This is a genomic window from Mucilaginibacter sp. PAMB04168 (assembly GCF_039634365.2).
Lineage (GTDB): Bacteria > Bacteroidota > Bacteroidia > Sphingobacteriales > Sphingobacteriaceae > Mucilaginibacter.
Genome location: NZ_CP155079.2, coordinates 3,517,960 through 3,748,645, shown reverse-complemented (window position 1 = coordinate 3,748,645; position 230,686 = coordinate 3,517,960). Strand labels below are relative to the sequence as shown.

Below are 230,686 nucleotides of genomic sequence, written 5' to 3'. Positions count from 1 at the left end.
TGCGCGCCCAACCTTCCAGGTAACCATCCAAACTAAAGCCATTGTCGACAGCCTGGTTTCCCAGGTAGGCATAGTAATCTGCAATAGAGCTGTTGGGATTAACGGCACTATAATAAGTGTTCTGATAAAAATTATTAGTGCGGGCATATGATGCGCCAAAGTTTACACTTAACCAGCCCTTAGTTTTATCCTCACCCCGACCTTTGTTTAATTTACCGTAGAAAACTACAGATGCATTATTAAAATTAGCATCGTTTCGTTTATCGTTAGAGTTACCGGTTAAGTAAGAACTATTGCTTTTACTCATGTTAAACTCCGGTGTAATACTAAGTTCCGAACGGGTAAAAAAGCCCAGTCCGGCTGGATTGCTACCAATGGCGGTCAAATCACCGCCAACAGCAACGTTAGCATTACCGATTGCCTTAATACGCGATGTTGAGCCGGCCTGCGACCCCGAAAAGCGTATGGCATCTTGCGAATATTGAGCAAAAGCCTGCTGTGTAATGGCTACTGTAGCCATTGCCAGTAATGAATATTTGATTTTCATTGAAGTATATGCAATAAGATATTAAGGTCTTGATGGACGGCCGCCTCCTCTGCTACCACCACCGCCGCCACCTGATGATGAACTACCGGATGATTGTGAACCAGAAGACATGCTCCGGTCTACAGAAGCTGGTTGATAGGTTGGGCGACTAACCTCAGTACGTTGCGGGCGGTAAACTGGCTGAGGGCTTGCAGCGCCGCGTGTTGGTCTTGCGCCGTTGCCACCATAAGTGTTGCCTTCTACGCTGCTGGTTCTGCGGCCGGGATAGCTCATTGTGTTTGGATAATTGCCATTATAGCCAACCGGACGGCCGGATGTGCGGCCTCCTGTATTAGAACTAGGGAAACCTGATCCACGGTATGGACGTGCCCTGGCTACCGTATTGTTAGCCGAGTAAACACCCCAGTAACCGCCGCCATAGCCGTACCCAGTACCCCAGTAGGAGTAAGGTGAGTATAAGCCACCGTAGCCATAGCCTAAACCATAGCCATAACCCCATGGGTTATATCCAAAGCCGCCGTAACCGTACCCGCCGTAACCATAGCCTAAGCCAAGGCCCAAACCCCAGCCCCCGCCGTATGACCCAACGCCGGCATAGCCGTATGGGTTATTGTAAGCATATGGCGAATATCCGTAATAGTAATCATCATAATAATCAAACGGTGAGTTGTAACCAAAACGATTTATACGTGATGAATAGCTATCATAATAGTAATAATAATCATCATCGCCGGTGTTGGATTGTGTGTACAGGTCGCCACTTACGGGCTGGCGGTAAACAGGCGCCTCGCCGGCTTCAGCCTTGCTAAAATAAACGTCATCATCAACTTTCTGATTAGACGCAACTTTATTGGTGGTTGAACAGGAAGCCAGTGCTAGTGCACTTAAAAGAACGAAGGTGTGCAGTATGTTCCTTTTCATTTTATAGGGAAGTTAAAAGTTGAAGTTTAAAAACATAATTAATTTATAAATTTGACGCAATATAACACATTCAATAGTCAAAATCTATTCCACAAAAGTACATATGAGCAAGGGGATTATTAGTAAAGACGAAGATTACTCGCAATGGTTTAATGACCTTGTAATAAAAGCTGATCTTGCCGAATATTCACCGGTAAGAGGCTGCATGATCATTAAGCCATACGGCTATTCCATTTGGGAAAAAATGCAGGCCGCGTTGGATAAAATGTTTAAGGATACCGGGCACAGCAATGCATATTTTCCGCTGTTTATACCAAAATCTTTCTTCTCAAAAGAAGCGAGCCATGTGGAAGGATTTGCTAAGGAGTGTGCGGTTGTAACACATTACAGGTTAAAGAACGATGGTGAAGGGAACATTATTGTTGATGAGGATGCAAAATTAGAAGAAGAACTGATTGTTCGTCCTACCTCTGAAACCATCATCTGGAATACCTACCGTGGGTGGATACAATCTTACCGCGATTTACCCATTTTAGTTAACCAGTGGGCTAACGTGGTACGCTGGGAAATGCGTACACGTTTATTTTTACGTACCAGTGAATTTTTATGGCAGGAAGGCCATACCGCACACGCCACAGCCGAAGAAGCTGTAGCCGAAACAGAACAAATGCTGGAGGTTTATGCCGACTTTGTGGAGAACTGGATGGGCGTGCCGGTAGTAAAAGGCCGTAAAACACCTAACGAACGTTTTGCGGGTGCGTTAGATACCTATTGTATTGAAGCGTTGATGCAAGACGGAAAAGCTTTGCAGGCAGGTACATCGCACTTCTTAGGTCAGAACTTTGCGAAAGCATTTGATGTAAAGTTCACCAGCAAAGAAGGTAAGCTCGATTATGTTTGGGCCACCTCATGGGGCGTATCAACCCGCTTAATGGGCGCGCTTGTGATGACGCATTCTGATGATGCCGGTTTAGTATTGCCACCAAAATTAGCGCCTATACAGGTTGTAGTGGTGCCTATTTACAAGCATGATGAGGAACTGGAGAACATACGTACCTACGTTAAAGGTTTAACTGCCGAGTTGCGTGCAAAAGGTATCTCCATAAAATTTGATGACCGCGATACACAACGCCCGGGCTTTAAGTTTGCCGAGTATGAGCTGAAAGGTGTGCCGTTGCGTATAGCCATAGGCAGCCGCGACATGCAGAACAGCACGGTTGAACTGGCACGCCGTGATACCAAAACCAAGGAGACCGTAAACCAGGAAGGCTTAGCCGACCGTATTGAAAAGCTGCTGGAAGAGATTCAGGCTAATATTTACCAAAAGGCATTTAATTTCAGAGCCGAAAACACCACCGAGGTTGACAGCTACGAAGAATTTAAACGTCTGCTGGACGAAAAACCCGGCTTCCTTTCTGCCCACTGGGATGGCACGTCTGAAACCGAGCAACGCATTAAAGAAGAAACTAAAGCTACCATACGCTGCATACCTTTAAACAACAAACAGGAAGAAGGCAAATGCATTTTAACCGGCAAGCCATCAACCCAAAGGGTGTTGTTTGCAAGAGCGTACTAAATTGAGTTAGCGGTTGCCTGTTGCAGAAAGTATCTTGGATATATTAAGATTAACATAGGTAGCAGACAACCGGGTAAAGAAAACATAAACATGAAATTCGCAACTAAAGCTATACATGCAGGCCAGCACCCCGACCCAACTACGGGTGCGGTGATGACGCCTATTTATCAAACGTCAACCTATGCACAAGCCGCGCCGGGCGATCATAAAGGTTACGAGTATTCGCGCGGTACTAACCCTACGCGTAAAGCGCTGGAGGATTGCCTGGCGGCCTTGGAAAATGCAAAGTACGGCCTGGCCTTTTCAAGTGGCATGGGCGCTACTGATGCGGTAATGAAGCTATTAAAGCCAGGCGATGAGGTAATAACCAATAATGATTTGTATGGTGGCTCTTACCGTATCTTCACCAAAATATTTGCTAACTATGGCATTAAGTTCCATTTTGTGAATTTGCATAAACCTGAAATTATCAGTGAGTATGTAAACGCCAACACCAAAATGATATGGATCGAAACGCCAACTAATCCCACCATGCAGGTGGTAGATATACAGGAAGTAGCCGGCATAGCCAAAGCCAGCAATGTATTGCTGGTGGTTGACAATACTTTTGCCTCGCCATACCTGCAAAACCCAATGGATTTAGGGGCCGACCTGGTGATGCATTCAGTTACCAAGTACATTGGCGGTCACTCTGACCTGGTTATGGGAGCTTTGATGATGAATGATGAGGACTTGTATAAACGCTTGTGGTTCATCTATAACTCTTGCGGTGCTACACCGGGGCCAATGGATAGCTTTTTGGCGCTGCGCGGTATTAAAACGCTGCACCTGCGCATGAAAGCCCACTGCGAAAACGGCCGTGCCGTTGCCGAATTTTTGAAAGATCACCCTAAGGTGGAGCGCATTTTTTGGCCGGGCTTTACCGATCATCCAAACCATCATATTGCCGCAAAACAAATGCGCGATTTTGGCGGCATGATCTCCATTGTGCTTAAAGGAGCCGATTTAAAGGAAACTTTCCGAATTGCCTCTAACTTCAAAGTATTTACACTGGCCGAATCATTAGGTGGCGTTGAATCGCTCATTAATCACCCTGCTACCATGACGCATGCCTCGATACCCCGCGAAACCCGCGAAGCAGCCGGCGTGGTAGATAACCTGCTGCGCATCAGCGTAGGCGTAGAAGATATTGAGGATTTGCTGGAAGATTTGAAGAACGCATTAAGCTAGAATCAAGAGTAGAGAGTCAGGAAGCAGGACATTTAAGTCATATTAGGCAATATGGATCTTAGTCTTGATTCCTGACTCTTTATTCTTTACTCTCCATACATGGTTACCGATATTAAAGCCTTTCTCGATTCTAAAGTAGCGCAGTACAACCGGCCGGAGTTTATTGAAAACGACCCTATTATAATCCCCCACCAGTTTACGCTACAGCAAGACATCGAGATCATGGGCTTTTGGGCCGCTACACTGGCCTGGGGGCAGCGGGTAACCATCATCAAAAAATGCCGGGAGTTGATTGCCTTGATGGATGGCGCTCCGTATGACTTCATTGTCAACCACCAGGAGCCCGACTTGAAACGTTTGCTTAGCTTTAAGCACCGCACTTTTAACGATGTTGATACCCTTTACTTCATAAGCTTTTTTAAACAGCATTATAAGCAATATGAGAGCTTGGAGGATGCGTTTTTACCCCCTGGCCGCCCGAAGGTGGAGCAGGAGTTGCCAAGCCCCGAATATATTTTCTCTTTAGAGAACAGGGAAGGAGCCGGCTTGGAAGCTGAAGCTATGCTCAATCATTTCCGTTCATACTTCTTTTCGCTGCCCGATTATCCGCACCGTACCAAGAAGCATGTATCATCGCCATCGCAAAAATCGACTTGCAAGCGGCTGAATATGTTTATGCGATGGATGGTACGTAAGGACGAGCAGGGGGTAGATTTTGGCATCTGGAACCGCATCAATTCGGCAGAACTGGTTTGCCCTTGCGATTTGCACGTAGACCGTATAGCACGCAGGCTGAAACTCATTACCCGCAAACAAACCGACTGGCAAACCGCTCTCGAACTTACCGAACACCTGCGCCAGTTTGACCCGCTCGACCCGGTAAAATACGACTTTGCACTGTTTGGACTGGGGATAGAGGAGCGCTGGGGGCTGGATAACATACTGGCAGGCTTATAAGAGTTAAGAGTAGTTGATTGGTTAGAAGCAAGACCGTTATTTTTCGCCACGTGGTTTTGTCGGTACTAAATTTAATCTGCGTTCAAACCCGTGTTAATGTGGGAAAAGAAGCAACCTTTACCTTGAACATTTCGTGTGCACAGTGAACACTGATCTGTGTTTTCCCGAACATGAATTATGCTTATCAGCTAATTGCTGCTGCACGCTTAAATGTTCCCATCAACCTTTGGTTTTTCCATTAATAAGGCTTGTTCTTGCCGTACTATGATGCTTCTGATGCTACGGAGAGCCTGTAATTGCAGTTTGGCGCCAAAGTATACATCCCACTCCATTAAATTAAATGTGTGCTTGAACTGAAATCCTTTACGGCTGGCGGTAAGCACAACCGCCTTGGTAGGAATGTGAACAGCTCGTAAATCCATTTCATCAAAAAAGTCTTTGAAAAAGCTGCTTACAGTCTCTTCCAGTACATTGAGCGTTAAATCAATTTCCATGTTTAAATTAGTTTTATAAAAAGGCCCGTCAAATACATGACGGGCCAGGATCGGCTAGTACTAGTATGATCTTCACCGCTATCACAAAGCGTTTTTTGCTTTCAATAGACATTTTTTTGACTATTAAGAAATAAAAAGGTTTAATTAGCTGTTTAAGCGCCTGCTTTAGCGAACCGATGCGACAAAATTCAGTATATTCAATTATGCAAAACTATACGCAATCTGCAGGCGATACGGAACTCATTGCGGCCTTTTTAAGCGGAAAATCCGAACAGACGCTTGCTTTGTTCCAATACTTCGTACAACAATATGCACGGCTGGGAAACATCATGCTTCATCCTACTAAAACCATGATTGCCATAGGTCATCCCGATAAACGTGTAGCCTGGATAACGCAGCTAGGTAAGAATTTTATAAATGTAGTATTTCCTTTTAAAGAAGCCTATTACGATAATTTATGCTTCACCAAAATTGGCCTGGTACCTGGTAGCACAAGTCAGGTTAATCATCATTTCAGAATGTACAGTACAGATGACCTTACAGATGAGGTGCTTAAATTTATGCGGTTGTCATTAGAGCAGCATTAATCAACAAACTGCCGGAGGTGCTGTCTAAGTTCTGTTCTGATTTTGTCATAGTTTTTTGGCGACTCATCCTTAAAATCCAGCGTCCGTACTTCTTCCCAATTAGGTAGTACAATAGCCGGCTTGCCGCCATATTTAATTAACGTGCCGCGTACCCGGGCATATTCACCTAACATGTCGGTGTAGTTTTTTAAATACTTTAAGCCAACGGTATTATCTTTTACTATTACTGCAAGCTGGTGTTTAGGGGGGTGATCGCCTATATATATCAATGTGGTTTTAGTGTTCGCTATTTTTCTGATTTCGTAAACTTGTCCGTCCACATAACCATACCGGCCAATGTTTGCCGCAGCCTCTTCAGCTTTAATAACTTGCGCAGATAGCTTTGATGTTAGTAATAGGAGCGTTGCTAAATAAACTAATAGTTTCATGCATTGAATAGGAATATCTTTGTATTGATATTATCGATAAGGCTTCCGGAGCCAATTCCCACGGCATGCACTTTAAGTACAATTCGGTACAAGCGTTTTAAATTAATTACCGCGCCACCGTTCACAGGGTTAGACTGCCAATTAGTATGCTAACGGGCATTAGCCTGCTGTAAAGCCAACAAATCTACTTCGCCCGCACACACCCAGCCTCAAAATGCGTTATACTTGCTGTACCAAAACATGACCATAGCGCAAATACTACAGCATTACTGGAAACATGAGGCTTTCAGGCCGTTGCAGCAGCCCATTATCGAGTCGGTAATGCAGGGGCGCGATACGCTGGCCTTGCTGCCCACGGGTGGGGGTAAATCGGTTTGCTACCAGGTGCCGGCCCTGGCTATGGAGGGTATTTGCCTGGTTATTTCGCCTTTAATTGCCCTGATGAAAGACCAGGTAGATGGCCTGAAGGCAAAGGGTATTGAGGCTGTTGCCATTGTATCGGGCATGGGTAAGCGTGAGGTAGATATTGCACTGGATAACTGCATTTATGGCCCGGTGAAATTCTTGTATCTCTCGCCAGAACGGTTGATGAGCGACTTGGTTAGGGAACGCATCAAGTACATGAAAGTAAACCTGATTGCGGTTGACGAGGCGCATTGCATATCACAATGGGGATATGATTTCCGTCCGCCTTATTTGCACGTGGCCGATTTGCGGCAGCTGCACCCCAAGGTGCCCATCCTGGCCCTGACAGCGACGGCCACAGCCGAGGTAAAGGACGATATACAAGATAAGCTGCTATTCAGGGAACGCAATGTTTTTCAGCAAAGCTTTGAGCGGCAGAATATAAGTTACCGGATACAACATGAAGAAAATAAGCTTCGCCGTATGCTGGAGGTGGCGCGAAGCGTAAACGGCAGCGGCATTGTTTATGTGCGCAGCCGAAAGGAAACGACCGAACTGGCCCGCTTCTTTAACGAGAACGGCATCCCGGCCGATTATTACCATGCAGGCCTGAGCGGTGATTTGCGTACCGCCCGGCAAGAGCAGTGGAAAAACAATCATATACGGATTATAGTAGCCACTAACGCCTTTGGTATGGGTATTGACAAGCCCGATGTGCGCTATGTAATGCACAAAGATTTGCCCGAAAGCCTGGAAGCCTACTATCAGGAAGCCGGTAGGGCGGGGCGCGATGAGCAAAAAGCTTACGCCGTGCTGTTTTATAACGAAAACGACCGCCTTAAACAGCAACGTAAATTTGAAGTAGCATTTCCAACCGTAGAAGAAATTAAGCAGGTATATCATTACCTGGCCAATTATTACCAGCTGGCCTATGGGGCTGGCGAGGGTATGAGCTTTGATCTGGATTTGGCTGATTTTAGCAGTCGTTTTAAGCTCGATGCCTTGAAAAGTTTAAATGCGCTTAAGTTTTTGGAACAGGGCGAATACCTGTCATTCAACGAAAGCGTTTTTCTACCTTCCCGATTTCAATTTGAGATAGGACACGAGGAACTATATAATTTCCAGATACAAAACCCGGCTTGGGATCCTTTTATAAAAACGCTGCTGCGCTCATACGGTGGCGCATTTGAGAACTATACCCGCATGCGCGAGTTTGATATTGCCCGGCGTACTAACCTCAGCGTACAGCAGGTAACTGATGCTATGCAGCAGCTGAATGACTTTAGTGTTTTAACCTACCTGCCGCAAACCGATAAACCGCAGGTTACCTATCTTAAAGCCCGCCAAACGTCAGACCATTTATGGATTGACCGCCAATACCTGGAAAACCGTAAGGCCGTGTACCGCAAAAAGATGGAAGCCATGCTGGGCTATGTAACCCACAATCAATGCCGTAGCCAGCAATTGTTGGCATATTTCAACGAGTTGAACGCTCCAAAATGTGGCGTGTGTGATGTTTGCCGCCGTGAGAAGCAGGCCCAAAACGCTGGTCAGTTGCAGGGCTTAATTACCGAAGAAATACTTCAGCTCTTAAACACTGGCCCTTTGCATCTCGAACAGCTGGTTACCTCGCTTAAACACGGCAAAAGTGCCGACAGACTGACCGTGATCAGGCAGTTGCTTGATAACGGTCGGGTTAAAAGCAATGGCGAAGCTTATTACCTCTGATGCTGTTTTCACCTAAATAGGCTTACGGTAAGTGGTAACTCCCGGAATAGCAAATTTAAAACCCAGTGTGAGCTGGTGAAACATGTCATTACTTTTACCGCTGAGGTTACCATCCAATTTATCGCCAATAAGGTAATTGAATTGATACCCTACATCAATTTTCATGAATGGTTCATCCTCTACAAAAATCTTAAACTCATAACCCAAACGAGCCGGAATAAACATTGAATAATCAACTACCTTATCATAGCCTGTGGTATAGCTGCTACCGGATGCAGCAATAGTGTTTACGTTTGATCGGGTATAAATAACGCCTATACCCGGACTGATATACATATTTTTTAAAGTGTTTAAAAAACTGCTGCTGTTATAATCTACAAACTCGCCCAATTGAAACTGTACCCTGAAACTTGGCGCCAGATAGTTGGTTTTAAAATCTCTCTGTAACGAGTTAGCATAGTTACTGTTTCCCATAAACTGACCGCCTTGTATCTCTGCAACGTAATTTATGTAAGGTGTTTGGTTGTAAGTTATGCCTGCCAAACCAAGAACGGCAACATCTGAGTTTCTTTCATCGGTAAATGACTTGCTGATACCTCCGGATATGCTGAAGTCAAATCTGGAAAATTGGTTAATGACCTGGCCTTTTGCAACCAGCTGTAGCAAAATAAATAAGGCTACGAAATAAGATTTTTTCACAAGTTTAACGCTATATAAATTTTTGGTTAAACTTATTAATATATAATTAACTCCAGGCAGGGAAAACTACTCAATTTTCATATTTATCCAGCCGGTGTTTTCGTTATCATCAGTAATTAAATAATAGTTTTTGAACGAGCCTCTGATAGCCACCTGCGTACCGTTGGCCAGGGTTGCTTTACGGGCAGCCGTTACACTATCCGGTGCATCTAACAGCGGCCGGGCTTGATTGAGGGTAATACGGCGCAGAGTAGCTGTTGCTGTGGTTACGTTACGGCTTTGTATGTAGCCCTGCGTACCGTCAGGAAGGGTGGCTTTGTACCAGCCGTCTGTGGCTGCTTCAATAGTAAGTGGTGTGCTAATGGGTACGGATTGGCGGGTAAGTGCCTTGTCAGTCGGTTCGATATGTAGGGCGTTGTTGCGGGCGGTTGTACGGGCCGTGGCATTGAGCAATGTTAACGAGGCGCTGATAGGAGGTGGAGACTTTACTTCACGGTCGACAAAAATCAGCGGATCAATTGCCCCACCGTTAGTGTAAATGCCAAAGTGCAGATGCGGCGGTGTAGTGCGGGCATTACCAGTGTTACCTACCAGCCCAAGGGTGTCGCCTATGCGTACAGTTTGTCCGTCTTGCACCAATTGTTTGTCCAGGTGGGCATAATACAGCGTATAATCGCGGTTATCGGGGTGCATAAATACTACCAGGCCGCCCAAAGTGTTTTCGGTGACCCTGGTTACCGTGCCATTGGCAGCAGCAATGGCTGGTGTGTGTTTGATAGCAAATATATCAACGCCCTCGTGCCGTCGGCCGCCGTTATCGCGCCCATCGCCCCAAAAGCTCCCTATATGCGGCTTGCCGCTTGATGAGACCGGAAAGTTGAGTGAAGGGCCGGAAGTGATGGTAAGGGTGTATTCGCCGCTGCGCAACAATTCTGGCTGAAGGCGTAATATGTATTTACCGTTCTCCTTAACCTCGTATTCCAAGCTGCGGCCGTTAGTATCTGCCGAGGCTAAAACTTTTTGTTCGGTCGCGCTTTGTTCCTGCAGCAGATCTATATAGATGGAGAAATTGGTCTGCGGCTTTTTAGTTAGGCTTATGTTTAGCTTTTGCCCACGCCGGGCATCGAATCGCAAAGCAGTAACTGGTATTTTTTCGGCCGAAAAATAACCGGTTTCCTTGTATGGAATGCTAATGTTTAAAGGATTGCTAACGCTCAGCTGCCCTTTTTGCAACCAGGCGTTGCCCATAGCTGAGCGTTCTAATCCAGCATCTTTCAATCGTTGGGCATAGGCATCATGTGGCGACAGTTTGTTAAACAGTGCAAGCGGGCCTCTTTTGCTGCAGGAGCAGCAAAGCATTGCTGTTAAAAAGATTAAAAAAAGGCAGGCAAAATGATTTTTCATCACCAAAGTTTAATTTCTTAAACCTGATGTATGATGAAAGGTTTTAAAGTATGGAACGTAGTACAAGTAACAGATTTGCATCAGTTTACATAGCGCTACCTGCCCAGCCATATTTCTATATATCCAGGCTTTGCCTTGGCATCTACATAGTATTTGGCTGCAAAGTTTGATGCGTCAAATTTAAATCTTACAAATTCTGCTATTTTTTCAGCCTGTTGCTGATCAGACATGTTGAAATACCTAACCTCCGGTGCATCGGGCCGACCAACATCAATGATATTTTTTGCTCCCATTACTTTGAAACCAGCTGAAGTAAGTTTGCTGTTAAGGTCGGTAAATGCTATAGCCTTATTTTTACTGCCTGTTAGTAAATAAAGTCTGGCGTTATTTATTATAGGCGGTTCAAGAGATTGGGCTGCTGCCGGTTTAATTTGGGGAATGGTCTCCGGGTCTTTTTCGCTTTGCAGTATGTACCTGCTTACACTATCCCTTACATCTGATTCTTTAATTAAGTTGGTATGAACAAGCAGCTTAAGTGTTTGTAAACGTTCTTCGGCAGAACTCGACTCCAAAGCCTTTAACACCAGATCCGACTGATATTTTCTTTCCGCAAGCTGAACATTCCAGTAGCCTTGAACGACGCCTCCCACAATTGTCCCTAATATGGCAAATAAGCCCGATAACGTGATAGTAATTAATGGTAAATTCTTATTCTCCATAACCGGTTGGCTTACTGCTGCTTATAATCAAATATAACAACAGTAAAAGGTGTAGGCGAAAACTTTTTTACTTGTGTAGCAAAATGGATAGTAAGAGTACAATGTTTCTGCACTCGTAATGACAGCTAATTATTTAGTAGCCTGTTTTAGCTTTTCCAAATCTTCAGGCGTATCTACCGCTTGTGTTTCTAGCTCCGTTTCGGCTACTTTAATGCGGTAACCGTTCTCAATCCAGCGTAATTGCTCCAGGCTTTCGGCTTTCTCTAATAACGAAACAGGTAAACGTGTTACAGCCCGCAACACCTCCGACCGGAAGCCGTAAATACCAATGTGCTTGAAGTAATCAAAATGTTCAAACCACTGTTCCGGCTCCTGACCACGTATATGCGGTACCGCCGAGCGGGAGAAGTAAATGGCGTCTCCCAGCTTGTTCACAATTACCTTCGGCGAGTTGGCGTTATGCAGGTCGGCAGCAACCGTAATCTTTTTAATTAGGGTAGCTATTTGTGTACCAGGAGTGTTAAAACAGGCGGCTACTTTACTGATTTGTACCGGATCGATATAGGGCTCATCGCCCTGTATGTTGATGACGATCTCATATTCGGGATGATTAGCTGCTACTTCGGCGCAACGGTCGGTACCACTTTGATGGTCAGGAGAAGTCATTACTGCCTTGCCACCAAAGTCATGAATGTGATTGAGGATGCGCACATCATCGGTAGCCACAATAACTTCATCCAAACTTGCGCATTTAACACACTGCTCGTACACCCGTTGTATCATTACTTTGCCGGTAATATCAACCAGTGGCTTACCCGGAAAACGGGTAGACGCATAACGTGCAGGTATAATGCCAAGTATTTTCATGTGAGTAAAGTTGTTGGTTGTTTGAATTGAGAAGAAGTTAAAAACTGCTTAATCACTCACCGATCAACCTATCAGGCTAAAACAATCCGTTTATTTCGCCTTCAATGCGTTCAATAATTGTGGCCAGGTCTTCGGTGTTATTGGCAAAATCGAGGTTATCCATATCTACAATGAGTAGTTTGCCCAACTTATAACCGGATATCCATTTTTCGTATTTTTCGTTCAATTTAGATAAATAATCCAACCGGATGCCAATTTCGTACTCGCGGCCACGACGGTGTATATTATTAACCAATTTAGGTATGGAGGCCTTTAGATAAACCAGCAGGTCGGGCGGGTTTATGAATGATGTAATATTCTCAAAAATGGATTGGTAATTATCATAATCGCGGGTATCCATCAGGTCCATATCGTGCAGGTTCTCGGCAAAGATGTAGGCATCCTCATAAATGGTACGGTCCTGGATAATATTTTTTTGGCTCTGCTGTATATCAGTAATCTGGCGGAAACGGCTGTTGAGGAAGTATATTTGCAGGTTAAAGCTCCAGCGTTTCATATCCTTATAAAAATCTTCCAGATAGGGGTTGTTATCTACCGCCTCGTACTGTGGTTCCCAACCGTAATTTTTAGCTAATAAACTGGTAAGGGTAGTTTTACCCGCACCTATATTTCCAACAATTGCAATGTGCATTTGGTAAAGTTAATAGTTATTGTGTTACTAAGTTAACAGGATAATTGAGATAGCGGCTAATTTTATAGTTGCGGTTTTATATACGGCAATTAATAACTATTAACCAACAGCTCAATAATAACTTTAAAAGTTTCTGAATCCTATTATTTCCCGTACCTCTCTAATAGTTTTTTGCGCACTTTCGCGGGCTTTAGCGGCGCCGTAGCGGGCTACCTGGCGTAGGTAGGCCTGGTCATTGGCTATATCATTTATTTTTTCGCGAATGGGCGCTGTGGCTATAATCATATCTTCGGCCAGTTGTTTTTTTAAATCACCGTAACGTATTTGCATCGTATTGTATAAGCCGTCAAAATGCTCATAAGTATCCGTAGTTGATACCACCTTCATGAGATCGAATAGGTTTTGAATTTCGGATGGCTTCTCCTGGTTTTCGGTAGTTGGGCCGGCGTCGGTAACAGCTTTCATTACCTTTTTGCGAATCACCTCCGGAGAGTCTGACAAGTAAACAGCGTTACCTTCGCCTTCCGATTTGCCCATTTTGCCCTTACCGTCCAATCCGGGGATTTTGACCAGGTTGCTGCTGTAGTTAAAAGCGTAAGGCTCGGGGAAATATTCGGTGTTATATAAACGGTTAAAACGATTGCCAAACGTGCGGGCCATTTCCAAGTGTTGCTCCTGGTCTTTACCCACAGGTACTTTGGTGGCTTTATGGATGATGATATCGGCTGCCATTAACACCGGATAGGTAAGCAAACCAGCGTTAACGTTATCAGGGTTGGCGCGTACCTTATCTTTAAATGAGGTGGCTCGTTCCAGCTCGCCCAGGTAAGCGTTCATGTTAAGGTACAGGTATAGCTCTGCTACTTCGGGTACATCACTTTGTACATATATAGTGGCGCGTTCAGGGTCGATGCCTGCGGCCAGGTACTCTACCAACACCTGTTTTACGTTGCCATGCAGGTTGGCAGGGGTAGGGTGTGTGGTGAGTGAGTGTAAGTCGGCAATAAAAAAATAGCAATTGTATTCGTGCTGCATTTTAATAAAATTCTGGATAGCACCATAATAGTTACCCAAATGCAGTTTACCGGTTGAACGAATACCACTAACAACAGTTTCCATAATGGGGCGAAAGTAAGGAATTTTTATATTTTTGGCATCGATGAAAAAACTATTGAGGAAAGTACACAGTCATTTTTACCGCTATGGCGTGGCTTTTTTCTATTTTTTGTTATGGCCCTTTCTCTTTTACTTTTCGCGTAAGCCGGAGCGTTATGGCTCCATGAATGTGTTTCGCCGCATATGGGGTTTATGCAGCTCCTCAATGGCCGGTATTTTTTATCGGTTCCGGTTCGAGGAGCCTTTAGATTGGAGCAAAACTTACATCATTTGCTCAAACCACACCTCCAACCTGGATATTACGGCCATGAGCATACTGGTCAAAAGTAACTTCTGTTTTATTGGTAAAGAAGAGTTGCTGAAAAACCTCGTGACCAAAATATTTTTTAAAACCATTGATATACCGGTGAACCGAGACAGCAAGATGTCATCGTTCAGGGCGTTTAAAAGTGCGGCCGAGCGCTTGCAGCAAGGCATGAGCATGGTAATTTTTCCGGAGGGCAAAATACCTGATGATTACCCGCCCCGTTTGCATGAGTTTAAGAACGGGCCATTCAGGCTGGCCATTGAGCATAAGGTACCCATTATACCGGTAACATCCTTAAACACCTGGAAGGTACTTTGGGACACCGGTTTGGAACTGGGCAGCCGCCCGGGTATTTGTGATGTTTACGTGCATAAACCTATAGAAACCGCTAACCTTACCGTTGATGATGCTGATGCATTGCGCGATGAGGTATATGCCTTAATAAACCGTAAATTTGAAAGCTATGCAAATTGATAAAGATACCGTTGCCAAAATAGCTCACCTGGCCAGGCTCGAAGTGAATGAGCAAGAAACCGAGACACTCATGACCGACATGAACAAAATCCTGGACTTTATGGCTAAGCTAAATGAGGTTGATACAGAAAACGTAGAGCCCCTGATTTACATGACCGACGAGGTAAATACCTTGCGCGAGGATGTGGTAAAGCAAGAAATAACGCACGACGAAGCGCTGCTAAACGCCCCTCAGCAAGACGGCAAGCACTTTTTGGTGGCTAAAGTTATTGAGCAGAAGAGGTAACGATCACAAAGTGCAATGTACGGTTATAGATGTGCAGATGTATTAGGAATTAACGAGCGCGACCTTTGGTACTTATCAAAATTTTTATGAAGACCGAAAAAGAAAAAATGCTGTCGGGCGAGTATTACCTGGCCAATGATCCCCAACTTTTAAAAGAACGTACCGACTGCAAGCGCCTGCTGCATCAGCTCAATGTTACCGAGTATGTAGTGAGTGATAAAACCAAAGCTATTTTGGCTAAACTCATTCCCAATGCACCGGCAAGCCTTTATATCGAACCTCCCTTTCATTGCGATTATGGTTATAATATTACTTGTGGCGAGAATGTGTACTTCAACGTTAACTGCGTAGTGCTTGATGTAATGGAGGTGAAGTTAGGCTCGAACGTGTTTTGTGCACCGGGCGTACAAATTTATACCGCTACGCACCCGCTGGATGCCGAGTTTCGCCGGAGTAAAGAGAATGCCGAACCTGTTACCATAGGTGATGACTGCTGGATAGGTGGCGGCGCTATTATTTGCCCGGGTGTTACTATCGGGAATCGCTGTGTTGTAGGCGCAGGTTCGGTTGTTACAAAAGATATTCCGGATGACTCTTTAGCAGTAGGCAACCCGGCTAAGGTAATCAGGAGCTTAAAGAAGTAACAAATTATTATTAGGCTTTTAGGCGTGCTAAACTATATGTGCTTAGGCTGTACCTAAATTGTTTAAATACTAACTGCTTTAAAGAACATAATCTGTTTGTCACTTTGTCATGCATCACTTGTGGCAAGCTATTTGATTATTATATATTTGTTAAAACATAAACAATAGAAATCATGGCTGTAGAAATTACTGACGCTAACTTCGAAGAATTAGTGTTAAAATCAGATAAACCAGTTTTAGTTGACTTTTGGGCAGAGTGGTGTGGTCCTTGTCGTATGGTAGGCCCCGTAGTTGAAGAGATTGCTAAAGAATATGATGGTCAGGCCATTGTAGGAAAAGTAAACGTAGACAATAACCCCGGTGTGTCCATGAAGTTCGGCATCCGTAATATCCCCGCCTTGCTGTTCTTTAAAAACGGTGAGATCGTAGATAAACAAATTGGTGCAGTGCCTAAATCAGTATTAACCGATAAACTGGCTAAACAACTGGCCTAAGCCCGGTTTATAATCATATAAAAAAAGCGTTACCTTAAAGCGGTAGCGCTTTTTTTATTTACTTTAGTTGCAATGGCCCAGCTAAATAATAATCAGGAGATCCGTCAATTAGCCAACCTCGAGTTGCTGGCCCGCCAGGTGGTGGAGGGCTTCATTACCGGTTTACACCAAAGTCCGTTTCATGGTTTTTCTGTAGAGTTTGCCGAACACCGTTTGTATAACAGCGGCGAATCGGTGAAGAATATTGATTGGAAACTTTTTGCCAAAACCGATAAATTGTTTGTGAAACAATTTGAGGAGGAAACTAATCTGCGTAGCTACCTATTGCTAGATACTTCATCATCTATGAATTTTCCGGAAAAAGGTTTAAGCAAACTGCAGTTTTCAGTATATGCCATTGCCTCGTTAATGTACCTGTTCAAAAAACAGCGCGATGCCTTTGGGCTGGGTTTGTTTGCTGACAGGATTGACTGGTTGAGCGCGGCCCGTTCTACCTCCACACATATGTATTACCTGTTTGCGGAATTGGAGAAAGCTTACAATCAGCCCAGGCAAGGTACGCAAACCAATCTGAGCAATGTAATACACCACATTGCTGAGAATGTGCATCAGCGTTCCATGATTATAATTTTTAGCGACATGCTAGAGAACAGCATGGATGCCAGCAAAAGCCAGGACCTGTTTGCTGCATTGCAGCACCTTAAATACAACAAACACGAGGTAATCATATTCAACGTAAATGACCGTCGGCACGAGCTTGATTTTGACTTTGATAACCGACCACACCATTTTGTAGATATGGAAAGCGGGCAGGAAGTGAAGGTGCATCCGGGCAGGGTACGCGAAAGCTATCGCCAGGCCCTTAACCAATACCGGCATGAACTCGAACTGAAGTGTGCGCAATACCAGGTAGAGCTGGTTGATGCTAATATTGACGAAGGATATAATAACTTGCTGAAAGCTTATCTGGTGAAGCGTAACAAGGTGATTTGAACGTGTACCGCCAGTGCGTAAGCACTAATATTTCAAAAACCTAAAACTATAGTGAATATAATTTGCTTTAGATAAGATGTTAAACCAGCTTTTTTTTAAGAGCGGGTACTAAATTTGTTGCGTTAAGTTTTTAGCCAATATACTACTGATATAATATATTATTCCCCATATGAGACTTTCCATCGAGCGTAAGGCTGTTAAAGTAAATCCTGATCCGAAGCGTGTTATTGCCCGATTCTTTTTTAATGGTAACGAACGTTCAAAAGATGTAATACAACGTGTAATGGAGGTGGATGAAGAAAGGGTGTTTAGCCTCATCTCTCCGCTGCTGCAAGAGTATTCCAGTCGTCACCGTAACATAACCCGTGTGCTTAACCGGCATTGTGCCAAGCTCAAGCACCTGTTTACCGAGTTGGAAATCGATTTCGACTCGTTAAGCGTATACCGTAAGTTATTGATAGGCTCGTACTTTACGCATGAGTATTCTATTGAGTCGGCAGCATTTTTTAACCCATCTATTATTGAAGACCCCGACCAAAGTGATTTGGAAGCAGGTGAGCGTCGGGTAATTATTAGTTTTAGGGCAGTAGGTGAGGGCCATATTTCGTCCATTACTTTCCGCCGCGCACTTTTTGATAAAAACAATAATATTACCGTGATGCCAGCTGGTAATTATATTGATGAGGCCGAGATTGTTCGTAATGCGGTTTACAATAAAAAGCTGTTTTTCGAAAAGGCTACTACAACGCAAATTAATGTTGATGTACTGAAGGAGCTCGAAGAAAAGCTGGATCATCATTTTGAGTACACTAATTTGCGCCGCTTAATTCAGGATTCGCAAAGCCTGCAGCATGATGATATGCGCAAACTGGAGTATGATAAAGTGCTTTGGCTGGCCGATTCTTATTATGAGATCGTTTTCTCACTGGATACCGATATATCCGACCGCGTTATCTTCCCTATTTCGGAGTATGAACGTAAGGGTATTGAAGACGCCCGTTTTGTAAAGTTTATAAACGATGATGGGAGCTGGTCGTACTATGCCACTTACACCGCTTATGATGGGGCGCTGATTATGCCAAAATTGTTGCAAACCAACGATTTTATAAACTTCCGTATCATGCCGCTTTATGGTGCAGGCGCACAAAATAAAAATCTGGCGCTGTTTCCGCGTAAAATAAACGGTAAGTATGTTATGATGTCGCGTATTGATGGCTGCAACAATTACATTATGTACTCAGATAAAATAAACATCTGGGAAAAGCCAGAGGTATTGCAAAAGCCTAAGTTTAGCTGGGAGTTTATCCAGATAGGTAACTGCGGTTCGCCTATTGAGACAGAGGACGGTTGGCTGGTGATTACCCACGGCGTAGGTCCTATGCGTAAATATGTTTTAGGTGCCAGCCTACTTAAACTGGATGATCCGGCAATAGAGATTGGCCGCCTTAAGGAACCACTACTGACGCCTAACAACGATGAGCGTGAAGGTTATGTTCCTAACGTTATTTATTCGTGCGGTTCAATAGTTCATAACGATAAACTAATTATTCCTTACGGCTTATCTGATTATTCCTCATCATTTGCTGAGGTAGATTTGAAAACATTGCTGAACAAGCTAAAAGAGGATGGTGTATAATTCACATCATTGATAAAGCAGAAAGGCTAACCATTAGGTTAGCCTTTCTGCTTTTGTACAATTGCGAATTCTGCGGACTAGTGTTAAAAATAAAAGCCTGCCAATGGCGGGCTTTATTTTTGGATACCAAGAAGTCACGCGCTACACGTGCAAAATCTTCTCATACAGGCTATAGTAATCGTTTACCATTTTCTCACTCGAGAACTGATCACCTGCCCAATCCCTGCAATCTTGCCGGTTAATGGTGTTAAGGTTTGATACGGCTTTCACAGCTTCATCTGTAGTATTTACTAAAAAGCCGGTTTGTTCGTGTTTAATTAGTTCAGGCATCGACCCTTTGCTGAAAGCTATGACTGGTGTACCACAAAGCATCGCTTCGGCCACGCTCATACCAAACGGTTCGTTAAAATTAATGGGATGTAACAGTGCAGCCGCTTTACCTAAAAGCGCATTGCGTTCTTCTGGTCCGGCGTGGCCCACGTACACAATCTGCTCATTATCAATAAATGGTTCTACTTTTTCACGATAATACCCGGCATCTTGTATAATGCCCGCTATCAAAAGTTTTCTATTGCTTTTAAGCGCTATTTCAATTGCCTCGGCGGTGCCTTTGTCATGGTGTATACGGCCAAAATACAGCAGGTAATCTTCTGCCTTTGGGCTAAAGGCAAAGTCTGCTGTATTCAATCCGTTATAAACTGTAGCCAAATAATTCAATTCAGGGCTACGGTCGGCATTACTTATAGATACGTAATGTGACGTAGCGTTGTACTTTTTATAAACCGGTATAATACGCTGTGATGAAAAACCGTGTATGGTGGTTATCACCGGTGTTTTAATAAGCCTGGAGTAGGTTAGTGGCAAAAAGTCAAAGTTGTTGTGTATTAAATCAAATTGCCCGGCCTTTTCCATCAGGTTACTGATGTGCAGGCACTCAAGCACCTTGGCGTCCTGGTTACGGTCTTCCTCGTAACCTGTAGAACAAACAGCATCAAGTTTGCCTGCAGTTATAGAATCGCCGGTTGCAAATAAGGTGACTTCCACGCCTTTTGCTACCAGTCCCTCGGCTATGTTAGAGGCTACTTGTTCCCATGGCCCATAATGCCTTGGCGGTGTGCGCCATGCAACGGGTGATAAAACGGCAACCCTCATTTAGCAAACTTCAGCTTTCTGCCCAAACTTGTTATACTCGTACTCCAGTTCAAAAGCTTTTAATACCGTAAGGTGCGATATCATATAAGCAAGTGTACTTTCGGCACCCTGGTTACGGTTAATACCGGTAGGCATCAAGCCATCGCAGCAACCCTTAGTTTCATGGTCATACAATGGTGCGCGCAAGGTATTTTCTCCAAGAAACCATTTGTAGCTCAAGAACATTTTTTCAATGTATTCGGGCTTGCGTAAGGTTTCATAAGCCTGGAAATACATTAGTACCATAGCCATGGTCTCAATAGCTTGCTGATCAAAGGTAGGGAAGGTGCCTCCCCGGTAGTACCAGCCATCATTACCAATAGGGCTTAAATAGCCGTTTGATAAAGTAAGCTTATCTAAAAAGGCCATCGATTCAAGGGCTATCTCTTTAACCTTTTCGTTACTGGTTATTTCGTACGAATGTAATAGTGCTAACGGTAAAATAGCGTTGTCATAAGTCATTACCTCTTCAAACCATTGCCACTCCGGGCTAGCAGTCTTTTCGTAAGCCTCTATTAATGGAGCAGTAAGCCTGTTGAGCTCATTCATCATGCCTTCATCGGTAGGCACAGCCTTTAAGTACAAGCATATCCCAATAATGGTGTTAGCCATGCCCCTAATGTGCTGCAGCTTTTGAAAGTGCGGGAATGAGCGATGAAAAAGCTCCATGGCAAACTCGCGGTATGAATTGTGTGCTGCGCAACCAATCAGGTGCCCCAGCGCCCAAATAGTACGCCCAAATGAATCCTCTGAACCAACCTCATCCAAATAGCGGCGGTCAAAGCTCAGGAAATTACGGAAGTTGCCATCATCGGTTTGCATATAATGGATGTAGCTGAGGTATATTGGCAATAACCTGAAAGCCTCGGGGCTTTTATTACGCTGATAAGCCATCAGTGCCATAATTAAAGCACGTGCGTTATCATCTAAGCAGTATCCTTCTTTTAAATTAGGTATGCCGTATTTAGCATGCTGTACAATACCGGTATCATCAGTTAAGCGTAATACGTGGGCCAGGTTAAAGGCAGGCATAATTTCTGGGTCAACAATACTGTTACGCAGTATCTTATCTCTAAAATCATGACGGCTGCTGGCCTCTTGTGCAACTCTGATATATTCGGCGCCAACTACCGGCCAACGTAAGTGCAGGCCGTATTCGTAAGCATTTTGTTTTATTTCGTTCCATTTGGCTTCATCGTCAAGTAACTCGTTAACGGTGTCGGCAAGTGCGTCTGCATCTTTAAAATCAAACAGGCAGCCGCGGCCATCGGCCAGCAGCTCGGTAGCATGCCAGTAAGGAGTTGATACCACAGCAGCGCCCGCACCTACAGCGTAAGATAAAGTACCGCTGGTAATTTGCGCCTCGTTATGATATGGCGTAACATAAACAGTCGCAGCTGTTAGGTAGTCAATCAGTTCTTCCTCGGCCACAAACTTGTTAATAAAGCTTAAGTGGTTTGATACCTTTAGCTGAGCAGCCAGGCTTTTTAAGTAATCGCGGTATTCCTCGCCAGAGTGCTTTACAACGCCCGGGTGAGTATTTCCTAACACCACATACATTACATCGGGGTGCTTAGCCACAATTTTGGGCAAAGCTTTTACTACCACTTCCAACCCTTTGTTACGGCTTATTAAACCGAAGGTTAAAAGCACTTTTCTGTTTTTAAATGCGGTAAGCCCTTTAACCGGATTTAGCATAGGCGCTTCCAGGTCAGGCACACCGTGTTCAATAATTTGTATTTTTTCGGCCGGTATATCGTAAATAGTGGTTAAAAACTCAACAGCACGTTTACTCATCACTATAATTTTGGCCGATTGCTCAGCAATTTCACGGATGATGATCCTTTGTGCGTAGCTAGGCTCGCGCAATACGGTATGTAAGATTGAAATTAGCGGTTTTTCTAAACGATTAAGCAATGGCAGTATATAAATACCGCTTTCGCCGCCGTAAATACCAAACTCATGCTCCATAATACAAACATCAGCAGTACTGGTGTTAATGTAATTTGCTGCACGGATATAATCCTTTTGGTGGTTCTGTCTTATAACATACTTTACCTCCTGTGGATATTCATATTCCTGCAGACTTTCCGAATCATTAACCGCAACAACATAACCGCCGTCAACAAGTGATTCGCGGTTAGGAAAGTTGGCGCTGATTGCACGCATCAGGTTTTGATTGAATGTAGCAATTCCGCACTCGCGGGGAGGATAGGTGGAGATGTACGCTATTTTCATTTTATATAAAAGTATCTGGTGTTAACCGTTAATATTATGTTGGAACAGATAAAGTAATGCAGTAATATACACTTTGACTATAAAACAGGGCAATGGCCGCTCATCGATACTGCATATTCAGGGCTATAGCCCGTATAGAATAATATCATGCAATATATCGCACAAATTGTACCAAAATGTTCCAATTTTAGTGTTTTACGTACACTAAGCCGTATGAATTAAAGAAACGGATGTAGTTTGTTTAATTAAGCAGTCGCATAACCAAATGTAGCAAGCCTTGGCTTACGTCGTAATTTAAAAAACTCAACTATACCGCAAATATGTTTATGGCCTGAATTATTGTAGCACAGGCTTCTTTAATTTGTTCAGAAGTGATAATAAGCGGAGGAGCAATGCGCATGGAATTGCTGCAATGTAAAAACCAGTCGATAATAATGCCCTGCTCAACACAATGATCAATGATAGCTTTGTTAAGTTCAAAGCTGTCCAGTTCGGCAGCCAGCATCAGCCCTTTTCCGCGTATCTGTTTAATGGCAGGGTGTACCAGTAATTGTTTAAACAGCGCTTCTTTGGCGGCAACTTGTTCAATCAGGTTTTCATTTAATAAAACCTCTAAAGATGCCAGTCCGGATGCACAGCACACCGGGTGCCCGCCAAATGTGGTGATATGCCCCAGAATAGGATTATTTTTCAGGGCTCCCATTACTTCATTCGAGGCAATGAAAGCGCCCAGCGGCATTCCGCCGCCCAAGGCCTTGCCAAGCACCAGAACGTCGGGTACGATGCCAAAATGCTCAAAAGCAAACAGCTTTCCGGTACGGCCAAAGGCTGTTTGGTTTTCATCGAGTATCAGTAGCGTGCCTGTTTTGGTGCAGCGGTTACGCAGGGCCAGCATGTATGCTGCCTCAGGTACGCGTATGCCTGCCTCGCCCTGTATGGTCTCCATCACCACGCAGGCTGTCTCACTGGTAATGAGATCCAGATCGTTAAGGCTATTGAAATTAATAAATTGTATGCCGGGCAGTAGGGGCCTGTAGGCTTGTTTAAAATCCTCGTTACCCATTATGCTCAGTGCACCTTGCGTACTGCCGTGGTAAGCGTAATGGCAGGCAATGATCTGGTTTCGGCCAGTATAGCGTTTAGCCAGTTTCATGGCGCCCTCAATGGCTTCGGCTCCAGAGTTGGTAAAATATACCGACTGCAAACTTCCGGGCAGGAGGGAGGTAAGCTTTTCGGCGAAACGTACCTGTGGGGTTTGTACGTATTCACCATATACCATCAGGTGCATATATTTATCCAACTGATTTTTGATAGCCTCAATAACCTGCGCATTGCCATGGCCAATGTTACTCACACCAATGCCCGATATAAGGTCCAGGTATGGTTTGCCCTCTGCATTGTACAGATAAACTCCTTGCGCACGTTCAAATTCCAGTAGAAGCGGAAAATCGGTGGTTTGAGCGTTATTTGCTAAAAACAGCTGGCGGAGGGTTAACATGGGGCAAAAATACAAAAGGCCTTACACTTTCCATGTAAGGCCTTTTGTATTTTTGGTTAAGTAGTTTGATAATCGGCTCGCAATAGCTAACTATTGAAACAGACTTTGCATGTGCCGTTATCAACTAATCTCAATCCGGTGTTCCGCGTTCGCGGTAAATTTTTATAAGCTCATCTCTAAACTCGCTTTCGCTCCGGAAGACAAGATTCACTTTGGCCTGCGGTAATATCTTTGAAAACTCCTGTGTGTACTTACGTTTGATATCAACCAGTTGCTGATCATAAAGCAAATCCTTATCAATTTGGTCCTTTGATCGGTTATTCAGCATGTTTTGACGTTTCAGCTTACGCACGCTGTTTATTTCCTGGCTGTACTGCCGATAAAGCGGCCAAAATTTAGCCGATTCATCGTCAGATAGGTCCAGCTGCCTATCAATGTAGTTCTCCCTGGCAGTTTCGATCTTCTTATAAGGAGAAAAATTACCCTTACTGTTCCTGAACGAAGCCGGGGGCTGGCTATAAGCCTTAGCTCCGGCAACAATAAGCAGGGTAAGTATTATATATTTAACAAAGTTGTTCATTTCAAAATTTTTTATTGGGCGTCAACATAATCCTGAATAGCGGCTCTTAGTGCGTCGTCATCAAGCTGCGAACCGTCAGCTATAACGGTGCGTTCTGTTTGGGTGGCATCTGCCTGATTTTCCAGGTAGTTCTCCAATACATCGGTTGATACATCTTGTAATTGCTCATGCATAAATGTATGGTTTTGAGCTGCCGATGGTAATGAGGCCTGTTTCATGTAAACAGCCAATCCTACAATGATAGCAAAACATGCAGCAGATGCATACTTAAATGCCGCTGTTGAAACCAGTTTTCTTACAACATTGCCTCTTGATGGCATTTGAACCACTTTGGTTTCCGGCTTTTGGGCTGTTTGGCTTAAAATGCTTTGCTGTAACTGATTAAAGTAACCATCGGGCACAGCATAAGCATTGCTGTCAGCGCTTACAGTTTCCTCAATAGCTATGCGGCTTTGTATATTACTGCTTAAACTTTCGAAGTATCCTTCAGGAACGGCAAACTCTTCAGTCTGACCCGCCAGAGCTTCTTCAATAGCTATGCGGCTTTGTATGTTGCTGCTCAGCTCGTCAAAATAGCCTTGCGGTACGGTGAAGCTTTCTGCGGTTTCACCCACCGCTTCTTCCAAAGCAATACGACTTTGTATATTGCTGCTCAGCTCATTAAAATAATTCTCCGGAACCGCGAAACTCTCGCCTTCTGCAGCCATTGCTTCTTCAATGGCAATGCGGCTTTGTATGTTGGTGCTTAATTCAGTAAAATAGTTTCCAGGTAAGGTAAAACCTCCTAAAGCGTCGGCTTGCTTAATTTCTTCTAAATGTACACCCGATATAATCTGCTCGCTCAAGTCATCAAAGTATCCGGCAGGCACGCTAAAAGGGTTACCTGTTGGTAACTTTTGGCGCCATGAGTCATCCTCATGCCAGTCTTTATGTTCTATATCGATTTCCATATCCTACGTTTGATGAAAATAAAACAATAAGGTTTAATGTAAAAATGAAAATTAATCGTGTGATAGTAAATGCGCCTCAATCTTTTTCACTGCCAGGTGGAACGATGCTTTTAGCGCACCCACACTGGTTCCCAATACTTCAGACATTTCCTCGTACTTCATATCATCGTAATACTTCATATTAAACACTAACCGCTGTTTGTCGGGCAGGGTAAGTAAAGCCTGTTGCAGCTTTAACTGTACTTTGTCGCCGCTTAAGTAAGTTGAGTCGGCTAATGATTCGGCCAGCTCATAAGATACATCATCCAGCGGTATATTATTTTTCTGTTTCTTTTTATTTAAGAACGTAATGCACTCATTCGTGGCAATACGATACATCCAGGTGTAAAGCTGGGCATCGCTCCTAAAGCCGGGCAGGTTCTTCCATATTTTAATAAACACGTCCTGCACCAGGTCATCGGCGTCGTCATGGTCAATTACCATACGGCGCACGTGCCAGTATATTTTCTGCTGGTACTTGCTCAGCAGTAAGTTAAAAGCTTCGTTCCGGGTTTTTTCGTCCTGAAACTTGCTGAGTATCTCGGTATCGCTAACGGATGCTGACATCTATTGTTCTTTCTATTGGATGTATGGAATTGTAATAGGTTTAATACAAAACTGTTTTTACTATAACAGAATTAAAGATATTAAATGTTTTTAAAATAGCCTTATGCCTTGAGCAAATCCAGTATTTGCTGCGATGAATTCTTGGTGTCTACTTTACTAATGATATGGCTTATAACCCCCTCAGGGTTGATGATAAAAGTGGTACGCTGGGTACCCATATACTTTTTGCCATACATGTTCTTTTCAACCCAAACGCCATAACTGTTTACAATTTGCTGGTCGGCGTCGGCAATAAGCGTAAACGGCAGGTTATACTTGGTCTCAAACTTTTTGTGCGATTTTTCGTCATCGGTGCTAACGCCGATAACTTCATAACCTTGTGTTGAAAGGAACTGGTAATTGTCCCTAAAATCGCAGGCTTCGGCCGTACAACCCGGGGTATCATCTTTAGGATAAAAATAGAGTACTACGGTTTTGTCCTTATAGTCGGCTAATGATACGGTTTTGCCGTTCTGGTCTTTAGCGGTAAAATCAGGTGCTTTATCGCCTTCGTTTAATGTTGCCATATAAATATAGGTTACTTATCGGTTGAATGCTGCCGCATACTGCGATACATTATCTTTTTGGTCGGTAACGGTTACCTCAAAAGTATGTTTACCCGCCGTAATGCTTTCGTCAAAGGTATATCTAAAAACACGGGTTTTATAATCCTGTTCCAGCAAAATCCATTTACCGTCAATCTTGCCTACCACGGTTTTTACGCCAGAGAGGTTGTCGCTTGTGCGCAAGGCAATACTGCGTACACCGGCCAGGTTACTGCCATTGCGAATGTTAATTGGGGTTATTATCGGTGCAACGGTATCAATCCGTATATAAAAGTCGCCAAATGAAGCTGGTTTAGCTTTAACATAGCCATCCTGGTAAATGCCGCCCACTGAGCCGCCCATGGCGTTTACGATTACTGCTTTATTAGCCAGGCTGCCAATGCTGGCATCTGGCTTTATCCATAAGTCATAGTTAAGATGAATAGGGGTGAGCCGGTTGTGTACACGGTGCGTGGCCGAGTATGTGCCCGGCTTTTGCGGTAGCAGACTGTACTGAAAATCCACATCATCATATAAATTACCGGGAGAAACTACCACTTTAAGCGGGCCGCTGTTAAACTCGTTACGCTGATCGTACCGGAAGCGGGTACCGGTGTAATTAACCACCGGCCTGTCCTTAGCAATGCTGGATTGTACTTTAAGCTTCAGGGTAGAAGTATTGCCGGCTATATCCTTAACCACATATTCCACATCGTGCAGCAAAGTGTCGCGGAAGCTGACAACGCCCCGGTCTTCTGACTGCGGATAAAGTGAGATATGGCTGCCCGGCGGCACAAAACATTTTTGTATCCAGCGCCTGGCTTTGATGTATTGCGGATAGTCGATATAGCCGTTAATAGCATGTGTTTGGTCAAATGCAAAACGTTCAACTGCGAACGTATACACTGTACGGCCATCAACCTTTAGTTGTAGTGAGTAAAAGCCATTGCGGTTAACCGATGAGCTGTTCTGATCGTAAGCGGTTATACCGAAGCCTATATCGCCACTTAAAAACAGGGTTTGCGGTTTGGTTAAGCGGTAGTTGCCGCCAGCACCTGATACGTCATAATACTGGCGCAAGGTGTTTTCGCTAAAAGGGTGGCCATTAAGATGATATAAAGTGATGCTGTTAATTGCTGGCGGAATATTATCAGGGATGGTTAAGCCAAACAGTTGAGGGTTAACAGTTTCTTCGGTTAACGAATCGCGTATTTCAAAATGCAGGTGTGGCCCGCCTGAAGCGCCGGTATTGCCCGATATGGCAATAAGCTGCCCTTTAGTAACCGGGAATTGAAATGGCTGCAGCCTGAAATCGGCCTCATAAGTTTGGTGCTCATACTGGTACTGACGCACGGCCTTGGCCAGTTCGGGTGTCAGGTGATCGAGATGGCCGTAAACCGTTGTATAGCCGTTAGGGTGAGTTAAGTAAACCGCATTGCCAAAGCCGCCTAGTTGCACACGCAAACGCGACACGTAACCATACATGGCAGCATGAACAGGGTAGCCTATTCGGCGGTTGGTCCTGAAATCGAGCCCAGAATGAAAGTGATTGGCACGCAACTCACCAAAGGAGCCAGCCGTACTTGGCGGTAAATCGAGCGGGTACTGAAACGCACCCACGGGGTAAGTTTTACTTTTTACAATATCTTGCGCATGGCTACATGTGAACATAGCTATGCCTCCCAGCAAACAAATAATATTTTTTAGCATCAGCTTATTTAACGTGAAAATCGAGTAGTTTTTGCCCTTCCAGGTAACCTTCAAGGTGGTCTCCCGGTTTAACGGCAGCTACGCCCTCAGGGGTACCGGTAAAGATCAAGTCGCCTTTTTTAAGGGTAATGTATTGAGATACAAAAGCAATTAGCCGCTCAAAAGAAAACAGCAGGTCTTTGGTGTTACCGTCCTGGCGTGTTTGCCCGTTTACATCAAGTTTTAAATTGATGTTATATAAGTCGGCAAACTGGCTTTTGGGTAAAAAGTTACTGATAGGTGCAGAGTGGTCGAACCCTTTGGCCAGTTCCCATGGCAAGCCCTTCTCTTTATGACGGCTTTGAATGTCGCGGGCGGTGAAATCAATTCCCAAACCTATTTCGTCAAAATAATCGCCTGCAAATTTTTCGCTGATGTGCCTGCCTTCTTTGCTTACCTTCAATACCAGTTCAATCTCGTGGTGTACATCCTGCGAAAATTCCGGATGATAAAAAGGCTTATTGTCTTTAAGCAGTGCAGTGTCCGGTTTCATAAATATTACCGGCGTAGTAGGCACAGGGTTATTCAGTTCTTTAGCGTGTTCGGCGTAGTTGCGGCCAATGGCAATTATCTTCATAGCAAAATAGTGTGTACAAGGCCAAATCTATATTATTTACACAATAATTTAAGTTGTTGCGCCATGTAACTTTCAAGTAACAGAAATAATAACTTAAAGTTCAAGCATAAGTTTTAATGATTTTATATATTTAGAGCAACCAGTCAACGCTTTTCTTATGGAGGTTAAGATCCCGTAAAATGGAAGAGAGAATACCTTATTGCCGTAAGTGCAAAAAGCCTTACAGCTATCGTGTGCCACGCACGCGCCTAGTAAAGCGCTTGTTCTTTTTCTTACCTGTAAAAAGATTTTTTTGCAATACCTGCTTTAAGAAAAGACATGTTTGGGAAGCAAATTGAGCGCTTAAATAAGAATGTAAAAGTTTTACAGTATCGTAATACGCTTTATCACCGATTCGGTGCCTACCATTACCCTTAAGAAATAAAAACCGCTGGTTAACCTGTTTGTAGCAATGTTATGAACAAAGGTCTTTTCGCCAGATTCCACCCTGTCAGAAAACAAAGTAGCCACATTGTTGCCTAACACATCCATAATTTTAATTGTCACGTTGCTGTTGCGCGATAACATGTATTTCAGTGTTATTTGATCGGTTACGGTAACTGGGTATATCTGCACATTGCTGAGCAGCTTATCGGTATTGGTTTGTACGCTCGGCTTTATGTTTGAGTAAGGCGACGGCTTTACCTGTGGCATTGAAGCGACGCTGATGCCATTTTTAAGGTAAGAACTTTTTTGATTAACCTTTGGTTTACGCACATAAATAGTGTCGCGCCGCATGTCCTTACCGGGCCCCGCAGCAAAGGCAAAGTTTATGGCCATTGCCGAAGCAATTAATATTATCCATAAATGATTAAAAGTATATCTTTGCCCCATATTTACATTCAATTACAAAGGTACTAATAAATCAAGTTAATCGTTACAGTGTAAAAAGTACATATACATTTTTTAACAATTTTTAACAAAAATTGATTTGGCTGGTTATGCTACTAATCAGTTGATTTTAAACAGGTGACAGCCTGTTATGCGTTATTCTGCGCATGTTCTGAATTTTATAATTTTATTCATTCTAAAAGTGTCATCACACAATAAAGATCTGCAAAAACTGACAGCCGCCGGGTTGCTTATCAGTTTAGGAATTGTTTATGGCGATATTGGTACATCACCTTTATACGTTTTTAAAGCAATTGTAGGGGAAGAGCCAATTTCAGAAGCACTGGTATTAGGCGGCGTCTCGTGTATCTTCTGGACGCTCACACTGCAAACCACTATAAAGTATGTCATGATCACGCTTCAGGCCGATAATAAAGGCGAGGGCGGCATATTTTCTCTATTCTCTTTAGTACGCCGGCGTGCCAAATGGCTTATTATACCGGCCATAGTTGGTGGCTGCGCTCTGCTCGCCGATGGTATTATTACACCACCAATTACCATATCTTCGGCTATTGAGGGGCTGCACACCCGGTATCCTCATTTGCCAACCATGAGCGTGGTTATTGCCATTATTGCTTTCTTGTTTTTTATCCAGCAGTTTGGTACCTCCTTAGTGGGTAAGGCTTTCGGTCCGATGATGTTTATATGGTTTACCATGATTGGTGTACTTGGTGTTAATTACATTGTGGAGATGCCATCGGTAGTGAAGGCACTAAACCCTTACTACGCTTACCATATATTAACCACCGATCCGGCTGCTTTTGCCATATTAGGTGGGGTGTTTTTGTGTACAACCGGGGCTGAGGCTTTGTATTCAGACCTTGGCCATTGCGGTCGTAAAAATATTAGGGCGAGTTGGGTATATGTAAAAAGCTGTTTAATTATCAATTACCTGGGGCAGGCCGTATGGTTACTGCAACACAACGGGCAAAAGCTTGATCTGGATAAACTGAATCCGTTCTATCAAATAATGCCCGAATGGTTCTTGATATTTGGTATCGGTATAGCTACTATAGCGGCTATTATCGCCAGTCAGGCATTAATTTCGGGGTCATATACGCTTATTGCCGAGGCGGTGCGTTTAAACTTGTGGCCTAAGGTAAAAATCAATTATCCGTCTGAGCAAAAGGGACAATTATACGTGCCCAGCATCAACTGGATTTTATTAGCGGGCTGTGTTGGCGTGGTATTGCTTTTCCAGGAGTCTAAAAAGATGGAAGCTGCATACGGTTTAAGCATCACAATTGCCATGCTCATGACTACCATTTTGGTGTCTAAATTTTTGAGAAGACGTAAGGTGCCATCCTATCTGATCAATTTGTTCCTGGTGGTTTACGTACTGGTTGAAGGTACTTTTCTATACGGAAATCTGGGCCGGTTTGCTGCTGGTGGCTGGTTTACCGTAACTATAGGTGTGGTGCTCTTCGGCGTAATGTGGACCTGGCACACTGCCCGTAAAATCCGTAACCGCTATGTTAAGTTTGTTGAAGTTGAAGACTACTATGATATCTTAAAAGAGTTGAGTGAAGACGAATCGGTACCTAAGTATGCCTCGCAATTAGTTTACCTTACCAGCGCCAATTTTAACTCCGAGCTCGAGTCGAAGATTATTTACTCTATACTGCAAAAGCAACCTAAACGTGCCGATGTGTACTGGTTGGTGCATGTTGACGTTATGGATGAGCCCTATACCCGCGATTACGAAGTGGACTTTTTAGTGCCAAACAAACTAATCCGTATCGACTTTAAACTGGGCTTTAGGGTAGGGCAGCAAATAAACCTCTTATTCCGCAAAGTAGTAGAAGACCTGGTTAAGAACGGCGAGGTGGATATCACCAGCAGGTATGAATCTCTCAGCAAGCGTAAAATTGTGGGCGACTTTAGATTTGTGGTAATTGAAAAAGTGCTTTCCCGCTCACATAACCTGTCTTTTTACGAGCGCATTATTATGGCCGCATATAGCCAGCTTAAAAAGGTGAGTATATCTGAAGAACGAGGCTTTGGCTTAGACCTGAGCTTTGTAACGGTAGAAAAGGTACCACTCATGCTTACCGATCCCGAAACGGTTACCATCAATCGTGTGATTTAATACATTATAACTATAAAAAAAGCCTGCTTACGAGCAGGCTTTTTTTATAGTTATAATTTGGGGGCGACGATTGCAACAGCTATTTATTGGGCTAATACGATCATTTTCTTTTTAATATACCCCTGCTCCAACCTTGTGAATGCATAAATGGCCTGTTATCCAGCCAAGTTATCCACATAATAGTGCTGAAGGTGCCCAATATAGAACCAGCTGTAACATCTTCAAAAAAGTGCTGACTCAAGTACATGCGCGAATAGGCAACCGACATAGCAAACAACAAAAAGATAAAGCCGTAACGTTTGTTTACTGCCACATATGACAGCACTACCGCTGCAGAAAATGCCGTAACCGTATGGCCGGAAGGAAAACTGTTGTTATGCAACATGTTAATGCCCTTTACAAAGTGAATGGTGCTCAATTGCTTTTCGAAGTATACCACAGGCCGTGGCGCATGGTAAATGTGTTTTACAATTTGTACCAATATACCGCTAATGGCGAAGCTAGTAGCTACTAAAAGCGTTTTACGGTAACTATGGCAAAGCATAATAAAAGTTATGATGAGTACCATATAAAATTCGCCTAAGTGGGTGGCGTAGGGAAAGATATAATCGCCGATGTTGCTGTGTAGCGCGTTTAGGGAAAAATAGATCTCTTCACGGGTGTAGTTAATCTTGATTATTAAACAAGTAACTAATACAGCTAAATATGGTAAAAAGAATAGTCTTATCTGGTGTAAAACATCGGTAATGCGGGCGTTCATGTTACAAATTAAGCACAATATAACTAATCACATAAAATTTGGTTATGTTTGGTACTGCAAACTATTTAACGTACATGTCGAAAAGTATATTTCGCAAAAAATCCCTTGATAAAATTCTGGCCGATGTGCAAAGCGGCTTTAGCGACAGCGAACACTCAGGCACACACCTCAAAAAAGAACTCCGTGTAAAAGATTTAACCCTGATGGGTATTGCTGCTGTAGTGGGCGCCGGTATATTCTCAACCATAGGCACCGCCTCGTTTAACGGCGGACCGGGAGTTAGCATTCTGTTCATACTTACGGCAATTACCTGTGGCTTTTCGGCCATGTGCTATGCTGAGTTTGCTTCACGTATACCGGTAGCTGGCAGCGCTTATACCTATGCTTATGCTTCTTTTGGTGAATTAATAGCCTGGATTATTGGCTGGGATTTATTGATGGAATATGCCATTGGTAACATTGCGGTTGCAATATCATGGAGCGAATACTTTGTAAACCTGCTCGAAGGTTTTCACATTCATTTGCCCCGTTATCTCACTATGGACTACTTTTCGGCCTTTAAGGGGTACGAACAGTTGCAGCAGCTAACAGCATCCGGCCATGCTGCCGAAATAACGGAACGTATTAAAGCCGAAGCCCTTGCCTGGAGCACAGCGCCCGGCATAGGCGGAATAAAATTTGTAGCAAACCTGCCGGCTTTATTAATTGTAGTGCTGATTACCTACCTCGTATACGTTGGTATACGCGAAACCAAAAAAGTAACCAACGCCATGGTACTGCTCAAAGTAGGCGTGGTGATTGCTGTAATTGTTTTAGGATTTTTTTACGTTACACCAGCCAACTGGCACCCCTTTATGCCTAATGGCTTTAGCGGGGTGATGAAAGGCGTATCGGGCGTGTTTTTTGCCTATATAGGTTTTGACGCCATTTCTACTACTGCCGAGGAATGTGAGAACCCACAGCGCGACTTACCCAAGGGGATGATTTATTCCCTTATTGTATGCACTGTTTTGTATGTACTTATTGCACTGGTGCTTACCGGTATGGTTAGTTACAAAGAGTTGCAGGTTGGCGATCCGCTGGCATTTGTATTTGCAAGAGTGGGTTTAACCAACATTAGTTACGTGATATCCGTTAGTGCAGTGATAGCCACCGCGAGTGTGTTGCTCATCTTCCAAATGGGGCAACCGCGTATATGGATGAGCATGAGCCGCGATGGTTTATTGCCAAAAGCTTTTTCGCGTATACATCCCAAATTTCAAACACCTTCATTTGCTACCATTGTAACCGGTTTTGTGGTAGCTGTACCTGCTTTGTTCATGAATTTAACTGAAGTGACCGACTTAACCAGTATAGGTACCCTGTTTGCTTTTGTGCTGGTATGTGGGGGCGTGTTGTTGCTGCCTAAAACCGAAGCTGTAAAGGGTAAGTTTCGTATTCCCTATGTGAACGCTAAATGGATTGTGCCAATTCTGTTCATAGCCGGTATGATATTCTTTTGGAAGCCTATGATGCGCATGTTTGCTGAGGAGAATAGTCACGAACGCTTTCCGTTTCTGTTGTTCATTATCTTATCAGCCGCATTAGCGGTGCTTTCTTTCGTTAAAAATCTTTCATTGATACCCGTGTTGGGCTTGTTAAGCTGCTTTTATTTAATGACGGAATTGGGCTACATTAACTGGCTGCGTTTCCTGATCTGGCTGGTGATAGGTTTGGTGATCTATTTTACCTACGGCTACAAGAACAGTCGTTTAGGTAAAGAAGCGGTTTAGTGTTGCCACGCGTTACACGTTGGCCAAGGCTTAAGCATTTTAACAGAATGGTTAGGAACGCTTGGCTTGAAAGGCTGCCTAATGATGCCTCAAACGAGGGAGCGGAAAAACAGTAAGGACTGGAAGTAAGTATAGCCTGGCAATGTACCGCTAAGCAAAGGCGAGGTTGGGCGAAATCAATTGGTAAGCCAAGCAGGTATTTGTTAATGGTGGAGAATCTTTATGCCATAAAAACAAAGGTTTTCAACGAAGCCAAAGGCATGTAACAGGATTGTTTTTATCCTTACTGAAACAATTTGCCAGTGTTTAGGCTTTGGCTCTTATCATTATGCTACGCCTTATTGTATTAATCTTACTTTTTTTTGCATCACTGCTTACTTGCTTTAAAGCGCCCACATACCACTTATGGATGCTGGCTATTCTAGTAAGCGAGTATGGGCTGCTTTTTATCGGCGTTACAGTGCTGGTTTTGTTAAGCGGCTTGTGGATTAAAAAATATCAGGTGTTAGGTACAGCCGCAGGGATAATCACCGTGGCGCTTTTGTTATTGCCCATAGTAAAGGCGTATAACGTTGGCACCAATTTAAAAGCCGATATAGACCGGGCGTTTTTATTTTGCGGAAAGCCTGCAAAAACATTTTCTTCCGCATTTAAGCCTTTTACCTTTTCTAAGCTTTTTCAGAAAGATCCGCAATCTGCTTTCCAAACGTTAAAGTACGTAAGCTATCCGGACACCTCTTTAACGCTTGATTATTACAAAAGCAATGCTACAGGCAAGCGGCCGTGCATAGTAGTTATACACGGCGGATCGTGGAGTAGTGGCGATAGCCGGCAACTGCCCGAACTAAATGCTATGTTATCTCAGTCTGGCTATCAGGTGGCCAGCATTAATTATCGTTTGGCCCCACGCTGGAAAAGCCCCGCCCCCGTGCAGGATGTAAAGGCTGCATTAACGTATTTACGCAAACATGCCGGCCAATTGCAGATTGATACTGGTAAGATCATTCTGTTAGGCCGATCAGCAGGTGCACAAATAGCTTTACTTGCGGCTTACACCGTTAAGCAGCAAGGCATTAAAGGGGTAATAGATTTTTACGGGCCCGCCGATATGGTTTGGGGATACTCAGTGCCCGCACCTAAGTTAATTATGGATTCGCGCGGTGTAATGGCTAATTATCTGGATGGCTATTATCCAAAAGTTCCGCAAAATTATGCCGGTAGTTCACCTATAAGGTACGTGAGCGTGCAGAGTGTGCCAACGCTCATCATTCACGGTGGCAATGATGTGCTGGTAGCTTATGAGCATAGCCGCCGATTAAGCGAAAAACTTAAGCAAAATGGTGTACCGCACTATTGGCTGCAGTTGCCCTGGGCAACTCACGGGTTCGATCATCATCTTAACGGGCCAGGTGGACAATTATCCACCTTTGCGGTTCAGCAATTTTTACGGCAGATATTGTAACAGTATTGTTGGGTTGCTTAAAAACAAATGCGTGTATTGGTACTTAATTAGTTAGTATTAATTAAATCAGCATTATGAAACACGCCTTTATCTTCGCCACCAATGTTTTTATTAGTGGTGAGCGCACAATAAGCTACGCCACTGAAGATCAGAAGATAGAATTTTTAAAAATTTTATCCTTTTACGAGCATCACAGTAATAATACGCCCGACAAAGTTTTGCGCATCGATGCCCAAATAGGCACATCAGACGGGGTTAATTTCAATATTCAGGATAACCAACTCGATGCAGGAACTAACACTGAAGCGCGCATAAGTGACAAACGCATTCAGTTGTTTCGTCCGGGCCATGAAGAGCCGGTATTGGATGTGCGGCAATTGGATGAAGATGAATATAAAGAGCTATCGAGTCACATTGTTAACGAGATTGACGCACAGCACGCTTACCCGGTGCTTATGGTCAGAGGCGATTTTAGCGTGAACGGACACCGTATTGTAATTGATAATGACAAGCTTTTTGTTAACGGAGACGACTTTGCCAATGGTGTTACCAACGCCCATGAAGGAGTCATCTTAAGACCGAATGACTCGGCGTATTGAGCAACAAAGTAGAGAAGTTTAAGCGCGCAGATAGGAAGCGCCATTTAAGTCGATTATGCCGGCGGTAGTAAACTCAAAGCCTGGCGAAGCGTATACGGCAGCCACACGGGCAACTTCCTGCGTTTCGGCCACACGGTTATATGGGCTTTGTTTTTTTATGGCTATGCCTTCCTCGCTGTTCAATAGTTCGGCTGTCATGTCGGTTTCTACAAAACCGGGCGCTATAACATGAACGCTGATGTGATGCGGCGCCAAACTTACGGCTAAGGACTGACTCATGGCATTTAGCCCGGCTTTACTGGCTGCATAAGCAGGATGGTTGGGCTCGCCTCTAAATGCACCTCGTGAAGAAATATTAATGATTTTGCCGCCGCCTTTTTGAATCATATGTCTTGAAGCAAAAAAGCACAGGTTGGCTACGCCGTTGAGGTTGGTGCTGATAGTATCTTCCCAACTCTGCAGCCATTGCGCATAGCTCACCTCATCTATTTTATGTTCAAGGTATACACCGGCATTGTTAACAATAACATCTATACGGGGGTAATGCTGAAGCAGCTTGGTAAAAAAGCGTTCTACATTTTTAGGATGACGTTGATCTAACTGAAACAGGCCATGATTGCCACGTGGGTCTAACTCACTCAGTGTGCGCTCGGCCTCGTCATGGTTAGTGTTATAAGTGATAATAACATCAGCGTTGAGTGATGCAAACAATTGAGCGCAAGCCTTACCTATGCCCCTTGAGCCACCTGTAATAAGTACAGTTTTGCCGGTGTAATCAATTAACATAACTTGCTCTTGTTTTCTTATGGTTTAAGTATTGTTTTACTATTACGCAAAACAAGAGTAAATGTTACCTCGGCATTATATAAAGTTTAGCGCCCTAAGTAACAAGTTTGTTATGATATTTTTAGCGGCTTACTTTTTTTGCTGCACTTCTACTGCTTTTTCGCGCTCTTTATCACGTTTTTTGAAAAATCCGCGAAGCAGGAAGTTGTGCTGAACGGCCTCAAGGTCGTCGTTTAACTTAATGGAGCTTTGGTTAAGATAATCAAGTGTGCTTTTTAACTGATTAGCCGTTGGCTGATCATTCAGCAGAACACCAATCGCATTGTCGTTAGTGTTTAGCTTATTACTGGCTTTGTTCAAATTGTCGGTCAAAGTACTGGCCTTCGCAGTTGCTTCCTGTAACTGGTTAGCTGATTGTTGCAGCTTGGCAAATACAGCAGTGTCAGTCAGCATTTTATCAGCCAAACCGCCTTTAGTGTTCATTTTGTTGCCAAAGCGGCTCAGTTGATCAGCCATGGTTGCAGTACGTGCAGTTGTAGTTTGCAGGTTTTGTACCATGGCCCTGAATTGCATGGCCAGGCTTGAGTCTGCCAGTAAAGAGCCGGCTAAACCTTTGCCTTCTACCAATTTCTTGCTAAGCGTTTTAAAATCGTTGGTGATAACCAACAGGTTTTCGTTGTTTTTCTGGAAGGTCTTCATGATCTCATCAGTAGAGAGCATGCCTTTTGAATTTAACAAATCGCCATCCTGAATGGTAGGGGCAGATGGGCTGCCACCATCAATGGTGATGATTTTGTTGCCAATAAAGCCTTCGGAACTTATAGCTGCAGTCGCATCTCTGTGAACAAACTGCTGTATAGCCTGATCAACATTAAACTCTACATCAACCTGGTTTACGCCGGTGAACGATATGTTTTTAATGGTACCTACCTTAACGCCCGAAAACCAAACGTTGTTGCCTTTAATTAAGCCCGAAACGTTATCAAAACGCGCTTTTAAGTGCAAGCCTTTGGCAAAGCTTTTTTGCTGGTTACCTAACGTAAATATGGCTACTACTAAAATAGCCAAACCCACGGCGATGAACAAGCCCACCCAAAAAGCATATTTATTTTCCTTTAATTCCATCTTAATTGATAAAGTTATAGTCGTAAAATTGTTTCACCCGTTCATCTTCGCTTGTAAACACTTCTTCAAAGCTGCCCTGGCGCTGAAACTGCCCATCCAGTAACATGGCTACACGGTTGCCGGTGGCTTTGGCACAAGTTAAATCGTGCGTTATAATAATGGATGATGTATTGAAACGCTCCTGAACGTGGTTAATCAAATTATTAATTTCCATTGAGGTGATTGGATCCAAACCAGCGGTTGGCTCATCGTACAGCATAATTTCGGGCCGTAATATGAGTGTACGGGCAATGCCTATACGCTTACGCTGACCGCCCGATAACTCGGCCGGCATCTGGTTAATGGTTTGCTTTAAACCAACCGCCTCCAGCACCCGCTCCACCATCCCATCGATCTCCCTGCGGCGTAAATTTTTTTGGTTACGCACCAGCGGAAACTCAAGATTTTTGCGCACAGTCATGCTGTCGTATAAAGCACTGTTCTGAAAGGAGAAACCTATACGACGGCGTAAATCTTCTAACTCCCTGGGTGTAATAGTTGTTACCTCGTTGCCCAGTACATTTACCGAACCTGCATCAGCGCGGAGTAAGCCAGAAATAATCTTGATCAATACCGATTTTCCGGTACCCGAACGGCCAAGTACTACCAGGTTTTCATTCTTATATAGATCAAGGTCAACGCCACGCAGTACGTGGTAATCACCAAACGACTTAGTAAGGCTTTTAATACTGATTACCTTTTCGTTGTAATTTATGGATGAATTTTCTTTGCCCATGTCATAAATTCTTAGCGGAACCAGCCGGTTATCTGCACTATAATTACTTCTTCAATAAACACCAGAAACATAGCTGTTACTACGGCCGAGTTAGCCGCCTTACCCACACCCGACGTGCCGCTCGATGAGTTCCAGCCTTTGTAAGCGCCCACAATGCCTATCGTAAAACCAAACACCATAGATTTGATGATAGATGATTCAAAATCAATAAAGCCGAGTGGCTGAAAAAATTGCTGTATGTAAGTGCTAAAGCTGGTACCTTCATTCACCATTACGTTTAAATAACCACCCAGCATGGCAATCAAGCCGTTATATATAGCCAAAATAGGAATACTGATGGTGGTAGCCAGCGTGCGGATGCACACCAGGTATTTAAACGGGCGCGTACCCGATACTTCCATTGCGTCGATTTGTTCGGTTACCCGCATAGAGCCCAGTTCGGCTCCTATACTGGAGCCCACCCGGCCAGCGCTTATCAAGGCCGTAACTAATGGTGCCAGTGCCCGCATAAGCGCAATGGATACCAATGATGGGATCCACGAGGTTGCCCCGAACTGAACCAGTGACGGACGCGACTGTTTGGTGAAAATCAGCCCCACAATAAATCCGGTTACTGTAATAAGCAATAACGAACGCACGCCAACTTCCCAGCACTGTTTAATCAGTTCCCTGAACTCGTAAGGCGGCACAAAGGCTTCCTTAAAAAAGCGACCAATAAAGCGGAATACGTCGTAAACATCTACAAAAAACTGGGTAAAGCCTTTGAATATAGACGGTACTGCTTTCGCTTCCGTTGCTGATGTGCTATTTTGTGTATCCATTAATTAAGCTGGTAAAATTACACCATATTTTCAACTAACCGCCAAATAACAGCAAAGTATTGGCAAAACTTTGTAAGTGCTTTGTAAAAACTGTTTTGATAAGCATATTTGAAGTAATGATAAATAAAAGGCATTGCATACTTATTACCATGCTGTTAAGTATAATGCAAATTGCTGTTGCCCAGCAGCAAAGCCCGGCAGATACGCTGGCCACGACCGAAACCCGGTGGCTGTTGAGCAGTATGCGGAAGCTTACCGGTGCAGGGGTGTTGTTTGGTCATCATGATGCTACAGCATACGGTGTAAATTGGCGTTTAAAGGACAGCTCTGACATAAAGAACGTTACAGGCAGTTATCCCGCAGTTTACGGCTGGGACCTTTCGGGTATTGAGGTAGATAGTACTTATGATATTAATGCCATACCGTTTGCCACGCAAAGCCGGTTGGTGCGCGAAGCTTATGAGCGGGGAGGCGTTAACACTTTTTGCTGGCACATGCACAACCCAGTAAATGGCAAGTCAGCCTGGGATACTGTTGGCACCACGGTTGATCAGTTATTGCCGGGCGGTAGTTTTCATCAAACCTACCTAACTTACTTAGACAAGGCTGCTAAATATATAAGCACCCTTAATGGCCGCGATGGTGAGCCTATTCCCATTTTGTTCAGACCTTTTCATGAATTAACAGGTGAGTGGTTTTGGTGGGGTATTTACACCGCCACGCCCGACGAGTTTAAGGAGTTGTGGCGATTTACGGTAAACTATCTGCGCAATACCAAAAAGCTGCATAACTTGCTCATGGTATACTCGGCCGCCGATTTTTATGAGGAATTGGAACTGCTGGAACGCTACCCCGGCGATGATTATGTTGATTTTATGGGGTTTGATCGCTATTGCTTCGATAGCACTGCATTATACCAACGCAATATGAACCGCCAATTAAAACTATTGCAGCAGGTGGCTGATGAGCATCATAAACTAACTTGTATTGCCGAAACCGGCTACCAGGGCTTACCAGTAGCCAACTGGTGGACTGAAACCCTGGGGCCTATATTATCTCAAAACAATAAGATTTCGTACCTGTTGATTTGGCGTAATAACGGGCCGGAGCATTATTACGCGCCGTATCCGGGGCAGGTTAGTGCACCTGATTTTAAACAGTTTTATCAAAGCAATTATATAATGTTTCAGGATAAACTTACACCGCTTGAGATTTACGGCCCAAAGCATGCACAGCGCTATAACCGCAAGGCCGGTCCGTGAATAAATGTAGATTAAACAATTATTGCGAATACTGATTTTTTTATACATTTTAGGCGGCCTGATTACAGCAGTTAACGGATAAGAACAGACGCTTGTAATGAGGGAAAACGATTCTAAAACCCAATTAACCTGTTATGATAAACTTAAAAAGTAAAAGTTTTTATGCAGCTATGCTGGCAGCCGGTTTACTATCGGTAGCAGCCTGCAATCAATCATCTAACAAACAATCTACTAATATGACAGACAGTACCACCAACACTGGGCAACTGCCGGCGGCTTCAGGCTTCGAGAAAACTATCGACGGTAAGCAAACCAAACTTTACGTATTAAAAAACAGTAAGGGCGTGCAGGCAGCCATTACCAATTACGGCGGTCGTTTGGTTAGTATGCTGGTGCCCGATAAAAGCGGTAAAATGGTAGACGTAGTAGCCGGTGCAGGCAGTGTAGACGGTTTTGAGGATGCTAAAGGCAATTACTACGGCGCGCTGATTGGCCGTTACGGCAACCGCATAGGCAATGCTAAATTCACTTTAGAAGGTAAAGAATACAAGCTACCTGCTAACAACGGTCCTAATACCTTACATGGTGGTAAAGAAGGTTTCGACGTAAAAGTTTGGGATGCTAAGCAGGTTGACGATCATACCTTAGAGCTTTCATACCTATCGGCCGATGGCGAGCAGGGATTTCCGGGCAACCTGAAAACCACGGTTACCTATAAGCTAACAGATGATAACGCTTTAGAGATTTCCTATAATGCTACTACAGATAAGCCTACGGTGGTTAATTTAACCAACCATGCTTATTATAACTTAAATGGTAATGGCAGCGGATCTATTTTAAAGCACAGCTTACAATTGGCAGCCGATGCTTATACCCCGGTTGACAGCACCCTGATACCAACCGGTAAAATTGCCCCGGTTGATGGTACACCATTCGATTTTAGAAAAGCGACTACGATAGGCGCCCGTATTAATGAAGGCGATGAACAATTGAAAAACGGCCAGGGCTATGATCATAACTTTGTATTGAACAAGCATGATCTTAAAACGCCGATTGCTACTGTACAAGGCGATAATACCGGCATTGTAATGGAGGTGTTTACTGAGGAGCCGGGCATCCAGTTTTATAGCGGTAATTTTATGAAGGGCGAGTTTAAATTTAAAAATGATGTGAAGGATGACAACCGCACTGCGTTTGCATTAGAAACACAACATTTTCCAGACTCACCTAATAAACCTTCGTTCCCGTCAACAGAGTTAAAGCCAGGGCAAACTTATAAAACTACCACTATTTATAAATTTTCGGCTAAGTAGTAGTTAGGCATTATAAGGCTTAAATTCATAAAGGGCCTGCAGCAAATCTTTTAAAAGATTACTGCAGGCCCTTTTGCTGTGTGATGCATGTATGTATGGTAGCCGAATGCTGTTTAGAATGATTCCATGTTTTGCGCTTAACAATACGTTAAACCCGCGCTTATCTTAACGTTACAGTGGCAGGCTAAGTTTGCTGCAAATAATTACTCATGAAAAATTTGTACGCAAAAAAATTAGGTCTTGCATTTACAGCATCGGCTATAGCGGTGGCTGCATTTGTTGCCGGTTGTGGTAAGGATGATGATGGCGGCGAAGAAACCACAAACCCGGTAACGCTAAAAAGTTACTCGGCCACCCCGGCACTGCTCTTAAAGAAAGCAGGTTTTGAAAGTATTGAGGTTTTCTCACTTTTTAGTTCTGAAGACAAGTTTGAGCAATCTCCTAATTACATTTTTGGTGGTTCGGCAGATGGTGCAGGTGTGGTAAAAAATCCTGATGGAAGCGGTTATATAATGATGGTGAACAACGAGGACAATTACTCCGTGTCGCGCATTACCTTAGATAATAATTTTAAACCTGTAAAGGGTGAATATGCACTTAACTCTGATGGTGGGCAGTGGCGCCTGTGCTCCGGCACTATGGTTACCCCGGCCGTACACGGCTTTGGCCCGTTATACTTAAGTGCCGGCGAAAGCGCGGTTGAGGCACAAACACATAGCTTAAATCCGTTTACAGCAGGCTTGCAAAGCAATACGGTAACACAGGGCTTTAGTCACTGGAGCGCTGAAAACGCTGTTCCGTTGCCTAAAGATGCGTATACAGGTAAGACTGTTGTACTCATAGGCGAGGATGCTGATGACGCATCTGGTGGCCAGTTAGTACTTTATGTATCCAATACTGTAGGCGATCTTAACAATGGCTCACAGTATATGCTTAAACGTACTGATAACAATCAAAAAGAAACTGATATAGCCGTTGGTACCAGCTACGATGTAGAGTTTGTGAAGATAGAGAATCATAAAACGCTTACAGGTGCGCAGATCCAGGCTATGGTTGATCCGCTTAAAGCCATCAAATTTGGCCGTGTTGAGGATGTTGACTACCGCAAAGGTGGTGGTGCTAATAGTCGCGAAATATATTTCAACGTAACCGGACAAGCTGCCACCGTTGCTAATGCTGATAAGTCCAGAACTGTTTTTGGCCGCACGTACAAATTGGTAATGGATGCTAATGATCCGACCAAAGGTAAAATGGAGTGTATTCTGGATGGTGATAATGATAATGGTCCAGCTAAAGATTTCCAAAACCCGGATAATATCTGTGTAACCAACAACTACGTATACATTCAGGAAGATTCGAACACTTACGGTGCCGAAACACATGATGCTTATATTTATCAATACAATATTGCTACCAAAGAACTGAAAGTAGTATTAGAGTTAGACCACCGCCGTAACGACCCTAAATTTGGCGCTACTGCTGCAAAAGGCAACTGGGAATACGGTGCACTGGTTGATATATCTGACGTTGTGGGCATACCCGATACGTTTACTTTATCGATACAGCCACACACCTGGACCGGTAACGCATTTAAAAGCCCTGACGGTGGCACAAAACGACCAAGTGAAAGTCAGGCCAGCCAGGTTGTGGTATTAAAAGGCTTACCCCGTTAACATTCTTAAAATCAATATCCTTATCCTCCGGGCGCTCGTCCGGGGGATTTTCTGTTTTAACTATCCGGAATGAAAAAATTATTGATTGTAATTTTTCTACTGTCTACCGTATTATGGCTAGCCTGCAGGCAGCGTAATCAACAAGCACATGCCCAACAGGTCCAAGCTTTCCAATTGTTGCAGGTACAGCACGCCGACTCAGCCCTTAGGCAATTAAGATTATTGGTAAAAACCGGAGCGCAAACCTTGGTCTTACAACAGGCTTTTAAAAACGCCCGTTTGGCCTACAAGCGTACCGAATTTTTAACCGAATATTATACACCTGTTACCGCCAAGGCACTGAACGGCGCTCCTATACCCGTAATGGACGACAATGACCAGCACCGTATAGACCTTCCAGAGGGCTTTCAGGTAGTTGAGCCCTATTTGTTCCCGGTGATTGATGGAAATAATAAAGCTGAATTGCTGAAGCAACTCGATATAATGATACCGAGTTTTAAACGGCTGAAACAACTCACTCAGACGCAGGAACTGGCCGATGCACAGATATTTGATGCCATGCGATTGGAGGTCTTCCGCATCATTACGCAAGGCATTACAGGTTTTGACGCGCCAATTGCACAAAACTCAATGGCCGAGGCATCGGCGGCTTTAAGCACTTTGCATGATGTACTGGCTATTTATGAAGATGATATAACAAGTAAAGATGAAAACCTGTACCAACAGTTGCAACAAACCATCGTCAAGAGCAGGCGGTACTTAAGCCAGCATACCGGCTTTAATAGTTTCAACCGTATGGCGTTTATTATGCAATATGCTAACCCGCTTTCTGTAAACCTGGCCAAAGCATCGCATCTGCTTGGCATTGATAAGTTTTTGGAAATGAGGGCGCTTAAAGCAAATGCCAAAACCGTGTTTGATGAGCATGCTTTTGACCCCGACTATTATACGGCAAGCTATGATGCCCACAGCAGCCCCGCCAAAGTGGAGCTGGGTAAACGCCTGTTTTATGATCCCATTTTATCAGGCACGGGCAAGCGCTCATGCGCCAGTTGCCACGAACCGCCAAAGGCTTTTACTGATGGCTTAGTTAAAAGCGAATCCATCGATGGTAAGACGCGCATTCGCCGCAACACACCAACACTGCTTAATGCCGGGTTACAACCCGCATTGTTTTATGATAACCGCGTAGCTTACCTGGAAGATCAGGCAACGGATGTAATAAATAATAAGGACGAAATGCATGGCTCGTTGCCGGCGGCGCTTAAACGCCTCGGTGCAAACCCGGCATACAACGGCTTGTTTAAAAGGGCTTTTCCGAAGGTAAAGGAGCCGGTTACCGATTATAACCTGCGTAATGCTTTAGGCAGCTATATACGCTCGCTCGAAAGTTTAAACTCACCTTTTGATAAATACATGCGGGGCGACAGTACGCAACTAAACGCCGCCGAGGTAAATGGGTTTAATTTATACATGGGCAAAGCTAAATGTGCAACCTGTCACTTTATGCCGCTGTTTAACGGCACCGTTCCGCCCGACTACAGGACCATAGAGACAGAGGTAATTGGTGTGCCTGCAATAGCTGGAAAGCTGGGTATTGATGACGATAAAGGTAAGTATGAACTTCGTAAAATTAACTTGTACAAGTATGCCTTTCGTACACCTACAGTACGTAACATTGCCTTAACAGCGCCTTACATGCACAACGGCGTATTTAAAACGCTTGAAGACGTGGTTGATTTTTACAACAAGGGTGGCGGCCTAAGTGCCGGTGCAAACCTGCCTAACCTTACCCTGCCGTTTGATGAACTGCATTTAACACCGCAGGACCAAAAAGACATTGTAGCGTTTTTGAAGAAGTTGACAGATACAGGTACCAAATAAATTCGTTGTAATCATTCTAAAAGCAATTGAGATCGTCATATCGAGCGTATGCGAAATATCTTTCTAAACTATTAAACTTAAAAGACCTATACGTCGTTTAAGGTTCCTGGCACTTGCCTCTTGTTTCTATATTCTTTACCTTTAATTTATGATATTTAGTCGTTCCCCCCGGTTAGTTATGCTGCTGGTTATACTATGTGCTGTGCTGGCCTCCTGTAAATCCAAAAAGGCGGTGCTGAAAGGCTCGCCCGGCGATGTTGTAAAGCCGCAGGCATTTATAGCCGAAAAATATGCTGGTATAATGGGGGTGAGCGAAAATGACATTGCCAACGGCCGGTTGTATAACTTTATAGAACAATGGTATGGTACTCCTTACAAATTTGGTGGCATGGACCACGATGGCGTTGATTGCTCGGGACTAACCTTGTTGCTGCAGCAGCAGGTTTATGGTATCACCATTCCGCGTAATACGGGTAAGCAAATTAATGCCATTAAACGCAAGTACGAAGAAGAACTGCAGGAGGGCGATCTGGTGTTCTTTGATTTTGATGGTAAAAAGTTTAGTCACGTTGGGGTTTACCTCCAAAACGGCTACCTGGTACATGCCAGCACACGCCGTGGTGTTATGATCGTTAAACTGCGAGATCCATCTATGTACAAATACTTTTCGCGCGGCGGGTCGGTTTCCAATACAACCAATATTGCTCAGAATGAATAACTTTAGTTACAGGCTAACGTTGTATACTTTATGAAGAAGCGTGTTTTACTTTGCATAGGTATGGTTTTGTGCAGCGCGGTAACTTTTGCGCAGGTAAAAACTATTAACCTTCAGCAACTGCAAAAGCGCATAAGTAATCCCGATACCGTTTATGTGGTAAACTTTTGGGCTACCTGGTGTGCGCCTTGTGTAGCTGAGCTGCCGTACTTTGAGAAGCTGCAGGCTACTTATAAAAGTAAGCCGTTAAAAGTATTACTGGTTAGCATGGATTTCGAATCGAAGCTGCAGGCCGTTAAGACTTTTGCCCGTACACATAAGCTTGCATCTGAAGTATTTTTGGCCACCCGTAAAAGCGACGAGGAGATGATTGACGGAATTGACAAGGAGTGGAGCGGGGCTTTACCGGGCACTCTTATCGTAAATGGTAAAAAAGGTATCCGTAAATTTCAGGAGCAGGAATTTACTTATGATGAACTGAATAAACTCTATCAAACCAATAAATAGTATTACCATGAAAAAGTTAATTGCACTAATGCTGATTGCCGTGGCGGGTCTGGCCTTCAAACCTGCCGACACCGGTTACAAAGTGGGCGATATAGCCACCGATTTTAAATTGAAAAATGTGGATGGTAAAACGGTATCGCTAGCCAACTATAAAGCTGTCAAGGGTTACATTGTGGTGTTTACCTGCAACCATTGCCCTTTTGCCAAGGCTTACGAAAGCCGTATAATGGCGCTTGATAAGCAATACGCAGGCAAGGGCTACCCGGTTATTGCCATTAGCCCTAACGATCCGATTGCCGAGCCGGCAGATTCTTATGAGAACATGCAAAAACTGGCTGCGCAAAAAGGTTATACCTTCCCTTACTTAATTGATGAAACACAAGATATTACCCGGGCCTACGGTGCTAAGGCTACTCCGCATGTGTATGTACTGCAAAAAACGGCAGCCGGTAACGTGGTGCAATATATAGGCGCTATAGATAACGATACCGAAAACACCAAAACCGATAAGGTTAAATACGTTGAAACTGCTGTAAACGCCTTAATAGCCGGTAAAAAGATTGAGACTACTGCTACCAAAGCTATAGGCTGCACTATTAAATGGAAAAAAAGCGCTTAATATAATCAGGCGTAAAAAAAGCTCCGCAAAAGATGTGGAGCTTTTTTTATGCCTTTATTTTTTGGGGTAATACTTACGCCGGGCAATACCTGTTATAATGGCAGCAACCGGAATTGTGTAAAGTGAAAAAAAGAAGTTTAAATTGAAGTAATTAAAAATCAATACAGCTATACCTAAAACAGGTATTATAAAATAATAAAGCCGTTGCACCTTCCATTGCAGGGTTGTTTCGATATTGGGGTTAGCAATGCAGAGTTCCGCTTTGTTTCTTACAATAAAACCTACCAATAGTGCTTGGGTTAAAAGATTGGCCAGTACGACACTTATATAAATGTTAACAGAGTAAGTATACAGTAGGGTATTAAAGCCTGCCGTTCCTGCAAAAAATGAGATGCCGAAAGGGAACAGCGAAATAGTGAAAAGAAAGAGGAGGTTATACACCAGGAACGTTCTGTTATAATCTTTAAGATAACTGCATATCTTGATGTGCCGCATCCAAAAATTAGCTACCAGAAAGAAACTTAAAGCATAACCCAGCAAGCGCGGTACTAATTCCTTAAAAGCGTGCTTTACCTCATGGTTAAATTGGTGAACCTTTTCGCTATCTGTGTTTTTAATGCCCTTTAAACCCTCGGCCAAAGTGGTTAAATGCTCGGGCATTTTAATCTCTATTACCATAATGGTAATAATGATGGCAAACACGGCATCGCTAAACAGGATTATCCTTTCCAGCAAAAACTCCTTCTTAATCTCCTGTTGCTCGGCGGCGTTCATGGCGTTGAGTGTTAATGTTTTTGATTTTATATCTTTGTGCTGTATATGTCAAAGCAAAAAGAAGACTACTCCTTTTGGACTAAATATAAGCAGTTTGCCGGTAATGAGATATTGCTTTACGTGATTATGATTATTGGTATTATTGTAGGCATTATGCTGTTTAGTTAGCCTTTACCAGGGCAATTTTGTGGTTGTCAGCATCGGCTACGTGCTGGTAAAAGTCAACCAGTTCCTCGTATTTCTCTTTAGGATAAGTGCCGTCGATAATTTCCAGTGTGCGCTTATAAACTACCTGGTTATCCTTGTTCAGAAAAGCGCTGGCCGTGTACCTGCCAAAGGGCTTGTTAATAGTAACTAAAAGCGGGTTGTTGTCTAACTTATAGCCTGCGGGTATTTGGTAAGTAATCTCATCCACATCAGTATAGCCACGGTTTATATACACTTCTGTAGTTCGGTTGCGCACTTCGCGGGGCACCGAAGTACGGCGGTTGGCCAGGTTAGCCATAAAAAATAATTTCCCGCGCGATACCGAGGCGTAATCACGCGCCTTAAATTTCATCTCTTCGTTATTAACCGGATGCAACGTTTTTAACGGACTTAATTTCAAGTCTTCAATTTCCAGATTTTCTATGCTGTAGCGTTTAACGGCGTCTTTAATCTCGTCGCTAATTTCGCCGGGCGTAAGCGTAATATTGTCATATTGGGTGCCCTCAAAAGTAGTGACCATATTACCGGCAAGCTCACCATCCTCCTTTAAGGTAAGCATCGCTTTACGGCTCTGCCGGCTATCTGCCGAGGTATACACCGGTGTATGCATCAGCTTTCCGCCATCTGGCGTGCAAGCTAAAACCCAGCGGTCATCGGTAAAATCACCCAAAAAACCAAACGGCATGTGTTTGCTTGTACACTCTAACCAGGTTGTATCGTTTTTAAAGGGAAGGCATAATATAATATGATTACCCTGCTCTATGCTGGCAAAATCGGGCATCAGGCTTTTCTTCATACTGCCGGCCTGTACTATGCAGTAATAAGACTCAATATTAACAGCTTTCAACAACGCTTGTGTATAATTCACTAACCCTTTACAGTCGCCATAGCTGAGCTGGTCAACCTCGCTCGCAGTAAAAGGCCGCAGCCCGCCTATACCCACTTGTATGCTTACATACCTGCTTTTGCGCTGCATGTACTCATAAATTGCCTTAGCCTTTAATTTTTGACTGGTAATGGTGTCGGTTAAACCCCTTATAAACGCTACAGTTGCGGGCTGCAAAACGGTTCGGCCAACCAGTAATTTACTGTATACCCAACCACCTAAGCCTTTCCAATCGCTGAACGAGCCTTCGAAGCCTTCATAAGTGAAATGATCGGGAGCGATTTTTACCATGGTTTGGTAACGTTCAGGATCGGGGCTGTAAGGCTCATTGCGCAGCGCTTTTAAATTGCTTACTTCCCAACTGTAGGTATTTAGCCCGGCGGCATTAGTAGCTGTTTTAGCCTTACCCTGGTAATTAATTTCTTTGTAACGGATTGGAAAATCGGGCTTACAGACCAACTGGAATGAACTGTGTTCAACCGCCGTGCCTGTGCCAGCATTGGGCTGCCATTCACTTAGGTTTAATGATTGCTTTGCATTAACCTCATACTCATATTCAACAGTGTAAGGATAGTCTGTTACGGCTGGCTGGTAATATTTGAAACGAGTATCAGTGAACATCGAAAAGCCATCTGCCGCGCTTTGATCTGTAAAGTTTTTATCCGAAAATTTGTTTACGGGCATGCCAAGTTCATTATAAAGGGTCCCTTTCAAATATTTTATCCGGCGGCTCTTGTCATACCAAATTCTTATGCTGGCGTCGCTATCACCATTTTTGTTAAGTACCGTAACTGCCGTTTTATAGTGGTAAGTAGTGTTGGTCAAATCTTTAACCTCGGTTGTTACCTCCATGTTACGCACCACTGCACTTGCATAGGGGAGCAGGTCTTTAGCAATGGCAGCTACTTCATACCTGGCCTGTGCGTAGCTTTGGCAAGCTATAATGCCAAGCACTAAAGTTAATTTTAAACGCTTCATTATTGCTTTTTGAATACGATGTCTGCCTTCTCTGTTTGTATAATCTTGTTGAAAAGCTCCTTCAGGTAAGGGTACTCTGCTGACGAGTATATGGATTGATTAAGCTTGATAACGTGAGAAAACGTCAGTACATTTTTGTCGTTATTGTAATCCGTGATGAATTGACCACCAGTGTTAGGCAAGCCAACGCTCAATTGTTGCGGAGGTGTTTCCACTGTAAAGTCGGCAGGTAAATGCATGGTTAACACCACCCGGCTTTCAAATGGTGCGCCCCAGTCAACCGGATAGGTACGTTCGGCCAGTTTAAAAGGGTTTTCTGTAAACCGGTTAAAGATGAAGGGATTAAAAGTAAGGCGGCTGGCGTTCAAATCATTGTACAGATTCATTTCCACTTCGTAAACCTCGCTAAGCGGCAAATCAAGACTATCCAAATTGGTTATGTTTGATTTTAAAATCTTGATCTTTGGCATCTTCTCGTCCAGGTTCTCTACATATTCGTCCAGGCTGTTAAATTTTTTAATTGCCTTTCGTTTTTCCAGCGCCTCATATCCCAGCGAATATTGAGTTATCTTACCGGTAAGCTTGCCAGTTGGCTGCAGCGTTAGATCCATTAAATAAGTCTGACCGCGTTTTTGCGAGGCTTTCAGGCCGATCCAGTAAGACGGTTTATCCAAACTAATCACGCGGCCCTGATCATTAATACACTCGATAGGCAGCAAACCAAATGGCAGTTGGGCGTCGGTAGCATCAAGCAGGTAAGAGTTTTCGCCTATGTTGGCCTTTGCCACAACGTAATTAAAATCGCTTACCACCGGGTAAAGCTTATTAACCACACCATTTTCGCGGGTTGATAACAAAACTGCTTCTGTTTTTATACCGGCGGCATTGAGCGCTACAACAAGGGACAGGTTTATATCGCCAATACTGCCGCTTCGGGTTTCAAGCGTTTTACGTATACCGTTTAATGACCATATACCGGTATAATTGTTATGCTTAATGTGTTTTTGAATATACACATATATTGCCTTGGCCTTAGCCAAATCATCGGTTTTACCAGCAATCATTTCAGGGAGCTTTTCTTTAAATAAACTGGTTTTACGGAGCTGGCTTCCAAATTCATCCTGCTGTTTCAGGTATCTGTCAATATCGGCCCAGGTTTGTGTTTTCGATTGCTTGGTGCCGTCGTATGGGTTTATATAATCGCTCAACTCAAAGTTTATAGCCGACATGAAATTTTTAGGAGCCGTCATGTGGTCTTCTTTAATGAAGGCAGGTAAATCGGCCATAACGAACACGAGTTTAGAACAATCGCACTTATTACCGCGTACCTGAAAGCAATCACGATCAATATCACCCGAATTTTTAGTAAGCTTGTACGGCCCTCGTAAGGTTGCTTTAAAATTAAAATAGGCCGGTATACGGGCTTCGTATTCAGAATATATTTTAGGAATACTGCTTTGAAAATCCCAGTCGCGAAAAGTTAGCGGGTTGGGCGACTCCAGGGTATACTTGTATTCAATTACGCATCCCTCGCGTAAGTTGGGCATCGCAAACTTTACCAGGTCCCAGTATTTATTACGGTTCTCAATGATGACTTTTTTATTATCTAAAACGCTGCGTTGCACCATGCCCTGCTCGTCGGTATAAAAGGTCATGCCCTCGATATCGCGTACTCTCTGAAAGCTGTTATTATCGTATTTATAAATAGGGATGGTCACATTGCCTTCATCAAAAGCCTTGCTGTTAAATATTTTTATTTTAACGTGATACTCGTGTATCAATGGTAAACCATCATTACTACTAATCCAGCTCTTGCCAAACTCTTGCAATACAACGGCGTTTGCAGTTGGGTCTTTAGCGTAGCTTTTCATGCTCATATCATCGAGCTTGTAATTGCCGTAGGGAAAGTCTTCAGAAAAGGCGGGTTTGCAGGCCAGGGCGGCGATTACCAGCAGGAGTAAAAGTTTTCTCATTTAAATTGGAATAGTTTAGGATTGAAGCAATAAATACTATGGCATAAATATAAAAACTTATAACAAATCTTTTTAAACGTTTTACGACCTTTGTGAAAACGCCCGTTAATGAAATTAAACTTAAAACGCCCGCTCGCTTTTTTTGATCTGGAAACTACAGGTACCAATGTTGGCGCCGACCGGATCATTGAAATAGCCATAATTAAATTATTACCTGATGGGAGCGAGGCCAGCAAAACCTGGGTTATTAACCCAGAAATGCCTATACCGCTCGAAACCTCGCTGATACATGGTTTTTACGATGAGCATGTGAAAGATGCTCCCTTATTTAAAGCGGTAGGCACCGAAATAGCTGAGTTTTTAGGCGACGCCGACCTGGCAGGCTACAACTCAAACAAGTTTGACATTCCCATGCTGATGGAGGAGTTTTTACGGGCTGGTATTGCTTTCGATTTATCTGGAAGACACTTTGTGGATGTGCAGAACATTTTTCACCAGATGGAGCAGCGCACTTTAAAGGCAGCTTACCAGTTTTACTGCAACAAGGAAATTGTAAACGCCCACTCGGCCGAAGCAGATACCCGTGCCACCATGGAAGTGCTGCTGGCCCAGGTTGAGAAATATAAAGACACCGAATTTATTGACAAAAAGGGCAACAAACTAATACCTGTACAAAATGAGATAGCTGCCTTGCACGAATTTACGAACATGCAGCGCGCGGTTGATTTTGTAGGCCGTATGGTTTACAATGATGCCGGTGAAGAACTGTTTAACTTCGGCAAGCATAAAGGCAAGCGGGTTGAGGACGTGTTTGATATAGAGCCCAGCTACTTTGCCTGGATTATGCAGGGCGATTTTCCGCTGTATACCAAGCAAAAAGTTAAAGAGATACACGATAGATGGAACCAGCATCGGGCGCCTCGTCCGCAGCAACCCAAGCCGGCGCAGCAAAAACCGGCACAGGCTGATGGCAATACCCAAAAGAAGCCGTTTCAAAAGCCTTTCAACAAGCCGAATTTTCAGCAAAAGCCATATCAAAAGCCGGAACGAAGGCCAGATGAAACACCAGCTCAGCCCGTAAATGAGGATATGCTACAGGCGCTGGCTAATAAATTTAAGAAAAGTTAATTTACTGGAGTAGTTGATCGGTTAATTCTTATTGATTAAGCGCCAAAACTGCCTGCTTCCTAAATAATTCTTTAAAACAAAAAACGGTGGGCGATAGCCCGCCTTTTTTTGTTTTGTGCGCTTGTCTATTCAATAGCTGTTTTGGCTACAACAACAGTTGAATCGGTTACGTTTGCCGTTTTGATACAGCCGAGCTTTGGGGTATCAAAACAAACAAATATGAAAATCATTGTAACAGGTTCATTAGGACACATTAGTAAACCGCTTGCCGAAGAGTTGGTACAGAAAGGACATGCAGTTACCGTAATTAGCAGCAGTGCAGAAAGACAAGCAGAAATAGAAAGCCTTGGTGCTACCGCAGCTATTGGCTCCCTAGAAGACGTTCGGTTTTTAACTGATACCTTTGCTGGGGCCAATGCTGTTTACACCATGGTACCGCCCAACAATTACTTCGACCCCAATTTGGATCTTATTGCTTATTATACCAGGCTTGGGCACAATTACGCAACTGCCGTTAAGCAATCGGGCGTAAAACGCGTGGTAAACCTCAGCACCATTGGCGGCCAGTTGGAAAAGGGCTCAGGGATATTACTTGGTGCTCATGGTTTGCAACTTATTTTAGATGAGTTAGCACCCGAAGTAGCGATTACGCATATGCGCCCTACATCATTCTATTACAATTTATACGCTTATGCAGACATGATAAAAAACGCCGGATTTATCGCTGCAAATTATGGCGGAGATGACATTGTGCCTTGGGTATCGCCGAAAGATATAGCGGCTGCCGTTGCCGAAGAATTGGAAACGCCACTTACGGGCATTAAAATAAGGTACGTAGCCAGCGAAGAGCTTAGTTGCAATGATACTGCCCGTGTTATTGGCGAAGCTATAGGCAAGCCAGATTTGCAATGGCATATTATAACTGACGAGGAAATGCTGAATGGTTTGAAGACCGCAGGTATGAACCCCGGCATTGCAGCTGGTTTAGTTGAAATGTACGCCGGTTTACACAGCGGCCTTTTAGCCGAAGACTATTACAAAAACAGACCAGCAGTAATGGGTAAAGTAAAGGTGGCCGATTTTGCTCAGGAATTTGCAGCAGTTTATAAACAAAAGTAATTACCTTGTATTATGGCCAGTAGCACACCGTTCAGGATTAAAACCATAAGCGAAATACATCATTTCAGGGAGTTGCCTAAGCCCCAGCATCCACTCATTAGTGTGGTGAATGTGGAACAAATGAAGCGATTAAGCAACGATGAACCCATGAGTTTGGTGCTCGACTTTTACTGCATTGCTCTGAAACGGAACTTTAACGGCCGGATGAAGTATGGGCAGCAGGAATATGATTTTGATGGTGGTATATTCACTTTTGTGGCACCCGGCCAGGTTTTCGGTATAGAAGTAAGTGGCGATGAAGATCTCAAGCATTCGGGATGGATATTATATATCCATCCTGACTTTTTGTGGAACACGCCTTTAGCTCAGAAAATAAAGCAGTACGAGTATTTTGATTATTCGGTGAACGAAGCATTGTTTTTATCGGAGAAAGAGGAGGCCACTATTGAAGGTATTATATTGAATATTGAGCAGGAGTACCACGCTAACATTGATAAGTTCAGCCAGGAAATTATTATTGCCCAACTGGAACTGATGTTTACTTACGCCGAAAGATTTTACCAACGTCAGTTCATCACCCGGAAGATAACCAACCACCAGATACTGAACCGGCTTGAAGACGTGCTTAACGATTACTTTAAAAACGGAGATTTACTGAAAAAGGGATTGCCTTCGGTAACGTACGTTGCCGAAAAATTAAACCTTTCGCCAGGGTATTTAGGTTCTGCTTTAAGGGTATTAACCGGCCAGAGTACCCAGCATCATATCCACGAAAAACTAATTGAAAAAGCGAAGGAAAGGCTCTCTACAACGGGTTTATCTGTGAGTGAAATTGCTTATGAACTGGGCTTTGAGCATCCTCAATCTTTCAGTAAACTGTTCAAAACAAAAACTACACAGTCGCCCTTGGAGTTCAGGCAATCGTTTAACTGAATCGGCTAAGGATACTTAAAGTAAAACTTGTTAATTAACTGGTTTAATACTCCCTTTAGCGTGCACAAAATTGCCGTTGGGCCAGGTCCAGTTCATGTAAACAACCTGTTTTTTGTGGTCTTGCAGTTGCACTATAGTATTGCCGTTCTTTTCTTTCCAGGTAAGCATAAAAACTTTGGACCTGATCTGCGTAATGGCAATCTCCACAGTTTCAGACTCGTCTACCTGTACGCCGTCTTTTTCGGAGATATAAAAAGTTAAGCTTGCTTCGCTTTCAATGTCGAGTACGGCTTTCGCCCCAAAATCTACCTCAAACTTTTTTCCTACTATCTTCATAATAAGGGATTTAATTGTTGATCAACCTGATTGATGCGCTGTTGATACAATATGCGAATTTAAATTAACATCGTACCTTTACTTTACACGTTAATATAAATCATAATCCCTATGCTTACCCATATCAACCCCAAGTTACCTATGCGCAACAAAGCTGCCACCAGAGATTTTTATCTTAAGCAGTTGGGCTTTGAGCAATTTGGCGGCGATTATGAAGGCTACCTGATGGTGCAGAAAGACAATATTCAGATCCACTTTTTTGAGTTTGCCGCGTTGGACCCAAAAGAAAACTACGGGCAAGTTTATATCCGTACGGATGACATAGAAAGCTGGTACAACTTTGTAAAAGATAAAAACCTTAACTACAATAAACTGGAGCACAAACCCTGGATGCAAACAGAGTTTTCTATTCTCGACCCGGATAATAACCTGCTTACTTTTGGACAAGATATAGCTTAAACAAACAAGACCTTTTCTAAAAAAAGCCTTGTTTGTTTAGGTTGTTTTATGATGTGTTATTGTATCACTAACGGAGTGCCGTTTAAGGTTACGTTTTTAGCTTTAATATCCTGGTATTTGTTTTTGAATTGAGGGTTTTTAGCTGTAGCCTCTACATTCTCAAAAATTACGTTGGCTACTTTGTCGGCCATATTGCCCTCCATAGCGCCGAAGCTGTTGCATTCTACTTTAATATTCTTCATGGTAATGTTACGCACGGTTCCGAACGGTTTTTCGGCGCTGCCGCCCAAATCAAAAAACTGTTTCCAGGGGTTCATGTCAATCACCATCCCACATTTGCCGGTTATGTTTTCAACGGTTACATCCTCATATATCTGGTAAGTGTCCGGCCTCATTTTCAGTTTCAGGATGGGGCAGTTGTTGTTCACCTTGCAGTTACGCATTACAATGTTTTTGGCATGTATGCATTCGCTCCCTAAGGTAAGGGTGGCATGCGCCTCGCCAAATGTGCAGTTTTCTACCAGTATGTCCTCAACTATGCCGTTTTCGGGCCGCTTATGTGCATCGGGGCCTTTACCGCCTTTTATAACAATAGCATCATCATTTACCGATATGTAACAATTACGTACGGTTACTTTTTTACATACGTCAATATCTACACCATCGGTGCTTGGCGCTTTTACCGGCCTGAAGGGGGAGCGGATATCGCAATTCTCAATTAACACGTTGTTACACTGGTACAAGTGGGTGGTCCAAAAACCGGAGTTACGGAGTTTCACATTCTGAATGTTCACATTATTACTACCCCAAACAAAAATTAACCTTGGGCGATGTACTTCCAGATTGGTACTTTCCTTTTTTAACCGGCTCATCGAATCGCGGTGCGCCCAAAATCCTTTCCAAAACTTAAGTCCGTTACCATCAATAGCCCCTGGGCCGGTAATGCTGAAGTTATCTACATTGCGCGCATTAACCAAAGCTGCATAATAATCCAGGCTCCTGCCCTCCATACGTGATGGTAGAAGAGGATAGTCGCCAATATTGTCAGACCCTTTCAGCACCGCACCTTCTTGCAAGCGCAGTTTGGTTTTTGGTTTAAAAAACAAGGCGCCGGTTAGGTAAGTGCCTCTTGGAATCACAATAGTGCCACCGCCCTTGGCATTAGCATTATCAATAACACGCTGTATGGCTTTGGTGTTAAGTTTGGTGCTGTCGTTGGCAGCAACGCCAAATTTGGTAATTACGTACTCTTGCGAATAGGCACTAAAAGCTAGGCCTATGAGTAAGGTTAATAAACTAAGTTTTCTCATAATTGGTTGTAAGGAATAGTAAAAGTATTATTTTACCGTTACAAAGCCATCCTGTTCTTTCAGGCAGCAATGCATCCTTAAACTAAAAATTCAATATTGCGCTTTAGTCCGTCAAACTTGGTGCGCTTTACGGGCGATTTTTTGAATACCTGCTGGAAAGTTTCCTGCGTAATTTCCTGCCAGTCGCGCTGGCTCATTCCGAGCAAGTCGGGGTTGGGGTTAAAAGCGGGTTCGTTGTGTGTGGTCGAGAAGCGGTTCCAGGGGCAAACGTTTTGGCAAACATCGCAGCCAAACATCCAATTATCGGTTTTGCCTTTAAATTCTTCTGGGATGTTGTTTTTTAATTCAATTGTGAGGTAAGAAATGCAGCGACTACCGTCAACTACGTAGGGCGCTACAATGGCCTCGGTAGGGCAGGCGTCTATACACCGGGTGCAGGTACCGCAATGGTCGGTGGTGGGTGCTATGTCATACGCCAGTTCGGCGTCAACAATCAGTTCGGCTAAAAAGAAGAAAGAGCCATTCTTTTTGTTGATCAGATTGGAGTTTTTGCCAATCCAGCCAATGCCCGCACGTTGCGCCCAGGCACGGTCCAAAACAGGTGCCGAATCCACAAAGGCCCGGCCGCCAACCTCGCCAATGCTTTCCTGCATAAAGTAAAGCAGTTGCTTTAGCTTGTCTTTAATTACCTCATGGTAATCCATGCCATAGGCGTATTTTGAAATCTTAGGAGCTAGTGGATCAGCCTGCTGCTGGTCGGTATAATAGTTTAATGCGAGCGAGATTACTGATTTGGCACCATCCACCAGTAAACGCGGGTCAAGGCGTTTATCAAAATGATTTTCCATGTACTTCATTTCGCCATGGTGGCCTTGCTTTAGCCAGCTTTCAAGACGTGGTGCTTCTTTTTCTAAAAAATCTGCTTTGGCAATACCGCAGAACATAAAGCCCAGGCGCTTAGCCTCGCCCTTAATTAACTGGCTGTATTGCTGTAACTGCTGATTCATTTATACAAAGATAAACAATTGTAAGTGGTCTGAGTTCGGCTTGTTTAATGCTTAAAAATAGGTTAGTGTTATCACTCCTTATCTACTCTGTTGCTGTAGCTCTTACTTTGTAGTAACCGGCCTTTACCGCCAAGAGCAGCCAATGTAAGTGCATTGATCCTGAAAATTAGTAAACACAGGTGCAACTTAAAAGCACAAATGCGTATACTTTATTGTCAAAACCAACAAGAAAGTCTTGGGCTTGGCAATATCACCCAAAAGGGAAACTTACTGGGCAATTAGCCAAATGCCACTACCGGCAAACACATTTGCTCTGTAGGCGTTGTATAGTCGAAACAACATTTAACCTATATGCTGCAATTTATAAATGATTTACCTGATAATATAATTGGCATACATGCCATAGGAGAGGTAACCAAAGAAGACATTGATAACGTACTGATACCACGATTGGATGATCTGGTAAAACGCCAGGGCGAGATCAATTACCTGCTGGTACTTGAAACCGATGCGCAGAACTTTAGCGCCGGGGCATGGTGGGACGATATAAAAGTAGGCCTTAAGCATTTTACGAAATGGAAGAAAGTGGCCGTAGTAACCGACCAGAAAAGCGTAGAATGGTTTACCAGCAATATTTTTAAATTCCTGATTCCGGGAACTTCAAAAGGTTTTTCGTTAGATAAACTGGAAGAGGCCGTTAAATGGATAGCAGAATAATTAACAACTATAAATATACTACTTATGGCAACCGAGAACACTCCGAATGGCAACGAAGATACCAGCCCTAACAATGATCAGATAGGCGAAAATGCCGGTGATAGCGAATTATCAAAAGGCAATACGCCTACCGAACATACTAAGGAAGATGATGAACGCGTAGATACTGTGGTGCCCGATAATGATAGCGGCGCGCCCGGTGCTCCGAGTGAGGAGTCATCCAACAAAGGTCAGGGTCCGGCAAACGAAAACCTGTAAAAAGCAAAAGCCCTTTCTGCATGCAGAAAGGGCTTTTGCTTTTAATAATGCGTTAAAAACTATTTTTAATACTGTTATGCAAGGTTTTGGCACTCCAGTAACCGCTATCTAAAATACGGCGTATGGTCATCAGCGGATCATTAGGATCACGCTTCTCAGCCAATTGAAAGGCTGCCTTGAAACCACGTTTGTGCAGTTCGGGCAAGCCCTGCGCATTCCATAAACCGAACGGGTAGGCAAAATATTCTATCTTCTTACCGGTTATTTCTTCCAGCTTTTTAGTAGGCTTATCAATTTGGGTTTCCCAATCTTTACCGGCAAACTTTTTAAAGTTGTGATGATCCCAGGTGTGGCTGGCTATTACGTTGCCCTCGTCTGACAGTTGTTTGATCTGCTCCTTGTTCATATAGTTAGGCCGGCCTATAGATACGGTCATGATGAAGTATACCGCCTTAAAGCCATACTTTTTCAGTTCGGGATTGGCAATGGTAAATTGGTCCAGATCGGTATCATCAAATGTAAGCATGATGGGTTTGCTGGGCAATGCAGCGCCGGTGGTAAGGTAATCATACAATTGGTTGGGCAGTATGGTATGGTAACCGCTATCGGCCAGCATCTTTATTTTTTCCTTAAAACTGACTATGGGTACAATATAGTCCTTTGCTGTTTTGGAGTCGCGCGGGCGCCAGTCGCGTATTTGGTGGTAGCACAAAATAGGCACCTGCTTACGGGCAATAATCTCGGCATTGGTGCCCATTTTGCCTGGCTTTTTGGCTGCCGGCTCTGTTGTGGCGGTTGTAGTAGTGGCTGTTGTTGTGGTTGCAGTACTATCAGTAACACTGGCCGTTTTGCCCGACTGGCAGGCAGCTAAACTTAGGGTACAAGCGGCAATAGCTGTAAATATTCTATACATGGGATAACAAATACACAAAAAGTATCTGAGGCGAAAATAAAATAAATAAGAAGAAAACGTATATAAAATTGTAACAGTAAATATGAAAGCTTTATGCGCTCACTGCAAGTTCCTTAAGCAGATAATTTGCTATTTCATCTATAGCTTTCAAAATCACCTGTTCTGGCTCATCATCAATATAAAGGCGAAGTTTCCAGGGCTTGTCCTTAAAAAAGCCATGTACAAACATGGTACCTACCGGCTTTTCTTCAGTTTCGCTGCCACCAGGCGCTGCAAGGCCGGTAACGGCAACGATTACGTCGGAGGGTATGAGCTTGCGCAGGCCAATGGCCAATTGTTCTGTTACCTCAGCAGATTCGGGCGTAAATTGTTCAATCATTTCGTCAGTTACGCCCAGTAAGCTTTTTTTTACACTCACGTCGTAACACACAATACTGCCGTTAAGTACGCTGCCACAATTGGGTATAAGCGCAAACTCAGATATAACTTTACCGGCGGTTACGCTCTCGGCAAATGCAATGGTTAATTTACGGTCTTTTAAAGTATGACTACAGTCAATAACGATATCAGATGGCATATAAAGAATAATTGGTTTACTGCTTATTAGACATCGAAAACGGGTAATCTGTTTGCCTGTTTCCTCTTATTTTGTTGGGTACAGACTGCATTTTAAAATGCAATACACCGCCTTTTAATAATGTTTGATGGCTTAACCAATTGTAAGCGTAAGGTTTACCGTTAAAGGTTAAGCTGTTTATATACCTGTTCGCATCACTGTTTTGGGGCGAACTAATCACAACAGTTTTGCCGTTTTCAAGTGTTAGGGTAACCTTTTTAAATAACGGTGCCCCCAGTACATACTGGTCACTTGCGGGGCATACCGGGTAGAAGCCCATGGCCGAGAATACGTACCAAGCTGATGTTTGACCGTTGTCTTCATCGCCGCAGTAACCATCTGGTGTGGGCTTGTAAAGGCGGTTCATCACTTCGCGAGCCCAGTATTGGGTTTTCCAAGGCTGGCCAGCGTAATTATACAGGTAAATCATGTGCTGTATGGGCTGGTTGCCGTGTGCATACTGGCCCATGTTCATGATCTGCATCTCCCGAATCTCATGTATCACACCGCCATAGTAGCTGTCGTCAAAAACAGGTGGCAGGCTAAATACCGAATCAAGCTTGGAAATAAATTTCCGCTCGCCGCCCATAAGGTTAATCAGCCCCTGCACATCATGAAACACCGACCAGGAGTAGTGCCAACTGTTACCCTCGGTAAAGGCATCGCCCCACTTAAACGGGTTAAAAGGCGACTGAAAGCTGCCATCTCTATTTTTACCCCGCATTAAGCCCGTTGCCGGGTCAAACAGCTTTCGGTAGTTCTGACTGCGCGTTTTGTACAACTCTACTTCGGATGCCGGACGGTTTAAGGCCTTGGCCAGTTGATAAATGGCGAAGTCGTCATAAGCATACTCTAAGGTACGGGCAGCGCTTTCGTTTATTTTAACATCATAAGGTACGTAGCCCAGTTCGTTATAATATTTTACACCATAACGGCCAGTGGCGGTGACCGGGCCCTCGTTGTTAGCACCGTGCTGCAGGGCTTCGTATAGCTTGTTAATATCGTAGCCCCGCAAACCTTTCAGGTAAGCTTCGGCCACTACCGATGCCGAGTTGTTGCCCACCATAATATCGGCATAACCAGGGCTGCTCCATTCGGGCAGCCAGCCGCCCTCCGTATAATCACTAATAAGGCCCTGCTGCATCTCTTTATTAATGGATGGATACACCAAGTTTAAAAAAGGGTAAAGCGCGCGGAAAGTATCCCAAAAACCGGTGCCAGCAAATTTGTAACCCGGCATAGTTTTGCCGGTGTAAGGACTGTAATGAACCACCTTGTTGTTAGCATCCACTTCATACAGCTTATTAGGGAACATCACCGTACGGTACAGGCAGGAATAAAAAGTACGGGTTTGATCTGCCGTGCCACCTTCTACCCGTATGCGGCTAAGTACCTTGTTCCAGGCAATGTGAGCTTTTTGCTTGGTGGCCTCAAAACTGTCATTGCCCACCTCGCGCTTTAAATTCAGTTCGGCCTGCTCAAAGCTAATGAGCGATGATGCTACCCGCAGGTGCACCTTTTCGCCTTTAGCAGTTTTAAAACCAATAATAGCGCCTGCATGGTTGTTGGTTATTTCCAGCGAATCGGCACCGGCTAGTGTTTTACCATGCCATGCCCGTGCAATGGTAAAAGGCTTGTCGGTATAAATTACAAAGTAGTTTTTAAAATTAACCGGCTTGCTGCGGGCATTGCGCGTAGTATAGCCAATAATCTTGTTTTGCTGAGGTATGATCCTGATATACGATCCTCGGTCTAAAGCATCAATTACAATAAATGAGCTATCGCTTTTAGGGTAACTGAACTGAAAGTGCGCAGCACGCTCAGTGGTGGTCATCTCGGCGGTTACATCATGGTCGGCCAGGTAAACGCTGTAGTAATAAGGTTTTACCACCTCTGCCTTGTGGCTAAACCAACTGGCCCTGTCATCCTGTGTAAATTTGGTTTTACCAGTTACCGGCATAATGGCAAATTGCCCGTAGTCGTTCATCCAGGGGGAGGGTTGGTGGGTTTGCTTAAAGCCCCGTATCTTATCAGCCGCATATTGGTACATCCAGCCGTTGCCCATAGTGCCTGTTTGGGCCGACCAATAATTCATCCCCCAGGGTACACCCACAGCAGGGTAAGTATTACCGTTGCTCAGATCGGGCTTTGAGTCGGTACCCATAAGCGGGTTCACCCACTCGGCCGGATCGGTTACTTTGTTTACCTGTTGGGCTTGTACTGCGGTGGCTATCAAAAATATAATAAGAGACCAGATATACTTCATGGGTATGTGTTGATGTAACAAATATAAAACAGTTGCCAATGTGACACAATCAGGTACTATGTTTTTACAGTGGAGGACCACACTACGGTCACCATATTACCAGCTTTTATCATTATACATATTTATAGTAACTATAAATATGTATAATCGGTATAAGTGGCTGTTGCAGAAAAATACTTATAATCGTTCCGTAACATACCTACAAAAAGTAACGACTAAGGGGATATGAATAAATTTTACTTATTTTTAACAGCATTTGTGGCATTAATGCTTCAGGCTAAAGCACAGAGCAAACCACAAGCACCGCCAACTTCTACCTTCAATAACAATTGGTCTTTACAGGTTGTGGCAGGTACGCAGGGTGTGGGAGCTGATGTGCGTCACGGCGTTACTAAAAATCTTTCCGTACGGGCTGGTGCTGCTTTTATACCAGTCAAAGCTAATAACGTATTCAGCTTTTCGGGCTTCCAGTCTACCAACAATGTTTCTGTAAAGTTTTCGAACATACACCTGCTGGCCGATTTTGTGCCTTTTAAAAACGCCCGCGGCTTTAGGTTGGTAGGCGGGGCGGGTTACTTGTACAAGGCTACCGGTGGTATAGAAGTATTGCCAACGGGTAATTACAAGGTGGGCAACTACAACCTTTCGAGCGCCGATTTAGGCACACTCAATATTGATATGAGCTGGAGAGGCATTGCCCCCTACGCAGGCATTGGCTTGTTCAAAAGCTTTCCGCAACGGTTGTTTAACATTAACCTTGATTTAGGTACCTACTACCTGTCAAAACCACAAAGCAAGATTACCGGTACCGAAATGCTGGCCGATAATTATAAGCTCGAGCCGCAGTTCGATTCCAACTTTAAAAGCTACCGCTGGCTGCCTGTAGTACAGCTTAACTTTAATTTCAAGATACGATAATAACCCCCTGATAATTTATACTACTTATGAAACTATTAAGCAGATTCGTTTTTGCAGCAGTGTTTAGCCTGGTAAGTTTATTGGCTATAAATGCCTGTAAAAAACCTACTGACGATATTAATCTCATTGTTAATACCAGTACGCTGTCAAAAGCGCCAACGCTGTTGCAGTTTGTTAACGCTAACCCAACAAGCAATACGGCCATACCTGCCAGCTTTGCTGTTACCATAAGTGGTGCCAATGCGGCGCTGGTACAGGTTGATGGTGGCGGTACAAATTTTACGGCCACCAACGGCATCTTGCCTTTAAGCCTTACCAAAAGCGCCAACCCGAGTATTGCCAATCCGCTTACTTACCATATTTATGTGAATGTGCCGGGCTTTATGCCGGTATCAAAAACCATTGTTGTTACCAGCAATGCCGCTTCTGCACCGGTTATTCCGTTAGTGGAGTACGCCAGCCCGGCTAATGGTACAGCAACTGTAGTACAACAATCTACGGTTAGCGCAGGTACATCTTCAGCGGTTAGCATTAATACCAGCGCTAATACATCTACTACCGAGGCCAGCAACGTTAGTATACCATCGGGCACACAGCTGCTGGATGCAAACGGCAGCCTAATCAACAGTTCGCAACTAAAATCGAGCGTTGTATTTTTCGGGACCGGTAATACCTCGTCTTATAATGCGCTGCCAGGTGGCTTAAATCCATCAAATGCCATTGGCCCTAACGGACAAGCACTACCAGCCGGTACCTCATTTGTTACCGCCGGTTTATTATCTATCAATATGGTTGCCGGCTCAACTGCGGTAAAGGGTTTTTCTAAACCGGTTACACTAACCATGGAGATCAACAGCAATCTGGTTAACCCGCAAACCAAACAACAGGTTGCTGTGGGCGATGCCATCCCTATTTGGAGTTTAAACGAGCAAACCGGCCAATGGAAATATGAAACTACAGCTAATGTGATCCGTAAAGGTAATAAGCTGGCTGTTACCTTTCCTATTACGCACCTTTCGAGCTGGAGTGCCGACTGGTATGGCGCCAGCTGTTCATCAACCTTAACCGTTAATATGCATACTGCGCAACAGTTGAACGGTGATTTCCTGGTGAGCCTGACTACGGCAAACGAGCAACCGGTGAGCTTGACAGCTGTAAGCCAAATTAAGGAAGGTGTGCAAGCCGTTTTATCTGATATCCCCGCAGACGCAGGCGATTTAAAAGTAGTGGTTTATGCACGCAGCGGTAATAGCTTAACCAAACTTGGCGAAACGCCAACCTTCGGCGCGTGTGGTAAGGGTTGGGTAGAGGTAACACTGGCTACACAGCCTACTGTTAACTATATAAAAACCATGGTTAACGTGGTTGCAAAATGCTCAAACCAGCAAGTGGTCGCTTATCCATCAACCTGGTTAGTACTTAAGAACACCACAACCGGCGAAAGTACCAATGTTTATATGACCGATGGCGTAGCAACCACAAACCTGGTAGATGGCAACAGCTATAGTATTACAACCACTTATGCCGGCAAAACATACAACTCAAGTGCATTTAAGCTCGATAAATCGGCCGGGGTTGCAATACCGGCAGTTAATGGATTAAGCGGAACAACACGTTACGATGCGGTTTCGAACACCGTGGTAGTAGATGCCACCTTTGTGCTTACCGATTGTAAGTAAGATTATAGGTTTCTGTTATAACGAAAAAGGGCCCCGAGATGATCTCGGGGCCCTTCTTCGTTATTTGGTTAATGTTTTCAATTCTTTCTCAATCTTTTCGTCCCATTGCGATTGCACGTAACGGTCTCTGCCATGGCCGGTTTCGTTATCATAGGCTAACTGCATAGCATCCATATCGCGGTACGAGTCGAGGTACTGCATGCTCAGGAAAGCCTCATAAGTATCTGGCGTTAGTTTTTCGGCCAGCACTTTCCGTTTATATTGTTCCGCTATAATTTTAACAATGTCGAAATGCTTTTGCTCGTGGTTCAGCGTGTAATCTTCTTTAGCATTGTAACTAACCCAGCAGGTGCTTTTGGGTACAAATGCTTTCATAGCTATGTTTACATAAATGGTTCCATCTTTAATACTGGCATGTTGCTCATAAGCTATGCTGGGCATTACCATGGCGCTAAAGGTGCCGCTTGGCTTATATTTCGACTGAAAATCGGCCCAGGTAAGCGGGCGCTTGGCGGTGTAATAAATGGTATCGCCTTCTGTTTTATCGGTGTAATTGGTAAAAATAAATTTAACGTTGCGCGCCAGTTTTACGTTCATACCATCGTTCGTTTTCATCCAGTCGTTAAAATAATTTAACCCGTTTCTTAAAGCCTTGCGTAGCTGTGGTTCTACTACGTTGGCATTGTCGGCCGAGCGCACATAGCGGAAAGTGCTTCCATACCCAACCAGCAGATCGGTGCCCCAATCCTTTTGCAGGCCGAAAGACAAATACAAGCGGATGCTACCTTCAACACGGTTGCCCGCCAAGCTTGTCTCTGTAATTTTAAGCTCCTTTAAGCTCATGATTACGGGGCGTTCGGCTTCGTTTTTAGGAAGGTTACGCTCCATAAATTGTTGAATGGCTTTGCTCGGGCCACCTTGCAGGTCGGCCGGTTGTACCAGCATTTTGTTGCCGGGTGCTTTTACAATCAGCTGCGCTATGGCGTTTTTGCTGCTTCGTTCATCCGCAACGTTAGCAATGTAAAAACCCACCGGTTTTAAAGCCAGGGGTTCATCCTGCAACACAATAGAACCAGTTGGATTAAGCGCCCTAAGGCTAGTAAGACCAATGAAAAGGAAAAGAAGTAAAGTGGTTGTGGTAAAAAAAAATCTCTTGCACATATCAGTTATCTGAAAAACGATATGCAGTACAAAATAGTATGAAAGCCGTTACAAAAGTGTTGTAATTAAGCAGGTTAGGGCTTTTTTAAGAAAATAAGTGATGCCGCTGTACCAGCACCTAAAACTGCCCCTCCGGCTACATCGGTAGGGTAGTGTACGCCCAGGTACATGCGCGAGTAACTGGTAGCGCCTGCCCATAAAAACGAGGGCGCAATTACATACCACTTAGGGTAGGAAATGCTGAGTGCCGTAGCGGTAGAAATGCTAAGTGCCGTATGGCCCGAAGGGAAAGAGTAACGTGTTGGCTCGTAAACAGGTGTAATGCTCACGTTGCGGATAAATGGCCGGTCGCGCTTAACCAGTTTTTTTATAATAGCCGATAAGCCATAGGAGATGAGTGTGCTGCTGGCTACATAGGCCGCATTTTGTCGTAGTTCTTTATTTTGGCCAATGGCACCGCCTACAAACATACCTACCGGGATGCTGTAATCGATGTATTGGTAGTTTTTGGATAAAAACATCAGCACTTCGGTTTGCGGGCGTGTGCGCGATTTTGCCAGATCCAGCAAAATCCCATCTTCAATTCTGTCAAGCCTGTTGTTTTGGGCATTTGCATTGAAAGACGTGCTGCTTGTGAGGAATATGATCAGTAAAATACAGATAGACTTAATTTTCATTGTTGATAAAACGTGGCCATGCCCTGGCATTCTGTAATTGTTGTTTAGCCGATAAAAGACACAGGAGGAGCAAATATTCTGAAAAAACCACAAACACACTAAATTGTGTTAAAATATATCGTTTAGCCAAAGCTGCACTTGGAAACAAAAAGAAAAGCGGCATAAGCCGCTTTTAATATCAAAATAACCTTGGAGCCTGGCCTGCGCGCATGATGCCCAGGTGCCGGTAGGCATTGTCGGTAGCTTCACGCCCGCGCGAGGTACGCATCAGGTAACCTTCCTGGATCAGGAAAGGTTCGTAAACTTCTTCAATGGTGCCCTCATCTTCGCCTACGGCGGTGGCAATAGTTTTTACGCCAACCGGGCCTCCTTTAAATTTCTCAATAATAGTAAGTAGTATCTTATTGTCCATCTCGTCGAGCCCGTGCTCGTCCACGTTCAGGGCAGTAAGTGCATATTTGGCAATCTCGGTATCAATGCTGCCATTGCCTTTTATTTGAGCAAAATCGCGCGTACGGCGTAGCAGGGCATTGGCAATACGGGGTGTACCACGGCTGCGGCGTGCAATCTCATAAGCGCCCTCATCGGTAATGGGCGTTTTAAGGATAGAGGCCGAACGCAAAACAATTGTGGTGAGTAGCTTGGCATCATAATACTCCAATCGCGAGTTGATGCCGAAGCGGGCCCGTAAAGGTGCGGTAAGTAAACCTGAGCGGGTAGTAGCGCCCACCAGTGTAAACGGATTTAAGGTTAACTGCACCGAGCGGGCATTTGGGCCGCTCTCCAGCATAATGTCAATCTTGAAATCCTCCATGGCCGAGTACAGGTATTCTTCTACCAGTGGGCTCAGGCGGTGTATTTCGTCAATAAAAAGTATATCTCCAGCTTCGAGGTTGGTTAGCAGGCCGGCCAGATCGCCGGGCTTGTCCAGTACCGGACCGGAAGTGATCTTGATGCCTACGCCCATTTCGTTGGCGATAATGTGCGATAGGGTAGTTTTACCCAAGCCGGGAGGGCCATGCAATAGCACATGATCAAGCGATTCGCCACGCTGACGTGCCGCCTGTACAAACACTTTTAAGTTGGCTAATATTTTATGCTGACCGGTAAAATCTTCAAAAGCCTGCGGCCGCAACACTTTTTCAATGTCGCGTTCGGTAGAGGTAAGGCGTTCCTGATTTGGGTCTAAATTCTCGTTCATTTACCAACAAATTTAGCATTTTTATGATGCATTTGCAAGTAAGTGAATGCTGATCTGCATAATCGCTAGGCAATTAAATAGTAATCAATAATCACATTGGAACCACAGTTCGACAAGCAATAATTGTACCCAGAGACCCAATTATTCTCCTTCGGGATACTTTCTGAAAATGCTGTTCAGCTTCATTTGGATTACGCCTAAAAAGGCTTCGCGGAAAATGCGTGTCGACATTTTAGACACGCCTTCGGTGCGGTCGGTAAATATGATGGGGATCTCTACCACCTTAAAGCCATGTTTAATGGTGGTATATTTCATTTCAATCTGGAAGGCGTAACCTACAAATTTGATCTTATCCAGCCGGATAGTTTCGAGCACCTTGCGCTTGTAACACACAAAGCCTGCGGTAGCATCCTTAATGTTGATGCCGGTTATAAACCGCACGTATGCCGAGGCATAGTAGCTCATCAGTACCCGGTTCATGGGCCAGTTTACCACGTTAACGCCTTTAACGTAGCGTGAGCCTATGGCCATATCGGCACCCTCTACACAAGTCTCACGTAAGCGCAGCAAATCGTTCGGATTGTGCGAGAAATCGGCATCCATCTCAAATATGTAATCGTACTTGCGCTGTATGCTCCACTTAAAACCGTGTATATACGCCGTACCCAAACCCTGCTTGCCTTTGCGCTCCTCTATAAACAAACGCTCGGGGTACTCGGCCTGCAGACCTTTTACAATTGCGCCTGTACCATCGGGCGATCCGTCATCAACTATCAGTAAATGAAAGTCATGCGGAAGCGATAACACTTTGCGTATCATGCGCTCAATGTTTTCTTTTTCGTTATAAGTAGGTATGATAACTATGCTATCGGGCACGGGTGTAATAAAGTTTTAAGCCGCAAAAGTACGTATTTAAGCCCTTAAAAAACAAAAGCAGGAAAGCATGTACCTTCCTGCTTTTGTTAAAAGATGTTAAGTTTTTACAAGTTAGTCGTTTCTGCCGCAACTTGGTTCTCATCTTCGGCCACATAATTACGTTCTTTTAAGCGAGGGGAAACGAACAGGTAAACAAAAATGAATACAGAAATCAGACCCACAAAGAACCAGTAATAATTAGCCCCCTCAAACTGAGAGAAGAAGCCTTTATTTGATATACTATTGTTAACATAAGCTACAAAGATGTTCCCTATAGCTACTGTAAGTAACCAAATAGCAGACATCGTACTTTTCATTGATTTAGGGGATTGTGTATAAGCATATTCTAAGCCGGTAATCGAAACCAGTGTTTCACCAGCCGACAGTACCATATAAGCCAATATTTGCCACCAAACTGACGGATGTTCGCCAGCATCAACACGGGTTTGTATCAAAGCGATGATTACAAAAGACAAGCCTGTTAATATTAAACCTGCACTAAAGCGACGTAACGGCGTGGTTTTAAGCCCCATTCTATCTAAAAATGGGTAGATACCATAATTGAAAATAGGAATAAATGAAAGCAGGAAAACAGGGTTGGCAGTTTGAACCTGCTCAGGCAGTAACTGGTACCCAAACATGTGTAAATCAAGCTTGGTAGCCTGCAACACCCATTCCGATAAGCTTTGATCCCACATGGCCCAAAAGATAGGGACAAACGCAAATACAGCCATTACACGCCATACCGCTTTAATACCTTCTACTTTTTCATGGTCGAAACTGTCTTTAGCTACATCCAGTAATGCCTGCCCTTTTTGTTTTTTACCAATGTTAAATAGCGCATAAAGAGATATGAACAGGAAGTTGTTACGGTTGATGCCCGAGGGCGGGAGCTTGACATACTTTTTACGGCCCGAAAAGAAAATAATAGTGGCCAGGGCCATCAAAATACCAGGAACGCCAAAAGCCCATTTAGCACCATAATGCTCATAAATGTACGGTATAGCGATGGTTGAGAGTACAGAACCAGAGTTAATGGCAAAATAAAACCATCCATAAACTTTTGATAGTAAGCTCTGGTTGGTTTTGTCAAACTGATCGCCCACGTTAGCTGATACACATGACTTAATACCACCGGCGCCAACTGCAATCAATACAAGGCCGTAACGAAAGCCTTGCAAATCGGTATCAAATATAGCCAGCAACAAGTGGCCGAAGCAATATAATATCGAAACGTATAAGATTACTTTGTATTTGCCAAAGAACCAATCGGCCATTAAGGCGCCAACAAACGGCATGGCATAAGCCAATGCCACAAATATGTGGGTTATTTCGTTAGCTTTCGCCTCTGCCACAGTTTGCAATGCAGCGTTATGGGTGGGGTTGAAGAACTGTGCTACCAGGAAGGTGGCAAGTATAGAGCGCATGCCATAGAAGCTAAAACGCTCTGCGGCTTCATTGCCTATAATGTAGGGAATACTTTTTGGGTACTTCGGTTCGACAAGTTCTTTATCGATCGAAAGCGTATCTTGAACCATAGTTTCAATTAAAAAATTTTCTAAAAATAGTATTTATCCCCGAAACCGGAATTTTGTGTTGAAATCTTTACAAGTACAAACGCAAAATAATGGTGCACGCAAAACTTACCGCACTTAATTTTTTCGTAAAGGAACAGAATTGCGATCTCTAATAGCTTGCTTTTTGGGGTCTGCAATATCCACGTCTACCGGGGAGGGAATGTTACGCATGTCTAAATTGTCTACATAGGTCCACTTGCCATTTTGCAACTTATAACCGTCATAGGTAAGGTCGGGGCCGTATGTGTCCTGCTGGGTTTTAAACTTGTCATCTGGAGGGGCCAGGTGATCAAACACAATTAGATGCTGTTCAGGTACATGCCGAAGCAACATAGAGGCTTGGCGGCTGTACTCAAAAATAACACGGTTCCTGGTTTTCTTATTGCCGGCAAATACAGGTAAGCCAAAAGCCGGCTTGCCATTTTTAAATGATATAACCTCGATAACCTTTTTAGTAGATTTTACTGTATTTCCTTTCCAGCCCAATAACACGTAATAAGGTGTTACGGCATTAACCTGAATAATTTTATAGTACTCGGCACCATACCACTTATGATTGTCAGTTACAGAATCTTCTGGGTTTTTAAGTAGGTGAGAATAGTCCTCAAGTGGGTGTAGTTGTAATTTGCCACCTGTGTTTACCTGCAACGCACCGTAAAAGCGGTAACTGCCATCTTCGTTCATTACGAACCAGCTAAAAATGCGGAATTTGTTATCGGGCGCACGCAAAATGCTTATCATTTTGAGGGAATCAAAATTGAAAGCATAGGAGTTAGGTACCTGGAGTGCTCTTAAGAGCGTGCGGATAAATGTGTAATTAGCATTCTTGCGTTCCGGATCGCCCGGATTATTAACCATCTGGCTACCTAGCCTAATCAGGCTATCCTGTAACGGGCGCAGCTTATTGAGTTGGTCTGGCGAGTTGAAACGCTGTGCATGTGCGTTACCAAGCAGGCAAGTAGTAACTAAAGTAAACAGTAAGAAAAATTTTCTCATGCAAATGTATAACGTATAAGATTAGAATTGGTTATAGCTAAACCTTGGTTTTGAGCGTCGGTTAACCGCCTAATTTAACAAAATGAACTTACTGAATGTATATTGTAGCATTTAGACTATAATTGCAAGGATTAGTTTAGGCGCTAAAATCGCACTATATTTGATAAGTAACTCTTGAATGGCAAAGTTTAGTATTTCACGACAAAGGGCAGTAGTACGCAAGTATGCGGTTGGCGTAAAGTTTTTATTGATACTCCTGTGTGTATTCTTAATCATTTTAGCGCTTCCTAAGCAAACCAAATTCAGGTATGAATTCGAGAAAGGCCGTATCTGGAATCAGAAAGAGCTGATTGCCCCCTATAATTTTGCTATACTAAAAACGAGTGCCGAACTGGAAAAAGATCAGGAGGCCGCACTGCAGAATATTTCGCCCGTTTACCAGCTTAACGAGGATGTACAACGCCAGCAGGTGGAAGGTTTCGTTAACGATTTTAACCTGAAATGGGCTAGTGCTGGCCTGCCCGACAAAGTTAAGTCGCGCTACTTGGAAATGGGTAGAACGTTGCTTAATCATGTTTATGCTACCGGCTTAATAACCCTGGGTTTAAAAAACCAACCAGCCACCGATAACTATAATGTCACCGCAGTAAATAAAAACGTAGCTTCAGCTAAGAACACATCAGGCTTATTTACAAAAGAAAAGGCTGTGACCTATTTTGAGCAGGAGCTTACCCTTCATAACGTAGACAAGGCGTTTATGCTCGATCTGCTGCAAAACCGCCTTCAAAACAACCTCATTTATGATGATAAATTAACCAGTCGTTTAAAGCGCGATGCCCTGGATAATATTTCGACCACGCAAGGCATGGTACAAAAAGATGAAGTAATTATCACAAAGGGGTCTGTGATAAACGACGAAGTTTACCAAAAGCTTGTTTCCTACAAAAAATATTTTGAAGATAGCGCACGGGCAAATGGTAACCGTTGGCAAGTTTTCTTTGGTCAGTTTTTACTTGTATCGTTAACAATAACGCTGCTTATTATATTCCTAAGGCTGTTCCGTAAAGATATTTATCAGAACAACCGCCTGGTGGGTTTGATATTATTGGTAATCACAGCCATGCTGGCTACATTGTCGGGTGCTATTATGCTGCAAATACCAAATTTGTATTACATCCCTTACTGTATTGTGCCCATCATCATCCGGATACTGTTTGATACGCGGCTGGCGCTCAACATTCACCTGCTCGTTATACTAATTGCCGGCTTTTATGTACCTAACAGCTTTGAGTTCGCCTTTTATGAAATTACAGCGGGTATGGTATCTATCTACAGTATCAAAAACCTGTTGCGCAGGGGCCAGTTTTTAACTTCGGCACTCATTATTACTTTAAACTATTTTGCTGCCTTTGTAGGTATATCCTTCATTAGAGAGGGTGATATTTCCAGTATCGAGTGGCTGGAGTTCTTTCCGTTTGTAGTAAGCGTAATGCTTACATTATTAGCTTACCCGCTTATCTACGCCTTCGAGAAAGCATTTAGGATAACGTCTGATTTAACGCTTATTGAGCTCACCAATACGAATGCCGCTTTACTGCGTGAAATGGCTTTCAAAGCGCCCGGAACCTTTCAGCATTCCCTGCAGGTGGCTAACCTGGCCGAAAATGCTATTTACAGCATTGGCGGTAACGCGCTTCTGGTTAGGGCAGGGGCTTTATACCATGATATTGGTAAAATGGAGAACCCGCTGTATTTTATTGAGAACCAAACGGCAGGATTTAATCCTCATGATAAGCTATCATACGAAGAAAGCGCACAGATCATTATCAGGCATGTGCGCAAAGGAGTGGAAATGGCTGGTAGAGCCAACCTGCCTGATGATATCATTAACTTTATACGTACCCACCACGGTAATACAAGGGTTGATTACTTTTACCAGTCATTCCTGAAAAATTTTCCCGAAAAATTCATTGATGAGAACATTTTCCGTTACCCTGGACCCATACCTTTCTCTAAAGAGACGGGTGTTTTAATGCTGGCCGACTCTGTAGAAGCCGCTTCGCGCTCAATAAAAGAGCCAGATGCAAAATCCATAAGCGACCTGGTTGACCGCATTGTGAATTACAAACTAAATCAGAACCAGTTGAAAGACAGTGATATTACGTTGAAAGATTTGGAAACCATTAAAACTATATTTAAGCGCATGCTCATGAGTATTTACCACGTGCGAATAGATTATTAGAAATACCGTATTTTTTTTTTGACGGTTTACTTGAATTACTATATTTGCAATCCCAAACGGGGACGTATTATTGAAAATTGGTGAGGTGCCTGAGAGGCCGAAAGGATCAGTTTGCTAAACTGACGTACGGGAAACTGTACCGAGGGTTCGAATCCCTCCCTCACCGCTGAAAGACTTATAAAATTGTACAAAAGCCGCTAATTCGTAGAATTAGCGGCTTTTTTGTTTTCCCCGGTATGCTGAATTATGCATTATTTATCAGAAAAAATTAGCGTGATTCGTGGCGTGATTTCTATTGCAGAAATCACGCTGGAAAAGTGTTATAATGTACTGATAATAAGCATGTTCGACATTCGAACATCTTGATTTCTGTTTGCTGCATTTTTAAATTTGTTAACCATTTAATTGCAGTGTTATGTTAGACAAAAGTTTCGGTCTATTTTTCTTTCTCAAGCAGCCCCAGCATTACAAAGGGGGAGACATGTTCATTTACTTAAGAATTACCGTTAACGGTAAGAGCAAAGACCTATCCACAAAAAGGTTGTGGAACCCGGCGAGATGGGATGCCAGGAGCGGTAAAGCAACCGGAAGCAGGGAAGATGCAAAAGCGATAAACCTACTGCTGATGACGCTCGAATCAAAAGCACACGAGGCCCGGAGGTCTTTGATCGACGAAAATAAAGACATCTCCGTACAAAGTCTAAAGGACGTCATGATGGGTGTAGACAACCGTAGGATGATCCTGTCCATTTTTGAAAAGCACAATGAGCGTATCGGCGCTTTAGTTCCGCAGGAGTACTCTCCTGGAACACTTGATCTTTTTAAACGAACGCTTGATCATACCCGTTCTTTCATGCAATGGAAATATGGATTGAATGATATGGAGATTACGAGCCTTGACTATGAATTTATTAATGACTTCTCGTTCTGGTTGAAGACGGTGCGTAAGTGCCAGCATAATTCAGCGGTCAAGTACATGACTTATTTTAAAAAGATCGTCCTCCAGTGTGTGAAGTCTAAATGGTTGCCCGGAGATCCTTTTAGCGACTTCAAAATGACCAAGCGTGAGGTCGAACGCCCCCACTTAACAGAAGAAGAACTTTTAGCCATTTATCAAAAGCGATTTGTCAGCGACCGCCTTACCCAGGTCCGGGACATTTTTGTTTTCAGCTGTTACACGGGGCTTGCCTATGCAGATGTACAAAAGCTTAAAAAGACGGAGATTGTCACCGGTGTTGACAGCATGAAATGGATTGCTACTCACCGGCAGAAAACTGACACGCCGTCCAGGATACCCTTGATGCCGGTGCCGTTAGCCATTCTTGAAAAGTATGAAGATCATGCGTCATGCCGCGTGAAGGGAACGGTCCTGCCCATTTTGAGCAATCAAAAAATGAATGCCTACCTGAAAGAGATTGCTGACGTTTGTGGCATCGACAAATCGCTCTCCTTCCATATCGCCAGACATACATTTGCGACCACCGTTACGCTGAGTAACGGCGTACCAATTGAATCCGTTGCGAAAATGTTAGGCCATAAGAATCTAAGACAGACACAGCATTATGCGAAGGTCCTGGATAAAAAAGTAGGGGACGATATGCAAAAATTAAGAAGGCATTTATTGGCGGTGCAGGAAGATTCGAAATAGATGTAATACCATTCACCTATATGCCCATGATCACCAGGTATGATCGTGGGCATTATTTTGTATTTAAAATATTGCTTGACAGTTAAGTGCTTAGCTCTTATCTTTGTGAAACAATCGGATAATTATCCCTGTCCGGCACCTCTTCCATATTTCGCGGGTTCTGATTCGCGCTGTTATTTTCTCCAACTTTAACGACTCGAATATGGTGGCAATAGAAATTATTACCAAAGAGGATCTCATGGCCTTTAAGGCCGATCTGCTCAATGAAATCAAGCATTTATTAAACAATACCCAACTTTCCGATAAAAGGCAGTGGCTAAAAAGCAAGGAAGTGCGGGAGCTTCTAGGTATCTCCGCCAGTACGCTGCAAAACTTGCGGGTCAATGGTACAATGTCCTTCACCCGTATCGGCGGTACAGTCTTTTATAAATCGGAAGACATTATGAAGCTACTTAACGGAAAAAGGTAAAAGATTGGGTTCTTCAAACCACTTAACAACTTTTATGAAAAAAGCTGTTAGGGACGAACGAATAGTGCTAAGCCATATCTGTCTATTTTTAGCAATCTATCAAAGTTGGCTTAACAACGGTCAGCCTTGCCCTTATTCTGTATCCAGAAGAGTATTGATGACCCAAAGTAAAATCGCTTCAACATCAACGTACCATAAGTGCATGAATGAATTAAATAAGTTTGGGTATGTCAGATACGAACCTAGTTATCATCCCAAGGAAGCTAGTAAGATATATTTTATCTGATATCACAAGTGTTCTCCGTTTGATAAACTGATACCGGCAGTAAGTAATAAAGTTCCTTCTGTCGGTAGCAGTTTTCACTTGATCATGGTGAGATAAGCAGGACTAGAGTCAACCTGATAGAATGAGCTAGTCGTATGCTGTTAATACCGCATTTTACGCATTTAACACGAAAACCTACAATTTCCAATCACTTAGTCTGATAAAGCCCGGAAATTAATTCTTAATTAACTTTTAATTATGCAGGCCATGCTTTATTCGGGTGATCGCTTTTTCCGTAATCAAATAAAGTAAGGCTGATGAATTGCAAGGAATTGAAACAATTAACTACGGCAGATTACAATTACCTGTATCACTATGGACTTAAAAGGCTTAACGATCCGGCTTTGATCGAAGACTTGATACAGGATACTTTTTTGGTCGTGCTGGAACAGTATGACCGGTTCGAACAGCGCAGTTCCGAACTTACCTGGATGACCGCCATACTTAAGCATAAGATCTATAAAGTCTACAGGCTTCGGTCCAAGGAAAAGGTTATGGCTTCAGATAAGCAACTTAAGCTAATCGGCTACGATTCTGAGATGACGGCCGATAATGATCCCTATGACGACGTTGACCCTATTATGATGAAGGAGTTTTACCGGTGTTTAGGCGACTACCTGTCGACGCAACCTGACACCTGGCAACAAGTCTATCAAATGAGGTTTGTACTAGGATGGAAAGCGGCCGATATCTGCCATAAACTTTCTCTCACCTCGGGTAACTACTGGGTAATCTGTCATCGTTTGAAGTTAGCGCTGAAGCAATGGTATGTCAAAAATTGGCAGTAGGCCCTTTTTCTAAGCGGGTTTGAATTAGTTCTTTTAACGTAGTAATCTAGAGTCGCTCGGTTCGGCAGAGGATGGGCGTTTCCTTAACGGTGAGTGAATGTCATTAAATAATTAATGCGAAACTCAAATAAGTCTTCTTTGGTGATTATCTCTGTTGCTTTCTTTTTATATGTTTTACTACAAAGGTTACTCATTGAGACCAGTACAATTCGGTAGCGTTTCTGTAGTACGGAATGATTTATTTTAAGACACTTAGCACTATGGTAAGCAAATTACACATTCTCTTTTTCCTGTATCGTTCCAAGGCAAACTGCAAAGACACTATGCCGGTTTATTGCCGCTTAACGCTGAATGGCCAGCGTAAACAGTTCTCATCCGGCTGCTATCTCAAAGAGATCGATTGGGACGTTAAAGGTGCAGTACAAAAAGGCGCCAGTATTGAGGCGAAGCATTGCAACAATCGGCTCAAGACCATTCGAAACAAACTGATGCAAGCATACGATGCGCTTTTGAAGTCTCATGATGACTTCAATGCCAGCGATCTCTACGATCAGTATTTAGGCAATAAAAAAAACGAGCGAACTTTACTTGGCATATTCGATTTTCATATTGCGCAGATCAAAACATTGGTCAACAAAGATTATTCTATTGCGACCCTTAATAAGTTTACGCTCATCAGGTCCCACGTGTGCGCGTTTATAAAAGAACACCATCGTTTGCCCGATTACCCCTTACCGTCGCTTAATCTCGGCTTTCTTCTGGATTTTGAACACTTCTTAAAGGTAGATAAACGTCAAAATCAGAATACAGTTAACAAAACGATCGAAAGGGTCAAAAAGGTCGTTCACATAGCCGTTGCGCATGGTTGGCTAAAACTTGACCCATTTGCACTGTATCGTAAAAAAAGATTCGTTAAAGAGGTGGTGTTCCTGAATAGCGAGGAGTTGGAACTGCTTGAAAAGCATCCGCTGTCAGCAACATTAAATAAGGTCAGGGATCTCTTCATCTTTTCATGTTATACCGGACTCGCGTATCATGAACTGTCGGGACTCAGAAGCGATCATTTAAAAAAGGACAAGAAAGGTTGGTTGTGGATCGAAATGATCCGGCAAAAAACGAAGCGGCCTATTGCTGTTCCATTACTGCCGAAGGCATTGAGCATCGTGAAGTGCTACGGTTACCCCAATAACGAAGGCTTCCTGTTTCCCTCCATCTCCAATCAAAAGTTGAATGTTTATTTAAAAGAGCTTGCTTCCCAGGCAGGTATAAACAAGCATCTCACTCATCATATTGCAAGAAAAACATTTGCTTCTACTGTCCTCCTCAACAATGAGATTCCGATGGATGTTGCCTCCTTCTTACTTGGTCACAGTAAAATGTCTACCACTGAGGATTTTTACGCAAAAGTCCAAAGGGAGCGGGTAGTGTTTCATCTGAATAAACTTGCCTAAAATAAGTAAGTATTAAGCCGGCGTTTTATGCCTTTTGATGAAATTGCGCTATAACTCATAGCTAATTGTCCATATTTCATGGACGTTGCGATACGCAATTGCATCATAAGAAGTTAAGGGCATTAATAAAAATGAAAACTAAAGAGTTGCAAAATCGGACATTGATCTTTTTTACTTTCTGTCGTAGTGGACATTGTAGGTATTTACAATCAAGATCAGGTAGCATAACACTGAAGTTTAATTAAGAACGCATCTCCTCATTATCTGATCACTCATTGTTATTCATAATAAAATGGGTTAGGGGGCGTAACGGCCTTTCAGGATTTACGGGATTCGCTGCACTATCAGTGTAGTAATCATATTTCCCGTTTGTTTTTACGCAGAAGACTTTTCCGATGGAGTTTGCGGTAAGTGTGTCTTCTTTCAGGATTTTTTTAAAGCCTCTCAGAACTGGTGTGTCTAATGGCACTACAGAAAAACGACCGTCCTCGGATTTGTGATTACATTCGACTTGCTGATATTTTTCGCCCGTCCAGATCATGCATCCCTTATCTCCTGCACTATCCTTACTAACAAAATATAAAGCAGTTAAAAGAAATAACAATAGTACAATCACATAAGTCCATTTTATTTTGAATGTATGCTTCGTTGAGAATAGAAAGTTTACTGCCTTATCGCCAGCCTGTTCTTTGTCGCCACGAACAGTAGGTGGTTTGGTCGTTTTTGTTTCCGGTTCGTTTATTATTATGCGTCCAGGATCATTAACAGGTACCGCCTCTATCTTTAAATTCTCATGAAAGGGCCGGGGTTCAAAATCGATCATCCAGGCCAGCAGACTGATGTTGATAAATGACGTTCCTCTTGAACGGTCCCTAAGAAAATTATTTAGTGTCCGGAAACTTTCGGCATCGGCATTCTGAACAGCGATCAAATAAGCTGCAGGGTTGTCTCTTTTACCAAAAAACGATCTGAGTAGCGGCTCATCTTTTGATTTATAACGCTCGGTACAAACCTTCACACTATAATCTCGCAGACTTTTACGTGTCGGCGCGATTAGCTCTGGAGGTAAGATCCCGGCTGCTTGCTTCTTTTCAAAATCATTTATTACAAGTTCTCTGTACTCTCTTTCATACATCTCAAAAAATTTAAGGATAAATCTAAGTCTTTTTTTGGACTCTACCGGAAGAACCGGAATTCCGCATGGAATTACCGGAAATACCGGAATTGGCTGGTGTTACCCGGTCCAGGCCGCTCTACATTTGCTTCAGAAATCGATTCGAACGGTTTCTGATGAGCAAAGGTTGCGGCGGTTTTAGCCGGCTTGGGAAGCAGTTATTAACTGCCGCTACCAATGCTCTCACTTCCCAAAAATGTAAGAGGCGCCTCTTATGCGGTTGGCAGCAAACCCTGGAGATAGTCTTCAGAGTCTCCTGCCGGATTTATTAACTCTTTAAATTTTAAAAAATGATTGAGCTTTTTTTAGCGCTCTTCCTGGCATGCTCATGCCCGACGCATAACTGTCCGATACACCAGCATGGTGGAGGACCCGTAGTAACTACTAATTCTGGTGACACTGATCCGGGTGACGGTTCCGGTGGTGATACTGAACATATTCCGCCCGGCCCTCCAAAAACGGCTAACCCTTAAGATAAGCGGGGCAGGTCATTTCCTGCCCCGCTTTTTTTTGCCCGAGTTTTTTAACTTTACTCAAAAAAACCGTGCCATACCGCTTATCAATTCTATTTTTACTTATTGCCTGTCTGTGTGCTTGCCGTCGTCAGCAGAAAATCCCATCCAGTATGAGTCAGGCCTCAACCGATTATGAAAGGGCCACCTCTTTTCTCGACAAACAAATTGATTCTGCTTTTTTTTACTTCAATAGAGCGGTGATTAGCTCAAAGGACAGCCTTCAAATTGCGATGGCGTACAACCAGATGGCAGTGATTCAATCAGACGCCAGTGATTACTTCGGCGCCCAAGAAAGTTTGTCCACTTCATTGCGATTTTTAAATGAACGCCGTGAGGATCATCATCAGTGCTTAGCCTCAGATTACAATGAGCTGGGTGTAGCGGGCATTAACCTCAAAGCTTACCGGTCCGCCCTGGAATACTTTGACCAGGCGCTTCGTTTCTCGAAAGATGAGAAGTTTCGGCTGGCTATCTTCAACAACAAAGCATTCACCTATCAGGAAATGAAAGCCTATCCCCAAGCGCTGAAAATATATACAGAGATATTGCCCAAGACCGTTCGGAAAAAAACTTATGCCCGTATCCTGAACAATATGGCGACGGCTAAAGCACTTTATCGCCCCGGTTATAATGCTGCCCCGGAGTTGTTAAAGGCGTTGGAGATTCGACGACAGGAAAATGATCTTTGGGGCCAGAACTCAAGTTTTACTCACCTGGCAGATTTTTATGCAGCCAGCCGCCCGGATTCTGCCTTGTTTTATGCAAACGCAATGTACTCAATCGCACGGCAGATCAGCAGTCCCGATGATGAACTGGAAGCGTTAGGACATTTGATCAAACTGACGCCCACAAATCTAGCTAAGAAATATTTTGTACGTTTCCAGCGACTGAATGACAGCCTTGTTGACGCGAGGAATTCATCAAGGCAACAATTCGCCCTGATCCGGTATCACGCCGAGCAAAGTAAAGCGGAGAACCTGCAACTTCAGAAAGAAAATGCGGAGAAGAAATATCAGGTAGCGGTCAGAAACCTATTGTTATTTGTAATTGTGGTGGTCATTATAGCAGTAGCGATCATTATGATCGTATGGCTTCGAAAACGAAAGATTCGGGAGGAAAGGGAAAAGCAGGAAGCCATTCTTGAAACTCGACGTAAAACCTCGAAAAAAGTTCATGATTCGTTATCCAATGATATTTATCTGTTGATGAAAAGGATTAAGCATGATTCAGTGCTTGACAGGCAGTGGCTGCTTGTGCATTCAGAGGATGTATATAAACGATCACGCGATATTTCTTATGAGATACTGAGCGATAATGATGAATTTTTTCATGAAAGGATCGGTGAGCTTTTGAAATCATTTGGTACTGAAAACACCAAAGTTTCTCTGGTGGGGAATGATGAGGCGTTATGGCACAAGGTCGGTGGAGACGTGCGATCAGAATTAAAGCTGATTTTAAAGGAGTTTATGGTCAACATGCAGAAGCACAGTAAAGCCGCTAATGTGGTTGTCAAGTTTGAGACCAAGGGAAACAATTGTTCGATCACTTACATTGACGATGGTGTCGGTATTCCGGAGAATACTATTTACCAAAATGGCCTGACATATACGGGAACCCGTATAAAAACCATTTGCGGCCATATTAATTTTGGCACTAACGATGGGAGGGGTCTCAGGATCGAGATCAACTTTCCCTTTGCCTAAACAGATCATTTATGTTTGAACGTGTTTTAATCGCCGAAGATCACCATAGCGTTAACAGCTGGGTTCAGCAAACCTTAACAACACTTGGCGCTATTTATGTCCGTCAGGCGCATTATTGCGACGATGCTTTTAAATTACTACAGATCGCAAAAGCGGATGGTGCTTCATACGACCTGTTGATTACAGATCTTTCTTTCCGGGAAGACCGTCCGGGTCAAAAACTGAAGAGTGGCGTCGACCTGATCGCCGCTGTAAGAAAACTTCAGCCTGAGATAAAGATACTGGTATTTTCAGCTGAAAATCAGCCGACGGTCGCCACTGGGCTGTATGACCGTTTGGGAATCAATGGGTATGTTCCAAAAGGTCCCCGTGATGAGGAGGACATGAAAAGGGCTATAAAACAAATAGCTGACCATAAAATATTTATTCCACTAGAATTTCAACAAGCCGTCCGTGCAAAGAATGCGCACGACTTTACGAAGTATGACCTTATTATTATCTCAGAACTGGCACAGGGAACCTATCAAAAGAACATTCCTTATGTTCTGGAACAACAAGGTTTCAAGGCTTCCAGTTTAAGTAGCGTAGAAAAGCGGCTAGGGCAGATCCGTGATGCTTTAGGTTTCACCAAAAATGAACAACTGATCGCTTATTGCAAAGATCATTGGATCATTTAATCATTTTCTTTCTCTTTACGGTTTCCCATAAGATCAGTGTTATGTCGGCGGGTAACTTTGACTTAAATATATATTTAATTAAGTCATATGAAGTATTATTCAAACAGGCACGCTCAGTCCAATGGCGACCATGAGGTGCACAATGAAAATTGCTACAAGCTGCCACTGGAATCTAACCGGAAACCCCTCGGCGACTTTTCCAATTGTAGAGATGCAGTGAATGAAGCAAAAAAGACCGACTCGTCGGCTGACGGTTGCAAGATCTGCTCACCAAGCTGTCATACCCGATAGTGTAGCGATGTGTTCAGCAGTAGGGGAATGTTTTTTACTTTAGGTGCCATCTTTAATCAACTCACTTTAATCATATCATTTAAAATGAAAGCGCTCTTACTGCTAACCTTTTTCATTAGCACCACTTACTTAGACGACAGAACCACTGTTTACATCTGCGACAGCCCAGGCGCCAAAAAATATCACTTGCGGAAAGATTGTAAGGGCCTTCGTAATTGTCAGCACCGCACGATCAGTATGACCCTCCAGCAGGCAAAGCGCAAAGGGCGGACGCTTTGTTCACTTGACAAATAACTCAAAGTATACAATTTCCTTTCTAATAGCATTATACTACTGTTGATGGCCCCATCGATAGTAACTGTCTCCATGTGCCTACCCGCAGCTCCTTCATTTACGGGAACCCGTAAGACCGGCCGCTCGCTGCCTCTTAAATTTGAACTAATAAAAAACGATACATTTTTAGATCATAATACATCCAATCAGCTATTAACTAACCTTCAACCTTATCACAAAAATGGAACTGATCAATCAGCAGGTCATAAATGACAACAAGGATATTTACGCGAAGATCCAGAAAGAGCTTTTATCAGCCGGGACTGAAATTCTTATTGCCACCGCCTGGTTCACTGATGACGAGCTTTATCAAATTGTAGCTGCCAAGGTAAAAGAAGGAGTGCGTGTAGAGGTCATCATTGCAGATAACCAGGAAAATGAGAGATTGGATTTCGATTCGCTGGTAGCTGCAGGCGCTGCTGTTTTCAAGATCAGGAACAGCGGTTATGGAATCATGAATCAAAAATTTTGCGTGATCGATAGACGGATCGCATTACACGGATCTTATAACTGGAGTGTCAATGCCAAGAAGAACAACCAGGAAAGTATAATTAGCACAAACCATCAGGAAACAATCAATTCTTTAATTGAAAATTTCAATGCTATTAAAACAAAGATCCAGGAACAACCTGGAGAAGCAGGAAACGGGACTGTGACAAATATTCCTAAAACGGAAAAACCGAAAAGTTTCCCAACTCAGGTTTCTGCAAACGCGGGCACAGAATTCGAAAAAGTCCTGGACTCGATGATTGCTGCTGAAGTCGGAAGTTTTGACCGGAAGTTTCTCCGGGAACAAGGGTTTGATCGGGCAAAAGCTAATAGTGGTGACCACCAAGTCCTGCATAAGGCTTTTGACACTGTTTACTCTGTTTTCATTAATAACATTGATGTTATCGACGACAAAAAAAGACGCTTACAGACGAAGATCGAGGAACACCGGGTAAAAACGCGGGATGTGCTCACCAAAGCTTGTGAATTGGAGATTGAATATCGGGAGCGAGATGCTTCCTTAAATAAAGCGAACATCGAATCCCGTCAATCTAATCTGGAAACGCAGATCGCCACCAGTTCTAAAGATATTGACGAAATCAGAGACAACAAGGTTCCGATGATCGAAAATCAGAACCGGGAGCTTGATCAGAAAATCAAAAAAGCGGAACTCGAATTTATTACGCCCAAGATAAAGTGGTTCGAGCTGATACCGACTTGTATTTTCAATGCGGCGTTGTTGTGTTATCTGTTTGTCTTCTATTCCTCGGCGGCATATATCCTCCTTTTCAGTGTGGCGGATGCTAAAGAGGCTGAGGCTCAAAACATGCCAATTGCTGAAGCGCAGATATTCAATGCGCATGCGATCAGCAAGGCTGCTGAAAAGGGTTGGGTTGCCGTCCTTTTCATTTGCTTGTTCGTCTTTATTCCATTGTCATTTGCGATGGCTGACAGGTTCATTAAAAATAAGTTGACCACTATTGCACTTTTTTGGTTCGGCATCATCTTTCTGGATGGTGCTGTCGCCTATAAAGTCACTGAATCCATATATGAGGTCAATTATGCACGAGGAAACTTTAACCTTCCCTGGAAAACAAGCATGGCCTTTACAGACACCAACTTCTATCTCGTGTTTGTCTTCGGTGCGCTGGGCTTGCTGATGTTCAAGTTCGCTTTAAAAAAACTGATGCAACTTTTCGAGGATCGGAATCCTGACATACTTGCTGAACGTAACCAGCTATTCATCAAGCAACTGATTATGGAAATGGGTAGCAATGCAGAAAAGATCACTATCCTGAAAGACGAAATGTGCGTGCTGGAGAAGGTGGTAATCGAACGCGAAGCGGAAGTTAAGCAGATCCAGCACGAATTGAGCAATCTGCCGGTTACGCTGAATCATGAATTGCAAAAAAAGCGTAGTCAACTTATCTCGGATTTGGAAACAATCGATAAGATCGCATCGATCTATTCAATTCATATAGAGTCAGATAATTTGCCGATCTCCGTAGACGCATTAAAAGACAGGATTAATGTCTTTCTTGAAGGTTGGAACGACTATCTGTACCATGAATATGCTATTCCAAAGGCAACATTGAAAACGGCACAAGCGGCTGAAATCGCATTGGTTTGGCAAAATGAAAAGTTACAAATCAACAAAATTGATAAACGCGTCAAGTTCCATACTCATGAATAACTTTTTAATTATCGGAGTGCTGGCCATGTTAGGAAATGTCCTTACTGCTAATGAAAGGTCTCCCACTCCAACAGCTATTACCAAAAAATATGTGATCACACATTACAATCTGACATTTGCGGCGGACCTTTCCAACAGGGTGAACCCAAGCCTTTACAGGCGGCCATTGAATGATGTTGATCTTCTGAAAACTGTTGCCGGAAATTTGTACCCCTCAATCTTGCGCTCTCACCGATCCGAAAATCAGAAGGATAAGTTAAGGATCGATTTTATTAATAAAGGGCTTATCAATCAGTACCGGGTTAACATGGATAAGTTAAGGATCGATTTCGGTGTATTCCCCAATCAACATGGGCGTATCGATTATATCATGGACAGAAACCATGTTAAACAAACCTTGAAAAAAGACATTGCAAGCATGGTCAGTGAATTTAACAGGATCAATACACTGGCTGCGCGTGAGAATTTCGGCGCAGATATTTGGACTTATTTAAATGAAGGGCTGATCAGTGCTACTGTCCTACCTAATGAAAAACCCATCGTTGATGAAGGCAATACCTACGTGAATGCCTATCGAAATGTGCTGATCTTGACGACAGACGGTTACATCGAAGCAGGTATTTATAACAAAGGGTTCGATCTTAGCAAGATGACCATTAATCGGTTCCGCGATGCTTTCCTTGCCTCTGGAGAAAATGATATGCAATCATTCTTTCGGAAAAATAAGCAGTTCCGAATTAAGCCGGTTCAGAATGAAAAATTAAAAAATTTGGAGATTTTGGTGATGGAACTCTACGACCGATCACGGTCGAAGGTCGGTGCTGCAACTATTCATCCTACCGATATGGAAATCATCAAATTGTTCTGGACGGATTGGTTGCGTGAATCCAAAGTAGCCCGCTTTGAGCTTCGTCCTTTTGCCAATTCTAAGGAAGAAGCTGAAAAGATAATCCTGGACTTTCTCAATGTGGAGAAAAAGAGCGATCTGTGAATATTCTTATCACCAATACCTAGACACTAATATTATGGGCTGGTCTTATCGTAAATCATTTGGTTCCGGACCGTTTCGGATTAATTTCTCTAAAGGTGGTATCAGTTATTCCGTAGGGGTAAAGGGTGCCCGGGTTAACTTTAGCCCGAAAGGCACCTATGTAAACCTAAGTTCACATGGTATCAGTTATCGCCGAAAAATTTCGGGGCCAGCTAACCCATCGTCGCCGGCATCACAAGAGGGATTTTCGACGGTGCCAGCCATATATGAGCCAGCGCATACCATCGCTTCAGCAGCAATCGGGCAGCTAACTGATACTGATTCCAAAGATTTTGTCCAGGAGCTTTCGCATACAGCAACCATGATCGCTTACCGGAATTGGCTGGGAGTATTTCCGTTCGTTACTTTCTTGCTGGTACTGCTATATGCTTCTTTTGAAAGCCGTACATCGGTCTCCGTCCCGGCAACGGACAGCACACTTGTCAGGGTAACCTCTTACCCTGGTGTTTATATCCGTAAAAAGCCCAGCGCACGTTCACAGATCGTTAAGGCTGCTATCAATGACCAGACTTTTTTACTTGCCGACCCTTCAGACAGCAAATGGATAAAAGTTATTTTTAAAGACACGGTGGGTTACATTAGCCGCCGGTTCACGACCATCGAGCATATCCATCATGACCAGGTAAATTCCGAAGTATTGGTCCTCTCTAATAATTATGCCGGTTATGAACTTCTTGCGGGCTGTGTGTTTTTTATCCTGCTTATCGGCTGGTTAAACAGGGTAGATAAGAAGCGGTTGCAAATGGAATTATATTATGAAATGGACGAAGAGTTTCAAAAGGCCTATCAGGAATTCGGCAGACATTTCACAACATTTTCTGGATCGGCCAAGATCTGGCAGTATCTTAATACACACCGCACCTCGGATTTTAAACGTAATGCGGGCGCAGGGCAGCTGATCAAACGGACACCGATCGGCGGAATCGCTGCACATAGGGTACCGTTGCGATTTTTTTCGACCAATATTTCCATTCCTTATCTGAAGCTGAGCAATTTGGAGCTTTACTTCCTTCCGGAGCGACTGTTGATCAAGCGTGGTAATACTTTTGCTGCGGTGTTCTATAGAAATATCCAGATCAGCGGATCAACCACTCGTTTTATCGAGGATGAGAGTCTGCCCCGTGATGCGCAGGTAGTAGATCAGACCTGGCGTTATGTAAATAAAAGCGGGGGCCCCGACCGGCGTTTTAGTAATAACCGTCAAATCCCAATCTGTGCCTATTCGGAATATACACTTCGTTCAGAAACTGGGGTTTATGAAGTACTTACAACTTCCAAGAAGGGAGCTATGGATAATTTTGCAAACTTCATTTTGCACATCGGGCAATTACAATCCAGATTGGGTGTAAGTTGATCTGTATGGTATATGGTTCTGAATACGGCGGTAACATCATAGACTGATTACGGGTTTCCGTAAAAATAGGTTTAACAGGACTCTTATTTTTACTGGTAAAAGCATCATTTAATTACAACTCATGAAACAAACCGAAGCAATTAAACCGGGGCCAAAGCCTAAAAAAGAGGATGGATCGGATGACAGAAGAAGGCGTGTCGATCCTCCGAGTCAACCGAAGCATCCAGGACTTAAACCGCATATCCACAAACCGGGTGAAAAGCGTTAACTCGTCAGGGATACTAGTAGCTATTGGACAAAGGGGACAAAATATTCCCCTTTGTATCTAGGTTTCGAAATTTAACAATCAAACTTATATAAGAAACCTTGGTGTACCATGGTTGCAATCTTTTAAGAGAACAGTGAAACCGTTTTGAAGTAAGAGGATTATAGCATATCCATAATGAACAGGCGAATAACGCCATAGCAAAAGAACTCCTTTGAAATGTCTTTAATAAGTCTAGTTACCCTAGGTTCCAGTAATATTCTCGGTCAAACGGTCGTGGTCAATGCGGAGATAATTGATTAAAGACTCTATTTTCGGAGTTGAAGAAATCGCTTCATGATTTAATTAATAACCGTTCTATGGAAGTAATCTTACCGGATCTCGGTTCTAATGCACAGTTCATCGTGAGCCGAACATAGCGCAACGCTTAGCGGTTTCTTGCATTACATAGGCAGCGACATCAGTCACAAAAATTAATGGAATTTGACGAACTGTATAGGCGTTGTGTCATTAACTAGGTGAATACAGAAGCAAGCGATTAAGGGCCATCATTGTCATCTGGCAGCTCCGTACTGCGCTCAATCACCCGTGATATCAAAATGAAAGTTGCGATTTTTGACTAAAAGTCCATTAATTCCTTCGTTGTCACACCCAATGCGTTCGCGAGATCTATCAGTGAAAGCATAGAGATATTTACTTCTCCCTTTTCATATTTCTTCAAATTGCTGTAATCAATGTCACAGCGCTGTGCGAGTTTACGAAAGGATAACTTATTACGTTTACGCAGCATTTCCAGGTGCTTACCGAATCTAATTAAATTTTCTTGTTGCGCTTCGCTATACATGGATGGTGTTCGATAGCGAAAATTGTTTTTTGACGGTTTAAAAGTGTTGGTTTTAAAACCCACAGTTTGTATTTTTAGCCTGACCGGGGCAGCTGACTATTCGCAGGAACAGTCCTAAATCTTCCTGGTAAGGTTGGTCATGGTGAAAGAAAGCAACACTTACGTTCAGAAACGGGATAGGCTCAAGCGCAGGAGCCGTGAACAGTTCCTTTTTGCGATAGGGGTATTGTTGCTGTGGTTGATCGTCTATTGCTTTACGCGGTAAGACCATTATTGCACTTTGCTGGCTTACTACAAATAGTTATGTTTGAATGGCATTCATATACTTAAATGAGATATGGCTGTCAGAAGTAATCTAGCACCAGATGAATTTTATTCGCATTACGAATCCTGATAAGAATGAACAGGAGTATTTTCAAGGAAACGACCCTGCTCTCTTTTTGGGCGATATCAATGAGCTTAATATCATTGTCGGAGCCAATAATTCCCGTAAAAGCCGTTTCCTACGTCATATCATCCGGCAGGAACATCAAATGCTTTTTACTTATAATGGCGACCTCAATCAACTTTATTGGCAGACATCACGCATTTTAGTTCGTCCGGCTGGCGGTCCGGATGAGGTGTGGGAAAACAAATGGCTTGCGCTATCGCTGGACAATCTGAACGAGACGAATATCCACCAAGGTAAGATTAAATCGTATTTCCATCGAAAGGCCGGCAGCAATGATTTGGATGCCCTTTCTTTAAGAGTTGCCTTGCAAAATTTGGGCGATCAGCTCATCAATATGGCCACACATGAATCTTTTCAGGCATTTGAGGATCAAGTCACGGAATTGGCCGAAGTGATAAACATGGCCATTATGATTTATCAGCATCTTGCTCGTCATGATGGTAAACACATGAATGTAAGCAGCGGCGACGAGTTTCTATATAGCCTTCGCTATGGTATTCCTGGGGTAAATCCTGCAGCATATGTCCCGTGCTGGACCGAGAGACTTACGCTGTTAAAGGAGGTTCGGATCTGTGTAGAAGCGCTTCAAAGTATCGGGCTTGGAAGGGAATTTAAGCAGATAATTTACATCCCGGTGTTGCGTACAGCCAGGAGATTGGAAGGGTTAAAGGAGGATCTGTTCCAAACCACGATCAAGAAGCAATATCACTTGCCTGATGACAACAAAGTCTCTATCGAGACAGGTCTCGCCTTATATGAAAAGATTGGCCTCGCTCGTAACGGTAGCCGTGAGGATATTCGGAACTTTAATGCCTTCGAAAAATTTGTAGGTGATACTTTCTACCAGGGGCAGGAGGTGCACATTGTAGCCAGACGTTCACACAACGCTGCAAACGAACATATTCATATCAGTCTGCCTGGCGAACTGGAAGACATATCCATTCACGACCTCGGTGATGGTGTTCAGAGCATTATTGCCATGCTGTTGCCCATATTTACCGCACGTGACGGCAGCTGGGTACTGATCGATGAACCTGAGGACCACCTGCATCCTGGTTACCAGCTCATCTTTATTCAAGCCTTGGCCGCGAATGAGCATTTGCTCAAAAAGGGTCTGAAGTACTTTATCAATACACATTCCAACCATATTCTTTCCGAAGCATTGCTCAGCAATGCGGGTCTGGAGATCTTCGTCTTTAACCGGAAAGATGAAAAAGCATCACTCATCAAAACGATCAATGGTAACGAACACAGTACCCTGGAAATGCTGGGCGTTCTCAATACTTCCGTTCTGATCAGTAATTGTACGCTTTGGGTCGAGGGTATCACTGATCGGCTGTATTTAAAGGCGTTCTTATTCGCTTACCTTAACCATCTGGGTGCTGAATGTTACCGGCCAAAAGAGGGTTTAAATTACGCTTTCATTGAATACGGTGGTAAGAACCTGGCACACTACAGTTTTGACGAAGATTTTTCTCCGGAAGACGAAAGCCTTTTGGAGAAGATCGACAGCTACTTTCTTAACTCCAATGTATTTGTATTGGCAGATCATGACATGAATGATGAAAAACATGAACCGTTTCTGGCAATCAATCGGAATAACTTCCGTTACCGGCACACGGTGGGGCCGGAGATAGAAAACCTGCTCCCGCCTTCCGTCTGGGGGAAATATTTTTTGGAGGAGGTGAGTTGCGATCCGGAGAAGATTTCAGAGGCGCTAGATTTCGATAACAAGATTAAACTGGGTGCACATTTTCAGGGCAAAATTTTTAAGAAAGGAGTTGAGCTTAAAATTGAGAAATTGCAGGGCAACGGAACCTTGGAGTACCGGTATAAAAGAGGGATCGCAGGCTTCGTGCACCGTAAGGTGATGGCAAAGGAGATTCTGTGGCCTGAACTTGAAGCGTCAGAACCGCTACGAAACATTGTCGGAGAAATATATCAATTCATAGCTGGTAAGAACTATAAAGGCAGATGATTATTAAACTAAAGCGGAATTAAGTGCTATGGCTGTTTGACAAATCAACGAGGTGAAATGAGGTATCGCTTTCAAGCATACCCACTCCCGTGTTAGTTAGTATGGGAACCGGGAGCCGATCAAAGTAGCTCTTCAAGCACTTTGTCTGTCTGATTCCGCAAGCGAACGTCCTTTAAAATGGTGTCGAATGCCTCAAGCAACGTCATCCGCATTTTCTTACTCGATTCATCGTTGCCTTTCAAGGCATTAAATGCACCAATGACGAACTTTGTTGTTTCAATCTCCCGGTGAAGATTATTTTTTCTTTCACACTTTGTATACTGTTTGATGGTCAGATTAAATAGGTCTATGCAGATGAATGGCGAATTACTGCACTGGTCGGTAAGATAACTAACAAGGTTGTCAGAGATGGCGAAGCGGGAGGATGAGATATAGCTTTCGAGCACGTCTGCTATTTCGCTTACCGGTATGTGATCAAACTTGATAAAGCGCCATTCGGAATTATCTGCTTCACCATCTTCAGGCAGATTGGCAAGGTGCAACAAAAGTCCATGTGATTTGGAAGGTGCAGAATCATTGAAGTAATAGTGCTCTGCCGCCTGGGTGATCGCCCAGCGACGAATGGCTATATGCTGATCCAACATATCCCACAGTAAACGGTCTGCGCCTTGCTTATCCAGCAAATAGGAGAAGAATAGAATAGAAAAAACGTTTCGTAAATTATCTGCTTTCAGATCTCGGGAGTTGATCAGCTTTTGATAGATCGGGTTCAGACGAAAAAAATCATAGTTCCCGAGGTACTGGAGCGACCAGATGGCGGAACTGAGGATGTCATTGTCAGCTTCCGCGCTTAGTGTGTTTACAAAGAGCTCAAAGGCCCTTTCACCGTTGAGCTTCATTAAATGTGCATACCGGTAGTAGATCCCGGCCTTCATTTCGCGGTTCCCTTTACTAAGCAAGTTGCTTAATTCGGCAAAAATCAGGTCTTCGAATGCCGGATCGGTTACGTAGACCAGACCGTAGGCAGCCGAACTGGGAACATCGTTGATTGCCCGGCTTAGAAGACGGTCAGCCTTTTCCTCGTCGTTTTCAGGCCTGATGACCGATGGAACGTAGGCTGGCTGTTTGGTAAGATCGATAAGAAAGGTAATGACCTGCTCATCATTGCATTCGTTTCGCAACAGGAAGCGGGCAGTGGAGATACAAACAGTTAACTCCCTATCGTAATCACCTGTTGACAGCAGTCTTTTGAACAGGTGATTGATCACCTGTATCTCCGGGAGCGGTTCTATATTGCTGTCCGTCAGGCCCCAAATGCCATAGATAGCATAAGTATTTGGAATTTCGTTATGTTCAAGCACATAGTCAATCAACCTTATCTTGCTTGGACCGGGATCTTTTGTCACGGCCTCCTTAAAGCCCAAAGCATGTTCATGCAAGCCTCCCTTCAGAAAGTCCTCACGCCTCGGCCAATCTCTGTCACTGATATACTTGTGAAAGGACCGTATCCATTGATCTTCAGACATCCGTTCATACGCTTGATGTGGGAGGGGGGGGCGCACCATGCCTGCGATCGTTCGTCCAGATCGGATTTTGTCATCAAAGTCCGGAAACCTCCGGCTAAGTTCGCCAAACTGGACCTTCAACGTTTGATCCGCATCGATCACTGCGGCCGGTAAGCACCGGTAATAAGCCCATTTTGCTTTGCCGACATAAGAGACCCGGACTGGTCCCCGGTCGTTCACTTTAGGAAAAACATACGCTTCATCCTTTACCTTTAAGACCTTCAATTTGTCTATAATTTGCCCGCGTTGGGTGTCGCTTAAGAACTCGAACCCGGTTTTAAAGATTTCTCTGAATTCACTATTGAAATCATCTTCGCCCTTCAAATGCCTGTTGTCATGTAAGTGAGTGAAAAGGTTGAAAATTTCCTGGGCATACAACGATTCGTTGGTCTTTATGGCAAAAATCAGCAGCCGGAGTATCGGCTCAAGTTTGCTGGTGGTATGCGCGCTTACGTACGCTAGAAATTGTGGTGACCGTTTTGCTGCAGCGCGCCGCAGGCAAACGGCGAGCAAACGATAAATATACTGCGGCCCCTCCAGACTATCTTCGTCCTGGAGATCGACGTTGTTGAAGTGATAATCATCCAGGATGATTCGGTCACCATAGGCAACTGGATCGATCTTTCGCTCGATGATATTACTGAGCGTTTCAATCATCTTTTCGGGGATAGAGGCCGCCAGGTCTTTCAATACGTGTTCTTCGTGAAAATCCCTGTTGGTGGACTTGGCTTTATAACTGTCAGACAACAGGTCATTGCTGATGCGGTCCCATGCATATTCCGGAAAATCGACGGCGACATGTTTCAATATCCTATGATAGATAAAGTCGTCAGGCTCCTCAAAATCTTTGCATTGTTCTAAAACTTGAAAAGCTTTGGGGTTATGCCAGTTGGTGACATCGTAAAGTACATTTTTAATGACCGTTTTCCACTTGGTTCTCAGCAAAAAATCCCAGGCCGGTTCATAGTTATCCAGGACCTGGCGTTTCAGAAAGTCAAGGCGGGTATTCCGGTTATAAATTAAGTCGATTTTTGCCTGCTCACCATCCGGGTTATGATCGATGAAGGCATAGGGGAGGGGAGCTGCTTCTGCCAGAAGATCGTCAAAAAAATGCTGCGCTAAAGCGGGCGCGAACCACTTCGGAGAAGCAACATGTTCAAAAAATACGGTGTTATAGGCGAGTGACTTGCCGATCAGTTCCGTTGCCAGACTTATCTCTTCCAGCAATGGATCGTCTGTGTAAGCTATGACTGATAAAGTCAAATGCTTAATATGAAATAAGACATTTTGGTCTTCCATTATCTCCCTCACCCCTTTAACATACTCGTTAGGTGCATACTCCCTTAGGTAGGTTAAGATCATCTTTACGGCAGAACGGATGTGGATGGATTGCTCCTGACTGAATATGTAGTCTTTAAGGTTGTTGCTTTCTTCTACGAAACGCTTGGCAAAGACGAAGTCATAGAACGTTTGGTGAAAAAACTGTATCTGGGCGTTGTCCCTGGTGAGTAGCCGGGAACTAACCAGGTAAAGAAGTTCTTGATGGCTGTCCTCGAAAATGTGTTCGCTCAAAGCAATCCGCTGCTCCTTGAACATCTGATGGGCAACATTATACAAAAGTGCCTTCAACCCTTTCGGTTTAAGTAACGATTGATACGGTACTGCGAGTACATTTTGCCGCCAGAGTTCCATGTATAGTCCTTGGATGGAGGTAGCGCTGAGGCTACTGTTACCCGGCCTGTGGATCAAAGAGAACACGTTTAGGTGATTCGGTGTCCTCAACAAGTCCAATAGTTTGCCTGAAAGTGCTCGCTTTTCAATGCCGATTTTTTTCAACTGCATTAAAACTGTCTCTTCATCCAACCGCTTTACAATGACATTTTTCATCTTCCGATAGACGCGCAAAGATGGATCAAAGTGAAGGTCGAAGGTTCTTACGGAAATAACGATTTTAACATCCGAATCGTGTGTATAGCGGTCTATGATAGCTTTATATACATTGATGTAGTTCCGGTCGGTTGACATGGATTGGGACAACGCATCGATCTGATCTATTACAATGACGGTCCTTTTGAAGATTTGCTTACATTGCTCTATCAGATCGTACACCGGTATACCGACGCCCAACTTATCCTGTAGTTCCCTGATGTTGTTGGCGTATAGTTTATCCGACTTGAGCGCCAGAACGGCGATATCCGCTTCTACAAGTGCCTGGTAAAGGTCCTTTAGAATGACCGTCTTGCCCATACCTGCGTTGCCGGAAAGCAGGCAAATGTTTTTGTCTTTCCCCTCTTCGTCTTTTGAGGGATGGGACGTTATCCAATCTAGCAGCATAGTGGTTTCCTGTCTGGAAATATGGGAAGCAGGAATTCCTTCGAACTGGTCCTTCTCAAAGTTCAATGATACGGAGCCCCGGTGAAGATATTCGCGAAGTTCACTGGTTTGTTTTAATCGTGCCTTACTATTACCTCCAACAACTTCTTGCCCCACGGTTATAGTCCTCACTTCAAAAAACAGCGGGATCAAATGTTGAAAGCTTTTCTTAATAAGTAATTGATCTAAATCCTGACTGGTGATCTTCGTTAATTTGATCAGCGACAGTTTACGATGCAGTTCCGATTCATAATCCGTGATTTGCAACGGCCGGAGGGTCGGACTTTTCAGATTCTTTTCGATCCAGTTGTGTAGTTGTGGCTCTGTGAAAATTCGCTGCCGGAAACCGTCGATGAATTCTCCGCACTCATGGGTGAAATTGCTGGTCGCGCAAATAAAGTATTCGAAATCCTCTTCATCGAACATCAGGGTTTTATCCAACAATGTGTACAACACGAACTTCACTATTTCCTCTCCGAAATCGGACTTGTTTAATGATTTTGTATATTTTTTACATTGGATGAGGCCATAATTCTTTCCATTCTTTTTTAACGCGCAGTCCCGGCCATAATCTCTGACGCCTGACATCAGGCTAATTTCATCGAAATCTCGAAAACTCTTCTCTGAGATAGCTTGCTTGAATATACTATAGACCAATTCCTCGAATCTCCTGGCATCGGCGATTCCGTCATACGGAAAAGGCTTGTTCGCTAGTGCCACCGGGCTGTTTAGTGCTTGTGTAACAGTAGGATATTCATCGTTAATATCAGGCATGCAGTTGATATAATTGGATGCTCAATTTAATATTTTTCTTTAAATGATGTGCAGATTATAACGCAGTCCAATGCGACAGGCAGAATCATTTAATTGTTTTTATGTGCTGGAACGAATTAATCGCGGAGTTCTGTTGGTTAATAGAAATCATAACAGCTTTTGGATAGTGAAGTTGCTGAGACCGGCTTGTATTTTATACGGGGTCATCACTATTTCCTAACTCAAAGCACCGTCTGTGGTATTTCGGTTACATAGTCATCATTGATAGCGGACCGAATTCGAACAGGCGTTGAACCGTTGATCGTCACCGTATTTTATTAAGGAAAAGAAGGTTGGATGATCGGCTTAATTGCCAGTGTTGCGGAGGAAGTGAATAGCCCAGTCTGGTAGATCCTTCGCGCGCTCCGTAACTTTGCCGGCCTTCAGCGTTATTAAAGGTGTAATATGGTACTCAAAACCCGCTGACTGGAAATTCTGATAGATATGAACTGAGTTGAACCGGTCATAAAAGCGATCCAGATTACGCAGGCTCTCTTTAAAATTAATATTGATGTATTCTATAGGAACATCGTGGCCGCCTTTTGCCACACGTAGTTTCACCCGCTCTATACTTGCCTCAACGCTATCCAATCCCATGAATACGAGGCGTGATTCATATCCGGCAGATGTGAATTCTGCTATCGAAGTCATTACACCGACATCCCGAAAGTTTGTTTCGAATGCGGTGTCATGGCGTGATGCAATTTGCGCTTGCCTCCAATCCGGAAAATGCTGTTCGTTCAAGGCTTCCCATAAAAGGGCATCATCGAGATCATAAAAAGTCTTCTTTAACGAAGAGAACTTAATATCACCGTCAAAGTAAGGTGTACCGGGAGGAAGCATGCTTTCCGCTAACGTGCTTTTTCCTGCGCCATTGGGACCCGCAAAAACGTACAGCTGGGGAGCCGGCATTAACGAATGACTTTCACGGTTTTAGTTTGGCCTGAAGCAGCATCGATCTGCACGACCTCCCTGCGGTTTGCATAAATGCGAACAACTATATCCTTTGAATCAAACTCCTTATCCCGGTAACTATTATACAACCCGCGGTTAAGATTTTCCTGCTGGATCCTGGCTATTTGAGGTAATACCAATTCTTGTTGTTCAGCCAAGGAACGCTCGAAAATAGGTACGAATCTTTGTTTTGCCATATACAAATATAAGGTTTTGGTGTTTAATTACAACGTATATACCTGATGACGTATCGTAAATTCTTAAAATCAATAATCCTTTTTTATATGGAGACTGTTGCAATTTCCGCCTTGCATAATCCATGGAGACTAAACTTAAACCTCTATTAGCAGCTTACTAACGATAACTTGATTTAACTAATCAAAATGTCCTCGTGGTTTGGGGTGCAGCGATTCAAAATGATAGGGTACAGCGTTTTTGAAATCGCTATCTCTTAAAATCTTGAAAAATTTCTTAAACTCTCTTAGATGGTTATAAAAAGTGTCATCCATAGAATCAAGGAAATCACCGAAAGCATCGTAACTTCCAAAAATTGTTTCAACAACTTCACTTATATACATGTGGGTTTTGGAAAACGGAGCAAAAACAATAATGGCTTCCATAAAGCTGGTTAAATGCTGGCGGACTGCTGAAACCATGATTTTTTTACATTCATCCGGATAAATTGTTTCGCTTTTGTGAGCGTTTCCACCGGTTGATGTCCATTCCTTATAAGAACATGAATGAAATAGATCCCACATATTATTGTCCCATGACTTTATTGAATTAGCGTATTTTTCAAGGTAATGAAGACATATTCCGAGACGCTCTTGTTTTCCAATGGGGAACGAATCATTAAATTCTTTATTTAGATGCTCTAAAAAATTGATATCAAACGTATAAGGTGAACGTGCACGATCAAACAGGGTTCTTACATAATTGACATAAGTTTCGTGGTCTCCGTTATAAAATCTTTTCGAGTTCCGGTTTTCGTGATCACTTAAGATTGCTGCCAATGGCTTATGATCGAATCCATATTGTCCTCCATTACTGGGCTGACGCGCAAAATATAGAATGCCCTCGACGATAGTTTCAAAATCTTTTCGGTCGTCAAACGTCTTGATCTGTAGAAACCTTCGGTAAACATCATAACTTGATCCACTATCCCTCCACTTATCAATTTGTTGGATCAGACTGTCAGCGCCGGCGCTACGGGCTTTGGTAAATTCTGCTTCGGACAAAGCTCCATCAATAAGGCTGTAAGCAAAGTACAGTCTGAAACGACTGGGATAGACCACAGAAAGGTGGCTTCGGAATCTTGCTGTTAATTTGCTTTCGCCAAATAGATCGTCAACATATTCGACCACCTTAAAAATTTCCTCCTGCTCGATTCCTAAACGGCTTGCATTCGTACGGAGGTACAATTCGAATTCAGATGATTCTTTGGTCAGTTGATGTTTTTTCCCGCGGTCATCATTTATGGATTTCAGTATATAACCTTTAGAGGTATTTGTGTCGACCTGGTCAAAGAAGAGGTCAGTTTTTTGATAAAGTGATTCATGAACCGACGGGAATTTTAGACGTAAAATCTCAAGGCGTATGAATTCAGAAAAAACGACTTCTTTTAAGAGATCATTTAGATTCAATGTAAGGCCGTTACTTAGCCTGCTGACGTCGCGTAATGTTTCTATCCAGCCCTTGAAGTAATAGGGTGAGGCGCTTGGAGTACCAACGATTTCCGCTTCAATCTCTTTATGATAGGCTGGATCGTAAAAGGTTTTTAATTGTTCCGCAAGGCTTTGACGGATAACCTTTTCATCAAAAAAGGGCAAGTTAATTTCCATCTGAAAGATCTTTTCAAGAAAATTAGAATGGTTGAATGCATTTTTCGCTTTAAGTGCGGCAATCACGTAATTGCGATCATAGGCAACTATAAAGAAAGTATTGCTGAAGTTTGCTGTGTTTCGGATCAAACGGATCACTTCAGCAATTTCATCATTGTCCAACCGGTCCAGATCATCAATGTAAACGACAATTTTTTTATCGATGGCCTTTATTGCTTTATTGATTTCTTCATATAAAGAATTGAGTGATGGCTCGGAGACGACAAGCGCCTTGAATTCGCTGATCGCTTTTCCCCATCCTTCGTCATGAAGATTAATGAGTTTGTCTGTATAGTTGTTAAGCAGCCGAGGTAATTGCGAATGAAATGGACGTATCGCTGATTGTACTGTATCAAAAAAGTCCTTGATGATGGCATTAGGTGATAGTGAATTCCAGGGATCAAAGTTTACCGATATGATCTGCTGTTTTGACATCGACCTTTTCATCAAATCAAAAAAGGACGTTTTGCCGCTGCCCCATTTACCATTGATCCCAATAGCGATTGCAGTTTCAGATGAGGTGACCTCAATCCGGTTCACAATATTCCTCACATAAGCTTCGTAATTCAATTTATCCGGCTTGGTCTGCCCAAGAGAGGTGTCGTCGAAGAAGCCTCCGCCACCTTTGATTTCTTTTTTTTTATTTAAATATATCAGCAAGATTATACTGTTGAACACCAACAGTTCAAGAAGTAAGTCAGCGTAATACAGTGGCTTTATCGTATCAAAAGAGTAGAAGTACCAAGGTTTCCCTGGCTGAAAGCGGTAGTACAGGTAAGCTGCAGCGAGTAGGAATTGTAAAAGTAAAGCACTGGTGGAAGGAACGAAGTCTTTTACTCTGGAAAGGAACAGTATAAAAATATAAAGCGCCAACAGCGCGAAAATACAATCATTGGAGAGCGATGTGCTGATGTTGGATAAGATGGGGACTACCAAGACAGTACTGAAGAATGACTCTAATAAGCCGTGGATTAAAAGAAGTATTAGCACCGGAAATCCAAAAGTTATCAAATATCTGTGCGTTATAAAACGACGTAATTTCAGAAGCCAGTTTTCTTTGTTGCTTGCAAATAATCTATTCATCGGAATCAGGCTTTAACTAGCGGGAGTTAAGTTGGACAATCTTTCAAAGTTATCATACGCAACTAAGTGAATAATTAGTAATTCAACAACCCATAGCCGCGATTAATTTTTACAATCGCGCAATTGGAAGGAACCGTACATACTCAGAACGCAATGGCGGTATCTACTATTCTTAGGTGTCTCGAAGCTCTAGGCGCAAGAGCTGTATCTGGGTATCAATTGAAAGGTCGAGATGCAAGACGCTCCGAATTACCATTCAGAAAAAATACATGGGGCAACCTTCCGGCATCCCCTTCGGGCCGCGCTATCTGCTGTATCTTTTCTTTGAAAAGGATGCCGCGGCTATCGCTGATGCTTTGCATTAAAGCCGGCACACTTTCGCTCCGCTGCAAGCCTGCCGGCTGGACGTTTAAAAAAGCCATCATTTCCACCTGCTGCGGCATACCGCGCGCCGCGCCGCTTTCCCGGGTATACCTGCGCAGGCTTCCATTCCGGCATTTTTTGCGTAGCCGGATGGCAGAAATTGTTTGGTTGAACATTTTTTAAGCCAACGGGTAAAAAGGGCAGCTAATGTCTTGCCGGTAATCAGCGTTGGGACGGCAAGTAAAAATCCGGCATAATTCAGCCGCTCGTTCCTCCCGTCTTCAGCCTCCGGCACTTATTCCGTTTTTTCCTTGCTTCTCTCCCCGGCAATTCTCATTGCTTTCTTTTTTCCCTTTTGTCTTTTAAAAAATAATCAGGCAAAAGTCAATGGGAAAGGGAAAGCGGACAAATTATTTATTCTTTAAACCCTCGAAAATTATGCAGTTCACAGGAAGATTAACCGCAGACGCTGAAGTCAGGCAAGTCAAACATGATAAAAAAGTAACGGCCTTTACCGTAGCCGTTAACAAACGCTACAAGACCCGCGAAGGGGAGAAGCGCGAGAAGACCTCTTTTATCCGCTGTGCCTATTGGGTCAACCCCGGGCTGGCCATCGACCTTACTAAAGGTGCCATCGTGGAAGTCAACGGCCTTATCGAAGCAGAAGCATGGACGGACAAAACGGGCAGGATACAGGCCAGCCTCACCTGCAGCGTTGATACCGTTAAGCTGTACAGCGGTACGGCTGCTAAAACCACCGCTTCAGCGCAACCCGAAGAAGAAAAGTCCATGCCTGCTGCTTCAGGCGGTACACCGCCCGAGGATGACGACCTGCCTTTCTAACATCCACTTTTATTTATTCATGCAGTTTTAAACGACCGTAACAATTAACACATCATGGCACATCACCTTAATCAAAACGAAAACACAGGCGAATACAGCTTTTTCAGTGTCAAAGAAAGGGCATGGCACGGCCTGGGGACTATTGTCGAACAATACCCGACCAGCGCGGAGGCTATCCGCTTTGCGGGGCTGGACTATACGGTTGAGAAACGCCCCCTGTTCACCTACGATACGGAGAACTATACCGGCGACCCTGACCGTGACTTCCTTGTTCCTGAAATCGAAGTCCCTAACTACTTTGCCACCATCCGCACGGATACCGAGCAGGTGTTAGGCGTGGTCGGCAAGGACTACGAAATCGTACAGAACACAGATGCCTTTACCTTTTTCGATGCCATCGTTGGCGGGGGAGATGGTATCCTGTACGAGACCGCCGGTGCGTTAGGCAAAGGCGAGCGCATATTCATCACCGCCAAGCTGCCTGGCTACATCCGTGTCGGTCATGACGACTTCATTGAAAAATACCTGTTCCTGACCACTTCCCATGACGGTTTGGGCAGCATCACCGCAGCTTTTACACCCATCCGCGTAGTTTGTAACAACACGCTGAATGCAGCGATGCGCAATTTATCAGGAACCATCAGGATACGGCACACCGCATCGGCGAACGACCGCCTGAAACAGGCGCACACGCTCATGGGCGTCACGTCCAACTTAGGACATGAACTCGAAGCGGTGTTTAACCATTGGGCGAAAGTGCGCATTACCGACAGCGAGGTCAAAAGACTGATTCAAGTGGCGATGGCTCCCAATAAGGAAACGCTGAACAAACTGACATCAGGCAAGACCGAAGAATTGTCGGGTTACTACACCAATTCCGTAGAGCGGGTTTATGAGTATGCCCTAAGCAGCCCGACACAGCAAATGGACACCACGGCGGGAACGGTCTTTGGTGCCTACAATGCCATCACGGGCTACTTTCAGAACGTCCGCACCTACAAGGACGGGGACGCCAAGTTCAAGTCCATTATCGAGGGCACAGCCAAACAACGTGCGCAAACCGCTTTTGATTTGTGCATGGACTTTTCCAAACACTTAGGCGATAACCTTTTAATGTTCAATTAAGAGCCTAAGGGCATGCAGGCCAAGCCTTGAAACCTGCCTTTATTTAAACGAATAATAATTTACCGCTATGGCCAACTGGTGTTCTAACAGCGTCGTGTTCCAGGCAGAACCTGCGCAGCTTTTAAAAATCCAAACTCTTTTTTTGCAAATGGCAGCCCTTGCCGAACATACAGGAGACGGACAGCTTCCTCCTTTTATCCGCGAGCAGGATGGTTATTTCTTTGACATCGCCTGGGAAGAGGACGTACTGTATTACGCTACAAAATGGGTTCCCAATACCGACCACCTCGTCAAAGTGTCGGAGCATTTCGGCGCAGATTTCCGGCACTATTATGCCGAGACCAGCAGCAGCGTTTACGGGGTAGCAATTTATCAGGACGGCATCATGACCATCACTGATCTGGATAACAGCGACTTTGACCACTACGACCTTGACCCCGAAACCGGCCTTTACCACTTTGAAGGCTGTACCTACGAAAGCAGCGAGGAGATACTGGATATGCTCATTCGGCGCAAACAACAAATCAATGACCTCACCGACTAAGACCATGAAAACCGACTTTTTTAATCATATCGCTACCGCTCACACTCCCGGCAACTGGAAACTGACCATTCAGACCGACGACAAGCATAATTTTACGGTATCCGTCCTGTTCACCGCCGCCCACGGCGGTGACGGTGCAGCCCGGCTGATACCGCCCATGATTTTGCAGGGTACGGCCGAGGAACTGGATAACGGGTTCTTTGAAGCCATCGCTGTGCCGGTACAGCAAACGGCCAGCCTGTGCTGGTAAGAGGAATCAAAGTAAGTTGAAATGCAAGACGAGTTCATTGTTCATGACCTGAACGGCGAGGCCGTGGAGGTTAAAGATCTAAACCTTGCCCTGATGCAAGCCGATGACCACCGAAATTATCGCCTGAGAGGGAAACGGTACCTGGCCTTACAGGAAAGGCAAAACGCCTACTGGGAAGACCTCTACCAAAAATTGTTGAAATTGGCCGAAAGGCAACCTGAATGCTGAACGCTATGGTCAAGATCAAGGAAGGCTATGTCATGACCGCCCGGGAGCAGGCGGAGTTCGACCGCGTGAATGCCCAGCCGCGCAAAACTGGTGGCCGCGTGGCTTATTACTTCAAGCCGCAAACCAAGTATCCGCCCCGCATTTACGTGTTCATGCACGCCGAGGTCTGGTGCGACCGCAACCGTAGGCCGATGGGTTTGTTCCACACACTGCCGTTCCTGTCCCGCCCCATGAATCGCGGGGAAATCGAGTATCATCATTTTGATACGCGGCTTTGTTATTACCAGTACGAGGATTGGGACAAGCTGCTGTATGCGGAAGAAAAGGAAGCTGCCGAATTGGATCACGAAAGCCCCGGCAGGGGTGCCGCATTTCTGGACGAGTTGTCAGGATACAGGGAGAAGTACCCGCTGGGAGTTAATACAGAAGCGGTTGCTGCAGCCAAACCGGTTGCAGGCGGTGATGGGGTCAGCGCATACTTAGGTGAACTGGTGGCAAGGGGGGACAGCCTGACCGCTCATGAAATTTCGGAGATGCTAGACCAGGAAAAGGAAGGGGAGAAGCGGCCCGCCGTTTTGGTTCTGCTGCGGGAGCTGTTTAAGAATACCGTTTTGCCGCCCGGGGAGAAAGCGGTTATCACCGAGGCCGTCATTGACCGGAAGGTATTCCTGTCACAGGAACGCTCCCGCAAGAATTTCGTGAGGCGGGTGTTTGCCCGTAATAAGCTTTTTGCTTTAGCGGAGATACGGGAAAGGTATCCTGATTACAGCGAAGACATGTTGTTAGCGGATTTGAAAGTGAAGAAAGGAAAGGTCAAGCGAAAGAAGCACAAGCCGGTGTTGGATTTACGCCGTTGCCAGTTGTTGAAACTGGCGCATCGCCTGCAATCCGGTGAACTGACCGACGCGGAGTATCATGCCACCTGTTGCAGGATGGTGATGTTGCAGCGGGCACATGAACTGCGCATGCCAATCCCGATTAAAGTGACTTTAATTAAGGAGACGCTCGTTTATTCCTTTGACTGGCGGACGCGGGAGGGGATAGTAAAATCCTTCGTGAAACTGGCCAATACGGAAGGGATGACGCATGAAGTGTTACGAAGACGATACTTGGAGATGGTGAGTTTGAGCTACAGTTATTAGGTGCGGATAAAGTGTCTGGTGTTTCTCGCCAGTGAACTCCGTTTCGATTTTGTTGCTGTCACCGCTCTGTAGTCAATATTAGATTCTTATAAAGCATAAATTTATATTTTGTGCTCAAGATTTATATCCCTATTTTACGGTCACTTATTATATGCCTTATTACGAATTCCCCTGTCCTGTCTGTCATGTAAATACTAACATTTCGGAAAGCGTTTGCGCTGCATGCGGTCATCCGTTTGCTCAAACGGTTAACATTAGGCGAGCCCTGCTGAAGACCGAAGTGTTTACGCTTGAAAAACGGTATAAAGAGGCCAAAGAAACGCTTACTAACCGAAGCTTAACATCAGAGGGTGACTTTCTCGAAAATGAGGTACTGGTCAAAGGGAAAGCGGTAATTAATCTCGACTTTCCTTTTCTATGGGATTGGTTAATGCATCGAGACCGTTCCTATCAGAGTTATCGTCGGATTGTGATAGAAGGATTGCGGCAACGGGCAGATTTTGAAAACGATTTGCAACGTTCCATCGTGGAAAGTTACTTATTTGGTTCCCATATCGATATCATTTACGCGGCTTTGTCGTTAAATGAAAGTGGATTAATTTCTTATGGGAAAGTTTCGATTATTTTGAAGACCAAAGCGATTGAACCCAGAACGAGCCTTCTAGAGAAAAATTCCTACGTCTTTGTTGATGAAGCCGTTGCCCAGGGCTGGAATCACAAAATGCCCTTGCCACCGGGATCGATGGCTCCCTGGCGGAACAGACACCAGTTGGCACTCGTGAAATGCCAAGATAGGGTGGTTCCCGGGCTAACCAGTGATCAGGCAGCGTCAATAATACTTTATTCCGATGGGAATAGGGCGAATGATGACTTTATGGAATTGTATATTTATGGTAATATTGTAAAGGCCGTTGTTGAGAAAATAAAAATTCCGCTATCTTTAAAAAAAGGATTTAATGAAAAGGTTCTTGCTCAGTATGAAGAACTTAAAACCAAGTTTATTGTTGAGGAATATTAAATGGGCATGAAAGCGTATTTGGCCGGTTCTGTGAACGGGGCCTTGGTTTCAAAGCATGACGGGTTCCATTTGTTTGATGGTTCCACCGGCTTCACGGAGAAGCTGGATGGATATATATTTTCTCAACTGCGGGCTATCCGGCCGGAGTTTAAGCAAATCGAGTACGAAAACGAAACGGAACTTGTCGAAAAGTTATTAATTGAATCGGTTCAGCAGGAAGCTTTACAAGAAGCACTTGAGTTGATGGACGCCAGCTTTTCCGTCACTTACCGAACTGCTGTTGCAGGGTTTCTTCATGAGAAAACGAATATTTATCCCGGATTATTGGATTTTCTAACGAACCGCTTTTACTCCAGTCCATTACCTGATGATTTCAATGAGCGTATCGCAATCCAGGTGTTAGCTGGCAGGTCAGACGCTCTGGCGAATTTATATCATGATCTTCGTTCCAAGACCGAGATGTTTGATCGGTTCTACACGCTTTTTCAGATTCACATCAATGCGAGCACGGAACATAAATTATCAATCGATGATTTGCTGACGGAAAGTAGTGCGTTCGCGCACTTCACGATGGCGTTGTATCATCGTTCTGTCACCATCTATGAATATGCTGTAGCGACCGCAATTAAAGAACTTCATACCTTGGGCGTTCCCGTAAACAGGAACTTTTTTAATGAACTTAAAGAAGAAATAGGGAAAAAGTATGCTATCGAGTTAAAGCATATGCCACCTTTGGAAAGCATTCTTTCTGCCGGAAAGTTGATCAATATCAAGCCTTATCATTTCTTTGGTTCTCCCTTACGGACAATATATAATTACTCTAATAATTACCTGCCTTTTTCCGTGGAACAAACGGTGCAGGTGCTTTTCCAGACGCATTCGCCGTATCCCGTTCCACATGAATCCGGTTCGGAGTTTGAACAGCGGTTATATACGCAGTCACTCAATGAAATGAACTTTTTAGCGGAAATAGACAACTATTTCCCGCTTACGGTTGGAGATAATTGGAATCATGCAGATGAATTCAAACGTGAGCTGAACCAGGCGTCACACGGTTACATCAAGTATTCCCCGCATGTTTGGGTGTCGGTAGAGCGCAAAGAAAGGTACGCGGCCCTTCTTTACGCAGATTGTACGTTTTTAAGCCGGAACTTCAATGATGCCGCAATTCTTTATGCTGATCTGCGATCTTCGTTTCGGGCAGCTGGAAAGGCAATTGATGATTATGATCATCTGATTGGATATAGTGCGGTGTCCGTCCGGCTTGGCAAAAGTTACGAAATGCTGAATCAGGGACGTAAAGCAAAATTGCACTACAAAGATGCCTATAAGCAATTAGCGGCCTATATTCAGCGTCATGTCGGAACCGAGAGATGTGACCCCGACCATATGGAAGATGATCAGTTCTGTGAACCGACATCGATAGAATATGTCGAAGTCATGGCCAAAAGGGTAGCTGGATTTCTGGAACCCACGTCCGGAGAATGGTCGGTTAAGGTGGGCGTTGCCTACGAGAAGTTGTCAAATCTCAAGGCCCAGGGCGTAGTCAAAAAAATTAGAGATTCAAAGCTCTAAGCGAGCGAACTGCTCTTCAAACAATTATCCTTCAAGAGAGGATTCATGCTATATTCCTATTGAGCAAATCTGTTATGAAGGCAAGCGCTAAGACACGAGGAAATGGCGTTGGTACATGAGGATAGAATGAGGGTTGTAGCTGACAGAATAAGTTAGCTTTAGCTTGGTTAAAAATATTCTAGCAATTAGTCATTCAGCAATGGCGAAAAAGGGCCAGACTCCTAACATTTATGAGGTTATAAGCAGCCGCCATGTTCCATATTCAAATACTATACTCGTCTAGACGTAAATGAGACTCTATAGCTTATATCACGATATTTGAAATGCAGTAGAGTCTAATTTATTAACTATTCAAAGCGCAAGTTGATAGTGACGTCAGGTGATTACTGTGTATCATAAGGAACGCTTTGAATTTTCATCTGTGGCACCTTCTTCTGGTGACTTTCGGGGACGAAAGGTACCCTTTGCATCAATGATGTCCAATTGCGTACCATCCGGATTTTTTGCCTCGGTGTCATAGTGCAGAAGATTATTGATTTGAATCTCCAAAGTGCTGTCGGTATTCAGGACTTTCTTACTGATGAGCTCCGATATCTTATTACCGCATCCAGTTCTTTCATTTTGATTTCAAGTGCTTTTTCCTGCAATTGCATTGCCTTCTCTGCGACTGCCAATCGCTTCATTTCTAAATCAAGCCGGTGATGTTCGTCAATATGGGTGGCTCCTGGCAACTGCAGCGCCTCCTTCTTTAGCTTTTCTGACTCTGCACGTGAAAGTTCCGCTTCGTTGATGCGCTTGTCAAACAGTTCTGCATAGGCAGCAATTTTGGCTTTTTCAAGGATTTTTTTAGTTTCCTCTTTGGCAAGAAGTGAATTGAACCAAATTTTTAACCTTGCCCATTTCGAGCCGGTGCCCCAGTCATAGATAGATATCTCAATTCGTTCGGGATCTATGCCTTGAACCACTGTGGCAAAGGTGTAAATTAATTCGAGAAAAGGAACTGCCAATGGTTCCATTTCGGGTGTTTTAATCGTAAGCATACCATGCTTCCTTAAAATCTTCATCTGTTTTGCGCCGGAACGTTCGGTATAGTGAGGATAAATCGGGTTGTTTGGAGATATCGATTAGACTGTCGATGTTCGAAGGGGCCGAAAGCTCATCACCTTCAATAGAGAAGAGCTTGTATTTGGCAAAGGCCTTTATCTTTTCGAAACCGTCGTTCAGGTCCCATTTGACCTAAGATTGTCCGTAAGCTGCCCTTCGGGCCTACTTGAAAGCCTGAGATTCGTCTAAAGACTGTCGATGTGGTTCAATATCTTCAAAATCAATTGACGGCCCGATGAACACGGCGAAGAACTGAAGCGAATTGCTTCCCAATTTTTGTTGACCCGGGATAAGCGATAAGCCCCAAACAGCGTACGCCAGGGATTCAACACGCGACGGCAGAAAAGCGATTGTCTCAAAAATAGGGTGCCAGGCTGTCAGGCACCCATGAATGAGGTGTCCGACGTAGGTCTTTTTTTGTCTGGAACATCGAAGGCATATATCAGGTCAGTAAGATTACGCTCTGCTATAATCAGCGCATTATTTAAGCATATTAGAGCACTATCGGGACCTTCACTCAAATCTGCGTTGAGCTCTTCGATGTAACTGTAATACCGATCAAAAATATTTTCTTCGTCTTCTTTTTGTATTGGCTCGTTCCTGGAAAAAATGTGGCTCATCTGTGAGATTTGATGATTCAACAATAAGAGAAATTTCTGAATAATATGCGCCCGAATAAGGGTGTTGTCGGTTAACATGTCGTTTTTTTAGTTATCATTTCTCTTAAAAGATTAACTATAATTTTTCAAATTCTGGATACGGTGTTTTCAAATACGATCAAAAAGGATCAGATTGAATGATAGCATCACATTAGTGCAGGGAAGCCCTATTTCAACCTTACTGCCATGCGGACAAGAAGCGAAAAATAGCATTATGATCAAGGCAATCGGAAGCCCTATGTAGAGAATTATTATATAAAAGGAAAGATTATTCAAGCAACCACGCTTGGCGAAGAGCGAAGAAATCCTAAGAAGTCACCGGAGAGGCTGCCACTTTTTAGATATCCGTTTCATAACTCAATGCCAGATTGCGGTTGCCGGTCTGATTTTCGCGGTTTGGTATATTGATTCTGTGAAACGACCCAAAAGCTTTAGGAATCAGCAGGATTACGTAGGTTGCCCCATTATTGATAGTATCTTTGAATTTAATACAGTATTTATCAATAGTCTGTTAATTGTTACTAGGGAAAGATTACCCAATTGCTGAACAAAGTGATGCGTAAATGTGGTCACTCCTGATATATAACCGGCGAAGCGTTTTTGTAACACGAAAAACATGCCTTGCTTAAGAAAAACGTAGAAAGGATTAAAAGTAAGCCTGTTTCCATATTGGTATGGATTCATCTAAAATCTAACTATCAAATACATAAGAGGATTAATAATATTAAAACATGAATTCGTTAGCTTATTGCCTCTATAATGCTTTTATAATTTGAATTATTTGTTGTACTATTAGTGCATTACTCGAAATACTTATCATGGATATATTCAGTCATATGACTCCTAGGTTAACCGATACCAAAAAGTTTTACTTCTTGGAGTATTTTTATATCCTTTTAAAAAGCATTGAAAAATTTAAAAATGTAAATGCGGTATTTGAACATTTTAAAACCTTGAAAGAGAATCTATCATTAGGTGAATCTAGATATAAGAAAATTGGCATTGCAGCGGAAGAACTTACGAATAAGCAGTTGGGAAGGTATAAATATACCTTTAAAGAAGTGCTCGAAGAGTGTGCTATTTATGGATTGATTGAAAGTACGGTTACTAATCAATTTACTCTAACAACAAAAGGCACAAAGCTTTTAAATACCTATGAGGTCAAAGGCTCTGAGAGTTTTAACGAACAGGTGTTTAAACTTATCGAAAGTGAATCCAATGGGTTTTATTATTTTATTACGTCATTTTATAATATCAATCCTAACAATGGAGGGATGCTGATTTTTCCGATTTATTCCCCATTAAAATTACATATTCAAAAAAATTCGCTATCAAAAACAGGTGACATTATACAGTACACTATAAAATTAGTTCAAAAGCTAGAGCATGATATCAGCATTCACCTCAATATTCAATACGATCTCAAAAGTGCGAATGAAAAGTTGATACTAAGACTAAGAGAAAGTAATTTAATAGGCAATAGTGATTTTGAAAAAATAATGATGAAGGACTACAATGTTATAATAAAGCGAATACGTGACTATTGGCTTAATTATTTCTTGAGAGAAATATACAATATAAAGGTAAGTCTTAGTTATTTTGACATTTGGGTTTACAGGGCTAAGCAAATAGGAATTTTAAATACTACTGAATTTTATCCTACCTTCAGCGGTAAAATAGTTTATCCAGTTTCCATAATTTTTAACGGGGAAGCTTCAAACGACTTTAAAAGAATATATAAATATTTCAATGATGAAAAGTTATATATTCACGAGCCAAAATGGTCAACGTTTCAAGAAAGCTTTATACAAGAAATTTATAATTCATATTTCGATTTAAAACGGTCTAATAGGAGTTATTTTATAAACTTACCTGATCTTGCAGAAATTGTTTGTTACAAGTTGAAATTGTCTTACAGAACATTTACCGAGTTTTTGGGGCACGCATACCAGCTCAACCTAAAAAACAAACTAAGAATAAAGATTTCGCTTGAAGCAGACAGGTTACCCTTTGAAACAAAAGCAATGTACCTCACAAGAGATCCAATTATAATTGAAGGAAAACAAAGAAATATTATTGCAATTGATTTAATTAACAATGAGTAAAATATTAAAAAAAGCAAGTTCTTCATTTAGTGTCGAGAACGCCAATAAATATAGTAGCTATCAATTAAGCGAAAATCCATTTCCAACAATGGCCTCGGTTAACGAAAGCTCGCCAGAAAAAAAATATAACGGTTCTATTTACGAAGAATCAATTCGTGAAGAAGAATACAAAAAGTTGGCAAGCAATTTTCTTGAAGTTGCACAGAGTAATCCGGATCACCTAAGATTGGGTTTTTTATCAGATACATCATATATCGGTCGTGGTAATGGCAAAACGAGCTTCCTTGTAAACCTAATGAGATTGATTAATAAGGATTATAGTTTGGATTTATCACACGACAGCAATAAGTGTTTTTCAATTTATTTTTCTCCAGATGGTGGTGGTTCCGTAAAGACTTTTGAAAGATTCGTTGACTATTTCTTTAATGCCTTAATAAAAAGCAATATAATTAGCGAATGTTTGGCGATATTAAGATATGAAGCAATTGATAAATTAGGTTGGCAGGATTTTAATGCTGAAGAGCACTTTAGTTCTGACGAGGACATTGTTGTAAAATTAACTGACGACGAATGGTTTAAGAATAATATACCCTACTATAAAAGGGAAATAACAGAAAAAATCTTAGAAAATTCGAATCTATCATCTCTTCCAGCAGATTTTCCGTTACTAAAAGATTTAACGATTTTAACTAAACTTATAAGTCAGAAAGATTTTGAAAATTATTTTAAATCAATTCGTAATGAGAAGTTAAAACTTGAGTTCGTTTTTACTCACTTGGTGAACTTCTTTATAGCTGCAGGTTTTAACGGGTCCTATGTCTTAATAGATGATTTTGAAAGAATTCCTGATTTTCAAAGTGCTATGCAGAAGAAAGATTTTGCGATACAATTAAGAACAGTTCTTTTTGATGGCAGCTATCAAAACTCTAGAATAGGGTTTTACAATTTCATTATTGCTTTACATGCTGGCGTTCCAAGGCTTATCCAAGAAGCGTGGAGTTTGGCGGGTATGGAACAACGTGTTTCAATATCTGGTAACGGACAGGCTAGGCATATAATAAATTTTGAAAAAATCACTGATAAGCATGCCATTAAACTGGTGAAGAAGTATCTTAATGAATATAGAGAAGGTGTCTATGAGGGTGACGATTTATATCCATTCAATTCAAAAAGCATAACGATAATTGCAAATAACTCTGAAATGAATATTTCGAGAATCTTACAAAATGCCAACAATCTTGTAGAATTTGGAATAAACTCAAATGCAGCTGAAATTGATGAAGAGTTAGTTGCGGCATTTTTCAGCAAAGAAAGACAGGTCGAACCTGAAGAAGCAGTAAAAAGCATATCATCAACACCATCGTTAAATTTGGCTGATAAAGTGAAACAACAAAAATGAACTATTGCTTGGATAAAAATAAATTAGAAGTTTTTTTTAAATTTATTGAAAATAATGCAACGGATCCTATAGAAGACGAAGACTTAAATGCAGTAATTGAAGGAGCAGGCAGCTGGGATTTTAAAGTAACGCTGATAAACTACTTTTTTACTTCATTTTTGCAACGGCGAATAAACAGTGGCGATTATACTGGAGATGAAATAAATTTATACTATAGATTAACTGAAACTGGCAATTATGATTATCAAGAATTTAATAGAGATTTTATAGAGTATCTATTTAGTTATAGTAGATCTAAAATGACTATGAATCTCGAAGAAATTTTGATACACGTCCAACAAGACTTTTCTGACAACAATTATGCATCAACTTTTCGTTATTGATACCGTCGGATTTATAAATTATTTCAATGCCTTCTTTGGTGAAAAGCGAATTTTATCTGCTAGAGCTTCAAATATAATTGATAAATGTCTAAGCCCAGATTTTCCAAATTATAAGCTAATTATTCCGAGCATTGTTTTAATTGAAGTATTTGAAAAACAACTTAGAACAGACGAAAGATCGGAGGAGTTTAAGTACACAATATTAAAACCCCTCATAGATAACTCCGATGTAGAAATTAAGGGGATCGAAGAAGAGGTCGTAGAGGTCTTCAGCAGAATTAATGACTACGGCATTAAAATTGAAAATCACGATAAGATAATTTTATCATCAGCACTACAAATGGAAGTTCCATTAATAACAAAAGATGGAAAAATTCAGTCCTATTTAAATAAAACTAAAGAAATTGCACACTTCTTTTAGAGCTGCTTTTGGAGTCCTTTTAGCTTGTGCATGAACAAATCATTTAAATAGTGTTAGGAAACATTATTTTTTTTTAATCATCTTGAATTATTTTTAATATAGAATCCCCATTGTTGCTAACGAAAGTTTACCCTGCTAACTTTTAAGAAATCCATATTCATAAACAAGTGGCCGTAACTTTTCCGAAAGCAACTTATATACTACTTCAAAATCAGCAAAACTAACCGTAGGGAAATCTCCGCTTGCATTCCGTGATTGTAATGCTTTTCTTATTTGATACCATCCAACGTCAGGTCTATTTAATTTTAATTTATCTCTTACACTTCTAACATCGACATAATCAAAGTAAGCCTGCCAAAGTTTTTTTCCTTGATCTAAAACACTACTGGCTTCGCTCGAAAACTGCAAGTCTCTCATAAATTCGACCATGAAATCTGATTCGAATCTATCAGGAGAGTTTACCTCACTTTCAGTGTATGGAATAAAGTGATTAACAATCGACCATTTCCGGCCATTCCAATCAAGATCATCTGCGCTTGCAGTAAGGTTACTTCCGTTAAAGAGCATCCAAACTAAACAATCGTTCTTAAATTCTGTCGATAACGGTTTTGTCGGTTGTAAAAATTGATCTCGATCATTTAACCAAGTTGGTTTAATGAGACGACGAACGCAAAATATAACCGCCGATTGCCAAAGATTTTCTGTTGTGACAAAAAAGCCACCTTTATGACCTATGCTATGGACTGAGGAAAATAGTCCGGTATGAAGAGCATTTTGTAAGTCATTACTATCTGATAACATGTGGCCAATTGCATTGTCTGCCCAAGTCGTACGTCTTACCCCCTTGATTTGCGTAGTAGGTGTTACAGCGTTAATTAATGGGATGGCCTCTATGTTGTTAGGTTTTTGTCGGCCTATCCAATTAGTTAACAAATGAATGTTTGGGAAGTTGTAGAAATGTTTTTCACCTATAGCTACTGCATTTTTATCCAATACTTCAACAGAGATGTCTATAATTGACTTTTTTGCCAATCCAATTTGACTTGTTTTCCAAATTAAAAACCCTATTGGAAAATTCCCTTTTAAACCTTCAAATACTTTGCTGTGTACAATGAAGCCACCCAAATATTCAGCATTCCAAACTTGTCGGAATTTTTCAAAATTTGGTGAGTTTACATACTTAAGCGTACTAAACATTGCCAATGTTGCGTTCGGAATCTCCTTTGTTATACGGGCGACAAATTGTATAAATAATTCTCTAGCTGCATAACCATATGCTGTCTTATTCATCAATCTACCCACCTTTGTGGCAGCAACATCTGTTTTAGCTTCGTTTCCTAGAGAATTAGCCGCTTCTGCATACGGAGGATTTATTAATACCAAGATTTTTTTACCTTCAGCAATTGCTTGTCGCAGCCCGAATGGGACTTTATTACTTATGTTGTAGTCAATTTCTCCAAACTCATTGATGTCATCGTTCAAGTAATCATATTGAAATCTTTGCGCTGCAACGCAGGTCTTCGTTGCTTTCATAACATCAATGTCGGCTTGATCCAAAGTACTCATATAAATATTGCGTGGATTGCTATGCTTGACTTCAAGGTTTCCGACTCCACAACACATATCCCAAACAACATAATTTCGCTGCCAATTAACTCCCAAACTTTCTTCTAATTTGTCATATGCCTTATCAACGACAACTAAGGGTGTGTAATAAGCACCTTTGAAACTACGTTCATCTAAAGCGATTAATGTATCACGTCTTTCCAGCAAATAGTTTCGGTACTCGGCCTTAGGTGGTTTGTTGTAAATGGCCCAAAACTGTCGATATCCTTCTTTATTTCCTAATTCATAATTGATGTTACCTAAATTAAATACAGGAGCACCATTCTTATGTAAGAGTTCAGCTGGTAAATTTTGATGTGTTGAAATTGTTCCATCGTGCATGATATCCGCAAAAAACAGCAAAGCGTAATTTTCTTCTGCTACCCCTTTTATTTCTCTACCAATCATTGATACCCATTTATCAAATACTTGTTTGAGGTTATCTGGGGTAATAGGTGTTCTAATAATATCACCATTTTTAATGGCGTTTTTGACTGTGCTTATAAACTCATCTTCATGAGTCTCAATTTTGAATGAAACAAAATGCGTTCCTATATGAGCAGATATTGCATCTAAAGCATCTTGTGTATAACCGCTTGCAGACTTACCCCATTTTATCGTTTTTTTGGCTAAAAAAGGCAGAACATCAACGCTTTTCATTATAGCTGCTTTCCTAGTATCCATTACAACCAAAAAAGGTGGAATATAATCGCCCTTGTTAAGTGCATCTTGTACGTAGTGCATTAACTGAGTGAACATTTCATAGCTTGATAGCTTTGAGTTTTGCTTAGCCTCGAACCATATTTCTTTTGTCTGAATATCTATTAAGTTTTTTTGATATTCTTTCAGTCCTAAGGCTTTTATATAAATGTCTTTAACGTCTTCCTCGCTTGTTGCATTCTGCAACCGGTCAAAAAGTTTCATTCTGGAAAAATAATATAAAAGTCTTATCTTTCATTAAATAAATTAAGTCAGTGTAGAATATAGGCTATGTCATTTGTAATATTAACGGTTTAACGATATGCCCAAAATCAATTGCGTTAGGATTCTATTTGACGCAGATTTTAGCAATGTTAGTTATACCTGGTTGCTTAGGTATATAGTGTGGAAAGAAGAACCTTATCTAAAACAATTGAATGACATCATTTTATAACGAAGGACAAAAGTTGGGGTATCATTTTCGCGAATTTTTAGATCTTACTCAACAAGCTAATTTAACTCTTAAAACAGAACCTAACCCTGTGAGTGGTGGCCTACAAGAGGATATTAGATTTAATTACTTTGAACGCAGTGATAAGTACAAAAAGTCTTTAGCTGTATCATTTAAGCTTGCAAGTGAAGAGATTGAAGTTGCATTATTTCAAAACTACGAGAGAGCAAAAAAACTTGACTTTATCACTCGCCATTTGACTGAATTAGAATTAACGGCGAAAATGCTGTCAAAAAATACAGGTGGCGTTGTCGAACATTCAGAGTTTAGCTTCATTGATATTTCAGACGACGAAATATTTAAGATTAAGACCCTTGGCAATATAGATGCGCAAGAATTTCTTAAAGCGCTTGATATGTATAATTTTAAGTTTAAGTATTTTTTGGAAGGTCTACGGGATAATGTCAAGGCTTCAAATCAAGTTGATTTTCCTTTACCACCTAATATGATAACTGACCCTAATGAGGCGACAAAAGAGAACCCGTTATGCCGCTTTGAGTTTTTAATCTGCAATAGTGGTATTATCCAATTAAGGAACAGTTTTAAGCCAAGTGAGGAAGATTATGACGGATATGAGCACCTATCTTACGATCCAAATACTGAAACTAAAACTTTTGGCGATATCGATCCCTTAACCGGAGAATGGGAAACTTATACGCAAAAGTTTAGTGATGTTCTACTCAATCAGCTAAGCAAGGAATTTTTGAAATGTAAAACTTTGATAGATCAGCATGTAAATGGCTTGCTAAATGAAGAAGCAACAGTGTTTTTTTTCAAACTCACCTTAGATAAACTAAGATATCTATTAGGAACGTATGATCGAACTACTTCATTACTGAAATACACCGACGTACTAAAGCCAATTAGGGGATTAATAAAGTATTGCTATGAAAAATACAAAAGCTTCTGCCCTAATCCAGAAGACGATGAGTTATTATCAGCATGCTTAAAAGACTCCAAACTTTACCAACTTAAAGAGTCTCCAGCAATTTTACAAATATCAGCACCAAGGCCTGGTGTTTTCCTTTGGAAGGATCCAGCATCTGCAGCCCGTCTTACCACTGTTTTGCATGACGGACTAAATACTATATTTATAGACAATGTAGAACTTACCATTTTTTCACAAGCATTTGATGGTGGCAATCCACCATCGGCGTTAGGCTTTAAATGGATAGATAAGCCGAAAAGTGGTAGTGTAGTAAATAAAGTCACCTTACTATATCTCTTCAAACTGCTTGAAGATAAGGGATTATTGGATTGCCAATACGGGTCAGCGGTGTTTTTGAGGAAAATTGAATACATTTTCAAAGATCCGAAAGGGAAAGCTCTAAGTAATTGGCCACAAAGCCTTAAAAGCGTGAAAGAAGGAAAGCTAACTCCTCAAAAAAAGATGATAGATGAACTTGTCAGTAAAATGGCCGACGGGAAGACATTATAGGATAGCTTAAGCTTAAGGGAAAGCTTACATAAATTTAATAATCTACCTTTTTTTAAATGTCCCTGTAGCTGCCGTGCTGTCATTGGAAGATTCTTTAACTGTTGTATAGCTTATAAGCTTTGCTGCCATTTTCGCGATGGCGGATTAGTTGCATATGAGTCGAGCGTCGGGTGCTCTATTGGCACGAAAAAAAACGACTCTTTATTTTATGCAAAATTTAAGTTTTATTCAAAATCAGAGAGCTGCTTACCAAAATTGGTATGATATGAAAACTGCAGCGAAATTAGTAAATGCTCAAATGGGCCGTACAAAATTATTTAAATACCTTAGGGAACAAGGCTTCTTAATGGATGACAATATTCCCTATCAAATTTATATTGATAGAGCCTTATTTAAAGTAACCATTAAAGATGTACGTGGTAAATATGGTCAATTATTGTTTAAATCTGTTGTAACGTTGGTTTCAGATTTAGGTATCGATGCGATTAAGCAATCTTTAAAAAACAATTTCTCGAACGAGCCGAAAGTGCAAAATTAAAGTATAATTACATAAGGCGAAACGATGAGCAGTTTCGCCTTATTTACACTTTAACAGTTCAAGTTACATCGCTCAAAACTCTAAGATTATCAATTATTGGGTCGAAATCCTTCCAGCCAGGGCCATTTTCCAAGCCGCAAGTTAGCACTACTTCGGTGAGCGGCGCTGCTTTACTATCAGATGATTTTCTTAAAATTTGACAGTAGAAAAATCTTGAGTAGAGGTATTAAACAAAACGTCTCATTAAAAATAGTTTCAATTCATCTTTTGCGCAACTTCGATTTAAACTTGTTCACTTCATCTTTATAAGGCTTGTAAATCTGCTTAATAGCAGCTTTGACCATATCGTCGGCTATACCGTCGAAATAAGCCTGGTGGTCTTCCAAATTAATACCCGACCTTTCAGCTTCATTTAGTAAGGCTCGGCTTAAATTTAGTTCGATAGCCTCAGCTGGAAAGCGGCGAAACTGACTATAGGCCATACTAGCTAGCACCCGGCCTTTGCTTTCGAGTTCAACGGGCAAAAGTTTTTGGCTGATCAATGCCTGAGCTTTCCTTTTTAACCCCGTTTTAAATTTTTCATAAATTCCATTGGCGTCTGGGTATTTGCGATGTGCGTTTGCCATTACATTCACGGCAAGTTGTTCAGATGAATAAATTTTCATAATACACTGGTTATTTGCATTTATATATTCAAATGATACTCAAAAGGTTCACAAAGTTTCAGTTGAGGAGCATCTTTCTATATTAGAACAGCGCAACTTTATTGTTTACAAGATTAGTAAATCATCGGTAGGAGCAAATTTCCCACCGATAACCGCCTGTCCTGGCTGTCCAGGGACCTCTACCACTACATTGGTGAACATGCCTGAACCCAATTTTTGAATATTCCCTACAAAACCGCCTTTGCCGTCAGGTTCCATTCGCAAATAATGTTGGCCCCGCTGATAAAAATATCGGTGGTTAACACTAATAGTATTTCTTTCACCGTTTGGATATTCTGCAACGATCATGTCAATTGTAGGCGAGGTGGACACCCTTCCGATAGGTATCGTAAAAGTAAAATTAGTGGCAGCCGTATTCCATCGACCAAATTTTTCATTGTTTACATAAATCCGGTAGCTATGTTGAATGAGCGTGACATTTGTAGTTATATCCAATGCAACGGCTGGCTGATAAAGCATAACCATCGTAATCGGCTTTTCGGGATAAGCTATAAAAAAATCCTTTATCCATTCTTCACATTTTTCAAGAGATGCAGACACAGGCAGGTGCAGCAATAATGAGTTGATTAATTCTTCGCTTTCAGCCCTTGAATGTTTGACCAAGTTAGCGCAGGCGTCTTCAAGCTTATTGAATAAATTCAAATGTTCGTTTGGGTGATACGCGGAGGTGATGATTGCAGTGTAAGTATTAAAAGAAGGATGGTACTTCATCCCAGTATCAGCTGTTTTATGAATAATAATTGTCCAGAAAACGTTCACCCCCTCAGTTATAGCCGTAAATGGTTCGGAATCATTTCGCTTAATTGCAAAAATATTCTCGAGTTGCTTATCCAATAACTCCCATTCTTTCTTTTCAGGATACACCACCGGACTATCTATCATCACCGTGGCAGGCGGATAATTATATTTTTTCAATAATCTTACAATGTCCTGCTCTAAAATCGAGGCTTTTGTCAGGAAGATCCGATGGCGTTCGGAAATTCCATAATTTTTGATAGAAATACGCATTTGCTGTTGAGCACTAATTGTCAAAACGCCATCAAAACCTGGCTGATTGTCTTTTGCTGGCAAAACATAATGTTCGTTTCCGTCTAAAATCAATAGTCCACAAAGTTCAAAAAGAGCACCTTGCCTATTTATTTTATCACCGAACTTTGTAGCCTTAACCTGCTGCAAAGTCCATTTCCGGTCTTTCTCAATTAGTGTCCTTATGGAAAAGCCTAAACTAAATAATTCCGATGTAGCGAGTTCGTCGTTCCGCTGCCATAGCAACTGGATCGGATTGGTTCCCTTTGTTTCCAGCCAGGCTTCACCATAAAGGTTTGTAAGCAGACTAAGATAGCTTCGAGTTCAGCTTGTGCGATACCTAGATCAGATTGCTTACGTTTCAAATGCGACATATCTTATTATCATTGGCCGTCAACTCTTCTCCAATTAGCTGGTTTCTAAATGTCTAAGGTAGGTTTTTGTAAGTGCTAAAAGTCATTTCATACATAAATACGGCTGAAAAAATGCCCAGCCTTTGGATATCTTAATATGGACATAGCCTCCTCAGGCTGGCCTCTAAACCCCATCAAATAGCAGCGCAGATTTGCAAATCGGCCACCAAGCGGTTCGATAATAGTCCTGTTGGGGCTACCATGATAGATTGCTTACAATTATATTCGGTAGTCAGAATAAGACTCGAACCAGTTCCATATAGTAAATTGTTGTATAAGGTACTGCTATCTTAATGAATTAAGTAGAATCAGTATACCCCATACATTTTTAAGCTTTTTTAACTTCGATTCACAGGAAAGCGAATCGCTTTAGTTCTGGATATAGATAAGTTGATTTGCCCAATTTAAGCAAAAATCATTTATGTATTTAATGAGCTACTTTCTCTGATATTGTAAGTTGAAAATTAAAATTGAGTAATTCTTTTGGCTCAATCTCCAGTCCCTCGGCTAACGCAATAATTGACGATAATTTTAAGTTAGTCTTTCCTAATTCGATTTGGCCAATTTTATTATAATGTAAATCAGATCTTGTCGCCAAATCTCGTAAGGAAAGTCCGCGATCTTCGCGAAGCTTTCTCAAATGGTTCCCAAATGCTTCCTGTAATTTTTGAAGGTGATCCAACCGTATTTGATTAAGGCATCAAGATGAAAAGTTATTTTATAAAATTTGTATACCTACGGGTATACAATCTAAATTTTATTTATATTTGTTTTGCGATACTTAATATCTAAAGATTTAAGCAGTCGCTTTTGTCTCGACTTGAAAACGTGAGAAATTTCCCTGCACGAGACGGTAAGTGAATGCCCACGCCATAGGTGTGGGCTCGCTTGTCGTGCAAGGCCTTCTCACGTGCCCCAAGTCGATGAGTTGAGTCCACGCCTATGGCGTTTTTATGCGGCCAACTTTAGTTCTTGAAGTATGGAAGCGATATTAACCAATAACAGTTTTTCTTCAGGACCGCCTCTTAAGGAGGTGATGGCTACTTTCTTCAGGAAACACACGCCTGACTCTGCCAAACTATTGTTTTGGAAGGTCTTTCAATGCTGGGCATTGAAGGACTGTACAATCAAGGCAGAGGTCTCAGACCAGGAATTAGCCCTATTTTTCGACCAATTGAACGAATTGGTCGACGCTGCGTACCTTGAGCATCAAGCCAGCGAATCGAACCCTAAATCACCGGAGGACTCAAATCATGAATCTTAAGCATGTTTTGACCTGGCGACTGCTCATCTCCCCACCGGAGTAGTCAGGCCTGCCCTATACAACTCAAAACATAAATCCAAAACTTTATAACGTATAAAAATGAACACCAAAAAATGCGTGAGGGGATTGCTATGTCAATTCCCCAAACAAATCATTGTTTACAAAACACTTATTATTAACATCTTATGTTGTATGTTCTTGCTGAGGGCAACGGCGCAAAGGCTGCCGCCCATTTCCGGGAAAGTGGCAGACATCGTTAACAAAGCCCCTTTACAAGGCGCTACGGTTAAGCTACAAAATGGCAGTACTGCTAACACCGGGGCAGACGGACAATTTAGCTTGATACCTACCTCAAGGGCGGGTGTGCTGAGTGTTTCTTTCGTTGGCTATCGAACCGTTAATTTTAGATACGACCAGACAACTAAGCGACCTTTTGAGATATTCCTGCAACCGGATTCTGCGATCTTAGCAGCCGTCATGGTCTCCACCGGTTACCAGACCTTACCCAAAGAGAGAGCTACCGGCTCCTTTGTACAGGTTGACCGAACACTCATTAACCGCAGCCCCGGCGTTAATATTCTCGAGCGATTGAATGGCATTGCCAGCGGCCTGCGCTTTAATGGACAAACCACCAATACCATCTCCCGGACACCCTACGACCGTAACTTGGGCATCAATATCCGGGGGGAAAGTACCTTGTCGCCCAACGTCAGCCGCGATCCGCTGATCGTGATCGATAACTTTCCTTACGAGGGAAACATCAGCAACATCAATCCCAACGATATTGAGAGCATCACGATATTGAAAGATGCTGCTGCCGCAAGTATTTGGGGCGCAAGGGCAGGTAACGGTGTGATTGTTCTGACCACGAAGAAAGGTATGAAAAGCCAACCGTTAACCGTTGAGGTTACCGCAAACGTGACACGTCAAAACAAACCTAATTTGCGGTATGACCAAAACTTTTTGCCAACTTTAGATTATATCGCGGTCGAAACCGATCTCTTTAAAAAAGGATTTTTTAACTCTTATCTAAATAATCTAGCTAAATCGCCACTTTCACCGGTTGTTTATTTTTTAAACCAACGGAATACAGGTGCGATCACCGAGCTCGAATTAAACAACCAGATCAATGCGTTAAGCGCTTATGACGTTCGGAACGATTATGAGAAGTACCTATACCGATCGTCCCTAAAGCAGCAATATGCCGCCAATATCCGTGGCGGCGGTAACAACAATTCCTACTCCCTTTCTGTCGGGTACGATAATAACGAGGATCGATTATCCCGAAATGAATTCAGCCGTGTAACTGTTAATGCCTTAAACATCTACGAACCCTTCAAAAACCTACAACTGACCACCGGGCTGAATTATAGTCAGAACCGGACGGACGTTAATAACAGTTTTTCCTGGGGTTCGGGTGTTAGTGTAGGAACGCCGTTTTCAGGACTGTACCCATACGCCAGATTTACTGATGATGAGGGCAACCACTTATCCGTCGTCAAAGATTACAACCCTGCTTATGCGTCGGGAGCGATGGCCAATGGCTTTCTGGATTGGCAATATCGTCCCTTGGACGAGTTGTCCCTGGCCAGCAATTATACCAAGGTACAGGATCTTACCTTTAGGATAGGCGCCCGTTACAAAATCAGGCCGTTCCTGGCAGCAGACCTGCAATATCAAAGCGAGCGGCAGCAGGTGGATCCTTATAATTACCAGAACGTTCAGACTTATGCCGCCAGGAACCAGATCAACCGGTTCACCATCATTAACCCGACCACACGTGCGGCTACCTATCAGGTGCCGGTAGGAGGGATCTTGGACATTGGCAATCACAACCTCTATTCCCACAATTTCAGGGGCGTGCTCAGCATAGACAAAACCATCAGTAAGGTTCATAACGTTACTGCCATTGCCGGGACCGAGATCCGGCAAACCACCAACTCCGGCTTTAACCGCACCTCATATGGTTATGATGACGAGTTCGGTACCTCTGCCGGCCTAATCAATTATGCCGATTTTTTGGTGGTCAACCCCACCGGTACCTCACGCATTCCTGCCGTAGATGGAACCGTTTCGGGAACGGAAAATAGGTACATCTCCTATTTTGCAAATGCAGCCTATAATTTCAATAGCATTTATACCCTTTCTGTAAGTGCCAGAAAGGACGGTGCAAATATCTTCGGGGTCCGCACTAATCAGAGAGTGACACCCCTTTGGTCCGCCGGCGCCGCCTATGACATCAGCAAAGAATCGTTTTACAACAGTGACTGGTTGCCGAAGTTGAAGTTCAGGTTCTCGTACGGCTTCAATGGAAACGTTTATAATGGATCGGCATATGTGACCGGTAACTATTCGGCCAATTCGTTGACGGGAGCCACTTCCATCGTTTCCTTGACCGCACCTAATCCTTCGCTCAGCTGGGAACGCGTCAAAAACTCGAATTTTGGAATTGATTTTGCCACTAAAAGCAACCGCCTCTCGGGCACAGTTGACCTGTACCTTAAAAAAGGGGAAGACCTGATTGAAAATGTACCGCTTACTGCTTCTTCCGGCTTCACCAGCTATTTTGGCAATTCAGCCAGCACGAGCACTAAAGGGCTGGACCTGAGCCTGACCTCCAGAAATTTAACAGGGGCATTGCACTGGAACACAACCTTACTGCTCAATTATCAGAAGGATAAAGTCGTTTCCTATAATGCCACCCCTACGAGTACCAGCTTCCAGGTCAGTGGGGGAGTGCCGGTCGTGGGCAGGTCGCTATATAGTATTTTCAGCTATGATTGGAAAGGACTTGATCCGGTTAACGGCGATCCGCTCGGGGTTTTGAACGGGCAGGTAAGTAAAAATTATTCGGGCATCGTTAACAATTTCATGCCAGATAGCCTCATTTATCACGGTTCTGCCCGCCCGGTCTTGTATGGCTCGTTGCGTAATGATCTTTCTTTTGCCAACTTTAACCTGTCCTTTCTGATCACTTACGAGACGGGGTTTTATTTCCGGAGACCATCAACTTCACTAAATCTGGGTGACTTAATCTCCTCCAATTATGGTGTACACGTTGATTATCTTCGTCGCTGGCAAAAGGGCGGAGACGAAGTGAATACGTCTGTGCCGTCGGTCGTGTATCCGGCTAATACGAACCGAAATCTTTTCTATCAGTATTCCTCGGCATTAGTAGAAAAAGGGGACCATATCCGATTGCAGGATGTCAGGTTGAGTTATGACCTCGCTAGACATAAAATGTTGATGCGCTCATTCAGGCAACTTTCCGTCTTCGCCTACGCCTCTAATCTTGGGATTCTCTGGCGGGCTAATAAGAGCAACATCGACCCGGCGATCTCACCCTATTCTCATTCACTTCCTGTTCCATTCACCTTATCATTGGGTTTTAACGCAATCTTCTAATACACCAGAACATGAAATATCTTAGTATTGGTTACACAATTCATCAGGCCTGCTTGATCTTTGCCCTATCCTTGTTGATGATCTCCGGCTGTAAGCAGGAGGATTGGCTTGATGTGAAAAGTAACAAGAGACAGGTTACGCCAAAGTCGCTATCAGACCTGCAAGCGGTCCTGGATAACGCACAAGTCATGAACTCTTACGGGTCAATCCTGGGGCTAGTCGGCACCGACAACATCGTTATCGATGATGCTACCTTGAATGCCTTGGACCCGATTTCAAAAAATGCTTATTTATGGGCAGCGGACCTCCTGGAAGGTCAGCGGTGTAACGACTGGACATTCAACTATCAGCAAATCGCTTACGCGAATATCGTTCTGGACGGATTACCCGACCAGACCGGATCTGTCAGCCAGTCCTACAACAATATCAAAGGGTCAGCGCTGTTTTACCGTGCTTTTGGCCACTATAGATTGGCACAATTGTTTTGTGCACCATATCAGTCACAAAAGGATAATTCAGGTCCCGGAATACCATTGAAGTTAAGTTCGAATGTCGATGAAAAACCGGGTAGGGGAACCGTATCCCAAACCTACCAGCAAATTATCAACGACCTGAAAGAAGCAGTTTTGTTACTTCCGGAAACGCCCCAATACAGAACGCGGCCGTCATCGGTTGCCGCAAACGCTTTGCTGGCAAAGGTCTATCTGGCGATGCAGGATTATAACAATGCCTTAATCTATGCCGATAATGCCTTGAAAAGCTACGGTGCCTTACTCGACTATAATACCCTTCCCATGGTTGCAACGAATCCATTTCCTACTTATGCTAAAGGACATCCGGAGATTATCTTCTATACCATGACCTATGGTACTTCCACGGTGTGGTCATCCACGACTGCCAGGGCCAGGGTATCGCCATCACTTTTAAGTAAATATGAAAGCAACGACCTGCGGAAGGCGATGTTCTACACATTGGATGCTACAGCCAGAAGTATTTTTAAAGGCAGTTATTCCGCCCAGTCCTACAACTTTGACGGCATCGCCACAGATGAGCTGTACCTCATTCGTGCGGAATGCCTGGCCCGGTCTGGTCAGTTGAACGATGCGCTGAAGGATCTCAACCTGCTTTTGAAAAATCGGTATGCCACCTCTTCGTTTAAGCCTTATAGTACAATAGACCAAGTGGGTCTGATCCTGAAAATTATCGAGGAACGACGCAAAGAAATGCCCTATACGGGCAATCTACGCTGGGAAGACCTTCGCAGGCTCAATCTGGAGCCACCGTTTGCTGTGACCCTGTCCAGGACGACGAATAACAAAACTATTCAACTACTGCCCAATGAAAACCGCTATACACTGCCTATCCCAAACGAGGAAGTTACGGTCAACAATATACAACAGAACCCAAGATAACCATTTCAACATGAACCTGATTTTAAGACTATCAATGGCCTTAGCCTTTTTGTTGCCGGGCCTGACCGCTGCTTACGCCTATCCTGATCTTGCTTCCAACCATCCTGGCGAGATGGCCAAAATACGTATTACCTGCGCTGATGCTGCTCCGTCCGATACCCTTGCTTTGCAGGTATTCGATAAGGCGCTGTTCGATGTGTCCGTTGGGGAAACGCGGATTTACAAAGTCGTAAAAGATAGACAGGGGGAATACCCGTTTGAATTTCCGGTGAAGGATGAGGTTAACTACTTCAATCTGGGAATTATTAAGGTGAACAATCCGAAGAAATTAGCGACATTTTTTGATTTTACGATATTGAGTAATGCCTTTGCAGAAAGAGGGGATGATATTCACCTGTCGATCAATAGGATTAATGCCCAGCCGGCTTTCAATAATATTTTCGATTATGATCTGAAATTTTCCGGTACCGGATCGGTAAAGTACAGTACCCGTATCGTGTTGGATACGATGGTCCATTTCAGGGTTAGCAATTATATTCATGCAGACGGCAGCTATAATGTTTCCAACACCTTAAGCCGGCAGGTTAGGTCCGGTATAGCATACATACAAAATCAAGCCGGGGAAATGAGCACCGTTGCCCATGATCTGCTTCAAACAGACTGGGTTTCGTCTGTGCAGATCACCAAGGTGAGGCTGCTCAAATCTAAAGTCAGCAAGCTGGATTCCGTAAAGCGGAGCAACTTTTATGCAAGTTTTTCCATGCTGGAAGCTGATCTGGAACCGCCATTAACTGCAAGAAGCAAGATTTTATCCACGTATTATCTGCAGTACCGGCTCTATCTTGAAAAACTTCGACAAAATAAGGCGGAAGTAGATTATGACGAACTCTATGAGGTGTTACCAAGTAACTACCAGGGGATTTTTAAAGAGCGGATCATCTGCCTCTTCTTTAACTTATATAATTACCATATCGTCAACTACAATAAGATCTACGAAAATGCGGTGAACCAAGTAACCGACAAAGTGTACGCGAGCTTTTTAGCCAAATACCAAACCCATCTAACTGGTGTACCAGCTTATAATTTCACACTTTACGATGATAAAGGGCTCAAGCGTTCCTTAAGTGATTTCAAAGGCAAGGTTATCTTCCTGGATTTCTGGTTTACCGGTTGTGGTATGTGCGTGAAGTATTTTTCAGATCACCTGTCCAAGGTCGAAAAACGATTTCACAACAATCCAAATGTAGCCTTTATTGCGATTAATGTGGATAGGAGTAAGCGAATCTGGCTGGGAAGTATTAAAAGCCTGAAATATACCTCGACTGAGGTGTGTAATCTTAGCACCGGAAATGTGGGGGACCAGGATCCGGTAATCCAGCACTACAAAGTCAGGTCCTATCCCCAGCCAGTACTGATAGACCGTCAAGGAAATATTGTCCTTTTTGGCGATCCCAGTTCACTGACTGCTGAAGAATTGACAAAAAGGATAAATGCCCTCCTGAAAATTTAAGCAATTTTAAGTGCGCGATAAATAGCCGTTAAAATATAGGGGGTATATCACAAATCATGATCACCCTCTATTTCTTTAATTTAAACGAATTGCCTTACCTCATGCTGTTGTTTAATGACGCACCTTCATCACCGGAAAATGATCGTATTTTAAAAAATGATTCAATAATCATCACAAATTAGGAAATTCCGTTGAGTAGTTGTAAGTTAGTTTATTGATAACCATTACCTTGTGCGGTAAGGGGCAGCTATCCTTACATACAAAAGGTGAATCAGTTTCCGGGTGTTACTATGCAAATACAGGCTCAATTGTCTGCTTCGATGGATCCAAATACTCATTTACGTCTTCAAAAAATTGAAGCAGCAGCTATGGCTGCGCTTTTCCCTTTTATGGAAGAACGTATCGTTTCTCCTGATCCTATATTGGGAATCACTGATTGCTCTATGAGTTTTTTTAATGGCCGGGATTGCCCGTTGACTCGTTGCTTTTTGTTTAGTTCGAATACACACGCTCAGGACTTACTTGATGAAGTCGAAAATTTTTTTGCAACCCGCGGTTCGAATACTGTTTTGGAAATGAGCGCTGTAACAGGCGGGGCGATTTTTAAAGAACTCAGACGGCGAATTTATGAGTGCACGCAAGAAATCCATTTATTATACAAACCTCTCACAGAGGATTCCTTGTCGAAGGAAATACCTGAATTGACCATCAAGGTGCTAACGACTAAAGACGCTTTGTACTGGGCGAAAGCTTCCGTTGCCGGCTGGGCCGACCAGACACCGGAAGCGGTCCAATTTATAACCAGGTACGGCCAAGCGTTAGTTAAGAGCGGGAAGTTTACCGCGCTTGCAGCTGACATTGGCGATAAACCGGTGGGCACCGCTTGCTTATTTGTATACGAGAATATAGCATTGTTAATGAATGGCAGTGTTGTTAAAGAACACCGGGGAAAAGGAGTCCACTCTGTTCTTACACAAGCAAGATTACAACTAGCGAAAAAGCAAGGTTGTCAGTATGCCGCTGTAGCTGTCATTCCCCAGAGTCAATCAGCACAAATATTTACCGCACATGGTTTTAAGTTAGCGCATACTAGACAAACCTGGCATAAATTAACGGGTATCGACGAAACGAACATTAAACATATAACCGACGAATCATGAATTTAACTTTTAACACATGGACCATTCAGGCAATCCGATTTTTGGGTGGACCATGGTTTCCAAGGCAGCCGTCACAGCCTCAACCACAACCCCAACCCCAGCCCCAGCCGCAGCCGCAACCCCAGCCGCAGCCGCAGCCGCAACCCCAGCCACAACCGCAACCCCAGCCACAACCGCAACCGCAACCCCAGCCACAACCGCCTGAATACGGAGGTTATCATCCGCAGCCGCAACCCGGGCGTCCGCCGCAGATTCCTCGACAGCCCGCCCCAGAGACACCAGAAGAACGGCGTGCGAGGGAACAGGCTGCCCAGTTAGCTGCGCAAAGAGCGCAATACGACCTTTACGTTGCGGCTTTTGATCAATTACGTCTTGCTGGTATTGATGCGACCTATCGCGAAGCTTTACAAGAACGGGCCCGAAGTATTTCAGCTAGGCAGGATATATTGGACATCAAAAATGAACTGTTGCAGGATGCCACTTGGCACACAACTGCTGGCGCACTTCACCTTGGTCAAGTAGCTGGATTTACTGTAGCCATTGCGGATCGGGTTAGAGATATATTAAGTTTCGCAATACAAACACACCCTGGCGCTCAGTTACCGGCAATTGCTACTTGGTACACCTATGCCGTTTTGATGGAAATTGCAAAAAGCGGACAACTGGATCAAAGAGCAGTTCAGGAGGCAATATTTGAACAGATGAAGAATGACGTAATAGATTATCACGGACCGGTCAATGAATTCATGAATTCTCTTTATAATCTGGCTCAGTCATTGGAAGGCATCATGAATATGCCGGCCGAACAGGCTCAACTTCGGCAGGAACTCACCGTACAGTTAAACCGGTTGGACAGTGCATTGAACGATTATGAACGTAAGATTACCGAATCTAACAGGGTAATGCAAGCCCGAGAGCGGATTCATCGTGCGGCGGAAGATTACCGTCAGCATTACTTTCCGGTGAGGCCGTAGTCAATGCTTATAGATTAATACCTACAAAGGTATTGTAAAAGAAAAGGAAAAGCCGCAAATCATACGAATTGGCGGCTTTTTATGTTATATAGTGTTTTTAGGGGTGACGCTAACATCTTTGTCGGATTATACTAATTCCTATGTGCAAAATCAGAAGTCAAAGCGCGTCAATGGCGGCCGGGTTAACGGCCTTGAAGCTTTTTTATCAATAGGCACACTTAGCCGTCACACCAGCATAATACTAATTGGGCTTGTAAAAAAGTTGCTGTTTAATGACATAGGTCGTTTTGTAATCAATAGGCCTAAGTTTCCCAGTGTTAATCACAAGGCATAAAACAGATTAAAGATGAATCCATTAAATAATTTGGCAAGCGGTGTGACAAGACGCCAATAGAAGCCAAGTTAAGGCTTTTAGAGGTAATACTTTGGCTGCAATAGAATAGGAGGAGAAACACATCTGGAATAGCCACCAACAGCCGTTTCCACTTAAAAGAAACTATAAAAAAAGTAATGTAAAAATAAACAGTGAAGCAATCTAATTGCTTCACTGTTCTATATGTAGATAAAACTACATTCCGATGATTAACTTCCTACTGGCATAACATTCTTATTGTTAGTATTTGTTTCAACAGTATTATGACTCTAACAACAACATAAAGTTATTGTTTTTTTATCGAAAATCCAAATCCTTGGCCAGGAACAAGAAATTTTATTCTATCATAACTTCGCCTGTTATGTAATGTACGTACTGGCGGTAAAAATTTCTCCGGAAAAGTTGGATACAGAGCTACATCAAACTCTGGCGGCAAATCAAATACTACTGTTACATCAACCGTATGGTTGTTTACGTGATAACTATCGAACATACCTTTATCATCTAGAAGATACTCTGCATGCATTACTTGTTCAACAGTAATTGTTTCATTTTTTGCAATCATGATGGGCTTGGATAACTCGAAGGAATCCTTTTCTCTATTCTTGCCATATTCTCTAACCTGAAAGTTGTCCGTTTGATTGAGTTTGACGTACTCGGAATCATTACTAGCAGATAAGGTTTTGAAGCTAGCCTCTATAAAAGTATAAGAAGCGAGTGGCGTATCACTTAGAGAAAATGGCATCAGGTACTCGATAAATTCTTCCTTACCAGAAATGTATTGCATGTCAAATGATATTCGCTGCTCAATGATTAAACTTTTCTCCTTGATTTCCTTGAGTACGTATTCCACCTTAAGATTTCTTCTTAAAATATGGGTGTTAAAAAAGTCATTTTCCAGAATAACCTTAACAACTTCAGCGGGCATCTTGTCTTCAAGAATGGCAGCAAACAAATTGACTTTTAATGCCTCAACTGTTTGCCGGCCCTCGGTGGTGAAGGTCTGAATTAAGTCTCCGAAGACCTTTTCAATTTCATTTTTCTTATCAGTAAGAATAGCTGCGCTTAAGCTCTCCATATGGCGTATTGCTTCGCGGCTTTGCTCATGATGGGCATGGCTGTTCACTTTTTCTATAAACACATGCAGGAAGAACATTACAACAATTGCTTCACCTAAAATCACCAAAAAATGGTAAAAAACAGCGGACCAATGCACATTGGTTAACCATTTAAGGCCGGCTTCCGTGGTATGAACGCTGTATAATTCATTAATATACAATCCAGCAAGAATGCATAATAATCCAGCCAAAATACTCAGTATGGGATGCTCAACACACCACTGCGAGATCTTTTCAATCGGCTTTGCAGGTTCTGACTTAGGTATTTGATCCATAGTAACTAAAAATATGATATAAAACTCAATAATAAAATCTATCTAACTAAATTTTTTATAAATGAACATTCCGGTTGAAATGCACATTGCAGTTAATGATTAGAAAAAAGCAAGGCATATACAATGTTAAGTGTCCACTAATTTTTTTACTTCAATACATGTTCGTAATCTTCTCCAGCAGTTGGCTTAGGTCTGATTCAGCATAGGGTTCTTAAGTCCAGGCATTTTGAATAAATATTAAATGCATCCGGTAAAAATTCTTTTAACGAATGTTTCAAACTTAGCTATTTATACCATCAAGATTAGTCATCGTCTGTGTTCTCTTTAAGAATTTGATATTTTTCAAATACACTCTACGCATCAAAACGAATCTTTAAATTAGTAGGCGGCAATGTTGTTTCCAATTGATGCATATCAATGCAGGCACTTAGTTTGGTATGGTTTACATTTGTCAATTGCGTAACAGCGCGAGTTTTTCCTGGAGACATTGAATACTGCAGGAAAACTTGCACTTACGAGGGTATGCAATTCACGTTCAAGCTTATTTTGCATATCAAATGAAAATTCATTTTAGTAACGATTAAGATACCACTGAGCTGTTATCCTGCAATAATAAATTCTAACCGCAAAAAGATGGCAAAAAAATCCCGCAGGCATCATTACATTTCAGAATTTTATACAAAACATTTTTCAGAAAATGAAAACCTGATTCAGGTTTACGACAAGATCGACGCGATATTTTACCCCACCAATCCGGTGAATCTTTTCGTCAAGAAGGACAGGAATACCTTTGAAAATCTCGACGGGATAAAAGACGACGTTATCGAACGTATATATAGCAATTTAGATGCGGAATACGGGAGTATCTTAAAGAAAATCACCGAGAATGGCGAAGTGTCAGATATTCACTACAAGAAGTTACTTTTTTTTGCCTATTTAACCAAATGGCGTGTCCCTCAGTACGATCAATCGTTTAACGTCGTAAAAGAAAACTATTCAGCCGGGCAACTAGGATTAGGCCTGAAATCTTTTGAAGGTATTCCATTTAATTTTGAAATTGAAGAACTGTTCGGGCTTGATATGCAGCATGAGTTAAAAAGAATCCTGCTGGCCTTTCAGCTATTCCGTTCTAAAGAAGATTACAAAAGAATATTGACCCACAGTTTCATAATCCCGACCCCGGCTCATACTTCCTTCATAGGCGACTGCCCATTTATAGAAACCACCTTCGATGACGGAAGGCAATTCGGAGATTTCATCTTTCCTATAACTGGTGAACTGACACTTGTTTATTTTAGTCGCATCGACAGGGATGAAATAATTAGTTTTCTGACGAATGGTGATGTTATGAAGATTAACAGGTTTTTAACCGATTTTTCCAGTGCGAGAGATGTTTCGCTGCTAGACCTGGCCGAACGACACATAGCATGTGGCAGTAAAGAACGATTGAAATTTATAGTTGAAACTTACAATGGTTTTAAAAACAAAGGTGGAGCAAAAGGTTTTCATATGACCTGGTTCAATATATTGTATAACTTTAAAGAATATTTATAATTATCCGATAGTAATCACCTATTATCAGTTTTATTTGAATCATGAAAATACCGAATATTAATTTCCGGGAAGCGTCAACAAACGGGGGAAGAACCAAGACGGCAATTTTTATTTATACTGGTCCGGGCGATCCTGTACCACACCTTAGGCAAGCAGTAAGTCTTTATGTTTTGAATGAGGGCTACAATGAATTTATCGACGCTAACATGGATAATCCTTGGGTAAGAGTAATCATCTTTGGTCTCAACGATATGGACCAAACGACGTTTGACTCAGATATACATCATTTATGATCAAGATAGATTTTAATAAGCTACTTCATTCGGCTACATATTATCTGAGTTACCAAGACAGGGTAGGACGTAATTTCATGATTGACGAATCTTCATTGAAATATCCAATTGCTGATTATTTGACCGGGTTGGAATTCCCTTTAAACAGGATTAAATTAGAATATCCTCACCCTGAATTTCTTAAAAGAAGCATTGATTTGGTGACGACGGATGCTTCAGGGGATGGTATTGAAAATGCTTTTGAATTTAAAAGAGCAAAAAACAGTACTAAATATGAATCAGAACAAAACCGCATCTTCCATGACTTGATTAGGTTATATTTGATTTCGGAATTAGGGGGAAACGGCTATTTTTTAATGGCCGGACCACTCGCGGATTTTATACAAAACTTTCAAAGTATTCCTGAAGCACGACCAACGGGATATTCGAAAAAATTACCTGATCCGGAGGGCGTTTTTACGGAATGGTTTAGATATGAGGTTGGAAAAGAGCAGAAGTTCGTCGTTAATAATGCAAGCAAACTAAATTATATAAAAATTTATCAATCTTATCTGGATGAGTACAAACCGATAGATGCAACAAAATCGTTATCTCTTCCAGATCAAATTAGAACGGAATGCCTGGCCATATCTGTGATATCAACAGACTACCCGACGCCTTACGTCGGCGCGATTTGGCAAGTGACATAGAAAAGCTATCAAGGTGAGTTCTTTCGTTTTATTTGCTTCTTTTCTTACAAGAAAGAAGTATCTGCTGACCCTCCGATGAAATTTAGGAACAGCAGCGTGGGTTAGCTGTGTCATTCGTCTTTCACATATAAAAGAGGCTGATCATTTCATCAATGATACAGCCTCTTTTCGCATTATTGAATAAATGCGCCCGGTTGAGTTTCCATTACTGCAGCGTTAGGGATGAAACCGTTTTCATCCGGCGCTTGTTCGCTCTCGACCTTACAGGTTTGCGGAAGGTTAAGGTCACAATCACCGGCTGCTGAGGTTACGATCCAGCCGCCAACGGTTGCACGCACTACTCCATAAGTGGAAGCTTGTTTGTGCTCGGGCGCTTTCATGGCAAATGCACCACTGATACCTAAAATGGTTACGATCGCTAACATGGCGATGCGAGCCCTTTGTAAAAGGCTCTTGTTGTTTTTAAACATAAGTTACGTCCTGAAATAATGCCTACTCTAACCCAGGTTTTCGGCTTCTCCTGATTCGTTGCGCAATGAATATTTTATTGGGTAACACCTGGGGTGCTGACCCGGTCTTGAATTCTGCCTAGGAGGATAGCCGCGAAAGCTATCAGGGTGAACATCATATTGAGGAGTAAATGCTGGCCCCACGACATTTTTTCGAAGACACCGGCACACGAGCAGGGTACCCTCGGAAAAACCCTTAAAGTAACCAAGCCAACGTAAACAGTGAATGCGGACATCAGTGCCAGGGAAAGCCATAAACCTGTCATCCTGGTTTTGATCCGCACCAGCAAAGCTGTGGCGATCAGTTCTATAAGTGGCACCAGGATGACCAAAGCAGCGGAAACAGCTTTAGGGAAAACCTGGTTATTCATTTGCTTGACGAACTTTTGGAAATCCACTAACTTACTGAGCGCTGTGAATAAGAACAGTAACGCAAGCAGATAGGTGAATACCTCATACAGCCATGGTAGACGTTTCATATTTTCGCTGTGCTAAATTTTCTAAATAGATTGTGATCGCCTCTTTAATAGCTGATAAGCTGGCCCGGGCTTTTCTCGTGGGTTGAATACATCGGCATACCAATGTCGCCAGCAGGTCACTTCCGGTAAGCCGAACAATTTTTGATCGGACGACTGTCAGCGGTGTGTTCAAAAACTCATAGGGTTGACAACCCGTCAAAACGAAACTGAGCAAGGCACCTAAGGAATAGACATCGTCCCGGATGTCCGGATACTGATAATGCAACTGTTCAGGTGAGGCATAACCGAATGTGCCAAGCAAATAGGGAGGGTCAGGCTGCTGTTCACGGAGGCTGTAGCTAAGCTCGAAATCGATGATGCATAAACGGCCATCGTTCCCGATCATAAAATTACTGTCGGTGATGTCTCTGTGCACAAACCCTTCCTGATGGATCGAGTCTACTAAGCCGACAGCTTGCTGATACCAGTTCAGTAACTGCTCTTTCTTATGTATAGGAAATTCTTTCCATACCGTTGTACCCTTCATTGCGTTGCGCACCTCTTGCCCTAAGGACTTGCCTTCCACGTAGTCAATGACCAGATAAGTGTTTTCCGCTTTTTCAAAATAGTCAAGATAGCCCGGTGTATAGACCTTGTCTTTTATCCTCTCCAATACCGCTTTTTGCCATTTCAGACGATCCTTCATATCCCGGTCGAATTGGTCGTCCAAGGCAACGGCATTACCTTGTTTAATCAAACACCACTCGAATTTGAGCTTTCTCAGATTGATCGCCTTAAAGATTTTCCCTTTCGGTGTCGCACCCAGTAATTGAACAGGCAGGTAGTAATTACCTAGAAGACGGTTCGGCTTTTCCTTCTTCAGGTAAATTAGTGGGATGCTGTAGGGTATGTCTCTCGGTTTAGGCATGCTGTATCGAAAACCGTCGGTATGCTTTTCCGCTTTTTGAATGTAGACCACCTGGCTTAAACGCTGTGCGTTGATAATCTGCGGCCCTTTAAGCTGAGTTGTAAGACCGACCAGTTCTTTGATCAGTATCGAAAGCGTAGACCGGTCAGCCGGGTATAACGATAGCACTTTGCCTGCGATCTCATTACCAAATGAGCCGGAGTTCAATTGGTATTGTAGATTTTGATTTTTAACCAGGATAAACGGGCATTCGGTTTGCCGGGTTACAGGAAGGCATTGTTTGAGCATCTCTGGTGTGTCAAGTGCACGACAACTGATGAACAGGACGAATCCGCAGGTCTGTTTGATGGTGCCGGCCGTTAAATACCGCGCATCCTCCTGGAAAGAAACTTGCTCAGCTTTCAGCAGTGCATGATAGCTCATTGGTTGGAAGTGAAATGTCCTGTTCATTTTAATGCTGGTCTACAATACAAAGCTATAGCCGCTTAAGGACAGAGATTGTCACTGATCTTTTTTTATGAAATATTTTTTTTGCTGACGGTTGTACCGGATGTCGTGACCCTTTTCCCTGAGCACATTAAGCATGCGCTTGACCGTGCGCGAACTGCAACCAAAACGCAAGGCGGCGGCTTCCAAAGAACCGAAACGGCCCTTACTCATTAATTCCAGGATGTAGTTCAGCCGCTTTTCGTAAGATAAAAAATCCATTACCTGTTCAATTTATCTAGGTTTAATTAGATTAAATTGACGTATATACCGAACTGTGGCTAAAACTTACGATTGTAAATTACACTTCATTAGTGTTGGATATGTCCCTGTAAAGAATATTCATTCTGACAGCTTCCTCCTTTTTTCTGGCTATCCCATGCGTCCAGAATTTACGAAGCTTCAACCAAGTTCGCCAGACGAAATGGTAATCGATTCCTACCCCATATTTAGGTTTGGGCATGAGGACGAACGGCGATATTTCCAGTATTTCTGCAATTTCATAAATACGCGGCAAGGTCAGCTTGGTCTCATTTCGCTCAATCTTGGAATAAGATGCTTGCGAAATATCTAACATAAAGGCCATGTAAAACTGCGTGTAGTTTTTTTCCAGTCTTGCGGCCCTGATTCTGTCTCCAATGTTTTGCATACTACTTTATTTCGATTTATCCTAAAGGTAAAAGTACTAACTTACTATTTGAAGTAATAGTTAACCAGCGATGCGCGGCGGATCTTTAGATCAATTCCCAATGGTGGGAAGAAACTTAAATTGATAATATGAAGAATCTCTCGGATGAAAGAGCGAGACAACTTAAAGGCGGTACAACAGCGGCTAGTTGCGGCTATAACATCGTCTTTTCTGCTACCGTGGGCGGGTTATTTGGTGGTGCGGGCGCCGTGATCGGTGCGGTCGCTGCTGCCACAGGACCTTCCTGTCTGGCTATCTGGTAAGCTTAGGAACCGGGATTGACTCCCGGTTCTTTCTTTAATTACCAGTTAATATCCAGGTTGCTAAGATCCCGCCTAAGCCGCCGAAAAAATGAACTTCATGATTGATATTTGCCCGGTCAGATCTGAACTGGTAAATCATATAAGCGATAATACAGATCAGCCCTCCATAGATGTTTTTGATCCCTCCAACGACCGGCAGATAAAATGCGATGATGTCCGGTTGAACCATGACATATCCCAGCATGCATCCGATAATGCTTCCTGACGTGCCGGCATTTGAATAATCCGGTTCCCGCCAATGGCGGGTCGTGGTAAACAGGCTTGCGCTCAGGCAGCTGCTCAGATAGATAATCAGAAAACTTAGGCTGCCTTGGTTGGTGGTCAGCAGTAAATGATTTTCCAGCCTGGCACCGAAAGTAAACATCATGATTTGGTTAATCAGGAAATGAATCAGGTCATTATGCACCAGATCGCCTGTTATTAACCGATAGTATTCTTTCGACTCTATAACTCCGTTGGGGTGCAACACCAAATGGAAGAACAATTTCTGATCTTTTAAAGCACATAAACTTACCAGCGTGATGATGGCCATGAGCCCATAACATATGGGGGCTGACAGGAAGGTCTTCATAATAGTCGATATCATAGCAAAAAATTCATATAATCCAATAACCTGAAACTGTATTTTACAACTCTGAGTAATTGTGTTTGACCTGTTGCCAGCTGAAATTTACCTAAAATTTTTAGGCAATGAATTTCATTAAAAAGTCCAATTTAATTAGCCTGGGCGCAATTTTGGGGCTCACGCTGGCCATCATTAGTGCGTCCAACAGGACAATCCTTACAAATAATTTTTTCGCTGAAAACGGCCACCCGCTGGCGGTACTGCCGGGCCAGGATATTCTGCTGTTTGCGGGTCTTCAAAAATGGATATATATAGTGACCGGCTTCTACCTGTTGTTCAAATTATGCCTGATTGCATTGATTCTGTACACCGCACTCTACATTGCCGACCACCTGATCCCATATGGAGTGATCCTCCATATGGTGACGATTTGTGAAGCCATATTCTTGCTGGCGGCGGTTGTTAAAATCTGGTGGTTTCGTCATTACTATCCCCATGGAACGCTTTTGGATTGGCACCGGTTGTATCTGCTGTCCGCGCTCTCGCTTTTTCCCGCGGTACCAGCTGACTGGTACTATCCGTTGCAGACCTTGAATGTATTTGAGGTGTCCTACTGGTTCTTATTGGCTTTCGGGATCAGCCAACTTACCCATTTGGATTATCGGCGCTCACTGCGGCTCGTTTTGGCCAGTTACCTGCCTGCCTTATTGATCTGGATGGTCGTCGTTTGCTTCTGCGCAATCATGTATTTCCCTAGTCATGGATAAGCTTTTAAGTTGAACCTGCAAATATTTAAACATGTATAATATTCATTTGATCAAGCGGTCCTTTATCAGGCAATTAAGCGAGGAAAGCTGCGGACTTGCCTGTCTGGGCATGATTTTCAATTTCTCCGGACAATCTCAATTGTATACTCATCTCCATGATATTCGAGTGGAAGAGGGTGGCCTGTCCCTACTCGAAATGCAATCTATCGCATCTGCCAGTGGTTATTCAGCACAATCTGTCGAAATGGAACTCGACTTTCTGCGGAAACTCGACAGGCCGTGCATTCTGCATACGCAAACTGAACATGGGCTATATCACTACCAGGTTTGTTATGGAAGCAAGATGTCCGGCAATTCCTACCGGTACCTGATGGCCGACCCGGCAAAACAGGTTTATTACCTTACAGAAAATGAATTGGACCTAATTTGGGTTAGCAAAGCCGCTTTATATTTTGACCACCTGAAGATGGACCTGAGCGCCTTTCGCCGTTCACCCTGGCACTGGCTCTTCATGCTCCGAGCGTTTCCCGCCGGCTTTTGGATCATCGTGCCTCTGCTCACCCTGGCTACTGCATCTTTTGGTTTAGCGATGTCGTGGGTTTTGCAAAAAGGGATGAACAATAGCTACTTCTTCAAAACTAATGTCATTGTAGCTGTTGTCATCCTGCTTTTCCTGATCAGCGTATCTAAAAGCCTTTGTGCCTTCTTGCGGCAATACCTCATGATCAGATTAAATATGTCCGTCAATCAAAAACTGATGTCAGCTTATATGAGGCTGTTGTTTCAATGCCGGCCCGGCAATCATCCAAGAATTACACCTTATAGCCTAAGAAATAATTTCAGGGATATTCAAAAAATACAGCAGGCGGCTTGTGAAATAATTTCAACGGTTCTGTCGGAGGGGGCTTTGTTGATTTTCTTCCTATCTGCGGTTGCCTATCTTCTTCCCTGGGCCGCTTTGATCAATTTCATTTTTTTACTTGTCATCGGGTCTGTTACTTACCGCGGCCTGGCGCACAACAGCTATTCCTTCGCTCATCTGAATCACCTGTCTGCAGCTACGGAAAATCTGCTACTAAAGGATATTGATCAATTACATAAGAACGGTTTGAATAGCCCTTTAGGCCTGAACCTTAAGTTTCATCAGACCAATCACGATCTGAATATCAATCAGACCCGGCTATTGGCTGTAAAATCCGGCATCAAGGGACTGACGAATGAAATATTGGGAACGATAAATGTGATCCTGGTTTTCACCATCGCCTTATGGCATATGCAAGTAGAAAGCATAGACTATTCCACATTCATGCTGGTGGTCATCCTTAGCTATTTATGCAGCACGCTTCTGCCTAAAATATGCAACGCAGTGGCTGTTATTGCGGAAGGAGCAGATGCTGCTGTACAGTTCCAAACCGCTTTAACCTCAACGTTGAGCAATAAGTAATCATACATTCCCCGATACCTTAATAGAATCCGTGCTGCCCAGTTCAGGCATGGCTTCGGTCAGCCCATTTCTTTTCATTTTGATTTTAAAATTGCCGTAACATCAATCCATAAATACCATGAATACACCATTTGAAAAGTTGTTGAATGAGCTAAGAGAGAACCTTTCCGAAAATGCCTCTATTGAATCCCCGCTGGGCAGGTTTAATGGCGCCGTCAAAATAACAGATAAAGCTTTATCTGATTTAAAAAACTTTCTCGACCATGATCAGGTCGGCGAGCAAGATGAAATCTCTATTTTCAAGGAAGTCAAACCGCAGATTGAAGCCTGCCGGATCGAAGAAGGCTTGCGATTCAGTATCTTAAATTACAAGCCTACGGGAACCGCTAAGGCGCAGGTGAAATACCTGGACGAAGAATTGGTTTCTATCCAAAGTGTGTTCAGGCGAAATGCTTTCTACTACCAGTACTATAAGAACGGGTTCGATGAACTGGATCACCTTTTTTTTGTGAGAGGATCAGGGAGTCTTGCTTTGCCCATACCTGAAATACCCGATGTCGAGAGTGATTTTTCTACTCCCGTATCCTGCTTATATTCTAAGTTCATAGGCTTAGAACGGATTCAATTATTTATTCTGAGAGAAATTGAGAGGTTAAAGCCTGAGCACGGAAACACCCTCCACATCTTAAGTGATGAGACAGAAAAACTGCGTTGGACCGGTGACGTGATCAATATCATTGAGGTTGCCTATGGTATCTGGCTTACCGGGCAATTGAATCATGGAAATGCTACTTTAAGTCAGATCGTCCGCTGGCTGGAAAGCCAGCTGGACGTTAATTTAGGTAATGTTCAAAAGAGGTTCACGGAAATGGAAAGGAGAAAGAGAATAAGCACAACAAAATACCTCGATCAAATGAGCGATGCTTTAAGGAAGAAACTCGAACAAGACACCCATTGAAGTCCTATCCAAGTAGTCAAAGAAGTTTTTTTATCACATCCATAACAGGCGGTTCTACCGCCTTTTTTTTTACCCGCTGGCTATGGCGTTAAGCATAGCGGCAATTTTGACCTTTCGGTACTACCGACGTAATACCGAGAAGCATCTTTTTATGACCTCAAACCCCGCTTTTTAGTCATTCTAGGGAACGGGACATCCGGGCGTAAAAGCCACTATGAGAATGCTCATAAGGTTTTTTAATCGACTCAACCCCCCTTGGGATTACAGGCCAAGCGCTATTCGTCTGATTACTGTGGTTTAAAGTTCAAGTTTCTCTTTTTTGAAATATTTTTTCATCGGTACTACCTATGAACTACCGACAAACCTTTTTCCAATTACCCCAACTTTGATCTCAATGAGCATCAAGGAATAGCTGCTTTGCTGAGTCTTGGAACATCACATGGCCCTAAAGCGGTTAGAGGTGTTTCCGGGCTTGTTGGGGACGGCTATTCAAAGACCAATGCTTACCGGTTTGATGGCGGCGGAGCTGCAGATTGCTGGATTAGCAACGGGCTCATTAATGTTTATCAGAGGAAAATGACCGGACGAAGTTGCAAGCAGTCGCTGCAACCAGTAACGGTAGACTGACCTGCCCCTGGCAGATCGGTAAGGCTGAATAGCCTGAGTTCTTTGACGTAGGGGGACGAAGCATTATCCTGTTAGCACCAGGAAATTTTGCGAAGGGGAGACGATGATCGAACCGAGAACGCATTGGCAGGCGAGAGCCCGGCATGTAGATGCCGACGTGATTAGTCCCGAATTATAAACCGGCAGAAGCGAATTGATCGGGATCGTTACCCGCTGCCGGTACTGACAATGCCAAATTTTCGACCCGGACGAATTTTAGCGCTGAGTTTCTAGATGGAATTCCTCAACTACGCTGGATCAGTGCTGAAAATAGACCCTGACTTCAATGAGCCCGCTTGGCGGAAAAAAAGCGTTGAACACGAAACAGCACCAAGCATGATCTCACTCCGGAAAGGCAACGGAGTATGAGCGATATGACGCCATACGCCTCAATAGCGGGTCAGGTGCTGGTCAGGATATCGCGCTTCTTATTGTCCTGGCAGCAGAATCGGGTCTCTGGAAAACTGCAATACAGCCTGCAATCAACGAGTATTAATTTAAATATACGAATATGTCCAATCTATTAAATGCACAGGAGCTCAAGCAGCAAGCTTCTTTAGTAACCCTGCTTCGTCATCTGGGATACGAACCCATCCCTCACCGTGGTAAGGAAAATATGTATAACAGCATGCTCAGGGAAGGTGATCGTGTACCTTCCTTCTGTGTTAATGACGACCTCGGTGTCTGGTTTGATCATGGTACCGGTAAAGGTGGTAACATCATTGACTTTGGCTTGGCCTATTGGAAAGACCTAGGGTTCAAGGAGGTCGTACACAAAATTCAACAAGTACTTTCCATCAAGCCTGTTGAACCGCATTCCGCTGCCCTTACCGGGAGCCGTCCCCGAAGTGCAGTTCAAATCCCTAATTATGTGGTTGAACAGATTAAGCCGATCGGTACCCATCCGGCTATAACCGGTTACTTAAAAAGCCGTGGCGTCTGGGATGTGGGTAAAAAGTGTCTATCCGAAGTTTACTATTACGTAGAAGACTCGAAAGGCATACGAAAACATTTTTTTGCTGCCGGGTGGCAAAATGAGATGTCCGGCTGGGAGGTCCGCAACAAATACTTTAAAGGTTGCCTGGGCAGCAAGGCTATTACCTTTATTTCCGGTCACGAAAAAAAAGCAGTAGTCTTTGAAGGCTTTATCAATTACCTCAGCTGGAAATTGGAGCATCCCCTGGCGGACCATAGTGTCATTGTACTCAATTCGCTTTCCAGACTGAATGCAGGCATTGGAAAGGCTAAAGCATTTTCAACGCTGGATATCTATTTTGATCGGGATAACCCTGGGCTGCTGGCGTCCCGGGAATTTATCAAATCATTGCCTTACGCTACCGACCGGTCGGGCACTTACAGCGGTTTTAATGATTATAATGATAAAATAACGGACGCACTCAACCTGGTTGTCGTTGAACAAAGGCAGGCCACAGATTGTTATTCAAAATCACAGGTGCAGATTCACCGGTAGGCGTTGCGGCTTTTTGGGTTTAGGTTTTCCTTGGATATCCTATCGCCTTCGAGCCTGCGAACCTTCAAGTCAGTGCAGTCTAACAGTTAAATTGAATACTAAAACCACCTTGTTTTTGGAAAGGCAAGATGTCTTTTTGTCGGACAAAAATTCGCTTCCCGAATTTTATCCTGCCCAAAAGAATCTTGCCCCTCCGGGGAGGATATAAAAAATTCGCAACTCATTTTTCTAATGGCTGATCAAAGAAAGTTAGCTGAAAGGCCCAAACTGGAGCGCGAGAAGCGCACCAGGAAAATTGATGCCAGATTTACCCAAACCGAATACGACCTGGTTTTGACTATGGAACGAACGCTGGGTGTTTCCAAAACCGAATTAGTCAGGGTGCGGTTGCTCAACGGTTCTGAGCGGATGCTCCTTAATACCAGGGAGCTCATCAGCCAGATGGATGCGTTGGGGGCGGAGATGGCCCGGGTCGGCAATAATATCAACCAGTTGGCCAGGCATGCCAATATCATGAAATTGCAAGGGCAGGTCCCCTATTATGTAGCAGAAAAATTTAACCAGCTTTTTGAGCAGTATCTGGACCTCCAGCAGCGCCTGGAGATTGTTTTTCGAAAGGTAATCCGGCTCGCGGGCCGATGATTTCGTTACTTTCTGATAACCGACAATAGATGGATCATCAGCTATTCAGTTACTCAGGCAGGTGGTTAGCTGGTTCTATTGTTACCCGGATATATTCTTATATGGTCATTGATTTATGGCGTTTCCAGGATATAGGGTGAGCAGGTTACACTGTTCACGGTGGATGGCGTTATACGGCTATTTTGATGGATGGATAACGCGTTCACCATGTTTCTCATTATGAAGCTACTCCGACACACAGCTATGTAATGGTGCTGCTATTTGGATATACGGGTAGGAGAATACCTGTTTATACGGATTTAAAGAACCAATGATTCCTTGATACAGCGCTAAACAGCTCAACAGCTCTTTAGCGCTAAGGATAGGCTGATAGAAGTTTACCTGAATCAGGTAATAGCGGGCAATCAGATGAGCCGGTAGCGCGTTGACAGATCAGCAGATAGGTGGCTCTCGTGATAGATAGCTATCCGCGCGGTTTTTAATCACTATACCTTCGCCACCATAAAGTTTACAACCTGGATTGATAGGGTTCGCCTGAACGGATGATGCCTGAATAATTTTATGATCGTTAAAATCCTTAAGAACGTTTCCGGTTTTCCGGCCGTACGTTATAACACGGATAAAGTGGACCGCAATACAGGAGAACTTATGAAGATTTCCGGGTTTGGTCCTTTGCAGGCCTTTCAAAACCTGCGCCCGCAGGATTTTATTAATTACCTGCAAATGGTATCGTCCGTCAATACGCGGATCGAAAAGGCGCAATTTCATGCAGTCCTGTCGGCTAAAGGAAAGGAGTACGATAAGGGTCAGCTCACAGCGATCGCAACACTTTGGATGGAGGAAATGGGTTACGGTCAACAACCCTACCTGGCTATATTTCATAAAGACACGAGTAACAACCATCTGCACTTAGTGACGACCCGGATTGGAAAGGACGGCAGAAAGATCAACAGTGCTTATGAATATCTAAGGGCATCGGCCAGCTTGAATAAGGTCCTCGGGTACGATTTTGCCCTGCAATACGCTTTTAGCACCAGAGCGCAATTTTACCTGATCCTGGAAAGTAAAGGTTATATGGGCAGTGATTTTGATGAGCAGAAACTGGAAAAGCATATAGCTGCATATCGGCCTGACAAATTCAGGATAGGAGAGCTTAAAGCCTTGTTATGGGCACATAAGGATGCCGCAGGTTATCGGCAACTGCTTGAAAGTCATTACCAGGTGGAATTGGTATTTCATGCGGCGGAAGGGAAAGCCCCTTATGGTTATACCATCCTGGACCACGCCACCAAGCAGGTCTTTAAGGGGAGTGAGGTATTGTCGCTAAAGTACCTTTCTGCGCAAATACCGGAGCAAACGAGTGCGTGGGAACTTCCGCTAAGTAATATGGAGTCATCTGGTCATGAGACCGCCGCTTATATCGGTCCGATTTGGATGGCGGATGATATTGATGATGAGGCTATCCTGGGCCGGAACCGCCACCGTAAAAAACAGGCCAGAACAAACACCCGCTAAGGGATAATTAAATATTTTATGATTACCATCATTGGAAACCAGAAAGGCGGAGTCGGGAAGAGTACGCTGGCCGTACTGGCGGCAAATTACATTACGATCGCGCGGAAATCGAAAGCGTCCATTATTGATATGGATTACCAGCAGTCCATTTCCCAAAAATTTGACAAAGCAAAAATTTTGGAAAATGAGGAACCCTACGAAGTCGTTCCTGCGACGCTGGAAAGTTTCCCTATTGTATACCATGTTTTAAATCAAAATGCAGATCATGTTCTATTGATCGACTTGCCCGGTAAGCTGGATGACGACGGCCTATTACCCGTATTCGAATCGGCAGACCTGGTGATCTGTCCATTTGCTTATGATGAATTCACTTACCAGTCCACGGTACTCTTTACCGTAGTACTCAAAAAAGTGAACCCCAGGGTAGAAGTCGTCTTTGTGCCTAACCGGATCAAGGCCAATGCCAAATTTGAGATCATGACCGAGGTCAATGTCCAGCTGCAAAAGTTGGGCAAGATAACCGCTCCCATTCCTGACCGGGTGGACTTTCAGAGGATCACCACCTTTCATACCCCTGTCTCTCTCATCCCGGTTATCTACCCTGTGTTTGAAGAAATATTTGCAGAACGCTTATGGAAAAAATGAAATCACTGGCTGATCAGATCCGCGAGGAATTGGGTAAACCGGTTGCAAGAGCGACAGAAGTGCCTCCTAAAGCCCGCGCGCCCGCTGTACGCAAGTTAAAGAATGAAGCAACTCCCAGATTGCCCGACATCATACAGGCCATTGCCACCTATGACAACGCCCTCCATAAAAACATGGTGCACGTCCGTTTCGATAAGAAGACAGTAGACACCCTGACCAAATTTAAAATGGCGACGGGGACGGATATCACCAAGTTCGTTGCCTTCGCTGTCCAACATGTACTGGATACCCATCCGGAAATTAAAAGCACCATTAAACACTATATTCAAAATACAGATTTATGAACTGGATCAATTTTGCCATCTGGCTTTTCGGTATTTATACCGCTTATTATTCCGCATTGCTTGCCTGGGATTTTAGAGCCGGTAAACGTTCATTGGGTGACGATGAAACAGGAGAATTAACCTTTGTAAAAGATGGAGAAACGGTGAAGAATGTACCAGATGAGCCGTCCGGAAATATAAGGGCGTCTCCGGTGGTTTCTTCCGGGGGTACGAGCCTGAAGCAAACGTTCAACCTTGCCAGGGAGGACGCCATCGACTATATCAGGGCAGTCAGTTTCTGACCATGAAAATGATGGTTACTCTTGGGCTGCTGCTATCCGGGTTTTATGTGATTGCACAACCCGGTATTGCTGAAATGCAGCAAGCACGACAGGAGTTGGTTTCTACCTATTTCTCTGCATTTGACTGTGCACTGGTCATCGCTACCTTGCTGGGACTATGCGGTGCAGTATCGGTCTATAAAAACTGGCAGGATGGTAAGCATCACGTCGACGTCGCCGTTGCAGCGTGGTTTTATGCCGCCCTTTTTGTACTGTTATCCGGCGTGTTTTTGAGGGCGTTGTTCGGAATTTAAACGCCATTTGGCTCTGTGGCCATGGTCGTCTCCCGGCGGCCACTAAAAGTTTCCGGTCTCTTTACTGCTCAATTTGCTGGCCAGATAGGTCAGCGTGATTTGCCCTGCCTTCTGGTAAATTACAGTAATTATCATGGGTATAACACCGAAGCGTTGTTCGTGATCTGAACGCTTTTTATCATACCACGCCGCTTTCCCGGCTGCGCTAAAAGATCTCCGCCTCGATTTTTTCTCCAATATTAATGTTTTCTAAAACCAAAAAGCTTTGGGCATCGGCTTTAATGCTTGCCCTTTCTTTTCCTGTACTTGCTCAAAGCGGTGTAGCTGGCCTGAATACGGCCACCTCTACTTTAAAGACCTATGTTGATCCGGTCACGAATATCACTTTGGTGATCGGGGGTATCGTCGGCATTGTCGGCGCCATCCGGGTGTACTCCAAATGGAACTCCGGAGATCAGGACATCAACAAGGAACTGATGGGATGGGGTGGTTCCTGCGTATTCCTTGTAGTTTCCGCGCTGGTTATCAAATCATTCTTCGGCCTTTAAAAATGCCCAGGAGATTTGCTGTTTACAAGGGGCTTCAAAAACCCCTTGTATTTAAAGGCTTCCAGGGAAAATTTATCTACTGGGGCCTTGCCTCCCTGTTAAGCGGCCTGGTCTCCGGCGCGTTGCTCATGTCGTTAGTCAGTATGTGGCTAGGCGCAGTTATGCTGATTAGTTGCATCCTGGGTGGCCTGCTTTTTACGGCACACAAGCAAAAAGGCGGATTGCATAGCAAACGTCGTGACACCCGAATTTTTATCCTCAACCATTATGGCCGTAAAAAACTTATTTAACATTCCTTATGCTGGGGTGGATAAAGGCGTGGATTTCGACCTGCTGATCGGCAATGCCGGTGAATTATCGGTGGTGATCGAAATGACCAACCCGGTGGTTCGGTATTCCGCCCATCCGGCAGGGTACGATGAATTTCATCACCTGCTGAGTAATGTGGTCAAGATCCTGGGTGATGGTTACCTGCTGCAAAAGCTGGATGTGATCAGCCGTTCCCCCTATGATCCGGGCCATGCAGATGAATTTCTGCAACAGCAGTATAATGCTCATTTTAAAGGAAGAGATTGCTTGCAGATCAGCACTTATCTGACCATTACCAGGCAGCTGAAAAAAGGTGCCTTCTATGTCTATGACGCGAGGCTTTTGCGCGAATTCCGGCAAATCGTCGCCAAGGTGCTGGAAATTTTGCCGACAGGCAAAGACCTCCGGGAACCACAATTGAATCAGCTGGTATTGAAAATGCTCAGTATGTCATTTGACAGTCCGGTGATTACTTTGAATAATTTGTCTCCCTCGGCTACGGAGATCGGCATGGGCGACAAGACGGTCCGCTGCATCAGTTTGGTGAACCCCGATAGTATTGACCTGCCCCCAAGTGTTTCCAGTTATAATGAACTAAATGAGAAGGAAAGTATCCGCGGCTTTCCGGTCGATTTTCTTTCCTTTTTGTTTAATGTGCCCGGTAGCGAAGTCATCGTATTTAATCAACTTATTGATATCCCTAATCAGATTGGTACCCTGCGTAAACTGGAACAAAAGAAAAAGCGGCATGCCGGTATACCGGACCCTGCCAATCAATTATGCGTGGAAGACATTGACCAGCTGCTGAATGATGTCGCCAGGGAAAGCCAGCGCTTAGTTAACTGTCACTTTACTGTGATGATTTGTGCCCAGCCGACTGCGCTCGCAAAAGCCGCCAACTTTGTGGAAAGTTCCCTTTTTCATCTGGGTGTTATTCCCAGTAAGAACGCCTACAATCAGCTGGAACTATTTCGTAGTGCATTACCGGGAAATGGGGTAGAACTCAAAGGTTATGACTGGTTTTTAACGACGGCTGACGCGGCCTTGTGCTTTTTCTTTAAAGAGTCGCTGCCTAAAGACGAACCCTCCGAATTTTTGATCCGCTTCACGGACAGGCAGGGTATCCCTGTTCGCATGGACCCGGCTGACCTGCCGATGCGGACGGGCCGGATCAATAACCGGAACAAGTTCGTGTTGGGGCCCAGTGGTTCAGGGAAAAGCTTTTTCATGAATGCCCTGATCGAGCAGTATATGCTCTACAATATGGACATGGTGATCGTTGATACCGGCCATTCCTATTCGGGCCTATGTTCCTATTACCAAGGCAAGTACATCACCTATACGGATCAGGCACCTATCACCATGAATCCATTTCGGATAGCCGAGGAAGAGTACAACATTGAAAAAAAAGATTTTCTCTGTACGCTGATCGGGGTGGCCTGGAAAGGGGCGGATGGTACCTTCAGTACGGTTGAACGGGATGTTATAGCGCAGGTGATCTCGGCTTATTACAGCCAGTTCTTTGCAGCCCGGGGTGAATTGAAATTTGATACTTTTTATGAGTTTGCCTTAGTCAAGATCCCGGAGATCAAGGAGCTGGAAAGGATTCCATTTGACTTTGATGAATTCCGCTATGTACTGAAGAAGTTTTACAAAGGTGGCGAGTTTGCACCGATCCTGAACAAGGACGCCGATCAGTCCCTATTTACAGAACGCTTTATTGTTTTTGAGATCGATTCGATTAAGGAGCACAAGATTCTATTTCCTATAGTCACGCTGATCATCATGGATGTGTTCCTGCAAAAGATGCGGTATCGGTCCGATCGGAGAAAGACCCTGGTGGTTGAAGAAGCCTGGAAGGCCATTGCCAGTCCCCTCATGGCCGGCTACTTATTATATCTCTATAAAACGGTGCGGAAGTTTTGGGGAGAAGCGATCGTGGTGACCCAGGAACTGGGCGATATTATCGGGAACGCGGTCGTCAAGGATAGTATTATCAACAACTCGGATACCATCTGCCTGCTGGATCAGACCAAGTTCAAAGACAACTACCAGGAGATAGCTGCCTTATTATCCATCAATGAAACCGAGCGGCGAAAAATCTTTACCATTAACCAACTGGACAACACCGAAAGACGTGGCCGCTTCAAGGAAGTTTACATCCGTCGTGGTGCTGTTGGGGAGGTTTATGGTGTGGAGGTGTCGCTGGCACAATACCTCAGCTATACGACCGAAAAGCCGGAAAAGACTGCAGTGGAGACCTACATCAAAAGGTTTGGGAACTATAGAAAGGGAGTTGATGCTTTTATCAGCGATTATCAGGAAAGCGGTATATCCTTGTCCGCTTTTATCACTTACATCAATCAGCATTACCTGGCATGAAAATCTTTTTAACCCTTCTGCTAAGTGCTAGCTTTTGTATGGCATCAGCCCAGACCCTCGTAGTGGATCCGGCTGTTTCAGCGGCCATAGCCGCTAACTCTTCCACGATCAATGGTCAGCTGAATACGACCAATAGTAGACTTGATCTGATCCAGCGTGGTCAAATGGCCGTGAGTGGTCAACTGGTCGTGGTCAACAATCTGCAAAGCCGGATCTATCAGGGATTGAGCCAGGTGGCTTCCATTATGAACAACCTCAACACGGTCAAAGAAATAGCGGACTGTGGAATTGATATTGTCAAAGATGTGGAGTCCGCGGTAAAGCTGGCCCGTTCCAATCCCGCCCTGTTACTATTTGCTGAGCAAGGTGCCCGTGACTTTCAGACCCGTGCGACACTGCTGGCTGCCGATGTTGGGGCCTTTGTGTTAAAAGGCGGCAACGATAACCTGATGGATTCAGGAGAGCGAGGTAAGCTGCTTAATCATATCGCTACCCAAATGCACATACTGCGGGGGATTGCCTATGGCATGAACCGCGCCATGTACTGGGCGAAAGTCAATGGGATCTTTCGCTCCTTAAACCCATGGGCCACCTGGCAGAACCAGGACGTCAGGATCGCGACTGAGGTGCTGAATAACGCTAAATATTTAAAGCCATGAAAAAATTAATGCAGTTTATTGCACTGTCCATCTTTTCGTTTGGTTGGTGCGGGTTGGGGTATGCGCAAAAAAGCAGGCTTAATATCCCTGGAATACACCAGTTGGTTGGTCAGTCCGAAGCTGAGTATGAGCTGCAGGTCAGTGCCAGAACCAGGCAGGCGGTGACCACCGCTAATGAGCAGGCCAACCTGACCTTATTGGAAAAAGTGAAAAAAAGTTACCGGCAGTTACAGGAGCGATATCATATGCTGGGTACCTTAATCAGCGCTGCCAACATCGGCATTTATGCAGCGCCGATGCTCAACCGCATTGTCAGCAATCAGGCCATGGTGCTGGAATTGACCCGGAGGAATCCTGCATTGATCGTTATTGGTTATGAATCACAATTGCAGTTTGCCCGACTGGCGCAAAGTCTCATTGCCTATGTAACGGGGCTATCGTTGTCCTTTGGAGAGGTCAACCAGATGAAAGCCTCGGACCGTAAAGTCTTGTTCGATTTTGTGATAGCCGAGCTTAGCCGTATTCAGGATCTTTCCGGTAACATGGCCCGTATGATGCAGTATTCCAATGCTGCCGCCCTGTTTAAGGCCGCCAATCCATTTCAAAATTTTATCGATGCCGATGTATCCATTGGCAAAGAGATCCTTCAAAATGCCAGATACCTGAAATGAAGTACCTGCTAATTGCTTTGCTGTTCTTTCGTATAAGTACAGTAAGCGCCCAACAGGTCGTTTTCGACGCAAAGCATTTTATGGCAGTCACGCAGAACGCCGCCGTGCGAAGCAGCGCCGAGACTACGCATGCTGATTATCTGAATAAGATTAACACCAGCATTGACAACCTGAACACCAATGTAGGTTCCGTTGTCCTGGCGCAGACCATGATCTATCAGGGGCTTTCTAACGTCAATTCAGCCTTAGAGAACGGGCTTGCGGTCCGCAATATGGCCGTCATCATTGCCGACATGACCGGTTATATCAACCAGGCTATGACCCTGGCCAGGGATGAACCGTACCTGTTAGTATTCGCAAACAGCATGGCGGCCGAGATGCGTACACGTTCGCTGGCACTGGTTGGTGATGTATCCGGTTTCGTTTTGAAGGAAGGGGATAACGTCCTGGCTGATTACAACGCACGCGACCAGCTCCTGCGCCGGATCACACAGCAATTGCAGCTCCTGGACAGCCTGGCCTACGGGGCATGGAAGGCCATGTACTGGGCTAAGCAACGCGGTATCATGGCTTCCGTGAACCCCTACGCCGGTTTTATCAATCAGGATCGGTCCTATGTGGACCAGATCATCCGAAACGCTAAATACTTAAAACCATGACGTTCCGCCTTTTATTAACCATCATTTTGGTGCCGTTATTTCGGCTTTGTCACGCCCAGCAGTCCGTCAAGGACGAGGCGATCACCTATCAGCAGCAGCGCATGGTCTTCGCGCAGTGGGATCAGAACAAATTTACACCTAAGGCAGGATTTCTGAGTTTGAACCCTTATTACTGGTTAACCTGGGGATTGTTCCACCCGAACTATCATCATACTGACCGGCGGCCGCTGAGTGCTACAGGCCCTCAAACCCAGCGCCTGGCGCTGGTAGGCACGATGAATAGCATCGATCATAAATACAAATTGCAATCCGACACCATCAGAAATACGGCTTTATCGGAGATCGCCAATCAGTCCGGTCTGCTCACCGCGGCGGATCCGCTTTGGCGCTTATATTACAATGACCAGTTAAGTCCTGTTTTAAACTATTCAGTCACGGCAATACTGAATGGATTGTCGCCGGCAGTAAGCACTAAATTAGTGACCGAAGGGCTGGTCGGCTGGTATGCCAACGAACTGAAAATGCTGCGGGAAAGGGTAGAGGCTGCACATACGACCGATATGGACCGGGGTGCCAGGATCATGGCGTACCATCGTTTGCTGCTGGAGTACCGGACATTGGCCGGGGTATGGGCGATTCGTACATCCTCCGCACAAGCTACGCTTAACATGACCAGGCAACAGGAGCGGTTGAAGTCCGGTAATGTTGCGGTCAGTGCCTGGACACCACAGTCTGATGTGCAGATCGCTCGGAAAGTTTTAAGCCACGTCCAATGAGAAAAGTCATCATCTTGCTGTTGCTGCTTTTAGGCGGCTTAAGCGGCGCGTTTGCGCAAAGCAGTGGTGGTGTGCCAGCTGTGGATACCAAAACGCATGAATTCCTTCAGGGAGACGGCGTTTATGAAAGTGGTGTCATGGTGTTTCTGAAAGGCTTGAAGGAGTCGGTCTGGTCGCACTTTGACCTGTTCATCACGGATGCCAAGGCGCTTGCCGCCATCTTTATGATCATCTTTTTTGCCATTAAATCCTATGAGATGATGGTTGGTGACAAGCAGTTGGAGGTCATGCCTTTGTTACGGCCTTTTGGCCTCGCCATGATCATTCTCTGGTGGGGGCCCTTTGTGAAAATGATCGCCTTTCCTACCGACCTGGTCGCCAATCAGACCGAGCAGATGTTTATGAGTGAGCAAACACTCGTTAACAATCTTCGGTTGAACAGGGCAGACCTGATGGTTAAAGTCGCCAATTCGCTTTATACCTTTCAGGCGCAGACGGAAGTGGCCGAAAAGGAAAGTGATACCTGGTACGGACAGGCCTGGGATTCGGTGACCAGTACGGTCAAGGAGGGGATCAGCACCGTCGTCATACCGCTGTTGGAATTGAAAGCCAGACTCACGGTGGGCCTGCAAATGTTGTTTACCCAGCTACTGGAACTCCTGGGGATTTGGATACTACGCCTTGCGGTCTATGTCGTTTTTATGATCCAGATCATTTACTCGACCATCCTCATCATCCTTGGTCCATTCGCTGTCGCGGTCAGCATCCTGCCAGCTTTTCGGGACAGTTTCAGCACCTGGGTCGCCCGTTTTGTTTCTGTTAACCTGTATTCCGGGATCGCCTATCTGATCATGTACCTTTGCGGATTGATGCAGGAATATGCCATGACCTCGGAGATCAGCAAATACAAGGAGCTGGTCGGCGAGGTTGGGCTTAGTGCTAATATTGAAAAGATGGCGGTGTTTGCCGGGAACGGTCTGCTCTCTTTTGGAACCGTCATCATCGTTTTTCTGATAGGTGCCATTTGTATGTTCACCGTACCCAGTATCTCCACCTGGATCATTTCTACTTCAGGAATCAGTTCTGCCAGCTCCACTTTTGGCAGAAGTGCCGGAACCGTTTTTGGCTCTGTCAAAAAAGTGGCTGGTAAGGTGTTGTAGTATCCTGAAACCCTTTCAAAGCAGCTACTGTTGAAGTGTTCAACTGTTTAATTTCTGAATCAAAAAGCCGCATGCCTTGCATAGCGGCTTTTTTAATGTTGAATTTTTATGATCATTAAAAACATTGAAGCTAAGGTTAAGCTGGCTACGGTCATTGCTATCGGGAGCCTGATCATGGCCATCATTGTCGTTGGCATCAATAGTCTGTATGCCTACCGGATGGTGGCCAATGCCCGGAAAAGCATCTATATACTCGATGGTAATGTGCCGGTCCTGGCCAGACAAACCGATGCCCAAATGAACAGGCCGGCAGAATACCGCTCGCACGTCAATCTTTTTCACAGTCTCTTTTTCTCGCTGACACCCGATGATAAATACATGGAATACCAAATGAAAAAAGCCATGTACCTGGTTGATGAATCCGGTATGAAGCAGTACAATGACCTGAAGGAAAATGGTTTCTTTAATTCCATTCTTTCCTCCAGTTCCGTGCTTACACTGCAAACCGATTCCATTGTGCTGGATGGCGACAGATCTTATTTCCGCTATTATGGCAAACTGAGGATCGACCGGCGCAGCTCTACGGTAGTCAGGTCCCTGATCACGGAAGGCTATCTCAAAGATATCCCCCGAAGTGATAATAACCCGCACGGTGTACTGATCACCGGGTGGAAAACCCTTGAAAATAAAGACCTGCAGGATGTGGCCAAAAATTCATTCTAACCGCGATCCAAGGGATACGCTGTTAACGGAGTTGCGTAAAGAGTTTGGTGCTTATTATCAACTGGCCGGAGATTGGGGCATCGGATTGTTGAGGTCTCATTCCAAAATAGCCTTTTACGCCATGATCGCCTTGCTGCTGGTTTCCCTGGTGCTTTCCTTTACGGTGTTTCGTCACCGCGAAAAAGTGGCTTTACTGACACCCGTGCAAGTCACCACAATTTCAGACGGCTTTGGTCAGATCATGCAAACGACCGGTAAGATCAGGGAGATTGTGGTGCTTAAACAACAGGTGGACAGCCTGAGCGCGAAGAAAAACTTATCTGCTGCTGACAGCAGCCGTTTGATCGCCGCTCTTGACCGGTTGCAGCAGCTTTCTAAACATTAATTCCAATCACATGAAAATCAATTTTATGCAGCCCAAGTATGTGCTGCCCCTTATTCTGCTGCCTTTTCTCTGCCTTTTCTTTTATGTCTGGCAAAGCGGTTTCAATAAACCAAGGGCCGGGGTCAATACCAACGCCAGCTTGAATCATTCGGTAGGCGAGGTGTCGGCCGATGTACAAAAGAAACAGATGGCCGATAAACTGGATACTTATCGCAATACCTACAAAGAGGCGGAAGGAAACAGCGCAGTGAGCGCCATACCCGGTGAGGCCTCCTCAGATCCGGCTTTTCAGGCAAGCTCAGTCAACCCGGTGATGTCCGCCCGTTCGCTGGATTCCATCGACAGGGCAATGAAAGCGAAATTTCAGTTATCGGCTGGCAGGGAACCGGTCTCCAGAAACCATCGTTGGAGAGGCGACGCTGATCCGCGAATCGCCGGTGCCATTGCGGAACTGAACCGGCAGAGACCAGTCAGCCGGGCAGAGCCGGCTGCTGGTTCGCAGCCGAAGGAAAAAGATCCCATGGAGGTCTTCAAACAGCAAATGGCCTATATGGATAGCATGGGCAAAGCCAATGACCCGGAACGGAAAGCGGAGCGTCTGAAAAATGCGGCTGTAGCCCAAGCGGATGCCTTAAAAGCGCAGGAAGTCAAACTGCCCGTCGTCAGAGCGGATGCCCCTTCCCGGAATTTCAATTCCGTATTTCCAAAAAGGGAGACCGGCTTTATCAGTGCGGCCATTGAGGAGAACGTGACCGGTTATGCCGGGTCAAGGATCAAACTCAAACTCCTGGAAGCCATCAAAGCCGGGGGGACGCTGGTACCTAAAGGGGCTTACCTGTATGCACAGATCACCGGGTTCAATGAGCAGCGGGTTGCGCTTACCGTGACCTCTGTCTTACTGGAGGGGAAGATCCTGCCGGTCAAACTGCAGGCCTATGACCTGGACGGTATGGCCGGGCTTTATGTGCCCTCTTCCGCATTCCGGGAATTTACCAAAGACCTGGGCGGTAGTTCTGTACAAGGGGTTACCCTGGATGGCGGCGCTGATAATAACCAGTTCATCATGAGTGCAGCGGGTAAATTCTTTCAGTCCGCTACTTCAGCGATCGCGGACCTGATCCGAAAGAACAAGGCGAAGCTGAAGTACAATTCTTATCTCTTTCTGATCGACAACGAAGCATTGCAAAACGCTCAAAAAAAGTATTAATATGAAAAAATTACGATTCATGGTGCCCTGCATTGTAGTGTTCGCGCTGATTTTACTTTGCTCGGTTACATACGCGCAAAACGGTTTGCGCCTCGTTTACCTGCCTGGAAATGCTACCCTGCATTTTGTCTCACCCGAACCGATCCAGTACGCGGATATATCCACCAAAGAGCTGGAAGGGGATTTGCCCATCAAAAATGTATTGCGTTTGCGGTTAAGGGACAGTGTGGGTCATTTTAACGGTGGCATAGTTACGATTGCCGGTGAAAAATTTATAGCCCAGTATCAAGTTGTTCCCGGTGAACGGAATTCTCCGGCGCAGATCAATATAGAACCTGTCGATACCAGGCCGCTGGACATTGCAGGGGTCAGCCTGTCGCAGAACCAGCTGAAGCGCATTGCGCTCGACCTGATCTCACGTAAAGCTGCCGCCAAGGTTAAAAAGACCAACGCCTTTAAAATGAAAGGTCAGGTCAACCAGGTCTATGCCTTTGACGATTATTTTTTTTTGGATGTTTCCTTTAAAAATAAAACGAACCTGAAATATGCGATAGAGGACTTCCGGTTCAAGGTGGACGATCAAAAGGTGACCAAGGCCTCCAACGTGCAATCGGTGGAGCTCCGGCCGGTGTTTACCCTGTTGTCTGTTCCATCCTTTGCGAAATCATACCGCAATGTTTTTGTACTGAAGAAATTGTCTTTCCCTGGAAATAAGGTGTTGAAGATTGAACTCAGCGAGCAGCAGCCTTCCGGCCGCATCATTACCCTTCGGCTTTCTTACCAGGACATTTTAAGCGCAGACCCCCTGCCGAACTAACTGATGTTATGACGGATACCTTAGCCTACGATTATGTGAAAATGCTATTGGAAGAAGAGTTTCTGCATACCTATCTGCGCTTTTCAAACAACGGCATTTTACATTATGAACTCACCAATATCCTCGAAATCTGTGCGCCTTTGATCAAAGGACTGGATGAGGATGACCGGTTTCTCAGGTACGAGGTGACCGGTACAATAGCGGATTATTTACAGGAGGACTGACATGGCTTTCAACCCGGGAAAGCAGATGGCCGCCAATATAGCCGCCATCCGCATCGCGCTGGATTTCAAAGGCCAGCCTCTAAGTGAAGACGAACTGCAGGTGTTGCAGCAATATGCCGGCTTCGGGGGGCTGAAGACGGTATTGTTGCCGTTCGGCGACAAAAAGGTATGGTTCAAATTAAAGGCTTCCCAGGCCGATCTCGCACTTTATCCCCAGATCATGGAGCTGCACAACTTACTCCAGGAAAAATTGTCTGACCAGGAATATAAGCAAGTCGTAGACTCCATCAAAAACAGTGTCAGTACGGCTTTTTATACGCCTGCGCTAATTCCCCGGATCATTTATTCGACCCTGGCTGACCAGGGCATCATGCCTAAACGGCTTTACGAACCCAGCGCCGGGGTTGGCGTGTTTGTGGAGGAAGGGATCAGGGGATTAGAGGGGTTGCAAAGCGTTACGGCAGTAGAGAAAGACCTCATGACGGGTAAGATCCTTACCGCCATTTGTTCTGCCCAACCGGTACCGGTGACCGTGCAGGTGAAAAAGCTCGAAGAAACTCCTGTAACGGAGAAGGGGCAGTCTGATCTGGTCATCAGTAATATTCCATTCGGAAACTTTTCCGTTCATGACCCTGCTTATCACAACAGCGGTATTACTTCCAGAATTCACAATTACTTTTTTGCAAAAGGACTGGATAAGATCGCCGATGGTGGCATCATGGCCTTCCTGGTTACAGACGGTTTTCTGAACAGTCCTTCCAATGAAACTGCGCGGAAATACCTATTCACTTCGGCCGACCTGCTGAGCGTCGCCGCTTTACCGGCCAACCTGATGAAGGACAATGCCAATGTGGAAGTCGGCACGCACCTGATCATGGTACAAAAGAACAATGAGAAGGATACGCTGACCGAAGCGGAAAGCCTGTTGCTGAACACCGTTGAGCGGGAAAATAACTTTGGAAAGTACACCTTGAATGCCTACCTGGCTGAGCAGCCGTTATTGTCAGTAGGTAATGAGATCCGCGAAGGTACCAATGCTTATGGCGAGGCGACCCGCATGGTCTGGCAGTCAGGGAAACTGCCAGATATCGAAGATCATTTACGAAGCGTGCTGGTCACCGGTCTGGTCAATTTTAATATGGCCAAATGGGAGGCTATTCGTTTTGAAGAAGGAAAGGCGGCCGCTAAGCAGCTCACTTTTTTGCCGGTACCGCAGGCAGTGGAACCATTGGATATGATCGGGCAACTGGGTTTGTTTGATGTGGTATCCCCGGTGCTCAATCCGGCCCAGGCCTATTTGGATGATCTCGACAAAAGCCTCATGGACAGGGCAACCGCCCGGGTCATCAGTACCGTCAGAACTACGGCAAAGCCATCTCATGACAGCATCGTCCTGTTAACCGCGCGGGCAAAATCGAATAATCGGTATCTGTACAAGCTATACAGCAATGTTGCCGAAATCAACTTGCCGGGGAAATGGCTGAGCGGGCAGGCATTGGGACCGGAACTCCATTTAATGTCTGTTCGGTTACGCCAGTTTGCACATGATTACCGCTATGAAGGGGATACGACGTTGGAACCCGTTTTCAGACTCATGCCCGACCGGCCCAAAGCATTTACCGACTTGCGGCCCTTTTACACTAAAGAAACCCTGGTCATCTTCGAAGGCAAGGCAGGGTTGATCAGTGAACCATCAGGCGGGGAGGCCTCTTTTAAGCCGTTAGAGATCCAACCCGAACTGCAATTTTACAGGGATTACATTTCCCTCCGGGATACCTACCTGGAACTATCGGTTTTGGAAGGTGAACATCGGGTACAGTTCCCTGAATTGCGTAAGGCACTTAACCAGCATTATGATGTGTTTCTGGCTTTGTACGGGGAATTGAATAAAGGGACTAACCGGAACCGGATACTGGCTGACGACGCTTTTGGCTTCAAAATTCTTTCGTCCGTGGAGGTCAGGGAAGCGGAGCAGTTTGTCCGCTCAGATATTTTCTTTGGACCGGTCTATTCAAAGCGGGAAGTGTTTCAGACGGATGACCCTACCGAGGCCCTGGCGGTTTGCCTCAACGATATTGGCAGAATTGACCTTGGTGTGATCAGCACTGCTACCGGCCTTACGGAAAGCGAAGTGATCTCCGGACTGGACAAGCAGATCTTACTGAACCCTACCTCGGTTACCTGGTTGACCACTGATGATTACCTGTCCGGTAACGTTGTGGAGAAATTGGTTGTTGCGGAGGAGGCGGTAAAGCGGGAGCCGGAAAACCTGCACCTGGCACGCAGCCTGGCAGCCATCCGGCGGGTCCAGCCGGAACGCATCCCTTTTGATCCTGAAGATTTCAACCTGGGTGAGCGCTGGGTGCCCATTTCCTATTACGAGCGTTTCGCCACCTCGCTGTTTCAACTGGAAACCAGCATTAATTATTTCCGTTCGGTCGACACATTTAAAGTGGTTTACGGCGCAGGGAATACCATCACCAATGAGGAGTTCGCTGTTACGCCGAAAGACAGTGATAAGATCCGGGGGAATACCTTGCTGGAGCATGCCTTGGAAAACACCAGCCCGCATATAACTTTTCCGGTTCAGATGGGGGATAAAACGATTCGGGTACCGGACACCGAAGCCATCCAAACCGCGCACCGGAAAATCGAAACGATCCGGGAACACTATAACGAATGGCTGCGTGACTTGCCCAATGCCGAGAAGTTAGCACTGGAAAAGATTTATAATGACACCTTCAACTGTTATGTACTGCGGGAATATGATGGCAGCCATTTAAAGTTTCCCGGACTTGACCGCAAGGCACTCCAGATCACTGATCTGTATGAATCCCAGAAAAATGCTGCCTGGCGCGTGATCCAGAACAGGGGAGCCCTGATTGATCATGAAGTAGGATTAGGGAAAAACCTGACCATGATCGTTGCTGCAATGGAAATGCGACGCCTGGGCATTGTGCAGAAGCCGATGATCCTGGCGCTGAAAGCCAACATCGGGCAGATCACCGAGACCTTCCGCCAGGCTTATCCTAAAGCCAAGATACTTGCTCCTTCGGAAGCTGACTTTGAGCCGGCGAGGCGGCAGCGTATTTTCCATGAGGTGAAGAACAACCATTGGGACTGCGTGATTATTACTCATGACCAGTTCAGTAAGATTCCGCAATCGCCTGCTATCCAAAAACAGATCTTGGAATCGGAACTGGATAACCTGACCCGCGACCTGGAAACCCTGCAAGACCTGGGCGGTGAAGTGAGCCGTAAAATGCTCAAAGGCCTGGAATTGCGTAAGTCTAATCTGGAAGCCAAACTGGAGAGCGTACTGCACGGCATAGAAACGCGTAAAGACACCGGGATCAACTTCCAGGAAATGAACGTGGATCACTTGTTTATTGATGAGTCACATAAATTCAAAAACCTGACCTTTACCACCCGCCATAACCGGGTGGCCGGTTTAGGTAACCAGGCGGGCAGTCAAAAGGCCTTGAACATGCTCTTTGCTATCCGTACGCTGCAGGAACGGTTCAATTCGGATCTTTGTGTGACCTTTCTTTCAGGAACGCCTATTTCCAATAGCCTGACCGAATTGTACCTCATCTTCAAATACCTCCGGCCTAACGAACTGGAAAGGCAGCAGATCTCCAACTTCGATGCCTGGGCAGCGGTATTTGCACGGAAGACCGTTGATTTTGAATTCACGGTAACCAACGAGATCAAATCTAAGGAACGCTTCCGTCACTTCATCAAAGTGCCTGAACTGGCCGTTTTCTATAATCAGATCACCGACTACAAGACCGCAAAGCATATCAGCCTGGATAAACCGGTCGTTGAGGAGTTGCTCGTTAACATCCCGCCCACACCTGCGCAGCAGGATTTTATCAAACGCCTGATGCAGTTCGCCAAAACAGGAGACGGTACGGTACTGGGACGAAGCCCGCTATCCCGCGATGAAGACAAAGGACGGATGCTCCTGGCCACGAACTATGCCAAGAAGATGGCGGTTGACCTCCGCCTGATCGATGCCGAAAGATATGACGATCACCCCGGCAATAAGGTGAATGTCTGTGCCCGTAACGTTGCCGCCATTTTCGCCGAAAGTGCCGGGCATAAAGGCACACAGATCATCTTCAGCGATATTGGTACGCCCAAACCGGATGGATTTAATGTGTATGATGCGCTGCGGGAGAAACTGGTCAGTGACTTTGCGATACCATCCGCTAAAATTGCTTTTATACACGACTGGGAAGGTAAGAAGCGTAAGGAGCTTTTCAGCCTGATGAATGCCGGTGACGTCCGGGTGCTCATCGGCAGTACGGAAAAAGCCGGGACCGGATTGAATGTGCAGCAACGCATCGTAGCCATGCACCATCTGGATATTCCCTGGAAGCCATCCGAACTGGAACAACGGGACGGCAGGGGTGCACGGCAGGGAAACTGGTTGGCCAAGCAGTTTTTTGGCAATAAGGTACGAACCTTCATTTATGCGGTCGAACAGTCACTGGACAATTACAAGTTTGGCCTGCTGAAGAACAAGCAGTTATTCATCAGCCAGATGAAAAGCAATGAACTGACCGTGCGGACGCTTGACGAAGGGGCGATGGATGAACAAAGCGGGATGAACTTTTCCGAGTACATTGCTATCCTGTCAGGTGACACTTCGCTGCTGGAAAAGACCCGCGTGGAAAAGAAAATCGCCGTATTGGAAAGTGACCGGTCGGCACATTATAAGGAAGTTGCCCGGAGCCGGTATTTGTTGGAGGACCTTGAGAAGCGGGAGAAAAGTACGGCTTCCACTTTGGAGATGGTCAAGATCGATGCAGCAAGATATAGCGCTTCATTAAGCTATGCGCCTGATGGCGCTAAACATAATCCGATACGGCTGCAGGGTTTGCCGGGAGCTGATGCGGAAGCCGTTGGCCGGAAGCTTATTGACCTGTATATGAATTATGAACCGGAGAACTACGAACAGCCTGACCGGTTGATCGGCGAACTTTACGGGTTTCAACTTTATGTCCGCCGGCAGTTCTCCTCCTTCGAAGACGGACGTGCAGCGATGGTGACCCACCTGTATGCCGAAAGTCCGGGCACCCGTATCAAGTATATGCAAAACTCGGGCGCACCCAACATCGACAACCCGAAACTGGCGGCCCGCTATTTCTTAAATGCCATTGACCGTGTTGTCGGCATGGCCGGCAAGTACGAAAAGGAACTGGCTGCTATTGCAGAACAGATCCCGCAGGTCAGGGAACTTACCGGAAAGACCTTTTCCAAGGAGGTGGAGCTGGCTGCCTTAAAAGCGGAACTGCAAAAGTTGGAGGCGCAAATCAACCGAAACATACAGGAGCGGGAGAAACAGGCGGAAGGTGAGCATTTATTTACCGCAGAGGTTGCGGGCCGGAAAACGGAGGAGCAGGACGAAACTGTTTCCGTCCAATTGAGACGATAATTAAGAAGTATAACATCTATGGATTTAGGGAGTGAGTATTACGGCCCGTTCCCGGTGCTGGAATTGGAAGGTACACAGTTTTATATCAATGCCTTTTTGCACGAACTGATCGAAGTGGACAACGAGCAAAACCGTATGGACTGGTATAATGACATGCATTATTTGAAAGACCATGTGGAATTATGGTTTGACCGGCAAACCAAAAATGTATTCTGGGGTAACCTTTTTGATCCGCCTGAACAGGTGAAGCTCTTTTGGCTATATCCATTGGACGCCGTTGATCCCGATGCCACCAAAGCGCGGCTGGATCGGGTTGTCCCGGGATGGGATGAGGACTATCCGGTTGACCTGCCGGTCGTTCAGATCGCCGGTCAGGATTTCTTTGCCGATCCGCAGGGTAAGGAATTCCGGGATACCCAAAATCCCTGGAAAACTATTCCGTTCAGCGAGGTGCTGATGGAGAACGGGGTTACCGGTGTTTTCCTTGACAAACGAGTCATGCAGGTACCTTTTCCGCATATTTACGATCCCTTCAATCCGCCTGCAGTACTGCCCGAGCAAATCATTTTCGCAGCGGTTCCCAATGGACGTGAAATGGCCAGGCTGCTTTCCGATGAGCATACCTTTCTTTATACCGGCAGTTTGGAAGGTCAGCAGTCAAACGGACATCTTTCGCGGTAACGCAGGACATCCGATAATTACCAGCCGCCCGAAGCGATCAGGCGGCTTTCCATTTCAAAGCCTGTTTTATGGAAGAAACCAGGGAGCAACAAAAGTTGCATGGCTTTCTGCAATGCGGCATCTATATCAGTCTCATGCTGGAAGCTGCTGTATTTATTTACCGTGATGCCCCTTTCTGGGGCATTTTTCATTCCGCACTTTTTAAGATTAGCTGCCTGCCTATCTACAACCAACTGGTTTACAGTAAGCTCTCCACCTTTTCGCTCATCTGTCTCGTGAGTATAGGGACACTGGCAAAAAAGAAAACTGATCTCGACCCCAAAAAACATATCGGGTATCCTTTAGGGATTGGCCTGGTTTTGTTTTTCGGAAGTATGGTTTACCGGGGCAGGGATTCGCCATGGGTGCTGCCGTACACCAGCTGGTGTGACTTGTTTTATATGGTCTGTTCATTCCTGGGGGCGCTGTTGTGCAGCGTTGCCATGGACAATATCTCCAAAATCATTCAGTCTGGATTAGGTAAGGATAAATGGAATACGGAAGCGGAAAGCTTTATGCAGCCCCTGAAGAAAAAGGAAACGCCTTATTCGGTCAATATTCCCATGCTCTTCTACTATGACAAAAAAGTGCGGCACGGCTGGATCAATATCTGTAATGTATTCCGGGGCACGATGGTTATTGGTACGCCCGGCTCAGGTAAGAGTTTTTCCATTGTCAACCCCTTTATCCGGCAATTGGTCGCCAAAGAGTTTGCGATCTGTTTATACGATTTCAAATTTCCGGACCTTGGGCAGATCGCTTATTATCATTACCAGCTCGCCCGGCAGCAGGGAAAGATGAAAGGTTACACCTTTCATGTGCTGAACCTCAACGAGGTGGAAAAAAGCCGCCGCATCAACCCCTGGCGGGCGGATTATATCCGCTCGCTGGCTGATGCTTCAGAAACGGCCGAAGCGTTGGTCGAGGCGCTGAAAAAGGGCGATAAATCGGGGGGAAGTGATCAGTTCTTCACCCAGTCGGCGATCAACTTCCTGGCTTCCTGCATTTACTTTATGAGCAAGTACTGCGGTGGTAAATACTCCAGCCTGCCTCATGTTTTGGCGTTGCTGAACCGTTCCTACGAGGAGATCTTTAATGCACTTACCTCAGAACCGGAATTAAAGGCCTTGCTCTCGCCCTTTATGACCGCTTTTAATGCCAAGGCGTTCAATCAGCTGGAAGGTCAGATCGGTACGCTGAAGATCTTTATCAGCCGTTTGGCGACGAAAGAAACGTATTGGGTGTTCTCCGGTGATGATTTCGATCTGAAGATCTCAGATAAGAAGAACCCGGGCATCCTGGTATTGGCCAATGACCCTAATACACAGAATATCAATTCGGCCTGCTATTCCATCATCATCAATCGGCTGACCAAGCTCATCAATACCAAGGGTAATCTGCCTTCGGCTTTGATCGTGGATGAGGTGCCGACGCTGTTTGTGCACAAGGTAGAGAACCTGATCGCGACCGCCAGGAGTAATAAAGTGGCCGTGCTCATGGGTCTGCAGGAATTGCCGCAGTTCAACCAGCAATACGGCAAAGATACGGCGGCAACGATCACCGCAGTCATCGGTAATGTGCTCTCCGGTTCTGTCCGTAACAAGGAGACGCTCGAGTGGCTGGAAAGGCTGTTCGGCAAATCCAAGCAGTTAGGGGAGGGATTGTCTATAGACCGTAATAAAACTTCCACCTCGCTTAACGAGAAGCTCGAAGCGCTCATTCCGGCAGGTAAGATCGCCTCCCTTAACGCAGGCGAGATGGTCGGGGTCATTGCTGCCGATGCGCAGGAAGTTTATACAGGGCAGTTCGACACCTCCGCAGTCAATTGCCGCATCAATCTGAATATGAGGGAAATCGCTGCTGAAGAAAAACAGTTCAGGTCACTCCCCACCTATTATGATTTTGGCGGGAAAACTCATGAAAAGCTGAGCCAGAATTACAACCGGATCACCCGGGAGATCGAAGAAATGGTGCTGGCCTTTCAACCGCCTGCGCCCACGACACCTATTAAAGCCGTGATGAACAGATAATGGAAAATCAAAAAGCACTATTTAAGCTGCCAGACTTTGTTTTGGTTCACCCTGATCTGGCAGAAGACCCGGTGTGCAGGCAGGGCCAGATCGGTTTGCTCACTTATGCCGTCATCAACCGGGATGACTTTTACGTAGGATTTGAAGATGAAGAAGTAGGCGTCTATAATGCCTCGGCCCTGCTGATCCTGAAAGATGCCGACGCTATCTTCCGGTATGCCGACACCAACAGGGATTTCCTGACCGAATACGAACAAAATGCGCTGCTCAGCATCGGCTTACTGGAATTGTATGCAGAAAATTCCGGTTATCAAAAGGAGGCCTTTCGCATAGCCCTTCAGCATCCGCCCCTTATGGATGCCGTATTACTTAGCATTGAAGCCGCGCTTCAGTTAAACCGAGGCCCGGAGACCGGGCGATAAATTTCTGGCGGGTGCCTGTCTGTACCTGCCTTTAAACGATCATTCATCTGATATGAACAATGAGAATCTTCAGGCCACACTGGTGATGGTGCACCCTGACCTCAAAAACGATCCCCTGCAAAATCAGGGAAAGATCGCAGTCGTCAATTATGACCGTGATCACAACCATGAAGTCTATGTGGCCTTTGAAAATGGCCAGGAGGCTGTTTACCATCCGGCCGAACTGCTCCGTCTCAAGGACAAACAGGAGGTATTCGATGACCTGATGACCAACGGCACGGTCATGGAGCCGCAAGACTTTGGGGCGCTGTATAAGATCATGTTGCTCCAGGATCGCGGGAGCCCAAAGGCCAACTGGGATGCGCTGGAAATCGCACGTGATAACCCCCGGATCTGGGAGCGTGCGCTCGAAGCGCCGAAACAAAACCATAGTGTTGAACTCAATAAGGCCTTTACCCGATGAAATTACTGATCGGGTTATGCCTGGTCTGCCTTCCCTTAAAACACCTCCGGCTGAACTCACCGTTTGGCTACCGTACCCATCCGCTCAGCGGCGTACGCCGCTTGCACGAAGGTGTCGATCTGTATGCCCGCAGGGATACGGTCTACGCGATGGTGGATGGGTTGGCCCGTACCGGTTATGACCATGGCCTTGGTTTAAATGTCCGGTTACAGCATGGCTCCGTCAGCGCTGTATACGGGCACCTCAGCCGAATCCTGGTGATGCCGCAGGATTCCGTCAGGGCAGGAGAACCCATTGGAATTACCGGGGCGACGGGGCACGTGACCGGCGAACACCTTCATTTATCCATCCGTTACCGGGACCGTTACATCGATCCCATCAAATTACTTTATCAAATCCTTATTCGTTATGGAAAAAACCAGAAATTTTAAACCGTTCTATGCCCAGGTGGCAGACCATCTCATCTCCTCCCTGAGCGCAGGGACCTCCCCATTTCAACAACCGGTGAAAGAAAACGGCCAGCCTGCTTTTGTAAAACCCATCAATCCTACCACCGGGAAAGGCTATAGCGCACTCAATGCCCTGGCACTGGCGATGAAAGGCCATGAAGATCCGCGCTGGATGACCGCAGAAGCGGCACGCTTCGCCGGTTACCTGGTCAAAAAGGATTCCAAAGGCACGATGATCACCTTTCCTAAAACCAGCGATATTCAGGCCATCCGCAAGCCGGACGGTTCCAAGATCACGGATGAAGCAGGAGTGACCCAAACCAAATTGGTAGCGTATGAAAAGCCTGAAAAAGGCGTTGCCTTTTTGTTCAATGGCACGCAGATCGATAAGATCCCGCCATTAGCGGAGTTTCTGGAAAAGCAAGCCGAAGGGCAAACGCTGTCACCCATAGAAAAAGCGGACAAATTGATCCGTGAGTCCGGGGCTGTGATTATTGATGGCGGACAGGAGGCTTACTATGATCATAAACGGGATGTCATTTTTATGCCGGAAAAAGACCAGTTCCCCAGCGAGACGGCTTATTACCAGGTCGCTATCCATCAACTGGCACACTGGACCGGGCATGAAAGCCGCCAGAACCGCCCCATGGAAGGTAAATTCGGTTCTGCTGAATATGCCAGAGAAGAATTCAGGGCCGCGACGGCAGCCATGCTCATTGGTGGGGAACTGAAACTGGGTCATGACTTTGGTCCGCATAAAGCATATACCAGCAACTGGGTCAGAATGCTCAGGGAAGAACCGTACGAGATTGCCAGGGTCGCTAAAGATGCGCAGCGTATAGCCAATGCTATTTTAGGTGCCGGTCGGAAGCGGGAAGTGGCAGCCGCTAAGGATGTTACGGTGAACACTGCCCTGGCCAAAGGGGATGCCATTGTCCACAACAATACGACCTATACCGTCTTGGGTAAAAAAGGTAAAATGCTGGACATGGAAAAAGCCGATACCGGCGAAAAATTTAAATTGAAGCCCACCGACGCGCTCTTTGGCAAACTGGTAGAAGCTAAAAATAACCCGGTAGAACTGCGGGTTACCGAAGAGCAGGAGCAGGATCAAGGGCAGGAACAAACCTATTCAGGACTAGAAAGATAAGTTATGAATTTCATGAATTTTGAAGAACGGGAGCTCCCGATGAAGGATCTGGAAACCATTGGGCTGGCCGCAGCAGGCCAGCTCCTGTTAAATGTGGATGATCTGAAAGCACTGCTTTCAGGCGGGCGCACCAGCCTGTTACAGCTCCGTAACCTGGAGGCTGAAAATATCAGGATCAAATCGCTCGATGCCAAATTATCCCTGCAGCCGGATGCTGGGGGAAAGATCAATCTGCTGATCCATCCGGTATACCGCAAAGCGGTTGCCCCTGAATTCTTAAGTGTGAACGAGGCCAAACAGCTGCAACAGAAAGAGGTCGCTAACCTCCTGGTTACGGTACCCGACGGAATCGCCCGTCAAAAAGAACTGTTGGTAGAATACGACGCGGAAACCCGGGAATTTATCATCTCAGATACGGAAAAGATACTGGCCCCTGATATGGTCAACGGGGAATTCCTGACACCCGCTCAAAAGGAGGCGTTTCGTAAAGGCAGGGAAGTGCAGATCCCAGACCATACTATATTTGATTACACCGCTATTGATCCGCAGGGGATCAGGGCCAATAAGCTCGCGTTGGTCGCTTCGATCCTGATCGACGGCGGCCTGAGTTATGTCTTATACAAAGGATTAAATGCGCTCTTCAACCAGAAGCATGATGACCAAGCGGAGAAGTTAAGTGCCGGTTATGACAACGCCCTGGGGGATATGGAAGCGCGTAATTTGCCGCTTTCCCGGGATACACATCCCGGTAATACCATGTCCCGTTAATGAATGACCACCTAACCAGGCTTGGCGTGCCTGAAGCGCTCCAGGCCTGGTTCAATTGCCGGCACGAAATGGTGTTTGATTATGGTGGCGCCAGGGAGATCTTTACCACTGGTTTTCATAAAGTGCCCACTACAGCTAACCTGTGGCTTGGCGGAAACCGGTCTGCCTCGGAAGTGGTGATTACCCATTCTGCCATGGAAGCGATAGCTTTTCTTACCTTACATGCTGACCATTATCCCCGGCGGGACACCTTGTCGTTTATCGCAACGGGCAACCTGCCCGGCATGGCCCAGTTACAATGGATCCGGCAAAATTTCAAAAAGCGAAAATTTACACTCGTTTTTGGAAATGACCTGCTGGGGGCACTGACCGATATCAAAGTGGCCGCCGGTTTAAAGGGGCATGGCACCAGCCTGCTTTTGAGCGGGGATGCCGTACATATTCAGATGAAAACGCAGGTGCGAATTTTAGCTGTCCAACAGGTCAGCTTGTATGCGTTTGAAAAAGCTTTTGGGCTGCGGATCGGTATACGGACCCAAAAGCCGCCTGCCGCTTCCACATTTTTAGACCAGTTGAAAGCTGCGCAAGCGCTTTAGCGTCTGCTAGTTCCGCACGTATTTCAGGAAAAACAAATGATCTAAAAGCTGAAACTGTCTGAAAATTACTTGCATGAAACTAAAAAAATTAGTAAATTTAAGTACTAAACGTTATGAAAACATTCCTGCACTTGGTCGCTACGTTCATTATTTCCACACTTGCCCTATGGGGTACCCTGGGTAAGGGAAACCCATGGCCATGTTACGGCGTAGTCCTTGCCGTATGGGCATTGTTCTTTTGGCGCTACCATTGCCGGATCAAACGGGAGGCTTCTAAAAAACACCTGGAACAGGCGATGTTCCGCGACTATATGCGCGCGCAGCCACGCAGTCGCTACCGTTAAGGCAATGCGCCTGCCGCTCATTCAGACCTGATCTTAAGGCCTGCCTCGTATTCTCGAAGATTATCCTATTCTATCATGGCTGGCAGCTATCGTCCAGCCACAAAAAAAGACAATTCCGCCTAACATCGTTACAGCCAACCGGGCTCAACACCATGACACCGGCCTCAATTGTTAACTGATTCCGGAATGATGGTTCTTATTCCCGTTCGCCTGAAATTCGGCGAACTCTTTACAACTTTGACGCATTAATAATGTCTGAAACCACCGAGCATTATCTGATCCGATACCTGAAAGAAAGAATTCATACCCATCAGGTAGAAATTACGAAACTGGAAAACATCATCACGTCCTTTAACGGCCTGTGTCATCCTTGCGGGTACCCGATTCCTGAAGAAAAAATATCCAATGGCCTCACCGTAAGCTCCGTGGAGGTGCAGTCCTATCCCGGCTATGATCCTGCAGCTAGCATAGAGGAAAAAATACTTTTCGCATTAAAAGAAATCCGTTCCGGTTATAAGGTGGACATCGCCGCTGTTCTTGTTCGTTATGAACCCGGATCAACGCTGCCTGAAATGATCAAGAAGATCGGTGGGACCTTGTCTACGCTTAAAGGGAGGCTTAAATTAACAGCGGTTCGTTCCGTAAAACGTTTAAATATGCGTTGCCCGATGAGATGACGCGCTGAAGACCATCTGTATTCCTGATTTTTACGTAATTTGTAAAGGCAGGCCACTTAGCCTGCTAATTGTGATAAGGTTTAGGTTGAAGCCTTCCTGCAGCGAGTGCGGGAAGGCTTTTTAATGGAAGGTTACTTCCAGATTAGGACCAAACCGGTACCGGATCGGTAAAAACCACTTTTGGATAGCACGGGTATTCCTGTGCAATATAACCGGGGCGGGCTGTTTTTGACTAGTATTTTACCTGATCACTGTTCGCAAATCTCCGGTAGGGGAGATGCCCTCTCAGGTCAAAAACTCGTCAGTCGGCATAATAGGATCGCCTGTAGACGACCGCAGTTAACGGGATGATACTCCGTGTGGGGCAACTTCTTTAGTGGACAGCGTTACGGTAATCAGGTTGCCGTTATAAGTTTGTGTTGGTTTTTCCGTTATCCTGTTCCATTTCACCAATGATCGCACTGACATCACGGTCGGCACTTTGCAGCTTGTCTTTGCAGTAATTCACCAGAAATGCCGTACGCTTCAGCTTTTCAGCCAGCACATCTACCGGAATTTCCCCGTTCACCAGCGAGCTATGAATTTCGTCCAGTTCCTGGAATGCCTCATCATAGGTTAAACTCTTCTCCGTCATAATTTCTGATTTCGTCTACTGTCGCCTTAATTTCGCGATCGGCTAATATAATAGCTATTTCATTACCCTGCGCTAACTGATCACCCCGGCCAATGATCTTTCCTCCTTTTTTGATCAAGGCAAACCCTCTGCTGAGCAGGCGTTCCGGGGATATCAGTTCCAGTTCCGACTGGTAACGCGCCAGGCGTGTTACCTGATCTTCCAGGTAACCTCTGGCCTGCTGTGTAATCTCTGTGCGTTGCTGCTTCAGATCCCGTTGGTGCCCATACAAAACCAGCTGTGCGCGGCCGGTTATCCCGCTGCTTAACAGGCGAAGCCGGTGTTGTTGAGCCATCAGCAGCGATTGACCCAGCCGCTTGATGCCCTGGCTCTTTTCCTGAAGCCGCCGCTTGTGGTGGTTTAAATACGTTTCACAGATCATGCTGATCTCAAACTTCCTGGCTGATAATAAGTGGTGGTGCCGCGCCAGTAACTGCTGCGTTTTAATCAGGATGCTCTTTTCCAGCGAAAGCAACCCGTCTGCAAAAGCCCTGTTGTGGGCCACCAGATATTCAGCAACCTTGGTCGGTGTTTTGAGTGCAGTATGGCCCATCAAATCCGCGATCGTCTCATTTTTCTGATGACCGATACCGGTCAGGACTGGTATCGGGAACCGGGCGATTGCCCGGGCAATACCATATTGCTCGAAGATCAGCAGGTCTGTTTGTGAACCGCCGCCGCGGATGAGCACGACCGCATCGTAGGTGATTTCCGATTTATAGATGGCAATGAACTGGTCTACGATGGATTGTGCATTGGTTTCCCCCTGGACATAAGAATAATAAATATCTGCCTTAAACCGGTACCCGAAGCCATTATGGTCCAAAGTATGCTGAAAATCTTCCAGGCCTGCAGAGATATTAGAGGAAATGACCGCAATGCGCTGAATGACCTTCGGTAAAGGGAGTCCCTGATTAAAAGTCACATAAAAGCCGTCCTGTAACCGTACATGCTGTGGGTTTTCTGCGACCAATCGAAGGAGCGTGTCTATTCGCTGCTTCTCCAACACGCCCAAAGTGAAATTCGGATCCACATCCAGCAACGTGAGTTGTAAGCCGTAAACCGGATTGTAAGAGATGTTTACCAGGCTTAACACCTTCAGCCCATTTGTAAAAGCTTGCCCGGTCGCCATTCCAAAACCGCTGATCTTTTGAGCGCCCTCCGCCCAGGCACGCGTAGGCAGTTTGGCAATGATGGCTATACCGGCCGATCCTTCTCGATCATGTCAAAATAATGACGTCCATTTTTCTGGTTATGATTAGCCACATCCCCAATCACCCAGAAAGACTGCTTGCCCAGTGCCTGGTCAACGACCTCCCTGAACAGCCCGGCAAGTTCTGATAAGGTGATGGGAGAGGTGTTGCCGGCTGAGCTCATAAGGGATAAAAGTAGTTACATATTGTACTTATCCCTAATTTTTTTCCATAGAACATAGCTTGACCCCGTTAATCAATACATTAGGATGCAGCCCCTGAATCTTAAAAATGGTCATCGGACAGCTTTATCTCACCATGATGCCGATTGTAATAATATGTATTATTTACTAATTAATTTAGTAATTTTGCTTTAATGAATGATCCCAATTTATTTAATGTTGAGTTGAACGGACAGATGGTTAGTGTAAGCGTTCACATAATTAAATCCGCTAAGGTCTTTCATGTTATTCAACCCGGAAATCATCCGCCGTTAAATATTACGGTTGCTGAGAACAAGGATGGCGAAAAGTTCTGGACATCAGTTCCAGAGGGCCGCCAGGAGGAAGCGGAATTTGCAGGCAAGGTAATTGCTGCTTATATTCGTGAATACAGGAGGAACCAGTTATGTGCTACTACAACGGACAAAAAGTTACCCGCGCCGAATCTATTCGGTTAAAAGGCATCGAGAAAGCGATCAAAAAATATAATTTTCTGAACGTCGGCGTACATAATGGTTTCAATTACGCACCTTGCGCGATCCTGATCCCCTCAGCCGATGGTAAAGATTTCGATATCGTACAGGCCGAATGGGGTTATGTACCCGGCTTTGTAAAGACCAGGACCGAAGCCAATATCTTCCGCGCGAAATACACCACGCTCAATTTTAAGTCGGAAAACCTTTTCGTGAAAGAGGATGGCAATCGCTCTATGTGGGCTGATGCCGCCAAGAACCGTCGTTGCCTGGTCTTATCAACCGGTATCGTCGAATCAAGACACATTCCCAAGATCGGTAAGAAAGGGCAGGAGCTAAAAGAAATGATCAAATATCCTTACCAGATCACTTTGAAAGATCATGAGTATTTTTTCTTGCCCGGGTTGTATAACGAATGGTTAGATCCGGAAACCAGCCAATTTGTGATGACGGTTGCTTTCGGTATTACTGATTCTAACTATGTGATGTCGCAGATCCATAATTCCAAAAAACGCATGCCTTCCATTTTAACGGAGGACCTGGCCTGGGAGTGGCTGATGGAAAAACCAAGTGAGGAACGACTTTTACAGATAACCCGGACACAGATACCTTCCAGGTTACTGGATTTTTGTACGGTTGACCGTAATTACCGAACCGCGCTGGAAGCTACGCCACTCGAGTACCCTGAGTTGTCAGCAATAGATACGCGATATGTTGATACCGAAGAATTACAATTCAATTATTGGCCGGCAGACCTGGAGCCAGTAGGGCAAGAACAAGAAGAAATGGTCGTTGTTGACGAAACTGTCAGAACTTATTATCCGCCCAGTATTAAACAGGGTGATCTTTTCAGTTAAAAGTTTATTTGAAATTCCTTCCCTTGTGAAAGCTTTCCTCAGGCTGCTGCGTTTTCAGCGGCTTCTCCATGGGAATGAAAGGTGAGGCTTTTTCGTCAGCCCGTGAAAGTGTCAGGACCGGTTGCTGCTCGTTTCGGATAGCCGTCAGATCACCCAGTAATTTGGTAACATCAAATATTCTGCGCACAATAATGTGCGTAACCTCCGTCCGTTCCACAACACCTTCGACCATCAGCAGACGCGCACGAAGGATCTCTTTGCGGTATTGATCATACACCTTTGGAAAAACGACCAGGTTGGTCGTGCCAGTCTCATCTTCCAGGGTAATGAAGCAAACACCTTTTGCGGTGCCAGGCCGCTGGCGGATCAGAATCAGGCCGGCGGTTTTGATCAACGTTTTATTCTCGGTCTGGTTAGCTTCTTTTGCAGGAACTATGCGGAGCAGGTCAAGGGTATGCCGGATAAAGTTTAGCGGGTGACCTTTGATGGAAAGTCCGGTCGTTGCATAGTCCTGTACCACATGTTCGGAAAGCCTCAACTCCGGTAAATTGACTTCAGGTTCATGCAGGCTTTCAGATGGCTGACCCTTCATTAATTGAACAGGCCGGTCATGGAGGGCGGAAACTTCCCAGAGTGCACGCCTGCGGTCAAGATCCATAGAGCGGAAAGTATCGGCATTTGCCAGCATTTCCATGGTGGCTACGCTCACACCGGCATCACAGATCTGGTGCGGTTCGGTATAAGGCTTAATCCGGCACGCGATCAGTTTTTTCATTTCTTCCTGGCGAATACCGGTGATTTCCCGGAAGCCCCGGCGTATCGCAAAATACCTGCCCTGTTTTGTTTCCAGCGTATTATCCCATTGTGAACAATTCACATCGATAGGCAGCATCTTAACGCCGCGTTCCTCGGCATTCCGCACGATCTGTGCCGGACGGTAGAATCCCATGGGCTGACTATTAAGCAGTGCAGTAGCAAATACATCCGGATAATAAAATTTCAGCCAGCAGGATACATAGACCAGTAAGGCAAAACTGGCGGCATGACTTTCGGGAAAGCCATAACTGCCAAATCCTTCCAGCTGTTTGAAAATGCGGCGTGCATATTCTTCAGTATAACCCCGGGACGTCATCCCGTTGATTAGTTTGTGCTCAAACTTGCTGACCATCCCGTTAAACTTAAAGGTCGCCATGGTACGGCGCAGCAGATCGGCCTCGCCCGGGGTAAAACCGGCGGCAACGATAGCCAGCTCCATGGCCTGTTCCTGGAACAATGGAACACCCAGGGTGCGCTCCAAAATTGAGCGAATCTCTTCGGAAGGATATTCCACGGCTTCCTCCCCATTCCTTCGCCGGATATAGGGATGTACCATATCGCCTTGGATCGGTCCCGGCCGGACTATGGCTACCTCGATTACCAGGTCATAAAAGCAACTGGGTTTCATTCTGGGCAACATGGACATCTGCGCCCGACTCTCAATCTGGAAAACACCGAGCGTGTCGGCTTCCGTGATCATTTCATAAACCTTTGGGTCATCCTGTGGGATATTAGCTAAGGTGAGCGTTTTTCCATAATGGCTTTGTACCAGGTCGAAAGCCTTGCGGATACAAGTGAGCATCCCTAAACCCAAAACATCGACCTTCATGAAACCAAGCGCATCAATATCATCCTTGTTCCATTCGATATTCGTACGGTTTTCCATCCGGGCGTGAAAGATTGGGCACAGATCGCTGAGCTTACCATCGGTGATGACAAAGCCCCCGGTATGCTGCCCCAACTGGCGGGGAAAGCCGATCAGTTGGGAGGTCAGTTCGATCACTTTCAGCAGGTGCGGGTCCTTGGGATTAAGCCCTAGCTTACTGATCTGATCGGCTGTGATCTCCTCATCGCTAAGCACGCCAAAAGCGTCGGACAGCGTTTTAGTAGTATCCACCGATAGTCCCATGGCGCGGGAAACGTCGTTTACAGCCCCTTTATAATGCAGCATAAAAACCGTCGGCAGGATCGCCGCACGGTCGCGGCCAAAGCGGTTGTAAACGTACTGGATCACCTCTTCCCGCCGCTCATGCTCAAAGTCCACATCGATGTCTGGCGGCTCATTGCGTTCCTTAGAAAGGAAGCGGGCAAACAACAGATTGGATTTGTCGGGGGCGACAGAAGTGATACCCAATACGAAGCAGACAGCGGAATTAGCGGCTGAACCGCGGCCCTGGCAAAGGATGCCTTGCCCGCGTGCCCAGGTCACATAGTCCTCTACGGTCAGAAAATAATCGGGCACATCCAGTTCCGCAATGATCTCCAGTTCGTCTTCAATTGCTTTTTCGACTTTCGGCGGTATGCTATTATGGTAAAAGCTTTTCGCACGTTTCCACGTCAGGTATTCCAGTTGCTGCTGAGGGGTACGGCCGTCTGTCGTGAGTTCACTGGGATATTTATATTTCAGTGAGCGCAGGTCGAACTGACAGGCATCCGCAATAACCTGTGAATTTGCGATCGCTTCGGGATAGTTGCGGAACAAGCGCTCCATCTCTGATTTTTCCTTGAGGTGCCGTTCCGCATTCTGATGCAGCTTATAGCCTGCATGAAAGATCGTGCACTTCTCTCGGATGCAGGTCAGGATATCCTGCAGTTCACGTCGGGATACGTTATGATAGTGAACATCATTAGTGGCCACCAGCGGCACGCCTAACTCTGCTAACAAGAACAGGCGCTTGGCATCATCACCGGTATAGTATTTGGTAGCGGCCAGATATAGGTTAGGCAGGTACTGCTGGTAATCGCGTACATGATTTTGAAAAACGAACTCAAATTCGAAATCCTGGGTAAGTTTATCCGGTGGTATGATGATAAAATAACTGCCTTCCGCATGCTGGTAGACATCTTTTTTGGAGATAAAGCATTTTTCCTTTTCAGCACGAAGATTACCGAGCGTCAATAAGGCAGAAAGCCGGCCGTAGGCTTCCTTGTCAGTCGGATAGGCTAATAAGCTGGGACCGTCGAGCAGGTCCAGGCGTACCCCGGGGATTAACCTGATGTTACGGTCTTTAGCCACCTGATATGCACGGACCACACCGGCAAAAGTATTGCGGTCGGTAATGCCAATGGCCGTATAGCCCAGGTCGGCCGCTTGGTCGACGAGTTCCTCCGGATGGCTGCCGCCCCGCCGGAAGCTGAAATTGCTGGTCAGCTGTAACTCGACGTAACTCATGCGAAAAAGCCATGTAAATACCAGTGCTGGTTATTTTCCGCATCGTAATGGCCGGAACGGAAAAGCCAGTAACGGCGTCCGGCTTCATCTTCAGCAATGTAGTAATCGCGATGTTCACCCGGCTCTATCCACCATTCTCGTTCGATACGCTCAGGTCCATCCGCACCGACGATAACATGCTGCTCACCTTTCCAGATAAAGAGTTTGGGCGGATAATCAGGAGTCAGCGCCATGGCGGTGATCGGTTCGGGATGATCGAGTATTTGAATAGGGCGCGGTTTATCCGTGCGCCATTCGCTTTCCGGCGCTTTTTCAATATCCGGATCAGGTTTCGGTGTGCGTTCCGGCCAGTAATGTTCACCGGGCAGATACCGCTGGATAGATGCACTGCCAATCCGTCCGGCAACCCGGTCGAGTAGTTCAGCCACTTCTTCACTGTCCGCTCCGCCCTTCGAAGACCAGATCTCACTTTGCCTGTCGCTGACGGACTCGGTTTTAAGCGCATCCAAAATAAACATTTCAATACCCATCCCCGGGGCGATCGTATCCAGCTTGATAGAAAATAATTTGAACAGGTGCTGGACGCGGTTACTGGCATGATTGGTCCCGATTTTAATATTCCCGTTCTTTCCGTCAATCCGGTACCAGGTCAACATAGCGGACCGAAGCCCCAGGCCCTCACCGTAAAGGCGCTTACATAATCTTTCGAGCAAATCATTCAGGGCAATCTCGATCGCCGGTCTTGTTTTGATGGGTTCGAGGCAAGGAAGCTGTTCTGTATAGGGAACAGGTTCTTTGAGCGGGAACAAATGTTCCGTTTCCTGACCGAGTGCCTGATGTAAACGTAATATCATATTCTTTCCGAAGCGCCGCCGCAGTATGGAATCAGGCATATAGATGAAACTGCTGATCTGGTGCAGCCCCAAGTTGCGTAACTTGATCAGCAGGTCAGCGGGCAACCGGAGCGCATAAGGCGGCAAAGGCATTAGCGCATTCCGATGTGCACCTTCCCCAACGATGAGACCGGAGGTCGCACAGCGGGCGACGCCCCAGGCCGCACCTATAGTATCCGCAATAGCCGGCCGAATGTCGTAACCTGCCGTTTTTAACCGCGATACGATCTCCTGTAAATAGGCTTTTTCGCCTCCTTTCAAATGGGTACAGCCTGTCACATCTAGCAGTAAGCCGTCAGGAGGATCAAGCTGGACGAGCGGTGTATAGCGCAGGCACCATTCCGCAAGGCCGGTCAGCAACTTTAGATTCCGTCCCGGTTTTCCTTCGAAGACCAGCAGGTCTGGCGCAATCACCCTTGCGTCCGCAACGGTCATGCCTTCGGTAACCCCGTATTTGCGGGCTTCATCTGTTAATGCGGTGATGAGCATCCTTCCGTGATCCGGTTCGGCAAAGACGTACGCTTTCCCTTTCAGTTCAGGCTGGCGGATTGCCTTCTGGTCTGTGAGCAAACGGCGGAACCATATGGATGCAAAACGCTTAGGCATAACGGCGGGATGCTTCGGTTAGTTCAGGTATAATGACAGTTCGGAAACTAAGCTTTTTCCACTCAATGATCCAGTTCCCGGGTTTGCCGTTCCTGACTTTAAGCAATTCAACCTGCCAGCGCGGATGGCCGACACCGGGCATGCCGGATCTGAGCTGGCTGCGCACCGGGCTGATCTGCCAGCGTGTTACGCAGGCGGTCGTGTTCACTTTTTTAACATCCTTTCGTAGCACAAACCCGGTCACATGACTTTTCTCTACCGCCAGTTGCAAACGCTGTGATTCCGTAAAGCTTAGGTCTTTGCTCTCACAGATCACGGTGGCAACACCCTCGCATTTCAAGGCCTCCTCGGTCACCCAAAGCACATCTTTCTGCAAAGGCACATCGATAAAGATCACCCGGTCCGGATCAACACCAAACAGTTTGAGCGCAGGCGGATAAATCCGCCGCGTATAACTGATCCATAAACAGGCTCCTCCGCTTAGCAATAGCTTTTGAACCAGCCCCGCGATAAAGCCGCCCGTAGCTGCGGTATCTTCCGGTCTACAGCTGATAAACTCATGAATGGCACCTGTCGGGAATACGCCATCGGGAAAAGAGGCAGCTACCGGTCCCAGCCCCAGATCGTTGTTAGCGCCGGGTTTAGGAGGGCGGAAACCTTCCCAGCGGAGCATATCCTGCCGGAGTTTGCTGACAATCTCTTCTTTGGTTGCTTTCATTGTTGCCATTCTTAAAAGTCGAGGTGCATCTGGTCGAATTTCGGGCTGCGGGTCTGGTTGTATACTTTAATCTCCGCAGCGATCATGCTGACTTCTTCGGGAGTGAAAACCTCGTCTTCACTGAAACTGGACAACTGTTCCGGATAATGGACAGCTTCATAATGATTTTCTGCATCCCGTGAAGCCACAGGCGTCGGCGACTCCTCTTCCATGTTTATACAAATGACCGACCGCCGTTCACCGGCAGTTACTTGATAACGCATAAAGCCTACTGTATCAGTGAGTTGATCCAGTTGTTCGGCAGTGCCGGCCACATGACCCTCCTCAAACTCGAATTCTAAATTAAATGGTACCATGGCTGTCAGATTTTTGGAACTACAAATCTATGCTAATATTTTTAGCAATATTATGCTCTTTTTTACATTTTTTTCTCCACATTTGTTTTAATGAAAAGCAAGTTGTTCCAGGAAAAGCCAGAAACGTTCAAAACCAGTGCAGAGAGATGGATCCACATTTTTCCGGATTGCGGAGAGGGTTACCAGCTCTATGACGCTTTACAAGAGCGGAATGCAGGACGCATTTTATTTGATGCCAACGGTAACTGGATCTATGCTGGCACAGCACTGAACATTAAGGAACAGGAAGAAGTAGCCGGGTTTATCAGCGGCAGCCACAAGGAAATGAACGATCTGATCAGAAGTATCTTATGAAAAAGAATATTGAACTTGGGCTGACCGCTGTTGAAAAGCAACAACTGAGGGAACGGAAAATAAGCCTGAAAGCATTACGCGACTATGCTCCCGATGAGATCGCGTCCCTGTTGAACGCTTCAGCGGATCGGGCCAGGGAATTGGTTGCACTGGCTGAATTTCAAAGTATCCCGTCACTTGGGATCGGTTTTGCGAAGGAGCTGATCGACCAGGGATATTTCTCACTGGATCAAATGAAAGGCAAGAGTGCTGTTGAATTATTTGACGCCTATGAAAAACACTGCGGTTGCTGGGCAGATCCTTGCGTGGAAGATTCTTACCGGCTGCTGGTCCACTATATTGAGCATCGGGATGATACCAAACACTGGTGGGATTTCACGAAGGAGCGTAAAGCTTACCGCGCAGAGTTCGGCTTTCTGCCAGACCGGCCGGTAACCGCCTGGTATGAAACGGAGAAATATCCGAAGGCCAAAGCACATTTGAAAGGATAAACGATGGAACAACTGGCATTATTTGCAGAAGCCGGTCAAAGTAAAGGGCTGCCCAAAGAATACCTGGAATACTTTCCAAAGCTGATTGAGCAGTTCACCGGACAGCAGCTTTTAGAAAGGTTCATTAAAGAAACGCCGTGGCAGCAACAGACGCGGATCATGTACACGAAAGAAGTAGTCACCCCGCGTCTTACCGCTTGGTACGGTGATCCGCAGGCTTATGATTACCAGTCCCTTAAAAAGAATACACCTTTGACCTGGACACCGGAGTTACTGATGATTAAGGATCTGGTTGAACCGCTTGCTGGTGTTCAGTTCAACAGTGTGCTGCTGAATTATTACCGGGATGGTAATGATTCTGTCGCCTGGCACAGTGATAAAGAAGAGATACTGGGCAGGAACCCGGTCATCGCATCGGTTTCCTTCGGTCAGGTACGTAATTTTGATATCCGTAATAAACAAGATCATAAAGAACACTATTCGGTTAAACTGGAACACGGTTCCTTTTTGTTGATGAAAGCGGGACTACAGGAAAATTGGGAGCACCGGATCGCTAAATCCACGAGGCCAATGCGGCCAAGGGTGAACTTAACTTTTCGTGTAGTCAAATAATCCCTATTTTGCAATGATGATCACCCATTATGATTTCCTGGCCATGAACGAGGCTGAGCAGTATGAAGCAGTCTGGAAAGGGACCTTTCTGGGTGACCGGAGGGAAGCCGGCCTTTGGATACAGTGTTACAGCCTGGAAAGCTTCTATGTGGAAGTTTACTATGATGCGGATGCTAACCGTTTAGAGCGTATCCGTTCTTTCACTAAAATCGATCAACTGGCACCTTATCTTGGACCGGGTAATTAGGAACATCATACCTTGTCGACCAACTAACTATTTCAATTGATCAAAGTTACGAAAGCAACACCTTTGGATTTGAGGCACACAGGCATGGTTTTGCTTAGGTCTGAATTAGTGGTTGATTAAATAGGTTCGCGCATGGCGAGTAAGGAAGCTACCGGGCGTTGATTGGCCCGGAGCTTATTAATTAAATTCAATGGATTAGGCCTGTTTTGCTGGTTTAAGTTAGTTATTTAACAGTCAGTAATGTCGGGTCGGTAACGATAATTTCAGGTTTGCCTTTATAGTCGATGACCTGCCCGGTGATCGTTACTTCTTTGCCTTCAATACTACTGCCTAACGACTTGGCTTCGCCTTTCATGGCCAGCGTCAGTAACTGGTTGGGATAGGCTGCACCGAGGTTGACCAGCACCATACTGCCGATGTCCCGGCTGCTGAATGCTTTTCCGCTAACTGTCACGATCTTCCCTGTATAATTTTTAATTTCTTCCAGTTTGACCACAGTTGTACCACTCGCCGGGATGGGAGCGGGGGTAGGGACTTTAATACCCGTTACTTTTTGACCTGCCAGAACCCGGTTCAGTTCTCCCGCCAGGCGGATACCTGCCTGATCGATCCGCTTGCGGATCACCCTTATATATTTCTGGTAATAAACCTCATCAATGTTTTGGCCCGGTTTGGCATTCGCATACAGTTCGGTGGTAATCTGATAGCTTTCCCATAACCATTCGATCGGGCTGTCGGCTTCCCACTTCTTAATCTCGGCTGGGGTGGCGGTATCATAGTTCTTTACAATATCTTCCTGGCTCAATCCCTCATGGTCGATCAGTTTACTGTCCCATAAGCTGTGGAGGTTGGTGCCTTTATTGTCAAAGCGCAGCTGGATCGTATTGCCGCCTTTGTCTTCTTTACGGCTCACGTGCATGGGCTGATGGGCATCACCAACCAAGTGGATCAGGTACTTTAAGGCCTCGTTCTTGGCTTCCGTAGATGCGTTCAAATCTCTAAGCGTCGCTTCAGTTTTGAGTATGGCGGTATACACATTGTTGTCGCTTTCTTGTACCGCTTTGACAAAGGCATTGCGGGAAAGACCAAGCGGAAGATTAATATAATGCCAGGGTGCGGTCTTAGGATCACGGTTCTCATCGGCCCATGTACTAACTTCATCCATTTGTTCCCCTTTTAGGTAAGCTGAAACAGTATAAGCGGTGTTAGAAGTAATGTGGTGCTGCGCGATGGTGGCGACTGCACGATGACCTTTAAATCCCCAGGAAACTAAACCCAATGCGGCCAAAACAATGCCGCCTGATAAAAACGAATATTTTTTCATAAGCTAATCAGGGTGCAAGATGGTAAACGTTTATGAATTCGCCATGAATTTTAGATGTGAAAACGCGAACTGCCAGCTTTGCAATTTGTTAATTTTTTATCGCATAATATTCAATACCGGCTTGGCCGATGGATTAGGATAAATGGCAGCCAGAATACTGATAGAGCAGGTGCACCAAGTGGTGCTGCATGCTTGCAATGGAAAGCGCGACCGGGAGGCAATGACGGCGACTTCGAACGCGGAAGCGATATTAAACGCAGATCCGCCGGTCATTGCAGAATGAAAAGCTGACGGTAACACACCGGATGGCCTGCCATCGGTCTTTGCCGTGAACAGCCTGGTACCTTATGTCCGGAACGGCCTGATCGATCCGCCAAAGAGACTCATCTATATGACCTCTGGCTTGCATACCTAAAGTGATCCCGACCTGAAGAACCCTATCTGAAACAAGCGTAGATGTGTGATTACGCGGCTTATTCCTATTATAGATTGCATGACCTGATCCTGGCACTGCTGTTGCCCGCATCGGCTAAATGTCTTTTCCAATGCAATCAAACCAGGCAGGGTAGCCGTCAAGATGGGCGGACGAGACGCACCGGAAAATGTGCAAACAGGCGCAGAAACCCAAGCTTGGCTAGCGGCTAACGAGGCCGCCGCTGCAAGGTGTCGACAAGCAAATCTGGTCATATAACAAATTACAGGCCGGCAAAGCCCTGATTAACCGGCTTGTAATTTGTTAAATCGTGCTACATAGCCAGCCTGTTAAAGTAATTGATACTTAACGAGCCGGAAACTACAGTAAGCCGTACTGTATGCAGGCTATTGGACGCGAACGATTTGGTACCGGCATCCAGGGTAGACCAAACACCATTTCCGGTGATAGGGACGTTGATTGTTCCCAAGTCAACGCCATCAACACTAAACTTAACCGTTGCCGCCTGGTTGGACGAATACCTAATCTGGAATTTGTTATTTACCACAAGCGGAAGTTCTTTCCATTCCATCCATTCGTTTGCCTGAGCGGCAGTTACGTGCCATCCACCATTGCTATCGTTGGTTTTTACTATATCAATGTTGCCCTCCCGGTAGGTATTTCCGCTGTTTCCCGTAGTCACATCATTAAAGCTATCGCAACCCTCTGCCTCAACTTTCAATATTGCCGGATATGGGTCGTTCGAATACCTGCGGATGATATTTATACGCTGGTTTGGGTAATCATAATAAGTTGCATCTTTACTGCGGAAGACGGCCGCATTTTCGGCACAATCGGTGAATCCCTCAATAATGGTTAATGCAGCGCCTGCGCCTTTGGTATTATTAAGTAAATTCAGGAGTGTTTGCCCATGATTCGCATCAATAAACATATTGGTCGAACCCTGCACCACGCTAAATCCCGGAACTCCGGCACCAACTTTTACATTGTTAAAAGTATAATTGGTGTAAGGGTTAGCCATGTTGAACCAATTATGAACGGCATCAATAACTGCCGGGTCGTTTACCGTTGGGTCCCGGTCGAGCCATGACTTATCTACAATAAGATAGGGGTTTTGACCAAAGGTAGCATTAAACTGGGTTCTGATGTACTGCAGGATCTTTTTGAGATTACTGTTGCCATAGTTCACCGCCCAGTTGGTTGTCACCGACCAAAATATAACCACCGGCCTGCCGTTATATTTAAAACGCTTAGCGTCTGGGATGTTTTGAAATGCAGTTTTTATATTATAGTCCCAGATATATTGGTAATTAGCTGTCAGTGAACAATCAAACTTGGGATTAGTGGCCTGATACCCCAAGCCATTATCGACGTTACGGTTGGCACCCCATGATGATGGGCAGTCATCGAAAACGGCTACTTTAAACTTGCCGGCCAGACCTCTGCGATCCATCGCCGCCACCAGATTAGTAAGTTTGCGTGGGTCACCATGGTCAACATTTGGAGAATTTGGGCTATACCCCCGGCAATTGGCTGCAAAAAAGTCCATGCCGCTATAGGCAAATTCTTCAACCAGGTTGTCCCACCAGTCAGCCTCCAGGGCTGATGATTTGTATAAAGGCAGGTTGTAGATGGTATTACCTGCAGGACTTGGGCTTGGCCCGCCGCCGGCCCTAACCGTGTTATTAAAACCTACTACCGACCCTATAAACTGCGTAGGTATAGCCGTTATTTTGTTGTTGTTTTCCAGCTTTACATCGTTCAGCGGGGCATCAGCTGTTTCCTTCTTTTTACAGCTGACACAGAAAGCTACAGCCGCAAGGGCTATTAAATAATTCTTCTTCATAATAATTTAATTGGTATTGGAAGTCATTTTATAAAGGATTTGCTGTCTCCAGAGCGAAATCATGGCATAGGAGGTTATTGAATCCGTCAGGGAGGATACCGATAGTGTATCATATGATTTAATTGGTTATTCAATAGCATGGTAAGGGGATAGTGCCCACGCTATTGTATATCAAGTATATCAAGCCGTTGATAATTAATAATTAATAAAATATTAATAAGGGCAAAATGATGGATGGTATCTTAATTAAGCTAGGTAAGGTTAATGTTTTATTAACCTTTAATTAGTGTTTAACGGTTAATTGCATGAACAAATGCAAAACTTTTGCTTCAAAACATGAAGTCAGTACGCTGATAATGACCAATTAGCAAATTTTATGCACCTCTAATCAGAAACAATGTAGAAGCTATGAATAGGAAATATGCAATATTACTTTTTCTAATATTATTCGTTACCCGGGCATCGGCAACCATCCAATTACCTGCCATTATCGGTGATAACATGGTGGTACAGCGTAATGCCAAAGTGCCCATATGGGGCAAGGCCACTGCCGGCCAGAAAATCCAGATTGTTTTTCTGAATAGGACCTTTACCTGTATGACCGGCCCTGATGGCAAGTGGTCTGTAAGGTTAGCAACTTACCCATCAGGCGGACCCTATCAGATGCTCATCAAGGCAGGCAGTGAAGAAATTATAATACAAAACATTTTGATAGGAGATGTTTGGCTGGCTTCCGGTCAGTCAAATATGGAGTTTGGCATCCAAAATGAGGCTAACGGCGCAGCAGCTATTTCTAATGCTACCGATAAATTTATTCATTTCTTTTTTGTTCCAATGACATTCGCACTCCAGCCGCAGGATGGCACCGCACCAACCGATCCCGATTCGCCAAACGGTAAATGGGTAATGTGCTCACCACGGCTAATGGCTGACCCCAAATGGGCCTGGCACGGCTTTTCAGCAGTAGGTTATTACTTTGCACAACAAGTCCGGCTTACGCAGAAATGCCCGGTAGGAATGATTGCCAGTTATAAAGGCGGCACCCCTGCTCAAGCCTGGATAAGCGAGGCCGGTTTAAAAAAGGAGCCGGCCTTTGAGAAATATATAAGTGCACGCCAAACGCTGATAGCTGAATTTGGTCAGGCAAACGCAGCTTACCCACAACAACTGGCTGATTATCGTAAAGCCTTGGAAATCTGGCGAACTGAAGTTGGTAACAGCTTCGATAAAGAGAATAAGCAGTGGGAGGCAATAACAGCGCAGGCTAAAGCGAACGGACAGGCTGTACCTCCCGCACCGAAGCCTGTTCGGCCAGCTCCTCAAAGCCCTCCGCAACCCGCCGGAGGATTTAGTGCACCTGCGAACTTATATAATGCAATGATCGCACCTGTTGTGCAGTATGGTATAAAAGGGGTTATATGGTACCAGGGCGAGAGTAACGGTGACAGGCTTGCAGATGCGGTCGAATACAAAGACCTATTTCCAAGGCTGATCAACGACTGGCGTATACAGTGGAAACAACCTGATCTGCCGTTTCTATTTGTACAGCTAGCAAACTTCAGGGTATCGGCTAAAACGCCATCTGAAGGAAACTGGCCTTGGGTACGTGAGGCCCAACGACAAGCTTTGTCACTTCCTAAAACCGGCATGGCCGTAATAACTGACGTCGGCAATGCCGATAATATCCATCCTACGAACAAAGTTGATGTAGGCTTGCGTCTGGCTCTCGCAGCAAGACATGTGGTTTATGGCGAAAATATTGTTTTTTCCGGCCCTGATTATAGATCTTATGTTGTAGAAGGTCGTAAGATCAGGATCAGATTTAAGCAAACAGGAAGAGGTCTTGTCATTGATACCGTACGGCATCCCGGAGGCGTAGAACTGGAAGGGTTTGGTATTGCCGGTGCCGACGGGCGGTTTGTCTGGGCAAAGGCAACGCTGGATGGTAATACAGTGCTGGTATCATCGGAACAAATTGCAAACCCGGTAGCCGTAAGGTATAACTGGGCCGACAACCCACCAGGAAATCTTTACAATAAGGAAGGATTACCGGCTTCACCTTTCAGGACAGACGACTGGGCTCCAGCCTTAGTGGTACCGAACACTCGTCCCGGCAATTGATTTTTGTGCATCTGCCAAGTTGCTAGGATAAAAAAATGGCTGCCGACCAAGGCAGCCATAACCAATTAAAACAAGGAGGGTATGAAAAGATGAGATGATACAAATAACGGAACATCTCTTAATAGAAGCTTAATTTCCCATTAATCGGCGTCTGTTCCTCAATCTTTTCGAAATTATTTTACTACTTGACGATCGGGCATTTTAAATACCAGGGGCTTTTCTTTTCTAAGCATTTTACCGGCTTCGCCGGTTAGCCATAAGTAGTGGTCTGACGGTTTGCCATCAAGGTCGGCAAATGCAACTCCCTGCGGGTTGGAGGTAACCGGGGGCGTATTACTTACTTTAAAAATTGCCGTACCTTCGTTGACTTCATCAAACATAGCTACATAAATCATTGGAGCACCTGCGCCAATAGCTGTTGAAAGCATCTGCCAGTAATAGCGACCTCCCTGGCGTGGTATGGACCCAACGGGTTTCACATCGTCGGGGAATTCATAGCGACTTAAGTTGTGCCAGCTAAAACCGGGATAAACACAGGGAACGTAGTCGATGTTATTTGCTCTGCACCATTGCAGATCGTCAATAATATCATCACGGTAACGGTCCATATCATTATGTAATAATGGTGTATAACGCTGTACGCTCCAGGGCAAAACTATATCACACTGCTTAATCAGCTCGTGCAGATATGGATCATTGATGCAATCGCCCCGCAGGGTACGCCATGAGTTCGGCACGCCAAGCAGTACAGCACAACCACCATATACCGGGTCGTTTTTTAAGAAGTCTATAAACCTATCCAATCCAATATTTCTGACGTTATAAGGCCTGTCTGGAAAACCTACTCCCCAAATAGCCACCACGGGTTTGCCATTTTGTTGAAGGTAAGTGTTTGTGCCGGGCATATTGGTTATTTTGAGTTCATCTACCAGGTACTTCCAGTCTTCGATCAAAGCCGAGCAGTCTTCTCCTGATGCCTTTAAGCCCGAAAGGTCGTACATGATAGCCATTGCCCTTTTATATTTAGAAGCTGCGTCAATAGCATTCTTCAAGACCTGCACCGCATCTTTGCGGTGACCCTTTTCACGGGCAGTGCTGAAAAAGCGCTGCATAAAAACGCCATCTACGCCATATTGCTGCATCCACTGGAAATGTAGATCGGCCGTACTTTTATCAACCGAGCTGAAAAAGCGGGCGGTTTTGCCGTCGGCTTGTTTAAACGGGGTAGGATAGGTTTGCTTATATTCAGATATATCGGGCCACATGTCAATACCTGATCGTTGCTCGTTGCCGTATGAAAAGCGTGTAGCTTGTGTACCGTCGCCTTCGGCCCTGAACCAGCCTTGATAGCCAGCCATAATCAGCCCTTTATAGTTCGGGAAAAGTGTGTTTTTGTTGTGTTTTTTCTGACTGAATGCAGGCAAGGCAGCTAATAGGCCCAAACCGATGCTTAAACAGTATCTCCAGGGTTTAAATCTCATAAAAAGAGTTGGTTAATTGATGTTATTAAATACGAATTGATTTTATGCGAGCTATGGTTAGCTCTATAATCGGATACGCTGTACTAATCGGATATCTTCGGATGAAGAACCTGCCATAATTTTGAACCAGCCGGGTTCGACTACACGCTTCATGTCTATGTTGAGTAAGGACAAGTCGTGACTGGTAAGCGTAAAACGCAACGTTTTTTGCTCGCCGGGCTTTAGACTTACTCGCTCAAATCCCCGTAAATTCTTGATGTAGGTGATAACAGAACTTACTTCATCCTGGAAGTATAGCTGGGCGACTTCCTCGCCGTAAACACTGCCTGTGTTTTTGATATTCAGCGATACGCTTAGTTTATTTGTTTTGGCAAAATCGGTCTTGCTGATTGTTAAACCGCTGTATTCGAATGAAGTATAACTTAACCCGTGGCCAAAAGGATATAAGAATCCGCTCACATTGGCGTCTTCTTTTCCATGCGCATCGGCCGACGGCTTCATAGGGAATGACAAGGGGATTTGTCCCACGTGCTTTGGAAAAGGTATCGGTAGCTTGCCCGACGGATTATATCTCCCAAACAGAACATCAGCAATAGCTGTACCCGTGCACTCTCCCAAGTACCAGGTTTCTAATATGGCCGGCAATTTTTGCGATGCATAATTAATAGTTACTGGCCTTCCGCCGACCAGTATCAGCACGGTAGGCTTATTTAGCGCGGCTACACGCTCAAGCAACTGCTCCTGCCTGCCGGGTAGTTTAAGATCAAGCCTCGATTTGGTTTCGCCGATGGTGTTTTCGTTGTCGCCTAAGACCAGGAATATTACATCCGATTTTGATGCTGCAGATTCCGCTTCCTTTAACGCTGCTTCTTCATCTTGATCTATAACAAAGTCCTCAATATCACTTTGCGGAAAGTTTTTGTCAGTATGCTCACAGCCTTTGGCATAGCGTATTTCAGTAGATGGAGCCAAGCTGTTTTTCAGCCCGTCGTATACGGTCACTACCCGTGCATGTGATGGGCCGTATCGCGACAGCAAGCTTCTTTCTTCTTTCGCGTTGGGGCCGATTATGGCAACGGATTTAAGTTTGTCAGCACTAAGCGGAAGCAGTTTTGTATCATTTTTTAGCAACACTATGCCTTCCTGTGCCGCTTTACGAGCCAATAACCTAGCCCCGGTATTGTGAACGATGTCGTTTGCCTGCTGAATATTTTCACGGTATGGATTGTCAAATAATCCTAATACGAATTTTACTTTAAGTACTTCACGTACCCGTTGGTTTACCACACTAACCGGTATGCTGCCGTTGCGTATACCGCGTCTTAACCCGCGTATGTAGTCGGCAGGATTCTTAAATTCCGTTCGCACGTTAAGTCCTGCTGTAAGCGCCAACCTTGCCGCATCTGCTGTGTCTTGTGCGACGTGGTGTTTTGCAAACAAATCTTCGAGCGCGTGGCTGTCGCTGGTTACATAACCATCGAAACCAAACTGCTTCCTTAAAATATCGTTCAGAAAATATTTGCTTGCAATGATCGGAACACCATCATAGTCATTATAAGATGCCATAACTCCTTTAGCCTTTGCTTCCTGAAATGCGACGCGAAACGGCTCCAAGTACAGATTCCACATCTCGCGTGGTGCCACATGCGGGTCGGTACGCACGGAGCCATCGCGACCGCCTACCGGTATGCTGTAAACCGCAAAGTGTTTTACGGTAGAAATAATCCCGTTTTGCTGAATGCCGGTAATGTTCTGTTTCCCTAACTGACTTACCAGGTAAGGGTCTGATCCATAAGTTTCTTCTGTGCGCCCCCAGCGCGGGTCCGACGCTACATCCAGTATAGGCGAGTAGACATTGGTATAGCCCAAAGCCCTGGCTTCGCGGCCCGTTACATCACCGATCTGATGGACAAGCTCTTTATCAAAAGAACTTGCCTGAGCCAGTTGTGAAGGAAAATAGGTTGCCTTCATGTGGTTGAGTCCACGTATACCTTCAGTAGTGAAGTCTACGGGTATGCCCAGCCGGGTTTGTTCAACGAACCATTTTTGTATAGTGTTAATCGCTTGTGTATGATTTGCGTATGGATATGCCCAAACCGTATCTTTACGATAACCGGTTAGCTGTTCGTCAATATTGGCAATACCATCTTTCCATAAGCTGTCCTTCCAGCCAGGAGTGGGTAGTCTGTCTTTCAGGAAAGCACCGTAACCATATAGCGTTACTAACTGGCAAGTTTTTTCCTCTATCGTCATTCGACTCAGTAAATCCTCAACACGTGCAACTGTTTTATTCCTTGGATCCTCATAAACGTCTTTATGGCCATTCTTGTTAAAATCTATCCAATCCCGGCGGTATATCGAATCCGGTAAAACGGTAAATGAAATAATGACCGCCGTACTTGCGGCTGCAGCTAAGGAGTATAGAAATTTATTCATTCAATAGTGGAAAATGTTTTGCTTGTTGTGTTAGCTATTTGCGCTGTTTTAAGAGCTGAAGCCAGACAGACTAATTGTGACCAAAATAGCATGCCGGATTAAAAAAAGCTTAATAGTTTATTAATCGCCGGTTCGCTTTTACTTGCTCTGAGCTGAAAAGGTCCGAAATTAGTTGTCAGCCTTGTTTAGAAGCAAAATTTATTATCGTTATTAATGCTTTGTTAATCTTTTATTAGAAGTTGCCCATAGTATTGCATTACTATTAAACGCTGCTGTGGTCGTCACCAATCCGCCCTGTGCGTAACTTTCTAATACCGTATAATCTAAATGAAAATTACTTCATCCTTATTCAAAGCAACATTGCTTTTCTGTTTAATGTGTTCAAAGGTGTATGCCCAAAAGGCAATCAAAATCGACGAACGTTTTGATGATTCTCTTATAAAGTATGAAAAGATAGGCCGGGGATTAGCGGGCATCAAAAGTTCGGTGCTGGTTACAAAGGATGCCTACCTTAGCTTTGGGGAAAAGGAATGGAGGAACTACGAGTTTAAGTTTAAGGCAAGAGTTCCCGATACGGCCAGGCAAGTACAGATTTGCGCCGGCTTCAGGGCGGGTAACCGCGATGACCGTTATATTTTAATGCTTAAAGGCGGCTCGCAAAAATTTTTATACCTGGCAAGGTTAGGTTATATGGGTACCGACGACTACCTGGCTTTGCGTGTGCTTAATTTTCAGCCCCGATCAGGTAAATGGTACCAGTTCCGCATCCAGTTGACGGGCGACCGCATACGAGTATTTTTAGAGAACGAAAACTTACCGAGAATTGATATAGTCGATAAGAATTCCAGACTTGCATTTTCAGGCAAGATAACCCTGGGTGGCAGTTGGATCACAAATGAGTTTGATGATCTGGTTGTAACGCCTGTCGATACAGCAGCCATTGCGGGACTGCCGGTAAAGGAGTTTGCCCTGCCTGCAATTGATAAAGCTTCCCAGCGTCTTAAGGAACGCGCTGCCTACAAGAGCATTGTTGTCAAGACAATCAAACCTGCACGCACCGAAGTCTCCTTAAATGGCAGATGGTTGTTCTCGCCCGGTTACGAGACTACCGATGAGGCCAAGGCAGTATCTCCCTTAGTAAAAGATGACAGCTGGCATGTGCTGACGGTACCTAACTTCTGGAACCCGATAAGGGTTTGGCTGCACGGGGAAAGATACAATGGTGGTAGTAAGGGCGTCGCCGATAACTATTTTCAAAAAGAAACAGAACGGTGCGAAAACTATACGTTCGATTATAAGAAAACAAGTGTGGGTTGGTATAGGCAATGGATCGAGCTGCCGCAAACCGTTACCGGTAAAGTTTTACAGCTCAATTTTGATGCGGTGTCAAAAGTCGGGGAGGTTTGGGTTAACGGTAAGAAAGCAGGTAGCCATGTGGGTATGTTTGGCAATTTTACGGTTGATGCCAGCAGTTTGCTCAAACCAGGTAGAAATCTGGTGGCCGTTAAGGTGGTCAGGGATTATGTAAAAGATATTCGGGATGCGGATAAAATTGCCGGAGTAGCTGTTACCGTGGAGGTAACCCAAAAGATGGTGAAAGATCTTGCTCATGGTTTTTTAAACGAAGACCCCGCAGGTATCTGGCAACCTGTATCCTTGACGATTACCAACCCTGTAAGAATTGAAGATGTATTCATCAAGCCTGATTTAACAGGAGCCAATATTGATGTAACCATAAAAAACTACAGTGGTGTAACCAAAACGATTTCGCTTGCAACGGTTATAAAGGATAACAGGATAAAAGATTTGCTCTACCATGGTGCTTCACTCACAGCCAGGGAAATCAAAGCCGGCGAAGAAAAGACATTTAGTTACCAGGTATCGGGCTTGAAACCCCGGTTATGGACGCCCGAAAACCCGAATTTATATGACTTTGGCTTTGCGCTAACAACGGATAAGGCGGCATCCGACCAAAAAAATATTACATCCGGTTTCAGGACCTTCAAGGCTGTCGGAGATTACCTTTACCTGAATGGCAAACGTTATTGGCTACGTGGCGGAAATCATACGCCGATGCCGTTGGCGCCTAACGATACGTTACTGGCTGATAAATTTACCAAATTGATGAAAGCCGGAAACATTATGGTTACGCGTACGCATACTGTACCTTATACAGAAACCTGGATGAACGCATCGGACCAGAACGGCATAGGCGTAAGCTATGAGGGAACCTGGCCCTGGTTGTTCCTGGAAAGCAGCATGCCCACGCAAAATTTAATAGACCTATGGAAGAAGGAATTTTTAGACCTGCTAAAAAAGTACCGCAACCATCCTTCGTTGTTGTTTTGGACTGTTAATAACGAAATGAAGTTTTACGATAATGACCCGGATTTTGAGCGTACAAAAGTGAAGATGAAAATTATTTCAGATGTGGTCAAATTGATGCGGGTCGTAGACCCGACCCGCCCGGTGGTATTCGATTCAAACTATAAACGCAATGTCAAAAAGTTCGGAAAGGATTTTTTGAAGGACATCGATGACGGCGATATTGACGACCCCCATGCTTACATCAACTGGTATGACGACTCGTTATTCGACTATTTCAACGGCGAGTGGCAAAAGAAGAATAAAAATGATGGTCGTCCGCTCATCAGCCAGGAGATGTCTACCGGCTATACTGACGAGACGGGCCATGCAACTCGTTTCTACAACTACGTCCACCAGAATCCCGAAGCACTTGCCGGTAAATTCACGTATGAATATAACGATCCGAAATATTTCTTAATTCCACAGGGATTTATTACCAAAGAACTGGCCGAAGCCTTACGCCGCAGCAACGATAGAGCAGCCGGTATACTGCACTTTGCTGCCTTGACTTGGTTCACAAATGTTTACCAAGCCGATAAAATAAAGCCATTCCCGGTTTACTACCAGGTAAAACAAGCTTTGCAACCTGTATTGGTAACTGCGGAACTTTGGGGGAGGCATTTTTACAATGGTAAAAAGCTGCCGACGCGCATCTGTATTGTAAATGATAAAGAAGATGGCACCATACTGCCGGCAAGTACCTTGCAATGGGAGCTTTTAGATGAACGGGGAAATAGCTTTGCTAAAGGAAGGACCGATATTCCGGCCGTTCCCCATTATGGTCGGCAGTGGGTCCAGCCCGCAATCCTTATTCCTGAAAACCTGCCGAGCGCAAGGGTTAATGGTAAACTGGTTTTGAAAATCATTGATCGAGCCAGTGTGGTGTCTGAAAATAGTTACGATCTTACTTTTCTGCAGAAAGCGGACATTATAAGAACACTTGCAACCAGTACAAAAATTGCCTTACTTGATACTAAAGGAACGTTATCGCCGGCGTTAAATGAATTGGGTATCAGCCATCAGACAGCCAGCTCAATAACCGATTTGATTAAATTAAAAGCGGATGTATATGTGTTAGCCGGAATCGATTCAAGCAATACGACTGCTGCTCAAACTGCACAGCTCAAAGATTTTATCAATTCAGGGGCACCTGTCTTGTTAAGCAATGCCGGGAATTTCAGCCATGTGCTTTTACCAGAATACATCAGAGGAATCAACAAGAGCAATGGGGAAGTAACTACCATGGATATCCCCGAATCGCCGGTGTTTGATGGTATCGAGCCGTTAGATACCCGTTTCTTTAATAATGAGTTAAGAGAGCTGCCATCGGTGGTTTCGGGAGCTTATCAAATCAACAGGAGGGATGGGCTTACTGCATTGGCGTCTCACACCCGAATACATGGCTACCTGCCAGGAAGCATGGATGCCCGGATGACGAAACTGGATAATCTGCGCGGTTTCCCTATTGTGCAGATTAAAGAGCAATCAAAAAACCTTATCCTTTCGGAAATACGTATCGATAAAGCCAAGACTGACCCGATTGCTGCGAGGTTGTTGCTTAATATGATCAATACACTTGTGAAATAGATCCCTCATAAAATAGCGAAAAATGTTAAAGATTGCTCAAATTGGTATCGTAGTTGGTGCTCTATTTTTGATAAGTACGGGCTCAAGTGTAGAGAACAGATCAAATTTGATCCGCAGACCGCAGGACAGCCTTCAAAAAGACAAACCAGACCCGCTAAAGCCGGATTTTATAAAGGTTCCGTTACAGGAATGGGAAAAGCCATTTACCGAGTTTCAATACAGAGTTTTAAAATATAGTGGGCATGTGCTGCCTTACCGTCTGTACACCCCGCCGGGCATGGTTGCAGGAAAATCCTATCCACTATTAATTTTTATGCATGGTGCCGGTGAGCGCGGTATAGATAATCGCCGGCAGTTCTTCAGATTTGCCCCCTTTAAGTTCTGGCTTAAATATCCTTGTTACGTTTTAGCGCCCGAATGCCCTAAACAGGAAGACGAAGGTGCCAATGGCAACGGCGTATGGGTGAACACCCCTTTTGGTGCGTCGAAACACGAAATGAAGGAAATACCTACATGGCCGATGAAACTAGCTATTACTGTTATCGATTCCTTATTAAGAGAGAAGAATATAGACAAAAGAAGGGTGTATGTAACCGGACTATCGATGGGAGGCTTTGCTACATGGGAGTTACTGCAACGAAAGCCGTCGGTATTTGCTGCGGCAATGCCGGTTTGCGGCGGTGGCGATTTGGCCTATGCAAGTAAAATTGCTAAAGTCCCGCTTTGGATATTTCATGGCGATGCAGATTCAACCGTTCCTGTGGCCAGGTCGAGAGACATGGTCAGTGCCATAAAAGCTGTTAGAGGCAAACCCAGGTATACCGAATATCCAAATGTAGGTCATGATGCCTGGACGCCTACCTATCCTAAAGAAGAAGTATGGGATTGGTTATTTGGTCAAAGACAGAAATAAGGATGTATCACAAGTAAGTTACAATGCAAATCCCCTATTAATGCATTATTAAGCAATTTTTAATCGGATGCCGCTTTCTTTGACTTCGATAAACAGCAATGTGACTCTCAAATATTCAAGTTGAGCGCTCGTTTATAAACCTTTTGGTCAATTATTTAGCAACAATTAATGAATGCTGTTTTAGGAATGTTAGTCAGCCGTTCCAATGTATCAACCGGTCTCGTTGATGTCAATAGCAAAACGTTGTACCAAAATACCTTATGTCAGTCAGCAATTGATTACTCCGGTATTTCTGACGAAATACTAAATACGCTGTTAGCTCATATAAAGCAGGCGTTTGAGCATACCCCGGTGCATCAGCAAAAAATTGCCATCGCAGTCCCCGGGCCGTTCGATTATGAGAATGGCATAAGTTTATTTAAAAGTCCGCGCAAACATGGGGCTATTTATGGCATTGATATAAAAACCTGGCTGGTGCGGCATCTCAAGGTAGATCCGGCTAACATTCACTTTGTAAATGACACGGCAGCTTTTTTACAAGGTGAAATTTTACACGGAAATGTAGGAAGTCACAACTGCGCGTTAGGCGTAAAACTGGACCGTACGCCGGGTATCTCAATCTTCGAAAATGACTTATCCTGCTGCGAGCCGCTGGAAAGCTTAGTTTTTAAAGATAGAACAGCACAAGAGTGTTTATCAACGCAGTGGCTTTCTAGAAAATATTATGAACTGACCGGTATAAATATGGAATTTGAATCTTATCGGTCTTCCTATTCAGGTACGATTAAGGATGTAATTAAAGAATATATAGAAAACCTGTGCATAATTTTAAGCCATTTCGTAAATGAGTATGATCCTCAGATTATCGTTATTGATGGCGATATCACCAAAGCAGTTCCTAAATTCTTATTCCAGATCCGTAGCGCCTTGCTAAAAGATCAAATTAAAACACCGGTTTTTCTGAGCACGCTCAAAAATATTGCTGCAATTACTGGGTGTGCAAGCCTTTTTCCAAATTAATGCCTAAGCTCCATACTTCTTATGAGTAAATTTCTAAACGCTAAGTTCAGCTACAAAGTCCTCGTTCTGATTGTCGGATTGCTATTAACGGGGATGATAGGTAATTCGTTTGCTCAAGATTCTAAATCCTCGACCTATTGGAACGTAAGGCTAAATATAAATGCATTGCGTCTGCCACCACCTCCGGCTAATTATAAGCCAGCTTTAGTGGACTTAGATCACGACGGTGACCCTGATGTCATCCGGTCAGTTACCCGCGACAGTATTGGTGTAATGTGGGTTGATGACAACGATGACATGAAGTGGGGAGATCTGGAGGGCGACACGTACAGCGACTGCTTGTTGATTGACCGTAATAGAGACGGAAGATACGGGGCGATGGGCGACTTAATTATTGATTGGGTCGATAACGATAATGATAAAAAGGCCGATATGCAGGTCATAGCCGATTACCCATTGGTGAAAAATGATAACCCCTGGCCTTACGGGCATTATATGTGGGTTATGGATATTGATAAAGACAATATTTTCAACTATATCGACTGGAACAATTTTGAAATAAAGGCCTGGGATAAGAACGGTATTTCGGATTTCATGCTTGACTACAGTGGCAATACCGAGTTCATGAAAATACACGTGGCCACTTACACGCTAAATAATTTGAAGATGAATTGGGAAAACCCCTTCATTTTTTATGACCCGGACAATGATGGTCTTTCTGAAATGGCGGTTCGCTTAGTTGACTCGCCTAAAAACTCCAAGCCCGGACAGGATACATACCAGACTAAACTTAGCGGTAATATCGACTGGATGTCTATTGGTATAGATATGGATAATGACAATGCTCCTGGTAACGATTTTGATTATGACCTGTCTATAAGTTTTAGGGGCGGGTTGCTCGATTATCGTGATCAGATACATTCGTTTAAAAATATGAGGGGATTGCCCGAGGCCGACCAGTTTTTTATGGATCCCCGCTGGCGGCAGTTAACCGAACTTGTCTATCCTGATCGCGACCATGCGCTCGACCTGGTATTTAACCGCGGCAAGTGGAAACAGGCTGTTTTGGTTTACGATGAGGACGACGATTGTAACCGTTGGGAGCGAGTAGAATTTTATGACCCTTCCGACCCATTCAAAGTTGGTACCGGCAAAGGCGGGCTCGACAATAATGGACAAGCAGATCCTGCGGGCGACCGGGGGGAGTGGGATAAGGATTTTTCAGGTAGCGGTAAACTCTATCTAAGCAAATTCGATGGTCGCATTCACCTGTATGGTGCAGAATGGGGTTGCTGGCGTATTGATCAGAACGCAACATTTTACCAGGGATGGGATCGGAAATGGCTGGCGAAGGATCCTTCCAAGTTTGCTACTGTTAAATATGTAGACGACGATCAGAATGGTTTTCTCGACAAAATACTTTATGATTTGGATGGAGACAAAGTATTTGAGGATTCGGTTGAGTTGAAGAAACTGGACATTAAGGATGATTGCGAATTAATCGATATATCAAAGTTTAAATACCAGGACTACACCGCGCTGCATAAAAGAATGGCCGACCAGCTATGGGCCAATGCGCAACTGGCTGTCAAAGCTGCTCAAAGTTTAGGTCTCAACCTGAGCTGGTATGCCAAGCTGATGCAGGTGCGTTCTGAAAAAGACCGGTACACCAACGGGTACTGGCTGCAATTTTACCTGTACCAGGACATTAAGAATTATTATATGCAGAAGAACGATCTCGGAAAGCTGGTGCAGCTTAAAAAAGCCTATTACGGAAGCAATTGGAAACTGTTAATTAAATAATCAGGGTGCGAACGCCCGTTAAATCCGACGTACATGCTTAATAAACTCATATCTGCAGTAACACTTCTCATGTCATGCCTTCTTTTTCAACAGGATGCTCATGCTAAAGACCTTTATATTAAGATCACCAATAGTTCGGACTTAAACCGGGTTGAAGAACTGGTTGAAATACCGTACTCTTTAATCAAACCATGGGTGACATCTTTTGACTCCCCTTTTGTGGTCAGGAATGCGGCTGGCAGCGAATTGCCGTACCAGTTGGAATATAAAGGTAATGCTGAACCGGCCAATGTGTTGGTACAGGTCACTTGCCGTGCAAAATCTTCAACCATTATCACCCTTAAAAAAGGTAAGCCTGCTGTTGTTGCTGCCCGAACATTTGCACGCTTCGTGCCTGAACGTTATGATGATTTTGCCTGGGAGAATGATCGCGTGGCTTTCAGAATGTACGGTCCAGCGCTGGAATCGAAGAAGGATAACGCTTTTGGTATTGATGTATGGAGTAAACGTACGTCGGCCTTAGTGGTGGATAAGTGGTATAAAGGCGATAATTATCATGAAGACCATGGAGAAGGCCTGGATTACTATGGTGTGGGTAAATCGCTAGGGGCAGGCGATATTGCACCATATATCAAAGACTCAATTTGCTATACTAATAATTACAAAACCTGGAAAATTCTTGACAACGGTCCACTCCGTACTACATTTCAGCTGTCTTATCCTGCAAAAGGTATTGACGGCTATCGTTATACGTTGACAAAAACCATTACCATTGACGCCGGTTCGCAACTAAACCGTATCCAGGCTGATTTTAATATTGTAGGTAAAAGCAGTTTGCCTGTGGTTATTGGCATCGTAACACGTAAGGGAGACGACGCCAGAATGCTATCGGCCGATAAAGGTGTGATAGCCTACTGGGAGCCCGATAACAAAGAGCATGGGACTACTGGCGTCGGCTGTGTGTTTGATTCAGGATTCGGCGGCGCTAAAGCCATGAACGGACATTTACTTGCCTTCGGTAATGTGGTTCCGGGTAAGCCCCTGACATATTATGCTGGTGCAGCATGGGACAGGGCAGGTTTAATTCATAATCAACAGGAATGGTTCAACTATCTTTCTGGGTTTCGAAGCCGTATTGCGAAGCCTTTATCGATAATATTGTTGTAAGTTGACCATACCAATTACATAGAAATTCCGAATGAAAACATCTTACGCTATTTTATTCACCATATGCCTGGTTCCATTTGCGGCATTCGGTCAGGGAGTAACCGGATCTGATCTGGACTATGTGCGCAGTACAACACGCAGGTTGCTGTTATCCGACACCGCTTATGCCACCGAACAGAGCTATCGGGTTACCGACGACGTCAAATACACCACCGATGGCCCCGGGTATTTCAAATCACTCAAAGAAGACGGTAGCTGGGCGGACCTGGACTATCAATCGCCCATGCGAAGTGCATGGCTGCCTTCGTGGCATTTGTACCGTACGATGCTGATGTGCCGTGTATATTATAAAACTCATGATGCCGTGTACCTGAAAGCCGTGCATCTGGCCCTGAAATTTTGGGTAAAAAATGATTTTCAATGCTCCAACTGGTGGCAAAATAATATCAATACCCCCTTTGCCTTTTCTAGCTTAATGATTATGCTTGACAAAGACGCAATTCCCGAAGAATTAGCTTACTTGAACCAGGTACTGGTCAAAAGAATGCCCGTTTATCGTGCAACAGGGCAAAATCTGATATGGCAATTAGACAACCAGGCACGTGCTGCTATGATCAATCATGATGAAGCAGGTTTTGCAAGATTGATAAAGGAGATGCAGTCCATTATAACGGTGTCGCTAAAGGAGGGTATCCAACCTGACTTCTCCTTTCAGCAACATGGCGTAATGCTGCAGTTCGGTAATTATGGACTCCACTTTGTAAACAGCTTGCTTTTTTGGATGACGGTTACTGCCAAAACCAATTTTGCTTTCGAACCCGGTAAACAGAAAATGCTTTTCGATTACTGCTCGAACGGATTACGCTGGACGGTTTTTAAACAGCGTATGGATTTGACTGCAATCGGGCGGCAATTAAGAACCGACTGCGGGTTAAAACGCGGGGAAGTATTGTTAAACAATTTTGGCCTGCTTCGTTCATTTGACACCGGAGATGCTTGTAAATATGCCATGGATGGGTTTAACTATCCCGGCTCGGCTAATTGCACGCTCAAAGCAAATAGGAGTTTTTGGACGAGCGATTACATGGTGCACATGCAAAAAGATAAGTATATGATGAGTGTTAAGATGCATGGTTCATTCGTTAAACGCATAGAATCGATAAACGGCGAAAACCTCAGAGGCCCTTACCTGAATGATGGCGTTACCCTTATACAGCAAACCGGTAACGAATACCGCAATATAGAGCCATTGTGGAACTGGCAAATGCTTCCGGGCATAACCACCGATACCAGCATCACCTTAACCAAAGCCTTTGCTACGGCCAACAATTCGCCATTTGTAGGGCAGGTGAGCGACTCGGTGGCGGGTATAAGCGCCATGATTTATAACCGCATGGACGTGAAGGCCAACAAGAGTTACTTTTTTGTGGATGATATGCTGATCGCTTTAGGAGCGGGCATCACCTCATTGCATCCGACACAAACATTTACCACAGTTAACCAACGATTTGCAGGTAATTCCAAAGTTTATTTAGGCAAAAATAAGCAGGGTGAGGCATGGCTATGGCACGACAATATGGTTTACATTTTCCCGGATAATAAACAGGAGCCGATCACCGATAACGCCAAAAGACAGGGCAACTGGATCAACATCGATAAAGCTTCAGCCGATAAAACGGTTAAGGGCGAGGTGTTCACCACATATCTATCTCACGCTAAAAAGAACGATTATGCCTATATAATTAAACCCGCCGTTAACTTGGAGCAAGCCAAAAGTATTTCGGAAAACACCTCTGTAAAAGTTTTGGTAAATACAGCCACTGTACAAGCCATACAATCGGGCAGCAGGGTAATGGCTGTATTTTATGCACCCGGTTCGGTTACTATGGACAATAAACAGGTAATCAAGGCCGATAAGCCTTGCCTGGTTATCCTGAATACAGGCAATGGTAATGTTTGGGTGTCCGATCCTACACGTACAGCAGCAACTATTAGCCTCGAAATAGGCAAACGCACTCGCCAGGTACAAATGCCATCGGGCGATTACGGAGGTTCAACCATTAAAATGTGATGCTACGCTGATGCATCGAATGCTTCCGCAACTCTAAAAACTTTGATCCATTTATATATGAAAACAATTATATCCGCTTTAGGCGCTTTACTGTTACTGGCTGGTTTGTCGCCCTTATCAGGAAGATTTACGGGCAACCATAACGTAGCCGTTGCGCCTGTAGTTGAGAAATCATACACGCCAGACCCATCAACGCTGGATAAAAAGGTAATGTTTGGCTACCAGGGCTGGCATGCCACACCAAATGATGGTTCGGGAAACCGGGTATGGCGGCACTGGTTCGGCGGCCGCTCGCCCGATTCGGCCAATGCCAATTTTGATGTTTGGCCCGATATGCGGGAGTATCCGGCGTCGGTACAGGAGCCAACCAACATGAGTTATCCCGACGGGCGCAAGGCCAGCTTGTATTCGGCCTATAAATACGAAGCTGTAGATGTACACTTTAAATGGTTAAAGGATAATGAGCTGGACGGTGTTTTTGAACAGCGTTTTTTGAGCGATGTAGGCAGCCCCGGTGGCCGCAGGCATTTTAACCAGGTGGTGCGCAACGTTAAAAAAGCCAGCGAAAAGTATAAGCGCATATACTGCATCATGTACGATATATCGGGGGCAGGCAAAAACTGGAAACAAAACCTGCTGGCCGATTGGAAATACCTGGTCGATTCGTTACAGATTACTAAAAGCAAGAGTTACCTCAACCATAAAGGCCGCCCTTTGCTGGCCATTTGGGGCTTAGGGTTTAACCATACCGGTTTTGCCACCGTTTCGCAGGTCGATTCATTACTAAACTGGTTTCATAACGGGCCCGACAAAAAGTATCGCGCTACCATTATGGGCGGCGTAAACGATAACTGGCGCAGCCATACAAGCGACTGGATGGCCGTTTATAATAAGCTGGATGTGCTGAGCCCCTGGGCCGTAGGGCGCTACGGCAGCATGGCCGCCGCCGATAATTTTAAAGAACGTGTTATTGTGCCCGATATAGATTATTGTAAAAAACAAAAGGTTGACTACCTGCCGGTTATTTTCCCGGGTTTTTCCTGGTATAATCTACGCCACGGCCGATCCGCGTTTAACCAAATTCCGCGGAATGGCGGCAATTTTTATTGGCGTCAATCTTATAACGTCATTGATGCCGGCGTGAAAATGATTTATATCGCGATGTATGATGAGGTAGACGAAGGAACAGCCATGTATAAACTGGCAAAGTCTAAAGCTGATAAACCGGCGAGGGCGAAGTTTATTTCGGCCGATCAGGACAATGAACACCTGCCGTCTGACTGGTACTTGCAGCTGGCAGGCGCAACAAGCAACATCTTGCGGGAGGGGAACGGCAACACCGATAAAATACCTCGGTACCTGTTTAACAAAATTAAATAAGCAGCTAAGTACAAGTATGGTGCACCGACCTTAGATGATGCAGGCGGCTTATCAGCTACGGGACTATCTAATCAATGATGAAGCCCGGACAACGACCTCTGAATCTATACACAACCGGTTGGGTTCCATTGACTGTTGGGCACTCTCATCCAGGTATTTTAATAATTCTCTTGCTGCTGTTTGTCCCATTTCATTGCCCTTATAATTGACGGTGGTCAGGTTGGGTTCAATAATACGGGAGAGCGGATCGTTGTTAAATCCAGCTATGGCAATGTCATTAGGCACACTTAATCCACGTGCCTTCAATTCTTTGATACAGGCGACAGCGCACAGGTCATTGGTCGCAAAAATGGCGTCGGCTTGTTTTGACAAAGCAAGTGTTCGGTCAATGATAGCTATCGGATCAGGAGCGTTTAAGCTGGTAGTAACAACCATTTGGGGCTCATAAGGAATGTGGTTGTCCGATAAAGCTTGCCTGTAACCTTTGAAGCGGTCGATATACACGCTATGTATTTTGTTGGAAGTGACATGCACAATCCGACGGCAACCCTGTTCTATCAAATGTTGGGTTATATGGTATGCAGCCTTGATGTTATTCGTACTTACCGTTGTAAAATTAGAGTTAGCAGGTGTTTTGTCGAAAAAAACGACCGGAATATTTCGTTTTGAATACATATTGAAATGATCAATATCCCGGGTTTCATTAGAAAGTGAAGCCAGTAGCCCGTCTACCCGATTTTTATACATGCTTTCTGCATTCTTGATCTCTTTATCAAGCGTTTCTAACGATTGGCTGATAATGAGGTTATAATTTGCCTGGTAAATTGTTTGTTCTATACCCGCAATTACATCCGAAATAAAGCAACTATTTAAACGAGGAACAATTACACCAATCGTATTACTTCGTTGTTTGCGAAGGTTGCTTGCCAAAAAATTTGTTCGATACCCCATTTGCCGTGCCATTTTCTGTACTCTGCTCTTGCTGATCTGACCAACGCTGGAATGGTTTGCTAGTGCGCGGCTAACCGTAGCAGCAGATAGATTTAACTGCTTAGCAATATCATATATAGTGACTTCTTTGTATATCTCCATGCGGCTCTTTAGTTCCGGCCCTGCCGGGCTAATAAGAAAATAACCCGTGTAATGATTCATTACACGGGTTGAAAATTTGTAGCTGATACTAATTTAGTAGGCGATTTGTGATTTTATTTCACTGAAAAATGACTTTTGATTGCTTTCAAATTTTAAAGCCAATTTCCAATCGCCTTTTTTCTGCGCCACTTTGATCAGGAAGTGATTCCAGCCTTTTTCCAATGACAACGCCGGTATACGATTCAGTTTATCGACACCCTCATCTTTGTTCGATTCGCTAATTATCTTACCGTTTAAGAAAGCCTGGTAAGCATGATCGGCACCTATCAGCATATCAAGTTTCGGCATGTCCGGTTCAGCTAATAAATCACTGAGTGATCTTGGACTGTAGATCCAGAAACTTGCGTAAGTGACCGCATTTTCTTTGGGGCCTTGCAAGTTCATGCTGCCGAGATCAAATACTCCGTTTGTCGCCCTTGCGATTTCCCAGAAATGCGCACTTGCCTTACCGCCCGGGTAGATAGTGCCATCTTTTGCATGCTTTAAGATCTCCAGCCGCGTGGAATCAGCTTGTCTGCCTTCCAGGCTGAAAGAACCAAGCATAAGTGCATTTTCAAGACTTCCATTGCTATTGATAGCGTTTAAGCGGTTGTTGGCACGGCTAAAGCTGAAGCCCAGGTTCAGAAATAATTGGCGAACTAAAGAGAATGACGTTCTAGATAGGGCCTGGGGGTCTAATGCGCAGTAATAGATATTTCCGTTCAAGACCAGTGCTCCACCGGCTTGCTTGGCTTCGCGCTCACTTCGCAGAATGGCAGCAGTCTTTAAATATTCCGCTCGTTTGTTCCAGCGCAGCCAGTTTGGATTCGCGGCGCTGAGAATTACCTTACCGCCTTCAACAAATGCACCGGTCAGGCCATGGGTCATGACCGGGTCATTTGTAATTTCTGAAAAATAGAAATCAGCGTTATCCATATTTCCTAAGATCGGGTCTATCACCCCGGTTGTAAATGATGTTGCATTTCGGGTAGTGAGGGCCACCGGGGAGGGGAGGTAAGCATTTATAGCCGGAAGCGACTCCGTGGATGTTCCCCATATCATTACCTTGCCACCAGCACTAATGACACTTCTTTCCAGCGCTAGGAACTGCGCACCTTGCAGCGGATGAACTCCATCAATGATTAAAAGCGTTTTGGCAGTAGGTTTAAGTTTAAAGTTGTTGAAATTGCTTATACCCATATCGTGTAGAAGATGGCTGATAACTGAATCCTTGTCTGTGGAGAGCAAGGTTACAGCAGAAAACTGGAGTTTGTTTCCGGCCGCTTCGGTTCTCACAGGCGATGGTTTTTGGGCAACGAATCCTGTGTCTGCAAAAGATGCTTTTATAGCGTCAAAAAGCGGCCAGGGTTTATACAAGGGTAGGGAAGTGTCATAGCCTGGATTAAGTGTAGTGGTGTAAGGGCCTAACCTTTCCGGCTGTACGCCGGGCTTACCTTCCTGATAGGGTCCGAAGAAGATGCCGTCCGACGGTTGTGGCGCGCGGGTAGTGTCTTTAAGCCCTAATTCTAAGGGTTTTATACCATACCATACAATATTGAAAACGGAATTATAAGAGGAATGAAATTTTTTGAGCATATTAATCAGTTTGGTAGCTTCCATGGCTACCCCTTCCATGCGCCCTTGCTGCGAGACATATGAACGATTCCCGTTATATGTTGCAGACTGTAGCGGTGTGGCATAGTAAGCCATTCCAGCTTCACCAATGCCCCATATTTTGCCTTTCGAGGACAGATTACGATAATTAGCTTCGCTGCCACCATAATGACCTATAATTATGGGTGAATTAAGTTCAGCCTGTGATTCTCCGTCTCCTGATATCCATGGCCTTGAGGGATCCAATTCACGGGTAATTTTCATCCATTTGTTGATCTCGGCCACCTGCCTTTTTACGAGAGAATCAGGAGAGCGGAACACACCCATCGCAACAGGTACATTTTCATTACATACACTCCAGCCTAATACGGATGGGTGATTACGGTCCCTCAACACAAATCTCCGGAGATGTTCTTCACTGTTTTTCCAATACTCTTCCGAATTGATTTTTGGACCGCCATCGCTTGCCCACATACCGGTTTCATCCAGCACGCAGATGCCCATCTCGTCGGCCATGTCTAAATAAAACTGAGGATAAGGCTGGGCATGGAGCCTTACTGCATTGGCATGGCTGTCTTGTAATAGTTTATACCAGGCCCAGGCATACCGGCGCGTCATTTGTGGGATACCCATAAAGTGCCAAGAATCACCGTTAAATACAATAGGCTTCCCATTTAATAGATACTGGCTTCCTTTAACGGTAAATTGTCGCCAACCAAACCGGGTATACTGCTTATCACCGGTGTTTTTTCCATGTTTCGTGGTCAGCACCAAGCCGTATAAATTGGGTTGTTCGGGCACCCATTTTTTCAGGGCGCCGTTTATCTTTACCTTAAGGCTTACAATCTGTTGCGATTTAGCTGCTAAAACAACTTTAACCGGTTTAATGCTAAGTACTTTATCCCCAAGCTTCCATTTGGGTTCGGGTGCATCGGCAACGCTTTGCCCTGCCTGGTTAATCCACGGGTAGATATCACCCTCAATAGCTACTTCTTGTTGTTTTTCAGATGTGTTTGAAACGGTAACATCGACAAGGAGCTCGTCTTGATCTACCTGTGGTTTAACAAAAGAATTCTGAATGTTTACCGCTGGTTTGATAACCAGATTTACGTCCTGCCATATCCCTTTGATATGTTGCCCCCAAAATGAGCCTGCTACATAAATTCTGCGACCAAATTTCCCCGGCTGGTTAAAAAGTTCGGCATCGGCGACCCAAACCATCAGTTCATTATCCTGACCATCCTTCAGCCATTGCGTGATATCAATTTCAAAAGGGAGAAATACGTCCATGTTTTCGCCGACACTATGACCGTTGAGAAAAATTTTGCTGTAGCCGTCAATTGCATCGAAATGAATAAATACGCGCTTACCTTTCCATTCTTTCTTGTAAGAAATTTTTTTCATCAGCCAGCCCGCCCTGACACTCTCCCACTTTTTGGGATAGCTCGGATAAGTGAGAAAATCACCTCCGCTGCCGTCGCCTCTCGCGAAGCTGTTCACGTTCCAGCCTGAAGGAATTTTGATAGGAGTGGGGTCCCATTGCGGATTTACCGGTAGTTCCGGATTGGTGAGCTGTTCTTTTTTTAATTTGTCCGCCTGACCGACAGGAAGGAACTTCCATGTACCGTTCAACGAGACTGCATCCCGGAAAGGTTTTTCCGCCGGAGCTAAGTAGTCCGCAGTAGGCGCAAAGTCACGATTGAAAGTCGTTGTCTGAGCGCTGGAATACCCTGCTGTTGCCGAAAATACCGCTCCGAGTATAAGGCGTGTACCACTTTTGGTGAGGAATTTTAACATAAATTATGGATTCAACTGGTTGGTTATACAAAAGACTAATAAAGTATGTGGTACTTAATTAAGTATTAATAAATACATAATTGCACAAAGCAGAGGTGCTTTTTCTAGTCAGATCAGTAACATCCTTGTTATTCTTTCAATTAATAGAGATTGTGAATCCGGTATCGCGATGTCAACTTTTGTTTGAAGCGAAACCAGTTAATTATTTATTAGACTTTGATTAATCCCGCCTCTTTACTTTATCAGATAAACTTCTTGTAACCATTTCCTGACGTTTGATTTAGGGGAATGCTGCATAAACCAATACATAAATTTAAATTACATTCATGACCATTAAACCCAATTTTACCGAAAAGAAATTTTTGATTACGCTAGTTTTTGTCACCTCCCTGTTCCTTTTCTGGGGACTTGCAATTTCCCTTGCTGATGTGCTGAACCGGCACTTTCAGGCAGTGCTTCACGTATCTAAGGCACAATCCGGACTCGTACAATTTTCCATATTTGGTGCGTATTTTATCATGGGGATTCCGGCCGGGCTGTTTATGAAAAGATATGGCTATAAAAGTGGGGTGCTTTTAGGCCTGACCTTATTCGCTTTAGGTGCCTTTCTATTTGTACCTGCTGCCAATAGCCAATCTTTTAATTTCTTCAGGCTTGCCTTATTTATTGTCGGATGCGGCTTGTCAACTCTTGAAACCGTTGCCCACCCATTTGTCGCTTCCTTGGGCCACCAGGAAACGAGCGACCAGCGAATCAATTTCGCCCAATCCTTTAACGCAATGGGTACCATGCTCGGGCCGCTTATCGGCTCGTTTTTTGTTTTTGGTAACGCAGGAGACAGCGACGTCGATGGCTTGGCATCGGTTAAAACCCTGTACATCATTTTAGGTACGGCAGTTGCTCTGGTTGCTATCTCATTCTCCTTTGTTAAAGTTCCGGCGCTGATAGATCCTCATGCACCGATTACTCAAGGATTCGATGTGGAGGAAGTTCCTGTGCCGTCAAAGAAGCTGTTTCAACATCGTCATTTTGTTTGGGCTGCCATTGCACAGCTTTTTAACGTAGCTGCACAGTCTGGTACCTGGGCTTTCTTTATAAATTACAGCCATGAAAAAATGGGATTTACTGATAAAGCAGCAGGAACCTATATGGGGATATTTTTCATGGGCTTAATGTTGGTTGGTCGTTTTACTGGCACTGCACTCATGCGTTTCATTGCACCTAACAAATTATTGGCCGCATTCGCCCTCAGCAACATTTTAATGTGTATAGTAGTTGCGCAGAGTTGGGGCTGGCCTTCCTTTATTGCCTTGCTCATGATTAATTTCTTCTTCAGTATTATGTTTCCGACCATTTTTAGTTTAGGTATCAAAAATCTGGGAAGCCAAACGCAGCAAGCTTCGTCGTTTATCTCAATGGGGGTTGTTGGCGGTGCCTTTTTTCCGCTGTTAATGGGCCAGATCGCTGATCATGATGTAGCAAAAGCCTACTATCTACCCATAATCTGCTATCTGGTTATTTTCCTGTTTGCCGCTAAATTTTCCAAAGCGCGCAATTAAGGAATTATTCTTTATGAAGATTGGCTGGCGGATAGCAGAACCTGCCTTCTGGTATCTATTCAGTGATTTTTCCCTCACAGTTGTGCACTATTAAACGTCTATCGGTTAATGGATGTAAGCGCCGACCTTTTTGGAGCACGATCATGGTATGAACCTGAGGTTGAGTGGGCGGTTTTCCCGCTCAACCTAAAAGCTAATTTAAATGGTCAACTAGTGCTGGCAGGAACTGAATGTTCCTTAACAGTGATCAAAGTTCATTACGGATACCAAGGTGGAAACATTCTTCTACTTCATTTAGGAAATTAAGCGAAGAGGCAGATCATTCACGATGAATAATTTTGATCTAAGATTTGAAAACAAACAGAATTATCAACATGGCTATCTGAGGTTGCGTTTGTTGTGATATTGTCTGGAAATAGCAACTAATCTTACTGTGTTATTAATAATGATAAGGAGCGCGATATGCCCTTAACACGACCATTCGCAAAAATAAATGCTTTTCCCGCCGACATTAAGAAATTATTAATCATTTTTTATGAAGGCGCCGCTTATTTCAGCCCCGATTATAAACCAACAAATTCATTACCCTAATTGAAATTATGAAAAAAATTTTACTAGTCATTGGGTTAGTATTTTTTTCCGTAACTGTTATTGTAGCCCAAAGCAATATCGTTATCACGGGAAAAATTACTGACGAAAACAACGAGGCGGTAGTAGGAGCTACTATCTCCCTCCAAAACGGGCAACGGTCAACTACCACTACCGTAAACGGTAGTTATTCGATTACCGTGGCAAATACGAATGCCGTATTGGTTATTACATCGATTGGCTATAAGACCCAGGCAATCAAAGTTGGGGCCAACAAGGTAGTTGACGTCAAGTTGGTTCCTGACGTAGCAACATTGAAGGAGGTCGTGGTCACTGGTGCATTAGGCATTCAGACACAGGCTAAAGCCGTAACCTATGCTTCGCAATCGGTAAACATGAACTCCATGAACGAGAATCGCGATATCAATATCGTCAATAGCCTTGCCGGGAAAGTGGCCGGTATACAGGTGACTTCAACGGGGCAGCCAGGCAGTTCCAGTCGTGTTATACTGCGTGGAGAGAGTTCTGTATCCGGCAACAACCAGCCGCTTTGGGTCGTTGATGGTGTTCCTATCGAAAATCAGATGGGCGATTCTTTTGGCAATAACCTGGATTATGGCAATGGGGCTGCCGACCTGAACCCAAATGATATCGAGTCGATTGAGGTGCTCAAAGGCGCTAATGCTGCTGCTTTGTATGGTCAGCGGGCTGCAAACGGCGCCATCTTGGTCACGACCAAAAAAGCGAAAATAGGAGACAAAAGCTTCGGCGTGACATTTAACCAAAATAGCCAGGTATATGCGATCTCTGAGTTTCCCGCCTACCAGAATGTATACGGTGAGGGTACTAACACCCGGTTAGTCACGAACAACGCCGCCATTTTCGGCACCACGGGCGCTGTCAATATGGGCACGAGTAACGTTTCCTGGGGAGCGCCCATGTTGGGTCAGCCGTTTAACACCTTCAGCGGGCAACCTCATGGTTACAATCCTCAGCCCAACAATATCCGTGATTTATATCAGAAGTCGGTAGCCAGCGTGACGAATATTTCCGTTAACAAAGCCGACCAATCCTCTGCCTTCAGGCTTTCCTACACGTTTACGAGTGGAAACGATGTGATAGCCAATCAGAACCTTAAGAAGAAGCACAACCTCAATTTCAATGCCAGCCGCAAGCTCGGCGATAAACTGACCGTTGAGTCGCGTGTGGCGTATACAAATGATGATACAAAGAACAGGACGGCACGGAATCTTGATCCCAACAGTCCGATGTCAGCCTATGTATTTATGACCCGCAGTGCTGACGTTGCGGCGTTTGACCCCTGGAAAGATGCTAATGGCAGATCCGTGCAGCGGGCTAATCTTGCCAGCGCAGAAAACCCGCTTTGGGTGATCAATGAAAATCAGAACAACGACAAGCATACCAGGCTGATCGGAGGCGTGACCGTTACCGGCCAGTTGACCAAGAACCTAAAAGTGCGAGCCAACGTGGCGGGAGATTTGGATTACGGCCGTTCCTTTATCTACCGGGAAATTGGCGCCAGGCTCGACACTAACGGCTATTACCAAAACGCGAACTATGCCTCGCAGAACTGGATATATGAAGGCTTGATGACCTACAACAAAGATTTTGGTAAGAATTTTAAGTTCACGGCGAATTTCGGCGGCAATATTCAATCTTACTCCTATACCCGATCCACGAATACAGTCGAGGCGCTCCAGGTGCAGGATAAACCCACGATCTCCAACGCCAATGCTTTTCCTACGTCTACAGAGGCACCCAGAAGCAGCCAGATCAATTCATTATTAGGTTTCGCGACCCTTGGATACAAGGATTTCTTGTTTCTGAATGTCACCGGGCGTAATGACTGGTCGTCCATGTTGCCGAGCAATGCGCGCTCTTTCTTTTATCCCTCTATAGGCGGTAGTTTTCTTTTCTCGAATTTTCTCAAGGACAACGCGATCATCAGCTTTGGTAAATTAAGGGCGTCTCTGGCCATTGTGGGCAATTCCGGTCAGCCTTACCAGCTGCTCAATGGTTACAATAGTACAGGTCTTTTCCTGAATAATCCCGTATTGAGCTATGAGCAGTCACTGAAGAATTTCAACCTGAAGCCTGAGCGTAAATCTTCAAAGGAGATCGGCGTTGATATGGGCTTTTTTAAAGATAAAATAAGCCTCAATGTAACCCTTTATCAGGATAACACAACCAATCAGATTCTTACGGCTAACACGCCATACGAAACGGGTTACACAACACGTGTGCTGAATTCGGGAGAGATCAGAAACCGGGGAATCGAGGTATCCATGGGCGGTGTCCCGGTTAGAACAAAGGATTTTGCCTGGAGCGTAAATGTTAACTTCTCCAGGAATATCAATAAGGTATTATCCTTGTCGGAAGGTGTGCCTTCCCGGGCCTTGGGTGGCCAGGTCCTGGGTGTAACGACTTACGCCGAAGTTGGTCAGCCATATGGCGTGATCCGGGGTAGCGGACCGTACATGGTTGGCGACAAAGTGCTGGTGAGCGCCAACGGAAGGGTACAACCAGAACTTAATCTGGCTTTTGGCAGCTTCAGGCCGGATTGGCTGGGTTCTTTCCAGACCGGATTCAAGTATAGAGGTTTTGATCTTTCCGCCCTGACTACGGTCAAATGGGGAGGCCTCATCTATTCTGCTACTTATGGCCGCGCAAATGGGAATGGAACAACTATTCAAACGCTGGATCCCATGTTTGGCCGTGAAGAATGGCTGTTCTCCAGAGGTATTCTCGGGGAAAATGGTAACGAGTCAAGCGGTATTGGTTTAACTGTTGGCGGAAAAGCCACGGCTTATGAGGACGCGGAACGCCGTAAGGGAGGCCAATATCCTAATTCCTATTTTGTGCAAACGCAAAACGGAGCGATAGTTTATGGTCCGGACGGCCGCATTCTGCCGGGTGCAAAAAACAATTCGTATGTAGACCCTCAGCTTTTGGCCAACGATATGGTACTTAACAACGTTCCGGCTATTACATTTGATGCTACCTCCATCCGTATCAGTGAGTTGACAGTAGGCTACACGGTACCGCCAAAATATCTTGCACGCGTCGGGAACAGTTTCATCAAAAGTGCCAGGTTAGCGCTAATTGCCCGTAACCCCTTTATCATTTATAACAAAACGCCACGCGGAATCGATCCGGAAGCTTCTTATTCAACTGGCAACCAACAAGGAATTGATAATGGCGGCTCGTTTCCTTACCGCCAGTACGGATTTGATTTTAGAGTATCCTTTTAACAACGCTTTCAATGAAAAAGTATATATATATAATTTGTCTGGTAGGTATGATCCTGCCCGCTTGTACAAAAAACTTCGATGATATTAACACCGATCCCTCAAGATTTGAAAATGCAACACCCGAGGCGATTATGGCCGGGGCGATCAAGCGCACCAATGATGCTATGGCCAATAACAATACACAGCGCTGGTGGGATATCGCACACTTCATCATACAGCAGGGTAATCGATATGACGTAACGGATGCCCGTGGTAACGGGATATGGAAAACGATGTATGTTGATGTCTTGAATAATATTCAACAGGTCATCAGAACCTATGAGTCTAACCCTGCCTTCAACAACCGGGTGCAGGCTGCCAGAATATGGCGTGCCTACGTGTATTCTATATTGGTTTCACAGTTCGGCGTAATTCCCATCACACAGGCCAATAATGTGGACTACCTGCAAAACATCACCTTTAATACAGAGGATGAAGCTTATGCGATTATCCTGAGCGAGTTAAAGGATGCTGCATCGAAGATCAATCCCTCAGGCGACCGGTTTACTTATGATGTGCTCTATGGGGGGAATATGCTCAGCTGGAAGAAATTCGGCAACACCCTAAGATTAAGGGTTGCGCTCCAGTGCACCCGGAATTTGGGGGAGGAGGCAAAAAAACATATCAGCGAGACAATGGCTGATGAGGCGAATCTCATCAACACGGAGAATGAAACTGCCAAGATGAACTACGAAAATGTGATCAATAATGAGAACCCGTATTATATCAGGTTCAAACGGAATACATTTACACTACCTCAGCCGAAGATGAGCGATTTTATAATGCTTTACTTCCGCTCTTACAAGGATCCTCGGATGGAGAAATATTATGCTCCGGTGCCGCTGGCTAGCCGATATTTGGTTCAGGACACCTTGAAAAATGTGGCTACTGACTCCATGTATGTCGTTTCTTACCCGATACCCTATAATGGTTATATCAAAGCCGGAAAGCTGCCCTCGTGGACGAGCTTTTCCAATTCCGTAGATCCTTTGCAGGCATCCAATATCAACTCTTTTTCTGAACCGGTAGCTGATGTTTACGCTGCAAATCGTCCTTTTGTCATATTATCTTATGCGGAGGCACAATTCTTAAAGGCTGAAGCCAAAGAAATTGGATTAGGCGGAAGCCAGCTGGCGGAAGCTTATTATTATTCAGGTATCGATGCCTGCTTTAACAGGTTGGGGATCAGTACGGCCGAACTGAATGCTTATAAAGCGCGGGACGGTATCAAATGGAACACCCAGGGAAAAGGGTTTAGTAACTACCTGGGCAATACCAACGCAGATATTCCAATAACGAACATTAATAAAATTTGGGTACAACGTTGGTTGAATTATTATCCCGACGGGGCTTTTGAAACTTGGAACCTGCAGCGTCGCACACGTGCTATGCGGTTCCCGCCACACACGAACCCTGCCAATAACCTTTTAGTTAATACGGCTGCTGATATACCACATCGCGGGAGTTATCCCACCGATCTTGTGGGCTTGAATCCTGTTGGATATGCCGATGCGTTGAGAAAATTAGGCATTAACGGCATTGATGATACGCAACCGACAACCTATTTGAAATTTGAGGCGCCGTATACCGTCAGCGACTGGACGCCTACTCAAACTTTCTACAATCTGGCTTACCTCCAGAAATGGTACGGAACGACAGTTGAAGAGCTTAAAGCTTCAGGAACCACATTTACCGTTTTATCAAAATTTAAATAAAGAAGAATGAACCATATATTTTCAATATTCAGGATGCTGCTGTTGGTGTTACTGGTAGGGTCACTTGCCTCCTGTAAAAAAGACAACGAGGACCCATCAGTCGAGGACTCATTTTTAAATTATGAGATCGAGGAGATACCCGTTACCGAAAACTATAACGTCGGTGCTTTCTATACTTTTTTTACAACATTCAATGCCAATGTAAAAGAAACGCCGGTGCTGGGCAAATATACGATGTCCAATGTGTCTGGCGTGCCGCTCAACATCATGCAGGCGCACCTGGGTTATGCGGTCCAGGGCGGCATCGATTATTTCGTCTTTAACTTCAGATCCTTAAACCGGGATGTTAACAATTACAAAATCGACACCACGGTGATCAGAAGTTATTTGAATGCGGGTCCCGAGAATAAAGTGAAGTTTGCCATTAATTATAACTTTTCAAGCTATGCCTTGACCGATGCTGCACCACTGGAAAGCAACGCGCAAAAACTTTCGCAGTTTTATGATGACTTCGCCAAGATGGAAAAATATTTCAAGAACCCCAATTATATGAAGGTTGACGGTAAAGCGCTGATCTTTATCAATGATTCCAGAAACCTTTATTCCAATGACAACAAAGCGATTTATACAGAATTAAGGAGCAGGTTGAGGGCTTTAGGAGTTGAACTTTACATTGTGGGTAATCAGGAAAGGTGGTCACCGCCGGCCCGATATGCGCCTGCACGTTTTGCTGGCTGCGTAGATGCCGTTTATCACCAGTCCTTACTATTGAACAATGCCTATGCATGGGACTTCTTCTATGTACTTCCACAGGCCATGGACCAGAATCTAAAATACAACCGCGAGTACCTGGCCCAACATTACTCATTGGAGTACATTCCGAATATTTACCCCGGCAATGACTTTAAGATTACGGCACCAACTTCCGTATTTCCAAATGTAGAACGAAAGGATGGTGGTGCAATGTATCGGAAGTTGTGTAACGTGGCGAAGATGAACGTGAACAACAAGGGTCGCTTAGTATTGATCGATTCATTTAACGACTGGGCGAACGGCACGCAACTGGAGCCTGCACAAAGCTATACTGATTCTTATTTGAATATCACCAAACAACAGTTTAAGCGATAGCCAAAGCCATGAAACTGAAGAGGTCGCATTTGTTGCGGCCTCTTTTTTTTTGCGGTTATTAATGTTAAGTACTTAAATACCGTCTCATAAGTGCAGTTCAGGATGTAGCCCGAAGGTTGACGCGCTACACTGCCTGAGGACACGGTGTTTGATTCCGGCACTTAGATGTGAATTTATTATTTTGAAATTCAAAATGATAAATTCACATTATAATATCTGAAAATATACGATACTTCCTCAACTGTCTTCTAATAAGCCTAATGTTTACAAAAAATAAAATAATTTTTTCTGGCATGGAAGTTTTCAAATTACATGTTAAATTTGAAGATTAAACCAATTATTCAGCAGTCCATTTCGCCGGATAAACCTCTATATCGACTTATGGTATAATTTTGCAAATGGTGTTTCCTAATTATAATGTACAGAGCTATTTTTTATAGAATTTTTGGAGCTTTATTTTTTATCTCCTCGGCAACAAATGCTTTTGGGCAGTCCGACGGGCTGACCTTTGCAAGTCATGAGGTAGTACAAGAAAAGAGGACATTCGTTGACCTGGGTTCAGAGAAAGGGTTAAATTTTTCGAAAAGTTTTGAATTAGAATTCGAGATATCATTTTTGCCAAACAGAGAAACATACTTCGGATATATTCTAAGGGTTATTGAAGGCGATACGCAAAATGTAGATCTTGTTTATAACGCGGAGATGCCAAACAATCACTTCAATGTGATCACAGGGGAAAAACTTTCTTCAATAATATTCGACATTGAAAAACGGAAATTATTCAATAGTTGGAATAAAATCCGGATCAGATTTGATTTTGAGAAGCGGCAAATTTTACTTCACGACGGCTCAAAATGGTACGTCGAAAAAAGACTGCCATTTAAAAAGGCCTCAACATATAAAGTACTGTTAGGAGGAAGCCTTTTCAAACAGTTTCAAACTACGGATGTGCCTCCGATGAAAATAAGAAATGTAAAGATATTTGAAGCAGGCGCATTGAAATATAATTGGAGATTGAATGAGGAAAAGGGTTCCATCGTACATGAAGACATGTCTCAAAATAATGGTCGCGTAGAAAATCCATTATGGGCAGCAGCTTTACACCGTAACTGGAGGGCAGTACAAAGCTTTACCGTACAGGGTATGGCAAGTACAGCATTCAACCCCCAGAAAGAAACGCTGTACATAGTCGGATCCGACTCCTTGTATTCCTTAAGTGTAAGTGACGAAAAATGGATAAATACGAATTATTCCACTGGTCCAATTACGCTGAATATGGGTAATTACTCTATTTGCAATCCGTCCAGCAATAGTCTGTATAATTTTTATAAAGACCAGCGATTTATATCCAGTTATGATTTTACTTCGCGTAAGTGGACTAAGGAATCTCCCAAAGCTCCATCAACAAATAGCTGGCATGTGAACAAATCGCTGTCGGCTTCTGATTCGTCCTTATACCTGTTTGCCGGTTATGGACATCTGCTATACAAAAATGAAGTTCAGAAGTATCGTTTTGGTTCACAAAAATGGGAAGATGTCAAAACCCGGGGTGACTTCTTTACCCCACGTTACCTATCGGCCTTGGGTGCAAATCGGTCTGGCGATACCATTTATATTTTAGGCGGGTTTGGCAACAGCAGCGGCAAACAAATTTTGAATCCCAAGAATATGTATGATCTGATGCGCTTTACAGTTAAAGATCATACCTTCAAAAAACTGTACGACTTGAAGGCAAATGCGGAAGATTTTGCGTTCGCCAACTCACTGGTCATCAATAATAATCAAAAGTCTTATTATGCGCTCACATTTCCGGCGCATAAATATCAATCTAAATTACAGTTGATTAAAGGCTCGTTGACCAGCCCCAATTATAAGTTGGTTGGTGACCCCATACCTTATACTTTTCATGATACACATTCATACGCTGACCTGTATTACTGCCCATCGACCAAGAAGTTTGTAGCAGTGACCTTGCTCCGTCTTAACGCGAATCAGACCCGTGTAAATGTATTTACCTTGTTAGGTCCGCCGTATGCCATAAACAACAATGCAAATGTGAAAAACACGAAGCGGAACTACTGGTTGGTTGGCGGAATTTTGTTGATCTCTGTAATTGGCGGCTGTTCATACTTTTTCATGAATAAACGCAAGGAAACATCTGACTTGCCTTCCATCAGCAAGGTATCATCGCCACCAGTGGTTGATAGAGAGGTAATACCAGTTCCTGAGACTCCTGATGTAACGGTTATATCACCCGAAACCCGCCTGAGCAGTCAGGGAATGCATCATAAAAGTGTCGTGTTCCTTTTCGGTGACCTGCAGGTATTTGATAAAGATGGCAACAATATCAGTAAATCGTTTACACCGCTGATAAAAGAACTATTCTTGGTCATTCTGCTCTATTCTCTTCGCTGGGGGAGGGGGCTGAGTTCTGATAAGCTCAATGAGATTTTATGGTATGATAAATCTGTAAAAAGTGCCCGGAACAATCGGTCCGTTAACATGGCAAAGTTGAAAGTACTACTCGATAAGATAGGCCATTGTCAGTTGTCAAAGGAAACCGGCGGATGGATAATTGATTACGATATGAATCAAACTTATGTCGATTATGGTAACTATTTACAGATCATCAAGGACAAGAAGGAGCTAACCGTCGAAAAAATTAAATTGCTCTCGGATATAACACGACGCGGAAACTTTTTATCTAATATTGAGTATGAGTGGCTGGACCCGTTTAAGTCTGAAATATCTAATGAAGTTATCGACTGCTATCTTCAATTCCTGCATGCTCCTAACCGGAATTATGAGCCTGAATTGATGATCGAGATTGCCAATTATATATTTTATTTTGATCCGGTTAATGAAGAGGCGATGATTATTAAATGCCGTGCACTGTCAGCCCTGGGAAAACACTCGCTTGCCTTAAACACCTTCGAGAATTTTACTAAAGAGTATAAGAATATTTACGGTGAAGTATTTAAAAAGGATTTCCACGCCGTAACTTCCGATATCTAAATAATTACCTGTTGTGAAATTCACCTTTATCATCGATTTGTATATAATGTAGTGTCAAGGCAGAATTTATTTTAGAAGTTCATTAATTAATCAAATATTAAACAATTATTAAGCAAGTGAGGCTTTATTTACCACTTAAATAAACCATTACATGTCTCCTAAATTGTTTAATATTTTATGTTCAAATTTCTTCTGAGCTCTGCTGTTTTTTGCTGCTTCTATACTTTGACCTACGCTCAGTCTGCAGAGCAGGGTAATGATAATTTAAAGTATATAGATACCAGGGTTGGTAATGTAGGTCAGTTATTACAACCCACTCGTCCCACCGTCCAGGTTCCAAACCAGGTCATCCGTATGTATCCCCAGCGATCTTCTTATCTTGATGATCAGATCTCCAGCTTTCCGTTAACCATCGTGTCGCATCGTTTAGGTGAGGTATTCGCCTTAATGCCGTCAGTTACACCAGTTTCTGCCGCTTCGTGGAGACAAAAGCTCACCTATGACCATGACCTGGAAATTACGCGTCCCTGGTATTATTCAACGTTCTTAGTAAATGAGGATATTACCGTCGAGTTTACTCCGGGTAAAAAGACCGGCTATTATAAGTTTACTTTCCCTGCTGCTGCAAAGTCCAAGGTCTTATTGTTCAGCCTTTATAATGCAGGACCTGGTTCCTGGAAATTTATTTCACCTGATGAAATTCAAGGCCTTGAAACCTACCATGACGATATTAAGGTATATATGTACGGTAAGTTCAACACGAAAGGAACTACCGGGACAGATACCGATGGACAAGGCAATAGCCCCGTAACCGGTAAAAATGTAAAAGCCTGGATTGATTTCGGTGCAGCAGCTGAGACTGTGGATTTTAAGTATGCGATATCCTACATCAGCGCCGAACAGGCCAGGAAAAATTTTCAGGACGAGGTTGCCTCTAAGTCATTTGACAAGGTCAAAGATGATGCGGAAGATGCTTGGAGACAAGTCGTCAATCAAATCCAGATTGAGGGTGGTACTGATGCGCAGAAAAGGTCCTTCTACTCCGCTCTTTACCGCTGTAATGAGCGTATGGTTGACATAACCGAGGGTAACCAGTATTATAGTGGTTATGACAAAAAAATCCATACCAGTAATTCATCTTTTTACGTAGACGATTGGACTTGGGATACCTATCTAGCAGCACACCCGCTTCGGGCCATTCTCAACCCGGTTATGGAGCAGGACATGCTCAGATCCTATGTGAGTATGTACGAGCAAAGTGGCTGGATGCCCACGTTTCCCGTGTTATTTGGTGACCACGCTTGTATGAATGGGTTCCATTCATCAATTATGTTCCTGGATGATTACCGTAAAGGAATCAGAGGTTTTGATCTGAATAAAGCGTATGATGGTATGTTGAAAAACGCGACACAGGCCACCATGCTGCCTTGGCGTAACGGCCCTAAAACCCTCCTGGACGACTTTTATTATAAAAACGGTTTTTTCCCGGCGTTGAAAAAGGGCCAGGTGGAATATGTTCCCGAAGTTCATCCCTTTGAAAAGAGACAGGCGGTGGCCATAACCCTTGGCAACAGCTATGATGACTGGGCACTCGGCCAAATGGCTAAAGAGCTGGGTAAAACTGCTGATTATACCAGATTTAACGCGCGGGGAGGAAATTACAGGAACTTATGGCATAGCGCTTTAAAGATGTTTATGCCGAAAGACAACAACGGCAATTGGATACTGATAGACCCTAAGTTCGACGGTGGTATGGGCGGACGGGATTATTATGACGAAAATAACGGTTGGACATACATGTGGCAAGTTCAACAGGACGTACCCGGTCTGATTAAACTGATGGGCGGGAAAGATGATTTTGAAAAAAGGCTTGACCAATTATTTCGTGAAGGGCTTGGTCGCAGTAAGTATGAATTTTGGAGCAAGTTTCCCGATGCGACCGGTCTTATTGGTCAATACTCCATGGGTAATGAGCCCAGCTTTCACATTCCATATTTATACAACTATACAGGCGCTCCGTGGAAAACACAGAAGCAGATCAGGTTTTTGTTAGATGTTTGGTATAAAGATAATATCTGGGGAATTCCAGGCGATGAAGATGGTGGAGGGATGTCCGCATTCGTCGTATTTTCTTCAATGGGCTTTTATCCGGTGACACCGGGTATACCTGTGTATACCATAGGAAGCCCGCTGTTTGAGAAAGTAACCATCAATTTGCCGGGCGGGAAACAGTTTAAACTCCTCGCCAATAACTGCTCGGTAGTGAATAAATATATACAAAGCGCAAGGTTTAATGGCAAAGCTTTGGATACGCCGTGGTTCACCCACAATCAACTGATTAATGGTGGCATACTGGAATTGGAAATGGGACCTAAGCCTAATAAAAGCTGGGGCGTTGAATAATACACGATGATGAAAAAATATATGCTGTGTTGGTTAAGCCTATTGGTTTGCAGTTCGGGCCTGGCCCAGTCCAAACATAGCGCGACTTCGGCCTTCAAAAGTTATCAGGGTTTGGTAATGGCAGGCTATCAGGGCTGGTTCAATGCGCCAGGTGATGGTGCTAAAAGAGGCTGGAATCATTATAGATCACGGGGCGAGTTTGCGCCCGGAAGTATAAAGGTTGATATGTGGCCTGATATGAGTGAGTATAAAGTAAAGTACAAAACACCGTTCCGGTCTTCCGACAGCAGTTCAGCGTACTTATTTAGTTCTTACGATAAATCAACCGTCGATCTGCATTTCAGATGGATGCAGCAGTATGGCATCGACGGTGTTTTTGTACAACGGTTTATCAGTAACCTAAAGAAGAAGACCAGTTTGCAGCATAACGACCGTGTGCTTGGCAATGCATTAAACGCAGCCGAAAAGCATCACCGCGCAATCAGCCTGATGTATGACCTGTCCGGGATGGGTAACGAGGATGTTCAGCTTATTATGGACGACTGGAAACATTTGTTGGATAGCCTTAAGTTAGCTGGACGTGGTAACAAACAATCCTACCTGTACCATAATGGGAAGCCGCTGATAGCGCTGTGGGGAGTTGGTTTTGCCAAACGGCAATACCTGATTAGTAATATAGAAAAGATTATAGATTTTTTAAAGAATGACCCTGTCTATGGCGGCTGTTCTATCATGCTTGGCGTACCAGGTTATTGGCGTGATCTTAAAAGTGATACGGAGCCCGACCCGCACCTTTTGGATGTGTTTCGTGCGGCAGACATCATTCACCCCTGGTTTGTGGGCCGGTACGATGAAGCAAAATATCCTGCCTTTAAAGATCATATAGCCGGGGATATTAAATGGTGTTCGGATAATCATATTGACTATGTCCCAACGGTATATCCGGGCTTTAGCTGGCATAATATGTATCCCAACAGTCCGCAAGACCAAATGCCGCGTAACAAGGGCCAGTTTTTCTGGAAGCAAATATCAGGTGACATAAGTGTCGGGGCCAAAATGCTATATATTGCCATGTTTGACGAAATTGACGAGGGTACGGCCATTTTCAAAATCAGCAAGAACCCACCGGTAGGCAAAAGTAACTTTGTGAAATTTGAAGAAGGCATTCCTAATGACTATTATCTCTATTTGGCAGGTTACGCAGGCAGGATTTAAAAAAGCAAACGCCCTTGCCGCTCGATATACCACCACCGCCTCCTGCAAAATAAAAAAGACCTCATTATTGATATGACTATTTTAAACCAAGCGATTATACAAAACATTTCTATGAATAGCTACAAAACTATTTTTTTTAGATACATCACCGCTGCTACTTTAATATTTAGTACTACGCAACTCGCTCGAGCTCAAAAGCTGACTAATTATGTGGACCCGCTCATTGGATCGGGCGGACATGGACATGTGTTTGTAGGTGCAAATGTACCCTTCGGTGCGGTCCAGGTTGGGCCCAATAATATCTTTAAAGGCTGGGACTGGTGTTCCGGCTATAACTATAGCGATAGTCTCATTATTGGCTTTTCGCACCTGCACCTGAGCGGTACCGGCATTGGTGATCTGGGTGATATCTCGGTTATGCCTTATACTGGTGCAGTGAAAACGAATAAAGGAACACAGCAGGACCACCGGTCGGGCTACAGTTCGCTCTTCTCTCATAGAACTGAAAAGGTTAAAGCCGGCTACTACAGCGTTACACTTGCTGATTATAACATTGATGCCGAGCTCACCGCGACGGAACGTGTGGGTTACCATCGTTACAAATTCCATAATGCCAAGGATGCTCATATCATCATTGATTTGCAGGAGGGATTAAACGATAAATCGACCGAAACTTATATCGAACAGACAGATGCATATACGCTGAAAGGCTATCGGTATTCCTCAGGTTGGGCGAAAAGGCAGCAGGCATATTTTGCTGTTAAGTTTTCGCAGCCCATACAAAGGTTTCAAGTGTATGAGGGCGCTAGTCTACAGACCGGTAAACAATTTAAGGGTACCGCAACCAAAGGCTTGATCAGCTTTGATACCTCGCCTGATCTGGTGGAATTTAAGGTGGGTATCTCACCAGTCAGCGCCGATAATGCCCTCGCCAATATAACCGCAGAGATTCCGGAATGGGACTTTCCAAAAATTGTGAAACAAGCGGACGACAAGTGGAATGCGGAATTGTCAAAAGTTGGTATAAAAACTGAAAATGAAGCCGAAAAACGGGTGTTCTACACCGCTTTATACCACGCGATGATGCACCCTTCACTATTTAACGATCATAACGGAGATTACTGGGGAGCCGATCAGAAACCGCACACCAGTGCCGGATTTGACAATTACACCATTTTTTCTACCTGGGACACTTACCGTGCTGCTCACCCGCTGTATACTTTGCTCAATGCGGATAGGATGAATGACATCGTGAAAACGATGCTTATGATCTATGATCAGCAAGGCTACCTTCCTGTGTGGCACTTAAACGGCTATGATACCGGTACGATGGTAGGGATCAGCAGTATGCAGATCATTGCCGAAGCCTATCTGAAAGGTTACCGCGGCTTCGACGCGGAAAAGGCGTATCAGGCGGTCAGAAACACTGCGATGTCTGACATGAGAGGATTGAACTATCTTAAAAAGTTTCAGCCCGTGCCGTCTGATGTGGGTATAGGCCGTCCGGTCGCGAATGCGCTGGAATTATCCGTAGCCGATGGCAGCATTGCAGCATTTGCGAAAGCTTTGGGCAAAACCGAAGATTATGCATACTTCAAAAAGCGCGCGCAGAACTATAAGCTTTATTATGATAAAAGCGTCGGGTTTTTCCGCGGTAAAATGGCCGACGGCACCTGGAACCCCAATTTCAACCCTTTAAAATCGGAGAAACCTTACGGTCTTGACTATGCTGAGGGTAATGCCTGGCAATACAGATGGCTTGTTCCACAAGATGTTATTGGATTAATTAACTTGCTTGGCGGACAGGAAGCATTTATTAAAAAGCTTGATCAATTCTTTACCATACCACCCGCCGGCGATCTGGTAGACTTAACCGGTAACATTGGACAGTATGCACATGGTAATGAGCCGGGACATCACATTCCCTATTTATATGCCTATGCCGGAGAACAATGGAAGACGGCTGAGAAGGTGAGTTTCATCATGAAAGAATTTTATCATGACCGTCCGGATGGCATCATCGGCAACGAGGATTGCGGGCAGATGTCAGCATGGTATGTTTTTTCTTCGCTGGGTTTTTATCCGGTGTTTCCGGCGTCCGGCAACTATGTGATCGGCAGTCCCCTCTTCAAAAAGGCAACCATTCAGCTAAGTAAGCAAAAGACCTTTACGGTCGAAACCGTGAAGCCATCTTCACAAAGCATTTATGTCGATCGCATTGAATTGAACAACAAGCCATATAGCAGGTCATACATCCGGCACCAGGATATCATCTCAGGCGGAAACATGAAGGTTTATATGAGTGATAAGCCGAACCGTAATTTCGGTAAGGCAGTCGCAAATCGTCCGAGATAGCTTTAAAAACGAATATCCGATGGTTAAGCAAGTTATATTGATTATTGCAGTTGCAATGCTGACGAATAGTTTGTTTGCACAAAGCGGGATGACGTTTCGCCATCCCGGCCTTGCGCAAAGCGCTACTGATCTTCAATTCATGAGAAGACAGGTGATTGCCGGGGCAGAACCGTGGAAGACAGCATTCGACAATCTGCGAAGAACAGCCAGCCTGTCATTTAAACCGCAACCTGTTACCCATGTTTCCGTTGGACCGTACGGCGCGAATAGTAAGGGTGGACGGGAGCTCTCCGAAAGTTCGGACATGGCTTACAGGCATGCCTTGATGTGGTATATCACCGGCAAACGGGAATACGCACAGAAAGCGATCGAAATTCTCAATGCATGGTCTTACACTTTATGGGATTTTGACGACAATAACGCCAAGCTGAACGTTGGCCTGACTGCCTTCAATTTTTTAAATGCGGCGGAGATTTTAAAATATACGGCGTCCGGGTGGCAACAGAAAGACATCATACAATTCCAAAAGCTCATGCTAACGGTTTACTATCCAACGGTGAGAGACTTCTTTACGGAGGCTAATGGAAACTGGGATGCATCGATCATCAACACCTTATTATGTATCGGCGTTTTTACCGATAAGCAGGATATTTTTAATAGTGCGATAGAACGTTATAAGCGGGGCCCCGGTAATTCCGGCATCACCAAGTACATATATTCGAACGGGCAAGTTCAGGAAACTACACGTGATTGGGGGCATGTACAATTGGGATTAGGAGAATTTGCTAAAGCTGCGCAGGTCGCCTGGACCCAGGGTACCGATCTTTATGCCGACGGCGACAACAGGCTGTCCTTGGGCTATGAGTACACCACCGCTTTCCTGACCGGTAAGGATATACCGGTATACGGGGTGCTATCCATCCGCGACCGTGACGAACTCAGGGATATCTATGAAGCTGTCTATAATCACTACACGCAGGTAAAGGGCATTAGCATGCCCAATACCCTGGAAATCATCCGCAGAACCCGCCCTCATTCATCGACCGGCGTGTTAACAGGCATACGGAAGGAACCCGGCGCGCTGCCGGCGATGTCCAACAGACTGAACATTTCCCACAAAGTTCCTGCAAATCAGTCAGTCATAGGGGCTGGTGAAAAGCCCTCAGGTGGAGTTCCCAAAGAGGCTATCTTCGTTGGGAAAGCAGATTCACTTCAATCGGTGCTTGACCGCTGTAAGGGGAAAAAGAGCTGGATTATTTTAAACAGCGGAATCTATGTGCTTAAAGCGCCATTGAAAATATACAGTCTGACGAAGCTTTCAGGTCAGGGCAGATCTACTGTATTGACTCTGGCGCCGGGTATAGCTGAAAAAACTATGGTGAACGGGGAGGTCGACCTGCATGATGTAACCATTATGAATATGATCATTGAAGGGGCAAATAGTGTAACCACCAACCCGGACCCGAATCATGACAGGCGTTCCCGGTCTTATATGAATGCGACTAGCCGGGAAGGCATTTTTTTTTCGGCTGATCGTGCAGGTCAATTCAACAGGCTGCGCTTCGCCCATCTCACTGTTCAGAACTTTACAAAAAATGGAGTGGCTATTAGAGGAGCAAATCATATTCTCATTGACAGTTGCGACTTTAGCGACAATGGTTCCAGCGTGGTGCCCGGTCCCGGGCTACTGCACAATTTGCAAGTATCCCACGCCAGTCAACTGATAGTAACCAATAGCCGCTTTGATACGTCACCTTGGGGGAACGGAATTTCCCTGTCCTACATTCACGACGGCCTGATTGAAAGATGTGAGATGGCCAGAAACAAATTATCCGGCCTGCATTGCATGGAGGTAACGCACCTGGACGTACGCAACAACTTAGCTGAAGGAAACGACAGAAGCGGTTTCGAATTCGAGGCACTTGCTAGCGCGAATAAAGCGATAAAGATTTACGGAAACCTGCTGCAGTATAATAGCAATTACGGAATTCAAGATTCTTCGAAACGGACCGAAAAAATCAATAATGTAAATCGTGAAAACGGAAAAAAGTAGTTATAAACATGCTTTTACCATAAGAAAAGAGGCTGCGTGCTGAATTTTAAGACTTTATTATACTTTTTTTAAGCGGCCGCTAATTACTTAGCGCAATAGATCTAATCAATTTTAAACCATTTAATTCAATAATTATGCAGAAAGCGTTTCCGGTTTTTTCGCGGCAAGTACACGCGGACACTCTCCCGGTCCATTAGAAAAATCAACAGGCTCATGAGCTTGAAATCAGTATGGATGTTCCCAAGTGCCTGACGGCAGGATAACATCTGAAAAGTTTTAAACAATTTTTACATCAAATTTGCTAAAGCATGAGAAGATTTCTATTAATCTTGCTTACATCATTTCTTACCATACAGTCGTATGCACAAAACGCAAACGTATCCGGAAAGGTAACCGATGAAAAGGGTGAACCCCTTGTAGGCGTGAATGTAAAGGTAGTAGGGGGCACCGCTGGTGCTACTACCAATGTTAATGGCGTTTTTACGGTCAATGTGCCAAGTTCGAAGGCCGAATTAAGCATTAGTTATATTGGTTATGTGACCCAACAGATTGCCGTAACTTCCGGACAAAGTATCAATGTAAAACTGTCGCAGGTCGAAAACAAGCTGACCGACGTCGTCGTCGTCGCTTATGGTACGCAAAAGCGGACCTCTCTTACCGGGTCTGTGGGTACAGTATCAGCAAGTGAGATCAGGAAAAATTCTGTTAGTGACCTCACCAATACCATTACCGGACGGACACCGGGCGTCCGTGTGACGCAATTGTCGGCACAGCCGGGAAAGTTCGAAACCTCCATTGATATACGGGGCTTTGCAACCTATCGGAATGATGGCATCACGCCACAGCCGAACGGTCCCGTTGGCGGTCCGCTGTTCGTAATTGATGGCATTCCCAGATCGCAGGCTGATTTCGCCCGGCTTGATCCGAACGAAATCGAAAGCTTTAGTGTGTTGAAAGATGCAACCGCGGCAATCTACGGCTTACAGGCTGCGAACGGCGTTATCCTGGTAACGACACGTAAAGGGCTTGCCGGTAAATTGAAAGTTGACTACAATTTCCAGGTAGGTATTGCAAGGCGGGGAAAGATCCCGCAACTGTCCAATGCAGCGCAATATACCGAACTCTACAATGAAAAAGCCTTTAATGACTTCGTTTCGGGACGCACAGATCCATTCACGCCATTATATTCCCGGCAGCAAATCGCTGATTACGCTAACGGCACTTTGCCGAGCACGGACTGGACGGCGACCGTATTCAAAAAGCAAAATACGCAGGAACAGCATAACTTAACGATCAATGGAGGAAGCGACAAGGTTCAATATTTTACGTCGCTCGGATACTTCAGGGAAGGCGGATTCCTAAATTCGGATATTGAGCAAAGCAGAAAGTATAATTTCCGTCAAACCGTAACGGCGAAGATCTTGGATGGTCTAACATTAGACGCCAACATCGGTTTCAACAATGTGGTGTCTACGGCACCGAATTCAGCTTCAGGTAATATTGCTGCGCTGGCCGGACGGACGACCTGGCGCATCGCACCTGTGTTGAGTCCTTATTCTAACAA

The 230,686-nt window shown here is 44.4% G+C and carries 200 protein-coding genes and 1 tRNA gene (2 of these 201 running past the window's edge); 125 read left to right on the top strand and 76 right to left on the bottom strand.

Annotated elements, in window-relative coordinates; genetic code table 11:
* Both ABDD94_RS15850 and ABDD94_RS15845 read right to left on the bottom strand, forming a co-directional pair.
* Positions 1-547 carry the start of a hypothetical protein gene (locus ABDD94_RS15850; RefSeq protein WP_345953084.1) on the bottom strand. Its footprint begins 908 nt before the window's first position, so only the first 547 of its 1,455 coding nucleotides appear in the window; it begins with the start codon at positions 545-547; its stop codon lies off the left edge, out of view.
* A 21-nt stretch (positions 548-568) separates the two neighbouring features.
* Entirely contained in the window at positions 569-1,468 is a 900-nt protein-coding gene (locus ABDD94_RS15845) for a hypothetical protein (protein WP_345953083.1), read from the bottom strand.
* 103 nt (positions 1,469-1,571) lie between these two features.
* Here ABDD94_RS15845 and proS point away from each other — a divergent pair, with 103 nt between their 5' ends.
* The 3 genes from proS (at position 1,572) to ABDD94_RS15830 (ending at position 5,231) form a co-directional block, all read left to right on the top strand.
* Positions 1,572-3,044: a proline--tRNA ligase gene (proS, locus tag ABDD94_RS15840; protein ID WP_345951123.1), complete on the top strand. Its 1,473-nt coding sequence runs from the start codon at positions 1,572-1,574 to the stop codon at positions 3,042-3,044.
* A 90-nt stretch (positions 3,045-3,134) separates the two neighbouring features.
* Entirely contained in the window at positions 3,135-4,274 is a 1,140-nt protein-coding gene (locus tag ABDD94_RS15835; RefSeq protein WP_345953082.1) for a cystathionine gamma-synthase, read from the top strand.
* Positions 4,275-4,373: 99 nt separating this feature from the next.
* Positions 4,374-5,231, top strand: a complete 858-nt coding sequence (locus ABDD94_RS15830) for a TIGR02757 family protein (RefSeq protein ID WP_345953081.1) — start codon at positions 4,374-4,376, stop codon at positions 5,229-5,231.
* Between the two features lie 206 nt (positions 5,232-5,437).
* Here ABDD94_RS15830 and ABDD94_RS15825 read toward each other — a convergent pair whose 3' ends face one another.
* The gene (locus ABDD94_RS15825) at positions 5,438-5,725 is read right to left on the bottom strand and encodes a hypothetical protein (RefSeq protein ID WP_345953080.1); all 288 of its coding nucleotides are present in this window, start codon (positions 5,723-5,725) and stop codon (positions 5,438-5,440) included.
* A 203-nt stretch (positions 5,726-5,928) separates the two neighbouring features.
* On the opposite strand from ABDD94_RS15825, the gene ABDD94_RS15820 reads away from it, so the two are divergent.
* Positions 5,929-6,312 (top strand): hypothetical protein, encoded by a 384-nt coding sequence (locus ABDD94_RS15820; RefSeq protein WP_345953079.1) that lies wholly within the window; start codon positions 5,929-5,931, stop codon positions 6,310-6,312.
* Here the strand turns inward: ABDD94_RS15820 and ABDD94_RS15815 are convergent.
* Entirely contained in the window at positions 6,309-6,740 is a 432-nt protein-coding gene (locus ABDD94_RS15815) for a hypothetical protein (protein ID WP_345953078.1), read from the bottom strand. The genes ABDD94_RS15820 and ABDD94_RS15815 overlap by 4 nt on opposite strands.
* A gap of 240 nt (positions 6,741-6,980) precedes the next feature.
* On the opposite strand from ABDD94_RS15815, the gene ABDD94_RS15810 reads away from it, so the two are divergent.
* Positions 6,981-8,873: an ATP-dependent DNA helicase RecQ gene (locus ABDD94_RS15810; RefSeq protein WP_345953077.1), complete on the top strand. Its 1,893-nt coding sequence runs from the start codon at positions 6,981-6,983 to the stop codon at positions 8,871-8,873.
* A 12-nt stretch (positions 8,874-8,885) separates the two neighbouring features.
* Here the strand turns inward: ABDD94_RS15810 and ABDD94_RS15805 are convergent, their stop codons facing one another.
* From ABDD94_RS15805 to trpS, 6 genes are all read right to left on the bottom strand, one after another.
* A complete protein-coding gene (locus tag ABDD94_RS15805) occupies positions 8,886-9,572 on the bottom strand; it encodes a hypothetical protein (protein ID WP_345951130.1) in 687 nt (228 codons plus the stop codon).
* Between the two features lie 66 nt (positions 9,573-9,638).
* The gene (locus ABDD94_RS15800) at positions 9,639-10,976 is read right to left on the bottom strand and encodes a peptidoglycan DD-metalloendopeptidase family protein (RefSeq protein ID WP_345953076.1); all 1,338 of its coding nucleotides are present in this window, start codon (positions 10,974-10,976) and stop codon (positions 9,639-9,641) included.
* 95 nt (positions 10,977-11,071) lie between these two features.
* Positions 11,072-11,695 carry a hypothetical protein gene (locus ABDD94_RS15795; protein WP_345951132.1) on the bottom strand — a complete coding sequence of 208 codons (624 nt, stop codon included), beginning with the start codon at positions 11,693-11,695 and terminating at the stop codon, positions 11,072-11,074.
* Positions 11,696-11,824: 129 nt separating this feature from the next.
* On the bottom strand, positions 11,825-12,562 hold the full coding sequence (gene kdsB / locus ABDD94_RS15790; RefSeq protein ID WP_345953075.1) for a 3-deoxy-manno-octulosonate cytidylyltransferase: 738 nt from the start codon (positions 12,560-12,562) through the stop codon (positions 11,825-11,827).
* A gap of 76 nt (positions 12,563-12,638) precedes the next feature.
* A complete protein-coding gene (locus ABDD94_RS15785) occupies positions 12,639-13,253 on the bottom strand; it encodes a deoxynucleoside kinase (RefSeq protein WP_345951134.1) in 615 nt (204 codons plus the stop codon).
* A gap of 123 nt (positions 13,254-13,376) precedes the next feature.
* Positions 13,377-14,372 (bottom strand): tryptophan--tRNA ligase, encoded by a 996-nt coding sequence (gene trpS, locus ABDD94_RS15780; RefSeq protein ID WP_345951135.1) that lies wholly within the window; start codon positions 14,370-14,372, stop codon positions 13,377-13,379.
* Positions 14,373-14,412: 40 nt separating this feature from the next.
* Here trpS and ABDD94_RS15775 point away from each other — a divergent pair, with 40 nt between their 5' ends.
* The 6 genes from ABDD94_RS15775 (at position 14,413) to ABDD94_RS15750 (ending at position 19,203) form a co-directional block, all read left to right on the top strand.
* A complete protein-coding gene (locus tag ABDD94_RS15775; protein ID WP_345953074.1) occupies positions 14,413-15,150 on the top strand; it encodes a lysophospholipid acyltransferase family protein in 738 nt (245 codons plus the stop codon).
* Positions 15,140-15,436, top strand: a complete 297-nt coding sequence (gatC, locus tag ABDD94_RS15770; protein ID WP_345953073.1) for an Asp-tRNA(Asn)/Glu-tRNA(Gln) amidotransferase subunit GatC — start codon at positions 15,140-15,142, stop codon at positions 15,434-15,436. The genes ABDD94_RS15775 and gatC overlap by 11 nt, the downstream gene beginning before the upstream one ends.
* Before the next feature lie 86 nt (positions 15,437-15,522).
* Positions 15,523-16,080: a sugar O-acetyltransferase gene (locus ABDD94_RS15765; protein ID WP_345953072.1), complete on the top strand. Its 558-nt coding sequence runs from the start codon at positions 15,523-15,525 to the stop codon at positions 16,078-16,080.
* 173 nt (positions 16,081-16,253) lie between these two features.
* Complete coding sequence (trxA, locus tag ABDD94_RS15760) at positions 16,254-16,574, top strand: thioredoxin (protein WP_345951139.1); 321 nt, start codon at positions 16,254-16,256, stop codon at positions 16,572-16,574.
* Between the two features lie 72 nt (positions 16,575-16,646).
* The gene (locus ABDD94_RS15755; protein WP_345953071.1) at positions 16,647-17,567 is read left to right on the top strand and encodes a DUF58 domain-containing protein; all 921 of its coding nucleotides are present in this window, start codon (positions 16,647-16,649) and stop codon (positions 17,565-17,567) included.
* Positions 17,568-17,736: 169 nt separating this feature from the next.
* The gene (locus ABDD94_RS15750) at positions 17,737-19,203 is read left to right on the top strand and encodes a glycoside hydrolase family 130 protein (protein WP_345951141.1); all 1,467 of its coding nucleotides are present in this window, start codon (positions 17,737-17,739) and stop codon (positions 19,201-19,203) included.
* Positions 19,204-19,344: 141 nt separating this feature from the next.
* Here ABDD94_RS15750 and ABDD94_RS15745 read toward each other — a convergent pair whose 3' ends face one another.
* The 10 genes from ABDD94_RS15745 to ABDD94_RS15700 all read right to left on the bottom strand — a co-directional run bounded on the left by ABDD94_RS15745 (position 19,345) and on the right by ABDD94_RS15700 (position 30,049).
* Complete coding sequence (locus ABDD94_RS15745) at positions 19,345-20,355, bottom strand: glycosyltransferase family 4 protein (RefSeq protein WP_345953070.1); 1,011 nt, start codon at positions 20,353-20,355, stop codon at positions 19,345-19,347.
* On the bottom strand, positions 20,356-22,632 hold the full coding sequence (locus tag ABDD94_RS15740; protein ID WP_345951143.1) for a glycosyltransferase family 4 protein: 2,277 nt from the start codon (positions 22,630-22,632) through the stop codon (positions 20,356-20,358).
* Between the two features lie 307 nt (positions 22,633-22,939).
* Positions 22,940-24,130, bottom strand: coding sequence for an aspartate aminotransferase family protein (locus ABDD94_RS15735; RefSeq protein ID WP_345953069.1), 1,191 nt, complete (start codon positions 24,128-24,130; stop codon positions 22,940-22,942).
* A 130-nt stretch (positions 24,131-24,260) separates the two neighbouring features.
* The gene (locus ABDD94_RS15730) at positions 24,261-24,710 is read right to left on the bottom strand and encodes a hypothetical protein (RefSeq protein WP_345953068.1); all 450 of its coding nucleotides are present in this window, start codon (positions 24,708-24,710) and stop codon (positions 24,261-24,263) included.
* Positions 24,711-24,721: 11 nt separating this feature from the next.
* Positions 24,722-25,660, bottom strand: a complete 939-nt coding sequence (locus ABDD94_RS15725) for a hypothetical protein (protein ID WP_345953067.1) — start codon at positions 25,658-25,660, stop codon at positions 24,722-24,724.
* A gap of 51 nt (positions 25,661-25,711) precedes the next feature.
* On the bottom strand, positions 25,712-26,266 hold the full coding sequence (locus ABDD94_RS15720; RefSeq protein ID WP_345951147.1) for a sigma-70 family RNA polymerase sigma factor: 555 nt from the start codon (positions 26,264-26,266) through the stop codon (positions 25,712-25,714).
* Positions 26,267-26,367: 101 nt separating this feature from the next.
* Positions 26,368-26,832 (bottom strand): thioredoxin-dependent thiol peroxidase, encoded by a 465-nt coding sequence (bcp, locus tag ABDD94_RS15715; RefSeq protein ID WP_345953066.1) that lies wholly within the window; start codon positions 26,830-26,832, stop codon positions 26,368-26,370.
* Between the two features lie 15 nt (positions 26,833-26,847).
* Positions 26,848-28,560, bottom strand: coding sequence for a peptidoglycan DD-metalloendopeptidase family protein (locus ABDD94_RS15710; protein ID WP_345953065.1), 1,713 nt, complete (start codon positions 28,558-28,560; stop codon positions 26,848-26,850).
* A 4-nt stretch (positions 28,561-28,564) separates the two neighbouring features.
* Positions 28,565-29,176 (bottom strand): fumarylacetoacetate hydrolase family protein, encoded by a 612-nt coding sequence (locus ABDD94_RS15705; protein WP_345951150.1) that lies wholly within the window; start codon positions 29,174-29,176, stop codon positions 28,565-28,567.
* 363 nt (positions 29,177-29,539) lie between these two features.
* On the bottom strand, positions 29,540-30,049 hold the full coding sequence (locus tag ABDD94_RS15700; protein WP_345953064.1) for a T9SS type A sorting domain-containing protein: 510 nt from the start codon (positions 30,047-30,049) through the stop codon (positions 29,540-29,542).
* 199 nt (positions 30,050-30,248) lie between these two features.
* Here ABDD94_RS15700 and ABDD94_RS15695 point away from each other — a divergent pair, with 199 nt between their 5' ends.
* Positions 30,249-32,195: a KUP/HAK/KT family potassium transporter gene (locus ABDD94_RS15695; protein WP_345951152.1), complete on the top strand. Its 1,947-nt coding sequence runs from the start codon at positions 30,249-30,251 to the stop codon at positions 32,193-32,195.
* Between the two features lie 100 nt (positions 32,196-32,295).
* On the opposite strand, the gene ABDD94_RS15690 is transcribed toward ABDD94_RS15695, so the two are convergent.
* A complete protein-coding gene (locus ABDD94_RS15690) occupies positions 32,296-32,955 on the bottom strand; it encodes a phosphatase PAP2 family protein (protein WP_345953063.1) in 660 nt (219 codons plus the stop codon).
* A gap of 74 nt (positions 32,956-33,029) precedes the next feature.
* Here ABDD94_RS15690 and ABDD94_RS15685 point away from each other — a divergent pair, with 74 nt between their 5' ends.
* The 3 genes from ABDD94_RS15685 (at position 33,030) to ABDD94_RS15675 (ending at position 36,788) form a co-directional block, all read left to right on the top strand.
* Positions 33,030-34,727 (top strand): amino acid permease, encoded by a 1,698-nt coding sequence (locus ABDD94_RS15685; RefSeq protein ID WP_345953062.1) that lies wholly within the window; start codon positions 33,030-33,032, stop codon positions 34,725-34,727.
* Positions 34,728-35,136: 409 nt separating this feature from the next.
* On the top strand, positions 35,137-36,189 hold the full coding sequence (locus tag ABDD94_RS15680; protein ID WP_352432873.1) for an alpha/beta hydrolase: 1,053 nt from the start codon (positions 35,137-35,139) through the stop codon (positions 36,187-36,189).
* 74 nt (positions 36,190-36,263) lie between these two features.
* Positions 36,264-36,788 carry a hypothetical protein gene (locus tag ABDD94_RS15675; protein WP_345951156.1) on the top strand — a complete coding sequence of 175 codons (525 nt, stop codon included), beginning with the start codon at positions 36,264-36,266 and terminating at the stop codon, positions 36,786-36,788.
* Between the two features lie 18 nt (positions 36,789-36,806).
* Here the strand turns inward: ABDD94_RS15675 and ABDD94_RS15670 are convergent, their stop codons facing one another.
* The 4 genes from ABDD94_RS15670 to ABDD94_RS15655 form a co-directional block, all read right to left on the bottom strand.
* Complete coding sequence (locus tag ABDD94_RS15670; RefSeq protein WP_345953060.1) at positions 36,807-37,574, bottom strand: SDR family oxidoreductase; 768 nt, start codon at positions 37,572-37,574, stop codon at positions 36,807-36,809.
* A gap of 129 nt (positions 37,575-37,703) precedes the next feature.
* Positions 37,704-38,699 carry an MlaD family protein gene (locus ABDD94_RS15665; RefSeq protein WP_345953059.1) on the bottom strand — a complete coding sequence of 332 codons (996 nt, stop codon included), beginning with the start codon at positions 38,697-38,699 and terminating at the stop codon, positions 37,704-37,706.
* Between the two features lies 1 nt (position 38,700).
* Positions 38,701-39,474, bottom strand: a complete 774-nt coding sequence (locus tag ABDD94_RS15660; RefSeq protein WP_345953058.1) for an ATP-binding cassette domain-containing protein — start codon at positions 39,472-39,474, stop codon at positions 38,701-38,703.
* An 11-nt stretch (positions 39,475-39,485) separates the two neighbouring features.
* On the bottom strand, positions 39,486-40,295 hold the full coding sequence (locus ABDD94_RS15655; protein ID WP_345951160.1) for an ABC transporter permease: 810 nt from the start codon (positions 40,293-40,295) through the stop codon (positions 39,486-39,488).
* A 149-nt stretch (positions 40,296-40,444) separates the two neighbouring features.
* On the opposite strand from ABDD94_RS15655, the gene ABDD94_RS15650 reads away from it, so the two are divergent.
* From ABDD94_RS15650 to ABDD94_RS15620, 7 genes are all read left to right on the top strand, one after another.
* A complete protein-coding gene (locus ABDD94_RS15650; protein WP_345953057.1) occupies positions 40,445-41,557 on the top strand; it encodes a glycosyl hydrolase in 1,113 nt (370 codons plus the stop codon).
* A gap of 134 nt (positions 41,558-41,691) precedes the next feature.
* Positions 41,692-42,870 carry an aldose epimerase family protein gene (locus ABDD94_RS15645; RefSeq protein WP_345951162.1) on the top strand — a complete coding sequence of 393 codons (1,179 nt, stop codon included), beginning with the start codon at positions 41,692-41,694 and terminating at the stop codon, positions 42,868-42,870.
* Between the two features lie 209 nt (positions 42,871-43,079).
* A complete protein-coding gene (locus ABDD94_RS15640; RefSeq protein ID WP_345953056.1) occupies positions 43,080-44,543 on the top strand; it encodes a hypothetical protein in 1,464 nt (487 codons plus the stop codon).
* Positions 44,544-44,612: 69 nt separating this feature from the next.
* Positions 44,613-46,427, top strand: a complete 1,815-nt coding sequence (locus tag ABDD94_RS15635; protein WP_345953055.1) for a cytochrome c peroxidase — start codon at positions 44,613-44,615, stop codon at positions 46,425-46,427.
* Positions 46,428-46,575: 148 nt separating this feature from the next.
* Positions 46,576-47,145, top strand: a complete 570-nt coding sequence (locus ABDD94_RS15630; RefSeq protein WP_345953054.1) for a C40 family peptidase — start codon at positions 46,576-46,578, stop codon at positions 47,143-47,145.
* A 30-nt stretch (positions 47,146-47,175) separates the two neighbouring features.
* Positions 47,176-47,649 (top strand): TlpA disulfide reductase family protein, encoded by a 474-nt coding sequence (locus ABDD94_RS15625; RefSeq protein ID WP_345953053.1) that lies wholly within the window; start codon positions 47,176-47,178, stop codon positions 47,647-47,649.
* Between the two features lie 7 nt (positions 47,650-47,656).
* Positions 47,657-48,268 (top strand): thioredoxin family protein, encoded by a 612-nt coding sequence (locus tag ABDD94_RS15620; RefSeq protein ID WP_345953052.1) that lies wholly within the window; start codon positions 47,657-47,659, stop codon positions 48,266-48,268.
* 54 nt (positions 48,269-48,322) lie between these two features.
* Here ABDD94_RS15620 and ABDD94_RS15615 read toward each other — a convergent pair whose 3' ends face one another.
* On the bottom strand, positions 48,323-49,042 hold the full coding sequence (locus ABDD94_RS15615; RefSeq protein ID WP_345953051.1) for a TMEM175 family protein: 720 nt from the start codon (positions 49,040-49,042) through the stop codon (positions 48,323-48,325).
* Between the two features lie 45 nt (positions 49,043-49,087).
* Between ABDD94_RS15615 and ABDD94_RS15610 the strand changes: the two genes are divergently transcribed.
* A complete protein-coding gene (locus ABDD94_RS15610; RefSeq protein ID WP_345951169.1) occupies positions 49,088-49,210 on the top strand; it encodes a hypothetical protein in 123 nt (40 codons plus the stop codon).
* Here the strand turns inward: ABDD94_RS15610 and ABDD94_RS15605 are convergent.
* Both ABDD94_RS15605 and ABDD94_RS15600 read right to left on the bottom strand, forming a co-directional pair.
* Positions 49,203-51,113, bottom strand: coding sequence for a DUF3857 domain-containing transglutaminase family protein (locus ABDD94_RS15605; RefSeq protein ID WP_345953050.1), 1,911 nt, complete (start codon positions 51,111-51,113; stop codon positions 49,203-49,205). The genes ABDD94_RS15610 and ABDD94_RS15605 overlap by 8 nt on opposite strands.
* On the bottom strand, positions 51,113-53,086 hold the full coding sequence (locus ABDD94_RS15600) for a DUF3857 domain-containing protein (RefSeq protein ID WP_345953049.1): 1,974 nt from the start codon (positions 53,084-53,086) through the stop codon (positions 51,113-51,115). The genes ABDD94_RS15605 and ABDD94_RS15600 overlap by 1 nt, the downstream gene beginning before the upstream one ends.
* Positions 53,087-53,194: 108 nt before the next feature.
* On the opposite strand from ABDD94_RS15600, the gene ABDD94_RS15595 reads away from it, so the two are divergent.
* The 3 genes from ABDD94_RS15595 (at position 53,195) to ABDD94_RS15585 (ending at position 56,266) form a co-directional block, all read left to right on the top strand.
* On the top strand, positions 53,195-54,214 hold the full coding sequence (locus ABDD94_RS15595; protein ID WP_345951172.1) for an exonuclease domain-containing protein: 1,020 nt from the start codon (positions 53,195-53,197) through the stop codon (positions 54,212-54,214).
* A gap of 219 nt (positions 54,215-54,433) precedes the next feature.
* On the top strand, positions 54,434-55,333 hold the full coding sequence (locus ABDD94_RS15590; protein ID WP_345953048.1) for an NAD(P)H-binding protein: 900 nt from the start codon (positions 54,434-54,436) through the stop codon (positions 55,331-55,333).
* 12 nt (positions 55,334-55,345) lie between these two features.
* On the top strand, positions 55,346-56,266 hold the full coding sequence (locus tag ABDD94_RS15585; RefSeq protein WP_345951174.1) for a helix-turn-helix transcriptional regulator: 921 nt from the start codon (positions 55,346-55,348) through the stop codon (positions 56,264-56,266).
* Between the two features lie 30 nt (positions 56,267-56,296).
* On the opposite strand, the gene ABDD94_RS15580 is transcribed toward ABDD94_RS15585, so the two are convergent.
* Positions 56,297-56,602, bottom strand: a complete 306-nt coding sequence (locus tag ABDD94_RS15580) for a hypothetical protein (RefSeq protein ID WP_345953047.1) — start codon at positions 56,600-56,602, stop codon at positions 56,297-56,299.
* Between the two features lie 111 nt (positions 56,603-56,713).
* Between ABDD94_RS15580 and ABDD94_RS15575 the strand changes: the two genes are divergently transcribed.
* Entirely contained in the window at positions 56,714-57,061 is a 348-nt protein-coding gene (locus tag ABDD94_RS15575) for a VOC family protein (protein ID WP_345953046.1), read from the top strand.
* Positions 57,062-57,117: 56 nt separating this feature from the next.
* Here the strand turns inward: ABDD94_RS15575 and ABDD94_RS15570 are convergent, their stop codons facing one another.
* Both ABDD94_RS15570 and queG read right to left on the bottom strand, forming a co-directional pair.
* Positions 57,118-58,371 carry a glycosyl hydrolase family 28 protein gene (locus tag ABDD94_RS15570; protein WP_345953045.1) on the bottom strand — a complete coding sequence of 418 codons (1,254 nt, stop codon included), beginning with the start codon at positions 58,369-58,371 and terminating at the stop codon, positions 57,118-57,120.
* A 77-nt stretch (positions 58,372-58,448) separates the two neighbouring features.
* The gene (gene queG, locus ABDD94_RS15565) at positions 58,449-59,378 is read right to left on the bottom strand and encodes a tRNA epoxyqueuosine(34) reductase QueG (RefSeq protein ID WP_345953044.1); all 930 of its coding nucleotides are present in this window, start codon (positions 59,376-59,378) and stop codon (positions 58,449-58,451) included.
* A 351-nt stretch (positions 59,379-59,729) separates the two neighbouring features.
* Between queG and ABDD94_RS15560 the strand changes: the two genes are divergently transcribed.
* Together ABDD94_RS15560 and ABDD94_RS15555 are read left to right on the top strand one after the other, a co-directional pair.
* Positions 59,730-60,095 carry an STAS/SEC14 domain-containing protein gene (locus tag ABDD94_RS15560; protein ID WP_345953043.1) on the top strand — a complete coding sequence of 122 codons (366 nt, stop codon included), beginning with the start codon at positions 59,730-59,732 and terminating at the stop codon, positions 60,093-60,095.
* A gap of 24 nt (positions 60,096-60,119) precedes the next feature.
* Positions 60,120-60,353, top strand: coding sequence for a hypothetical protein (locus ABDD94_RS15555; RefSeq protein ID WP_345951180.1), 234 nt, complete (start codon positions 60,120-60,122; stop codon positions 60,351-60,353).
* Positions 60,354-60,405: 52 nt separating this feature from the next.
* Here the strand turns inward: ABDD94_RS15555 and ABDD94_RS15550 are convergent, their stop codons facing one another.
* The 3 genes from ABDD94_RS15550 to ABDD94_RS15540 form a co-directional block, all read right to left on the bottom strand.
* A complete protein-coding gene (locus ABDD94_RS15550; RefSeq protein ID WP_345953042.1) occupies positions 60,406-61,266 on the bottom strand; it encodes a polysaccharide deacetylase family protein in 861 nt (286 codons plus the stop codon).
* Positions 61,267-61,357: 91 nt separating this feature from the next.
* On the bottom strand, positions 61,358-61,843 hold the full coding sequence (locus ABDD94_RS15545) for a nicotinamide-nucleotide amidohydrolase family protein (RefSeq protein ID WP_345953041.1): 486 nt from the start codon (positions 61,841-61,843) through the stop codon (positions 61,358-61,360).
* Between the two features lie 16 nt (positions 61,844-61,859).
* Positions 61,860-64,148 carry a GH92 family glycosyl hydrolase gene (locus ABDD94_RS15540; protein WP_345953040.1) on the bottom strand — a complete coding sequence of 763 codons (2,289 nt, stop codon included), beginning with the start codon at positions 64,146-64,148 and terminating at the stop codon, positions 61,860-61,862.
* A 225-nt stretch (positions 64,149-64,373) separates the two neighbouring features.
* Here ABDD94_RS15540 and ABDD94_RS15535 point away from each other — a divergent pair, with 225 nt between their 5' ends.
* Together ABDD94_RS15535 and ABDD94_RS15530 are read left to right on the top strand one after the other, a co-directional pair.
* The gene (locus ABDD94_RS15535) at positions 64,374-65,066 is read left to right on the top strand and encodes a hypothetical protein (protein ID WP_345953039.1); all 693 of its coding nucleotides are present in this window, start codon (positions 64,374-64,376) and stop codon (positions 65,064-65,066) included.
* A 26-nt stretch (positions 65,067-65,092) separates the two neighbouring features.
* Positions 65,093-66,745 carry a hypothetical protein gene (locus ABDD94_RS15530; protein WP_345953038.1) on the top strand — a complete coding sequence of 551 codons (1,653 nt, stop codon included), beginning with the start codon at positions 65,093-65,095 and terminating at the stop codon, positions 66,743-66,745.
* Between the two features lie 60 nt (positions 66,746-66,805).
* On the opposite strand, the gene ABDD94_RS15525 is transcribed toward ABDD94_RS15530, so the two are convergent.
* The 6 genes from ABDD94_RS15525 to ABDD94_RS15500 all read right to left on the bottom strand — a co-directional run bounded on the left by ABDD94_RS15525 (position 66,806) and on the right by ABDD94_RS15500 (position 73,272).
* Positions 66,806-67,906, bottom strand: coding sequence for a hypothetical protein (locus tag ABDD94_RS15525; RefSeq protein WP_345953037.1), 1,101 nt, complete (start codon positions 67,904-67,906; stop codon positions 66,806-66,808).
* A 74-nt stretch (positions 67,907-67,980) separates the two neighbouring features.
* Positions 67,981-68,583: a phosphatase PAP2 family protein gene (locus ABDD94_RS15520; RefSeq protein ID WP_345953036.1), complete on the bottom strand. Its 603-nt coding sequence runs from the start codon at positions 68,581-68,583 to the stop codon at positions 67,981-67,983.
* A 178-nt stretch (positions 68,584-68,761) separates the two neighbouring features.
* On the bottom strand, positions 68,762-69,784 hold the full coding sequence (gene ruvB / locus ABDD94_RS15515) for a Holliday junction branch migration DNA helicase RuvB (RefSeq protein ID WP_345953035.1): 1,023 nt from the start codon (positions 69,782-69,784) through the stop codon (positions 68,762-68,764).
* A gap of 141 nt (positions 69,785-69,925) precedes the next feature.
* Positions 69,926-70,660, bottom strand: coding sequence for a polyprenol monophosphomannose synthase (locus ABDD94_RS15510; protein WP_345951189.1), 735 nt, complete (start codon positions 70,658-70,660; stop codon positions 69,926-69,928).
* Between the two features lie 104 nt (positions 70,661-70,764).
* Complete coding sequence (locus ABDD94_RS15505) at positions 70,765-72,237, bottom strand: POT family MFS transporter (protein ID WP_345953034.1); 1,473 nt, start codon at positions 72,235-72,237, stop codon at positions 70,765-70,767.
* Positions 72,238-72,351: 114 nt separating this feature from the next.
* Positions 72,352-73,272: a hypothetical protein gene (locus ABDD94_RS15500; protein ID WP_345953033.1), complete on the bottom strand. Its 921-nt coding sequence runs from the start codon at positions 73,270-73,272 to the stop codon at positions 72,352-72,354.
* A gap of 178 nt (positions 73,273-73,450) precedes the next feature.
* Here ABDD94_RS15500 and ABDD94_RS15495 point away from each other — a divergent pair, with 178 nt between their 5' ends.
* From ABDD94_RS15495 to ABDD94_RS15470, 6 genes are all read left to right on the top strand, one after another.
* On the top strand, positions 73,451-75,514 hold the full coding sequence (locus tag ABDD94_RS15495; RefSeq protein WP_345953032.1) for an HDIG domain-containing metalloprotein: 2,064 nt from the start codon (positions 73,451-73,453) through the stop codon (positions 75,512-75,514).
* 79 nt (positions 75,515-75,593) lie between these two features.
* Positions 75,594-75,680 (top strand) — tRNA-Ser (locus tag ABDD94_RS15490).
* Between the two features lie 249 nt (positions 75,681-75,929).
* A complete protein-coding gene (locus tag ABDD94_RS15485; RefSeq protein WP_345953031.1) occupies positions 75,930-77,162 on the top strand; it encodes a site-specific integrase in 1,233 nt (410 codons plus the stop codon).
* Between the two features lie 202 nt (positions 77,163-77,364).
* On the top strand, positions 77,365-77,631 hold the full coding sequence (locus tag ABDD94_RS15480) for a helix-turn-helix domain-containing protein (protein WP_345953029.1): 267 nt from the start codon (positions 77,365-77,367) through the stop codon (positions 77,629-77,631).
* Between the two features lie 582 nt (positions 77,632-78,213).
* Positions 78,214-78,744, top strand: a complete 531-nt coding sequence (locus tag ABDD94_RS15475) for a sigma-70 family RNA polymerase sigma factor (RefSeq protein ID WP_345953028.1) — start codon at positions 78,214-78,216, stop codon at positions 78,742-78,744.
* A 260-nt stretch (positions 78,745-79,004) separates the two neighbouring features.
* Complete coding sequence (locus ABDD94_RS15470; RefSeq protein ID WP_345953027.1) at positions 79,005-80,195, top strand: site-specific integrase; 1,191 nt, start codon at positions 79,005-79,007, stop codon at positions 80,193-80,195.
* 268 nt (positions 80,196-80,463) lie between these two features.
* On the opposite strand, the gene ABDD94_RS15465 is transcribed toward ABDD94_RS15470, so the two are convergent.
* Positions 80,464-81,330, bottom strand: a complete 867-nt coding sequence (locus ABDD94_RS15465) for a hypothetical protein (RefSeq protein WP_345953026.1) — start codon at positions 81,328-81,330, stop codon at positions 80,464-80,466.
* A gap of 664 nt (positions 81,331-81,994) precedes the next feature.
* Between ABDD94_RS15465 and ABDD94_RS15460 the strand changes: the two genes are divergently transcribed.
* The 6 genes from ABDD94_RS15460 (at position 81,995) to ABDD94_RS15435 (ending at position 89,743) form a co-directional block, all read left to right on the top strand.
* Entirely contained in the window at positions 81,995-83,587 is a 1,593-nt protein-coding gene (locus ABDD94_RS15460; RefSeq protein ID WP_345953025.1) for an ATP-binding protein, read from the top strand.
* A gap of 11 nt (positions 83,588-83,598) precedes the next feature.
* Complete coding sequence (locus ABDD94_RS15455; protein WP_345953024.1) at positions 83,599-84,264, top strand: response regulator; 666 nt, start codon at positions 83,599-83,601, stop codon at positions 84,262-84,264.
* An 805-nt stretch (positions 84,265-85,069) separates the two neighbouring features.
* Positions 85,070-87,070 (top strand): phospholipase D-like domain-containing protein, encoded by a 2,001-nt coding sequence (locus ABDD94_RS15450; protein ID WP_345953023.1) that lies wholly within the window; start codon positions 85,070-85,072, stop codon positions 87,068-87,070.
* Positions 87,063-88,061 carry a hypothetical protein gene (locus ABDD94_RS15445; protein ID WP_345953022.1) on the top strand — a complete coding sequence of 333 codons (999 nt, stop codon included), beginning with the start codon at positions 87,063-87,065 and terminating at the stop codon, positions 88,059-88,061. Before ABDD94_RS15450 ends, ABDD94_RS15445 begins: the two co-directional genes overlap by 8 nt.
* A 34-nt stretch (positions 88,062-88,095) precedes the next feature.
* Positions 88,096-89,475: a DUF4236 domain-containing protein gene (locus ABDD94_RS15440; protein WP_345953021.1), complete on the top strand. Its 1,380-nt coding sequence runs from the start codon at positions 88,096-88,098 to the stop codon at positions 89,473-89,475.
* 121 nt (positions 89,476-89,596) lie between these two features.
* A complete protein-coding gene (locus ABDD94_RS15435; protein WP_345953020.1) occupies positions 89,597-89,743 on the top strand; it encodes a hypothetical protein in 147 nt (48 codons plus the stop codon).
* Between the two features lie 616 nt (positions 89,744-90,359).
* Here the strand turns inward: ABDD94_RS15435 and ABDD94_RS15430 are convergent.
* On the bottom strand, positions 90,360-90,530 hold the full coding sequence (locus ABDD94_RS15430) for a helix-turn-helix transcriptional regulator (protein ID WP_345955989.1): 171 nt from the start codon (positions 90,528-90,530) through the stop codon (positions 90,360-90,362).
* Positions 90,531-90,636: 106 nt separating this feature from the next.
* Positions 90,637-90,855, bottom strand: a complete 219-nt coding sequence (locus ABDD94_RS15425) for a hypothetical protein (RefSeq protein WP_345953019.1) — start codon at positions 90,853-90,855, stop codon at positions 90,637-90,639.
* Between the two features lie 94 nt (positions 90,856-90,949).
* Here ABDD94_RS15425 and ABDD94_RS15420 point away from each other — a divergent pair, with 94 nt between their 5' ends.
* Positions 90,950-93,013 (top strand): AAA family ATPase, encoded by a 2,064-nt coding sequence (locus ABDD94_RS15420; protein ID WP_345953018.1) that lies wholly within the window; start codon positions 90,950-90,952, stop codon positions 93,011-93,013.
* Positions 93,014-93,132: 119 nt separating this feature from the next.
* On the opposite strand, the gene ABDD94_RS15415 is transcribed toward ABDD94_RS15420, so the two are convergent.
* From ABDD94_RS15415 to ABDD94_RS15395, 5 genes are all read right to left on the bottom strand, one after another.
* Positions 93,133-97,725, bottom strand: coding sequence for an ATP-binding protein (locus ABDD94_RS15415; RefSeq protein ID WP_345953017.1), 4,593 nt, complete (start codon positions 97,723-97,725; stop codon positions 93,133-93,135).
* A gap of 345 nt (positions 97,726-98,070) precedes the next feature.
* On the bottom strand, positions 98,071-98,607 hold the full coding sequence (locus ABDD94_RS15410) for a hypothetical protein (protein ID WP_345953016.1): 537 nt from the start codon (positions 98,605-98,607) through the stop codon (positions 98,071-98,073).
* Between the two features lie 68 nt (positions 98,608-98,675).
* A complete protein-coding gene (locus tag ABDD94_RS15405) occupies positions 98,676-98,915 on the bottom strand; it encodes a hypothetical protein (RefSeq protein WP_345953015.1) in 240 nt (79 codons plus the stop codon).
* Between the two features lie 177 nt (positions 98,916-99,092).
* Entirely contained in the window at positions 99,093-101,681 is a 2,589-nt protein-coding gene (locus ABDD94_RS15400; RefSeq protein ID WP_345953014.1) for a P-loop NTPase fold protein, read from the bottom strand.
* A gap of 215 nt (positions 101,682-101,896) precedes the next feature.
* Positions 101,897-102,220: a hypothetical protein gene (locus ABDD94_RS15395; RefSeq protein WP_345953013.1), complete on the bottom strand. Its 324-nt coding sequence runs from the start codon at positions 102,218-102,220 to the stop codon at positions 101,897-101,899.
* 262 nt (positions 102,221-102,482) lie between these two features.
* Here ABDD94_RS15395 and ssb point away from each other — a divergent pair, with 262 nt between their 5' ends.
* The 8 genes from ssb to ABDD94_RS15355 all read left to right on the top strand — a co-directional run bounded on the left by ssb (position 102,483) and on the right by ABDD94_RS15355 (position 108,769).
* The gene (gene ssb, locus ABDD94_RS15390; protein ID WP_345953012.1) at positions 102,483-102,887 is read left to right on the top strand and encodes a single-stranded DNA-binding protein; all 405 of its coding nucleotides are present in this window, start codon (positions 102,483-102,485) and stop codon (positions 102,885-102,887) included.
* 54 nt (positions 102,888-102,941) lie between these two features.
* Positions 102,942-104,012 carry a DUF932 domain-containing protein gene (locus ABDD94_RS15385; RefSeq protein WP_345953011.1) on the top strand — a complete coding sequence of 357 codons (1,071 nt, stop codon included), beginning with the start codon at positions 102,942-102,944 and terminating at the stop codon, positions 104,010-104,012.
* A 67-nt stretch (positions 104,013-104,079) separates the two neighbouring features.
* A complete protein-coding gene (locus tag ABDD94_RS15380) occupies positions 104,080-104,556 on the top strand; it encodes a hypothetical protein (RefSeq protein WP_345953010.1) in 477 nt (158 codons plus the stop codon).
* A complete protein-coding gene (locus ABDD94_RS15375) occupies positions 104,540-104,806 on the top strand; it encodes a PRTRC system protein E (protein WP_345953009.1) in 267 nt (88 codons plus the stop codon). Before ABDD94_RS15380 ends, ABDD94_RS15375 begins: the two co-directional genes overlap by 17 nt.
* A gap of 21 nt (positions 104,807-104,827) precedes the next feature.
* Positions 104,828-105,034 carry a hypothetical protein gene (locus ABDD94_RS15370; RefSeq protein ID WP_345953008.1) on the top strand — a complete coding sequence of 69 codons (207 nt, stop codon included), beginning with the start codon at positions 104,828-104,830 and terminating at the stop codon, positions 105,032-105,034.
* Between the two features lie 5 nt (positions 105,035-105,039).
* The gene (locus ABDD94_RS15365; protein WP_345953007.1) at positions 105,040-106,176 is read left to right on the top strand and encodes a hypothetical protein; all 1,137 of its coding nucleotides are present in this window, start codon (positions 105,040-105,042) and stop codon (positions 106,174-106,176) included.
* 151 nt (positions 106,177-106,327) lie between these two features.
* The gene (locus ABDD94_RS15360; protein WP_345953006.1) at positions 106,328-107,194 is read left to right on the top strand and encodes a hypothetical protein; all 867 of its coding nucleotides are present in this window, start codon (positions 106,328-106,330) and stop codon (positions 107,192-107,194) included.
* A complete protein-coding gene (locus tag ABDD94_RS15355) occupies positions 107,195-108,769 on the top strand; it encodes a hypothetical protein (protein WP_345953005.1) in 1,575 nt (524 codons plus the stop codon).
* Between the two features lie 563 nt (positions 108,770-109,332).
* Here ABDD94_RS15355 and ABDD94_RS15350 read toward each other — a convergent pair.
* Positions 109,333-109,785 (bottom strand): hypothetical protein, encoded by a 453-nt coding sequence (locus ABDD94_RS15350; RefSeq protein WP_345953004.1) that lies wholly within the window; start codon positions 109,783-109,785, stop codon positions 109,333-109,335.
* A gap of 465 nt (positions 109,786-110,250) precedes the next feature.
* Positions 110,251-110,493, bottom strand: coding sequence for a hypothetical protein (locus ABDD94_RS15345; protein ID WP_345953003.1), 243 nt, complete (start codon positions 110,491-110,493; stop codon positions 110,251-110,253).
* An 857-nt stretch (positions 110,494-111,350) separates the two neighbouring features.
* Between ABDD94_RS15345 and ABDD94_RS15340 the strand changes: the two genes are divergently transcribed.
* Genes ABDD94_RS15340 through ABDD94_RS15325 form a run of 4 tightly spaced genes read left to right on the top strand, consistent with a single transcriptional unit; the run spans position 111,351 to position 114,840 of the window.
* Positions 111,351-112,637 (top strand): hypothetical protein, encoded by a 1,287-nt coding sequence (locus ABDD94_RS15340; protein ID WP_345953002.1) that lies wholly within the window; start codon positions 111,351-111,353, stop codon positions 112,635-112,637.
* Positions 112,630-114,036, top strand: a complete 1,407-nt coding sequence (locus ABDD94_RS15335; RefSeq protein ID WP_345953001.1) for a hypothetical protein — start codon at positions 112,630-112,632, stop codon at positions 114,034-114,036. The genes ABDD94_RS15340 and ABDD94_RS15335 overlap by 8 nt, the downstream gene beginning before the upstream one ends.
* An 8-nt stretch (positions 114,037-114,044) precedes the next feature.
* On the top strand, positions 114,045-114,419 hold the full coding sequence (locus ABDD94_RS15330) for a hypothetical protein (protein ID WP_345953000.1): 375 nt from the start codon (positions 114,045-114,047) through the stop codon (positions 114,417-114,419).
* A complete protein-coding gene (locus tag ABDD94_RS15325) occupies positions 114,397-114,840 on the top strand; it encodes a PIN domain-containing protein (protein WP_345952999.1) in 444 nt (147 codons plus the stop codon). Before ABDD94_RS15330 ends, ABDD94_RS15325 begins: the two co-directional genes overlap by 23 nt.
* A gap of 135 nt (positions 114,841-114,975) precedes the next feature.
* On the opposite strand, the gene ABDD94_RS15320 is transcribed toward ABDD94_RS15325, so the two are convergent.
* Complete coding sequence (locus ABDD94_RS15320; RefSeq protein ID WP_345952998.1) at positions 114,976-117,369, bottom strand: hypothetical protein; 2,394 nt, start codon at positions 117,367-117,369, stop codon at positions 114,976-114,978.
* 212 nt (positions 117,370-117,581) lie between these two features.
* Between ABDD94_RS15320 and ABDD94_RS15315 the strand changes: the two genes are divergently transcribed.
* Together ABDD94_RS15315 and ABDD94_RS15310 are read left to right on the top strand one after the other, a co-directional pair.
* Entirely contained in the window at positions 117,582-119,093 is a 1,512-nt protein-coding gene (locus ABDD94_RS15315; protein ID WP_345952997.1) for a hypothetical protein, read from the top strand.
* A gap of 208 nt (positions 119,094-119,301) precedes the next feature.
* Positions 119,302-119,631 (top strand): phage antirepressor KilAC domain-containing protein, encoded by a 330-nt coding sequence (locus tag ABDD94_RS15310; protein ID WP_345952996.1) that lies wholly within the window; start codon positions 119,302-119,304, stop codon positions 119,629-119,631.
* 260 nt (positions 119,632-119,891) lie between these two features.
* Here ABDD94_RS15310 and ABDD94_RS15305 read toward each other — a convergent pair whose 3' ends face one another.
* The 3 genes from ABDD94_RS15305 to ABDD94_RS15295 form a co-directional block, all read right to left on the bottom strand.
* Positions 119,892-120,296: a hypothetical protein gene (locus ABDD94_RS15305; protein ID WP_345952995.1), complete on the bottom strand. Its 405-nt coding sequence runs from the start codon at positions 120,294-120,296 to the stop codon at positions 119,892-119,894.
* A 105-nt stretch (positions 120,297-120,401) separates the two neighbouring features.
* Complete coding sequence (locus tag ABDD94_RS15300) at positions 120,402-121,532, bottom strand: hypothetical protein (RefSeq protein WP_345952994.1); 1,131 nt, start codon at positions 121,530-121,532, stop codon at positions 120,402-120,404.
* A gap of 690 nt (positions 121,533-122,222) precedes the next feature.
* On the bottom strand, positions 122,223-122,477 hold the full coding sequence (locus ABDD94_RS15295; RefSeq protein ID WP_352432872.1) for a helix-turn-helix transcriptional regulator: 255 nt from the start codon (positions 122,475-122,477) through the stop codon (positions 122,223-122,225).
* A gap of 297 nt (positions 122,478-122,774) precedes the next feature.
* Here ABDD94_RS15295 and ABDD94_RS15290 point away from each other — a divergent pair, with 297 nt between their 5' ends.
* The 6 genes from ABDD94_RS15290 (at position 122,775) to ABDD94_RS15265 (ending at position 131,520) form a co-directional block, all read left to right on the top strand.
* The gene (locus tag ABDD94_RS15290; protein WP_345952993.1) at positions 122,775-123,059 is read left to right on the top strand and encodes a hypothetical protein; all 285 of its coding nucleotides are present in this window, start codon (positions 122,775-122,777) and stop codon (positions 123,057-123,059) included.
* A 192-nt stretch (positions 123,060-123,251) separates the two neighbouring features.
* Positions 123,252-126,464 (top strand): SusC/RagA family TonB-linked outer membrane protein, encoded by a 3,213-nt coding sequence (locus ABDD94_RS15285; protein ID WP_345952992.1) that lies wholly within the window; start codon positions 123,252-123,254, stop codon positions 126,462-126,464.
* Between the two features lie 11 nt (positions 126,465-126,475).
* Positions 126,476-127,876, top strand: a complete 1,401-nt coding sequence (locus tag ABDD94_RS15280) for a RagB/SusD family nutrient uptake outer membrane protein (protein WP_345952991.1) — start codon at positions 126,476-126,478, stop codon at positions 127,874-127,876.
* Between the two features lie 10 nt (positions 127,877-127,886).
* Entirely contained in the window at positions 127,887-129,386 is a 1,500-nt protein-coding gene (locus tag ABDD94_RS15275) for a TlpA disulfide reductase family protein (RefSeq protein ID WP_345952990.1), read from the top strand.
* A 266-nt stretch (positions 129,387-129,652) separates the two neighbouring features.
* On the top strand, positions 129,653-130,546 hold the full coding sequence (locus tag ABDD94_RS15270) for a GNAT family N-acetyltransferase (protein WP_345952989.1): 894 nt from the start codon (positions 129,653-129,655) through the stop codon (positions 130,544-130,546).
* Positions 130,543-131,520, top strand: a complete 978-nt coding sequence (locus tag ABDD94_RS15265) for a hypothetical protein (protein WP_345952988.1) — start codon at positions 130,543-130,545, stop codon at positions 131,518-131,520. Before ABDD94_RS15270 ends, ABDD94_RS15265 begins: the two co-directional genes overlap by 4 nt.
* 659 nt (positions 131,521-132,179) lie before the next feature.
* On the opposite strand, the gene ABDD94_RS15260 is transcribed toward ABDD94_RS15265, so the two are convergent.
* Entirely contained in the window at positions 132,180-133,286 is a 1,107-nt protein-coding gene (locus ABDD94_RS15260; RefSeq protein ID WP_345952987.1) for a hypothetical protein, read from the bottom strand.
* A 633-nt stretch (positions 133,287-133,919) separates the two neighbouring features.
* On the opposite strand from ABDD94_RS15260, the gene ABDD94_RS15255 reads away from it, so the two are divergent.
* From ABDD94_RS15255 to ABDD94_RS15245, 3 genes are read left to right on the top strand one after another with little or no spacing between them, the layout of a single operon-like run.
* Positions 133,920-134,840 carry a DUF4238 domain-containing protein gene (locus tag ABDD94_RS15255; protein WP_345952986.1) on the top strand — a complete coding sequence of 307 codons (921 nt, stop codon included), beginning with the start codon at positions 133,920-133,922 and terminating at the stop codon, positions 134,838-134,840.
* Positions 134,841-134,881: 41 nt separating this feature from the next.
* Positions 134,882-135,133, top strand: a complete 252-nt coding sequence (locus tag ABDD94_RS15250; RefSeq protein ID WP_345952985.1) for a hypothetical protein — start codon at positions 134,882-134,884, stop codon at positions 135,131-135,133.
* Positions 135,130-135,822 (top strand): hypothetical protein, encoded by a 693-nt coding sequence (locus ABDD94_RS15245; protein WP_345952984.1) that lies wholly within the window; start codon positions 135,130-135,132, stop codon positions 135,820-135,822. The genes ABDD94_RS15250 and ABDD94_RS15245 overlap by 4 nt, the downstream gene beginning before the upstream one ends.
* A gap of 173 nt (positions 135,823-135,995) precedes the next feature.
* Here ABDD94_RS15245 and ABDD94_RS15240 read toward each other — a convergent pair whose 3' ends face one another.
* The 5 genes from ABDD94_RS15240 to ABDD94_RS15220 all read right to left on the bottom strand — a co-directional run bounded on the left by ABDD94_RS15240 (position 135,996) and on the right by ABDD94_RS15220 (position 138,852).
* Entirely contained in the window at positions 135,996-136,292 is a 297-nt protein-coding gene (locus ABDD94_RS15240) for a hypothetical protein (protein WP_345952983.1), read from the bottom strand.
* Positions 136,293-136,366: 74 nt separating this feature from the next.
* The gene (locus ABDD94_RS15235) at positions 136,367-136,810 is read right to left on the bottom strand and encodes a MauE/DoxX family redox-associated membrane protein (RefSeq protein WP_345952982.1); all 444 of its coding nucleotides are present in this window, start codon (positions 136,808-136,810) and stop codon (positions 136,367-136,369) included.
* Positions 136,785-138,140, bottom strand: a complete 1,356-nt coding sequence (locus ABDD94_RS15230) for a protein kinase (RefSeq protein WP_345952981.1) — start codon at positions 138,138-138,140, stop codon at positions 136,785-136,787. The genes ABDD94_RS15235 and ABDD94_RS15230 overlap by 26 nt, the downstream gene beginning before the upstream one ends.
* Before the next feature lie 78 nt (positions 138,141-138,218).
* Complete coding sequence (locus ABDD94_RS15225; RefSeq protein WP_345952980.1) at positions 138,219-138,425, bottom strand: hypothetical protein; 207 nt, start codon at positions 138,423-138,425, stop codon at positions 138,219-138,221.
* Between the two features lie 79 nt (positions 138,426-138,504).
* Positions 138,505-138,852 (bottom strand): helix-turn-helix transcriptional regulator, encoded by a 348-nt coding sequence (locus ABDD94_RS15220; protein WP_345952979.1) that lies wholly within the window; start codon positions 138,850-138,852, stop codon positions 138,505-138,507.
* Between the two features lie 128 nt (positions 138,853-138,980).
* Between ABDD94_RS15220 and ABDD94_RS15215 the strand changes: the two genes are divergently transcribed.
* Complete coding sequence (locus ABDD94_RS15215; RefSeq protein WP_345952978.1) at positions 138,981-139,154, top strand: hypothetical protein; 174 nt, start codon at positions 138,981-138,983, stop codon at positions 139,152-139,154.
* Between the two features lie 34 nt (positions 139,155-139,188).
* On the opposite strand, the gene ABDD94_RS15210 is transcribed toward ABDD94_RS15215, so the two are convergent.
* A complete protein-coding gene (locus ABDD94_RS15210) occupies positions 139,189-139,785 on the bottom strand; it encodes a rhomboid family intramembrane serine protease (protein ID WP_345952977.1) in 597 nt (198 codons plus the stop codon).
* A 119-nt stretch (positions 139,786-139,904) separates the two neighbouring features.
* Here ABDD94_RS15210 and ABDD94_RS15205 point away from each other — a divergent pair, with 119 nt between their 5' ends.
* The 10 genes from ABDD94_RS15205 (at position 139,905) to ABDD94_RS15160 (ending at position 148,805) form a co-directional block, all read left to right on the top strand.
* Positions 139,905-140,546 carry a hypothetical protein gene (locus tag ABDD94_RS15205; protein WP_345952976.1) on the top strand — a complete coding sequence of 214 codons (642 nt, stop codon included), beginning with the start codon at positions 139,905-139,907 and terminating at the stop codon, positions 140,544-140,546.
* Positions 140,547-140,577: 31 nt separating this feature from the next.
* Entirely contained in the window at positions 140,578-141,990 is a 1,413-nt protein-coding gene (locus ABDD94_RS15200; protein ID WP_345952975.1) for a cysteine peptidase family C39 domain-containing protein, read from the top strand.
* A 118-nt stretch (positions 141,991-142,108) separates the two neighbouring features.
* Positions 142,109-142,948: an RteC domain-containing protein gene (locus tag ABDD94_RS15195; protein WP_345952974.1), complete on the top strand. Its 840-nt coding sequence runs from the start codon at positions 142,109-142,111 to the stop codon at positions 142,946-142,948.
* A gap of 1,177 nt (positions 142,949-144,125) precedes the next feature.
* Positions 144,126-145,085, top strand: coding sequence for a hypothetical protein (locus ABDD94_RS15190; protein WP_345952973.1), 960 nt, complete (start codon positions 144,126-144,128; stop codon positions 145,083-145,085).
* Positions 145,086-145,316: 231 nt separating this feature from the next.
* Entirely contained in the window at positions 145,317-145,727 is a 411-nt protein-coding gene (gene mobC, locus ABDD94_RS15185; protein WP_345952972.1) for a plasmid mobilization relaxosome protein MobC, read from the top strand.
* 561 nt (positions 145,728-146,288) lie between these two features.
* Positions 146,289-147,242, top strand: coding sequence for a relaxase/mobilization nuclease domain-containing protein (locus ABDD94_RS15180; RefSeq protein WP_345952971.1), 954 nt, complete (start codon positions 146,289-146,291; stop codon positions 147,240-147,242).
* An 18-nt stretch (positions 147,243-147,260) separates the two neighbouring features.
* Positions 147,261-147,887: a ParA family protein gene (locus ABDD94_RS15175; protein WP_345952970.1), complete on the top strand. Its 627-nt coding sequence runs from the start codon at positions 147,261-147,263 to the stop codon at positions 147,885-147,887.
* Positions 147,875-148,231, top strand: a complete 357-nt coding sequence (locus tag ABDD94_RS15170; RefSeq protein WP_345952969.1) for a hypothetical protein — start codon at positions 147,875-147,877, stop codon at positions 148,229-148,231. Before ABDD94_RS15175 ends, ABDD94_RS15170 begins: the two co-directional genes overlap by 13 nt.
* Positions 148,228-148,512, top strand: coding sequence for a hypothetical protein (locus tag ABDD94_RS15165; RefSeq protein WP_345952968.1), 285 nt, complete (start codon positions 148,228-148,230; stop codon positions 148,510-148,512). The genes ABDD94_RS15170 and ABDD94_RS15165 overlap by 4 nt, the downstream gene beginning before the upstream one ends.
* Before the next feature lie 2 nt (positions 148,513-148,514).
* Positions 148,515-148,805, top strand: coding sequence for a DUF4134 family protein (locus ABDD94_RS15160; protein WP_345952967.1), 291 nt, complete (start codon positions 148,515-148,517; stop codon positions 148,803-148,805).
* 42 nt (positions 148,806-148,847) lie between these two features.
* Here ABDD94_RS15160 and ABDD94_RS15155 read toward each other — a convergent pair whose 3' ends face one another.
* Positions 148,848-149,042, bottom strand: coding sequence for a hypothetical protein (locus tag ABDD94_RS15155; RefSeq protein WP_345952966.1), 195 nt, complete (start codon positions 149,040-149,042; stop codon positions 148,848-148,850).
* A gap of 5 nt (positions 149,043-149,047) precedes the next feature.
* On the opposite strand from ABDD94_RS15155, the gene ABDD94_RS15150 reads away from it, so the two are divergent.
* From ABDD94_RS15150 to ABDD94_RS15045, 22 genes are all read left to right on the top strand, one after another.
* Positions 149,048-149,353, top strand: coding sequence for a DUF4134 domain-containing protein (locus ABDD94_RS15150; protein ID WP_345952965.1), 306 nt, complete (start codon positions 149,048-149,050; stop codon positions 149,351-149,353).
* 2 nt (positions 149,354-149,355) lie between these two features.
* Positions 149,356-149,643: a plasmid transfer protein gene (locus ABDD94_RS15145; RefSeq protein ID WP_345952964.1), complete on the top strand. Its 288-nt coding sequence runs from the start codon at positions 149,356-149,358 to the stop codon at positions 149,641-149,643.
* Positions 149,621-152,044, top strand: coding sequence for a TraG family conjugative transposon ATPase (locus ABDD94_RS15140; RefSeq protein WP_345952963.1), 2,424 nt, complete (start codon positions 149,621-149,623; stop codon positions 152,042-152,044). Before ABDD94_RS15145 ends, ABDD94_RS15140 begins: the two co-directional genes overlap by 23 nt.
* Complete coding sequence (locus tag ABDD94_RS15135) at positions 152,041-152,703, top strand: hypothetical protein (RefSeq protein ID WP_345952962.1); 663 nt, start codon at positions 152,041-152,043, stop codon at positions 152,701-152,703. The genes ABDD94_RS15140 and ABDD94_RS15135 overlap by 4 nt, the downstream gene beginning before the upstream one ends.
* Positions 152,700-153,374, top strand: coding sequence for a hypothetical protein (locus ABDD94_RS15130; protein WP_345952961.1), 675 nt, complete (start codon positions 152,700-152,702; stop codon positions 153,372-153,374). Before ABDD94_RS15135 ends, ABDD94_RS15130 begins: the two co-directional genes overlap by 4 nt.
* Positions 153,371-154,033 (top strand): hypothetical protein, encoded by a 663-nt coding sequence (locus ABDD94_RS15125; protein WP_345952960.1) that lies wholly within the window; start codon positions 153,371-153,373, stop codon positions 154,031-154,033. The genes ABDD94_RS15130 and ABDD94_RS15125 overlap by 4 nt, the downstream gene beginning before the upstream one ends.
* Entirely contained in the window at positions 154,030-154,809 is a 780-nt protein-coding gene (locus ABDD94_RS15120; RefSeq protein ID WP_345952959.1) for a hypothetical protein, read from the top strand. The genes ABDD94_RS15125 and ABDD94_RS15120 overlap by 4 nt, the downstream gene beginning before the upstream one ends.
* Complete coding sequence (locus ABDD94_RS15115) at positions 154,806-155,969, top strand: plasmid transfer protein (RefSeq protein ID WP_345952958.1); 1,164 nt, start codon at positions 154,806-154,808, stop codon at positions 155,967-155,969. Before ABDD94_RS15120 ends, ABDD94_RS15115 begins: the two co-directional genes overlap by 4 nt.
* A 108-nt stretch (positions 155,970-156,077) precedes the next feature.
* Positions 156,078-156,692 (top strand): conjugative transposon protein TraK, encoded by a 615-nt coding sequence (gene traK, locus ABDD94_RS15110; RefSeq protein WP_345952957.1) that lies wholly within the window; start codon positions 156,078-156,080, stop codon positions 156,690-156,692.
* On the top strand, positions 156,670-157,077 hold the full coding sequence (locus ABDD94_RS15105) for a hypothetical protein (protein WP_345952956.1): 408 nt from the start codon (positions 156,670-156,672) through the stop codon (positions 157,075-157,077). Before traK ends, ABDD94_RS15105 begins: the two co-directional genes overlap by 23 nt.
* 10 nt (positions 157,078-157,087) lie before the next feature.
* Complete coding sequence (locus ABDD94_RS15100) at positions 157,088-158,284, top strand: conjugative transposon protein TraM (RefSeq protein ID WP_345952955.1); 1,197 nt, start codon at positions 157,088-157,090, stop codon at positions 158,282-158,284.
* 1 nt (position 158,285) lies between these two features.
* A complete protein-coding gene (locus tag ABDD94_RS15095; RefSeq protein WP_345952954.1) occupies positions 158,286-159,101 on the top strand; it encodes a DUF4138 domain-containing protein in 816 nt (271 codons plus the stop codon).
* An 8-nt stretch (positions 159,102-159,109) separates the two neighbouring features.
* Complete coding sequence (locus ABDD94_RS15090; RefSeq protein ID WP_345952953.1) at positions 159,110-159,325, top strand: hypothetical protein; 216 nt, start codon at positions 159,110-159,112, stop codon at positions 159,323-159,325.
* A 1-nt stretch (position 159,326) separates the two neighbouring features.
* Complete coding sequence (locus ABDD94_RS15085) at positions 159,327-164,768, top strand: helicase-related protein (RefSeq protein ID WP_345952952.1); 5,442 nt, start codon at positions 159,327-159,329, stop codon at positions 164,766-164,768.
* 18 nt (positions 164,769-164,786) lie between these two features.
* Positions 164,787-165,449, top strand: a complete 663-nt coding sequence (locus ABDD94_RS15080; protein ID WP_345952951.1) for a hypothetical protein — start codon at positions 164,787-164,789, stop codon at positions 165,447-165,449.
* 68 nt (positions 165,450-165,517) lie between these two features.
* Complete coding sequence (locus tag ABDD94_RS15075; protein WP_345952950.1) at positions 165,518-167,518, top strand: type IV secretion system DNA-binding domain-containing protein; 2,001 nt, start codon at positions 165,518-165,520, stop codon at positions 167,516-167,518.
* Positions 167,518-167,940: a hypothetical protein gene (locus ABDD94_RS15070; RefSeq protein ID WP_345952949.1), complete on the top strand. Its 423-nt coding sequence runs from the start codon at positions 167,518-167,520 to the stop codon at positions 167,938-167,940. The genes ABDD94_RS15075 and ABDD94_RS15070 overlap by 1 nt, the downstream gene beginning before the upstream one ends.
* Before the next feature lie 52 nt (positions 167,941-167,992).
* A complete protein-coding gene (locus tag ABDD94_RS15065; protein ID WP_345952948.1) occupies positions 167,993-168,403 on the top strand; it encodes a hypothetical protein in 411 nt (136 codons plus the stop codon).
* Positions 168,400-168,834: a M23 family metallopeptidase gene (locus ABDD94_RS15060; protein ID WP_345952947.1), complete on the top strand. Its 435-nt coding sequence runs from the start codon at positions 168,400-168,402 to the stop codon at positions 168,832-168,834. Before ABDD94_RS15065 ends, ABDD94_RS15060 begins: the two co-directional genes overlap by 4 nt.
* A complete protein-coding gene (locus ABDD94_RS15055; protein ID WP_345952946.1) occupies positions 168,812-170,002 on the top strand; it encodes a zincin-like metallopeptidase domain-containing protein in 1,191 nt (396 codons plus the stop codon). The genes ABDD94_RS15060 and ABDD94_RS15055 overlap by 23 nt, the downstream gene beginning before the upstream one ends.
* Positions 170,003-170,014: 12 nt before the next feature.
* Positions 170,015-170,770 (top strand): DUF4099 domain-containing protein, encoded by a 756-nt coding sequence (locus ABDD94_RS15050; RefSeq protein WP_345952945.1) that lies wholly within the window; start codon positions 170,015-170,017, stop codon positions 170,768-170,770.
* Positions 170,770-171,366: a hypothetical protein gene (locus ABDD94_RS15045; protein WP_345952944.1), complete on the top strand. Its 597-nt coding sequence runs from the start codon at positions 170,770-170,772 to the stop codon at positions 171,364-171,366. The genes ABDD94_RS15050 and ABDD94_RS15045 overlap by 1 nt, the downstream gene beginning before the upstream one ends.
* A 164-nt stretch (positions 171,367-171,530) precedes the next feature.
* Here ABDD94_RS15045 and ABDD94_RS15040 read toward each other — a convergent pair whose 3' ends face one another.
* On the bottom strand, positions 171,531-171,731 hold the full coding sequence (locus ABDD94_RS15040; RefSeq protein ID WP_345952943.1) for a hypothetical protein: 201 nt from the start codon (positions 171,729-171,731) through the stop codon (positions 171,531-171,533).
* Positions 171,732-171,961: 230 nt separating this feature from the next.
* Between ABDD94_RS15040 and ABDD94_RS15035 the strand changes: the two genes are divergently transcribed.
* Positions 171,962-172,387 (top strand): hypothetical protein, encoded by a 426-nt coding sequence (locus ABDD94_RS15035; protein WP_345952942.1) that lies wholly within the window; start codon positions 171,962-171,964, stop codon positions 172,385-172,387.
* Positions 172,388-172,793: 406 nt separating this feature from the next.
* Here the strand turns inward: ABDD94_RS15035 and xseB are convergent, their stop codons facing one another.
* The 3 genes from xseB to ABDD94_RS15020 form a co-directional block, all read right to left on the bottom strand.
* A complete protein-coding gene (gene xseB / locus ABDD94_RS15030; protein WP_345952941.1) occupies positions 172,794-173,021 on the bottom strand; it encodes an exodeoxyribonuclease VII small subunit in 228 nt (75 codons plus the stop codon).
* The gene (gene xseA, locus ABDD94_RS15025) at positions 172,996-174,192 is read right to left on the bottom strand and encodes an exodeoxyribonuclease VII large subunit (RefSeq protein ID WP_345952940.1); all 1,197 of its coding nucleotides are present in this window, start codon (positions 174,190-174,192) and stop codon (positions 172,996-172,998) included. Before xseA ends, xseB begins: the two co-directional genes overlap by 26 nt.
* Before the next feature lie 65 nt (positions 174,193-174,257).
* The gene (locus ABDD94_RS15020) at positions 174,258-174,437 is read right to left on the bottom strand and encodes a hypothetical protein (protein ID WP_345952939.1); all 180 of its coding nucleotides are present in this window, start codon (positions 174,435-174,437) and stop codon (positions 174,258-174,260) included.
* Between the two features lie 192 nt (positions 174,438-174,629).
* Here ABDD94_RS15020 and ABDD94_RS15015 point away from each other — a divergent pair, with 192 nt between their 5' ends.
* Together ABDD94_RS15015 and ABDD94_RS15010 are read left to right on the top strand one after the other, a co-directional pair.
* Positions 174,630-174,932 carry a hypothetical protein gene (locus tag ABDD94_RS15015; RefSeq protein WP_345952938.1) on the top strand — a complete coding sequence of 101 codons (303 nt, stop codon included), beginning with the start codon at positions 174,630-174,632 and terminating at the stop codon, positions 174,930-174,932.
* Positions 174,881-175,804 (top strand): SOS response-associated peptidase family protein, encoded by a 924-nt coding sequence (locus ABDD94_RS15010; RefSeq protein WP_345952937.1) that lies wholly within the window; start codon positions 174,881-174,883, stop codon positions 175,802-175,804. The genes ABDD94_RS15015 and ABDD94_RS15010 overlap by 52 nt, the downstream gene beginning before the upstream one ends.
* Before the next feature lie 4 nt (positions 175,805-175,808).
* Here the strand turns inward: ABDD94_RS15010 and ABDD94_RS15005 are convergent, their stop codons facing one another.
* The 4 genes from ABDD94_RS15005 to ABDD94_RS14990 are packed head-to-tail and all read right to left on the bottom strand — an operon-like array spanning position 175,809 to position 181,585.
* Complete coding sequence (locus ABDD94_RS15005) at positions 175,809-179,012, bottom strand: error-prone DNA polymerase (protein ID WP_345952936.1); 3,204 nt, start codon at positions 179,010-179,012, stop codon at positions 175,809-175,811.
* Positions 179,009-180,511 carry a DNA polymerase Y family protein gene (locus ABDD94_RS15000; protein ID WP_345952935.1) on the bottom strand — a complete coding sequence of 501 codons (1,503 nt, stop codon included), beginning with the start codon at positions 180,509-180,511 and terminating at the stop codon, positions 179,009-179,011. The genes ABDD94_RS15005 and ABDD94_RS15000 overlap by 4 nt, the downstream gene beginning before the upstream one ends.
* Positions 180,504-181,229, bottom strand: coding sequence for an Error-prone repair protein ImuA (locus ABDD94_RS14995; RefSeq protein ID WP_345952934.1), 726 nt, complete (start codon positions 181,227-181,229; stop codon positions 180,504-180,506). The genes ABDD94_RS15000 and ABDD94_RS14995 overlap by 8 nt, the downstream gene beginning before the upstream one ends.
* Before the next feature lie 11 nt (positions 181,230-181,240).
* A complete protein-coding gene (locus tag ABDD94_RS14990) occupies positions 181,241-181,585 on the bottom strand; it encodes a hypothetical protein (RefSeq protein WP_345952933.1) in 345 nt (114 codons plus the stop codon).
* A gap of 90 nt (positions 181,586-181,675) precedes the next feature.
* Between ABDD94_RS14990 and ABDD94_RS14985 the strand changes: the two genes are divergently transcribed.
* The 4 genes from ABDD94_RS14985 to ABDD94_RS14970 are packed head-to-tail and all read left to right on the top strand — an operon-like array spanning position 181,676 to position 183,289.
* Positions 181,676-181,939: a hypothetical protein gene (locus tag ABDD94_RS14985; RefSeq protein ID WP_345952932.1), complete on the top strand. Its 264-nt coding sequence runs from the start codon at positions 181,676-181,678 to the stop codon at positions 181,937-181,939.
* Complete coding sequence (locus ABDD94_RS14980) at positions 181,936-182,430, top strand: helix-hairpin-helix domain-containing protein (protein ID WP_345952931.1); 495 nt, start codon at positions 181,936-181,938, stop codon at positions 182,428-182,430. Before ABDD94_RS14985 ends, ABDD94_RS14980 begins: the two co-directional genes overlap by 4 nt.
* A gap of 3 nt (positions 182,431-182,433) precedes the next feature.
* The gene (locus ABDD94_RS14975) at positions 182,434-183,042 is read left to right on the top strand and encodes an alpha-ketoglutarate-dependent dioxygenase AlkB (RefSeq protein WP_345952930.1); all 609 of its coding nucleotides are present in this window, start codon (positions 182,434-182,436) and stop codon (positions 183,040-183,042) included.
* Positions 183,043-183,055: 13 nt separating this feature from the next.
* Positions 183,056-183,289 (top strand): hypothetical protein, encoded by a 234-nt coding sequence (locus tag ABDD94_RS14970; protein WP_345952929.1) that lies wholly within the window; start codon positions 183,056-183,058, stop codon positions 183,287-183,289.
* 223 nt (positions 183,290-183,512) lie between these two features.
* Here the strand turns inward: ABDD94_RS14970 and ABDD94_RS14965 are convergent, their stop codons facing one another.
* The gene (locus ABDD94_RS14965; RefSeq protein ID WP_345952928.1) at positions 183,513-184,613 is read right to left on the bottom strand and encodes a S1/P1 nuclease; all 1,101 of its coding nucleotides are present in this window, start codon (positions 184,611-184,613) and stop codon (positions 183,513-183,515) included.
* A 746-nt stretch (positions 184,614-185,359) separates the two neighbouring features.
* Positions 185,360-186,892, bottom strand: a complete 1,533-nt coding sequence (locus ABDD94_RS14960) for a DUF5010 domain-containing protein (protein ID WP_345952927.1) — start codon at positions 186,890-186,892, stop codon at positions 185,360-185,362.
* 408 nt (positions 186,893-187,300) lie between these two features.
* On the opposite strand from ABDD94_RS14960, the gene ABDD94_RS14955 reads away from it, so the two are divergent.
* Positions 187,301-189,013: a sialate O-acetylesterase gene (locus tag ABDD94_RS14955; protein WP_345952926.1), complete on the top strand. Its 1,713-nt coding sequence runs from the start codon at positions 187,301-187,303 to the stop codon at positions 189,011-189,013.
* Positions 189,014-189,186: 173 nt separating this feature from the next.
* Here the strand turns inward: ABDD94_RS14955 and ABDD94_RS14950 are convergent, their stop codons facing one another.
* Both ABDD94_RS14950 and ABDD94_RS14945 read right to left on the bottom strand, forming a co-directional pair.
* Positions 189,187-190,494: a glycoside hydrolase family 71/99-like protein gene (locus ABDD94_RS14950; protein WP_345952925.1), complete on the bottom strand. Its 1,308-nt coding sequence runs from the start codon at positions 190,492-190,494 to the stop codon at positions 189,187-189,189.
* A gap of 63 nt (positions 190,495-190,557) precedes the next feature.
* Positions 190,558-192,930 carry a glycoside hydrolase family 3 N-terminal domain-containing protein gene (locus tag ABDD94_RS14945; RefSeq protein ID WP_345952924.1) on the bottom strand — a complete coding sequence of 791 codons (2,373 nt, stop codon included), beginning with the start codon at positions 192,928-192,930 and terminating at the stop codon, positions 190,558-190,560.
* Between the two features lie 327 nt (positions 192,931-193,257).
* On the opposite strand from ABDD94_RS14945, the gene ABDD94_RS14940 reads away from it, so the two are divergent.
* From ABDD94_RS14940 to ABDD94_RS14910, 7 genes are all read left to right on the top strand, one after another.
* On the top strand, positions 193,258-196,884 hold the full coding sequence (locus ABDD94_RS14940; protein WP_345952923.1) for a glycoside hydrolase family 2 TIM barrel-domain containing protein: 3,627 nt from the start codon (positions 193,258-193,260) through the stop codon (positions 196,882-196,884).
* A 22-nt stretch (positions 196,885-196,906) separates the two neighbouring features.
* The gene (locus ABDD94_RS14935; protein WP_345952922.1) at positions 196,907-197,797 is read left to right on the top strand and encodes a PHB depolymerase family esterase; all 891 of its coding nucleotides are present in this window, start codon (positions 196,907-196,909) and stop codon (positions 197,795-197,797) included.
* Positions 197,798-197,965: 168 nt separating this feature from the next.
* Positions 197,966-198,817 carry an ROK family protein gene (locus tag ABDD94_RS14930; protein WP_345952921.1) on the top strand — a complete coding sequence of 284 codons (852 nt, stop codon included), beginning with the start codon at positions 197,966-197,968 and terminating at the stop codon, positions 198,815-198,817.
* A 21-nt stretch (positions 198,818-198,838) separates the two neighbouring features.
* Entirely contained in the window at positions 198,839-200,620 is a 1,782-nt protein-coding gene (locus tag ABDD94_RS14925) for a hypothetical protein (RefSeq protein ID WP_345952920.1), read from the top strand.
* Between the two features lie 33 nt (positions 200,621-200,653).
* Positions 200,654-201,787 carry a DUF4861 family protein gene (locus ABDD94_RS14920; protein WP_345952919.1) on the top strand — a complete coding sequence of 378 codons (1,134 nt, stop codon included), beginning with the start codon at positions 200,654-200,656 and terminating at the stop codon, positions 201,785-201,787.
* A gap of 31 nt (positions 201,788-201,818) precedes the next feature.
* Complete coding sequence (locus ABDD94_RS14915; RefSeq protein ID WP_345952918.1) at positions 201,819-203,858, top strand: polysaccharide lyase family 8 super-sandwich domain-containing protein; 2,040 nt, start codon at positions 201,819-201,821, stop codon at positions 203,856-203,858.
* Positions 203,859-203,915: 57 nt separating this feature from the next.
* Complete coding sequence (locus tag ABDD94_RS14910; protein ID WP_345952917.1) at positions 203,916-205,238, top strand: glycoside hydrolase family 71/99-like protein; 1,323 nt, start codon at positions 203,916-203,918, stop codon at positions 205,236-205,238.
* A 63-nt stretch (positions 205,239-205,301) separates the two neighbouring features.
* On the opposite strand, the gene ABDD94_RS14905 is transcribed toward ABDD94_RS14910, so the two are convergent.
* Positions 205,302-206,390 (bottom strand): LacI family DNA-binding transcriptional regulator, encoded by a 1,089-nt coding sequence (locus tag ABDD94_RS14905; protein WP_345952916.1) that lies wholly within the window; start codon positions 206,388-206,390, stop codon positions 205,302-205,304.
* A gap of 33 nt (positions 206,391-206,423) precedes the next feature.
* On the bottom strand, positions 206,424-209,615 hold the full coding sequence (locus ABDD94_RS14900) for a glycoside hydrolase family 2 TIM barrel-domain containing protein (protein WP_345952915.1): 3,192 nt from the start codon (positions 209,613-209,615) through the stop codon (positions 206,424-206,426).
* Positions 209,616-210,106: 491 nt separating this feature from the next.
* Between ABDD94_RS14900 and fucP the strand changes: the two genes are divergently transcribed.
* The 10 genes from fucP to ABDD94_RS14850 form a co-directional block, all read left to right on the top strand.
* Positions 210,107-211,339 carry an L-fucose:H+ symporter permease gene (gene fucP, locus ABDD94_RS14895; protein ID WP_345952914.1) on the top strand — a complete coding sequence of 411 codons (1,233 nt, stop codon included), beginning with the start codon at positions 210,107-210,109 and terminating at the stop codon, positions 211,337-211,339.
* Positions 211,340-211,938: 599 nt separating this feature from the next.
* Positions 211,939-215,199, top strand: coding sequence for a SusC/RagA family TonB-linked outer membrane protein (locus ABDD94_RS14890; RefSeq protein WP_345952913.1), 3,261 nt, complete (start codon positions 211,939-211,941; stop codon positions 215,197-215,199).
* A gap of 11 nt (positions 215,200-215,210) precedes the next feature.
* Complete coding sequence (locus ABDD94_RS14885; RefSeq protein ID WP_345952912.1) at positions 215,211-216,953, top strand: SusD/RagB family nutrient-binding outer membrane lipoprotein; 1,743 nt, start codon at positions 215,211-215,213, stop codon at positions 216,951-216,953.
* A gap of 6 nt (positions 216,954-216,959) precedes the next feature.
* Complete coding sequence (locus tag ABDD94_RS14880) at positions 216,960-218,081, top strand: glycoside hydrolase family 99-like domain-containing protein (protein ID WP_345952911.1); 1,122 nt, start codon at positions 216,960-216,962, stop codon at positions 218,079-218,081.
* Positions 218,082-218,498: 417 nt separating this feature from the next.
* Positions 218,499-221,096 (top strand): galactose oxidase, encoded by a 2,598-nt coding sequence (locus ABDD94_RS14875; protein WP_345952910.1) that lies wholly within the window; start codon positions 218,499-218,501, stop codon positions 221,094-221,096.
* Positions 221,097-221,273: 177 nt separating this feature from the next.
* Positions 221,274-223,499, top strand: a complete 2,226-nt coding sequence (locus ABDD94_RS14870; RefSeq protein ID WP_345952909.1) for a GH92 family glycosyl hydrolase — start codon at positions 221,274-221,276, stop codon at positions 223,497-223,499.
* Positions 223,500-223,505: 6 nt separating this feature from the next.
* Positions 223,506-224,714, top strand: coding sequence for a glycoside hydrolase family 71/99-like protein (locus tag ABDD94_RS14865; RefSeq protein WP_345952908.1), 1,209 nt, complete (start codon positions 223,506-223,508; stop codon positions 224,712-224,714).
* A gap of 111 nt (positions 224,715-224,825) precedes the next feature.
* Entirely contained in the window at positions 224,826-227,069 is a 2,244-nt protein-coding gene (locus ABDD94_RS14860; RefSeq protein ID WP_345952907.1) for a GH92 family glycosyl hydrolase, read from the top strand.
* 19 nt (positions 227,070-227,088) lie between these two features.
* Entirely contained in the window at positions 227,089-229,122 is a 2,034-nt protein-coding gene (locus ABDD94_RS14855) for an alginate lyase family protein (RefSeq protein WP_345952906.1), read from the top strand.
* A 308-nt stretch (positions 229,123-229,430) separates the two neighbouring features.
* Positions 229,431-230,686: the 5' end (the start) of a TonB-dependent receptor gene (locus ABDD94_RS14850; protein WP_345952905.1), read on the top strand. Its footprint extends 2,008 nt past the window's final position; 1,256 of the gene's 3,264 nt are visible here — the first part of the coding sequence; the start codon lies at positions 229,431-229,433; its stop codon lies off the right edge, out of view.

Excerpts from the sequence above, each read along its gene's own strand:
- ABDD94_RS15765 (WP_345953072.1), top strand. The coding sequence starts at position 15,523 with ATGAAGACCGAAAAAGAAAAAATGCTGTCGGGCGAGTATTACCTGGCC.
- ABDD94_RS15625 (WP_345953053.1), top strand. The coding sequence starts at position 47,176 with ATGAAGAAGCGTGTTTTACTTTGCATAGGTATGGTTTTGTGCAGCGCG.
- ABDD94_RS15755 (WP_345953071.1), top strand. The coding sequence starts at position 16,647 with ATGGCCCAGCTAAATAATAATCAGGAGATCCGTCAATTAGCCAACCTC.
- ABDD94_RS15115 (WP_345952958.1), top strand. The coding sequence starts at position 154,806 with ATGAGAAAAGTCATCATCTTGCTGTTGCTGCTTTTAGGCGGCTTAAGC.
- ABDD94_RS15380 (WP_345953010.1), top strand. The coding sequence starts at position 104,080 with ATGGCCAACTGGTGTTCTAACAGCGTCGTGTTCCAGGCAGAACCTGCG.
- ABDD94_RS15165 (WP_345952968.1), top strand. The coding sequence starts at position 148,228 with ATGAACTGGATCAATTTTGCCATCTGGCTTTTCGGTATTTATACCGCT.
- ABDD94_RS15275 (WP_345952990.1), top strand. The coding sequence starts at position 127,887 with ATGAACCTGATTTTAAGACTATCAATGGCCTTAGCCTTTTTGTTGCCG.
- ABDD94_RS14880 (WP_345952911.1), top strand. The coding sequence starts at position 216,960 with ATGAACCATATATTTTCAATATTCAGGATGCTGCTGTTGGTGTTACTG.
- ABDD94_RS14875 (WP_345952910.1), top strand. The coding sequence starts at position 218,499 with ATGTACAGAGCTATTTTTTATAGAATTTTTGGAGCTTTATTTTTTATC.
- ABDD94_RS15670 (WP_345953060.1), bottom strand. The coding sequence starts at position 37,574 with ATGTTAATTGATTACACCGGCAAAACTGTACTTATTACAGGTGGCTCA.
- ABDD94_RS15775 (WP_345953074.1), top strand. The coding sequence starts at position 14,413 with ATGAAAAAACTATTGAGGAAAGTACACAGTCATTTTTACCGCTATGGC.
- ABDD94_RS14995 (WP_345952934.1), bottom strand. The coding sequence starts at position 181,229 with ATGAAAGCAACCAAAGAAGAGATTGTCAGCAAACTCCGGCAGGATATG.
- ABDD94_RS15370 (WP_345953008.1), top strand. The coding sequence starts at position 104,828 with ATGCAAGACGAGTTCATTGTTCATGACCTGAACGGCGAGGCCGTGGAG.
- ABDD94_RS15205 (WP_345952976.1), top strand. The coding sequence starts at position 139,905 with ATGAATTTCATTAAAAAGTCCAATTTAATTAGCCTGGGCGCAATTTTG.
- ABDD94_RS15135 (WP_345952962.1), top strand. The coding sequence starts at position 152,041 with ATGAAAATCTTTTTAACCCTTCTGCTAAGTGCTAGCTTTTGTATGGCA.
- ABDD94_RS15590 (WP_345953048.1), top strand. The coding sequence starts at position 54,434 with ATGAAAATCATTGTAACAGGTTCATTAGGACACATTAGTAAACCGCTT.
- ABDD94_RS15685 (WP_345953062.1), top strand. The coding sequence starts at position 33,030 with ATGTCGAAAAGTATATTTCGCAAAAAATCCCTTGATAAAATTCTGGCC.
- ABDD94_RS15230 (WP_345952981.1), bottom strand. The coding sequence starts at position 138,140 with ATGAGCTATCATGCACTGCTGAAAGCTGAGCAAGTTTCTTTCCAGGAG.
- ABDD94_RS14955 (WP_345952926.1), top strand. The coding sequence starts at position 187,301 with ATGAATAGGAAATATGCAATATTACTTTTTCTAATATTATTCGTTACC.
- ABDD94_RS15750 (WP_345951141.1), top strand. The coding sequence starts at position 17,737 with ATGAGACTTTCCATCGAGCGTAAGGCTGTTAAAGTAAATCCTGATCCG.
- ABDD94_RS15100 (WP_345952955.1), top strand. The coding sequence starts at position 157,088 with ATGAAAATCAATTTTATGCAGCCCAAGTATGTGCTGCCCCTTATTCTG.
- ABDD94_RS15400 (WP_345953014.1), bottom strand. The coding sequence starts at position 101,681 with ATGAATAGATTATTTGCAAGCAACAAAGAAAACTGGCTTCTGAAATTA.
- ABDD94_RS15605 (WP_345953050.1), bottom strand. The coding sequence starts at position 51,113 with ATGAAGCGTTTAAAATTAACTTTAGTGCTTGGCATTATAGCTTGCCAA.
- ABDD94_RS15050 (WP_345952945.1), top strand. The coding sequence starts at position 170,015 with ATGAATTTTGAAGAACGGGAGCTCCCGATGAAGGATCTGGAAACCATT.
- ABDD94_RS14865 (WP_345952908.1), top strand. The coding sequence starts at position 223,506 with ATGATGAAAAAATATATGCTGTGTTGGTTAAGCCTATTGGTTTGCAGT.
- ABDD94_RS15105 (WP_345952956.1), top strand. The coding sequence starts at position 156,670 with ATGTGGCCAAAAATTCATTCTAACCGCGATCCAAGGGATACGCTGTTA.
- xseA (WP_345952940.1), bottom strand. The coding sequence starts at position 174,192 with ATGGCGACCGGGCAAGCTTTTACAAATGGGCTGAAGGTGTTAAGCCTG.
- ABDD94_RS15355 (WP_345953005.1), top strand. The coding sequence starts at position 107,195 with ATGGGCATGAAAGCGTATTTGGCCGGTTCTGTGAACGGGGCCTTGGTT.
- ABDD94_RS15385 (WP_345953011.1), top strand. The coding sequence starts at position 102,942 with ATGGCACATCACCTTAATCAAAACGAAAACACAGGCGAATACAGCTTT.
- ABDD94_RS15645 (WP_345951162.1), top strand. The coding sequence starts at position 41,692 with ATGATAAACTTAAAAAGTAAAAGTTTTTATGCAGCTATGCTGGCAGCC.
- ABDD94_RS15495 (WP_345953032.1), top strand. The coding sequence starts at position 73,451 with ATGGCAAAGTTTAGTATTTCACGACAAAGGGCAGTAGTACGCAAGTAT.
- gatC (WP_345953073.1), top strand. The coding sequence starts at position 15,140 with ATGCAAATTGATAAAGATACCGTTGCCAAAATAGCTCACCTGGCCAGG.
- ABDD94_RS15215 (WP_345952978.1), top strand. The coding sequence starts at position 138,981 with ATGAAGAATCTCTCGGATGAAAGAGCGAGACAACTTAAAGGCGGTACA.
- ABDD94_RS15720 (WP_345951147.1), bottom strand. The coding sequence starts at position 26,266 with ATGTCAGCATCCGTTAGCGATACCGAGATACTCAGCAAGTTTCAGGAC.
- ABDD94_RS14890 (WP_345952913.1), top strand. The coding sequence starts at position 211,939 with ATGAAAAAAATTTTACTAGTCATTGGGTTAGTATTTTTTTCCGTAACT.
- ABDD94_RS15080 (WP_345952951.1), top strand. The coding sequence starts at position 164,787 with ATGGATTTAGGGAGTGAGTATTACGGCCCGTTCCCGGTGCTGGAATTG.
- traK (WP_345952957.1), top strand. The coding sequence starts at position 156,078 with ATGATCATTAAAAACATTGAAGCTAAGGTTAAGCTGGCTACGGTCATT.
- ABDD94_RS15440 (WP_345953021.1), top strand. The coding sequence starts at position 88,096 with ATGGGCTGGTCTTATCGTAAATCATTTGGTTCCGGACCGTTTCGGATT.
- ABDD94_RS15255 (WP_345952986.1), top strand. The coding sequence starts at position 133,920 with ATGGCAAAAAAATCCCGCAGGCATCATTACATTTCAGAATTTTATACA.
- ABDD94_RS15245 (WP_345952984.1), top strand. The coding sequence starts at position 135,130 with ATGATCAAGATAGATTTTAATAAGCTACTTCATTCGGCTACATATTAT.
- ABDD94_RS14925 (WP_345952920.1), top strand. The coding sequence starts at position 198,839 with ATGAGTAAATTTCTAAACGCTAAGTTCAGCTACAAAGTCCTCGTTCTG.
- ABDD94_RS15665 (WP_345953059.1), bottom strand. The coding sequence starts at position 38,699 with ATGGAATTAAAGGAAAATAAATATGCTTTTTGGGTGGGCTTGTTCATC.
- ABDD94_RS15190 (WP_345952973.1), top strand. The coding sequence starts at position 144,126 with ATGTCCAATCTATTAAATGCACAGGAGCTCAAGCAGCAAGCTTCTTTA.
- ABDD94_RS15570 (WP_345953045.1), bottom strand. The coding sequence starts at position 58,371 with ATGAGAAAACTTAGTTTATTAACCTTACTCATAGGCCTAGCTTTTAGT.
- ABDD94_RS14885 (WP_345952912.1), top strand. The coding sequence starts at position 215,211 with ATGAAAAAGTATATATATATAATTTGTCTGGTAGGTATGATCCTGCCC.
- ABDD94_RS15735 (WP_345953069.1), bottom strand. The coding sequence starts at position 24,130 with ATGTTAACCCTCCGCCAGCTGTTTTTAGCAAATAACGCTCAAACCACC.
- ABDD94_RS15595 (WP_345951172.1), top strand. The coding sequence starts at position 53,195 with ATGAAATTAAACTTAAAACGCCCGCTCGCTTTTTTTGATCTGGAAACT.
- ABDD94_RS14860 (WP_345952907.1), top strand. The coding sequence starts at position 224,826 with ATGAATAGCTACAAAACTATTTTTTTTAGATACATCACCGCTGCTACT.
- ABDD94_RS15610 (WP_345951169.1), top strand. The coding sequence starts at position 49,088 with ATGTCAAAGCAAAAAGAAGACTACTCCTTTTGGACTAAATATAAGCAG.
- ABDD94_RS15350 (WP_345953004.1), bottom strand. The coding sequence starts at position 109,785 with ATGGAACCATTGGCAGTTCCTTTTCTCGAATTAATTTACACCTTTGCC.
- ABDD94_RS15340 (WP_345953002.1), top strand. The coding sequence starts at position 111,351 with ATGGATATATTCAGTCATATGACTCCTAGGTTAACCGATACCAAAAAG.
- ABDD94_RS15430 (WP_345955989.1), bottom strand. The coding sequence starts at position 90,530 with ATGCTGCGTAAACGTAATAAGTTATCCTTTCGTAAACTCGCACAGCGC.
- ABDD94_RS15420 (WP_345953018.1), top strand. The coding sequence starts at position 90,950 with ATGAATTTTATTCGCATTACGAATCCTGATAAGAATGAACAGGAGTAT.
- ABDD94_RS15000 (WP_345952935.1), bottom strand. The coding sequence starts at position 180,511 with ATGCCTAAGCGTTTTGCATCCATATGGTTCCGCCGTTTGCTCACAGAC.
- ABDD94_RS15015 (WP_345952938.1), top strand. The coding sequence starts at position 174,630 with ATGAATGATCCCAATTTATTTAATGTTGAGTTGAACGGACAGATGGTT.
- ABDD94_RS15290 (WP_345952993.1), top strand. The coding sequence starts at position 122,775 with ATGGAAGCGATATTAACCAATAACAGTTTTTCTTCAGGACCGCCTCTT.
- ABDD94_RS15530 (WP_345953038.1), top strand. The coding sequence starts at position 65,093 with ATGAAACTATTAAGCAGATTCGTTTTTGCAGCAGTGTTTAGCCTGGTA.
- ABDD94_RS15140 (WP_345952963.1), top strand. The coding sequence starts at position 149,621 with ATGGCCGTAAAAAACTTATTTAACATTCCTTATGCTGGGGTGGATAAA.
- ABDD94_RS15575 (WP_345953046.1), top strand. The coding sequence starts at position 56,714 with ATGCTTACCCATATCAACCCCAAGTTACCTATGCGCAACAAAGCTGCC.
- ABDD94_RS15830 (WP_345953081.1), top strand. The coding sequence starts at position 4,374 with ATGGTTACCGATATTAAAGCCTTTCTCGATTCTAAAGTAGCGCAGTAC.
- ABDD94_RS15475 (WP_345953028.1), top strand. The coding sequence starts at position 78,214 with ATGAATTGCAAGGAATTGAAACAATTAACTACGGCAGATTACAATTAC.
- queG (WP_345953044.1), bottom strand. The coding sequence starts at position 59,378 with ATGAATCAGCAGTTACAGCAATACAGCCAGTTAATTAAGGGCGAGGCT.
- ABDD94_RS15465 (WP_345953026.1), bottom strand. The coding sequence starts at position 81,330 with ATGTATGAAAGAGAGTACAGAGAACTTGTAATAAATGATTTTGAAAAG.
- ABDD94_RS15070 (WP_345952949.1), top strand. The coding sequence starts at position 167,518 with ATGGAAAATCAAAAAGCACTATTTAAGCTGCCAGACTTTGTTTTGGTT.
- ABDD94_RS15310 (WP_345952996.1), top strand. The coding sequence starts at position 119,302 with ATGCAAAATTTAAGTTTTATTCAAAATCAGAGAGCTGCTTACCAAAAT.
- ABDD94_RS15540 (WP_345953040.1), bottom strand. The coding sequence starts at position 64,148 with ATGAAGTATATCTGGTCTCTTATTATATTTTTGATAGCCACCGCAGTA.
- ssb (WP_345953012.1), top strand. The coding sequence starts at position 102,483 with ATGCAGTTCACAGGAAGATTAACCGCAGACGCTGAAGTCAGGCAAGTC.
- ABDD94_RS15630 (WP_345953054.1), top strand. The coding sequence starts at position 46,576 with ATGATATTTAGTCGTTCCCCCCGGTTAGTTATGCTGCTGGTTATACTA.
- ABDD94_RS15085 (WP_345952952.1), top strand. The coding sequence starts at position 159,327 with ATGGCTTTCAACCCGGGAAAGCAGATGGCCGCCAATATAGCCGCCATC.
- ABDD94_RS15785 (WP_345951134.1), bottom strand. The coding sequence starts at position 13,253 with ATGCACATTGCAATTGTTGGAAATATAGGTGCGGGTAAAACTACCCTT.
- ABDD94_RS15130 (WP_345952961.1), top strand. The coding sequence starts at position 152,700 with ATGAAAAAATTAATGCAGTTTATTGCACTGTCCATCTTTTCGTTTGGT.
- ABDD94_RS15445 (WP_345953022.1), top strand. The coding sequence starts at position 87,063 with ATGAATAACTTTTTAATTATCGGAGTGCTGGCCATGTTAGGAAATGTC.
- ABDD94_RS14960 (WP_345952927.1), bottom strand. The coding sequence starts at position 186,892 with ATGAAGAAGAATTATTTAATAGCCCTTGCGGCTGTAGCTTTCTGTGTC.
- ABDD94_RS15010 (WP_345952937.1), top strand. The coding sequence starts at position 174,881 with ATGTGCTACTACAACGGACAAAAAGTTACCCGCGCCGAATCTATTCGG.
- ABDD94_RS15485 (WP_345953031.1), top strand. The coding sequence starts at position 75,930 with ATGTTAGACAAAAGTTTCGGTCTATTTTTCTTTCTCAAGCAGCCCCAG.
- ABDD94_RS14990 (WP_345952933.1), bottom strand. The coding sequence starts at position 181,585 with ATGGTACCATTTAATTTAGAATTCGAGTTTGAGGAGGGTCATGTGGCC.
- ABDD94_RS15740 (WP_345951143.1), bottom strand. The coding sequence starts at position 22,632 with ATGAAAATAGCGTACATCTCCACCTATCCTCCCCGCGAGTGCGGAATT.
- ABDD94_RS15820 (WP_345953079.1), top strand. The coding sequence starts at position 5,929 with ATGCAAAACTATACGCAATCTGCAGGCGATACGGAACTCATTGCGGCC.
- ABDD94_RS15265 (WP_345952988.1), top strand. The coding sequence starts at position 130,543 with ATGAATTTAACTTTTAACACATGGACCATTCAGGCAATCCGATTTTTG.
- ABDD94_RS14970 (WP_345952929.1), top strand. The coding sequence starts at position 183,056 with ATGATGATCACCCATTATGATTTCCTGGCCATGAACGAGGCTGAGCAG.
- ABDD94_RS15800 (WP_345953076.1), bottom strand. The coding sequence starts at position 10,976 with ATGAAAAATCATTTTGCCTGCCTTTTTTTAATCTTTTTAACAGCAATG.
- ABDD94_RS15795 (WP_345951132.1), bottom strand. The coding sequence starts at position 11,695 with ATGGAGAATAAGAATTTACCATTAATTACTATCACGTTATCGGGCTTA.
- ABDD94_RS14930 (WP_345952921.1), top strand. The coding sequence starts at position 197,966 with ATGAATGCTGTTTTAGGAATGTTAGTCAGCCGTTCCAATGTATCAACC.
- ABDD94_RS15315 (WP_345952997.1), top strand. The coding sequence starts at position 117,582 with ATGACATCATTTTATAACGAAGGACAAAAGTTGGGGTATCATTTTCGC.
- ABDD94_RS15660 (WP_345953058.1), bottom strand. The coding sequence starts at position 39,474 with ATGGGCAAAGAAAATTCATCCATAAATTACAACGAAAAGGTAATCAGT.
- ABDD94_RS15620 (WP_345953052.1), top strand. The coding sequence starts at position 47,657 with ATGAAAAAGTTAATTGCACTAATGCTGATTGCCGTGGCGGGTCTGGCC.
- ABDD94_RS14980 (WP_345952931.1), top strand. The coding sequence starts at position 181,936 with ATGAAAAAGAATATTGAACTTGGGCTGACCGCTGTTGAAAAGCAACAA.
- ABDD94_RS15635 (WP_345953055.1), top strand. The coding sequence starts at position 44,613 with ATGAAAAAATTATTGATTGTAATTTTTCTACTGTCTACCGTATTATGG.
- proS (WP_345951123.1), top strand. The coding sequence starts at position 1,572 with ATGAGCAAGGGGATTATTAGTAAAGACGAAGATTACTCGCAATGGTTT.
- ABDD94_RS15555 (WP_345951180.1), top strand. The coding sequence starts at position 60,120 with ATGGCAACCGAGAACACTCCGAATGGCAACGAAGATACCAGCCCTAAC.
- ABDD94_RS15250 (WP_345952985.1), top strand. The coding sequence starts at position 134,882 with ATGAAAATACCGAATATTAATTTCCGGGAAGCGTCAACAAACGGGGGA.
- ABDD94_RS14915 (WP_345952918.1), top strand. The coding sequence starts at position 201,819 with ATGAAAACATCTTACGCTATTTTATTCACCATATGCCTGGTTCCATTT.
- ABDD94_RS15285 (WP_345952992.1), top strand. The coding sequence starts at position 123,252 with ATGTTCTTGCTGAGGGCAACGGCGCAAAGGCTGCCGCCCATTTCCGGG.
- ABDD94_RS15560 (WP_345953043.1), top strand. The coding sequence starts at position 59,730 with ATGCTGCAATTTATAAATGATTTACCTGATAATATAATTGGCATACAT.
- fucP (WP_345952914.1), top strand. The coding sequence starts at position 210,107 with ATGACCATTAAACCCAATTTTACCGAAAAGAAATTTTTGATTACGCTA.
- ABDD94_RS15145 (WP_345952964.1), top strand. The coding sequence starts at position 149,356 with ATGCCCAGGAGATTTGCTGTTTACAAGGGGCTTCAAAAACCCCTTGTA.
- ABDD94_RS15810 (WP_345953077.1), top strand. The coding sequence starts at position 6,981 with ATGACCATAGCGCAAATACTACAGCATTACTGGAAACATGAGGCTTTC.
- ABDD94_RS15220 (WP_345952979.1), bottom strand. The coding sequence starts at position 138,852 with ATGCAAAACATTGGAGACAGAATCAGGGCCGCAAGACTGGAAAAAAAC.
- ABDD94_RS15405 (WP_345953015.1), bottom strand. The coding sequence starts at position 98,915 with ATGGCAAAACAAAGATTCGTACCTATTTTCGAGCGTTCCTTGGCTGAA.
- ABDD94_RS15410 (WP_345953016.1), bottom strand. The coding sequence starts at position 98,607 with ATGCTTCCTCCCGGTACACCTTACTTTGACGGTGATATTAAGTTCTCT.
- ABDD94_RS15045 (WP_345952944.1), top strand. The coding sequence starts at position 170,770 with ATGAATGACCACCTAACCAGGCTTGGCGTGCCTGAAGCGCTCCAGGCC.
- ABDD94_RS15200 (WP_345952975.1), top strand. The coding sequence starts at position 140,578 with ATGTATAATATTCATTTGATCAAGCGGTCCTTTATCAGGCAATTAAGC.
- ABDD94_RS15005 (WP_345952936.1), bottom strand. The coding sequence starts at position 179,012 with ATGAGTTACGTCGAGTTACAGCTGACCAGCAATTTCAGCTTCCGGCGG.
- ABDD94_RS14950 (WP_345952925.1), bottom strand. The coding sequence starts at position 190,494 with ATGAGATTTAAACCCTGGAGATACTGTTTAAGCATCGGTTTGGGCCTA.
- ABDD94_RS15480 (WP_345953029.1), top strand. The coding sequence starts at position 77,365 with ATGGTGGCAATAGAAATTATTACCAAAGAGGATCTCATGGCCTTTAAG.
- ABDD94_RS15060 (WP_345952947.1), top strand. The coding sequence starts at position 168,400 with ATGAAATTACTGATCGGGTTATGCCTGGTCTGCCTTCCCTTAAAACAC.
- ABDD94_RS15500 (WP_345953033.1), bottom strand. The coding sequence starts at position 73,272 with ATGAGAAAATTTTTCTTACTGTTTACTTTAGTTACTACTTGCCTGCTT.
- ABDD94_RS15545 (WP_345953041.1), bottom strand. The coding sequence starts at position 61,843 with ATGCCATCTGATATCGTTATTGACTGTAGTCATACTTTAAAAGACCGT.
- ABDD94_RS15125 (WP_345952960.1), top strand. The coding sequence starts at position 153,371 with ATGAAGTACCTGCTAATTGCTTTGCTGTTCTTTCGTATAAGTACAGTA.
- ABDD94_RS15710 (WP_345953065.1), bottom strand. The coding sequence starts at position 28,560 with ATGCTAAAAAATATTATTTGTTTGCTGGGAGGCATAGCTATGTTCACA.
- ABDD94_RS15075 (WP_345952950.1), top strand. The coding sequence starts at position 165,518 with ATGGAAGAAACCAGGGAGCAACAAAAGTTGCATGGCTTTCTGCAATGC.
- ABDD94_RS14935 (WP_345952922.1), top strand. The coding sequence starts at position 196,907 with ATGTTAAAGATTGCTCAAATTGGTATCGTAGTTGGTGCTCTATTTTTG.
- ABDD94_RS15520 (WP_345953036.1), bottom strand. The coding sequence starts at position 68,583 with ATGAAAATTAAGTCTATCTGTATTTTACTGATCATATTCCTCACAAGC.
- ABDD94_RS15375 (WP_345953009.1), top strand. The coding sequence starts at position 104,540 with ATGACCTCACCGACTAAGACCATGAAAACCGACTTTTTTAATCATATC.
- ABDD94_RS15280 (WP_345952991.1), top strand. The coding sequence starts at position 126,476 with ATGAAATATCTTAGTATTGGTTACACAATTCATCAGGCCTGCTTGATC.
- ABDD94_RS15210 (WP_345952977.1), bottom strand. The coding sequence starts at position 139,785 with ATGAAGACCTTCCTGTCAGCCCCCATATGTTATGGGCTCATGGCCATC.
- ABDD94_RS15600 (WP_345953049.1), bottom strand. The coding sequence starts at position 53,086 with ATGAGAAAACTTTTACTCCTGCTGGTAATCGCCGCCCTGGCCTGCAAA.
- ABDD94_RS15825 (WP_345953080.1), bottom strand. The coding sequence starts at position 5,725 with ATGGAAATTGATTTAACGCTCAATGTACTGGAAGAGACTGTAAGCAGC.
- ABDD94_RS15550 (WP_345953042.1), bottom strand. The coding sequence starts at position 61,266 with ATGTATAGAATATTTACAGCTATTGCCGCTTGTACCCTAAGTTTAGCT.
- ABDD94_RS15090 (WP_345952953.1), top strand. The coding sequence starts at position 159,110 with ATGACGGATACCTTAGCCTACGATTATGTGAAAATGCTATTGGAAGAA.
- ABDD94_RS15195 (WP_345952974.1), top strand. The coding sequence starts at position 142,109 with ATGAATACACCATTTGAAAAGTTGTTGAATGAGCTAAGAGAGAACCTT.
- ABDD94_RS15175 (WP_345952970.1), top strand. The coding sequence starts at position 147,261 with ATGATTACCATCATTGGAAACCAGAAAGGCGGAGTCGGGAAGAGTACG.
- trpS (WP_345951135.1), bottom strand. The coding sequence starts at position 14,372 with ATGGAAACTGTTGTTAGTGGTATTCGTTCAACCGGTAAACTGCATTTG.
- ABDD94_RS15450 (WP_345953023.1), top strand. The coding sequence starts at position 85,070 with ATGGAACTGATCAATCAGCAGGTCATAAATGACAACAAGGATATTTAC.
- ABDD94_RS14945 (WP_345952924.1), bottom strand. The coding sequence starts at position 192,930 with ATGAATAAATTTCTATACTCCTTAGCTGCAGCCGCAAGTACGGCGGTC.
- ABDD94_RS15360 (WP_345953006.1), top strand. The coding sequence starts at position 106,328 with ATGCCTTATTACGAATTCCCCTGTCCTGTCTGTCATGTAAATACTAAC.
- ABDD94_RS15415 (WP_345953017.1), bottom strand. The coding sequence starts at position 97,725 with ATGCCTGATATTAACGATGAATATCCTACTGTTACACAAGCACTAAAC.
- ABDD94_RS15680 (WP_352432873.1), top strand. The coding sequence starts at position 35,137 with ATGCTGGCTATTCTAGTAAGCGAGTATGGGCTGCTTTTTATCGGCGTT.
- ABDD94_RS14870 (WP_345952909.1), top strand. The coding sequence starts at position 221,274 with ATGTTCAAATTTCTTCTGAGCTCTGCTGTTTTTTGCTGCTTCTATACT.
- ABDD94_RS15585 (WP_345951174.1), top strand. The coding sequence starts at position 55,346 with ATGGCCAGTAGCACACCGTTCAGGATTAAAACCATAAGCGAAATACAT.
- ruvB (WP_345953035.1), bottom strand. The coding sequence starts at position 69,784 with ATGAACGAGAATTTAGACCCAAATCAGGAACGCCTTACCTCTACCGAA.
- ABDD94_RS15835 (WP_345953082.1), top strand. The coding sequence starts at position 3,135 with ATGAAATTCGCAACTAAAGCTATACATGCAGGCCAGCACCCCGACCCA.
- ABDD94_RS15260 (WP_345952987.1), bottom strand. The coding sequence starts at position 133,286 with ATGGATCAAATACCTAAGTCAGAACCTGCAAAGCCGATTGAAAAGATC.
- ABDD94_RS15815 (WP_345953078.1), bottom strand. The coding sequence starts at position 6,740 with ATGAAACTATTAGTTTATTTAGCAACGCTCCTATTACTAACATCAAAG.
- ABDD94_RS15725 (WP_345953067.1), bottom strand. The coding sequence starts at position 25,660 with ATGGAAATCGATATAGAACATAAAGACTGGCATGAGGATGACTCATGG.
- ABDD94_RS15065 (WP_345952948.1), top strand. The coding sequence starts at position 167,993 with ATGAACAATGAGAATCTTCAGGCCACACTGGTGATGGTGCACCCTGAC.
- ABDD94_RS15650 (WP_345953057.1), top strand. The coding sequence starts at position 40,445 with ATGCTGTTAAGTATAATGCAAATTGCTGTTGCCCAGCAGCAAAGCCCG.
- mobC (WP_345952972.1), top strand. The coding sequence starts at position 145,317 with ATGGCTGATCAAAGAAAGTTAGCTGAAAGGCCCAAACTGGAGCGCGAG.
- ABDD94_RS15095 (WP_345952954.1), top strand. The coding sequence starts at position 158,286 with ATGAAAAAATTACGATTCATGGTGCCCTGCATTGTAGTGTTCGCGCTG.
- ABDD94_RS15745 (WP_345953070.1), bottom strand. The coding sequence starts at position 20,355 with ATGAGGGTTGCCGTTTTATCACCCGTTGCATGGCGCACACCGCCAAGG.
- ABDD94_RS14905 (WP_345952916.1), bottom strand. The coding sequence starts at position 206,390 with ATGAATCATTACACGGGTTATTTTCTTATTAGCCCGGCAGGGCCGGAA.
- ABDD94_RS15320 (WP_345952998.1), bottom strand. The coding sequence starts at position 117,369 with ATGAAACTTTTTGACCGGTTGCAGAATGCAACAAGCGAGGAAGACGTT.
- ABDD94_RS15525 (WP_345953037.1), bottom strand. The coding sequence starts at position 67,906 with ATGTGCAAGAGATTTTTTTTTACCACAACCACTTTACTTCTTTTCCTT.
- ABDD94_RS15690 (WP_345953063.1), bottom strand. The coding sequence starts at position 32,955 with ATGAACGCCCGCATTACCGATGTTTTACACCAGATAAGACTATTCTTT.
- trxA (WP_345951139.1), top strand. The coding sequence starts at position 16,254 with ATGGCTGTAGAAATTACTGACGCTAACTTCGAAGAATTAGTGTTAAAA.
- ABDD94_RS15120 (WP_345952959.1), top strand. The coding sequence starts at position 154,030 with ATGACGTTCCGCCTTTTATTAACCATCATTTTGGTGCCGTTATTTCGG.
- ABDD94_RS15395 (WP_345953013.1), bottom strand. The coding sequence starts at position 102,220 with ATGTTCAACCAAACAATTTCTGCCATCCGGCTACGCAAAAAATGCCGG.
- ABDD94_RS15020 (WP_345952939.1), bottom strand. The coding sequence starts at position 174,437 with ATGAGCTCAGCCGGCAACACCTCTCCCATCACCTTATCAGAACTTGCC.
- ABDD94_RS14940 (WP_345952923.1), top strand. The coding sequence starts at position 193,258 with ATGAAAATTACTTCATCCTTATTCAAAGCAACATTGCTTTTCTGTTTA.
- ABDD94_RS14910 (WP_345952917.1), top strand. The coding sequence starts at position 203,916 with ATGAAAACAATTATATCCGCTTTAGGCGCTTTACTGTTACTGGCTGGT.
- ABDD94_RS15580 (WP_345953047.1), bottom strand. The coding sequence starts at position 56,602 with ATGAAGATAGTAGGAAAAAAGTTTGAGGTAGATTTTGGGGCGAAAGCC.
- ABDD94_RS15365 (WP_345953007.1), top strand. The coding sequence starts at position 105,040 with ATGGTCAAGATCAAGGAAGGCTATGTCATGACCGCCCGGGAGCAGGCG.
- ABDD94_RS15505 (WP_345953034.1), bottom strand. The coding sequence starts at position 72,237 with ATGGTTCAAGATACGCTTTCGATCGATAAAGAACTTGTCGAACCGAAG.
- ABDD94_RS15235 (WP_345952982.1), bottom strand. The coding sequence starts at position 136,810 with ATGAAACGTCTACCATGGCTGTATGAGGTATTCACCTATCTGCTTGCG.
- ABDD94_RS15160 (WP_345952967.1), top strand. The coding sequence starts at position 148,515 with ATGAAAATGATGGTTACTCTTGGGCTGCTGCTATCCGGGTTTTATGTG.
- ABDD94_RS15460 (WP_345953025.1), top strand. The coding sequence starts at position 81,995 with ATGAGTCAGGCCTCAACCGATTATGAAAGGGCCACCTCTTTTCTCGAC.
- ABDD94_RS15470 (WP_345953027.1), top strand. The coding sequence starts at position 79,005 with ATGGTAAGCAAATTACACATTCTCTTTTTCCTGTATCGTTCCAAGGCA.
- ABDD94_RS15225 (WP_345952980.1), bottom strand. The coding sequence starts at position 138,425 with ATGGATTTTTTATCTTACGAAAAGCGGCTGAACTACATCCTGGAATTA.
- ABDD94_RS15455 (WP_345953024.1), top strand. The coding sequence starts at position 83,599 with ATGTTTGAACGTGTTTTAATCGCCGAAGATCACCATAGCGTTAACAGC.
- ABDD94_RS15730 (WP_345953068.1), bottom strand. The coding sequence starts at position 24,710 with ATGAACAACTTTGTTAAATATATAATACTTACCCTGCTTATTGTTGCC.
- xseB (WP_345952941.1), bottom strand. The coding sequence starts at position 173,021 with ATGACGGAGAAGAGTTTAACCTATGATGAGGCATTCCAGGAACTGGAC.
- ABDD94_RS15305 (WP_345952995.1), bottom strand. The coding sequence starts at position 120,296 with ATGAAAATTTATTCATCTGAACAACTTGCCGTGAATGTAATGGCAAAC.
- ABDD94_RS15180 (WP_345952971.1), top strand. The coding sequence starts at position 146,289 with ATGATCGTTAAAATCCTTAAGAACGTTTCCGGTTTTCCGGCCGTACGT.
- ABDD94_RS14975 (WP_345952930.1), top strand. The coding sequence starts at position 182,434 with ATGGAACAACTGGCATTATTTGCAGAAGCCGGTCAAAGTAAAGGGCTG.
- ABDD94_RS15535 (WP_345953039.1), top strand. The coding sequence starts at position 64,374 with ATGAATAAATTTTACTTATTTTTAACAGCATTTGTGGCATTAATGCTT.
- ABDD94_RS15700 (WP_345953064.1), bottom strand. The coding sequence starts at position 30,049 with ATGGGGCAAAGATATACTTTTAATCATTTATGGATAATATTAATTGCT.
- bcp (WP_345953066.1), bottom strand. The coding sequence starts at position 26,832 with ATGGCAACATTAAACGAAGGCGATAAAGCACCTGATTTTACCGCTAAA.
- ABDD94_RS14965 (WP_345952928.1), bottom strand. The coding sequence starts at position 184,613 with ATGAAAAAATATTCGTTTTTATCAGGCGGCATTGTTTTGGCCGCATTG.
- ABDD94_RS15325 (WP_345952999.1), top strand. The coding sequence starts at position 114,397 with ATGCATCAACTTTTCGTTATTGATACCGTCGGATTTATAAATTATTTC.
- ABDD94_RS15240 (WP_345952983.1), bottom strand. The coding sequence starts at position 136,292 with ATGTTTAAAAACAACAAGAGCCTTTTACAAAGGGCTCGCATCGCCATG.
- ABDD94_RS14920 (WP_345952919.1), top strand. The coding sequence starts at position 200,654 with ATGCTTAATAAACTCATATCTGCAGTAACACTTCTCATGTCATGCCTT.
- ABDD94_RS15035 (WP_345952942.1), top strand. The coding sequence starts at position 171,962 with ATGTCTGAAACCACCGAGCATTATCTGATCCGATACCTGAAAGAAAGA.
- ABDD94_RS15675 (WP_345951156.1), top strand. The coding sequence starts at position 36,264 with ATGAAACACGCCTTTATCTTCGCCACCAATGTTTTTATTAGTGGTGAG.
- ABDD94_RS15055 (WP_345952946.1), top strand. The coding sequence starts at position 168,812 with ATGGAAAAAACCAGAAATTTTAAACCGTTCTATGCCCAGGTGGCAGAC.
- ABDD94_RS15345 (WP_345953003.1), bottom strand. The coding sequence starts at position 110,493 with ATGAGCCACATTTTTTCCAGGAACGAGCCAATACAAAAAGAAGACGAA.
- ABDD94_RS15040 (WP_345952943.1), bottom strand. The coding sequence starts at position 171,731 with ATGAGCGGCAGGCGCATTGCCTTAACGGTAGCGACTGCGTGGCTGCGC.
- ABDD94_RS15705 (WP_345951150.1), bottom strand. The coding sequence starts at position 29,176 with ATGAAGATAATTGCCATTGGCCGCAACTACGCCGAACACGCTAAAGAA.
- ABDD94_RS15845 (WP_345953083.1), bottom strand. The coding sequence starts at position 1,468 with ATGAAAAGGAACATACTGCACACCTTCGTTCTTTTAAGTGCACTAGCA.
- ABDD94_RS15435 (WP_345953020.1), top strand. The coding sequence starts at position 89,597 with ATGAAACAAACCGAAGCAATTAAACCGGGGCCAAAGCCTAAAAAAGAG.
- ABDD94_RS14855 (WP_345952906.1), top strand. The coding sequence starts at position 227,089 with ATGGTTAAGCAAGTTATATTGATTATTGCAGTTGCAATGCTGACGAAT.
- ABDD94_RS15655 (WP_345951160.1), bottom strand. The coding sequence starts at position 40,295 with ATGGATACACAAAATAGCACATCAGCAACGGAAGCGAAAGCAGTACCG.
- ABDD94_RS15150 (WP_345952965.1), top strand. The coding sequence starts at position 149,048 with ATGTTTTCTAAAACCAAAAAGCTTTGGGCATCGGCTTTAATGCTTGCC.
- ABDD94_RS15170 (WP_345952969.1), top strand. The coding sequence starts at position 147,875 with ATGGAAAAAATGAAATCACTGGCTGATCAGATCCGCGAGGAATTGGGT.
- ABDD94_RS15425 (WP_345953019.1), bottom strand. The coding sequence starts at position 90,855 with ATGGTCTTACCGCGTAAAGCAATAGACGATCAACCACAGCAACAATAC.
- ABDD94_RS15335 (WP_345953001.1), top strand. The coding sequence starts at position 112,630 with ATGAGTAAAATATTAAAAAAAGCAAGTTCTTCATTTAGTGTCGAGAAC.
- ABDD94_RS15640 (WP_345953056.1), top strand. The coding sequence starts at position 43,080 with ATGAAAAATTTGTACGCAAAAAAATTAGGTCTTGCATTTACAGCATCG.
- ABDD94_RS14985 (WP_345952932.1), top strand. The coding sequence starts at position 181,676 with ATGAAAAGCAAGTTGTTCCAGGAAAAGCCAGAAACGTTCAAAACCAGT.
- ABDD94_RS15615 (WP_345953051.1), bottom strand. The coding sequence starts at position 49,042 with ATGAACGCCGCCGAGCAACAGGAGATTAAGAAGGAGTTTTTGCTGGAA.
- kdsB (WP_345953075.1), bottom strand. The coding sequence starts at position 12,562 with ATGAAAATACTTGGCATTATACCTGCACGTTATGCGTCTACCCGTTTT.